Below are 228,930 nucleotides of genomic sequence, written 5' to 3' on the forward strand. Positions count from 1 at the left end.
TTTGCCTGTAGAGTTGATTAGCGTGGATTCCGCCCTCATTTATCGAGGGATGGACATTGGCACGGCGAAGCCAGACGCAGACGAACTGCGCGCGGCACCGCACCGTTTACTGGATATTCTCGACCCGGCTCAGGCGTACTCCGCAGCAGACTTTCGCCGCGATGCCTTAGCCGAGATGGCCGACATTACCGCTGCGGGACGAATACCGCTACTGGTTGGCGGTACCATGCTGTACTTCAAGGCGCTGCTGGAGGGGCTATCACCTCTGCCATCGGCAGATCCGGACGTACGAGCCAGAATTGAGCAGCAGGCGGCAGAGCAGGGATGGGACGTTTTGCACCGGCAACTGGCGGAGATTGACCCGGTTGCGTCAGCGCGAATCCATCCGAATGATCCGCAAAGGCTTTCCCGGGCACTGGAAGTTTTTTTCATTTCGGGTAAAACTTTAACGGAACTGACGCAAACGTCAGGAGACGCTCTGCCGTATCAGGTGCATCAGTTCGCCATCGCCCCGGCGAGCCGTGAACTGCTCCATCAACGAATTGAGCAGCGTTTTCATCAGATGTTAGCTTCAGATTTTGAAGCAGAAGTGCGGGCGCTATTTGCCCGTGGAGATTTGCATACGGACATGCCTTCCATTCGTTGTGTGGGATACCGCCAGATGTGGTCATATCTTGAAGGTGAGATTTCATACGATGAAATGGTTTATCGAGGTGTTTGCGCCACGAGGCAGTTAGCGAAGCGCCAGATCACCTGGTTGCGCGGTTGGGACGGCGTTCACTGGTTAGACAGTGAAAAACCGCAACAGGCGTTAAACGAAGTGATTGAGGTTGTTGGTGATATCGCTGACTGAATGTGTACAATTGAGACGTATCGTGCGCAATTTTTCAGAATCGCAAGGTTCTAAGTACAAAACAAGCATATAAGGAAAAGATAGAATGGCTAAGGGGCAATCTTTACAAGATCCGTTCCTGAACGCATTGCGTCGGGAACGTGTTCCAGTTTCTATTTATTTGGTGAATGGTATTAAGCTGCAAGGTCAGATTGAGTCTTTCGATCAGTTCGTGATTCTATTGAAAAACACGGTCAGTCAGATGGTCTACAAGCACGCTATTTCTACTGTTGTTCCGTCCCGTCCGGTATCTCATCACAGCAATAACGCTGGCGGCGGCACTGGTAGTAACTACCATCATGGCAGCAACGCACAGGGTTCTTCAACGCCTGCGCAGGACAGCGACGAGACCGAATAAGGTTTCGCACTGTTATCCACACGGGGAGCCAGGGATCCTGCGTTCCCCGCTGATCTTTTTAGAGAGGTTTACGCTTGTTTGACCGTTATGATGCCGGTGAGCAGGCGGTGCTGGTACACATCTATTTTTCGCAAGACAAAGATATGGAAGACCTCCAGGAGTTTGAATCTCTGGTCTCTTCCGCCGGTGTCGAAGCAATGCAGGTGATTACCGGTAGCCGTAAAGCGCCGCACCCAAAGTATTTTGTTGGTGAAGGTAAAGCAGTCGAAATTGCGGATGCCGTAAAAGCAACCGGCGCGTCAGTCGTGTTGTTTGATCATGCGCTGTCTCCAGCCCAGGAGCGCAACCTGGAAGCCCTTTGCGAATGCCGTGTTATCGATCGCACGGGATTGATTTTAGATATTTTTGCTCAGCGTGCGCGTACCCACGAAGGTAAGCTGCAGGTTGAACTGGCGCAGCTGCGCCATCTGGCAACGCGTCTTGTGCGTGGCTGGACACACCTTGAAAGACAAAAAGGCGGGATTGGTTTGCGCGGCCCGGGTGAAACCCAGCTCGAAACCGACCGTCGTTTGCTGCGTGGCCGTATTACCCAGATCCTCTCACGTCTGGAAAGAGTTGAGAAGCAGCGTGAGCAGGGACGTCGGGCGCGAACGAAAGCCGATATCCCGACGGTGTCGCTGGTGGGCTATACCAACGCCGGTAAATCCACCCTGTTTAACCAGATCACCGAGGCCCAGGTTTATGCCGCAGACCAGCTGTTTGCGACTCTGGACCCGACGCTGCGCCGTATTGACGTTGCAGACGTCGGTGAGACGGTGCTGGCGGATACCGTAGGGTTTATCCGTCATTTGCCGCATGACCTGGTGGCGGCGTTTAAAGCGACGCTGCAGGAGACGCGACAGGCGACCCTGCTGCTGCACGTGATTGATGCGGCAGACGTGCGCGTTCAGGAGAACATCGACGCGGTAAACGTGGTGCTCGAAGAGATTGACGCCCACGAAATCCCAACGCTGTTGGTGATGAACAAGATCGATATGCTGGACGATTTCGAACCGCGCATCGATCGAGATGAAGAGAACAAACCGATTCGGGTCTGGCTTTCTGCCCAGACCGGTATCGGTGTGCCACTGCTTTTCCAGGCTTTGACAGAACGTCTTTCCGGTGAGGTCGCCCAGCATACGCTGCGATTGCCGCCACAGGAAGGCAGGCTGCGCAGCCGGTTTTATCAGCTTCAGGCGATAGAAAAAGAGTGGATGGAGGATGACGGCAGCGTGGGGATGCAGGTGCGTATGCCGATCGTTGACTGGCGTCGCCTCTGTAAACAAGAACCTGCGCTGGCGGACTATATCGTCTGATCAGAAAGGGGAAGCCTGAAAAATTCGCCCTTGCATAACAAATATGGAGCATATACATGGCGTGGAATCAGCCCGGTAATAACGGACAAGACCGCGACCCGTGGGGAAGCAGCAATAATCAAGGCGGCAACTCTGGGGGAAATGGCAACAAAGGTGGTCGCGAGCAGGGGCCGCCGGATCTGGATGATATCTTCCGCAAGCTGAGCAAAAAGCTTGGTGGCCTTGGCGGAGGAAAAGGTTCTGGCTCGGGTGGCAGTTCCAGCCAGGGACCGCGCCCGCAATTAGGGGGCCGCCTGGTGGGCATCGTTGCTGCCGGGCTGGTGATCGTCTGGGCAGCCAGCGGGTTCTACACCATTAAAGAAGCAGAACGCGGCGTGGTCACCCGTTTCGGTAAGTTCAGCCACCTGGTTGAGCCGGGCCTGAACTGGAAGCCGACCTTCATTGATGACGTGACCGCAGTTAACGTGGAGTCCGTCCGTGAACTGGCCGCTTCTGGCGTGATGCTGACCTCGGACGAAAACGTGGTGCGCGTTGAGATGAACGTGCAGTACCGCGTGACGGATCCTGAGCGTTATCTGTTTAGCGTGACCAGCGCCGATGACAGCCTGCGTCAGGCGACCGACAGCGCCCTGCGTGGTGTGATCGGCAAATACACCATGGACCGCATCCTGACCGAAGGTCGTACCGTTATTCGTAGCGATACCCAGCGCGAGCTGGAAGAGACGATTCGTCCGTACAACATGGGTATCACCCTGCTGGACGTCAACTTCCAGGCTGCGCGTCCGCCGGAAGAGGTGAAGGCCGCGTTTGATGATGCGATTGCTGCCCGTGAAAACGAACAGCAGTACATCCGCGAAGCAGAAGCGTACACCAACGAAGTTCAGCCGCGCGCTAACGGTCAGGCGCAGCGTATTCTGGAAGAGGCGCGTGCGTATAAGACCCAGACCATCCTGGAAGCTCAGGGTGAAGTGGCTCGCTTCGCGCGCATCCTGCCGGAATACAAAGCCGCCCCGGAAATTACCCGCGAGCGTCTGTATATCGAGACTATGGAAAAAGTGCTGAGCCACACCCGCAAAGTGCTGGTTAACGACAGCAAAGGCGGAAACCTGATGGTTCTGCCGCTGGATCAGATGCTGAAAGGCGGTTCTGCACCGGCAGCGAAAGACACCAGCGGAGCGAACAACCTGCTGCGTCTGCCGCCAGCCTCATCAGGCAGCTCCAGCGCGAACACAACGCCTTCTTCGAACGATGGTGACATTATGGACCAACGCCGTGCTAACGCGCAGCGTAACGACTACCAGCGTCAGGGGGAATAAGGATGCGTAAGTCAGTTATTGCGATCATCGTCATCGTACTGGTCGTGCTGTATACCTCGATCTTTGTGGTGAAAGAGGGCGAGCGTGGGATCAAGTTCCAGTTCAGCAGCGTCGTGCGTGATGGCGACAAACGTCCGGTGATTTACGAGCCGGGCCTGCACTTCAAGGTGCCGTTCATTCAGTCTGTGAAAACGCTCGATGCGCGTATCCAGACCATGGATAACCAGGCTGACCGTTTCGTGACTAAAGAGAAGAAAGACCTGATCGTTGATTCCTACATCAAATGGCGTATCAGCGATTTCAGCCGCTACTTCCTGGCAACGGGCGGCGGTGACGTTTCTCAGGCAGAAGTGCTGCTGAAACGTAAGTTCTCTGACCGTCTGCGTTCTGAAATTGGTCGTCTTGATGTGAAAGACATCGTGACCGACTCCCGCGGTCGTCTGACCCTGGAAGTGCGCGATGCGCTGAACTCCGGTACAGCGGGCACCGAAGACGAAGTGGCAACGCCAGCAGCGGATGACGCGATTGCTAAAGCGGCCGAACGCGTTCAGGCTGAAACCAACGGTAAAGTGCCGGTGATCAACCCGAACAGTATGGCCGCGCTGGGTATTGAAGTGGTTGACGTGCGTATCAAGCAAATCAACCTGCCAGCGGAAGTGTCCGAGGCGATCTACAACCGTATGCGCGCCGAGCGTGAAGCGGTAGCCCGTCGTCACCGTTCACAGGGTCAGGAAGAGGCTGAAAAACTGCGTGCCGCTGCGGACTACGAAGTGACCAAGACGCTTGCAGAGTCTGAACGTCAGGGTCGTATTCTGCGCGGTGAAGGCGATGCCGAAGCGGCGAAGCTGTTTGCTGATGCCTTCAGTCAGGATCCAGACTTCTATGCCTTTATCCGTAGCCTGCGTGCTTACGAGAATAGCTTCCAGAGCAACCAGGATGTGATGGTGCTCAGCCCGGACAGCGATTTCTTCCGTTATATGAAGACGCCGACCAACGCAACGCGATAAACTCAGACCCGTTTGAGTATTCAAACCACCGCTCTCAACGGAGCGGTGGTTTTCTTTTATAAGGACTAAAAATGAATTCAACGATCTGGCTCGCGCTGGCTCTGGTTTTGGTGCTTGAAGGTCTCGGACCGATGCTTTACCCGCGCGCCTGGCGTCGAATGATCGCGACGATGAGCCAACTCCCGGATAATATTTTGCGTCGTTTTGGCGGCGGTCTTGTGGTTGCGGGCATTGTGATCTACTACATGTTGAGGAAAACGATTGGCTGATCAAAAAGTAGGCGCAATCGGCGTGTTTTGAGGTCAAAAAGTGCTGTATATCTGAAAAAGCGATGGTAGAATCCATTTTTAAGCAAACGGTGATTTTGAAAAAAAATGGGTAACAACGTCGTCGTACTGGGCACCCAATGGGGTGACGAAGGTAAAGGGAAGATTGTTGATCTTCTGACTGAACGGGCTAAATATGTTGTACGCTACCAGGGCGGTCACAACGCAGGCCATACTCTCGTAATCAACGGTGAAAAAACCGTCCTCCATCTTATTCCATCAGGCATTCTTCGCGAAAACGTCACCAGCATCATCGGTAACGGCGTTGTGCTGTCTCCTGCTGCGCTGATGAAAGAGATGAAAGGTCTGGAAGACCGTGGTATCCCTGTTCGTGAGCGTCTGCTGCTCTCTGAAGCCTGCCCGCTGATCCTGGATTATCATGTGGCGCTGGACGTTGCGCGTGAAAAAGCGCGTGGCGCGAAAGCGATTGGTACCACCGGTCGTGGTATCGGCCCGGCTTACGAAGATAAAGTTGCACGTCGCGGTCTGCGCGTGGGCGATCTCTTCGACAAAGCGACCTTCGCTGAAAAACTGAAAGAAGTGATGGAATATCACAACTTCCAGCTGGTGAATTTCTACAAAGCGGACGCTGTTGACTACCAGAAAGTGCTGGATGACGTCATGGCGATTGCAGACATTCTGACCGGTATGGTTGTTGATGTGTCCGATCTGCTGGACCAGGCGCGCAAGCGTGGCGATTTCGTCATGTTCGAAGGTGCGCAGGGTACGCTGCTGGACATCGACCACGGTACCTATCCGTACGTAACCTCTTCTAACACCACCGCGGGTGGCGTGGCAACCGGCTCTGGCCTGGGTCCACGTTATGTGGATTACGTTCTGGGCATCATCAAAGCGTACTCCACTCGCGTGGGTGCGGGTCCATTCCCGACCGAACTGTTTGATGAAACCGGCGAGTTCCTGTGCAAGCAGGGTAACGAGTTTGGCGCGACCACCGGTCGTCGTCGTCGTACCGGCTGGCTGGACGCGGTTGCAGTGCGTCGTGCAGTGCAGATCAACTCCCTGTCTGGCTTCTGCCTGACCAAGCTGGACGTACTGGACGGCCTGAAAGAAGTGAAAATCTGCGTAGGCTACCGTATGCCAGATGGCCGCGAAGTGACCACCACTCCGCTGGCTGCTGACGACTGGGAAGGCATCGAGCCAATCTACGAAACCATGCCGGGCTGGTCAGAGACCACCTTCGGTGTGAAAGAGCGTAGCGGCCTACCGCAGGCGGCGCTGGATTACATCAAGCGCATTGAAGAACTGACCGAAGTGCCGATTGATATTATTTCTACCGGCCCGGATCGTACTGAAACGATGATCCTGCGCGACCCGTTCGACGCATAATGATGGTTTCGCCCGGCGGCGCTGCGCTTGCCGGGCCTACAAAACCCATCGCAGGCCGGATAAGCAACGCGCATCCGGCTTTTTCGTCCTCCTTCCCCCTTTCAGTTCAAATAAATTAGCCCCTAACTATCTGGCTGGTTTATCATCATTAATGAATATCTCTGCGGTTTAACCGCGTTTTCCCTTTTTTCCTGAGGTTGATGTGCAGTTAACAAGTTTCACCGATTACGGCTTACGTGCGCTGATTTACATGGCGTCGTTACCCGAGGGGAAGATGACCAGTATCTCTGAAGTCACAGAGGTCTACGGCGTATCCCGTAATCATATGGTCAAAATAATCAATCAACTTAGCCGTGCCGGATACGTTGCTGCCGTCCGCGGGAAGAATGGTGGGATCCGTCTCGGTAAACCGGCACAGAGTATTCGTGTTGGGGATGTGGTACGTGAACTGGAGCCGCTGTCTCTGGTGAATTGCAGCAGCGAGTTCTGCCACATTACCCCCGCTTGCCGCCTGAAACAGGCGCTTTCTAAGGCCGTGCAAAGTTTTCTCATGGAACTGGATAACTACACGCTGGCCGATTTGGTTGAAGAGAATCAACCGCTTTATAAATTATTGCTGGTGGAATGAAGAAAATTTCCACCGGAGCTGACAACGGAGGAACCGACATGTCACATGATCCTTTCCAGGAACGCGAAGCTGAAAAATACGCGAATCCTATCCCTAGCCGCGAGTTCATCATTGAACACTTAACAAAACGCGAAAAACCCGCCAATCGTGAAGAACTTGCCGTTGAATTAAACATTGAAGGTGAAGAGCAAATTGAAGCCCTTCGCCGTCGCCTGCGCGCGATGGAGCGTGACGGGCAACTGGTCTTTACCCGCCGCCAGTGCTACGCGCTGCCAGAACGCCTCGATCTGCTGAAAGGGACCGTCATTGGTCACCGGGATGGCTTTGGCTTCCTGCGCGTGGAAGGCCGCAAAGACGATCTGTACCTCTCATCTGAGCAGATGAAGATGTGTATCCACGGCGATCAGATCCTGGCGCAGCCGCTGGGTGCGGATCGTAAAGGTCGCCGCGAAGCGCGCGTGGTGCGCGTGCTGGTGCCAAAAACCAGCCAGATTGTCGGCCGCTACTTTACCGACGCGGGCGTGGGCTTTGTGGTACCGGACGACAGCCGCCTGAGCTTCGATATTCTGATCCCACCTGAAGAGGTGATGGGCGCACGCATGGGCTTTGTGGTGGTGGTGGAACTCACCCAGCGCCCAACCCGTCGCACCAAAGCCGTCGGTAAAATCGTCGAAGTGCTGGGCGATAACATGGGCACCACGATGGCTGTTGATATGGCGCTGCGTACCCATGAGATCCCCTACGTTTGGCCGAAAGCGGTTGAAGATCAGATCGAAAGCCTGCGCGAAGAAGTGCCGGAAGAGTCCAAAGTGGGCCGCGTGGATCTGCGCTCCCTGCCGCTGGTCACTATTGATGGCGAAGACGCCCGCGACTTTGATGACGCCGTATACTGTGAGAAAAAACGCGGTGGCGGCTGGCGTCTGTGGGTTGCTATCGCTGACGTAAGCTATTATGTCCGTCCGCATACGCCGCTGGATAACGAAGCGCGCAGCCGCGGTACGTCGGTCTACTTCCCGTCTCAGGTAGTGCCGATGCTGCCGGAAGTGCTGTCTAACGGTCTGTGCTCCCTGAACCCGCAGGTTGACCGTCTTTGCATGGTCTGCGAGATGACCATCTCTACCAAAGGGCGCTTAACCGGCTTCAAATTCTACGAAGCGGTGATGAGCTCGCACGCGCGTCTGACCTATACCAAGGTCTGGCATATGTTGCAGGGCGACCAGGATCTGCGCGAGCAGTACGCGCCGCTGGTCAAACACATCGAAGAGCTGCATAACCTCTACAAAACGCTGGAACAGGCGCGCGAAGAGCGCGGCGGGATTTCGTTTGAGAGCGAAGAGGCGAAGTTTATCTTTAACGCCGAGCGTCGTATCGAGCGCATCGAGCAGACCCAGCGCAACGATGCGCATAAGCTGATTGAAGAGTGCATGATACTGGCGAACATCTCGGCGGCACGTTTCGTTGAGAAAGCCAAAGAGCCAGCGCTGTTCCGTATTCACGATAAGCCAACCACGGAAGCCATTACCTCGTTCCGATCCGTGCTGGCTGAGCTGGGCCTGGAGCTGCCGGGCGGCAATAAGCCCGAGCCGCGCGATTACGCCGAGCTGCTGGAATCCATTGGCGACCGTCCTGACGCAGAAATGCTGCAGACCATGCTGCTGCGCTCTATGAAGCAGGCTATCTACGATCCGGAAAACCGCGGTCACTTCGGCCTGGCGCTGCAGTCTTACGCCCACTTCACGTCGCCGATCCGTCGTTATCCTGACCTTTCCCTGCACCGTGCGATCAAGTATCTGCTGGCGCAGGAGCAGGGCCACAAAGGGAACACCACCGAAACCGGCGGCTACCACTATTCGATGGAAGAGATGCTGCAGCTGGGTCAGCACTGCTCCATGACCGAACGTCGTGCCGATGAAGCTACCCGCGACGTGGCGGACTGGCTGAAGTGTGACTTTATGCTGGATCAGGTAGGGAACGTCTTCAAAGGCGTGATTGCCAGCGTGACCGGCTTTGGTTTCTTCGTTCGTCTGGACGAGCTGTTTATCGACGGTCTGGTGCACGTCTCCAGCCTGGATAACGACTACTACCGCTTCGACCAGGTCGGTCAGCGACTGATTGGCGAGTCTGGCGGCCAGACCTACCGTCTGGGTGACCGTGTGGAAGTGAAGGTCGAAGCCGTGAATATGGATGACCGTAAAATCGACTTCAGCCTGATCTCCAGCGAGCGCGCGCCGCGTAACGTCGGCAAAACCGAGCGTGAGAAAGCGAAAAAAGGCGGTAACGGTAAACCGGGCGGCGGTAAACGTCGCCAGGCGGGCAAAAAGGTAAACTTCGAGCCGGACAGCGCGTTCCGCGGCGAGAAGAAACAGAAGCCGAAGGCGGCGAAGAAAGAAGCGCGCTCAGCGAAAAAACCTTCCGCTAAAACGCAGAAAATAGCGGCCGCGACCAAAGCGAAGCGCGCAGCGAAAAAAAATACCGCGCAGTAATTTCGTCCCCATAACCCCTTTCCAACGGAAGGGGTTATTCTTTTTTGCCGTAAGACATTCCATAACAGAATAGATAGCGGCCTTATCAACCCATTTTCCCTGCTTATTCATTTTCTGGTAATCGTTATTTATTATTTTTGATTAGCCGTGTTAGTCAGATGTGTATAGTGAATTTCACTTTTATAAAGCCCCCTTTTTAGCAAGGAGCGTTTATGCATCTGGCCCGTTTCCCCCGAATTTCGCTCGGTCATTTTCCTACGCCACTGGAACCGTTAAATAATTTAACCGAATTATTAGGCGGGCCCAAAATATGGATAAAACGCGACGATGCAACGGGCCTTGCAAGCGGCGGGAATAAAACCCGCAAGCTGGAATTTCTGTTGGCGGATGCGCTGCAGCAAAAAGCCAATGTCATCGTGACGCAGGGCGCGACCCAGTCTAACCACGTACGTCAAACGATCGCCGGTGCCGCACGCCTTGGCCTGCAGGCAAAAGCGCTGCTGGAAAAACGCGTGACTGATTTTGGTGAGGATTATCAGCGCTCGGGGAACGTGCTGCTGGATACCCTTCTGGGCGGTGAGATTGTCGCACATCTGCCAGGCGGCACCGATATGCAAAAGGCGATGGAAGAGTACGCCGCAACGCTTCGCGAACAAGGCCACCGTCCGTACGTTATTCCTGGCGGAGGTTCGAACCCCATCGGGGCGCTGGGCTACGTCGCCTGTGCAGAGGAGCTGCTTTACCAATCATCAGAGCGTCGTCTGCGCATCGATCACGTTGTCCATGCGACGGGCAGTACCGGCACGCAGGCGGGGCTGGTCGCGGGGTTCACCGCCACCAACAGCCATATCCCGGTGCTCGGCATCAGCGTGCGGGCACCCAAAGATAAACAGGAAGAGAACGTCTGGAATCTGGCATCCAGAACGCTGGATCTGTTGGGCGTGCCGGGGGAACTGTCGCGGCATGCGGTAGTCGCTAACAGCGATTATGTTGGTGACGGATACGGTTTGCCGACGGAGGGCACGCTTGAAGCACTGAGGCTGTTGGCCCGCCATGAAGGTATCCTGCTCGATCCGGTTTACTCCGCAAAAGGGATGGCCGGGCTTATCGATCTGATCCGCAAAGGACACTTCCGCCAGGATGAAAATATTGTCTTTATCCACACGGGTGGGTCAGCAGGACTATTTGGCTATCGTCAGGTGCTGGAGCATGGCTAAGCCTTTTCTGCTTGGCGTGTTGGGGGGGATGGGCCCCCTTGCGACGCTGGATTTTCTGCGTCGCCTGCTGGAGGCTACGCCTGCGCAGAGCGATCAACAGCAGATCCCAACGGTCGTCTGGAATGTACCGCAAATTGCCGATCGCCAGAACGCGCTGGCGGGTACGGGCCCTTCGCCCTTGCCGCAGCTTCTTCATGCTGTCGAGAAACTTAACCAGGCGGGGGCAAGCCATATCGCAATCCCCTGTAATACGGCTCACCACTGGTACGACGCGCTGAGTGACGCCAGCAACGCCCCTATTTTGCATATCGTTGATGCGACGCTGGATGCGCTGTCGCAGGCTGATGAAAAACCTCAGCGGGTTGGCGTCATTGCCACGAAAGGTACGCTGGACGCGGGCTGGTATCAGGAACGACTGGCCGCACAGGCTATTGAGGTCGTCGTGCCGACCCCCGAGGAGCTGGCCCAATGGTTTGTACCTGGCTGCTACGCGGTAAAGCGTGGCGCGCTGGTTGACGGCGGCGAACTGCTGGTGTTGCAGGCCAACGCATTGTTTGCCCGTGGCGCGCAAAAACTGGTGCTGGCCTGTACCGAAGTGCCTGTTGCGCTTGAGGCTGCCAGGGCACCGTTTCGTCATCTCACCTGGGATCCGGCTCAGGCGCTGGCAGAACGATGTTCGCAGCTATGGCAAACCAGCAGACCCTTTAATTAGAACACCGTCCGGTACGATAACGGACATTATATTCAGAACAATCACAGGATAAATAAAATGAAAAAAAGTCTCTGCTTATTAATTGCAGCGGGCGGGCTATGGGCAAATATGAGTTTTGCCGATTCACCTGCTGAGGTTCGTGTGGCATATAGCGGCGGTTCTCAGGTATTAATGCTGGCGAAAGCCGATGGCTCTCTTGATAAAGCGTTAAACAGTAAAGTGAAGTGGGTGCAATTTGCATCGGGTGCCGATGCGCTTAATTATTTTGCCAGCAACGCGATTGATATTGCCAATTTTGGATCCAGTCCAGCGACGGCAGGCATTGTCCGCAAATTGCCGGTCGAAATTATTGGCGTATCAGGCGTGATAGCCAGCTATGAACGCCTGATCGGCAAAGATGGCATTGTGAAAATTAATGATATCGAAGGTAAGCGTGTCGCCTACCCGCCCAACTCAACGGCGCAGTATGCTCTCGAAGCCGCGATCAGCGTGAACAAACTGGACCGCAGCAAAATCACGTTACTGCCGCTGCGCCCTGCAGAAATGGTCGCAGCATGGAAGCGTGGTGACATTGATGCTGGCTATGTCTGGGCACCGTTTGCGCAGGAGCTGGAGGCGTCGGGTGGGCACCAGGTCTTTGCCACCAAGGATCTGCAGAAAGATGGCTATCTTATCTACAACAACTATGTGGTACGGAAAGCCTTTGCTGAGAAGTACCCAGAAGCGGTCACTGCGTTTCTTCGCGTGCATCAGCAGAAGGTGGATGAGTTTAAGAAAGACCCGGAGCGTGCGGCAGGCATCGTTGCTAAAGAAGTGGGGGCACCGGTTACCACGGCGGCAAATACGCTGGGTGGGCTGGAGTATCCAACGCTTGCCCAGCAGGGTACTGCGGACTGGCTGGGTAATGGCACGCAGACCACCGACAGCGGTATCGGCAAGGCCTTAACCAAAACCTCCAGCTTCCTCGCCGGTATTGGCGAAATCCGCAAGCGCGATATCCCTGCAAACTGGGATACCGCCATTGACTCTCGCTATATCCGTGATGCGGCGGTGGCGGCGCAATGAGATTGAGTCAGCATATCGCCATCAGCGTCGTGTCGGTGGCGGTTTTCTTTATCGTCTGGCAGGTGGCGGCAACGCAGCAGTGGGTCGATCCGCTGCTGTTACCGTCGCTAACGGACATTGGTTTGACGACCGAAGAGCTGCTTGCCGATGGCTATCGTCAGGTACCGCTCTGGGAACACATTGCGGTGAGCCTCGCCCGAGCGCTGAGCGCTTTTACCGTGGCGATTATCATTGGTATTCCGCTGGGGTTACTGATGGGGCTGTCTGACGGCCTGGCGGCGGTACTTAATCCTTTCGTTCAGTTTCTGCGTCCTTTACCAAAAATTGCACTCATCCCCCTGGCCGTCGTGTGGCTTGGGATTGGCGAGGCCTCCAAATTCTTCCTGATCTTCATTGCCACGTTTTTAAGCGTGGTAGTGGGGGCATCGGCAGCGGTTGAGCGCATTGGTCGTTCACGTATTCGCGTGGCGCAGACGCTGGGAGCTTCCCGCAGACAAATCTTCATGCGCGTCGTCCTCCCGGACGCGCTGCCGGACCTTTTCACCACCGTCAGGCTCTCCATTGGCATTGGCTGGACGTCGTTGATTGCCGCGGAGATGGTCGCAGCCAGTTCCGGCTTGGGCTGGATGGTCATCAACGCCAGCTCTTATTTGCGCACCGATATCGTCATGCTCGGCATTTTGCTGCTGGGCGGCATTGGCTATCTCCTGGATTTATTACTGCTGGGGCTACAGCGCCTGACGGTGCCCTGGGCGGGGAAAGAATAATGAGTGCTATCACCCTTGAAAACGTATCGCTCTCTTTCGCGGCGAAACCCCAGCCGTTTACGGTGCTGGAAGATATCAATCTGAGCCTGAACAGCGGTGAGTTTGTGGTTCTGCTTGGGCCGTCTGGCTGCGGTAAATCCACCATTCTGAACCTTGTCGCCGGGTTTAATAAGCCAGACCGGGGGCGGGTGGCTGCTGGCGGAAAAGAGATCGGCAGGCCTGGCCCCGATCGCGGAATGATATTCCAGCAACCCAACCTGTTCCCGTGGCTCTCGGTGCTGGAAAACGTCACGTTTGGCCCACGTCTGGGCAAATATCGTAAGGACGAAACCAATGCCCTGGCGCAGACATGGCTTGAGCGCGTGGGTCTGAAAGGCTTTGAACATCATGCGCCCTGGCAGCTTTCTGGCGGCATGAAGCAGCGCGTGGCGCTCGCTCGCGCCTGGCTCCCCGGCCCGGAAGTGCTGCTGCTGGATGAACCATTCGGCGCGCTGGATGCGCAAACCCGGCTGATGATGCAGGAGTTGCTGCGCGAGGCATGGCTCTCGACCGGCACCACGCTGCTCTTCGTCACGCACGATGTGGAAGAGGCGCTTTTTTTGGCTGACCGCATTCTGATCATGTCGGCAAAACCGGGAAAAATCGTTGATGAGATCGTTCTGCCCTTTGGGCGGGAGCGAGATATCGAAACGCTGGCGGAACACCCTTCCTATAGCGAGATCAAGCATCACGTCCTGCATCGGGTACGCCAGGAGGCGAAGCGGCACTTACGTTAACCACAATTCCCGGTGTCGGGAATGAATCAACCGTCATGACTAAGGTGGAAGCAATGAGCAATAGCGAATTACGAGACCGTCTTGAAACAAGTATTCAACAGCACCGGGACGAGTATGTGGCGATAGCCAAAGATATTCACGCCCACCCTGAAACCGGCAATAACGAGTATTACGCCAGCGGCCAGCTGACAAAGCTGCTGGAAAAACAGGGTTTTGCCGTCACGCTTAACGTCGCCGGTCATGAAACGGCTTTTTATGCGGTGAAGGAGAGCGGCAGACCCGGCCCTACTATCGCGTTCCTGGCGGAATACGATGCGCTTATTGATATCGGGCACGCCTGTGGTCACAACATCATTGGGGTTACCAGTATTGCTGCAGCGATTGCGCTTAGCGAAACGCTGGACGTGACGGGGGGCAAGGTCGTGGTACTCGGTACGCCTGCAGAAGAGGGCGGGCTGCGTGGTAAAGGCGGTCCAAACGGTAACGTGAAAGCCCGCTTCGTGGAGCATGGCTTTCTTAAAGATGTTGATGTGGCATTGATGGTCCACCCCGCGGGGAAAACGCGATTGTCCGGCCCGTCACTGGCGAATAACCATCTCTACTTCCATTTCTATGGCAAACCTTCCCACGCGGGCAGCTCGCCGCATAAAGGGGTGAACGCGCTGGATGCGCTGGTGTTGCTCTATAACGGTATCAGCGTTCTGCGCCAGCAGCTGCCGGATGGCATCCGCGTTCACGGCATTATCACCAACGGCGGTCAGGCTCCGAATGTGATCCCGGAGTATGCGTCGGCACACTATTACATTCGTGCCCATACCCGTGAAGAGGTGGTTGCGCTGGAGCCACGCATTCGCGCCATTGCGGAAGGCGTCGCGCTGGCAACCGGTACCACGGTCAAGATTGAGCATCAGGTTGGGCCACGTGATTTCAACATCAACCACACGCTGAACGGTGTACTGCTGGAAGAATTCACCGCCGCAGGGGAGACGGTCGAGCTGAAGGAAAAAGAGGGATTGGGCTCAACCGATGCTGGTGATATCAGCCATGCGGTACCGACAGCGCATCCTTACATCAAGATTGGCCCCGATGAATTGATTGGTCACACCGTGGCATTCCGCGAGGCCGCTAACTCAGTACAGGGCTATGACGCGCTGGTGACAGGTGCGCAGGTGCTGGCCCGAACCGGGCTGCGACTGTTAACCGATGCAGCGTTGCTGCAGGAAGTGAAAGACGAATTTGCCGGGCAAACCGCCGCCACGCAAGCTGCATGACCTTAACCGGAGCACCATAACAATGAAAATGCTGTTTTCTGCCGCCGCACTTATGCTGGCGGTGGCTTTACCCCTGGGAAGTGCGCAGGCTGAGAGTATCGACCGTGACGCCGTGCTGAATATTGCCTACGGGAACCGGCCTGGAACGCTGGATCCTTATCTGACGACCAATAACGCCACCTCAGACGTGGACAGGCATATTTTCGAAACGTTGTTCACCATCAACGCCAAATTTGAGCCTGTACCCGAGCTGGTGGAAAGCTACACCCTGAGTGACGATCGCAAAACCTACACCTTTGTATTACGTGACGGGATCCATTTTCATGACGGACAACCGCTGACTGCGGATGACGTTGTGGCTTCAATGAATCGCTGGCTGGCAGTTTCCACGCAGGGGAAAGCGAATTTGCCCGGCGTGCAGTTCAGTAAGGTGGATGATAAAACCGTCACCTTTACGCTTCCTTCCCCGTCACTGATTACGCTCAACGTGCTGGCAGACGTGAAGAACATCGCCGCTATTATGCCGAAACGCATTATTGATGAGGCCAACAGCAGCAAGAAGCCCGTGACCGAGCTAATTGGCACCGGTCCTTACAAACTGGCGGAGTTCAAACCCGGTGATTTTCTGCACTTAACCCGTTATGACCAGTATCAGTCCCGCAAGGAGCCTGCAAGCGGTCTATCGGGCGAGAAGAAAGCGGATGTGAAGGAGATCTGGTTCCGCTACATCACCGATGAATCCACTCGCCTGGCCGGGGCGATGACCGGGGAATACGATCTGGTATTCCAGCTGCCGAAGGACAATATCGACACGCTCAGCAGCGTGCCGGATCTGTCGCTCTTCCAGCCCAAAAGCGGCGGCTCGCTCATTACCTACCTGTTCAATAAAAACCAGGGGCCGTTTGCCAATGTGAAGCTGCGCCAGGCATTCAACCTCGCGCTTAATGTCCATCAAACGCTGCTGGCGGGCTACAGCGATCCGCGTTTCTTTAAGGAAGATCCGTCACTGGGCTTCCCTGAACAGGTGGACTGGTACAGCGAGGCCGGTAAGCCTTTCTGGAATCAACATCGGCTCGACGAGGCGCGCGCGCTGGTGAAAGCCTCGGGCTACAACGGTGAAGAAGTGGTAATCATCGCCACGAAAGAATATGCAGAGTTGTATAACCTGGCGATAGTGGCTCAGCAGGTGCTGAAGCAGATTGGCGTGAAGTCACGCCTTGACGTCTACGACTGGCCGACCGTCCTGCAGCGCCGCCAGGATCCGAAAAACTTCGACCTTTGTGCGCTGGAATTCTCCATGCGTCAGGTGCTGCATCAATATCCCTTCCTCGATTCTCGCGCGAAGTTTCCCGGGCTGAGCAACAACCCGGAGATCGATAACGTGCTGGATGAAATCAAGCAGGCACCTTCATTGAAAGAGGCGAAACCGCTGGTGGATCGACTGAATACCCTGAGCTGGCAATATTTGCCGGTCATTGTGCTGGGCCGCACTACGCCGGATGCGGTGGCGCTAAAAGCCAATGTAAAAGGCTATCAGGACCTGATTGGCCCTATTTTATGGAACGTGAGCGTGACGAAACCCTGACGGGAGAAGGCGATGAGAAGATACCTTTTTCACCGCCTGCTGGCACTCCTGCCGGTGCTGCTGGTGGTGTCGGTAGTGGTGTTTTGCTTGATTCATCTCGCGCCGGGCGATCCGGCGCTGGTGATCCTGGGGAATGATGCCAGTCCTCAGGATATTGCTGCGCTGCGCCAGCAGATGGGGCTGGATCGGCCCCTGCTGGTGCAGTTTTTCAGCTGGTTTGGCGAGATCCTGACCGGAGATTTGGGCCATTCCCTGTTTTTAAATATCAGCGTTATGTCGCTATTTTTACAGCACCTGACGCCGACGCTGGCGCTGGCATTATATGCTCAACTCATTGCGCTCATTCTGGGGCTGGCGGGGGGCGTGATAAGCGCCTGGCAACATGGCGGCATCACGGATCGCATTATTCGTATGCTGGCGACTTTTGGCATGTCGGTTCCGGGTTTTTTGCTTGGCCTTGTCCTCATCTTCTTCTTTGCCGTTCAGCTGCGCTGGTTTCCGGTGGTGGGGTATCGCTCTACCAACGACGACTTCTGGCTTAACGTCTGGTACCTGACCTTACCTGCTATCGCGCTGGGGTTGCGCATCGCCGCACTGATTGCCCGCATGACCCGTGCCGTGATGCTGGATGTATTGCAAGAGCCTTTTATCAACACTGCACGGGCAAAGGGGGTCCCGGAGTGGCTTGTGCTTTTACGGCACACGCTCAAAAACAGCCTGATCCCCATACTGACTATCTGCGGTGAATCCTTCGCGTCGCTGATAACCGGCACGATCGTGATCGAAAGCGTGTTCGGTATTCCCGGCGTGGGATCGCTCATTGTCGATTCGATCGAGCGGCGTGACGTGACGGTGATCCAGGGCGTGGTGCTGCTGATCACCGTTTGCTACGTGTTGATCAACCTGGCAGTGGATCTTCTGAACTATCTTGCCGATCCGCGCCTGTCCGTCAACGGAGGGGAAAAATGATTACCTTCAGAAATCCGGGGCTTTTAATTTGGCCCGCCGTGCTGGCCGCCATTGTGCTGCTGTCATTTTTTGCCAGCCTGGTAAGCCCTTACGATCCCTACAGCCTCGATCCATTAAGCCGATTGACCCCTCCCTCTACGGAGCACTGGTTCGGCACGGATAACTTCGGGCGGGATCTCTTTGTCCGTGTGGCGCTGGCGGTGCGCGTGTCGCTTTCGGTGGGGGCAGCGGTAGCGGTGATAGCAGGTGCGACGGGGATGATCGTCGGGCTACTGTGCGCCTGGTATCGCCCGGTAGACAGGATCCTGATGCGCGTCTGTGATGGTCTTTTTGCCTTTCCGTCTTTGCTACTGGCGATCGCCATTGTCGGCGTCCTCGGACCGAATATCGCCAACGTGGTGCTGGCGCTATCGTTGGTATACGTGCCGTCGGTTGCTCGGGTGATCCGAAGTGCGGCCATGGTGATCAAGGAGAAGAACTTTATTGAAGCCCTGCGCGCGCAGGGCGCCGGTGCCTCGCGTATTATCTGGCTGCACCTTTTGCCTAACGTGATCTCGCCGTTTATCGTGCAGGTCAGTTGGGTGTTTTCGGTGGCCATTCTTACCGAAGCCGCCTTGAGCTTTCTCGGTTCTGGCGTGCCAGCCCCGATGCCAAGCCTGGGCAACTTATTACTCGAAGGAAAGGCCGTGATCTTCACCGCCTGGTGGATGACCTTCTTTCCGGGGATCGCCATTGTGTTGCTAATCCTCGGTTTAAATATTATTGGCGATGACCTACGAGACAGTGCTGACCCGAGCCTTAAACCTCTGCCTCGCCGTGTGTTGCGTCTGCTTAAACAGGGAGGACGCCATGGCTGAAGCCTTACTTGAGGTGAATAATCTTGAGGTTACATTCGCGACGAGAATGGGCGTTGTCTCTCCAGTGCGCGACGTTTCTTTTCGGGTAAACACCCATGAAACTCTCGGCATCATCGGGGAATCTGGCTGCGGCAAGAGTGTGACTGCTCAGGCATTAATGGGACTGCTTTCATCCCGCACCAGCCGGGTCAAGGGTGAGGTCATTCTGGGGGGAAGGGCGTTGCACTCGCTGTCGGCAAAAGTACGACGTCAACGGAGTGGGCGAGAGATGGCGATGATTTTTCAGGATCCGCTCGCCAGCCTTAATCCGGTGATGACCATTGGTGCTCAAATTGATGAAAGCCTGCGGCTGCATACCTATCTGAAACGCGCCCAGCGTCAGCAGAAAATGATCGGCCTGTTGAACCAGGTTGGTATTGCCGATCCTGCTCGCTGCGCCAATGCCTGGCCGCATGAGCTTTCAGGTGGAATGCGTCAGCGCGTGATGATCGCCATGGCCATTGCGACCTCTCCTTCGCTGCTGATTGCTGACGAACCGACTACAGCGCTGGATGCCACCATTCAGGCACAGATCCTCGATTTACTCGACGGACTTAAGCAGCAGACGGGCATGGGGATTGTCATTATCACCCACGATTTAAGCGTCGTGGCGCGGCTTTGCCAGCGCGTGGTCGTACTGTATGCCGGACAAGTTGTGGAAGAGACAGATGTTCATACGCTCTTTGCACAACCGCGCCATCCTTATACCCGTGCGCTGCTGGCTGCTCGTCCTTCGGCGGATCATCCTCCTAAAACACCGCTGGCCGAAATCACTGGCCAGGTACCGTCATTGCATGCATTTCCTTCAGGATGTAGCTACGCCGATCGCTGTCCGCTGGCGCAACCCCGCTGCCGCGCGCAGGCCCCCGAGCTGCAGACGGTGGGATACAAGGCACAGCTGGTTCGCTGCTGGCGGGCCGAGGAGACAGGAGCGGCTGGATGACGATACCCTTATTAAGCGTGAACAATTTGTCGAAAATATTCCATCGCCGTGGGCAACAGGTGCATGCGGTGGATAACGTCAGCTTTACCCTGAACGCGGGTGAAACCTGGGCGCTGGTCGGTGAGTCTGGTAGTGGTAAGAGTACCCTCGGCCGTCTTGTGCTGGGGCTAACCTCAGCCAATGCAGGTGAGATCGCATTTGAAGGCCGTTCACTGACAGGACTGAATACCGCAGGATGGCGCAGCGTGCGCCGCGACATGCAGATGATTTTTCAGGATCCCCTCTCGTCGCTCGACCCTAAACGCACCGTGGGTTATAGCCTTGAAGAGCCGCTGACGATTCACGGCATAGGCAATCGAAAAGCGCAGGTTGCTCATATACTCGAGCAGGTTGGTCTGCGCTCCCAGGATGCCGCCCGTTATCCGCATGAGTTTTCTGGCGGCCAGCGTCAACGGATCGGTATTGCCCGGGCGCTGATACTCAAGCCGAAACTGATTGTTTGCGATGAGCCGGTTTCAGCGCTTGATGTCTCCATTCAGTCACAAATCCTGAATCTGCTTATGCGGTTACAGAAGGAGCATGGGCTGGCATATCTCTTTATCTCCCACGATCTCAACGTTGTCAGGCACATAGCTGACAGGGTCGGGGTGATGTACCGGGGATCGCTGGTTGAACAGGGTGAGGCTGCGCAGCTTTTTAGTGCGCCTCAGCATGAGTATACGCGCTATCTGCTGGATGCCATTTTGCCCGCCCATCCCGTAAAGGAGGAGGAAATGCGCGTGGTGGCCAACGGGTAAAACTGTCAGGGTCGATTTGAACGCCGGGTCGGTTATAATAGGCGCAAGCGATCTCTATCACGACCCAATTTAACCCGGCGCACACCGCCTAAAACGAGTAAGTTCAATGAGTGAAATGATTTACGGCATCCACGCGGTGCAGGCCCTTCTCGAGCGCGCACCGGAGCGTTTTCAGGAAGTCTTTATTCTGAAAGGGCGTGAAGATAAGCGTCTGATGCCGCTAATCCACGCGCTGGAAGCTCAGGGCGTGGTGATCCAGCTGGCGAACCGCCAGTTCCTGGATGAGAAAAGTGAAGGTGCGGTGCACCAGGGCATTATTGCGCGCGTGAAGCCGGGCCGTCAGTATCAGGAGAACGATCTGCCGGATCTGATTGCCGAGCTGGATAACCCGTTCTTCCTGATCCTCGATGGCGTTACCGATCCGCACAACCTCGGTGCCTGCCTGCGTAGCGCCGATGCGGCGGGCGTGCATGCGGTGATCGTGCCGAAAGATCGCTCCGCGCAGCTGACCGCGACGGCGAAGAAAGTGGCCTGCGGCGCGGCGGAAAACGTTCCGCTGATCCGCGTGACCAACCTGGCGCGCACCATGCGTCTGCTGCAGGAAGAGAACATCTGGATCGTCGGTACCGCCGGTGAAGCGGATCATACCCTGTATCAGAGCAAAATGACCGGCCGTCTGGCGCTGGTGATGGGAGCGGAAGGCGAAGGCATGCGTCGTCTGACCCGCGAGCACTGCGACGAGCTGATCAGCATCCCGATGGCGGGCAGCGTGTCCTCCCTGAACGTGTCTGTTGCGACGGGCATCTGCCTGTTTGAAGCGGTGCGTCAGCGGGGAGAATAAACAGCAAGGCCGTCCACAGGACGGCCTTTTGTGTTTTCTCCCTCTCCCTGTGGGAGAGGGGCGGGGTGAGGGCACCAGACGGTGATAAACTCACTCCTCCAGCGACCGCAAATGGTCATCCTTACTCAACGTCATCAGCGCAAAGATACTCACCACCGCCGTCGCCATCACGTAATACGCCGGAATATCCAGGTTTCCCGTCTGCTTAATCAGCCCGGTAATGATTAATCCCGCACATCCCGAGAAAATCGCGTTCGACAGGGAATAAGCCAGCCCAAGCCCGGTATAGCGTACGCGCGTCGGGAACATCTCCGAGAGCATTGCCGGACCCGGTCCTGCCAGCATCCCGACCAGACCACCCGCAATTAACACCACAACGGCCTTCACCGCCAGCGTACTCGACTCCGCCTGCAGGATTTTCAGCAGCGGCAGGGCGAGGATCAGCAAAAGCGCGGTGGCGATAATCATTACCGTGCGGCGCCCGATCCGGTCGCTCAGCATCCCCGACGGAATAATCGTCATCGCAAACCCAACGTTCGAAATCACCGCAATCAACAGCGCCTGGTTAAACCCGGTGTGCAGCGCCGACTGCAGATAGGTCGGCATAATCACCAGGTAGGTGTACCCCGCTGCAGACCAGACCATTACACGCCCTATCCCCATCACGATGGCCCGGAGCGTGGCGGCAGTATCCGCCTGAGCGACAGCCGGTTTATCCTGCTGCTGCACAAAGCTGGGTGTCTCCTCCATGCTGACACGAAGCCACAGCGCAACGACGCCCATAGGCAGCGCCAGGAAGAACGGAATGCGCCAGCCCCAGTCGTGGAGGGCTTCCGGCGTGAGGAGGGCGGAGAGCAGCGCCACGATGCCTGCGCCTGCCAGCAACCCCAGCGCTACGGTGAAGGACTGCCACGCGCCATAGAGTCCACGCTTGCCGCGCGGGGCGAACTCAGTCATCAGCGAGACCGCACCGCCGTATTCACCGCCCGCGAACAGCCCCTGCAGGATGCGAAGCAGCGTAATAATGAGCGGCGCGGCAATCCCGATGCTGGCGTAGACCGGCACAATGCCGATAGCGGCGGTAGCGAGCGTCATCAGCACCAGCACAATGATTAGCGTCGGCTTACGGCCAATCCGGTCGCCGATGCGGCCAAACACCACCGCGCCCAGCGGGCGGAAGAAGAAGGCGATGGCAAACGAAGCGTAGGTGAGGATCAGGCTGGTAAGCCCCGCTTCTCCTTCAAGCTGGAAGAAGTTTTTCGCAATGACGGTCGCCAGAAAACCATAGACCGCAAACTCATACCACTCGATAAAGTTACCAATGGAGCCTGCAATTAATGCACGCTTGTGCGCGTCCCGTTGCATAACGATCCTCACAGAAAGGGGTAAGAATAAATTATTCAACAAAAGCGAAGTGATGAAATAGTTTATTCTTATGTTATGTGAGCTATTTCACGAATGATATCAGCGGGATCGTCAGCGTGTGACTCCCCTCCCATGCAGCGTGTGCGCGGTCTGTCCATACTTATCGTCATTGCCACTGAAGGAGGGAGACAGCATGCACTGGCAGACCCACACTGTTTTCAATCAACCGGCACCACTTTCCAACAGCAACCTTTTCCTCTCGGACTGCGCCCTGCGCGATGCGGTTACGCGTGAAGGCGCCGAGTGGGACATCGAGCTACTCGCCAGCATTGGCCAGCAGCTGGGTACGGCGGAGTCACTGGAGCTGGGCAGGCTGGCAAACGTCAACCCGCCCGAGCTGTTACGCTATGACGCCACGGGCGAGCGGCTGGACGACGTGCGTTTTCATCCGGCATGGCATCTGCTGATGCAGGGGCTTTGCGCCAACCGCGTGCATAACCTGGCGTGGGAAGAGGAGGCGCGTAAAGGGACGTTTGTCGCTCGGGCTGCGCGCTTTGTGCTTCATGCTCAAGTGGAGGCGGGCACGCTGTGCCCCGTTACCATGACGTTCGCCGCCACGCCGCTACTGCAGAAGGCGCTCCCTAAAATATTTCACGACTGGCTCACGCCACTGCTCAGCGATCGCTACGATCCGCATCTTGCCCCCGGCGCACAAAAGCGCGGTCTGCTGATCGGCATGGGGATGACGGAAAAGCAGGGCGGTTCAGACGTGCTCAGCAATACCACCAAAGCGGAAAAATGCAGCGACGGCAGTTACAGGCTGGTGGGGCACAAATGGTTTTTCTCCGTGCCGCAAAGCGATGCACATCTGGTGCTGGCGCAGGCTAAGGGCGGGTTGTCCTGCTTTTTTGTCCCGCGCTTTTTACCCGACGGACAACGCAACGCCGTCCGCCTGGAACGCCTCAAGGACAAGCTCGGGAACCGCTCTAATGCCAGCAGCGAGGCGGAGTTTCTTGATGCTTCCGGCTGGCTGCTGGGGGAAGAAGGCGAAGGGGTACGGCAGATCCTCAAAATGGGCGGTCTGACGCGCTTTGACTGCGCGCTGGGCAGCCACGGGCTGATGCGTCGGGCGCTCTCGGTGGCGCTGTACCATGCCCATCAGCGGCAAACCTTCGGCAAAAATCTCATCGACCAGCCGCTAATGCGTGAGGTGTTAAGCCGGATGGCGCTGGTGCTTGAGGGGCACACGGCGCTGCTGTTCCGCCTGGCCCGCGCGTGGGACAAGCGTGCCGATCCGCAAGAAGCTGCCTGGGCGCGGCTATTCACTCCGGCGGCGAAATTTAGCGTGTGTAAAGCGGGCATCCCGTTTGTTGCGGAGGCGATGGAGGTGCTGGGTGGGATCGGATATTGCGAAGAGAGCGAACTTCCCCGTCTGTACCGTGAAATGCCGGTCAACAGTATCTGGGAAGGATCAGGCAATATCATGTGCCTGGACGTGCTGCGCGTGCTGGCGAAGCAGCCGGGGATCCACGACCTGCTTGCCGAAGAGTTTGCGCAGGTAAAAGGGCAGGACAGACACTTCGACCGCAGCTGGCGACAGCTGCAGCAAAAACTGCGTAAGCCGCAGGAAGCACAGGGCAGGGAGATTGCTCAACAGCTCTTTTTACTGGGTGCCGGAAGCCAGATGCTGCGGCACGCTTCACCGCCCGTGGCGCAGGCGTGGTGCCGCATGATGCTGGATACCCGTGGCGGAACGCTAATGAGCGAGCAGGTGCAAAATGACCTGCTGCTGCGCGCCACGGGCAGAGTCGGTTAGCCTTTTAGCTGGAACAGGCTGACCAGTTGGGTGAGGTGTGAGCCTTTCTCGCGCAGCGTATGCGCGGTCTGCTCGCTGCGCGAGACGCGGTCAGCGTTGATGTGCGACGCTTCGCCGATGTGCGTCATGGCAAGATTCACCTGCCCGATCCCTGCGGATTGTTCGCGGGAAGCGTGGTTGATCTCGGTAACCAGCTGGCTGATGTTATCGATATGAACAATGATGGCGTCCATCGCCAGACGCGTCTTTTCTGACAGCGCGTGGCCTTCGCTTACCTTGTTCAGCGTATCGCCAATCAGGTGTTCAATCTCCTTCACCGCGTTGGCGCTGCGTGCCGCCAGGGCGCGAACCTCCTGCGCCACCACGGCGAAGCCTTTGCCATGTTCGCCAGCGCGTGCCGCTTCGACCGCCGCATTCAGCGCCAGAATGTTAGTCTGGAACGCGATGGACTCAATCACGCGGGTGATGTCCTCAATGCGTTTAGAGGCATCACGGATATCATCCATGGTCGACACCGCGTGGGTGACCGTCTCACCGCCCTGATGAACCGCGAGCGAGGTTTCCCCTACCAACTGCTGTGTTTGCTCCATGTTGGCGGCATTTTGCTGTACGGTGGCGGCCAGCTGCTCCATGCTGGCGGAAGTCTCTTCCACGCTGCTGGCCTGCTTGTTGATCTGCTCGGAGATTTCTCCGGTGTCGGAAGCCAGCGCATTGGTGCCCAAATGGATCTCACCCGCGGCCTCACGCACCTGTATGACAATTTTTTGCAGCCCATCGCCAATACCGTTGATGGCATCAACCAGCTGGCCGACCTCATCATGACGCGTTACGGGCAGGCTAGCGCGCAGATCGCCTGCGGCATACTGGCGGGCCAGATCGATCACGTTACGCAGCGGGCGGGTGAGCATCCGGCGAATGAGCACCACAAACATGCCCGCGAAGAGCACGGAAAGCACCACGCCCGCCAGCAGGAACCGGTCACGCATGGTGTTGACGCTTGCGAGAAGGACCGATTTATCCACTTCACCCACGATGGTCCAGTTCCAGCCCGGCAGCGGCGTATAGGCCATTTTCAGCGTGCGGCCGTCGACGCTTACGCGTTCCAGCGTGCCGGAGGCATCGCTCAGCAGGTGCTGTTGGGTGGCACTGTCCCATTTTGGTCGTTGCCCCTCTTCACTGCTGTGGAACAGGAACTGACCGCGCGTTTTGCCGTTGCTGCGATCCAGCACATAGAAGTGCCCGCTCTCGCCCAGTCGACGGTTGAGGATTTTCTCACGCATAACGTTCCAGGAGTGGGTGATATCTACCCCAACAAAGATGATCCCAATGACCTGGCCTTCACCGTTCTTAACCGGCTGATACTGGGTGATGTAGCGTTTACCAAACAGCAGCGCCAGGCCACGGTAAACCTCGCCCCTGGTGACGGCAGCAAACGCCGGGCTGGTGGTGTCCAGAACGGTTCCCATCGCCCGGTCGCCATTCTCCTTGCGCAGGGAGGTGGCAACGCGAATAAAGTCGTTACCGCTGCGAACGAACAGCGTGGAGATTGCGCCCGTACGATTCAGAAAGTCGTCAGAAAAAGCATTGTTTTCATGCAGTTCAGATTCACCGCCTTTCAGCAAAGGCACATTGATCCCGCTAATGGTACGGGTCTGACTGTTATCGACCGTAAATGGCTGAGGCAGGAAAGTGGTGAACAGTCGGGTATAGCTTTCGACCTCTTCGCTCAGACTGGTATTAAACATCTGCACCATATCGACCATGCCGGTGGACTGGTTATGCAAATCTTCGACGGCAAGTTCTTCAAGCTGCTGGCTGGCTTTATGGCTGAGCAGAAAAGTGAAAAGCAGAAACAGAATGGCGACACTCATACCGGTCAGCAGCGATAGCTTAGTGCCCAGACCCGCACGGCGGAAAGAATTGATCATAAATTGCTCATCATTGAAAAGGTATGCCTGTTCAACGGCAGAGCAGCGATAACATTTATACTATTAATGTAACCAAATGTTATTTGTTTGTTTTTGAATGGTTTTGAAAAAGATAAAAAATTTGCAAAAACGAAAAACCACTAAAATTAAGTGGCTTTTATCGGGAGGGGCTAAACATAGAGGATGGCTTGTACTCGCCAATGATCGACATGGTTATCTTCCTGCATCTGGATTATGCGATACCAGGAAGCGCCTTGTTCATCGGCTTTTAATGCAACTACACGTTCAACGTCTTGCGGGCTCCCCGAAATGTTATTCACGGAGATTTGGCCTATTTCATTCAGGCCAGTCACGCAATCAGCACTGGCGAATTCAGCTGATTGTGCGGTTGTGCTCACAAGGCCTGCTGAGAGCAACAGTGTGGTCAAGGCAAGAGTTCGTTTCATCGTCAGCTCCATTTCACATGTCTCCGGTATCCGCCGGGCAATCCTTCGCAAATAAACTCACTTCCATTGGTGCAGGCATGGAGTTTATTGTGGACAGGAAAATGTCTATGGACGCAAAGCAGTGTAAATGTCGTTCAAATGATCGCCACTACTTACGGTACAAAATCGCCTGCGAGTACCATTGTCCCGTAATGATGGTTTCGTCGATCATAATGATGACGTAATAATCTGCTTTGGCGGCGGCGGCTTGTGCTTCAATAGATGCTTCCGCGTCATCCGGGGAACCGCGAACCAACGCGGAGACAGTGCCCATTCGCTGTAATCCTTCTGTCTGATTACGACGAATTTCCTGTGGGTGATCGGCGACCGGCGGAGCGGGTTGCGGTGTTCCCTGCAGCGCGCTACAGCCACTGAGCAGAAACACAAACAATAAAGCAGCAAACCTGCGCATAACCATATCTCGTTTCCTGATAGCCATAGTGTAGTTGCCTGTAAATTTAGTTTTGGGGGAATGTTCCCGAAGTGTTATCTGAGGCGAAGATTTCGAATGAAAATATCCAGAAACCGTAATCCAGCTCTCAAACATTATGAATCATTCATCACTACAGGACCGACAATGATTGAACTCGAAACGCGACGCCTCGGTGACCGCGAAATATTACATGCTTTCCCCACCGGAAAAAGTGAGCAGCCGCTGCCAGTTGTGGTTTTTTATCATGGGTTTACCTCATCAAAACTGGTTTATAGCTATTTTGCCGTGGCGCTGGCGCAGGCTGGATTCCGCGTTGTTATGCCGGATGCTCCGGATCATGGCTCGCGATTTTCGGGCAACGAGCAGGCGCGGCTCGGCCAGTTCTGGCAAATCTTGCACGGTAGCCTGACGGAATTCGCAGGGCTGCGCGATGCGCTTTTTGAGGCCGGGCTGGTGGAGAACGATCGCCTGGCGGTCGCTGGGGCTTCAATGGGGGGCATGACGGCGCTGGGGATCATGACGCATCATTCAGAAGTGAAGTCCGTTGCTTGTCTGATGGGGTCGGGCTACTTCTCTTCGCTCTCGCAGACGCTGTTTCCCTCGCAGAACCCGGAAGATATCGAAGCGGCGCTGGCGGAGTGGGACGTCACCCATGCATTACCGAACCTGGCCAATCGCCCGCTGCTGCTGTGGCATGGCGATGCGGATGATGTGGTTCCGCCTGACGGAACTTTCCGTTTACAGCAGGCGTTAAAGAATGACGGGCTGGACGGCAATTTAACCTGCCTTTGGGAGGCGGGCGTTCGTCACCGTATTACGCCGACGGCGCTGGATGCTACGGTGAACTTTTTTCGCCAGTACCTTTAAACCCGAAGAATTTTGACCCCTTGATCTTCCAGTTTCTGGAGGATCTCCGGGTTAGCCCCTTTGCCGGTAATCACCATGTCGATCTGTTCTGCGCGGCTGAACAGCATGCCTGCGCGTTCACCGACTTTGCTGCTGTCGACCAGCACAACGAGTTTTCCCACGACGTTGAGCATGTTTTGTTCCGCCATCGCGGTTAGCATATCGGTTTTATATAAGCCATCCGCCGTCAGGCCTTTGCCGCTGGTAAACATCCAGTGCCCGGCATAGAGGCTGTTTTCGCTGTCCTGTGGGCTGAGCGTAATGGACTGGCTCTTATTGTATTGGCCGCCCATGATCACTACGCTTTCATGTTCCTGATCAATGAGATAGTTGGCCAGCGGCAAATAGTTAGTGATGATTTGCACCGGTTTGCCACACATCTCCCGCCCCAGTAAAAACGCCGTGGAGCCGCAGTTGATCACGACGCTTTCGCCAGGGTTGACCAGCTGTGATGCTGCTCTGGCAATCCGCACTTTTTCATCGTGGTTCTGCGCCTGATGAATGTTCATCGGCGTCCAGCGCGGACGCTGCTGGCTAATGGCTTCCGCGCCGTTACGGACTTTTTTCAGCTTACCGCTTTCATCCAGCTTGTTGATGTCCCGTCGGGCGGTTGCCGGAGAAATGCCTAAACGTTCGATTACTTTCTCAACGGTGATAAACCCTGTTTGCGCCAGGAGTTCCAGTAAAATTTGATGCCGTTGCGCTTCCGTCATGAGCTATTCCGATAAGAATTGATTTGAAAAGATGATATTTGAAATAGCGTGAAATTACTAAAATAAATATGACATCGCCAGACACAAGGTCTGGCGATTTGACTTCACAATCAGAGGAAGGACTTGAACGGCAGGTCAGGCTCAATGGTGAAGCAATCATCGAAACCACGTGGATAGTGATATTCAAGATTGTCTTTGTCCAGTGGCCAGGTGAACTTGCCACCGACCTGCCAGATGAACGGCTTGAAGCCATACTTCAGGCGGTCTTTTTTCATTTCCCACAGCACGCGGATTTCCTGCGGGTCTGCCTGGAAGTTTGACCAGATATCGTGGTGGAACGGAATAACCACTTTTGTATTCAGTGCTTCCGCCATGCGGAGCATATCGGCGCTGGTCATTTTGTCGGTGATGCCGCGCGGGTTCTCACCGTAGGAGCCCAGCGCCACGTCGATCTGGTGCTCGTTACCGTGCTTCGCATAGTAGTTGGAGTAGTGGGAGTCACCGCTGTGGTACAGAGAACCGCCAGGGGTTTTGAACAGGTAGTTCACCGCACGCTCGTCCATACCATCTGGCAGCACGCCTGCCGCTTTCTGATCGGCAGGCAGGGTGATCAATGCTGTACGGTCAAAGGCATCCAGCGCGTGGATTTCAGTGTCTTTAATTTTTACTACATCGCCCGGTTTCATCACGATGCAGCGCTCTTTCGGCACGCCCCAACCGATCCACAGATCCACACAGGTCTGCGGCCCAATGAACGGTACATCGTCCGCGCAGTTTTGCATAACCGCTGCCGCCACGTTCACGTCGATATGATCGTTGTGATCGTGAGTAGAGAGGACGGCGTCGATCTGACGAATCGCAAACGGATCGAGCACAAACGGCGTAGTACGCAGGTTCGGCTGCAGTTTTTCCACGCCCGCCATGCGCTGCATCTGATGGCCTTTTTTCATCAGGGGGTTGCCGTGGCTCTGTTTACCGGTGCCGCACCAGAAATCGACGCAGATATTGGCGCCACCTTCAGATTTCAGCCAGATACCGGTACAGCCCAGCCACCACATTGCAAATGTGCCAGGAGCAACCTGTTCCTGCTCGATCTCTTCATTCAGCCAGCTACCCCATTCCGGGAAGGTGCTCAGAATCCATGACTCACGGGTGATGGTGTTCACTTTACTCATCGTTTTGACTCCTGGTTTAATCAAAAGTAATCACAATGTGATTTGTTGTGATTAATGCTGGCATCATTTGACGCGTTTTGCAATGGTGGATATGGTGAATTTTATCTGTTCGACTTCACGGATTCTGCGCTTTTCCCTTGTTAGACTATCCCGTAATAATCATTAATTGCATGAATTATAAAGGTTAATTCATTTTTCACGTACGGTAGTGAAAATCATTACTAACACCATGGAAATAATTTGCGTGATACGTCACAAATAATCAAATCCAATCTTGTGGTGATTATTTGTGATTACTAGAGTGATGGCACCAACCACACAGGGATTGCCCCTCGTGTTCTCATTTCTGGAGAGAGTTATGGAGATCCTCTACAACGTCTTTACCGTGTTCTTTAATCAGGTAATGACCAACGCCCCGCTGCTGCTGGGTATCGTGACGTGCCTGGGCTATATCCTGCTGCGAAAAAGCGTCAGCGTGATTATCAAAGGCACCATCAAAACCATTATTGGTTTTATGTTGTTGCAGGCGGGTTCAGGCATTTTGACCAGCACCTTCAAGCCGGTCGTCGCCAAAATGTCGGAAGTGTATGGCATTAACGGCGCTATCTCTGATACCTACGCCTCCATGATGGCTACCATTGAACGCATGGGTGATGCCTATAGCTGGGTGGGTTATGCAGTTCTGCTCGCGCTGGCCCTGAACATCATTTACGTTCTGCTGCGCCGCATTACCGGCATTCGCACCATCATGCTGACGGGACATATCATGTTCCAGCAGGCGGGGCTGATCGCGGTTTCCCTCTATATTTTCGGCTACCCGATGTGGACCACGATCATCTGCACCGCGGTGATGGTGTCGCTCTACTGGGGCATCACCTCCAACATGATGTACAAGCCAACCCAGGAAGTGACCGACGGCTGTGGCTTCTCTATCGGCCACCAGCAGCAGTTCGCCTCCTGGATTGCCTATAAAGTTGCGCCATACCTGGGCAAAAAAGAAGAAAGCGTTGAGGATCTTAAGCTGCCGGGCTGGCTGAATATCTTCCACGACAACATCGTCTCTACCGCGATTGTGATGACCATCTTCTTCGGCGCCATTCTGCTCTCCTTTGGGATTGACGTTGTTCAGGCGATGGCGGGTAAAACCCACTGGACGGTCTATATCCTGCAGACCGGCTTCTCCTTCGCGGTGGCCATTTTCATCATCACTCAGGGCGTGCGTATGTTCGTCGCCGAGCTGTCGGAAGCCTTCAACGGTATCTCCCAACGCCTGATCCCCGGAGCGGTACTGGCAATTGACTGTGCCGCTATCTACAGCTTCGCGCCAAACGCGGTGGTCTGGGGCTTTATGTGGGGCACCATCGGCCAGCTGATTGCGGTGGGCATCCTGGTCGGCTGCGGCTCCTCAATCCTGATTATTCCAGGCTTTATCCCGATGTTCTTCTCCAACGCCACCATCGGCGTCTTCGCTAACCACTTCGGCGGCTGGCGTGCGGCGCTCAAGATCTGCCTGGTCATGGGCATGGTGGAAATCTTCGGTTGCGTGTGGGCGGTCAAGCTCACCGGTATGAGCGCCTGGATGGGCATGGCGGACTGGTCAATTCTGGCACCGCCGATGATGCAGGGCTTTGCCTCCGTCGGGCTGGTCTTTATGGCCGTCATCATCCTGATTGCTCTGGCTTATATGTTCTTCGCTGGCCGTTCGCTGCGAGCTGAAGAAGACGCGGAAAAACAAACAGCAGAAGTGTCTGCTCATTAAGGAGTTTCGATTATGACCGTACGTATCCTGGCTGTATGTGGCAATGGGCAAGGCAGCTCCATGATCATGAAGATGAAAGTGGACCAGTTTTTAACCCAGTCAAACATCGACCACACGGTAAACAGCTGCGCAGTGGGCGAATACAAAAGCGAGCTGAACGGCGCAGACATCATCATCGCTTCTACCCACATCGCCGGTGAAATCACCGTGACGGGCAACAAATATGTGGTGGGCGTGCGCAACATGCTTTCGCCTGCGGATTTCGGCCCAAAACTGCTGGAAGTGATCAAAGAGCACTTCCCTCAAGACGTGAAGTAAGGACGAAACATGAAACTACGTGATTCGCTGGCAGAGAATAACTCCATCCTTTTACAGGCTGAGGCCAGCACCTGGCAGGAAGCGGTGAAGCTGAGCGTGGATCTGCTGGTTAAGGCTGACGTTGTCGAGCCGCGTTACTACCAGGCCATTCTGGATGGCGTGGCGCAGCACGGCCCGTACTTTGTGATTGCACCAGGCCTGGCGATGCCGCACGGCCGCCCTGAAGAAGGCGTGAAAAAAACCGGCTTTGCTCTTGTGACGCTGAAAACGCCGCTGGTGTTTAACCATGAAGATAACGACCCGGTCGACATCCTGATCACCATGGCCGCCGTGGATGCCAACACCCACCAGGAGGTGGGCATCATGCAGATCGTCAATCTGTTTGATGACGAAGCCAATTTTGACCGTTTACGCGCCTGCCGTACCGAGCAGGAAGTGCTGGATTTAATTGATAACGCCACTGCGGCGGCAGTCTAAGAGGAATTGAACATGTCATTACCAATGTTGCAGGTTGCGCTGGATAACCAAACGTTGTCCCACGCTTACGAAACTACCCGCCTGATCGCGGAAGAGGTGGACATCATCGAAGTGGGTACCATTCTGTGCGTGGGCGAGGGTGTGCGCGCCGTTCGCGACCTGAAGGCGCTCTATCCGCATAAAATTGTGCTGGCGGATGCCAAGATCGCCGATGCAGGTAAAATCCTCTCCCGCATGTGCTTTGAAGCCAATGCCGACTGGGTCACCGTGATCTGCTGTGCGGATATCAACACCGCCAAAGGCGCGCTGGACGTGGCAAAAGAGTTTAACGGCGACGTGCAGATTGAGCTGACCGGCTTCTGGACCTGGGAGCAGGCGCAGGAGTGGCGCGACGCGGGCATTCAGCAGGTAGTGTATCACCGCAGTCGTGATGCGCAGGCCGCAGGCGTGGCGTGGGGTGAAGCGGATATCAGCGCCATCAAACGTCTGGCGGATATGGGCTTCAAAGTGACCGTCACCGGCGGCCTGGCGCTGGAAGATCTGCCGCTGTTCCAGGGTATTCCAATTCACGTCTTTATTGCCGGTCGTAGTATTCGCGATGCGGCGTCTCCGGTGGAAGCGGCGCGTCAGTTCAAACGCTCAATCGCTCAGCTTTGGGGCTAAGGAGCGGATATGTTGTCAAAACAGGTCCCGCTTGGCATCTATGAAAAGGCACTCCCTGCGGGGGAGTGCTGGCTGGAGCGGTTACAGCTGGCAAAAGAGCTGGGCTTCGATTTTGTCGAAATGTCCGTGGATGAGACAGACGAACGACTCTCTCGCCTCGACTGGAGTCGAGAACAGCGCCTGGCGCTGGTGAGTGCCATCGCAGAAACGGGCGTGCGCGTGCCGTCCATGTGCCTGAGTGCCCACCGCCGTTTTCCGCTCGGCAGCGAAGATGATGCCGTGCGTGCGCAGGGGCTGGCGATCATGCGTAAAGCCATTCGCTTTGCACAGGACGTGGGTATCCGCGTGATCCAACTGGCGGGTTATGACGTGTACTATCAGGAAGCCAACGATGAAACGCGCCGTCGTTTCCGTGACGGTCTGAAAGAGAGCGTTGAAATGGCAAGCCGCGCGCAGGTCACGCTGGCGATGGAGATCATGGACTACCCGTTGATGAACTCCATCAGCAAGGCGCTGGGCTATGCGCACTATCTGAATAACCCGTGGTTCCAGCTGTATCCCGATATCGGCAACCTGTCGGCATGGGATAACGATGTGCAGATGGAGCTGCAGGCGGGCGTAGGGCATATCGTGGCGGTGCACGTCAAAGATACCCGTCCAGGCGTATTCAAAAATGTTCCGTTCGGCACCGGGGTGGTGGATTTCGAACGGTGCTTCGAGACGCTCAAACAGACAGGTTATTGCGGGCCGTACCTGATTGAGATGTGGAGCGAAACGTCTGACGACCCGGCCGCGGAAGTGGCAAAAGCGCGGGACTGGGTGCGCGAACGTATGGCGCGGGCGGGGTTGCTGGAGGCTGAACATGCTTAAACTTAAACAGCAGGTCTTTGAAGCCAACATGGATCTGCCGCGCTATGGCCTGGTCACGTTCACCTGGGGCAACGTGAGCGCTATCGATCGCGAGCAAGGTCTGGTAGTGATCAAGCCGAGCGGTGTGGCGTATGACACCATGAAAGCTGAAGATATGGTGGTGGTGGATCTTGAAGGGCGTGTCGTTGACGGCAAATGGCGGCCTTCATCAGATACCGCAACCCATCTGGCGCTGTATCGGCGTTATCCGTCCCTTGGGGGCGTGGTGCATACCCACTCCACGCACGCGACGGCATGGGCACAGGCGGGGCTGCCCATACCGGCACTTGGGACGACGCATGCGGACTACTTCTTTGGCGACATTCCCTGTACTCGCGCATTAACGCAGGCTGAGGTGGAAGGCGAGTACGAGCTCAACACCGGGAAGGTGATTATCGACACGCTGGGCGAAAGTGAACCGCTGCATACGCCGGGGATTGTGGTGTACCAGCACGGTCCGTTCGCCTGGGGTAAAGATGCTCACGACGCGGTACATAATGCCGTGGTGATGGAAGAGGTGGCCAAAATGGCGTGGATTGCCCGCGACATTAACCCACAGCTTCAGAGCATTGATGATTACCTGATGAATAAGCATTTTATGCGTAAGCATGGCCCGAATGCCTATTACGGGCAGAAGTGAATAAGTGCTCTGGAATACCAAAACAGTTGTAACCGGTGGTATTCCGGAGCCATTCACAAAAAAAAAGCCCCCGGGCAGGGGGCAACGTCAACTATGGCTATGTTCTCGTTGTTGGCTTTCCTGGTGCTAGCGTTAAAGCGTTACCGGTAAATATCTGCACTGGCGTGCATATTGCCGTTGCTGCCGGGCTCACGGGTTAACATCACGTGGTAATAGGTTGCGCCCTGCGCATCGGTTTCTTCGTTTAATGCCTGATCTGCTTCACTTTCCGTGGCGAAATTATGATTGATGTAAATTACGCCCAAGCTTTGCACATCATCCATGTTTCTGGCCTGTCGGCTGTCTATCTTGATGGCTGCCATCGCGTTTGCACTGAGCAAAAGCGCCGCCATTATGGCTAATGCGATTTTTTTCATGATATGCGCTCCACGACTGCGTGCTGTGTGACGGTTTGTCCTGCTCCTTCTCGGTTTAGATGGTCTCTGATTAAAGTGTAATCGCTTATCGCTGCACGATGAGTGACCATTTCTGATGGTGTTGTTCAAAAAAACAACGCTTCTCGGTGTGATTAATTTTAAATCACCGACTTAGACCCGCTTCGCGCTTTGTGCGAATTATTTGTGCAATCAGCTTGAGTTTCCAGGGGCACGCAAGTATTATGACGCGTCAATTTTTCAGCCGACCTTTAACACGTTCCTTGCCTCCCCGGGCCTCGGCTGACCCAGACAGGAGGCTGAATAATCCGTAAGGAGCAATTCGATGCGTCATTACGAAATCGTTTTTATGGTCCATCCTGACCAGAGCGAACAGGTTCCGGGTATGATCGAGCGTTACTCTGCTGCCATCACTGGTGCAGAAGGTACGATCCACCGTCTGGAAGACTGGGGCCGCCGTCAGCTGGCTTACCCGATCAACAAACTGCACAAAGCACACTACGTTCTGATGAACGTTGAAGCGCCGCAGGAAGTGATCGATGAGCTGGAAACTACCTTCCGCTTCAACGATGCCGTTATCCGCAGCATGGTTATGCGTACCAAAAACGCAGTTACCGAAGCATCTCCGATGGTTAAAGCGAAAGACGAGCGCCGTGAGCGTCGCGATGATTTCGCAAACGAAACCGCAGATGATTCTGATGCTGGGGATTCTGAAGAGTAATTTCTGATGACCAACCGTCTGGCGTTGTCCGGCATCGTATGCAGGGCTCCCCTTCGAAAGGTCAGTCCATCAGGAATTCCGCATTGCCAGTTCGTGCTTGAGCATCGTTCTGTGCAAGAGGAAGCCGGGTTTCACCGGCAGGCGTGGTGCCAAATGCCCGTTATTATTAGCGGACACGAAAACCAGGCCATTACTCACAGTTTAACGGTCGGTAGCGCAGTAATCGTTCAGGGGTTCATCTCTTGCCACAAGGCAAAGAACGGCCTGAGCAAAATGGTTCTGCATGCCGAGCAGATTGATTTGATAGATTCTGGAGACTAGCCATATGGCACGTTATTTCCGTCGTCGCAAGTTCTGCCGTTTCACCGCGGAAGGCGTTCAAGAGATCGACTATAAAGATATCGCAACGCTGAAAAACTACATCACCGAAAGCGGTAAGATTGTCCCAAGCCGTATCACCGGTACTCGTGCAAAATACCAGCGTCAGCTGGCTCGCGCTATCAAACGCGCTCGCTACCTGTCCCTGCTGCCGTACACTGATCGTCATCAGTAATCGGGCACGGTCCATTAATACGACTTTAAGAGGATAAGGTAATGCAAGTTATTCTGCTTGATAAAGTAGCAAACCTGGGCAGCCTGGGTGATCAGGTTAACGTTAAAGCGGGTTACGCACGTAACTTCCTGGTTCCACAGGGTAAAGCTGTTCCAGCTACTAAGAAAAACGTTGAGTTTTTCGAAGCACGTCGCGCTGAACTGGAAGCCAAACTGGCTGACGTTCTGGCGGCTGCTAACGCTCGCGCTGAAGCAATCAACGCACTGGGCACTGTTACCATCGCGTCTAAAGCTGGCGACGAAGGTAAACTGTTCGGTTCCATCGGTACCCGCGATATCGCTGATGCAGTAACTGCTGCAGGCGTTAAAGTGGCTAAGAGCGAAGTTCGTCTGCCGAACGGCGTTCTGCGTACCACTGGTGAGCACGAAGTTGACTTCCAGGTTCACAGCGAAGTGTTCGCTAAACTGGTTGTTAACGTAGTAGCTGAGTAATTTTTTACTCTGCTCACGTCGAAGCGCCGGCCTTGTGCCGGCGTTTTGCTTTTCTGGGAGACCAGAATTCATCATTTCTTCTTGTATGGTAGCTATTCCTGTCGCATTCTCTGATAATAAATTGAAACGCAATTTTATTTATGAGATTTGTCATGGATACCGCTCTGCCCACGCCTGTCTTTGCTCGCCGAAATGTGGCCTATGCCTGCGCCACGCTCTGCTGTCTGCTCTGGGGTAGCTCCTACCCGGCCATTAAAAGTGGTTATGAGCTTTTCCAGATCGCAACTGATGATATTCCATCGAAAGTGGTGTTTGCCGGATACCGATTCCTGTTTGCCGGTGTGTTGCTGCTGCTGTTTGCATTGGCCCAGCGAAAACCGATTGGCAGGCTTACGCCCACGCAGTTTGGCCAGCTCACCCTCCTCGGGCTGACCCAGACGACTATTCAGTACACGTTCTTCTATATAGGCCTGGCCTACACGACGGGGGTGAATGGTTCAATCATGAACGCCACTGGAACCTTCTTCAGCGTGCTGTTGGCGCACTTTATCTACCACAACGACAAACTCAGCTATAACAAAACGCTGGGCTGTATTCTCGGGTTTGCCGGGGTGATGTTAGTGAACTTCCACAGCGGGTTAAGCGATTTCCGGTTTGTCTGGAAGGGTGACGGGTTTGTGGTGCTGGCTGCTTTTATTCTCTCCGCTGCCACGCTATACGGAAAGCGCATCTCCCAGACCGTCGACCCCACGGTGATGACCGGCTGGCAGCTGGCTATCGGTGGACTGGTATTGGTGGGTGGCGGATATGCGACAGGCGGAACGCTGGAAGTGCACAGCATGAAGGCCATCGCCGTGCTGGGATATCTGACGCTGCTCTCATCCGTCGCCTTTGCGCTATGGAGCGTGCTGCTGAAAGTAAACCGCGTCAGTATGATTGCGCCGTTTAACTTCGTTGTGCCGGTGGCAGGTACGGTATTATCCGCCATTTTCCTTGGGGAAAATATTCTGGATATCAAATATGCGATTGCGCTGGTGCTGGTCTGTTCGGGGATCTGGTGGGTGAACAAGCGGAGTGCCTGAGAACAGTGTGCCGGGTGGCGGCTACGCCTTACCCGGCCTACAGAACTAGCGTGCGCGAATAAAACTGCCGTCGGTCTGACGGGTAAACAGCACCTGCTGACCATTTCCGGTATCAATCGTGAGTCCGGTTACCACGCCGCTGGCGTTCTGGCGGATCTGCACCATCTGTCCATTTTGCAAATTGCTCAGCGGCTTGCCTGCGCCTTCCACCTGCGCCATAGCATAGACATCCGTAGCAGGCAGGTTGTGGTCGCGGAACAGCTGCGCGAGCGTTTTACCCGGCTCAACGCGATAGGAACGCCATTGCTGTTCAATGCCTGTCGGTTGCTGAACCTGTGGCGCAGCGGCCTGCTCCTGCGGTTGTTCTTCCTGAACGGGTTCAGGCTCTACAGGTGCGACCTGGCCCGGATCGTTGGATGGCGTCACCAGCTGCGTCTGCATAGGCTGCGCGTCCGGCTGCGGTCGCGTTTGCGACTGGATATCCAACTGCGCATTGCGGGTCACCGGCGCGGTATCAACGTCGTCGCCGCCAGAAGGAAGCAGGAAGCCCACAATTACCAGTAGCGCGCCAATGATAATGCCTCTGCGGTGCATAGGGGGCAGCGGGTCCATAATGCGAAAATTGTCTGGCGCCTGCCAGATTTTCGCCAGGGTAGGTTTCAGTTCAAATCGCCCGGGCATGGCTCTCCTCCTGCTCCGCGTCTTTTTTATCCTGTCCTGAGAAGTGTAGTTTGCTAACTGCCTGATGGGCGTAACAAAGCCAGCTTTCGTGACACATATTTGGGAAAATCCTGACTGGCTCTATTGTTTCTGTTTCGCGGCAGTTTGTCACCTTTACTTAAGACAAAGTTTTACCCATAAGGGCATGGCTGATATGCTGCCCGCTACTTTAAATGTGATGGAAGGAAAACCCATGACCACCCCGACTTTTGACACTATCGAAGCGCAGGCAAGCTACGGCATCGGCTTGCAGGTAGGACAGCAGCTGAGCGAATCCGGCCTGGAAGGTCTGTTACCGGAAGCGCTGGTGGCGGGTATCGCTGACGCGCTGGAAGGCAATCATCCGGCTGTTCCGGTCGACGTGGTGCACCGTGCGCTGCGTGAAATTCACGAACGTGCTGACGCCGTACGTCGCGCGCGCTTCGAAGAGATGGCAGCAGAAGGCGTGAAATATCTGGAAGAGAACCGTGAGCGCGAAGGCGTGAACAGCACCGAATCGGGCCTGCAGTTCCGCGTGATCAACCAGGGCGACGGCGCGATCCCGGCACGCACCGACCACGTTCGCGTTCACTACACTGGCAAACTGATCGACGGTACCGTGTTCGACAGCTCTGTTGCACGCGGCGAACCGGCTGAATTCCCGGTTAACGGCGTAATCGCGGGCTGGATCGAAGCGCTGACCCTGATGCCAGTGGGCTCCAAATGGGAGCTGACCATTCCTCAGAACCTGGCCTACGGCGAGCGTGGCGCGGGCGCGTCCATTCCGCCATTCAGCACTCTGGTCTTTGAAGTCGAGCTGCTGGAAATCCTGTAATCGGCTTTTCTTATTTCCTCTCCCCGCTCGGGGAGAGGAAAATAGTGATAAAACCTATAGTTACGACGTAATCAACATTTTATCTTGCAAACGAAACTGTTGCGTGTATTTTTGTGAGCTGTTTCGCGCTGTATGAGTGATATGACACTCACTTTCAACATATTATTAACATAATATTCAAATCATAGTATTCATCCCGCCGATTCTTACCTAATATCGATTAGCCCTTACAAGGGACCGTCATTCTTTGACGTATTTAAAGGCCAGAAGAGCCTTAACAACACAGACAGGCATAAACAGGAAAATATCACATGGTAGATCAGGTCAAAGTCGTCGCCGACGAAGAGGCGTCGTCTGAACAGTCGCTACGGCGCAATCTCACAAACCGTCATATTCAGCTTATCGCTATCGGGGGTGCCATCGGTACCGGGCTGTTTATGGGGTCAGGCAAAACCATCAGTCTTGCCGGGCCGTCAATCATCTTCGTTTATATGATCATCGGTTTCATGCTTTTCTTCGTGATGCGCGCAATGGGTGAATTGCTGCTCTCGAACCTCGAATACAAATCCTTTAGCGACTTTGCTTCCGACCTTCTGGGGCCATGGGCGGGCTATTTTACCGGCTGGACCTACTGGTTCTGCTGGGTTGTCACCGGTATGGCTGACGTTGTCGCCATCACGGCATACGCGCAATTCTGGTTCCCCGGCCTTTCGGACTGGGTGGCTTCGCTGGCGGTGATTGTCCTGCTGCTGAGCCTGAACCTTGCCACCGTGAAAATGTTCGGTGAGATGGAGTTCTGGTTCGCGATGATCAAAATCGTCGCTATCGTAGGGCTGATTGTTGTGGGTCTGGTGATGGTACTGACGCACTTCCAGTCGCCAACCGGCGTTCAGGCATCATTTACCCATCTGTGGAATGACGGCGGCTGGTTCCCGAAAGGCCTTAGCGGCTTCTTTGCAGGCTTCCAGATAGCGGTGTTTGCGTTTGTCGGGATTGAGCTGGTGGGCACCACGGCTGCGGAAACCAAAGATCCGGAGAAATCCCTGCCGCGCGCCATTAACTCCATTCCGGTACGTATCATCATGTTCTACGTGTTCGCACTGATCGTGATTATGTCCGTGACGCCGTGGAGTTCGGTGGTGCCAACCAAGAGCCCGTTCGTTGAGCTGTTCGTGCTGGTGGGCCTGCCTGCTGCCGCGAGCCTGATTAACTTCGTGGTGCTGACCTCAGCGGCTTCATCTGCAAACAGCGGCGTGTTCTCCACCAGCCGTATGCTGTTTGGTCTGGCGCAGGAAGGCGTTGCGCCGAGCGCGTTCGCCAAGCTGTCTAAACGTGCGGTACCGGCGAAAGGGCTGACCTTCTCCTGCATCTGCCTGCTGGGCGGTGTGGTGATGCTCTACGTCAACCCAAGCGTGATCGGCGCGTTCACCATGATCACCACGGTCTCTGCGATCCTGTTTATGTTCGTCTGGACCATCATTCTGTGTTCATACCTAGTGTACCGCAAACGTCGTCCGCACCTGCATGAGAAATCGATCTACAAGATGCCGCTGGGCAAGCTGATGTGCTGGGTGTGCATGGCGTTCTTCGTCTTCGTGCTGGTACTGCTGACGCTGGAAGATGATACCCGTCAGGCGCTGATCGTCACGCCGCTGTGGTTTATCGCGCTGGGGCTTGGCTGGCTGTTTATCGGTAAGAAACGTATGGCAGGCGTAAGGTAAAAGCAAAACGGCAACTTCGGTTGCCGTTTTTAGTTTTTGCACCCTCTCCCCGTGGGAGAGGGCCGGGGTGAGGGCATCAGGCCGCAGCGGCCTTTTCATTCCCCCGCTAATGCCCGCGGGAACAGAACGTTGTTCTCAAGACTGATGTGTTCCATCAGGTCGTCGATCATCTCGTTAATGCCGTTGTACATCGCTTTCCAGGTGGTGCACGCCTCTGGCGGCGGCGTGACGTTGTGGGTGGTGTGTTTGATCACTTCCAGCAGTTCACCGGCGTCATCGTGCTCGCTTTCCATCACGCTGATGGGCCCCATCGTCTGGCTGCCCATGCCCTGTTTAATCATCGGGAAGAGGATCTGCTCTTCTTTCATCATGTGGCTGGACAGCTCTTCGTGCAGCATGGTCAGGTATTTTGCCAGACCGCGCGGTACGGAAGGTTTGTCGGCATGGACGCGCTCAACTTTGGTCGCCTGCAGGATCAGCTCGGGCAGCTGTTCACGGTGGCGGTCGTGGTATCGCACTATGATATGGTCGATGATTTCAGCGAGCGGTGCGGTGCGCCAGTCTTTATCGATGGGCTGCTCGGCCAGCTGTGCCAGCTCGGCTTCAATCACATCGACATCCAGCTCTTTACGCGACGCTGCGCGCGCCAGGGTTTGCTTACCGCCGCAGCAGTAATCCATATCGTATTTACGGAAAAGCGCAGAAGCGCGAGGAATGGAGAGCGCCAGCTCGCCAAGGGGTTGGTCGCGAAAGGCCATAGCAGTTACCTCATCATCAATAATATAAGATGCATATTAAATACATCTTTAAAGTGATGCTATAACCCTTTAGAGGGAAGGGATGAAATGAGAAGCAGATCACAAAAAAATACCCCTTTTAACTCCCTGAATGGACATAAGAAAGTGCTTTAGAAAGTTTTTAAAGGTGTAGAAACAGTAAACAACGCGCCGTGCCTGCCGATAGATACACGTCAGACAATACCTGCATATAAAAAAGGCAACGCATGTTTAAACGTATAAAAGTCATTACCCTTCTGATTTCGGTGCTGCTTGTGCTCGGCATCATGCAGCTGATCTCTGCCGGCATTTTCATCAATGCGCTGAATAACGATAAAGAGAACTTCACCGTTTCTCAGCTTTCCAGCCAGAACGTTGCGGAATTTACCGACGCCTGGATTAGCCTGAATCAGGCGCGCGTGACGCTGAACCGCGGTATGCTGCGCCTGCAAAGCAGCATGGCGTCGCAGATTAACGGCGGTCAGCTGAACGAGCTGGTTAATACCGCAAAAAATCTGCTGGCCGATGCACAGGTCCATTACGATAAATACTATGCTCTGCCGAATACCCCGGGTCTGGATGAGAACCTGGCCGATCGGCTGGAAGAGCAGTACCGCATTTACTCTTCTACCCTTACGCAAATGAACGTGCTGCTGGGCCAGGGCAACCTGGAAGATATGTTCAAACAAAATGCCGAACAGAAGCAGACGGCAATGCAAAAGGTCTATCGCGAGTGGCGCGAGGCACAGGCTGCGCTCACCAGTAAAGGCATTCAGGATAACGAAAGCGACTATAAGCGCATCCTGTGGATCCTTTCTGCCGTCATGATTCTCGTCATTGCGGTGATTATCTCCAGTTGGATTGCGATGCGCCGCGTGCTGCTGCTGCCTCTGGAGGACGTCATCAACCATATCCGCGCCATCGCTGCAGGGGATTTGACCCAGCCGATTCAGGCACAGGGTAAAAACGAAATGGCGATCCTGGCCCGCAACGTTCAGGAGATGCAAACGTCGCTGGCGAACACCGTCGGCGTGGTACGTGAAGGCGCAGATACCATCTATACCGGCGCGGGCGAAATTTCTGCCGGCAGCAACGATCTCTCTTCCCGGACCGAGCAGCAGGCCGCGTCTCTGGAAGAGACCGCTGCCAGCATGGAACAGCTGACCGCCACCGTGAAGCAGAACGCCGATAACGCGCGTCAGGCTTCCCGTCTTGCGCTGGACGCCTCCTCAACGGCGAAGAAAGGCGGCAACGTGGTGGAAGGCGTGGTGCGTACAATGGACGAAATCGCCACCAGCTCCAGTAAAATTGCGCAAATTACTAACGTGATCGACGGTATTGCCTTCCAGACGAACATCCTGGCGCTGAACGCGGCGGTGGAAGCGGCGCGCGCGGGCGAGCAGGGCCGTGGTTTTGCGGTGGTGGCAGGGGAAGTCCGTACACTCGCACAGCGCAGCGCCCAGGCGGCGAAAGAGATCAAAGCGCTGATCGATGATTCCGGCGAGCGCGTGAACGCGGGCTCCCAGCTGGTTAACGAAGCCGGGGAGACGATGGCAGAGATCGTCAATGCGGTCACCCGCGTCACCGACATCATGGGTGAAATTGCCTCGGCCTCTGACGAGCAGAGCCGTGGTATCGATCAGGTCGGTCAGGCGGTGGCGGAGATGGACCGCGTCACCCAGCAGAACGCCTCGCTGGTTGAAGAGTCTGCGGCCGCGGCGGCGGCGCTGGAAGATCAGGCTGCACGCCTGAACGAAGCGGTGGCGGTGTTTAAAATCACCCGCAACCAGGCGGTCAAAGCGGCGCCGGTAAAAACCTATGTACCGAAGGCGCAGCCCGTAGCCGCGGCGTCTGAAGGGAACTGGGAAACGTTTTAAGGGCTTGCCCGGTGGCGGCTACGCCTTACCGGGCCTACGATTTTGTAGGTCGGGTAAGCGCCAGCGCCACCCGGCAAAAATCACATCTCCGACGCCGGAACAACCCTCGGTTTTTCCGGCTTCGCTCTTACTGCAATCACCACCCCAACGACCAGCAATAAAATTCCACAGGCCGTTAACAGCGGCGGCACGCTCTGGCGCATCAGGAAGGTGTAAAGCAGCCCGGCAAGAGTTTCGAAGACAATCAGGGGCCCTAAAATTACCGTCGGCAACTTCTGGCTGGCAATATTCCAGCACAGCGCGCCCACCCAGGAGCACAGCACCGCAATCGCCACCATCAAGCCTACAAACAACCACGGCCTTGGACCGAAGGGCTGGGCAAATTCCGGCTGTTGATAACCTAACCAGATACACGCGGCGACATACCCCACGAGCGAGACGGGCAACGTGACCAGCGCCTGCGCCGTCGCCCACATCATCGGGTGCTTATCCGGATTCTCCCGCAGCCAGCGCGCATTGCGCAGGGCATACCAGGCCCAGCACGCTACCGAGATGAATGCTAAAAGGATCCCAGAACCGTAACGCCATAAGCTGAAGTCTTCCAGGCCGTGGCTCAGCTCGGCAACGTTCACACATACCAGCCCTATGGCGGTGCATACCAGTGCAGGGGCCATTTTTGACCAGGCGAGTTTGCCATCGCGGTGGCTATAGAGCAGATTCGCGAACACAGGTATAACGACGGGTAGCGTACCGATGATCATGGTCGACACCGGCGCACCGGTGCGCTGTATCGCGCTTGCCAGGCAAACGTAATAGATGAGGTTGCCCATCATGGTCAGCGCCAGCGCGGTCAACCAGTCCTGGCGGCTGAGCTGGCGCAAGCGCGCCCGCCCCAGCCAGGCCAGAGGGAGGGCAATCAGCCCCAGCGCCAGATAACGCCCCGTGGACTGCAGTATCGCCGGGTACTCTGGCACTATTAGCGGGCCGACAAAAATCAGCCCCCACATCAAGCCTGCAAGCAGGGCATACAACACGCCGCTAATCATTTTTCCATCCACATTGATTTACTTTGCACTCAGTGTAGGAGGGCGAAATACGTGCGTATTGTATGAGATTGCGCATTAGCGCTGCGCAACCTGCTTTTGATAACGCACCGGCGTAATGCCGTAGCGGCGGGTAAAGGCGCGGGTTAAATGCGACTGATCGGTCAGCCCGGTTGCGGCAGCCACTTCGGCGGCGGGCATACCGTGAGTGAGAAACGCTTTGGCACGCCACAGGCGTATCGCCATCAGCATTTGATGCGGCGTGATGTGAAAATGGGCCTTGAACTGGCGCTGGAAATGGTACGGGCTGAGCGAGACAACGTTTGCCAGCTCGTCCAGCGTCAGAGGGTGCATATAGTTATCGTGCAGATACTCGCGGACACGTTCGAACCGGTGTGCGCCTTCCTGAATCACCGGCGCGTGATGGGCTAACGGTCGGAACGTCTCAATCAGATCCAGCAGCATTCCTTTTTGTGCCAGCGGGTCGTTCGTATGCCACAGGCCGTAAATCAGCTGACCGATTTGCAGCGAGCGCTGCGGGTCGTAGCGGGTGACGTCGCTAAACCACCAGTGACGCAGGCCGGTGACCTCTTCGAGCAGGTCGGGTTCGATATAGACCATCCGGTAGCGCCAGCCGTCAACGGTTGCGGATTCCCCGGTGTGGATCTCGTCCGGGTTCATGGTGACAACGGATTTCTCGGGGGCGAGGTGCTGGGTACCGCGATAGCGGAAGCGTTCGGCACCGGTTTCAATGGTGCCAATGCCGAAGGCTTCGTGCGTGTGAGGCTCAAAGGCGTAGTCAGAGATATGTGCGTGATAGAGTTCCAGGCCCGGCAGCTGCGCCAGATGGCGAAAGCGCGCGCTGTCTCTCTCATCAATGAACTGTTCCGGTACGCCTTGCACGGTGAGCCTCCTCGTGGGTCATCGCTTCATTATCAGAGATGACCTGAGGGGATGCCACAAAAAATAACCAATCCGTAACAATTACAGGATGGATTTGACGCTCTCCGCCAGCGTTGTCGTTGGGCGACCGATCAGCTTGCTCAGAGTACGGCTGTCGTCGAACAGGCCGCCTTTCGATGCGCCGGTGTCTGAATCCGCCAGCATATCCGCCAGCCCGGCTGGCAGGCCAACGCCCTTCAGCGCGGCGGCAAAATCGGCTTCGCTCAGGTTCTGATATGCCACCGGCTTACCGCTCTGCTTGCTCAGTTCAGCCGCCAGTTCGCTCAGCGTCCACGCGCTGTCGCCCGCCAGTTCATACACTTTACCTGCGTGACCTTCCTCAGAAACGACTTTGGCTGCCGCCGCCGCGTAATCTGCACGGGTCGCAGAGGCGATTTTGCCTTCACCCGCAGCACCAATAAATACGCCATGCTCCAGCGCCGGCGGTGCGCTCGCCAGATAGTTTTCGGTGTACCAGCCGTTGCGCAGCAGGGCATGTGGCACGCCAGAATCTGCCAGCGCTTTCTCGGTTTGGACGTGTTCAACGTGAAGACCGAGCGGCGATTTGTCCGCATGCAGCAGGCTGGTGTAGGCAATAAACTTCACGTCTGCCGCCTTGGCGGCGTTAATCACGTTCTGATGCTGCGTGGCGCGCTGTCCCACTTCGCTGGAGGAGATCAGCAGCAGTTTATCCACGCCGTTCAGCGCAGTCGTAAACGCCGCCTGGTCCGTGTAATCCGCCTGTCGCACCACAATCCCCTGCTGGCTTAAGGCCTGAGCTTTCGCCGGGTTACGTACGATAGCCACAATCTGGTTGGCCGGTACGGTTTTCAACAGCTGTTCGATAACGAGATGGCCAAGCTGGCCGGTAGCGCCGGTAATCGCGATCATGATGAATCTCCTTCGTGTTTGTCTGGTGTTATGGCACACTAACACCATAACTAACTTTTAGTAAGTACGTACAAAAAGGTAAGTATGAAAACACCAATACCGACGCTCAGCGAGCAAATGCGCGATGGCAATCTCTTCGCGGAACAGTGCCCTTCACGGGAGGTGCTCAAACACGTTACCAGCCGCTGGGGTGTGCTGATCCTGCTGGCCCTTCAACAGGGAACGCACCGCTTTAGCGAGCTTCGCCATAAAATGGGCGGAGTGAGTGAAAAGATGCTGTCCCAGTCGCTTCAGGCGCTGGAGCAGGACGGCTTTGTCGACCGCGTGTCGTATCCGGTTGTGCCACCGCATGTTGAATATAGCCTGACGCCGATGGGGGTTGAGGTCAGCGAGAAAGTGGCCGCGCTGGCGGACTGGATTGAGGTTAACACGCCGAAGGTGATGGCGAACCGGGACGAGCGGGCGGCGTAAAAGCCGGGTGGCGGCTTCGCCTTACCCGGCCTACTCGAACTCGTAGGTCGGGTAAGCGAAGCGCCACCCGACACAAACAACGCTACTTGCTTAGGTCTACCTGATAAATCGCGAATCCAATATCATCCGTCGCAACCTTCTTCATCGGATACTGCGCTTTATCCTTAATAAACGCGGCTGCCTTGTCGGACGGTGAGGTTTCAAAGCGGATATCCAGCTTCGTCTCGCTGTGGATCGGTGCCAGACGCCAGTTGTTATCCACTGCCGGATGAATTTCGCCCGCTTTTTTCGACTCCGCGCCGATCCACGCCGCCAGCACCGAGCGGTTCTCGTCCGGTGAAGCAAAAGCGATGTGGCTATCGCCCGTTCCGGCAAACTTGCCGCCGTAGGCGCGGTAGTTATTGGTCACCACCAGGAAGGTGGCATTCGGGTCGATCGCCTTGCCGTTGAAGGTCAGGTTTTTTATACGCTCGGCCTGCGGGTTAATCGCCTGGCACTCGCCGTCATATTTCGCAGGCTGGGTAACGTCAATCTGATACTCCACGCCGTCGATCACGTCGAAGTTGTAGGTGCGGAACCCATCCCAGTTAATCAGCGACTGCGGCTTGCTGCTGTTCGGGTCAATCTGATTAAACTGCCCGGCGGAACACTCCAGCCACTCTTTCACCTCTTTGCCCGTCGCTTTGACGACGACCAGCGTATTCGGATAAAGATAGAGATCGGCGGCGTTACGGAAGGTCAATTGGCCTTTTTCGACTTCCACGTAGCTTGCTGGGTCATTTTTGCGCCCACCCACCTTGAACGGTGCTGCGGCTGAAAGCACCGGCAGTTTTGCCAGATCCGGATCGCCCTGCACAAAGTGTTCGGCATAGGCTTTCTGCGCCATGTTGACCACCTGAACGGTCGGGTCATCCTGAACCAGCGCCAGGAAGCTGTACATGTTGTCGGCGGATTTGCCGATCGGCTTGCTGACAAATTCGCGGGTAGCGTCGTGATCGTGCTTCAGCACGTCGACCAGCTTTTTATCTTCAGTTGCCAGAGATTTTTTAGCCGCAGCGTCGTAAATAGGACGCGCTTCGGCTTTTGACTGCGTCACCTTCCAGCTGCCACCGTCGTTATTCAGCACCAGATCCACCACGCCAAGATGATCGCCCCACATCCCCGGCATCACCGACGGCACGCCGTTGAGCGTCCCTTTCTCGATATCTGCGCCTTTGATGCTGGCGAAATCTTTGCCCGGGAAGACTGCGTGAGCGTGGCCGAACAGGATCGCGTCAACGCCCGGCACTTCGCTCAGGTAGTAAACCGAGTTTTCTGCCATCGCCTGATACGGATCGGCGGAGAGACCCGAGTGGGCAACAACGACCACCAGATCGGCGCCTTTTTCGCGCATTTCCGGCACGTATTTGCGCGCGGTTTCGGTGATGTCGTTGACGGTCACTTTCCCGTCGAGGTTGGCTTTATCCCACGTCATGATCTGTGGTGGCACAAAACCGATATAGCCAATCTTCAGCGTCTGCTTTTTACCTTCGCTGTCGACAACGTCAGTCTCTTTAATCAGATAAGGGGTAAAGAGCGGCTTTTTGGTCTTAACGTCGATGATATTGGCGTTAACGTACGGGAATGTCGCACCGGCCAGCGCATCGTGCAGGTATGTCAGACCATAGTTAAATTCGTGGTTGCCGAGGTTGCCGACGGTGTAATCCAGGGTGTTCATCGCCTTGTAGACGGGATGGATTTCGCCCTTTTTCAGCCCTTTCGCGGCCATGTAATCGCCCAATGGGCTACCCTGAATTAAATCCCCGTTATCGACCAGCACGCTGTTTTTCACTTCACCGCGGGCGGCGTTAATCAAACTTGCTGTGCGTACCAGTCCGAATTTTTCGGTAGGCGTATCTTTGTAGTAATCGAAGTCCATCATGTTACTGTGAAGATCGGTCGTTTCCAGAATACGAAGATCCACCGTTGCCGCCTGAACGCTGGCGGCCACCAACGTCGCCAGGAGCGTTGCGCTAAACTTAATCATCAGAAGAGTCCTTTTTTCGATCCAAGCCACAAAAGATTATGTATGTATATCGCGTTGCTTACAGAAGTGTGAATCCTGCCAGAAATAAGGGTAGTGAAACCGGAATTGCTTCACAGATAGCAGAATTGTTCGCATTACGATATAAATAAAACAACGAGTTATGACCACTGCGTTAATGAAGAGGTGGAGAATGTTAGATAAAATTTGTCAGCTCGCACGGGATGCGGGTGATGCCATTATGCAGGTGTACGACGGCGCGAAGCCGATGGACGTTGTCAGCAAAGCGGATGACTCCCCGGTCACGGCGGCGGATATTGCGGCGCATAAGGTGATCCTGAAAGGGCTGCAGGACTTAACGCCGGAGATCCCCGTTCTGTCTGAAGAAGCGCCGCAAGGCTGGGACGAGCGCCAGCACTGGCAGCGTTACTGGCTGGTGGATCCGCTGGATGGAACGAAAGAGTTCATCAAGCGTAACGGTGAGTTTACCGTCAACATCGCCCTGATTGAGAAGGGCAAAGCGGTGCTCGGCGTGGTTTACGCACCGGTGATGAAGGTGATGTACAGCGCCGCGGAAGGTAAGGCCTGGAAGGAAGAGTGCGGCGTGCGCAAGCAGATTCAGGTGCGTGATGCGCGTCCACCGCTGGTGGTGATTAGCCGTTCCCACAGCGACAGCGAACTGCAGGAGTATTTGCAGCAGTTGGGTGAACACCAGACGACGTCGATTGGCTCATCGCTCAAGTTCTGTCTGGTGGCGGAAGGACACGCGCAGCTTTATCCGCGATTTGGGCCAACCAACGTCTGGGACACGGCGGCAGGGCACGCGGTAGCGGCGGCGGCCGGTGCACATGTTCATGACTGGCAGGGTAAGCCGCTGGACTATACCCCGCGCGAATCATTCCTCAACCCTGGCTTCCGGGTTTCGATTTACTGAGCCAGCAGCTTGTGCAGCAGAGCAACCACCTGCTGCACTTCTTCCTGTGTTAATCCGCCGTCCTTCACCCACTGCACGCGTCCCTCTTTATCGAGCACCACAATCGCAGAGCTCTCTTCGTCGAGCTGCCACGCCTTACGCGTCACGCCGTTGCTGTCGACAATAAATTGCGACCACGGGTAGAGCTTTTTGTTGCTCTCCAGGCTTGAGCGCACAAACATGCCGGAGCCGGGGATGGCATCGTCGGTGTTCACAATGGTGGTGGTCTGGTAACGATCGTGCGGGAATTTTGCGGCCTTGATCGCTTCCACCAGGGTGGCATTTTTCTCTTTCGCAGATGTACGACCGGCAATATGTTGTACAACTCTCACTTTGCCCGCGAGCTGCGCGCTATTCCAGGCTTTATAGCTAAACTTATCATTGTCGAGAATCAATTCTCCCCGGTCAGCAATGCCGACTGGCGGTACGCGTTGTCCTTTTTCAATAGTGTGAGCGCAAGCCCACAGGGGCAGCAGCAGGCAGGCTGCTGCAAGGATATTACGTAGGGTCATGGTGTTTCCTTATTGTTAGCAGGTGATCCGACCACTTGGTCTTACGCTTTTAATCATAAGTGCGATCAATGGGGTTTTCCCGCAATCCCGATGCCAGTTTGCGGGTGAACGCACATATCCATGAAAAAACGACGGCTTATACTGCCCTGAGTCACGGTTTGCAAAGATTATTCTGAATAATTGTAATCAAACGGTAAATAAACTTATGCACACTGGGTAACAACGTAGTTCTGGTCTATAGTCATTGGGCAATAAAATTTGCGCTCAGAACAGTCGGGCTGATTGTGGCACCGCAAGAGCGTATGATTCGCAGGAGATACAAGAATGAAAATTTTCCAACGCTACAACCCGCTTCAGGTGGCGAAGTACGTGAAGATCCTGTTCCGAGGACGGTTGTATATCAAGGATGTTGGCGCTTTTGAATTTGATAAGGGCAAAATCCTTATCCCAAAAGTGAAGGATAAACAGCACCTGTCTGTGATGTCCGAAGTCAACCGTCAGGTTATGCGTCTGCAAACTGAGATGGCTTAACCAACGTGCTATGCAGTAGTTAAAAAGACGGCTCCCAATGGGAGCCGTTGATGTATGTGGGGCAGGGACTTTACGCCGACACTTTCTCTTCCGCATCCGGAAGCTTCGGCACCAGAACGGTCGGTTTGTTATCGATGCGCGTCACCAGCAGCTGGTCGATGCGGTAGTTATCAATATCCACCACTTCAAACTTGAAGCCCGAGAACTTCACCGAGTCGGTACGTTTCGGGATTTTACGCAGCATAAACATCATAAAGCCGCCGATGGTCTCGTAGTTGCCCGACTGCGGGAACTCGTCGATATCCAACACGCGCATGACGTCTTCAATCGGCGTACCGCCGTCGATCAGCCATGAGTTTTCGTCACGCTGAACAATCTGCTCTTCCAGCCCCTGGCCTACCAGGTCGCCCATCAGCGTTGTCATTACGTCGTTCAGGGTGATGATACCCACCACCAGCGCGTATTCGTTCATGATCACCGCGAAGTCTTCTCCGGCAGTTTTGAAACTTTCCAGCGCTTCTGAGAGCGTCAGGGTGTCCGGCACAATCAGGGTATTGCGGATCTGCACGCCGCTGTTGAGGGCCAGACTCTGGTTTGCCAGCACGCGGTTCAGCAGGTCTTTGGAGTCGACGTAACCGATGATGTGGTCGATATCTTCATTACAGACCAGGAACTTAGAGTGAGGATGCTGCGCCACTTTGTTCTTCAGGCTCTGCTCGTCTTCGTGTAAATCGAACCAGATAATGTTCTCACGGCCCGTCATAGAAGAGGGCACGGTACGTGATTCCAGTTCGAATACGTTTTCAATCAGCTCGTGCTCCTGCTTACGCAGCACCCCGGCCAGCGCCCCGGCTTCTACAACCGCATAAATATCGTCAGAGGTGATGTCATCTTTACGCACCATCGGCAGCTTAAAGATGCGGAAAATCACGTTTGCCAGGCCGTTGAAGAACCACACCAGCGGGCGGAACACGTACAGGCAGAAGCGCATCGGGTTGATGATACGCAAAGCCACGGCTTCTGGCGCAATCATACCGATGCGTTTCGGGGTCAGGTCTGCGAAGAGGATGAACAGGCCAGTCACCAGTGAGAAAGAGAGGATAAAGCTCAGCTGTTCGGCCAGCTCGGCGGACATGTACTGCACAAAGAGGCTATAAAACGCCGGGGAAAACGCCGCATCACCCACGATACCGCCGAGAATGGCGACCGCGTTCAGGCCAATCTGCACCACGGTGAAGAACATGCCGGGGTTTTCCTGCATTTTCAGGATGCGCGTGGCGTTGATGTTGCCTTCATCGGCAAGCAGCTTCAGTTTGATTTTACGGGACGCGGCCAGCGAGATCTCGGATATCGAGAAAAATGCACTGACGGCAATAAGGCAAAGTATTACTAAAATACTGTTTAACATAGTTTATCCGGCTTCTCGCCAGATCCTCAGAAGGGGAGTTGATACCATTTGTGTGAAGACACATTGAACGTCAGCTCGTAGCGTTGAGCCGATTATTTCAGCGGGTAGTATAGCGTAAAGAGATGTAAATCTGCCAGAGGTCACATTTTGGGCAAAAAAGTGGCCGGACGGGGGGTTAATGAGGGGGAGTACATCATGAGATAGTACAGGCGTTTCCTGAGCGCCACGCGTGGCGCTCATCCCTCTGTTCAGGCCAGCTGTGGCGGCAGGCAGACGCCGATGCCTCCGATTCCGCAGTAGCCATATGGGTTTTTATGCAGATATTGCTGGTGGTCGTCCTCGGCATAATAGAACGGCTTCGCGGTGGTGATTTCCGTGGTCACCTCGCGCGTATCGCCCGCGTCATGCATGGCTTTCTGAAAACGCTCAAGGCTGGCGCGCGCGGCAGCATCCTGCTCAGGGGTGAGCGGATAAATGGCCGAACGGTACTGGGTGCCGCGATCGTTACCCTGACGCATGCCCTGCGCCGGGTCGTGATTTTCCCAGAACACCTGCAGCAGTTGTTCGTAGCTGATGATGGCCGGGTCATACACCACGCGAACCGCTTCCGCGTGACCGGTATCACCCGAGCACACTTCGCGGTAGGTTGGGTTTGGCGTGTAACCGCCGGTATAGCCTGCTGCGGTACTGTAAACACCGGGCAGCTGCCAGAACAAACGTTCAACTCCCCAGAAGCAGCCCATCGCGAACAGGGCGATCTCCATTCCATCAGGAACGTTTGTCATTGAATGGTTGTTAACGGCGTGTAAGGTCGCCACAGGCATAGGGGTGTTGCGTCCCGGTAATGCATCTGCTTGTGAAACCAGATGCTTTTTGTCGAATAAACTCACGATGGTGCCTCCCGGGTAGCGATGTTTCGGTTAAGGTTGTCACGAAGCGTTTAATTGAACACAATAAATGCGCTGAATGAGTCTAGATTTAATCATAAGAAATATTTGGGTGTTACACCCATTTTCAACCCACGATTTGGGTTTTTGGCTAACAGGCCGTATGTTGCCGCGGAGCGGCACTGCATTTGCTTCCAGGGTGGAAACAGGGATATTCAGGAGAAAACGTGACAAAAATCCGCCAGTTATGTTTGGTCAGTGTATTGCTGACAAGCGGGGTTGCCAGCGCGGCGAATGTCCGTTTGCAGGTTGAGGGGTTATCCGGGGCGCTGGAAAAAAACGTGCGCGCGCAGTTATCGACGATCCAGAGTGACGAAGTGACGCCGGACCGGCGTTTTCGCGCGCGCGTCGATGACGCCATCCGCGAAGGGCTGAAAGCGCTGGGGTATTACGAACCCACCATTGATTTCGATCTCCGCCCGCCACCAAAGAAAGGGCGTCAGGTGCTGATTGCCCGCGTCTCAGCGGGTGAGCCGGTATTGATTGGCGGTACCAACGTGGTGCTGCGCGGCGGCGCGCGTACGGATCGGGATTACCTGGATCTGCTGAGTACCCGTCCTAAAGTTGGCACCGTTCTGAATCACGGCGACTACGATCATTTTAAAAAATCCTTAACCAACGTCGCGCTACGTAAAGGCTATTTCGACAGCCAGTTTAATAAAAGCCAGCTTGGCGTAGCGCTGGAGAGGCGTCAGGCCTTCTGGGACATCGACTACGACAGCGGTGAACGCTATCGTTTTGGCGATGTGACGTTCGAAGGATCGCAGATCCGCGAGGAGTACCTGCAAAATCTGGTGCCGTTTAAAAAAGGCGATTATTACCAGTCGAGCGATCTGGGCGAACTCAACCGCCGTTTGTCGGCAACCGGCTGGTTTAACTCGGTGATTGTCGCGCCGGAATTTGAAAAATCCCGCAAAACGAAAGTCTTGCCGCTGCACGGCGTGGTCTCTCCGCGTACCGAGAACACCATTGAAACCGGCGTCGGCTACTCCACGGACGTTGGCCCGCGCGTGAGAGCCTCGTGGAAAAAACCGTGGATGAACTCCTACGGCCACAGCCTGACCACCAGTGTTAGCCTTTCCGCCCCAGAGCAGCAGCTGGATTTCAGCTACAAAATGCCGCTGCTGAAAAATCCGCTTGAGCAGTATTACCTTTTGCAGGGCGGTTTTAAGCGCACCGACCTGAACGATACCGAGCAGGACTCGACGACGTTTGCGGTATCACGCTTCTGGGATCTCTCCAGCGGCTGGCAGCGCGCCATTAACCTGCGCTGGAGTCTTGACCACTTTACCCAGGCCAACGTCACCAACACTACCATGCTGCTTTATCCGGGCGTGATGATCAGCCGTACCCGCTCGCGCGGCGGCCTGATGCCGACCTGGGGTGATTCACAGCGCTACTCTATCGACTACTCCAACACTATGTGGGGGTCTGACGTTGACTTCACGGTGGTGCAGGCGCAAAACGTCTGGATCCGCACGCTGTATGACAAACACCGCTTTGTGATGCGCGGCAACCTCGGCTGGATTGAAACGGGGGATTTCGAACGCGTGCCGCCCGATCTGCGCTTCTTCGCCGGGGGCGACCGCAGCATTCGTGGGTATAAGTACAAATCGATCTCGCCTGAAAACGACAAAGGCCAGCTGACCGGGGCATCAAAACTGGCGACCGGCTCGCTGGAGTATCAGTACAACGTCAGCGGCAAGTGGTGGGGCGCCATGTTTGTCGACGGCGGTGAAGCGGTGAACGATATCCGCCGCAGCGATTTCAAAACCGGCGCGGGCGTCGGCGTGCGCTGGCAGTCTCCCGTCGGGCCCATCAAGCTCGATTTCGCCGTGCCGGTGGGCGACAAAGACGAACACGGTTTACAGTTTTACATCGGTCTGGGGCCTGAATTATGAGTTTATGGAAGAAGATAAGCCTCGGCGTACTGATTTTTATCGTTCTGCTGCTCGGCACGGTGGCGTTTCTGGTGGGTACCACCACCGGCCTGCATCTGCTGTTTAACGCTGCGAACCGCTGGGTGCCGGGGCTGGAAATTGGCCAGGTGACGGGCGGCTGGCGCGACCTGCGTTTGAAGAACATTCGTTATGAGCAGCCGGGCGTGGCCGTTAATGCAGGCGAATTCCACCTTGCCGTGAAGCTGGGCTGCCTGCGGGACAGCAAGCTCTGCGTGAACGATCTGTCGCTAAAAGATGTTAACGTCGCGATAGATTCGAAAAAAATGCCGAAGTCTGCGCCGGTCGAGGAAGAGGACAGCGGACCGCTGAATCTTTCCACACCGTACCCGATTGCGCTCTATCGGGTGGCGCTGGATAACGTCAATATCAAAATCGACGACACCACTGTGTCCGTGATGGATTTCACCTCCGGCCTGCGCTGGCAGGAGAAAAACCTCACCCTGACGCCAACGTCCCTGCAGGGGCTGCTGATTGCGCTACCGAAAGTGGCCGACGTGGCGCAGGAAGAGATTGTCGAGCCGAAGATCCAGAACCCGCAGCCGGAAGAAAAGCCGCTGGGTGAAACGCTGAAAGATCTCTTCTCGAAACCGGTTCTGCCGGAGATGACCGACGTGCATCTGCCGCTGAACCTCAACATTGAGGAATTCAAAGGCGAACAGCTGCGTCTGACGGGCGATACCGACCTGACGGTCTATAACATGCTGCTGAAAGTCAGCAGCATTGACGGCAACATGAAGCTCGACGCGCTGGATATCGACACCAATCAGGGCTCTGTCAATGCGTCAGGGAATGCCCTGCTGCGCGACAACTGGCCGGTGGATATCACCCTCAATAGCGCCCTGAACATCGATCCGCTGAAAGGCGAAAAGGTGAAGGTCAAAGTAGGCGGGGCGCTGCGCGAGAAGCTGGACGTCGGGGTCAATCTCTCCGGCCCGGTGGATATGGTGCTGCGTGGGCAAACCCAGCTGGCAGAAGCCGGTTTACCGCTCAACCTGGAGATTGTCAGCAAGCAGCTTTACTGGCCGTTCACCGGCGAAAAACAGTTCCAGGCCGATGACCTGAAGCTGAAGCTGAGCGGCAAGATGACCGACTACACGCTCTCGTTCCGCACCGCGGTGAAGGGGCAGGGCGTGCCGCCCGCGAACATTACCCTCGATGCAAAAGGCAACGAACAGCAGGTTAACCTCGACAAGCTGACCGTCGCGGTGCTGGAGGGCAAAACCGAGCTGACCGCGCTGCTCGACTGGCAGCAGGCAATCAGCTGGCGCGGCGAGCTGAAGCTGACGGGCATTAACACCGCCAAAGAGGTGCCGGACTGGCCGTCGAAACTGGACGGTCTGATTAAAACCCGCGGTAGCCTGTACGGCGGCACCTGGCAGATGGACGTACCGGAAATCAAGCTCACCGGGAACGTGAAGCAGAACAAGATAAACGTTGAAGGCTCGGTGAAAGGCAACAGCTACCTGCAGTGGGTGATCCCGGGGCTGCACGTGGCGCTGGGCCGCAACACGGCGGATATCAAAGGCGAGTTGGGGGTTAAAGATCTCAACCTTGACGCCACCATCGACGCGCCGAATCTGGATAACGCCCTGCCGGGTCTGGGCGGCACGGCGAAGGGGCTCGTGAAGGTGCGCGGCACGGTAGACGCGCCGCAGCTGCTGGCGGACATTACCGCCAATAACCTGCGCTGGCAGGAGCTGAGCGTTGCCCGCGTCCGCGTGGAAGGGGATGTGAAATCCACCGATCAGATCGGCGGTAACCTGAACCTGCGCGTGGAGCGCATTTCTCAGCCGGACGTGAACATTAACCTGGTCACCCTCGACGCCAAAGGCAACGAGAAGCAGCACGATCTCCAGCTGCGCGTGCAGGGCGAGCCGGTCTCAGGCCAGCTCCACCTGACCGGCAGCTTTGACCGCAAAGAAGCGCGCTGGAAAGGGACGCTGGATAACACGCGTTTCAATACACCGGTCGGGCCGCTGGCGCTGTCGCGCTCCATCGCGCTGGACTACCGCAACGCCGAGCAGAAGATCAGCATTGGGCCACACTGCTGGACCAACCCGAATGCGGAACTGTGCGTGCCGCAGACCATCGATGCGGGCGCGGAAGGGCGCGCGCAGATCAACCTCAACCGCTTCGATCTGGCGATGCTGAAGCCGTTTATGCCGGATACGACCCAGGCCAGCGGCGTCTTCAGCGGGAAAGCCGATGTGGCCTGGGACACCACCAAAGAGGGGCTGCCGCAGGGCAGCGTGACGCTCTCCGGGCGTAACGTGAAGGTGACGCAGGAGGTGAACGATGCGCCGCTGCCGGTGGCGTTTGATACCCTGAACCTGAGTGCCGATCTGCATAACAATCGCGCACAGCTGGGGTGGACAATCCGCCTGACCAACAACGGTCAGTTGGACGGTCAGGTCCAGATTACCGATCCGCAGGGACGGCGTAATCTGGGCGGCAACGTTAACATTCGTAATTTCAACCTGGCGATGGTGAACCCGATTTTCGCACGCGGGGAAAAAGCCGAGGGCATGCTGAACGCTAATCTGCGCCTGGCTGGCAACGCGCAAAGCCCGCAGCTGTTCGGTCAGATGCGGCTCAGCGGCGTGGATATCGACGGCAACTTCATGCCGTTTGACATGCAGCCCAGCCAGATCGCGATGAACTTCAACGGCATGAGCTCGACGCTGAGCGGCTCGGTGCTGACCCAGCAGGGGCAAATTAACCTGAGCGGTGATGCTGACTGGAGCCAGCTTGATAACTGGCGCGCACGCATCGCGGCGAAGGGGAGCCGGGTACGCATCACCGTACCGCCGATGGTGCGCCTGGACGTCTCACCTGACGTCGTCTTTGAGGCGACACCGAGCCTGTTCACTCTGGACGGTCGCGTCGACGTGCCGTGGGCGCGCATCGTGGTTCACGACGTGCCGGAAAGTGCGGTCGGCGTCTCAAGTGATGAAGTTATGCTCAATGAAAATCTGAAACCTGTTGAACAACAGAGCGCAGGCATACCAATCAATAGTAATCTTATCGTGCACGTGGGGAATAACGTGCGGTTGGATGCGTTTGGGCTGAAGGCGAGGCTCACGGGCGACCTGAAGGTGGCGCAGGATAAACAAGGGCTTGGCCTCAACGGGCAGATCAATATCCCTGAAGGGCGTTTCCATGCCTATGGTCAGGATCTGATTGTCCGCAAAGGCGAGCTGCTGTTCTCCGGTCCACCCGATCAGCCTCTGTTGAACATCGAAGCGATTCGTAACCCGGAAGCGACGGAAAATGACGTTATTGCTGGCGTTCGCGTCACCGGTTCGGCTGACGAACCGAAAGCGGAGATCTTCTCTGACCCGGCGATGTCGCAGCAGGAAGCCCTCTCTTATCTGCTGCGTGGACAAGGTCTGGACAGCGGACAAAGCGACAGTGCGGCGATGACCTCGATGTTAGTGGGTCTGGGGGTTGCACAAAGTGGGCAGGTTGTGGGTAAAATCGGCGAGACGTTCGGCGTAAGCAATCTGGCGCTGGACACCCAGGGCGTGGGTGACTCCTCGCAGGTGGTGGTCAGCGGCTATGTACTGCCGGGTCTGCAGGTAAAATATGGTGTGGGGATCTTTGACTCACTGGCAACACTCACGTTACGCTATCGCCTGATGCCTAAGCTATATCTGGAAGCAGTGTCCGGCGTAGACCAGGCACTTGATCTGCTCTATCAGTTTGAGTTTTAGCAATGCGAATATTTGTCTACGGCAGTTTACGAACCAAGCAAGGCAACAGTCACTGGATGACCAATGCCTTGCTGCTGGGGAATTACAATATCGAGAACTACCAGTTGTACAGTCTGGGCCACTATCCAGGCGCGGTTCCGGGGGAAGGAACAGTACAGGGTGAAGTTTATCGTATTGACAATGCTACGCTTGCCGAACTTGATGCCTTGCGCACCAGGGGCGGTGAATATGCACGCCAGTTGATCCAGACGCCGTACGGAAGTGCGTGGATGTACGTCTACCAGCGTCCGGTCGACGGGTTAACGCGGATTGTAAGCGGTAATTGGTTAGACAGAGACCAGTACTGATAAACGACAACGCCACCGTGAGGTGGCGTTGTCGTTTTTGCGCCTCTTGCCGGGTAAGCGTAGCGCCGCCGGGCGAAACTCTCCAGCCAAAAAAAAGCCCCGACTCGCGGGGCTTTATTGATCGGCAGTAAGAATTACTTCTTAGCAGCGCGCTCGAAAGAGGCGATGATTTCTGCTTTCGCCGCTTCAGCGTTGTCCCAGCCGTCAACCTTAACCCACTTGCCTTTTTCGAGGTCTTTGTAGTGCTCGAAGAAGTGGCTGATCTGCGCTTTCAGCAGTTCTGGCAGGTCGTTCACATCTTTAATGTGATCGTACTCTTTGCTCAGCTTGGTGTGCGGTACCGCAACCAGTTTCGCATCTTCACCCGCTTCGTCGGTCATTTTCAGCACGCCAACTGGACGGCAGCGAATGACGGAGCCTGGCTGCAGTGGGTATGGCGTTGGGACCAGCACGTCAACCGGATCTCCGTCCAGAGACAGGGTGTTGTTGATGTAACCGTAGTTGCACGGGTAGAACATCGCGGTAGACATAAAGCGGTCAACGAACAGCGCACCAGTGTCTTTGTCGATTTCATATTTGATAGGATCTGCGTTAGCCGGAATTTCGATAACTACGTAGATGTCTTCTGGCAGTTCTTTACCCGCAGGGACGTTGAGTAAGCTCATGTCGGTGTCCTTTAAAATGGATGGTAAACAAGTGGCAGGTATTATAGCCAACTCGCGCTGAATGTCTCCGCCTGTTTTCGCCATCTCCCCTCGTTAACACTACTTTTCAGACCGTTTCCATGACAGGAAAATCCATAAACTCAGCCGCATTTTTAATGGTGGAATGAAAGCGATTACAAACTTGTGATTAACGTTTTATTCACTTTTCTGAAGTGTGATGTAACGCAATTCGTTACATATTTCATTGGCTATAGTCATTTCGCAGAACATCTTTTAGCCAACAATAACTCACCCTACGAGGACGTTCATATGTGGAAGCGCTTACTTCTTGTCACAGCAGTTTCGGCAGCCATGTCGTCTATGGCGATAGCCGCACCTTTAACCGTAGGTTTTTCGCAAGTCGGCTCTGAATCCGGCTGGCGCGCGGCAGAAACCAACGTAGCGAAAAGCGAGGCCCAGAAACGCGGGATCACGCTGAAAATCGCCGATGGTCAGCAAAAACAAGAGAACCAGATCAAAGCCGTACGCTCCTTTATCGCCCAGGGCGTAGATGCCATCTTTATTGCGCCCGTCGTGGCGACCGGCTGGGAGCCCGTGCTGAAGGAAGCGAAAGACGCGGAGATCCCGGTCTTCCTGCTCGATCGTTCCATTGATGTAAAAGACAAATCTCTCTATATGACCACCGTGACGGCCAATAACGTTCTTGAAGGACAGTTGATTGGTGACTGGCTGGTGAAACAGGTTGACGGAAAGCCGTGTAACGTCGTTGAACTGCAGGGCACCGTCGGGGCGAGCGTGGCCATCGACCGTAAGAAAGGCTTTGCTGAAGCTATCGCCAAAGCGCCAAACATCAAAATTATCCGTTCTCAGTCCGGTGACTTTACCCGCAGTAAGGGCAAAGAGGTCATGGAAAGCTTTATCAAGGCTGAAAACAACGGCAAGAACATCTGCATGGTTTACGCCCACAACGATGACATGGTGATCGGTGCGATTCAGGCGATTAAAGAAGCGGGTCTGAAGCCGGGCAAAGATATCCTCACCGGCTCTATCGACGGCGTGCCGGACATCTACAAAGCGATGATCGACGGCGAAGCGAACGCCAGCGTGGAGCTGACGCCAAACATGGCGGGCCCGGCATTCGACGCGCTGGAGAAATTCAAGAAAGACGGCACGATGCCGGAGAAAGTGACGGTCACCAAGTCCACGCTCTACCTGCCTGACACGGCGAAAGAAGAGTTAGAGAAGAAGAAAAATATGGGCTACTAAGCCCTCGCCCCTCACCCCAGCCCTCTCCCCGGAGGGGAGAGGGGGAAAGGCAGGGCGGAGCTGGATATTAACAATTGGCACGACATAGTCCCCTCTCCCCTCCGGGGAGAGGGTCAGGGTGAGGGGAGGACATATGACCACTGAACAACACCAGGAAATCCTCCGCACAGAGGGCTTGAGTAAATTCTTCCCCGGCGTGAAGGCGCTGGATAACGTCGATTTCAGCCTGCGTCGCGGCGAGATTCTGGCGCTGCTGGGCGAGAACGGGGCGGGGAAATCGACGCTGATCAAAGCGCTGACCGGCGTGTATCACGCCGATCGCGGCACCATCTGGCTGGAAGGCCACGCCATTTCGCCCAAAAATACCGCCCATGCCCAACAGCTGGGGATCGGGACGGTGTATCAGGAAGTAAATCTGCTGCCGAACATGTCGGTGGCGGATAACCTGTTTATTGGCCGTGAGCCACGCCGTTTTGGCCTGCTGCGCCGCAAAGAGATGGAAGCGCGGGCGACAAAACTGATGGAATCATACGGCTTCTCCCTCGACGTCCGCGAGCCGCTGAACCGCTTTTCCGTGGCGATGCAGCAGATCGTCGCCATCTGTCGGGCTATCGATCTCTCCGCAAAGGTGCTGATCCTCGACGAACCCACCGCCAGCCTTGATACCCAGGAAGTGGAAATGCTCTTTACCCTGATGCGCCAGCTGCGCGATCGGGGCGTGAGCCTGATCTTCGTGACGCACTTCCTCGATCAGGTGTATGAAGTGAGCGATCGTATCACGGTACTGCGCAACGGCAGCTTTGTAGGGTGCCGCGAAACCCGTGAGCTGCCGCAGATTGAGCTGGTGAAAATGATGCTGGGCCGAGAGCTGGAAACCAATGCCCTCCAGCGTGCAGGGCGCACGCTGCTCAGCGAGAAACCGGTCGCTGCGTTCAGTGATTACGGCAAAAAAGGGGTCATCTCACCGTTTAACCTTGAGGTTCGCCCCGGTGAGATTGTCGGCCTGGCGGGCCTGTTAGGCTCAGGCCGAACCGAAACCGCCGAGGTGATCTTCGGGATCAAGCCTGCCGACAGCGGCAGCGCGCTGATCAAGGGCAAACCCCAAACCCTGCGTTCGCCGCATCAGGCATCGTGTCTGGGCGTTGGCTTCTGCCCGGAAGATCGGAAAACGGACGGCATCATTGCCGCCGCCTCAGTGCGGGAAAATATCATTCTGGCGCTGCAGGCCCAGCGCGGCTGGCTGCGTCCCATTCCGCGTAAAGAACAAAACGCCATTGCCGAGCGCTTTATCCGTCAGCTCGGTATTCGCACCCCGAGCGCGGAACAGCCCATTGAGTTTCTCTCCGGCGGTAACCAGCAGAAGGTTCTCCTCTCGCGCTGGCTGCTGACAAAACCGCAGTTCCTGATCCTCGACGAGCCGACGCGCGGCATTGATGTAGGCGCACACGCTGAAATTATTCGTCTGATCGAAACGCTGTGCGCGGACGGTCTGGCGCTGCTGGTCATTTCGTCCGAGCTTGAGGAACTGGTGGGTTATGCCGATCGCGTCATTATCATGCGCGATCGCAAGCAGGTGGCAGAGATCCCGCTGGATAAGTTGTCCGTTCCGGCAATCATGAATGCCATCGCGGCGTAAGGAGCTAATCGTGATGCCCCGTTCACTTTCGCAAACCGGTGAGCCAAAGCGCCGCTTCAGCTGGCCGACCGGCACGCCGCAAATCGCGGCGCTGCTGGTGGTACTGCTGGTGGATAGCCTGGTCGCGCCGCATTTCTTCCAGGTAATCGTGCAGGATGGCCGCCTGTTTGGCAGTCCGATCGATATTTTAAACCGCGCCGCACCCGTCGCGCTGCTGGCGATTGGTATGACGCTGGTGATCGCCACCGGCGGGATTGACCTCTCCGTCGGCGCGGTCATGGCGATTGCCGGAGCCACCGCCGCCTCGATGACCGTCGCCGGGCATAGCCTGCCGGTGGTGCTGCTGGCCGCACTGGGCTCCGGGGTATTAGCCGGGCTCTGGAACGGTATTCTGGTAGCGGTTCTCAAAATTCAGCCCTTTGTTGCCACCCTGATCCTGATGGTGGCCGGGCGCGGCGTGGCGCAGCTGATCACCTCCGGGCAGATTGTCACCTTTAACTCCCCGAGCCTGGCGTGGCTCGGTAGCGGCAACCTTCTGTTCTTCCCGACGCCGGTGATTATTGCTCTGGTCACGTTAGTGGTGTTCTGGCTTTTGACCCGTAAAACGGCGCTCGGCATGTTTATTGAAGCGGTGGGGATCAACATCCGCGCCGCGCGCAACGCCGGGGTCAACACCCGCTTGATGGTGATGCTGACCTACGTGCTGAGCGGCGTCTGCGCCGCCATTGCCGGGGTCATCGTCGCGGCGGATATTCGCGGGGCCGATGCTAACAACGCGGGGCTCTGGCTGGAGCTGGACGCGATCCTCGCGGTGGTGATCGGCGGTGGGTCGCTGATGGGCGGACGCTTTAACCTGCTGCTCTCGGTAGTGGGGGCGCTGATCATTCAGGGCATGAACACGGGCATCCTGCTCTCGGGATTTCAGCCGGAACTCAACCAGGTGGTGAAAGCGGTGGTCGTGCTCTGCGTGCTGATCGTCCAGTCGCCGCGCTTTGTCAGCATCATTAAGGGGATCCGTGGCCATGATAAAACGTAATTTGCCGTTAATGATCACGCTGGGCGTGTTTGTGCTGGGGTATCTCTACTGCCTCACCCAATTTCCTGGTTTCGCCTCCACGCGTGTGATTTGCAACATTCTGACGGATAACGCCTTTTTAGGTATCATCGCCGTCGGGATGACCTTTGTGATCCTCTCCGGTGGGATCGATCTTTCCGTCGGCTCGGTGATCGCGTTTACGGGCGTTTTCCTCGCGAAGGCCATTGGGTTCTGGGGCATCTCTCCGCTGGTGGCATTCCCGCTGGTGCTGGCGATGGGCTGCGCGTTTGGTGCCTTTATGGGGCTGCTGATCGACGCGCTGAAAATTCCTGCCTTTATCATCACCCTCGCCGGGATGTTCTTCCTGCGCGGCGTGAGCTATCTGGTGTCGGAAGAGTCAATTCCGATTAACCATCCCATCTACGACACGCTCTCCAGCCTGGCGTGGAAAATCCCCGGCGGCGGCCGCCTGAGCGCGATGGGGCTGCTGATGCTGGGCGTGGTGGTGATTGGCATCTTCCTCGCCCATCGTACCCGGTTCGGCAATCAGGTTTACGCCATTGGCGGCAGCGCCACCTCGGCAAACCTGATGGGCATTTCGACCCGCAGCACTACCATCCGCATCTATATGCTTTCAACGGGGCTGGCAACGCTGGCGGGTATCGTCTTCTCTGTGTATACCCAGGCCGGTTACGCACTGGCGGGCGTGGGTGTTGAGCTGGATGCCATCGCCTCGGTGGTGATTGGCGGTACGCTGCTGAGTGGCGGGGTGGGAACGGTGCTGGGCACGCTGTTCGGCGTGGCGATCCAGGGGCTGATTCAGACCTACATTAACTTCGACGGCACGCTCAGCTCGTGGTGGACCAAGATCGCCATCGGCATTTTGCTGTTTATTTTTATTGCCCTGCAGCGCGGTCTGACGGTGCTCTGGGAGAATCGTCAGAGTTCGCCTGTAACACGTGTATAAATATTCTCCGGTAGCGGCCGATAACCTTTTTTTCTGTCCAGAAATATCTCGCTACCGGAAATAACATCATGCTGAAAACGCTATCGATTCGTACCGGCTTGCTCTCTTTACTGGCCGTTATGACCCTTCTGCTGCTGATTGTCAGCGGCATCGGTATTTATGCCCTTACACAAAGTTCTTCTTCACTCCAGCGCATCAACCACCTTCAGGGTGAGCAGATGGTGCAGCTTAATTCTGGCTATACGCTGATCCTGCGCGCGCGCAATGAGGCGGGCCAGGCCGTCCGAATGATGGAAATTGGTCTGCTGGACGATGCATCCAAATCGGTAAAAAACATCAATCAGGAAATTGCCCAGGCGCAGAAAACGCTGAAAGCCGTGATCGACGGCGGTGTGGCTGACGGGCAGGGACAAAAGCTGCTGGATAACGTAGCTGCGAGTCTGGCGGCGTATACCCGGCAGGGCATCAACCCGATGCTGAAAGCCCTGAACGACCAGAGCGCGGACGGTTACTACGACCTGATTGAGAACGCGCTGATTCCGGTGGCTAACAAGTTTGATAACGATATGCAGGCTTTCCAGGCGTGGAGCGAAGCGCGTGGCAAAGCGGAAGTCAGCGCCGTGCAGTCGAGCAAAACCCGCGTCCTGATCCTTATCGTTGTCGCCGCGCTGCTGACGGCAGGCATTATCGTCCTCGCGTGGCTGGTGCTGCGCCATATGCTGCTGAAGCCGCTTTCGGCTTCCATTGCTCAGCTTGAACATGTCGCGGCAGGGGATTTAACCCACACGCTGGAACACACGGCCAGCCAGGAATTTAACCGGCTCAACGCAGCCATTGAAACGATGCGCCAGTCGCTGATGGGATCGGTTCTGCGGGTGCGCGATGCCAGCTCGCAAATCGATACGGGCAGCCGCGAGCTGACGGCGGGGAACATGGATCTTGCCCAGCGCACGGAATCCACCGCCACGTCGCTGGAGCAAACGGCGGCCAGCATGGAAGAGATCACCGCCACGGTGAAACTCAACGCGGATAATGCAGAGCAGGCGCACCAGCTGGCGAAGTCCGTCTCCGACACGGCTGACCACGGCAGCGAAATGGTCTGCTACGTGATTGAAAAAATGCGCGATATCTCCGGCAGCTCGGCGCGCATCGCCGATATCCTGAGCGTGATTGACGGTATTGCCTTCCAGACCAACATTCTGGCGTTGAACGCCTCCGTTGAAGCCGCGCGCGCGGGCGAACAGGGGCGGGGTTTTGCCGTCGTCGCGGGAGAAGTGCGAAACCTGGCCAGCCGCAGTGCCGACGCGGCGAAAGAGATCCGATCTCTTATCAGCGATTCGCAGACCCACGTGAATGAGGGGAGCGAGCTGGCACAGCAGGCCGGTGAAACGATGGATGAGATCGCAACAGAAGTGCTGCGGATGACCAAACTGATGCGTGAAATTGCGACCGCGTCTCAGGAGCAGAGTCGCGGCATTGAGCAGGTGAATATCGCGGTGAACCAGATGGACGAAACGGCGCAGCAAAATGCGGCGCTGGTACAGCAGTCATCCGCCGCGACACGCTCGCTGGAAGAGCAGTCGCGCGAACTGATGGAAGCCATGTCCTCGTTTAAGCTGACGGCCCAGACTGCTGCATAATCATATTCACCCCTGGTACGTGCTGTGCCAGGGTTTTATTTGTCGATGAATTTAACGCATTAATATTATCGTGAATATTCCCCATTAATATTTCCAGCGCGCTGGTTAACGCTAACGCTTTTTCAGTGGGTTCAAGATATAAACCTTTACGGTAAAACAGTGGCTCATCAAAAAGTTGATTAAAGCGTTTCAGCGCCAGGCTTACCGCTGGACGGGACATGTCCAGGCGCACAGAGGCTTTCGCCATGCTGCCGCAACGAACAATTTCAATAAAGACAGGAATAAGATTTAAATCGATGCCGGTATTGGCACGAGAATAGTTTTTCATCGCGAATATGCTCCAGGAAATAATTGTCAAACTGTTATGGAAATAATGCAGGAGCAGGGATGAAGATTAAAGCGTCTTTTTTATAAACACTTATACGGTAAATTATATAAATGACTGGGAAGCCTGGCGGCTTCCCAGGAGAAAGGGGTTACGCGTCCGGATACTCACGGATGAAACGTTCAACGTCTTCAACCATGTGGTTGTTGCCGACGAAGAACGAACGGCGCTGGTGCAGGCTTTCCGGCACGATGTCCAGAATACGCTCTTTACCGTCGCTCGCCTTGCCGCCCGCCTGTTCAGCGAGGAACGCCATCGGGTTGCATTCGTACAGCAGACGCAGCTTCCCGTCCGGGTGGCTGGCGGTGCTTGGATAGAGGTAAATGCCGCCCTTCAGCAGGTTGCGGTGGAAGTCAGCGACCAGAGAACCGATATAGCGGGAGGTGTACGGGCGCTGGGTGGCTTTATCTTCTTCCTGGCAGAATTTGATGTACTTCTTCACGCCGCTCGGGAATCTGATGTAGTTGCCTTCGTTGATGGAATAAGTGTTGCCCTTCTCCGGGAAGCGCATACGTTCCTGGCTCAGGCAGAACACGCCCAGTGAAGGATCGTACGTGAAGGCGTGAACCCCGCACCCGGTGGTATACACCAGCATGGTGGACGAACCATACACCACATAGCCCGCAGCAACCTGGTTGCTGCCCGGCTGGAGGAAATCTTCTTCGGTGACCGGCGAGCCAACAGGCGTCACGCGGCGGTAGATGGAGAAAATGGTGCCGACAGAAACGTTAACGTCGATGTTGGAGGATCCATCCAGCGGATCCATCAGAACAACGTATTTCGCGTGTTCGCATCCTTCGAAAACAACAATTTCATCTTCTTCTTCGGAGGCGATACCCGCAACGATGTCGCGCGCGCGCAGTGCAGCTTTCAGTTTTTCATTTGCGAACAGGTCGAGTTTCTGTTGCACCTCACCCTGAACGTTCTCGGCACCGCTGGCACCCAGGATATCGACCAGACCGGCCTTGTTGATATCACGGTGGATGATCTTAGCGCCCAGCTTTATTGCCGACAGCAAAGCAGTGAGTTCACCGGTAGCATGAGAAAACTCGTGCTGCTTTTCGACAATAAATTCACCTAACGTTTTCATAACACTTTCCCTGCATCTTATGTGAGTAGAGCGATTGTATGTTCAACAAAACGACTAAAGCCCAACAATCTTAACAAATATTCAAATAGTAGCGCAGTGGTGAATCGCGCCAGCAAAATACGGATTTACCTGAAATGCGTTTCACAGCCGCTAACATGTGAGTAAAATGTGCGCCACATTGAAGAAGGATAGTGACGTATGCGCATTCATATATTGGGGATTTGTGGCACTTTCATGGGCGGACTGGCAATGCTGGCGCGCTCACTGGGCCATGAAGTAACAGGTTCGGACGCCAATGTGTATCCGCCGATGAGCACGCTTCTGGAGAAGCAGGGCATCTCTCTGATTCAGGGATACGATGCCAGCCAGCTGGACCCGCAGCCGGACCTGGTCATCATTGGCAACGCCATGACCCGTGGTAACCCATGTGTTGAAGCGGTGCTGGAACGCAATATTCCGTTTATGTCTGGCCCACAGTGGCTGCATGACTTCGTGCTGCGTGACCGCTGGGTTGTTGCCGTTGCCGGTACCCACGGCAAAACGACCACCGCCGGAATGGCGACCTGGATCCTCGAAGCCTGCGGCTATAAGCCGGGCTTTGTGATTGGCGGCGTACCGGGCAACTTCGACGTTTCTGCGCGTCTGGGTGACAGCCCGTTCTTTGTGATCGAAGCCGACGAATACGACTGCGCGTTCTTCGACAAGCGTTCCAAGTTTGTGCATTACTGCCCGCGCACGCTGATCCTCAACAACCTTGAGTTCGATCACGCGGATATCTTTGACGACCTGAAAGCGATCCAGAAACAGTTCCACCACCTGGTGCGCATTGTTCCGGGCCAGGGCCGCATCATCCTGCCGGAGAACGACATCAACCTGAAGCAGACCCTGGCGATGGGCTGCTGGAGCGAGCAGGAGCTGGTGGGCGAACAGGGTCACTGGCAGGCGAAGAAACTCAACGCCGATGCCTCCGAGTGGGAAGTGCTGCTCGACGGTGAAAAAGTGGGTGAGGTGAAGTGGGGCCTGGTGGGCGAGCACAACATGCATAATGGCCTGATGGCCATTGCTGCGGCGCGCCACGTGGGCGTTCTGCCTGCTGATGCGGCCAATGCGCTGGGCTCGTTCATTAACGCCCGTCGCCGTCTGGAACTGCGCGGCGAAGCGAATGGCGTGACGGTGTATGACGATTTCGCGCATCACCCGACGGCCATTCTGGCAACGCTTGCAGCGTTACGCGGCAAGGTTGGCGGCACCGCGCGCATTCTGGCCGTGCTGGAACCGCGCTCGAACACCATGAAGATGGGCATCTGCAAAGATGACCTCGCGCCGTCGTTAGGACGTGCCGATGAAGTCTTCCTCCTGCAGCCGCAGCATATTCCGTGGCAGGTGGCCGAAGTGGCCGACGCCTGCATTCAGCCTGCGCACTGGAGTGCGGACGTGGATGTCTTAGCGGATATGGTGGTGAAAGCCGCACAGCCTGGCGATCATATTCTGGTGATGAGCAACGGCGGTTTTGGTGGGATCCATCAGAAGCTGCTGGACGGTCTGGCGAAGAAAGCCGCGGCCGCAGAGTAATCCCCTCACCCCAGCCCTCTCCCCATAGGGGAGAGGGTGTTCAATTTCCCTCTCCCCTATGGGGAGAGGGTCAGGGTGAGGGGAACAGATTACTCGTCGTTCTCAGACAGCTCGCGCAGATACTGGAAAATCAGACGCGCGGACTTCGGCGGTTTATTCCCTTCTTTCTCTTTCTTCGCATTGCGGATCAAAGAACGCAGCTGCTGGCGGTCGGCATCCGGCCACAGGTTCAGCACTTCCGGTACGGCGTCATCACCTTGTTCAATCAGACGATCGCGGATCTGCTCAAGCTTATGGAAAAACGCAACCTGCTGGTTGTGACGGTTTTTCAGCTTGTCCAGTGCCTGGCGGATCGGATCGACGTCGCGCTGACGCAGCATTTTCCCGATAAGCTGAAGCTGGCGACGACGGCCTTCTTTCTTGATTTTCTGTGCCAGTTCAATGGCATCACGCAGATCCTGGTCGAGCGGGATCTTATCCAGCGCGTTTTTACCCAGTTCTACCATTTCTGCGCCAAGCTGTTTTAACTCTTCGGCGTCACGCTTAATTTCACTTTTACTGACCCAGATGATCTCATCATCTTCGTCTTCGATGTCATCACCGGGAACGTCGTCGAGCCAGTCTTCGGGCTGCTTAGTCATGTCAGGCTCCTTAAAAAAAGAGGCTAATGTTACCAGTTAAGACGCGCACTGAAAAACGGTTCTCTGTTAGACTTCAGATAACTCTCTCTTACAGTATGGCATTTGCGATGAAAGTAACCTCACAAGTTGAAGCGCAGCGTAAGATTCTGGAAGAAGCCGTCTCCACCGCGCTGACGCTCGCTTCAGGTAAATCAGATGGCGCCGAAGTGGCGGTCAGCAAAACCACCGGCATTAGCGTGAGCACCCGCTATGGCGAAGTGGAGAATGTAGAATTCAACAGCGATGGCGCGCTTGGGATCACGGTGTATCACCAGAATCGCAAAGGCAGTGCGTCATCCACCGATCTCAGCCCGGATGCCATTGCCCGTACGGTGCAGGCGGCGTTGGACATTGCCCGTTATACCTCTCCGGACCCTTACGCAGGCGTGGCGGATAAAGACCTGCTGGCCTTCGATGCCCCGGACCTCGATCTTTTCCATCCGGCGGAAGTCACCCCGGACGAAGCCATCGAACTGGCCGCGCGCGCCGAGCAGGCTTCCCTGCAGGCGGATAAACGCATCACCAATACCGAAGGCGGCAGCTTTAACAGCCACTACGGCATCAAAGTGTTCGGCAACAGCCACGGTATGCTGCAGGGCTACTGCTCAACCCGCCACTCGCTCTCAAGCTGCGTCATCGCCGAAGAGAACGGCGACATGGAACGCGACTACGCCTACACCATTGGCCGCGCGCTGGGCGATTTGCAGTCTCCGGAGTGGGTCGGTAAAGCGTGTGCCGAACGCACCCTGTCTCGCCTCTCCCCGCGCAAGCTCTCCACCATGAAAGCCCCGGTCATTTTTGCCAATGAAGTGGCGACAGGTCTGTTTGGTCATTTGGTAGGCGCTATCGCGGGCGGCTCGGTGTACCGAAAATCGACCTTCCTGCTCGACTCGCTGGGCAAGCAGATCCTGCCAGAATGGCTGACCATTGAAGAGCATCCGCACCTGCTGAAAGGGCTGGCCTCCACGCCGTTCGACAGCGAAGGCGTACGCACCGAACGTCGCGATATTATCAAAGACGGTATTCTGACCCAGTGGCTGCTGACCAATTACTCCGCACGCAAGCTGGGGCTGAAAAGCACCGGTCACGCGGGTGGGATCCACAACTGGCGCATTGCCGGTCAGGGCCTGAGCTTTGAGCAGATGCTGAAAGAGATGGGCACCGGCCTGGTCGTCACGGAACTGATGGGTCAGGGCGTAAGCGGCATCACCGGCGACTACTCGCGCGGCGCGGCGGGATTCTGGGTCGAAAACGGCGAAATTCAGTATCCGGTGAGCGAAATCACTATCGCCGGCAACCTGAAGGACATGTGGCGCAACATCGTTACGGTCGGTAACGATATTGAAACACGTAGCAATATACAGTGTGGTTCTGTATTACTCCCGGAGATGAAAATCGCCGGACAGTAATACCCGTGAAAGCGTGATTAATAATAAAAAAGGAAGTGAGCAATGCGTAAACACCTGTTAGCGATCGTCGCGGCTTCAACGCTGGTTCTTGGCTCGTCTGCGTTTGCTGCCGATCTCGAAGACAATATGGACATCCTCAGTGAAAACCTGAAGGTGGTGCAGAAAACGGACAATGCGGCGGAAATGAAAGGCGCATTGACCAAAATGCGTGAAGCGGCGCTGGACGCGCAAAAAGCGACCCCGCCGAAGCTGGAAAGCAAAGCGGCAGACAGCGCAGAGATGAAAGACTACCGTCACGGCTTTGACGTGCTGGTGGGTCAGATTGACGGTGCGCTGAAGCTGGCTAACGAAGGCAAAGTGAAGGAAGCCCAGGCGGCAGCCGACCAGTTTGTCGCCACGCGTAATACGTATCACAAGAAGTATCGTTAATCCCGCAGTCGAACGGCATGCAAAGGCGAAACAGGGCCCGGCATGCCGTTCTGTCAGCCGTTAAAATTGCGTGCGAAAGTAAGCAAAGAGCAGGATTTTTGCCAGAATAGTGATGAAAATACAGCTCAGAAACAAAATCGCCAGATATTTACGCATCATTCGTTCCCCTTATACGTAGCTGTATTTATCAGCGTGGCAATTTTCAAGCGGAACGTTCAGCGCTGACAGCATCTTCTCCACCTCGTTAATCATCTCTTCCGGTCCGCTTATAAAATAGCGATGGTGCTCATAGCCTGATGGAATAGCACGTTTCAGGAACTCGACATCAATGCGCCCGGTTTCGCCATGCCACTCTGCTGCCGGGTGTTCAGGTAAAAATAGTACGGTGAACTCCGAACGTGCTGTCATTGCTATCAGCTCCTCCCTGAACGTGGCGGACTCCCAGTCCCTGACGCAATAAATCAGCAGAACGGGTCGGTTATCCTCTCGATCCGCCATCGTTCTCAATATGCTCATGACGGGCGTAATACCGATGCCTCCGGCAATAAAAACATGCAGCGCGGGGCTGTCTGTCAGGCTATAAACGCCAAAAGGTCCCTCAATAAAGACTTTATCGCCCGGCGAGAGGGTGCCTAATTTTTCTGTAAAATCGCCCCGCTGCTTTACAGACATTTCGACATCCGGATATCTCTCCGCGCTGGAAGAGAAGGCAAAGGGGTGAGCGGTCAGTTTGAAGGGGCTGGCAAACGCCGTTAACAGGCCAAACTGCCCGGGCAAGAACGTCATTCCCGAATGTCCCTCCGGTTTCATCACCAGCGTGAGACAGTTACCCCTTTCCTGTCGCGTAGACGTGACTACCCAGGGCTTTTTTGAGGACAGGAGTGGGCGAATCACGCGCGTGTAAAGCACCAACGTGCCCCATATCAGGATCAGGGCGATCCAGAGCAGATGCTTTAACGGCGATTCAAGATAAAACCCCCAGGCAAAGGCATGGAGAAGCCCTGACCCAATCGCCACCACGGCTAACGAAATGTGCAGGAAATGCCAGTATTCATACCTGATTTTGAGCCTGGCTTTAAACAGCGTGAGAACAATTAACGCGAGGAATGCGTAAGTTGACAGTGAAGCGAAACGTGCTCGCCAGGGGGCGTCAAAAATATTCAACAGCGCGAGCTTCCCCGGATCGGCAATAAATAAAATAACGGGATGCGCGACGATCGCGACGACAGCGAACAGGGACATGATCTTATGCATCTTATAAATCACGTTTTCACCCCATGCGCGAACAATCCATTTTATTCGTGCCGTCAGAACCAGCTGAAAACCCAACATCGCCAGGCCGGCATAGCCCAGGACGACAGAAAATTCCGTCCAGTAATCTCTTGCCGGAGGCAAAGTGGCAAAAAGCAATACCATCATGGGACTCAATATCAATACGATAAAAAGTGTCGCGCTAAGAATAATCCATTTCATATCTTTCATTTTTCGTCCTGTGAAACTAACGCCTTATTGCTGAAAAGCCCGACGGCGTACTACCTTCGTCGTCGGTTGGGGATAGAGGGTAGGTGGCTTCAAATGCTTTCATTGATCGCGTTCTTTACCCGTATCAGGTTTGCCGAGATTGCCCGCAGCATGTGCCGGATGATGGGGTCGCGAAGTCGGATGAGGGTGTTGTTTAACGTAAACACCGTCGCATGATACTGCTCGCTCAATATTCTTAGCTCCATTAAAATCTGAGAAGCGTTCAGCGGTGGGTTCTTCAGATGCACCGTACCGTAAATGAAACGAGAGAATTCGTGGGAGCTTTCCTCAGACGCTGAGATATGTTCCACGAGTTTGTCATAATAACAAATGAGCTCTTTATTGAATTGCCTGAGTGTTTCATGTAGCGGCAAGAAAATAGCGCCTCGCATATTCCAACGGACCCGCTGTGTCATTTTTGATAATTTATGGAGTTGGTGTAATGGCTCTCTCAGTTCTGCAATATCACTTTTAGAGGTGATATTTATCTGCGGGAAAACAGTCATGTTTATTTTTCCTGTAAATCAATTGGCGGTCGTTTCATGAGATGACTATCTGATTGTGCATAAAAAATATGTGCACGTATTACAACAGTAATACCGGTATTTCGTTGTCGTTTAAAAAAAAGGAGAGCTCCATTTCTGATTGGGTTGGATAACGGCTGTCCATATTTTTATTCAGGATAACAATGTCGGCCTGTTTTTTCATGGCGAGCAGGCGAATAGCCTCATGCAGGCTACCAAAATGAATATGACGATGAACAAAGCCCACAGGTAAAACCAAACGCCGGGTTAGTGCTGCAAGCCGGTTTGTGGCCAACGTCGATAACACTTTTTCCAGCCTTTTCGTGTCAATAAAATGCTTTTGTGCGCGTTGGTAAACCGAATCCGGGATCACTGCCAGTAAATGCACATGCCCTGAATTAACGTTAGAGAAATATTGTGCGCTGCTCAGTTCTTTTTTTACCGGGTTATCGGAAAAAATCTCTACCGGAATAATGATGTTGGTATACATAGTGTCTTTTTATGAAGCCAGTACAATGCGTGATATGAAATTCATAGTGATAGCAAACGAAAGAATAACGATGATAAAAATCAATAACCATTGGGTTATTTCCAACCTTTTTATGGTTTTTTCATACGTTGCAATATCTGTTCGGGCCGCGAGGTGATTTTTATAATATAGATAATAGAGCATTATAAAAATATACATAGCGGGTACAGCCAATGTAATCCACCCAAGGTGGTAGATAAGAAGTTCAGTCATTAAAAACCCCATCAGGGCAACAAGGAAGAACATCCTTTATCTCCTTTTTTTCAATTTAAAATAAATAAGCGTGAAGATATCCAGCATCATCCAAATCCCGCCGAGCAGGAGGATATTGACCAGCGCGCCGCTCCAGAAAATGAAAGGTTTATAGCTCGCATCGTGCAGGACGCCCTGGGCTCCCCCCCACATCATAAGGACCGTAATAAGACAGATGATGTTGATGACGATAAGAAAGAAAATCAGATAGCGGTTAATATTTTTCATGGCTCAGCCTCATCAATGGGTTATCGCGCGCAGCATCGCGCGAGTAACGAGTACAATTCCCTCTTCCGAGCGATAAAAACGGCGTGCATCCTCATCGGCATTAACGCCAATTACCATTCCTTCCGGAATGTCACAGCCACGCTCGATAACACAGCGAGCAAGATGGCAGCCTTTGCCGATGCGGGTATCTGGTAAAATAACGCAGCTATCTATGTGGCAGTCGGCATCAATATTAACGCGCGGGAAAAGGACCGATCTCATGATATCGGACCCGGTTACGACGCAGCCGCTCGATACCAGCGAGTTTTGCGTGAGGCCATGATTCCCCTGCTCATTCTCTATAAATTTTGCGGGAGGAAGGGACTCCATGTACGTGCGGATAGGCCATTTTGGGTCATACATGTTCAGATCCGGTTTAGCACAGACTAAATCAAGATTGCTTTTCCAGTAGGCGCTGAGCGTACCGACATCCCGCCAGTAAATGCTGTCATCCGCGCAGTCCTTGACGCAGGAATGGGCGAAAGAGTGTGCCCAAACGCTGCCCTGGCGGGTGGCCTTAGGAATGATGTCTTTACCGAAGTCATGGCTCGACTGGGGATCCGCGCTGTCTTCCAGCAGCATTTGATAGAGGCACGCGGCATTAAAAATATATATTCCCATCGACGCAAGCGATTGCGTGGGATCGCCAGGAAGTGTTGGGGGAACCGCTGGCTTCTCCACGAAGTCGATAACTTTATGATTCTCGTCGATAGCCATAACGCCAAATTCACGTGCGTCCACCACCGGAACAGGGAGACAGGCGACGGAACAGAGGGCATTTTTTTGGACATGGTCAAGCAGCATGCGGGAGTAATCCTGCTTATAGATATGATCGCCTGCCATAATGACAATATATTCTGCGCCGTACCGTTTTATAATATCGATATTTTGCGCGACGGCATCCGCAGTCCCCCTGTACCATCTTTCGTCATGTTTTCTTTGCTGAGCAGGTAACAGGTCTATAAATTCGTTCATTTCGTTACTGAGGAATGACCAGCCTCGTTGAATATGCTGAACGAGGGTATGTGATTGATATTGAGTAATTACCCCTATGCGTCGGATACCTGAGTTGAGGCAATTTGAAAGCGCAAAATCAATAATGCGGAATTTGCCTCCAAAGTGTACGGCAGGCTTAGCCCGCAGCGAGGACAAATCTCTTAGCCGCGTGCCTCTTCCTCCAGCCAGAATAATCGCGACCGATTTGGCAGGCAGTTGTTTGGCCAGGTATAGCGATTCCAGATTACTTTCTTCTTTCATTTTAACTTCCTGTTTATAAGCACGTTTTCATTCGTGCTGTCCTTTGGGTTGCAGCTGTCACTGCCCATGTTATTTGCATAGGTAGTGGTTAACTCGCTCATTTATCTCACTTACTTGACGCTTCAAGAGGAAGAGTGATTCATTCATGAGAATGATATGTTTTTGCCTGAAATCCTGTTTTCAGCGCAAAACCACGCTCTGTCATGAGGTGCGCAGTAATAAATCATAAAAGCTATGAATGAAACCTTAATCTGGATCATCTTTTTAAAGGGATTTGGTCTTTTTATAAATAAAAAAAGCGCTTCAGCCATTTAGTTGGAACAGTGTTTTATTTATTGATTATTAACTTCTTAATATAATTAAAGAAATTATGTCTTTGGTTGTTTTTTAATCTCCGGAGGGGTTTTTATCCTAATGAATAATGATCCAGATTAAATTATTACAGTCAGATGTATGATTTATTACGCGGCCAGGCAAGGAAGCCATAAGTTTTACAGGGGAACGTTAGATGTTAAAGGTTTGTATTGTACTCACTTTACTGCTCAGTATCGTTACCGGTTGTGATAACTCGATAAAATCAGTCGATTATTTTTCCCGACATTTAAGTGAAGCCCTTCATCTTTCAGAGGAATGTGATAATAGTCTCTGGCGAAATGATGAATGTGCTAATGCGCATGATGCATTAATACAAGCAGAGCGGATGAGCACCATAACGAATTAATCATTGTAACATTGAGATAAATGAGCGTGTTGTCATACGGCATTTCTACGGAGATGCTCCGTGCCTTGCGTCTCATAAGAAAACCTTATCCAGCTCACATTTTCATACATTGCGTACTGGCGATTTGTGCTTCCTTGTCCCATTGCTTACGCGTTATAGCGTGATATTCATCACGCAAATCATTCATTTTATCCATTTTCACCTGAATTATGTGGCACAGATCACTGCTGCTGCTCGCCTTTCCACTTCGAAGTGGAAAACAACTCGCTACAAACAATCCCCCCTCAACGTTAGTTTTACCCCAGAGCCATTAACGGGGTAAGACCAGTGATTAACGGAGCGGTAATGAACGACGTTGGGGAACAGGCGGAGCAAACAGAGCAGCTCGCGAACACCATGCTGCAGCAGGTTTATGCCCTGCTTGCCCGGCACAACATCATCCCCAATGCGGTACAGGAGCAGATGCTCACCTCCCACGTTCGCGCGATGGCGCACCGGTCCGTGACCGGCGAGCCGCTGCCGGAGGTTGAAGCGGAACTGTTCGACGAAATTTCACCAGATTCAATGCAACTTGCCCGTGAAGTGGTGGCGCAGTTTGGCAACCTTCCTGATGAAGAAGCCTGGCTGCTCTCCGTTCACTTTGAAGTCGCGAAAGACAACCTTTAAGGAGCAACACATGGAACAGATTACAGTCGTGATTGGCGATCGCCTGGGCAAAGGTCAGAAAGTGGCCGCTGGTGTGGAAAAAGCGGGCGGACGTGCGGTTGTCGTACCGGGTATGGCTGCCGATATGAAGCTCGGCGACATGATGAAAGCGGAAAACGCCACCTTCGGCATCTCCTTCTGCGGCAGCGGCGGCGCGGGCGCTATCACCGCGCAAACCAAATATGGCTACAAAGCGAAATACGGCATGCGTTCCGTGGAAGAGGGCGTGACCGCCATCAACGAAGGCTGCAACGTGCTGGGCTTTGGCTTTATGGATAAAGAAGAGCTGGGCGAGCGTCTGGTACAGGCGTGGCAGAAGAAATACGGCGCATAAGCATGAAAGAACAGTTCACAACCACGGTGAGAGTGAAGGGGAAAGGCGACGCCAAAGCGCGCGCCTTTGCCGACGCGCTCAACCACGTTCAGGCCGCGGTGATGAAAGCCTCACCGCATATCTTACTGCGTATTGAGCCACAGGATGTGCAGGTTGTTCAGGCGCAAGAAGCGGTGCGTAAAGAAGCGTTTCTGTTCTTCTTTTTGCGCCGGGAAAGACGCACCTACAGCGTGGAGCTGGATGTGACCGTCAACGTGACCGCCATCAATCTCGACCAGGTGGATTTCGTCACGCAACGCTGATTATTCATAAAAGGGCAGACTGATGTTCTTAATTATATTAATAAAATCGCTCATCATTGGCGGCCTGGTTGGCGTCGGTGTCGGAGCCGGGGCTGCACGCATGTTTCATGCGCCTACCACTCAGGGTATGGGCGCGTTTCGTACGTTGGGGGAACTGAACTCCTGTGAAGGGGATCCGGCGTCCCACTTCTCCTTCGGGTTAGGTTTCTTCTTTAACGCCTGGGCCTCTTCCGTGGCCGCAGGTGCCTTCACACAGGACGTTGACCACCGCATCATCCCGAACTGGGGTGCTGCCGCACTGATGATCAAAAACCGTAACGTCGGCGAAACGCTGCACGATCCGCGCAAAATGGCGATTGCCTGCGGCGTGATCGGCATGCTCGTCGTGACCTTCCTTAACCTGACCGCCTCCTCCGTTCCGGCCGCGCTTCAGGTCACCGCCGTGAAGGTGCTGGTCCCGGCGGCTAACCTGCTGGTCAACACCGTGATGCCGGTGATCTTCTGGCTGGCGGCCATCGACGCGGGTAAAAAATCGGGCTTCTGGGCCACCATTTTTGGCGGCGCGGCGCAGCTGATTATGGGCAACGCCGTGCCGGGCCTGGTGCTGGGCATCCTGATCGGTAAAGGCGTGGAAGAGAGCGGCTGGAACCACGTCACCAAAGTGATGATGGCGGCTATCGTTCTGCTGTTCGTGCTGAGCGGCTTCTTCCGCGGCTTCGACATGAAGATGATCGAATCCTTCCATCTGACCGTGCCGAACTGGCTCGACATGATCCACAACTCGCTCAGCGGTAAATAACAGGAGCCTCTACATGGAACAGAATAAAGGTTTTTGGTATGCCGACTGGTCGTTCCCGATCTTCGTTGGCCTGCTCTCCTCCGGCGTCTTCGCCGGGACGCATATGTACTACCTCTACGGCATCGGCGCGTTTAACGAAGTGGCCTTCGTGGCGATGCTGAAAGCAGGAATCGATACCGGCGTCTACGGCGCGGTGGCGGCGTTCGGCGCGAGCTTCCTGTTCGCCCGTATTATTGAAGGGTCGCTGGTGGGCATCCTCGACATCGGCGGCGCCATCCAGACCGGCGTAGGCCTTGGCGTACCGGCGCTGCTGCTGGGGGCAGGCATCATGTTCCCGGTGACCAACTTCATTGCTTCGCTGATCACCGGCCTGGTGATTGGTCTGGCGATTGGCTACGTCATCATCCTGGCGCGTAAGTTCACCATCAACCAGAGTAACTCCACCTACGGTGCAGACGTGATGATGGGCGCGGGTAACGCCTCCGGCCGCTTCCTCGGGCCGCTGATTATCCTCAGCGCCATGACTGCCTCCATTCCGATTGGCGTCGGTTCCCTGCTGGGCGCACTGCTGTTTTACATCTGGCAGAAGCCGATTACCGGCGGCGCGATCCTCGGTGCGATGCTGTTGGGCTGGCTGTTCCCGGTCGCCCTTTAATACCCGCGGGCGCCCTGGCGCCCGTCTTATCAGGAGATCCTCATGTTTGATTTACTCCTGCGCCGTGCGCGCCTTACCGACGATACCCTGACCGATATCGCCATTCAGGACGGGAAAATCGCGGCGCTGGGCGAGATTGACGCTCCCGCCCGTAAAACGGTTGAGCTGAGCGGCGACGTATTCGTCAGCGCGGGCTGGATTGACTCCCACGTTCACTGCTACCCGAACTCCCCCATTTACCACGACGAACCTGACAGCGTGGGCATTGCTACCGGCGTCACCACCGTGGTTGACGCGGGCAGTACCGGTGCCGACGACGTGGACGATTTCTATGAAATCACCCGCAAAGCCTCTACCGAGGTCTTTGCCCTGCTGAACATCTCACGCGTGGGCCTGATCGCCCAGAACGAGCTGGCTAACATGGCCAACATCGACGCCGATGCGGTGAAGCAGGCGGTGACGCGCCATCCTGATTTTATCGTCGGCCTGAAAGCGCGCATGAGCAGCAGCGTGGTCGGTGAAAACGGCATTACGCCTCTGGAGCGGGCGAAAGCCATTCAGAAAGAGAACGGCGACCTGCCGCTGATGGTGCACATTGGCAACAACCCGCCGAACCTCGACGAAATTGCCGAGCTGCTGAGTTCCGGCGACATTATCACCCACTGCTACAACGGCAAACCCAACCGCATTCTGACGCCCTCCGGCGAGCTGCGCGCCTCCATCACCTCCGCCCTGAAGCGCGGCGTGCGGCTGGACGTCGGCCACGGTACGGCGAGCTTCAGTTTTGAGGTGGCGAAACGCGCCATCGCGATGGGCATTCTGCCGCACACCATCAGCTCGGATATCTACTGCCGCAACCGCATCAGCGGCCCGGTCGGTTCGCTGGCAAGCGTGATGTCGAAGTTTCTCGCCATCGGCATGTCGCTGCCGCAGGTGATTGACTGCGTCACCGCCAACGCCGCCGACGGCCTGCGCCTGACGCGCAAAGGCCGGATCCAGCCGGGTCTCGACGCTGACCTGACGCTGTTCACGATTAAACGCCAGCCGACGGTGCTGACGGATGCTGAAAACGACAGCCTGCAGGCTGAACACATTCTGGTGCCGCTTGCCGCGATCCGCGCGGGCAAGGGCTACATGACCGAACAAGGGAGCACGGAACATGCCTTCGATTTATGAAAAGTACAACTTAAAACAGGTTATCAACACCTCTGGCCGCATGACGGCGCTGGGCGTCTCCACGCCGCGCCCGGAAGTGGTGCAGGCGGCGATGGACGGCATGAATCACTATTTCGAGATGAAGGATCTGGTCAACAAAACCGGGGAGTACATCGCGAAGCTGCTGGATGTGGAAGGTGCGACGGTCGTTTCCTGCGCGTCGGCGGGCATTGCCCAGTCCGTGGCGGCGGTGCTGGTCAAAGACAGCGACTGGCTGCTGGAAAACCTGCACGTCACCCCGATTGAGAACAACGAAATCGTCCTGCCGAAAGGCCACAACGTGAACTTTGGCGCGCCGGTGGGCAGCATGGTGGCGCTGGGCGGCGGTAAGCTGGTGGAAGCGGGCTACGCCAACGAATGCTCTGCCGATCAGCTGGCGGCGGCAATTACCCCGCGCACGGCGGCGATCCTCTACATTAAATCTCACCACTGCGTACAGAAAAGCATGCTCAGCGTGGAGCAGGCGGCGGTTGTCGCGCGTAAACACGATCTGCCGCTGATCGTTGATGCCGCAGCGGAAGAAGATCTGCACGTGTACTACCGCTCCGGCGCGGATCTGGTGATTTACAGCGGCGCGAAGGCGATCGAAGGGCCAACCAGCGGGCTGGTAATCGGCAAAACCCAGTACGTTGAGTGGGTGAAGCGCCAGACGGCGGGCATTGGTCGTGCCATGAAGGTGGGTAAAGAGGGCATTCTCGGCCTGACCTGCGCCATCGAACACTACCTGACGGCGACCAAAGAGAGCGGGGCTGAGATGGTGGCGAAGATGACGCCGTTTATCGACGCGCTCAACACCCTGAACGGCGTCACCGCGCGCGTGGTTTGGGACAGCGCCGGTCGCGACATCGCCCGCACCGAGATTAAATTTGACGAAGCCGCAACGGGCGTCGGCACGGGTGACCTGGTGGCGAAGCTGAAACAGGGCGAATACGCCATTTACTTCCGTGGCTACAAGGCCAACGAAGGGATTATCGAAGCGGACGTGCGCAGCGTGAATGCTGACCAGCTGAACATCGTCTACCGCCGCATTAGCGAAGTGTTAGGACAGGAGAAAAATGCATGAAACTGACCCCCAACTTTTACCGTGACCGCGTCTGCCTGAACGTGCTGGCAGGGTCGAAGGCCAACGCCAGCGCCATTTACGAGGCGGCGGAAGGCCACGTGCTGGTGGGCGTGCTCTCCAAAAACTACCCGGACGTAGCCAGCGCGGTTGCGGATATGCGCGAATACGCGAAGCTGATTGATAACGCGCTTTCCGTTGGGCTGGGCGCGGGCGATCCGAACCAGTCGGCGATGGTGAGCGAAATCTCCCGCCAGGTGCAGCCGCAGCATGTTAATCAGGTCTTTACCGGCGTCGCCACCAGCCGCGCGCTGCTGGGGCAGAATGAGTCCGTGGTCAACGGTCTGGTCTCGCCGACCGGCACCGTCGGAATGGTGAAAATCTCCACCGGCCCGCTGAGCAGCACGGCCCCGGACGGCATCGTGCCGGTTGAAACCGCGATTGCCCTGCTGAAAGATTTCGGCGGCAGCTCCATCAAATACTTCCCGATGGGCGGCCTGAAGTGCCGCGACGAGTACAAGGCGGTGGCGGAAGCCTGCGCCCGTCACGACTTCTGGCTGGAGCCAACGGGCGGTATCGATCTGGAAAACTATGAGGAGATCCTGCAGATCGCCCTCGACGCGGGCGTGAGCAAAATCATCCCGCATATCTACAGCTCGATTATCGACAAAGCCAGCGGCGATACGCGCCCGGAAGACGTGCGCACGCTGCTTGCGATGACGAAGAAGCTGGTGAAGTAAAACAAAAGCAAAACCAAAACCTTACCCCTCACCCCAGCCCTCTCCCCAAAGGGGAGAGGGTGTAATCGTCCCCTCTCCCCTTTGGGGAGAGGGTTAGGGTGAGGGGAGGAATACCGCACAAACCCGAAGGAGCCACCATGCACACCCGTACCCTGCTTGTCGCTTCACTCTCTTTACTGGCTACCGCCGCTGTTGCTCAAACCCAGTATGCCTGGGTCGGCACCTACAACCCCAACGGCGAAGGGCTTTACCGCTTTACCGTTGACCCGCAAACCGGCGCGCTGGGTAACAAAACGCTGGTGAGCAAACTGCCGAATGCGGCGCAGTTGACCCTTTCACACGACGGTAAAACGCTCTATCTGGCAAGCGAAGTGGAGCAGGGCGTGGTGCAGGCGCTGCGCGTCGGCGATAACGGGGAGCTGAGCGAGCTCAATCAGGCAGCGTCCGGCGGTGCCGGGCCGGTGTATCTTTCACTGACGCCGAACGGTAAGCATCTGCTGGTGGCGAACTATGTCAGCGGAACCGTCGCGGTGCTGCCCGTTAACGCAGACGGCAGCCTGGGGGATGCCACGGATAAACATCAGGATCAGGGCGAACCGGGTGCAGCAAAACCGGAAGCCGCTGTAGAGGGCAGTTTCGCTATCAGCGATCACAACGGCCCGCATGCGCACATGATCGCCGCCGATCCGAGCGGGAGGTACGTTTTTTCCACCGATCTGGGGTTAGATCGCATCTATCAGTACCGCTTTGACGATCGAACCGGAAAGCTGACGCCAAACGATCCGCCGTTTATCAGTGCCTCTTCGAAAGGGGCCGGGCCACGCCACTTTGTCTTTACGCCAAAAGGCGATGCCCTGTGGCTGATTAACGAAGAGGCGTCTACGCTCACCCATTATACCGTGAACGCCAACGGCACCTTAAAAGAGGGTAAAACGCTTTCAGCCCTGCCGGAAGGTTACAAAGGCACCAGCTTTGCTGCGGGGCTGGCATTAAGCGCCGACGGTAAACAGCTGTATGTGGCTAACCGTTTGCATAACAGCATCGGGCACTTTACCGTAACAGCGGAAGGGACGCTGACCCATCAGGACGATATCTGGACGCGCGGCGACTATCCGCGCACCCTGACGCTCGATAAACAGGGGCGCTGGCTGTACGTCATGAATCAGCGCAGCGACAACATTACCCGTTTCCGCGTGGCGCAGGACGGAAAATTAAGCTTTGAGCCAGACTATACCCCGGTCGGCAGCCCATCCCAGATGGTCATTTCACCTTAAGCCGTAAGAGGACAAACCCGTGCGATTTCCGAACCAACGTTTAGCGCAACTTTTCGATTTGTTGCAAAACGAGACGCTGCCGCAGGACGAGCTGGCGCAGCGGCTGTCGGTCTCCACGCGAACCGTCCGTGCCGATATCACCGCCCTGAACGCGCTGCTGGCAAGCCACGGCGCGCAGTTTATTCTCAGCCGCGGCAATGGCTATCAGCTCAAAATTGACGATGCTGAACGATACCAGCAATTACAGGCATCCCACCCGCGCGCGCTGCGCATTCCCCGGACCGGTCCCGAGCGCGTGCACTATCTGGTGGTACGTTTTCTTACCTCAGCGTTTTCCCTCAAGCTGGAAGATCTGGCGGACGAGTGGTTCGTCAGCCGCGCCACGCTGCAAAGCGACATGGTGGAAGTGCGCGAGTGGTTCCATCGCTACAACCTGACGCTGGAAACCCGTCCGCGCCACGGCATGAAGCTGTTTGGCAGCGAGATGTCCACCCGCGCGTGCCTGACCGACCTGCTCTGGGAGCTGGCGCAGCAGGACAGTCTCAACCCGCTGGTGACCGAAGTTGCTCTCAACGCGGGTGTGCCGGAGCAGATGGTGGCCGTGCTGCACGAGGCGCTGACGCGACATCACATCCGCCTGACCGACGAAGGCGAGCTGTTCCTGCGCCTGTACTGCGCGGTGTCGGTACGTCGTATCAGCGAAGGTTTCCCGCTTCCGGAATTCCACGCGGAAGATGTGGAAGAGAACGTGCGTGAAGCGGCGAAAGATATTGCGGTGTCTATCCAGCATCTGGCGGGGAAACCGCTTTCGCCTTCGGAAGAGAACTGGCTGTGCGTGCACATTGCGGCGCGGCAGATTCAGGAGATTGCCCCGAGCGCCATTAACGCTGATGACGATGAAGCGCTGGTCAACTACATCCTGCGCTACATCAACACCCACTATAACTACAACCTGCTCAGCGACGAGCAGCTTCACGCGGACCTGCTCACGCACATCAAAACCATGATCACCCGCGTGCGGTATCAAATCATGATCCCCAATCCGCTGCTGGATAACATCAAGCAGCACTACCCGATGGCCTGGGATATGACCCTCGCGGCGGTGTCGAGCTGGGGGAAATACACGCCGTATGTGATCAGCGAAAACGAGATCGGCTTCCTGGTGCTGCATATTGGCGTCGGGCTGGAGCGCCACTACAACATCGGCTACCAGCGCCAGCCGCGCGTGCTGCTGGTGTGCGACGCCGGTAATGCCATGGTCCGCATGATTGAAGCAGTGCTGCAGCGTAAATACCCGCAAATTGAGGTCACGCGCACGCTTACCCTGCGCGAGTACGAGCTGGCGGAAACGATTAGTGAAGACTTTGTGATCGCCACCGCACGCGTCAGCGAAAAGTCGAAACCGGTGGTGACGATCGCCCCGTTCCCGACTGATTATCAGTTAGAGCAGATCGGCAAGCTGGTGCTGGTGGACCGCACCCGCCCGTGGATGCTGGATAAATACTTCGACGCGGCCCATTTCCGCATTATCGACAAGCCTGTTGACCAGCAAACGCTGTTCCGGGAACTGTGCACGCAGCTTGAAGGCGAGGGGTTTGTCGGCGCAGAGTTTCTGGACTCCGTCGTCGAGCGTGAAGCCATCGTCAGCACCATGCTCGGCGACGGCATTGCGCTGCCGCACTCACTCGGCCTGCTGGCGCAGAAAACGGTGGTCTATACCGTGCTCGCCCCGCACGGCGTCCCGTGGGGGGACGAAACCGCGCACGTCATCTTCCTGCTCGCCATCAGCAAAAGCGAATACGAAGAGGCGATGGCGATTTACGATATCTTCGTCACCTTCCTGCGCGAGCGGGCAATGTCGCGGCTGTGTGGCTGCGGAGATTTTGCCGCGTTTAAGGCGGTGGCAATGGAGAGTTTGAGTCGGTTTTGAGATAAGGGCGGATGGATATTATCCGCCTTTGATCAACGCAGATGATGCACAACCTGGTTGCTGCTGCCGCGCCAGATGAGCGCCGGGTCTTTTAAATCCTGCACGAACTTGCCGTCGACCAGGACGTTAATCAGATCCACCACTTCCATTTGCTGCGCGTTCAGCTCATTCAGCCTGTATCCCGTCCAGACCCAGATATCCTTTCCCGCGCACTCGCGGCGAATGCGTTTCACTAGCTTCAGGATCTCCGGCACGTTTTGCGGATGGAGCGGATCGCCGCCGGAGAGGGAAATCCCCTGGCGTTTGATGCGCGTGTCGTTCAGGTCGTTGATGATTTTATCTTCCATCTCCGCGGTGAACGGCATGCCGGAATTCAGGCGCCAGGTGCTTTTGTTGTAGCAGCCGGGGCATTCGTGGACGCAGCCTGAAACAAACAGGGTGCAGCGGGTGCCGGGACCGTTGACGATGTCGACGGGGTAGTATTGATGGTAATTCATAGCGTTAACCTGATGCCCTCACCCCGGCCCTCTCCCACAGGGAGAGGGAGAAAACCGGCGGCCGGCATAACAATGTGCTCGATCGGTCCCCTCTCCCTTGAGGGAGAGGGGTAGGGTGAGGGGGAAAACCCCGCGCAGAACTTACCCGATCTGCCCATTCCCCAAATGCTTCACGCGGCGCTTCACCTCTTCCTGCTTGCCGGCGTTAAACGGACGCGCATCCGGGCTGCCGAGATAGCCGCACACGCGGCGGGTCACGGAGACGCGGGCCGCGTCGTGGTTGCCGCATTTCGGGCAGGTAAAGCCTTTGCTGGTGCACTCAAACTCACCGGTAAAGCCACACTCGTAGCACTCGTCGATTGGCGTGTTGGTCCCGTAATACGGCACGTGCTGATAGCTGTAATCCCACACGTCCTCCAGCGCCTTCAGGTTGTGCTGAATGTTCGGGTACTCGCCGTAGCAGATGAACCCGCCGCTGGCGATTGGCGGATAGGCCGCTTCGAAGTCGATTTTGTCGTACGGGTTCACCTTTTTCTCCACGTCGAGGTGGAAGCTGTTGGTGTAGTACCCTTTGTCGGTCACGCCCTCCACAATCCCGAACTCGGCGGTGTCCAGACGGCAGAAGCGGTCGCACAGGTTCTCGCTCGGCGTGCTGTAGAGACTAAACCCGTAGCCGGTTTCCTCTTTCCACTGGTCAACCGCGTCGCGCAGGCGCTGAACAATCGCAACGCCTTTTTCGCGCAGGGCCTCGCTGTCGTACATATGCGTATCGCCAGACAGGGCGTTGATGGTTTCGTGAATGCCAATATAGCCCAGCGAAATTGACGCGCGGCCGTTTTTGAAGATCTCGGAAACGTCATCGTCCGCTTTCAGACGCACGCCGCAGGCCCCTTCCATATAAAGGATCGGCGCCACGCGGGCTTTGACCCCTTCCAGGCGTGCGATACGGGTCATCAGCGCCTTACGCGCCAGCAGCAGGCGTTCATCCAGCAGTGTCCAGAATTCAGCTTCATTGCCTTTGGCCTCCAGCGCGATGCGCGGCAGGTTCAGGCTGATGACGCCCAGGTTGTTACGTCCGTCGTGGATCTGCTCGCCGTTTTCATCCTCGTACACGCCGAGGAAGCTGCGGCAGCCCATTGGCGTTTTAAATGAGCCGGTCACTTTCACGACCTGATCGTAGTTCAGGATGTCCGGATACATGCGCTTGCTGGCGCACTCCAGCGCCAGCTGTTTGATGTCGTAGTTCGGATCGCCAAACTTGTGGTTCAGACCGTCGCGAATCGCGAATACCAGTTTCGGGAACACCGCCGTTTTGCGGTTTTTGCCGAGGCCGGAAATACGGTTACGCAGAATAGACTGCTGGATCAGACGCGATTCCCAGCTGGTGCCGAGGCCAAAGCCGAAGGTCACAAACGGCGTCTGGCCGTTGGCGGTGTGCAGCGTATTCACCTCATACTCCAGCGACTGGAAGGCGTCGTAGCACTCTTTCTCGGTGCGGGAGTGCGCGTAGCCGTCAGCGTCCGGGATCTGCCACTCCTCCGCCGTTTTACGATGCTTGTTAAAGCTTGCCGTCACGAACGGGGCCAGCACTTCGTCAATACGGTTAATGGTGGTGCCGCCGTAAATGTGGCTTGCCACCTGGGCGATAATCTGCGCGGTGACGGCGGTGGCCGTGGAGATCGACTTAGGCGGTTCAATCTCGGCGTTGCCCATTTTAAAACCGTGGGTCAGCATGCCTTTCAGGTCGATCAGCATGCAGTTGAACATCGGGAAGAACGGCGAATAGTCGAGATCGTGGTAGTGAATTTCACCGCGCTCGTGCGCAGACACCACATCGCGCGGCAGCAGATGCTGGCGGGCATAGTGTTTGGCGACGATACCGGCCAGCAGGTCGCGCTGGGTCGGGATCACTTTACTGTCTTTATTGGCGTTTTCATTGAGCAGGGCGGAGTTGGTCTGCTCGACCAGGCCACGGATCTCCTGGTTCAGGCGACCGCGCTTCTCACGCTGCACGTCACGATCGTGACGGTACTCAATGTAGGCGCGCGCCAGCTGCTTGTAAGGCCCCGCCATCAGCTGGTTCTCAACCGCGGTCTGGATCTCATTGATATCGACCTGGCTGCGTTCATTCATCTGGCTGCTAACGACTTCTGCGACGGTGGCGCAGTAATCTGCGTCATCGACTCCCGCTGCTTTAGCTGCACGCAGAATGGCTTCCTGGATGCGCTCTGATTTAAACGGCACTTTACAGCCATCACGTTTCATCACATGCGGTGTCATGATCACTCCATTTTTGAAAACAGGTTATCCACAAAGGTGGAGAAGTATTCACCGGGCGTATTCCCCGCCGGGCCAAAGACTTCCCGCGTTCCCAGCTCGTGTTATCCACAATTCCGGCCAGCGTAAGCGCCGTCTTGTTGTTGGAATAGTAGACAATAAATACAAGATGTTGGGTCGGGATGCATTTTAAGTGCTACATATAGTGATTTGCATCAAACATGTTTGCGATTTATTTGATGCAGAACAAAGTAAAAAGACGAGAGTACAAACGACGGGCGCTTCAGCGATTGTAAAGGCGTACGAGAAAAATCTGATTAATTATTCAACAAAAACAGTAAAGTAAGCCGGGTGCAGGGCTGCACCCGGCAGGACGGTTACTGCTGCAACCACCAGACGGCTTCAAACGGACGCAGCGACGTCGTTTGCGGTGTCGGGTAGTTACTCATCAACACCTGCAACTTACCGCTGAGAAGGTCTGTCTGACATTCCTGAGGCGTATTACTCAGGTTCGCCACCACCATCAGCGTCTGCCCCTGCCACTGGCGGCGATAGCACCAAAGAGAAGGATGTTCCGGCTGGAGATCCTCATAATCCCCCCACGTCAGCACTGGCAGGGTTTTACGCAGGCTAATCAGCGACTGGTAGGTGTAAAACACCGAATCCGGGTCGTCGAGCGCCGAGCGGGCGTTCACCGTTTCGTAGTTATCGCAGACCCCAATCCACGGCTCGCCCTCGGTAAAGCCCGCATTGTGCGAAGCGTCCCACTGCATTGGCGTGCGTCCGTTATCGCGGGATTTGCTTGCCAGTATCGCCAGCAATTCATCCGGCTCGCGGCCGTTGGCCCGCAGTTCAGCGAACATGTTCAGGCTTTCCACGTCCCGGTAATCGGTGATGCGGCTGAAGTGCGGGTTGGTCATCCCCAGCTCTTCGCCCTGATAGATATACGGCGTGCCCTGCATGCCGTGCAACACCATGCCGAGCATCTTCGCGGCAGCCACGCGGTGCTCCCTTTCGTCACCGAAGCGCGACACGATGCGCGGCTGGTCGTGGTTACACCAGAACAGCGCGTTCCACGCTTTGTTGTGCATCCCCTGCTGCCAGTGGGTAAACAGGGTTTTCAGCGCCACGAAGTCAGGCTTCGCCTTTGTCCACTTTTCGCCGCCGGGGTAGTCCACCTTCAGGTGGTGGAAGTTAAAGGTCATCGACAGCTCGCTTCCGTCGAGCGACGCGTACTGCTGGCAGTTCTCAAGCGATGTCGAGGACATCTCGCCTACCGTCATCAGGTTGCGCGGAGTGAAGACGTCGCGGCTCATCTCCTGCAGATATTCGTGGATGCGCGGCCCGTCTGTGTAGAAGCGGCGACCGTCGCCAATGTTGTCTTCCGGGAAATCCTGATCTTTTGAAATCAGGTTAATCACGTCGAGACGCAAGCCGTCCACGCCGCGATCGGCCCAGAATTCGCACACCTTTTTCAGCTCGGCACGCACTTCAGGGTTTTCCCAGTTGAGGTCCGCCTGCTCCGGCGCAAACAGGTGCAGGTAATACTGCTCGCTCTCGGCGTGCCAGCGCCAGGCGTTGCCGCCAAACTTGGAGCGCCAGTTGTTGGGAAGCTGCTCCGGCGTGCCGTCGCGCCAGATGTAGAACTGGCGGTACGGGCTCTCTTTGTTCAGCGACTCGCGGAACCAGGCGTGCTGCGTGGAGGTGTGGTTAAACACCATGTCCAGCACGATGCGGATGCCGCGCGCGTGCGCTTCGCTAACCAGCTCGTCAAAATCATCCAGCGTGCCGTAGGCCGGGTCGATGGCGGTGTAATTCGCCACGTCGTAGCCGTTATCCACCTGCGGGGAGATATAAAACGGCGTCAGCCAGATGGCGTCAATGCCGAGAGTTTTCAGGTAGTCCAGACGCTGCGTCACGCCGCGCAGATCGCCCGTGCCGCTGCCGGTGGTGTCCTGGAAACTCTTTGGGTAAATCTGATAGATGACGCCGTTCTGCCACCAGTGAGGGAGAGTATTCATAGTGCGTTCCTGCAAATGCGAAGGGGCGCAACTGCGCCCCGAAAGAGAGAATTAAACAATCTGCAGCGTGCCCTGACGGAACTTACGCTGATAAACCACGGTGGTGAGCGCCATTGGGACGATAATTGCCACCGCCATCGCCAGGGCAAACACCTGCCAGAACGCGGGCTGGATGGAGAGGATGCCCGGCAGGCCGCCGACGCCAATGCCGTTCGCCATCACGCCGTTGAGGCCGCACAGTAAACCTGCCAGACCGGAACCGATCATCGCGCAGAGCATCGGGAAGCGGTATTTCAGGTTGATACCGTACATCGCCGGTTCGGTCACGCCGAGATAGGCGGAGATAGCGGCCGGAACGGAGATCTCGCGCTCGTTGTGCTTGCGGCTGACGATGATAATGCCGGTTACCGCAGAAGCCTGCGCAATGTTAGACAGCGCGATAATCGGCCAGACCGGCGTGCCGCCAAGGCTCTGGATCATCTGCATGTCGATCGCCAGCGTGGTCTGGTGCACGCCGGTGATCACCAGCGGGGCGTACAGGAAGCCAAACAGCGCGGCACCAATCGGCGCGAAGCTGCCGGTCATCAGGTGGCGCACCGCAAAGGCCACGCCGTCGCCGATCGTGCGGCCAAACGGACCGATAAAGGCGTGTGCCAGGAACACGGCAATAATCAGCGAGCAGACCGGCACCACCACCAGATAGAGGTAATCCGGCACGATGCGCTTCAGGCGCGTTTCAATAAAGCCCAGCGCCAGACCGGCCAGCAATGCCGGAATGACCTGCGCCTGATAGCCCACTTTGGCAATGGTAAACAGGCCGAAGTTCCACACCTCAGGCACCTGCTGACCAAGTAAGTAAGCGTTCATTAACTGTGGAGAGACCAGCGTGACGCCCAGCACGATGCCCAGAATCGGCGTACCGCCCATTTTGCGCACCGCGGACCAGCAAATCCCGACCGGCAGATAGAAGAAGATCGCTTCACCGATCAGCCACAGGAAGTCGTAGATGCTTTGCAGCGCCGGGTACATCTGCGCCAGCGTTTTGCCGTCGCTCATCGGCACATCACCGATGACGTTACGGAAGCCTAAAATTAAGCCCCCGCTGATCAGCGCCGGCAGCAGCGGGAAGAAGATCTCCGCGAAGTGGGAAATCAGCTGCTCGTGCCACTTCATATTCTGGCGCGCGGCTTTCTTCGCCTGCTCTTTATCCGCAGAGGAATGCCCGGTTGTCGCCAGCAGAGCCTGATAGTAATCGCCCACTTCGGTACCAATGACGACCTGGAACTGCCCGGCGTTGGTGAAGCAGCCTTTGACCATGGAAAGTTCTTCAATGGCCTTTGGGTTGGCTTTGGCCGGATCGTTCAGCACGAAGCGCAGGCGGGTAATGCAATGGCTGACGGTGGCGATGTTTTCGCGGCCGCCGACCAGGACGATCAGCCGATCGATATCTGCTTGTTTGACTTTACTCATCATGAAACCTCATGACAGATGGTGAGGGGGGTAATGACCTGAGCGCAAGCCTACTCCTTCAGCGTGACGGCGAAAATGGGAACGTTCCCGAAATCAGGCGAAGATCACAATAATCCGTTAAGCGGGGGTTATGAAAGGTGGGCGGGAATAACGATCTGCCGCGGCTCTGCGCGCCCGTTGATCTGCTCGATCAACTGCGCGGCGGCCTGTCTGCCGGACTCGGCGTAGCCTGGGTCAACGGTGATGATCTCGGGGTGCAGGAACTTCATCAGCGGCGTGCTGCCGACGCTCGCCACCTGCAGGTTGTCGATACGCTGCTCCTGCAGATATTTGCTGGCACCCAGTGCCAGGGTATCCGTTGCGCACACCAGCGCGGTGGTCTGCGGCGTCAGGACGCTGGCGACCTGCTCGTAGCCCTGCTTCATACCCAGCCCCGGCAGAGAGGCCACGGCGGAGAGATTGTGGTTTTTGCAAAAGGCCAGGTAGGCCTCATGGCGCCGCTTGCCGGTGGTGACGTCCGCGTGCGGCACGCCCAGATAGCTGATGTGGCGATGGCCTTCGTCAAACAGGCGCTGCATCAGGGTAATAATCGCCCCCTCGTCGTCATAGCAGACGGAGGCAAAACCGTGTGCGTCGCGCGCCAGCAGCACCAGCGACGGCTGCCAGGGTCTCAGCATCTCTTCTTTGATGCCGGTAAAACCAAACAGCACCACGCCGTCAATATTGCGCCGCTGAAGCATACCTAAATGCTCTTCAACCAGCTGGGGCGAGAACTGGCTCTCCATCATGATCGGGTCATAGCCCTGCTCGTAGAAGGCGGGCAGCATGGTCTGTACGGCGAGGTTTTCAGACAAAGAGTCCAGACGCGAGACAATGATCGCGACCACTTTGTCACTCTGCCCGCGCATGGCGCGCGCGGAGCGGGAAGGGGAAAAGCCGTGCTGATTCATGACCGCCTCGACGCGCTCGCGCGTGCGTTCGCTGACGCCGCTTTCGTTGTTCAGCACGCGTGAGACGGTCGATTTCCCCACGCCGCTTAAACGCGCGATGTCTTTAATCGTAAGGCGGTTCTGCATGCTGTATTCCCTGTAACAACGACGATGTAGTGAATTGAGCCTAATGCTATAGCGCGATTTCGCTATGGGCAAAGTCTGGTTTACGTTCGGTTTACTTGCGCGGGGTTATAATACCGCCCGAATTGCCACAAACGGTATGGTTAAATCCTTATACTGCGCGGCGACACCCTACTTTTACTTACCGGAGGCCACATGGATCCCGATCCCACACCTCTCCTGAACGGGAGAAAACGTTCTTTCCGGTAAGCCAGCTTTTGCTGTCTCACCGGTGATGTGAGGCAGCAACGTCCCAAACGTTCCTGCTTGAAAAATTGAGTGCCTCTCAGGTACGGCTTTGCCACGCCTGAAGGAAATGCTGCGTCCGCATTCGCGGATGCGGAGGAATGACTATGTTTAAAAATATCACCCGGCAGCTGCAGGCCCTTCTGAGCCGCCACCTGCCACACCGTCTTGTTCAGCGCGACCCGCTGCCAAACGCCAAAAACATGGCGGGGGCGGCGATCCCCGCGTCCCTGAGCGAACGCTGCCTGAACGCGGCGGCAATGGATGAAAACGAAGTCTGGCGCGCCTTTGGCGGACACCCGGAAGGGCTAAACGCAGCCGAAGTGGAAAAAATCCGCGCCGTGCACGGCGATAACCAAATTCCGGCGCAGAAACCGTCTCCGTGGTGGGTACACCTGTGGCTCTGCTACCGCAACCCGTTCAACCTGCTGCTGACGGTACTCGGCATTATCTCCTACGCAACGGAAGATCTGTTTGCCGCAGGCGTGATCGCCCTCATGGTGGGTATTTCCACGCTGCTGAACTTTATTCAGGAAGCCCGCTCTACTAAAGCGGCGGATGCCCTGAAGGCGATGGTCAGCAACACCGCGACCGTGTCGCGCGTGATTAACGATCTCGGTGAAAACGCCTGGGTGGAGCTGCCTATCGACCAGCTGGTGCCGGGCGATCTGGTGAAGCTGGCGGCGGGGGACATGATCCCGGCGGATTTACGCATTATCCAGGCGCGCGATCTGTTCGTGGCGCAGGCCTCGCTGACCGGGGAATCCCTGCCCGTTGAAAAGGTGGCGCGTAGCCGCGACCCGCAGCAGATGAATCCGCTTGAGTGCGACACCCTGTGCTTTATGGGCACCACGGTGGTCAGCGGCACGGCGCAGGCGATTGTGATCGCCACCGGCGGCAACACCTGGTTCGGGCAGCTTGCCGGGCGCGTCAGCGAGCAGGAGAGCGAGCCGAACGCGTTTCAGAAAGGCATTGGTCGCGTCAGCATGCTGCTGATCCGCTTTATGATGGTGATGACGCCGATCGTGCTGCTGATCAACGGCTACACCAAAGGCGACTGGTGGGAAGCGGCGCTGTTTGCGCTCTCCGTGGCCGTCGGCCTGACGCCGGAAATGCTGCCGATGATTGTTACCTCCACGCTGGCGCGCGGGGCGGTGAAGCTCTCTAAACAGAAAGTGATCGTCAAACACCTGGACGCCATCCAGAACTTCGGCGCGATGGATATCCTCTGCACCGATAAAACCGGCACCCTGACGCAGGACAAAATCGTGCTGGAGAACCACACCGATATCGCCGGTAAAACCAGCGAGCGAGTGCTCCACAGCGCGTGGCTCAACAGCCACTACCAGACCGGGCTGAAAAACCTGCTCGACGTCGCGGTGCTGGAAGGCGTGGACGAGGAATCTGCCCGCACGCTCTCCGGCCGCTGGCAGAAGGTGGATGAGATCCCGTTCGACTTCGAGCGCCGCCGCATGTCGGTGGTGGTGAGCGAGCAGACAGACGTGCATCAGCTGATCTGCAAAGGCGCGCTGCAGGAGATCCTCAACGTGTCGACGCAGGTGCGCTACAACGGCGAGATCGTGCCGCTGGACGACACCATGCTGCGCCGCATCAAGCGCGTCACCGATAATCTGAACCGCCAGGGGCTGCGCGTGGTGGCGGTGGCCAGCAAGATTCTGCCCGCACGTGAAGGGGATTATCAGCGTATCGACGAATCCGATTTGATCCTCGAGGGTTACATCGCATTCCTCGATCCGCCGAAAGAGACCACCGCACCGGCGCTGAAGGCGCTGAAGGCGAGCGGCATTACCGTCAAAATCCTCACCGGCGACAGCGAGCTGGTGGCGGCCAAAGTGTGCCACGAAGTGGGCCTGGACGCGGGCGACGTCGTAGTGGGGAGCGACATTGAGCACCTGTCCGACGATGAGCTGGCCGAGCTTGCCCAACGCACCACGCTGTTTGCCCGCCTGACGCCGATGCACAAAGAGCGCATCGTTACGCTGCTGCGTCGCGAAGGGCACGTGGTGGGCTTTATGGGCGACGGCATCAACGACGCGCCCGCGCTGCGCGCGGCGGATATCGGTATCTCCGTCGACGGCGCGGTGGATATCGCCCGCGAGGCGGCGGATATCATTCTGCTGGAAAAGAGCCTGATGGTGCTGGAGGAGGGCGTGATCGAAGGCCGCCGCACCTTCGCCAACATGCTCAAGTACATCAAAATGACCGCCAGCTCCAACTTCGGTAACGTCTTCAGCGTGCTGGTGGCGAGCGCGTTTCTGCCGTTCCTGCCGATGCTGCCGCTGCACCTGCTGATCCAGAACCTGATGTACGATGTCTCTCAGGTAGCGATCCCGTTTGATAACGTGGACGACGAGCAAATCCAGAAGCCGCAGCGCTGGAACCCGGCCGATCTGGGTCGCTTCATGCTGTTCTTTGGGCCGATCAGCTCCATCTTCGACATTCTGACCTTCTGCCTGATGTGGTTTGTGTTCCACGCCAACACCCCGGAACACCAGACGCTGTTCCAGTCCGGCTGGTTCGTGGTAGGGCTGCTGTCCCAGACGCTGATTGTGCATATGATCCGCACGCGCCGCATTCCGTTCATCCAGAGCCGTGCCGCGTGGCCGCTGATTGTGATGACGGGGATTGTGATGGCGCTGGGTATCGCGCTGCCGTTCTCGCCGCTGGCAAGCTACCTGCAGCTGCAGGCGCTGCCGCTGAGCTACTTCCCGTGGCTGGTGGCGATCCTCGCGGGTTATATGGTGCTGACGCAGATGGTGAAAGGATTCTATGCGCGTCGATATGGGTGGCAGTAAGCTCATTTTGCCACAATCCAAACGTAGGCCGGGTAAGGCGAAGCCGCCACCCGGCATCTGGCTTTCCTCCCAAATTCAACAACCTGTGATCTCCGTCGGTGCATTCGCTTGACGACAATTTGTACGCATGTTAACAGAATGTTTTGCCTGTATTTGGCCCGTCAGATAAGGAACATTCATGTTACGGTACAGTCTCTTAACCGCCGGGCTTATGCTCGGCGCCTCCGCTTTTGCCGCGCCGGCAGGCGACCTTCCCCTGATGCCCTGGCCTGCGAAGGTTGAACGCCCGACGACGCAGGGCGCGCTGGTGCTTAACAATCAACTCTCCGTGAGCGTCAGCGGCGACGATCTGGGGGATGCGGTCAACCGCCTGCGCCAGCGCATAGCGCTGCAAACCGGCTGGACGCTACAGCCACAGGCCGAAAAACCTGACAAGCCGACCATCCGTATCGCCATCGCTAAAAAGGTGAAGCCGCAGCCGCTGCCGGACAGCGATGAGAGCTACAAACTCATAGTGGATGCCAACGGCGTGAACATCTCCGCTAACACCCGCTTTGGCGCATTGCGCGCAATGGAAACCTTGCTCCAGCTGATGCAGAACGGTGCCGAAAACACTTCGATTCCGTGGGTTACCATCGAAGATTCGCCGCGCTTCCCGTGGCGCGGGCTGCTGCTCGATTCGGCGCGCCATTTCATCCCGTTACCCGATATCAAGCGTCAGATCGACGGCATGGCTGCGGCCAAGCTCAACGTCCTGCACTGGCATCTGACTGACGATCAGGGCTGGCGCTTTACCTCGAAGCGTTATCCAAAATTAACCCAGCTTGCCAGCGACGGGCTGTTCTACACCCCTGAGCAGATGCGTGAGATTGTGCGTTACGCAGCCGAACGCGGCATACGCGTGGTGCCGGAAATCGATATGCCGGGTCACGCCTCAGCGATTGCCGTCGCCTACCCGGAGCTGATGAGCGCGCCGGGGCCGTACGCTATGGAGCGCAACTGGGGCGTGCTGAAGCCGGTTCTCGATCCCACCAAAGAGGCGACTTACGCCTTTGCCGACGCGATGGTCAGCGAACTGGCGGCGATCTTCCCCGATCCGTATTTGCATATCGGTGGCGATGAGGTGGACGACAGCCAATGGAAGGCAAACGCGGCGATCCAGAGATTTATGCGCGACAACAAACTGGCGGACAGCCACGCGCTGCAGGCCTATTTCAACCGCAAGCTGGAGTCCATTCTCGAGAAGCATCACCGCCAGATGGTCGGCTGGGATGAGATCTACCATCCTGACTTACCGAAAAGCATTTTGATCCAGTCCTGGCAGGGGCAGGATGCGCTGGGGCAGGTGGCGCAGAACGGCTACAAAGGGATTCTTTCCACCGGCTTCTATCTCGACCAGCCCCAGTCCACCGCCTATCACTACCGCAACGAAATCGTGCCGCGGGGCTTAAACGGCGTGGATGTGATTGCAGACACCGACAGCGTCCAGAGCTGGGCCTTCTCCATGCCGCGCCTGAAAGGCAAGCCGGTGGAAGGAACCTTCACGCTGGTAAAAGGCGATGCCGGCTGGCGCGGATTTATTGATTTTGCCGGAAAATCCCGCCGCGCGGTGCAGGATATTGCATGGCGTGATGACAATCAGGTCACGTTTACCGTTGATACCTGGATGGGCGAAACGCGCCCGGTGGTCACCGTCGATAACGACAAGCTCTCCGGTTATTTCCTGGTGGGGAATACGCGCTACCCAATCAGCGGTACGCGTCTGGACGACGTGCCGAAAGGCATTCCGCCCGTCGTGCCGGAGGTGGCGAACCAGGCCAACCTGCTCGGTGGAGAAGCCGCGCTGTGGGCGGAAAACGTGGTTGCTCCGGTGCTGGATATCCGCCTGTGGCCGCGCGCCTTTGTGGTGGCGGAGCGGCTGTGGTCGGCGAAGGACGTCAACGATGTCGACAACATGTACACCCGTCTGCAGGCGATGGACAGCTGGTCGACGGTGTCGGTCGGGCTGCAGCAGCATACCCAGCAGCAGGTGCAGTTCACGCGCCTCGCCGGTAATGCCGACACGCTGCCGCTGCAGGTCCTCGCGCAGGCGGTAGAGCCCGCGCAGTACTACACCCGCCAGCACCTGAAGTTCCAGGCCGGGAACTATCATCAGTTCGAGCCGCTCAACCGCTTCGCGGATGCCCTGAACGCCGAAAGCGCCACCGTGCGCCAGATGCACAAGTGGGCGGACCGTCTGGTGAGCGATGCGGAAGACACGGAAAGCGCTGACGCCCTGCGCCACGTCTTTAACCGCTGGCAGAGCAACACCAGCGACGCGCTGGCCTTAAGCGAAAACAGCTATCAGCTGAAGGCGATGAAGCCGGTGATCCAGGAGGTGGATAAGCTGGCCTCGATTGGCCTGAGGCTGACGGATCTGGTGGCGCGCCAGGGCACGCTGGATGACAAGGAGATCGCCTCGATTCAGAGCGAGCTGGATAACGCGGCGAAGGTGCAGGACGAAGTGGTGATTGCGGCGGTCTATCCGCTGGAGACGCTGCTTAGGGCAACGCGGAATCAGTAGAAAATATCCCCTCACCCCAACCCCTCTCCCCAAAGGGGCGAGGGGCTCGATCGGTTCCCTCTCCCCTATGGGGAGAGGGTTAGGGTGAGGGGTAAGGTTTTTCCACTCAGTTCTTCAACACCCACGCCTCTTTCCAGTGTGCGCCAACGCCTGGCTCATACTGGTTTGCGGTTGGGCTGTACTGCACGCAGTAGCCGCTGTACGGGAACGGTTTACACTCGTAGGTCTTACCGTCTTTAGGCTGTAACACTACGGTGCCCGCTTTGTAGGAGGCAATGCTGTCCGGGAAGATAAAGTCATGCGGGCTGCTGCTGTCCGCCGCGTCGCTTTCCAGCATCAGGTTCAGCACGTCCTGGGCGAACAGAATGCCTTCTTTATTGGTCGCGTAGTATTTCAGCATGTGGTGGCCCGGCGTCACGTCGTTCAAGGTCATGGTCACGTCCTGATTGGCGTTATTCATCTCCTGCTTCAGGTAGCCTTTTTCCGCACCGTGGTGGTTCATCACATGTGCTTCCATATCCACGTCACCTTTGGTGTTGACGTGGAAGGTCACGGTCGCGTTGCCATGTTCGATTTTGCTGTACTGCAGATCGGTGACGGCGATCGTCTCATTCACCTGCGCTTTTTGCTCTTCATACGAGACGGCCACGGACTGCAGCGTGCTGCCGTCTTTCACGAATACGCTGTTTGCGCCGTGAACCGGGCTGATTTCACCCGCTTCATCCTTCATGCCGACGCGCACGTCGCTCTGTGCGGCGTTGATCTTCTGCGCCAGATCACAGGACCACTGGTTAGCGTCGCCTTGTTCGGAAGAGCCGATGGTCATTTCAGTACGCAGGGCGGCAACTTCCCCGTTGGCGTCGAAGAAGCGTGCAATCACTTTATCGCCCACGTTCAGGTTATTCCCGGCAATCTGTCCGCTCAGGGTTTTGCTCCATTGGGAAACAACGGCTGGCGTGTCGTCCGGCGTAACGTTGCCGCCGTTACCGAAATCTACGTCAATCGCCTGATAGAAACTGTTTGCGGTATCCGCAATCTCCCACACGCCATAAATAACCTGGTAGCCCGTACGCTCGGGTACATTACAGGTCATGGATTTGGTCATCGCGGGTGCCTGGCCATTGCCGTTAATGGTACAGAACGGCGTTAATTCAAACTGGTCGCGGGTCAGGGGCTTATTGGGGTCCCAGTTTTGTTTGGTAATGTAATAACGCCAGTTGGTGGTTTTATGCGGCGCGGTATGGTGCCAGACGAATTCATGTGGACCCGCCGTCATTGGGCTTTTGGTCCACGTGTTCAGGCTCTGTTTATCGAGCTGAGAATACTGCGAGATACCCGCGCTGGCGAGGTGTCCGTCTGCTGGCTCTGCCCCTGTCGGGAAACCGGAGGCTTTTTCTACGCTCTGCGGTTCGTACTGAACGGAGCCACAGTCAATATTCTGGCCGAGCTTACACATATAAGCGCGGCTGGCGGGTGACTCAATATATCCGTGTGCAAACGCAGAAGAGGCGACGGCGAATGTCGCTACCGCCAGCGCAATTTTAGAGATTCTCATTCTTAGTCCATTTTAATAGAAGGTAATAAAACAGCAGCAGTCTATTAATGGACAGCACCCGACGTCATTGAATGCCGGGAGTAAAAATGGTCGAAATAAAAAAGGCAGCCGAAGCTGCCCTGTATAAACTGAAATGAATTAACGACGTACGGCAATCGCTTCGATTTCAATTTTCACGTCTTTTGGCAGACGCGCCACTTCCACGCAGGAGCGCGCCGGGAAGGTGGCGTTGTGCTCGGTGAAGAACGCTTCGTAGGTGGCGTTAACGGTCGCGAAATCGTTCAGATCTTTCACGAAAACGGTGGTTTTGACGATATCGCCCACTTTCAGGCCGGCAGATTCCACGATAGCCTGCACGTTTTCCAGCGACTGACGCGCCTGTGCCGCGACATCTTCCGGCACCGCGCCGGTTTTTGGATTCACCGGGATCTGCCCGGAAGTGATGATCATGCTGCCAAGATCAACGCCCTGAACGTAAGGGCCAATAGCCGCTGGTGCATTTTCCGTCGCGAGTACTTTGCTCATGTTTTCTCCAGAATTACAGCGTTAAGAATGTTCCCGGCCATTATAACAGCCGGGATTTCATTACCAACCTCAATTAGTTGGCCAGCACCACATAATGAGAAAACTCTTTTTCGCAGTATTTGCATTTGAGCGCGATGTCATCGGCGCGTTTTTTCACTGCAAAACTGGATGAAACCGGCTCAGCATGACTGATGCAGTTGCTGTTCGGGCACACCAGCACGCTTTCGATGCGATCCGGCAGGCTCGGGCGGGATTTGCCAACCACTTCATACTCGTCGATGCGGTTGACGGTGGCGTCCGGCGCGTACAGCGACAGCTGGTTAACCTGCTCGTCGGTCAGGAAGGTGTTCTCGATTTTGATCAGGTCTTTGCGGCCCATCTCGCCCGACGGCAGGTTCAGGCCGATGGTGATGCGCTGGTCCGTTTCGGTCAGTTTGAACAGCGTCAGCAGCTTAAAGCCCACCTGCGCAGGGATGTGGTCAATCACGGTGCCACGCTTGATGGCTTCAACCTGGAGTTTGTTATCGTGTGTCATGGTCGTCTCCCCTTACAGAGCTAATTCGCGATTCAGAACCAGTGCCAGTAACGCCTGGCGGGCGAAGATGCCGTTCCCGGCCTGCTGGAAGTACCAGGCGTGCGGCGTTTTATCCACGTCTGTGGTGATCTCATCGATGCGCGGCAGCGGGTGCAGCACCTTCATGTTGTCGCGTGCGCCTTCGAGGTCGCTGGCGCGCAGCACGAACTGCGCCTTCACGTTGGCATACTCGGACGGGTCCAGACGCTCTTTCTGCACGCGGGTCATGTAGAGAATATCCACGTGGCTCATCACCTCTTCGATGCTGGCGTGCAGGCTCCACGCAATGCCTTTTTCGTCCAGCATGTCGAGGATGTACTGCGGCATCGCCAGCGCGTCCGGGGCGATGAAGTAGAAGCGGTTGCCGTTAAATTTCGCCAGCGCCTGGGTCAGGGAGTGGACGGTACGACCGTATTTCAGGTCGCCAACCATGGCGATGTTCAGGTTCTCGAGCGTGCCCTGCGTCTCCTGAATGGTGAACAGATCCAGCAGGGTCTGCGTCGGGTGCTGGTTGGCGCCGTCACCGGCGTTCAGCACCGGAATACCGCCGGAGAACTCGGTCGCCAGACGCGCCGCGCCCTCCTGCGGGTGGCGCATCACAATCGCGTCGACGTAGGTGCTGATAACCGAAATGGTGTCCGCCAGGGTCTCGCCTTTTTTACCCAGCGACGTGTTGCTGCTGTCCGAGAAGCCCACCACGCTCGCCCCCAGGCGGTGCATGGAGGTCTCAAAGGAGAGGCGGGTGCGGGTCGAGGCTTCAAAGAAGCAGCTCGCAATCACCTTGTGCTTCAGCAGCTCCGGTTGCGGATTGGCCTTCAGTTTTGCCGCGGTTTCCAGAACCAGTTCCAGCTCTTCGCGGCTGAGGTCGTTTATGGAAATGATGTGTTTTTGATAAAGCGGATTCATGTTTATCTCCTGACGCCGGGCAAAAAAAAGCCCCTCAAATGAGGGGCTCTGGGAATAGGTTTAGCAACGGGAAGAAAAACGGCAGGCCAGCGTCTGATTTCAGACGCGGTAAGACGATATGTCGTACACGCTTGACCATGCTTCCTCCCGGCAAATTGTCGGGCATTATACGCAGCTCGCTTTGCGGATCAAGCGATTTAATGCACGCTTTACTCAATGCAAACGGTTCTTTATGAATATTAATGCGTTCTGAGTAAATAATTAATTTGCTTGTGCACCAGCGCGGTACGCTTCACGAAACGCGGGGCGACCCAGACGATACTGCTTCCGGCCACTACGCCTAAAATTTCCGGTAACTGGTGATAATCCAGAATACGCGCCACCGCGCGGCCATATCCGGCGACGGTATGGATAAGGATAAATTCGCTGTTGTGCTCCACGCTCACCACCATTTCGGAGACGGTGCGCGCGGCATCGGGGGCAGGACGCAGCTGGGGATTCAACGAATAAATCTTTAGCCCTTTGGCATTTCGAATTTTTATGACACCGAGCAACTTGAGCAGACGTGAAACGGTGGACTGGCTGATGGTCTCAAAACCACGCTCCTGCAAATCCCGGCGGATCTCCTCCTGAGAGAGATAGCTCTTTTCTGCGATCAGACGCTGGCAGACCGTTAGCTGTAGTTGCTCTTTGGGAGAGTACTCTTCGTAATCCATCATAGTTCCCTATCAGTTCCCGAAATAACCGGTGGCACTGCACCGATCCGTAGGCCGGATAAGCGCAGCGCCATCCGGCAAATTACAACAGGGCGCCCAGGCTTAACGCCACCATAATCACCACCGTTAAAATGCCCAGCAGCGGCGCGACCCATTTCAGATAGCGCACGTAGGGCACGCGGGCGATAGCCAGCCCGCCCATCACGACGGCAGAGGTGGGAGTGACCAGGTTAACGATGCCGGACGCCGACTGGTAAGCCGTGACCACCAGGTCGCGGTTGACGTTAGCGAAATCGGCAAGCGGTGCCATGATCGGCATCGTCAGAACGGCCAGGCCGGACGAAGAAGGCACAAGAAACGACAGCACCACTTCCAGCCAGTACATCACGTTGATGAACGCCACCGTCGACAACCCGGTGACCATGCCCTCGGCGCTGTGCAAAATGGTGTGGGTAATCATGCCCTTATCCATGATCACTACGATACCGCGCGCAATGCCGATAATCAGCGCGACGCCCAGCAAATCTCGCGCGCCGTTGATAAACGTCGACGTCAGCTCCTCTTCGCTCATGCGGGCGATAAGCCCCACGATAATCGCGCTGGCGAGAAACACCGCGGAGATCTCCGCCATCCACCAGCCCAGCACCGCCACGCCGTAGATCATCACCGCGAAGGCGAGGGCGAAAATGACCAGGATGATTTTGCGCACCGGGGTAAATTCCAGCGACTGTTCGCCCTTGTTGCCGAGGAAATGGGTGAGGTTCTCCTCCTGCTTGTCTGCCACGATCGACAGCGACGGATCCTTGCGGACCTTGCGGGCGTAGCGCATGACCCACGCCACGCAGATGATCCACCCGATGACCAGCAGCGCCACGCGCAGGGCGATACCGTTGGTAAAGGGGATCCCGGCGGCGTTGGCGGCGATCACCGTGGCAAACGGGTTAATGGTGGAGCCGAGTGTGCCGATCCCCGCCCCGAGCAGCACGGTAGAGGCGGCGACAACCGGATCGAAACGGGCGGCCAGCATCACCGGCACCAGCAGGGTATAGAAGGGCAGCGACTCTTCGGCCATACCGTAAATCGTGCCGCCCGCGGCAAACAGCGCCATCAGGATCGGGATCATCCACTCTTCGCGACCGCGCAGCCGGGTGGTGACGCGCTCGATCCCCGCGTCAATGGCCCCGGTTTTGGTGACGATCCCGAGAAACCCCCCGATGATCAGAATAAACAGCGCCACGTCGATAGCCCCGGCCTGGCCGGATTCCGGATCGTACAGCCCGGCAATCGGCGCCATCAGCACCGAAACCAGCCCCTGCGGATGTGCCGCGACGTGCGCGTAGGTGCCGGCTACGGGGACTTCTTTGCCGAGCGCCTCGTTCATCGCCATATGGTACTGCCCGGCCGGGACAATCCACGTCAGCACGGCAACCACGGCAATCAGGAAAAAGAGAATGGTGTAAGCGGAGGGAAATTTGAACTTGCCCATGATGTTCTCCTCAACCCGGCGCACCCGCGGCGCGCCGGGCGGTGATTAGTCGCCGAGTGTCGCCACCATGACCGCTTTAATGGTGTGCATGCGGTTCTCTGCTTCGTCGAAGACGATGGAGTTCGGTGATTCGAAGACCTCTTCCGTCACCTCCAGCCCCTTCAGGCCGTACGCCATCTCGATCTCGCGGCCCACTTTGGTGTGCTCGTTGTGGAACGCCGGCAGGCAGTGCATGAACTTGACGTTCGGGTTGCCGGTGGCTTTCATCACGTCCGCGTTGATCTGGTACGGCTTCATCAGGCTGACGCGCTCGGCCCAGGCTTCCTTCGGCTCGCCCATGGAGACCCACACGTCGGTGTAGAGGAAATCGGTCCCCTGCACGCCTTCTTCCACGTCGTCGGTGAGGGTGATGCGCGCGCCCGTCTCTTTGGCGATGGCGCGGCACTGCTCAACCAGCCCCGCTTCCGGCCAGAAGGATTTCGGCGCGACGAGGCGGATATCCATCCCCATTTTGGCCGCGCCGACCATCAGGGAATTGCCCATGTTGTTTCGCGCGTCGCCGAGGTAGGCAAAGCTCAGCTCCGGCAGGGTTTTGCCCGGAGAGTGCTCCAGCATGGTCATCAGGTCGGCGAGGATTTGCGTTGGGTGGAACTCGTCGGTCAGGCCGTTCCACACCGGCACGCCCGCGTACTCGCCCAGCTCCTCGACGATGGCCTGGCCGTAGCCGCGGTATTCGATGCCGTCATACATGCGGCCCAGCACGCGGGCGGTGTCTTTCATCGACTCTTTATGGCCAATCTGCGAGCCGCTTGGGCCGAGATAGGTGACCTGCGCGCCCTGGTCGAACGCGCCCACTTCAAAGGCGCAGCGGGTGCGGGTGGAGGTTTTTTCAAAGATCAGGGCGATGTTTTTCCCGACCAGTGTTTGTTTTTCGCGCCCGGCTTTTTTGGCTGCCTTCAGCTCAATGGCGAGGTCGATCAGGTACTGGATCTCCGCCGGGGTGTAGTCCAGCAGTTTCAGGAAGTTGCGGTTTTTCAGGTTGATGGTCATGGGTAAATCCTTTTTAAATTAATGTCTGAGACCTGACCCCTCACCCTAACCCTCTCCCCAAAGGGGCGAGGGGATGGTTTGCTCCCTCTCCCCTTTGGGGAGAGGGCAGGGGTGAGGGGCGAGGTGTGAAGTTACTCAGTTACGAATCAAGGTGCCTTTCTCGCCCGCCAGGATCTCCGCGCCGTCGGCCAGCGCGCCGATCCCGGCGATGCCGTTGCAGGCCTCAACGAACTCGCGGCAGGCGGCCACTTTCGGCCCCATCGATCCGGCGTCGAACTGCATGCCTCTGAGCAGTTCCGGCGTGACCTGCGCCAGCGGACGCTGGGTCGGCTTGCCCCAGTCGAGGTACACCGCGTCGGCATCGGTCAGGATCAGCAGGGCATCGGCCTCGATCTGCCTTGCCAGCAGGGCGGCGGAGAGGTCTTTGTCGATCACCGCCTCAATGCCGCGATAGCCGTTGGCGTTTTCCACCACCGGCACGCCGCCGCCGCCGTTGCAGATCACCAGGTGGTCGCGCTGAATAAGTGCCGTGATGGCGTCGCTCTCGACGATGCGCTTCGGCTGCGGAGAGGGCACCACGCGGCGGACGTAACTGCCGTCGGCCTTAAACACCCAGCCTTTTTCCGCGGCCAGCGCTTTCGCCTGGGCTTCGCTGTAGACCGGGCCGATGTACTTGGTCGGGTTGCTGAAGGCCGGGTCGGCGGCGTCCACTTCCACCTGGGTGAGCAGAACGCTCACCTCACGCTGGGGCAGATTGTTTTTCAGCGCCTGCTGGAGCATGTAGCCGATCATTCCCTGGCTTTCGGCGCCGAGAACGTCCAGCGGGTAGGGCGTCACTTTGTCGTAGGCGCTGTTTTGCAGCGCCAGCAGCCCGACCTGCGGGCCGTTGCCGTGCACCAGCACCACGCGCCACTGTTCCGTTAAGCCGGCGATGGTGCGTGCGGCCTGCTCAATGTTCTGGCGCTGGATGTCCGCTTCTAACGGTTCGCCGCGCTTGAGCAGCGCGTTGCCGCCCAGAGCCACAACCAGAGTGGGTTTTCGTTCCATAATGGCTCCTTTAAATTCCGTCGCGTTCCAGCGGGCAGCTCATGCAGCGCGCGCCGCCGCGGCCGCGTCCAAGTTCGTCGCCGGGGATCGGCAGCACGGTGATGCCCGCTTTGTCGTACTTCTCGTTGGTCCAGACGTTGCGCTCGTAGCCGATCACCACGCCTGGGCGGATGGTCAGGACGTTGTTGGCGTCGTTCCACTGCTCGCGCTCGGCTTCAAAGGCGTCGCCGCCGGTGGTGATCAGGCGCACCTGGTTAATGCCGAGCGCTTTCTCGATGGCGTGCAGCAGGTCGGTTTCATGCGTGCGCAGCAGGCCGCCGCGTCCGTCCGGGGTGAGCGTCCAGCACTGGGCGTCCTTGCGCACCACTTCCGGGTAAACGGAGAAGGTGTCCACGTCGATGTGGGTCATGACGGTGTCGAGGTGCATGCAGGAGCGGTGTTTTGGCAGCTCGACGGCGATCACGCGCTCGGCCTGGCGGTGTTTGAACAGGCTGTTGGCGAGGAACTCCACGCCCTGCGGCGTCGTGCGTTCGGACATGCCGATCAGTACCGCGCCGCGGCCAATAACCAATACGTCGCCGCCTTCTAAGGTGGCGTGGTCGTAATTAATATTCTCGTCGCCGAAATACTTAATAAAATCGCCGTCGGCAAACGCCGGGTGCCAGCGATATATTGCGCGGAGGTTATTCGTTTCACGCTGGCGGGCCGGTTTCGCCATGGGGTTAATAGAGACGCCGTTATAAATCCAGCACGAGGTATCGCGGGTAAATAAATGGTTCGGCAGCGGCTTCATAATAAAATCATTCGCCGTGTGGGTATCCACCACCATATTTTTAATGGCTGCCGGAATTTCTCCGTAGGTTAATCCGCCGCTCAGCCTGCGCGCCAGTTCACGGTGCGGCATATCCGCCAGCCAGCCGCGCACGTCGCCAGCAAAGGTTGGGCCGAGGCGGTAGTCAGAGATTTGCGTATCCAGCAGCCAGGCTTTTGCTTCTGCAATATCAAGGGTTTGTGTCAGAAGGTCGGTCAACAGCAGGACTTCCACACCCTGCTCGCGCAGCGTGTTTGCGAAGATATCATGCTCCTCACCCGCCCGTTCAACCGAGAGCACGTCATCGAAAAGCAGCTCCTGACAATTCGATGGCGTTAAACGTTTCAGACTTAAATTTGGGCGGTGCAGCATAACGCTACGCAATTGACCAATTTCAGAACCGACGTAATGCTTTTCCATAATTATTCCTTTAACTGTTTTTCAGAATAAAAAGGGCATGCGCCATGTGATGTATTTAATTGCATGGCGGCTAAGCTCAATTGATTTCGTGGTTCATACTAGGCGGTTAAATAATCCGTATTGTGATGTTGCTCACGCGAAAATGGATATTAAGCGGTTTGTTTTCATTTGCATGATTCGTATCAGATAATGATTAATTTCATATTATTACTGGGTGAATAGCTAAGCAGGATCCTGTGGCATTATTTGAGGTTGTTATTATTTTGTAGATTTTCATCTTTTGAAATATGTTGTTATATAACTGATTTAAAACGATAAATATCGCGCGTAAGAATGGCTATGCAATTAACGTAATTAACTATTTTTGACTTAAGAAAAATCAATAAATAATTATGGTTTTTTAGAGCGAATTATCAAAACAGTAAAGTGTGAGACGGCAACGAGTTTTGTTAATTAGGGAGCATGATCAAGAGGTTAGAAAAGTGATGCGATAAGCGTTGATCGAGGTTATGCATAACCCCTGCATAAATGCCTGGGTAGGATTAACAGCAAATTAACACCATTCCCGATAAACATGCGCTCGCGCAAACCTCTTCGAAAAAGGGCTGGTATGGCAGCCGGGATTCTCGTATAAAAGATAAAAATGAAACATTGTTTTATATTGAGGGTTGAAACATGATTATCGGCAACATTCACCATCTGCAGTCCTGGCTGCCTGACGATCTGCGCCAGGCCATTGAGCACGTTAAAGCCCACGTTACCGACGCCACGCCGCTCGGGAAACACGACATCAACGGTAACAGCCTGTTCTATCTGGTCTCTGAAGACATGACCCAGCCGTTCGCCGAGCGCCGCGCCGAGTATCACGCGCGCTATCTGGATATCCAGATCGTGTTGAAGGGGCAGGAAGGGATGACCTTCAGCACCCTGCCGCACGGCACGCCGGACACCGACTGGCTGGCGGATAAAGACATCGCGTTCCTGCCGGAAGGTGAACAGGAGAAAACCGTAGTGCTCAGCGAAGGGGATTTTGTGGTGTTCTGGCCTGGCGAAGTGCATAAGCCGCTGTGCGCGGTGGGGACGCCTGCTAAGGTCAGGAAAGTGGTTGTTAAAATGCTAATAGAGTAACCCTTACCCCTCACCCTAACCCTCTCCCCAAAGGGGAGAGGGAACTGCACCGAGCCATCTTTTCCCCCTCGCCCCATTGGGGAGAGGGCCGGGGTGAGGGGGATAATCTGTGATCCACCTTAAATTTCCCGCACTCCCTCTTCATCTCTCATTTACCTGCGCTTTTTCTGCGTCATAGTATGATCGTTAAATTAATGAACACTGTTCTATAATGTAGAACAAAATGATTCAGTAAGGAGATCTCATGCCGCAGTCCGCGTTGTTCACGGGAATCATTCCCCCTGTCTCCACCATCTTTACCGCCGATGGCCAGCTCGATAAGCCGGGCACCGCCGCGCTGATCGACGACCTGATCGCCGCGGGCGTTGACGGCCTGTTCTTCCTGGGCAGCGGCGGCGAGTTCTCCCAGCTCAGCGCCGAAGAGCGTAAAACCATTGCCCAATTTGCTATCGATCGTGTCGATCGTCGCGTGCCGGTCCTGATCGGCACCGGCGGCACCAACGCCCGGGAAACCATTGAGCTTAGCCAGCACGCCCAGCAGGCGGGCGCGGACGGCATCGTGGTGATCAACCCCTACTACTGGAAAGTGTCGGAAGCGAACCTGATCCGCTATTTCGAGCAGGTGGCCGACAGCGTCACGCTGCCGGTGATGCTCTATAACTTCCCGGCGCTGACCGGGCAGGATCTGACTCCGGCGCTGGTCAAAACCCTCGCCGACTCGCGCAGCAACATCGTCGGCATCAAAGACACCATCGATTCCGTCGCCCACCTGCGCAGCATGATCCACACCGTCAAAGCCTCTCACCCGCACTTCACCGTCCTGTGCGGCTACGACGATCACCTGTTTAATACCCTGCTGCTCGGCGGCGACGGGGCGATCTCGGCCAGCGGCAACTTTGCCCCGCAGGTGTCGGTGAACCTGCTGAAAGCCTGGCGGGATAAGGACGTGGCGAAGGCGGCTGAGTATCATCAGACCCTGCTGCAAATACCGCAGATGTATCAGCTGGATACGCCGTTCGTGAACGTGATTAAAGAGGCGATCGTGCTCTGCGGCCGCCCGATTTCTACGCACGTGCTGCCGCCAGCCTCGCCGCTGGACGAGCCGCGTAAGGCGCAGCTGAAAACCCTGCTGCAACAGCTCAAGCTCTGCTGAGCCGGACGATAACCATGACCATTGAGAAAATTTTCACCCCCCAGGACGATGGGTTTTATGCGGTGATCACGCACGCGGCGGGGCCGCAGGGCGCGCTGCCGCTGACCCCGCAGATGCTGATGGAATCCCCCAGCGGCAACCTGTTCGGCATGACGCAGAACGCCGGGATGGGCTGGGACGCCAACAAGCTCACCGGCAAAGAGGTGCTGATTATCGGCACCCAGGGCGGCATCCGCGCCGGGGACGGACGACCGGTCGCGCTGGGCTACCACACCGGGCACTGGGAAATCGGCATGCAGATGCAGGCGGCGGCGAAGGAGATCACCCGCAACGGCGGGATCCCGTTTGCGGCCTTCGTCAGCGATCCGTGCGACGGGCGCTCGCAGGGCACGCATGGGATGTTCGACTCCCTGCCGTACCGCAACGACGCGGCGATCGTGTTTCGCCGCCTCATCCGTTCCCTCCCGACGCGCCGGGCGGTGATTGGCGTTGCTACCTGCGATAAAGGGCTCCCCGCCACCATGATCGCGCTGGCCTCGATGCACGATCTGCCGACCATTCTGGTGCCGGGCGGGGCGACGCTGCCACCGACCGTGGGGGAAGACGCGGGCAAGGTGCAGACCATCGGCGCGCGCTTCGCCAACCACGAACTCTCCCTGCAGGAGGCCGCCGAGCTGGGCTGTCGCGCCTGCGCCTCGCCGGGCGGCGGGTGTCAGTTTCTCGGCACGGCGGGCACCTCGCAGGTGGTTGCGGAAGCATTGGGCCTGGCGCTGCCGCACTCCGCGCTGGCCCCGTCCGGGCAGGCGGTGTGGCTGGAGATCGCCCGCCAGTCGGCGCGCGCGGTCAGCGAGCTGGAGAACCGCGGCATCACCACGCGCGATATCCTCACCGATAAAGCCATCGAAAACGCCATGGTGATCCACGCGGCGTTCGGCGGCTCCACCAATTTACTGCTGCACATTCCGGCCATCGCCCATGCGGCGGGCTGCACGATCCCGGACGTAGAGCACTGGACGCGCGTTAACCGCAGGGTGCCGCGTCTGGTCAGCGTGCTGCCCAACGGCCCGGACTATCACCCGACCGTGCGCGCGTTCCTCGCGGGCGGCGTGCCGGAGGTGATGCTCCACCTGCGCGATCTCGGCCTGCTGCATCTGGACGCCATGACCGTCACCGGCCAGACGGTGGGCGAGAACCTCGACTGGTGGCAGGCGTCCGAGCGCCGTAAGCGCTTCCGCAAGTGCCTGCGCGCGCAGGACGGCGTGGATCCGGATGACGTGATCCTGCCGCCGGAGAAGGCAAAAGCGAAAGGGCTGACCTCGACGGTCTGCTTCCCGACGGGCAACATCGCACCGGAAGGATCGGTGATCAAGGCCACGGCGATCGACCCGTCGGTGGTGGATAACGATGGCGTTTACCGCCACACCGGCCGGGTGCGGGTATTTGTCTCGGAAGCGCAGGCGATCAAGGCCATCAAGCGGGAAGAGATCAGGCAGGGCGATATCATGGTGGTGATCGGCGGCGGGCCGTCCGGCACCGGCATGGAAGAGACCTACCAGCTTACCTCGGCGCTGAAGCATATCTCGTGGGGCAAGACGGTGTCGTTAATCACCGATGCGCGCTTCTCGGGCGTGTCGACGGGCGCCTGCTTCGGCCACGTCTCGCCGGAGGCGCTGGCGGGCGGACCGATTGGCAAGCTGCGCGATAACGACATTATCGAGATAGCCGTCGACCGACTGACGTTAACGGGCAGCGTGAACTTTATCGGCACGGCGGACAGCCCGCTGACGCCGGAGGAGGGGGCGCGCGAGCTGGCAATACGGCAGACGCATCCGGACCTGCACGCCCACGACTTTTTGCCGGACGACACCCGCCTGTGGGCAGCATTGCAGTCGGTGAGCGGCGGCACCTGGAAAGGCTGTATTTATGACACCGATAAAATTATCGAGGTAATTAACGCCGGTAAAAAAGCGCTCGGCCTTTAATTATTTATTGATAAAAATCCGTCTGCGGAAAATATCCCGCTGGCGGTTTTCGTGTTTCTGTAATTTTCTAATTTAAACAATAAGTTGAGATATATCGTTGGCGTCACAAAAGCAAAATAACGTAATTCAGAAATAAGATATGACCATTGCTGGTTAATTGAACAGCTCATTACACTCCTGTAACACGACGTTGTAAATTCAGCACACTAAAAAAGGGTGTAATTCTGATGACGCAATTAACCATGAAAGACAAAATTGGCTACGGGCTGGGTGATACCGCCTGCGGCTTCGTCTGGCAGGCTACCATGTTCCTGCTGGCCTACTTCTATACCGACGTCTTCGGCCTGTCGGCGGGCATAATGGGCACGCTGTTTTTGGTCTCCCGCGTGCTCGACGCCGTGACCGACCCGCTGATGGGGCTGCTGGTGGACCGCACCCGCACGCGTCACGGCCAGTTCCGCCCGTTCCTGCTGTGGGGCGCGATCCCGTTTGGCATCGTCTGCGTGCTGACCTTCTACACGCCGGACTTCTCCGCGCAGGGCAAAATCATCTACGCCTGCGTGACCTATATTCTGCTAACCCTGGTCTACACCTTCGTTAACGTCCCGTACTGCGCCATGCCGGGCGTCATCACCGCCGACCCGAAAGAGCGTCACGCCCTGCAGTCCTGGCGCTTTTTCCTGGCGGCGGCGGGCTCGCTCGCCATCAGCGGCATCGCGCTGCCGCTGGTAGCATCATCGGCAAAGGGGACGAGCAGGTGGGCTATTTCGGCGCCATGTGCGTGCTGGGGCTGAGCGGCGTGGTGCTGCTTTACGTCTGCTTCTTCACCACCAAAGAGCGCTACACCTTTGAGGTGCAGCCGGGCTCGTCGGTGGCGAAAGATCTCAAACTGCTGCTGGGCAACAGCCAGTGGCGCATCATGTGCGCGTTTAAGATGATGGCGACCTGCTCCAACGTGGTGCGCGGCGGGGCGACGCTCTACTTCGTGAAATACGTGATGGATCACCCGGAGATGGCGACTCAGTTTTTACTCTACGGCAGCCTCGCCACCATGTTCGGCTCGCTCTGCTCCTCCCGCCTGCTGGGCCGCTTCGACCGCGTCACCGCCTTCAAGTGGATCATCGTCGCCTACTCGCTGATCAGCCTGCTGATTTTCGTCACCCCGGCCGAGCATATCGCCCTGATTTTCGCCCTCAACATCCTGTTCCTGTTCGTCTTTAACACCACCACGCCGCTGCAGTGGCTGATGGCCTCCGACGTGGTGGATTACGAGGAGAGCCGCAGCGGACGCCGCCTCGACGGGCTGGTGTTCTCCACCTACCTGTTCAGCCTGAAGATTGGCCTGGCGATTGGCGGCGCGGTGGTGGGCTGGATCCTTGCGTACGTGAACTATTCCGCCAGCAGCAGCGTGCAGCCGGTCGAGGTACTCACCACCATCAAAATTCTGTTCTGCGTGGTGCCGGTGGTGCTCTACGCGGGCATGTTCATCATGCTGTCGTTCTACAAGCTCACCGACGCGCGCGTGGAGGCCATCAGCCAGCAGCTGATCAGGCACCGCGCGGCGCAGGGCGAGGCCGTTCCTGACGCCGCGACAGCCGCAACCCATTAAGCGGAGGCAATATGGAAATTACTAACCCGATCCTGACCGGCTTCAACCCGGACCCGTCCCTGTGCCGCCAGGGCGAGGACTACTACATCGCCACCTCGACCTTCGAGTGGTTTCCCGGCGTGCGCATCTATCACTCCCGCGACCTGAAAAACTGGTCGCTGGTCAGCACGCCGCTGGACCGCGTGTCGATGCTGGACATGAAGGGCAATCCGGACTCCGGCGGCATCTGGGCGCCGTGCCTGAGCTACGCCGACGGAAAATTCTGGCTGCTCTACACCGACGTGAAGATTGTCGATTCGCCGTGGAAAAATGGCCGCAACTTCCTCGTCACCGCGCCGTCCATCGAAGGGCCGTGGAGCGAGCCGATCGCGATGGGCAACGGCGGGTTTGACCCGTCCCTGTTCCACGACGACGATGGCCGTAAGTACTACCTCTATCGTCCGTGGGGGCCGCGCCACCACAGCAACCCGCACAACACCATCGTGTTGCAGGCGTTCGATCCGCACACCGGCACGCTCTCGCCGGAGCGCAAAACGCTGTTTACCGGCACGCCGCTCTGCTACACCGAGGGGGCGCACCTGTATCGCCACGCGGGATGGTACTACCTGATGGTGGCCGAAGGCGGCACCAGCTACGAGCACGCCGTCGTGGTGCTGCGTTCCAAAAACATCGACGGGCCGTACGAGCTGCACCCGGAGGTGACGATGATGACCAGCTGGCACCTGCCGGAGAACCCGCTGCAGAAGAGCGGCCACGGCTCGCTGCTGCAGACCCACACCGGGGAGTGGTATATGGCTTATCTCACCAGCCGCCCGCTGCGCCTGCCCGGCGTGCCGCTGCTGGCCTCCGGCGGGCGCGGCTACTGCCCGCTGGGGCGCGAGACCGGCATCGCGCGTATTGAATGGCGCGACGGCTGGCCGTACGTGGAAGGCGGCAAGCACGCGCAGCTGACCGTGCCCGGCCCGCAGGTGGCCGAGCAGCCCGCAGCCGTTCAGAACACCTGGCGGGACGATTTCGACGGCAGCACGCTTGACCCTGAACTTCAGACCCTGCGCATTCCGTTCGACGACACCCTCGGCTCGCTTACCGCACGACCGGGCTTCTTACGGCTCTACGGCAACGACTCGCTCAACTCGACCTTTACCCAGTCGACCGTGGCGCGCCGCTGGCAGCACTTTGTCTTCCGGGCGGAGACGCGGATGCAGTTCTCGCCGGTCCACTTCCAGCAGAGCGCGGGGCTGACCTGCTACTACAACAGCAAAAACTGGAGCTACTGCTTTGTGGACTACGAGGAGGGGCAGGGGAGAACCATCAAGGTGATCCAGCTCGACCACAACGTGCCGTCGTGGCCGCTGCACGAGCAGCCGATTCCGGTGCCGGAGAGTGCGGAGAGCGTCTGGCTGCGGGTGGACGTGGATACGCTGGTCTACCGCTACAGCTACTCGTTTGACGGCGAGACGTGGCACGCCGTGCCGGTCACCTATGAGGCGTGGAAGCTGTCGGACGACTACATCGGCGGGCGCGGCTTCTTTACCGGCGCGTTTGTGGGGCTGCACTGCGAGGACATCAGCGGCGACGGCTGCCACGCGGACTTCGACTACTTCACCTACGAGCCGGCATAGCGGCTCAGGCCGGGTAGCCCAGCGCGCGTGACAGCTCGAGCCCCGCCTGCTGGAGCTGCTCGCGGAAATTAGCCAGCTCGGCGTCGTCCACGCGGGAGGTCAGCGTCGACAGGCTCAGGGCGGCAATCACGCGGGATTCGTGGTTCCACACCGGCACCGCCACGCAGCGCACGCCCTGCTCGTTCTCTTCGCTGTCCAGGGCATAGCCCTGCTCGCGGGTCTGCGTCAGGGCGGTCATTAACGCTTCGCGGGAGGCGAGGGTCGCGGGAGTAAAGGTGGTGTAGTGATAGCCCTCCAGCAGGGCGTTCAGCTCGGCCTCGCCCAGCCAGGCAATCAACACCTTGCCGATGGCGGTGGCGTGAACCGGCAGGCGGCGGCCGATACGCGAATAGGCGATGGCGGCCAGCTTGCCTTCAATCTTCTCGATATAGACCCCTTCACGCCCGTCCAGGATCCCCAGATGGGTGGTCTGCCCGGTCCGCTGCGACAGCTCCGTCAGCCAGCCTTTCGCCTTGTGGCGAATATCGATGGAGCCCACGACAAAATGGCCGCGCTCGACCAGCTTCATGCCAAGGCGATATTTGCCGTTCTCCGGGTTCTGATCGATATAGCCGTGAAGCTGGAGGGTTTTCAGCAGCGAGTGGAGGGTGCTCTTGCTCAGCCCCATCAGTTTGCTGATGTCGGTGATCTTAAGCTCGGTGGCCTGCTCGTTGAACAGGTCGAGGATCTGCAACGCACGTTCAACAGACTGAATAATCGGCATAATGCTGGCATGTCCACGCTGGAATGAAGGCGAAAACGTACCTTTTTCGGGGTGAAAAATCAATTGAGCAGGCCTGATTTGCCCGGCGGCGCTTCGCTTGCACAGGCCTACGGGCTGGGTGTTCTCCCTCTCCCTTGAGGGAGAGGGCTGAGGTGAGGGTATCAGGCCGCATCGTCACCTGATTTGCCCGGCGGCGCTTCGCTTGCACAGGCCTACGGGCTGGGTGTTCTCCCTCTCCCTTGAGGGAGAGGGCCGGGGTGAGGGCACCAGGCCGCATCACCGCCTGATTCGCCCGGCGGCGCTTCGCTTGCACGGGCCTACGAGCTGGGTGTTCTCCCTCTCCCTTGAGGGAGAGGGCCGGGGTGAGGGCATCAGGCCGCATCGTCGCCTGATTCGCCCGGCGGCGCTTCGCTTGCACGGGCCTACGGGCTGGGTTTTCTCCCTCTCCCTGTGGGAGAGGGCCGGGTGAGGGCATCAGGCCGCATCATCGCCTGATTCGCCCGGTGGCGCTTCGCTTGCACGGGCCTACGGGCTGGGTGTTCTCCCTCTCCCTGTGGGAGAGGACCGGGGTGAGGGCACCAGGCCGCATCACCGCCTGATTCGCCCGGCGGCGCTTCGCTTGCACGGGCCTACGGGCTGGGTTTTCTCCCTCTCCCTGTGGGAGAGGACCGGGGTGAGGGCACCAGGCCGCATCACCGCCTGATTCGCCCGGCGGCGCTTCGCTTGCACGGGCCTACGAGCTGGGTGTTCTCTCTCCCCGTGGGAGAGGACCGGGGTGAGGGCATCAGGCCGCATCACCACCTGATTCGCCCGGCGGCGCTTCGCTTGCACGGGCCTACGGGCTGGGTTTTCTCCCTCAGCCCTGTGGGAGAGGGCCGGGGTGAGGGCATCAGGCCGCATCGTCGCCTGATTCGCCCGGCGGTGCTTCGCTTGCACGGGCCTACGGGTTTTGTAGGCCGGGTAAGCGCAGCGCCACCCGGCAAAAAGAGCGCACCGAATCAATAATGTGGGAGAGAGGCTCACTCCCCAAGCGTCGCCACCATCACCGCCTTAATCGTATGCATCCGGTTTTCCGCCTGGTCGAACACGATGCTCGCCGCCGACTCAAACACCTCGTCCGTTACTTCCATCCCGCCGTGCAGATCGAACTCCTTCGCCATCTGCTTGCCGAGCGTGGTCTGGTCGTCATGGAACGCGGGCAGGCAGTGCAGGAACTTCACGTTCGGGTTGCCGGTCAGCGCCATCATCTGCGCGTTCACCTGATACCCGCGCAGCAGCGCGATCCGCTCCGCCCACTTCTCTTTGGCTTCGCCCATCGACACCCACACGTCGGTATAGATAAAGTCCGCGCCCTTCACGCCCGCCGCCACGTCTTCCGTCAGGACGATCTTCCCGCCGTGATTCTCCGCCAGCGCGCTGCACTCCGCCACCAGGCTCTCTTCCGGCCAGCAGGCTTTCGGGGCCACCAGGCGCAGTTCCAGCCCGGTCAGCGCCGCCGCTTCCAGCATCGAGTTGCCCATGTTGTTGCGCGCGTCGCCCGCGTACACCAGCGTCATCTCGTTAAACGCCTTGCCCGGCAGGTGCTCCTGCATGGTCAGCAGGTCCGCCAGCAGCTGGGTCGGGTGGAACTCGTTGGTCAGCCCGTTCCACACCGGCACGCCCGCATACTGCGCCAGCGTTTCGACCACTTCCTGGCCGTGGCCGCGATACTGAATGCCGTCGTACATCCGCCCAAGCACGCGCGCGGTATCCTTAATTGACTCTTTATGCCCAATCTGGCTGCCGCTCGGCCCTAAATACGTGACGCGCGCGCCCTGGTCAAATGCGGCAACTTCGAAAGAGCAACGTGTACGGGTCGAGTCTTTTTCGAAGATGAGCGCGATATTTTTACCGGTAAGCTTTTGTACTTCCTTGCCATTTTTTTTATCGGCTTTGAGCTGTGCAGCGAGGGTCAGCAGAGAAGTGAACTCTGCAGGGGTAAAGTCGAGCAATTTCAGAAAGTGTTTCTTGTACAGATCAGACATTTTATCCTCGCATGGCGAACGCCACTTATTGAATTAAAATTCACTTTATATGTGTAATTATTCATTTGCAACCCCGTTTCACAATTCTTTCTTACAAAGGTGGAGGCAAACCCGTCCGTGTGTGAAAATAGAAGTATCTGCCGCACTTTAAAGAGGATTGAGCCATGGCAAACCCGGAACACCTGGAAGAGCAACGCGAAGAGACGCGTCTGATTATTGAAGAACTGCTGGAAGACGGCAGCGATCCGGACGCGCTGTACACCATCGAGCACCATTTCTCTGCGGATGATTTCGACGCGCTGGAAAAAATGGCGGTAGAAGCCTTCAAGCTGGGTTACGAAGTAACCGAGCCGGAAGAGCTGGAAGTGGAAGAGGGCGACACCGTCATCTGCTGCGACATCCTGAGCGAAGGCGCGCTGAAGGCGGAGCTGATCGACGCGCAGGTCGAACAGCTGATGAACCTGGCCGAGAAGTTTGACGTGGAGTACGACGGCTGGGGAACCTACTTCGAAGATCCGAACGGTGAAGACGGCGAAGAAGGTGACGACGAAGATTACGTCGACGAAGACGACGACGGCGTGCGTCACTAAGCGTTTCAGGCGGTGGCCCGCGCCACCGCTTTTTCAAGGCAGAACCATGGATTACCCGCAGATACTCGCCCCCGTACTCAACTTCCTCCAGTGCCCGACCCCGCAAGCATGGATTGATAAAGCCCGCGACCCGGCGAACCTGCCGCTGCTGCTCACCGACCACATGGTGTGCGAGCTCAAGGCCGCCCAGACCGCGCTGCTGCTGGTGCGTAAATACGTCGCCGACGAAAGCGGTGCCGACGCGCTGCTCGACTGGCTCAAACCCTACGAACAGTTCACCTTCCGCGACGGTCCGGAGCCGGACTTCATCGCCCTGCACAGGCAGATTGGCAAAAGCGTGATGCCCAAAACCGACGACCCGTGGGGCCAGGCGCTTATCGACAGCATGGTGCTGCTGATTAAAGAAGAGCTGCACCACTTCTGGCAGGTGCGCGAGGCGATGCTGGCCCGCGATATTCCGTACGTCAAAATCACCGCCAGCCGCTACGCCAAAGGGATGCTGAAGGAAGTGCGCACCCACGAACCGCTGACGCTGATCGACAAGCTCATCTGCGGCGCCTACATCGAAGCGCGCTCCTGCGAACGCTTCGCCGCGCTGGCCCCGTACCTCGACGACGACCTGCAGAAGTTCTATCTCTCGCTGCTGCGCTCGGAAGCGCGCCACTATCAGGACTACCTGACGCTGGCCCAGCAGGTGAGCGACGACGATATCTCACCGCGCATACAGCTTTTTGGCGAAATTGAAGCCACACTTATTTCGACACCGGACAACGAGTTTCGCTTCCACAGCGGCGTGCCGGTGTAAACCGGCACAACTCAAGGATAAGGATGCGAGATGAAAAAAACGTGGATCAGTACGGTCATTGTTATTTTTGCGGCCGCCGCCGTGGCGTTCTGGGTATTTTTCGACAGGCAGCGCGCGCCGGAACAGCAGATGGATGCTGCCCTCAACGCGATGCCCGCCTGGCAGGTGATTAAGGAGCAGGAGCCTGTGCTGCATCAGCGCATCCTCGACCAGATGGCCGCGCTGCAAAAAGCGGGCGAGCCGGAGCAGCAGATTATCGACACCATCCAGCCGCAGATCCTGCATCTGCAGATGTCGCGCCTGCAAAACGCCCCGGACGCCAACGTGGTGAACTACATGACCATCAACATGGAGCAGACCGCCGCCATCCAGAAGGTGAGCGACGACGCCTGCTTCCGCTTCCTTTACCCGATGGTGAAGGGCGGCGTGAACCCGATGCGCATGCTGGATAAAGACCTGATGAACCGACGCATGCAGGCCGACGCCGACATGATGCGCGCCGCCTACGGCAAAAACCGCCACACCGTGACCCCGGCCGAGCGCGAGGCGGCCGCCGAGGATGTGCGTCCGATTATGAAGCAACTTGCCGATAAGTACGGCGAGGACATCCAGCTGTTGCAGATGCCGGAGAAGGCGGCGGGCAAAGAGAAGCTCTCCTGCGATATGGTGCAGGACATGTGGGCGAAGGTGCTGGTGCTGCCGGAGCAGAAGGCGGCGGGGGTGATTCGGCTGGCGGTGTCTGAGCTGGAGTGACGAAGGGCGCTGGTTTTTTGGGCACTTAGCGCGGGTTTAGCGCGTCGTCGCTTGCATGGCGGCGCGCGACAGGTATAATCCACAACGTTTCCGCATCCCCTTCAGTGCCGAAGTGGCGAAATCGGTAGACGCAGTTGATTCAAAATCAACCGTAGAAATACGTGCCGGTTCGAGTCCGGCCTTCGGCACCAAAAGATGCAAATCAAAGTCGCTTAAGGGCGGCTTTTTTTGTGTCTGAAATCCCATATCCACCCAATTATTTTCCTTTATGAACAGCAAGCAGAATCCACATTACTCACTCTGCTGATAATCAGTTATTCAATATCATTTTTCATTTCTTTGCCCTGTATCGTTTGCGATAGCCTTTATAGCGGGTATGATTTTGCGCACTGGATTCCAATAATGAATATTTGCCTGTGCACATTTGCATTATGGCTGCGATCTCCCCGAGGGTTTCATGACTAACACTAACTTTTCTCAAACGGCTGCGTTTATCTGGTCGGTAGCTGATTTGCTGCGCGGTGATTTTAAACAGTCTCAGTACGGGCGCGTGATCCTTCCCTTTACGCTGCTGCGCCGTCTTGAATGTGTGTTGGCGGAGACTAAAGACGCGGTGGTGGCGAAATATGATGAATTAAAAACCAGCCCACTGCCGGAAGATGCCAAAGAGAAGTTTCTGCTGCGCGCCAGCGGGCTCTCCTTCTTCAATACCTCGAAGATGGATCTGGGCAAGATGGGCCAGAACGACATCAAAGCCAACCTAGAAAGCTACGTACAGGCGTTTTCACCGGATGCGCGTGAAATCTTCGAACACTTCAAATTCAGTGAGTTTGTTGGCCTGCTCGAAGATGCCAACCTGCTGTTTAAAGTGGTGAAGAAATTCGCCACCACCGATCTCAGCCCGAAAGCCATTTCCAACTATGAAATGGGCCTGGTGTTTGAAGAACTTATCCGCCGTTTTGCGGAAAGCTCCAACGAGACCGCCGGTGAGCACTTTACCCCACGCGATATCGTGCGTCTGACCACCTCGCTGGTGTTTATGGAAGATGATGAAGCCCTGACGCAGCCCGGTATCATCCGCACCATTTATGACCCGACGGCCGGGACCGGCGGCTTCCTCTCTTCAGGCATGGAATATGTGCACGAGCTGAACCCTAACGCGGTGATGCGCGCCTTTGGCCAGGAGCTGAACCCGGAATCCTACGCTATCTGTAAAGCCGATATGCTGATCAAAGGTCAGGATGTCAGCCGTATTAAGCTGGGCAACACCCTCTCTAACGACCAGTTACCGCAGGATCAATTCGACTACATGCTCTCTAACCCGCCGTTTGGCGTGGACTGGAAGAAGATTGAGGGCGAAATTAACGACGAACATACGCAGAAAGGTTTTAACGGTCGCTTTGGCCCGGGCCTGCCGCGTGTTTCCGACGGCTCACTGCTGTTCCTGATGCACCTGATCAGCAAAATGCGCGACAACCACAATGTGGATGGCACCGTGAGCAACGGCGGGCGTATCGGGATTATCCTTAACGGCTCACCACTGTTTACCGGCGGGGCGGGCAGCGGTGAAAGTGAAATCCGTCGCTACATTCTGGAAGCCGATTTGCTGGAAGGCATCATCGCGCTGCCAACGGACATGTTCTACAACACCGGCATTGCCACCTACGTCTGGATCCTCTCCAACAAAAAAGCGCCTGAGCGTAAAGGCAAAGTGCAGCTGATTGATGGTACCAACCTGTGCGGCAAGATGCGTAAGTCACTGGGTTCCAAGCGCAACCTGATGGGCGAAGACGATATCAAGCTGATCACGCAGACCTTTGGTGATTTTGAAATAGTGGATGCCACAACCCTGGAAGAACTGGGTCTGGAAAAAGCCGCAGAGCAAAAATCCAGCCGCGGTCGTCAGCCTGCCACCGCCAAACCCGAAGCGCCGAAAACCTTCGCCAGCAAAATCTTTTACAGCACCGACTTTGGCTATCGCCGCCTGACCATTGAACGCCCGCTGCGTTTATCCGCTCAGGTCACGGATGAAGCGATTGCGACTCTGCGCTTTGCACCGAAGCCGTTTAACGCGCCGATGGAACGTCTGTATGAAGAGTTCGCGTCCCAGTGGCAGGAGGACACCTACGGTGATTTCTCCGAACTGGAAGCAGAAGCGCGCGCCATCATCAAAGCCGAATTTGCCGAACTGAAAGAGAAGCAGATTAAAGACCTGCTCGACAGCAAGCTGTGGCTGGTGCAACGCGCCTTGATGGAAAAAGCGCAGCAGATTCAGGCAGCTCTGGGTACGCAGGCGGGTAGTAAAACGCTGGTGAGCAATGACTTCAACCAGTTCCAGTTGACTCTGAAAGGGGCCATCAAAACAGCTGGCGTGAAGCTGGATGCGAAAGAGAACAAGCAGTTTATCGATGCTATCACTACGAGAAACCCGGATGCCGAGCCGGTGGTGAAGAAGGTGCTGAAAGAAGCCGCTCAGCCGCTGTATGGTGCGTTTGAATACAAAGGTAAGGTTGTTGAGTTTGAGCAGGACGGCGAGCTGCGCGATAACGAAAACGTGCCGCTGAACCCGGCGGTGTCCACAAGCGACCTGATTGAAAATTACTTCAAAGCCGAAGTGCTGCCACATGTGAATGACGCCTGGATCAACGCTGATAAGCGCGATGCCAAAGATAGCGAAGTGGGGATTGTCGGTTATGAAATTCCGTTTAACCGCCATTTCTATGTCTACCAGCCACCGCGCCCGTTAGAAGAGATTGATGCCGATCTGGATGCCGTCAGCGCCGAGATTATGAAGCTGCTGCAGGAGGTACATTCCTGATGGCTAAATATAAGGCGTATCCGGAGTATAAGTATTCTGGGGTTGAGTGGTTGGGGATGATTCCAACAGAGTGGAAAATATCCCATTTTAAATGGCTAACTAATGATGGAAAAGCATTTGCTTCAGGTCCATTCGGTTCAAGTATTGGTTCAAAATTCTACCAAGAATGTGGTGTTCCCGTTATTCGTGGAAATAATTTAAGCATCAACGGAGAAAAACCATTCTTCAAAGATTCAGGATATGTTTACTTGGATGATGCGAAAGCAAATGAATTATCTAATGCAGAGGTTATTGCAGGAGATCTTGTTTTCACTGCCCGAGGAACTGTAGGGCAGGTGGGACTTATACCGACGGATAATTCTCTTAGTTGGAGCCGAGCAATACTTTCTGCGAATCAATTACGTTTTAGAAGTGATTCGGAAAAAAATAATTCAAACTATCTTTGGTATCAATTCTCTTCATGGTTTATTCGTACCCAAATTACGCTGAGTAGTGATAGTGTTGCGCAACCTAACCTCAATTTAGGATCCTTAAAATCACTTAATATTATTATTCCGCCGTTATCAGTTCAAAAAACAATTGCAAATTTCCTCGAACACGAAACCGCAAAAATCGATAACCTGATCGAGAATCAGAAGAAACTAATTGAATTATTGAACGAAAAACGTCAGGCGGTGATTAGCCATGCCGTCACCAAAGGGCTAAACCCTGATGTGCCGATGAAAAATTCCGGGGTTGAGTGGCTGGGGAAAGTGCCGGAGCATTGGGTTGTATGTGCTATAAAACATATAGTGTCAACTCCAATTACCGATGGTCCTCATGAAACCCCAGATTTTATTGATGATGGGATACCATTTATATCGGCTGAAGCGATATCGTCTGGATTCATAGACTTTGATAAAAAAAGAGCGTGTATTTCAATAAGAGATCATAAAAGATTTAGCAAGAAGTATTCCCCGCAGTTTAATGATATTTATATGGTAAAGTCTGGTGCCACGACCGGTATCACTGCGATTGTTGAAACTTATGATGATTTCAATATTTGGTCACCCTTGGCAGTTATTAGATGTAATGAATACTCGAATCCTTATTTTGTTATTAACTTTTTGCGTTCGAAGCAATTTCAAACTGCTATTGAATTGAATTGGAGTTATGGTACACAGCAGAATATTGGGATGGGTGTAATTGGTAATCTGCATATAGCTCGTCCTCCAGTTAGTGAGGCAATTGATATTGCAGATTATTTAAGGGCTAAATGTGCTAAGCTTGATGAATTAATTAATATTTCTATAAGACAAATATCAATTATGCAAGAACGCCGCATTGCCCTGATCTCCGCAGCCGTCACCGGAAAAATCGACGTCCGCGACTGGGTTGCCCCGGACACACAGGATGTTGAGGAGCCACTGGAGGCCACGGCATGAGCATGGACAGCACCAAAGAGCTGATTTTCCAGAATGAGATGATTGCTCAGATGGAAGCAAAAGGCTGGATTTGCGGCAAAACCGACGGCTACGATCGCGAACGTGCACTGTACTCGCAGGATGCGCTGACTTTTGTGCAGACCACCCAGCCGCAGGAGTGGGAGAAGTTTGCCAAAATTTATCCTACCGATACCGAGCGTCATTTCCTTGATGCGCTGGTGGCTCAGCTAAAAAAAGCGGATATTAACGCTACCGATATGCTTTCGCGCACTTACGGCACGCTCGGCGTGCTGCGTCATGGTATCAAAAGCCATAATGCGCGTTTTTCCCTGTGCCAATTTAAGCCGGAACATAACCTCAATCCGGAAACTCTGACGCGCTACAAACAGAATATCTGCCGCATCGTGCCGGAGCTGGTTTACAGTCCGCATGCGTCGAACGCCGCATTTGAAGAAACCGGCGTTAAGGCAAGGAAATGGCGTATCGATCTGGTGTTGTTCGTTAATGGCCTGCCGATAGCGACGCTGGAACTGAAGTCTGAATTTAAGCAGACGGTGCAAAACGCCATCACGCAGTATAAGAAAACGCGTTTGCCGAAAGATCCTGGCACCAATAAACCTGAGCCGCTGCTGACCTTTAAACGCGGCGCGCTGGTGCACTTTGCCGTCAGCCAGTACGAAGTGTTTATGGCGACTAAACTTGAGGGTGATAAAACCTTCTTCCTGCCGTTTAACAAAGGGACCCATGACGGCGGTGCGGGGAACGATATCCCGGAAGATGCCAACGACTACGCTACCAGCTACCTGTGGAATGAGGTGCTGCTGCCGGACAATCTGCTGAAAATTCTCGCGAGCTTCGTGCATCTGCAAATCGTCGAAAAAGAAAACGCCATTGGCCTGAAGTACAAAAGCGAGAGCCTGATTTTCCCGCGCTATCACCAGTGGGACGTGGTGAACAAACTGATCACTGCCGCGACGGTTGAAGGGACCGGCAATAAATACCTGATTCAGCACAGTGCCGGGTCGGGCAAATCGAACTCTATCGCCTGGACTGCCCACCAGCTTTCCCGCCTGTACGATGAAAAGGGCGAGAAGCAGTTCCACTCGGTGATTGTGGTAACGGACCGCACCGTGCTTGACGATCAGCTGCAGGACACCATCTATCAGTTTGAACATCAGGACGGCGTGGTCGGGCGTATCAATAATAAAGAGGGCGACGGCTCTAAATCGGAGAAGCTGGCGAGCGCGCTGGAAAACTCGCAGCCGATTATCATCGTCACCATCCAGACTTTTCCGTTTGTCCTGAAGGCGATTGAAAACAGCGTCAGCCTCAAGCAGCGTAAATATGCGGTGATTGCCGATGAAGCGCACTCCTCGCAGAGCGGTTCTACGGCGCGTCAGCTGAAAGAAGTGCTGATGACCGAAGAGGCGGATGACGATGTGGAGATGTCTTCAGAAGATATTCTGGATGCTACCGTCGCGGCGCGTAAAGGCAGCAGCAATCTCAACTATTACGCCTTCACCGCCACGCCGAAGGCCAAAACGCTGGAGCTGTTTGGCCGTCGTCCTAACCCGCAGGAACCGGCATCGAAAACGAACAAACCGGAAGCGTTCCACGTTTATTCCATGCGTCAGGCCATCGAAGAAGGCTTTATTCTTGATGTGCTGAAGAACTACACCAACTACAAAGTGGCGTACAAGCTGCTGCAAAAGCTGGACGATCCTGATCGGGAAGTGGACAGCAAGAAAGCGAAGATCAAACTGAACCAGTGGGTGTCGCTGCACGATCATAACGTGTCGCAGAAAGTGAAGGTGATTGTTGAGCACTTTCGCAAGCACGTGATGCACTTACTGGCCGGCCAGGCCAAAGCGATGGTTGTGACCAGTTCGCGTAAGGCGGCTGTGCGTTACAAGCTGGCGTTCGATAAATACATCGCCGAGCAAAAATACGACAAGATCAGCGCGATGGTGGCTTTCTCCGGGGAGGTGGAATTCCATGAAGATGACCACAACAGCCTTGCGCTGCTCAACCAGAAATTCACTGAGATAAACATGAACCCCGGACTGAAAGGCCGGGATATGCGTAAAGCGTTTGATACTGACGACTACCAGGTGATGCTGGTGGCCAACAAATTCCAGACCGGTTTTGACCAGCCCAAGCTGTGCGCCATGTATGTGGATAAAAAGCTGGGGGGCGTGGAGTGCGTACAGACGCTGTCGCGTCTGAACCGCACCTATCCGGGGAAGGCGCAGTCCGGCACGTTTGTGCTCGATTTCTACAACGAACCTGACGAGATTTTGGGGGCTTTCCAGCCGTACTACCAGACAGCAGAGCTGATGGATGTCAGCGATCCGCAGTTGGTCTTTGAGCTTTATGAAAAGCTGCGCACCAGCGGTATTTTCCTGTGGAACGAAGTGGAGCAGTTCTGTGAGGCGTTCTTCAGTAAAAACAAATCCAACGCGGCCATTAGCAATATCTGCAAACCTGCGGTAGAGCGCTGGAAGCATCGTTACACCTCAGCGATTGATGCCTATGTGCTGGCCAAAGAGATGTTTGAACGCACTAAGAAAACCGGAGATATTGTACTGATCACCAATGCGGAAAACACCTTTAAGGACTGCGAGAAAGAAAAAAGTAAGCTGGATATCTTTAAGAAAGATCTCGGCAGCTTTGTCCGCTTTTACGAGTTTATGTCGCAAATCGTCGATTATGACGACAAGAATCTTGAAAAGCTGAGTCTCTTCGCCCGTCATTTGCGTCCGTTACTGCATGAACAGCGTATTGAAGAAGATGAAATTGATTTAAGCAACGTGGAGATGAGCCATTATCGCCTGTCCAAACTCCACGAACAGCACCTGAAGCTGCAAGAGGATGCAGAGGAATACAAAATCAAACCGGGTAATGATGTCGGAACGGCGAAACCAAAGGACAAGAAAGAAGAGTTTCTTTCAAATATCCTGGCTCGTCTGAATGAGCTTTTTGTCACCGATAATCTGTCCGATAAAGACATGATCAATTATGCCTTTGCGGTGCGCGACAAGCTGTCAGAAAACCAGGCGGTGATGACCCAGATCGCCAACAATACACGCGAGCAGGCTATGCTGGGTGATTTCCCGAAGGCGATTGATGACGCTGTTATGGACAGCAACGAAGCCCAGCAGGAGATGATGGTGCAATATCTCTCTAATCCTGAACTGGCGAAGGGCTTTGCCCGCGTGGTGTTTGATATGTTGAAAGGGGCATAAGGTTTCACTTTCTGTCAGAATGAGGGATGTTATGTCAGGTGTAAGATAAGACACCTCATCCCCATTATTAGCCTCTCAATATATGTATGTCGAATTGATGGTAATTGATAGTTATTGAAATGATTTTAATTGTGAAATTAAATTCTTTCTCAATTATAACTATGTAATAGATTATTTAAATAATTGCGCTAAATAAATGGCCTATAAGGTAGGCCATTTGTTACTATAATTTTTTATGAGGTGATAATGCTTTTACTTGTAATTCTTGGCGACCTTAATAATCAAGATAATTATAGTCTGGAACCCAAGTGTAATTTCTCAGTTGGTCATGATTGAAATCAACAAAAAAATGACATTGTTCACAATTGAGAATATCTAGGACAGTAGCCTCAAATATTGTTCCATCTTTTTTTCTCATGGTAGCAGTAAGTGTCATTTCTCCTGCTTTTTTTTGGGCTCGAAGCCAAACCTTTTGAAGAACTTGGTTTCCTTTAATCCTTTCATTATTGTCGAAAAGAATTTCTGTATTTTCTGAGGGTTTAAACATAAATGTCGTTATCCAGTAACCTCGATCTTGTAGCTGAAAAAACTGCGTTAATTTTAAAAATCGATCTTTAGTTAGAGGGGCTTCCTTTGTTATGGAATCGATTAATGCGTCATTTTCAAATAATTCCACAGGTTCTCTAAAAGGATATATTACATCACCAAAAGAAAATGACAATACTGGCTTTTTATCAAGAAAGGAGGACAGCTCGACACTTAAACCATTATTTATTTGTTCTGATATGTAATTTGACAAAAATGCTATATTGTTATCATCCAATCCCTTTTTTATCCGTGCTATAATCAATTCTTTATAGTCACTTGCGAATGCTTCTTTTTTTGTTTTTTTAATTCCGAAATTAAATTGTTGATTAATTGGTTATCCATGCCATTTTCAATTAAAAAAATACCTAATTGAATTTTATTACTAACATCCTTAAATTTAGTTATATTTCTTTCTGCGAATTTTATAGCCAATTCTTTGTTGAACATGCTTACATTTTCAAATGCTTTCATTTGGAAATGTTCATGCATTTGGGGATTATTATCATTAATAACTGTTAATGCCCATGGGAATAATGCTCGGTCTTTAGCAAGGGCATTTATTACATCTAGCCTCTTACTATCGCTAAATTCTTTGTTGCTAAGTATATTAGCAATTTTTTTACCTATGTCATCTTCGTAAAATCTACCATAAATCCCTCTGCTTTTAGTTACTAAACGCAAAGCATCTATAAATTGTTGCTCATCCGTTTCGGGGTTTAAAATCAATGACATCAAGCGCTGTCTTTCTTCATTATTCAAAGTGATGTTATTTATTGGACCTGATGTGGCTTTTTGCCTTTCATATTTTAATGTTAACGAGTCAAGTAAGGCATTAGTACGTAAATCATTCAGAACTCTACTGCCTCCACTCTCTGGGCTATCAAAGCGTAACCAATGCTTCACAGTATTTATATAATAATCTGTAATTTCTTTGTTAACACTTTTATAACCTATCAGCCCTGCAGCAGTGATAAAAATAGCAAAAATACTAGAGCCATAGATTAACCATAGTCTTGTCTTATCCAAAATGGCCATTGTCCTGTTTATTGCGCTTTCTGTTATTTCTGCTTTGGCATTCTCGATTTTATCTTTTATTTGTTGCATTAAATTTATATTTTCATTACGAAGCTTTTCGAGTTCCATCTTATGTTTAATTGCATCCCGTTCAGCTAAGATTACTGTAAGATCCCTTTCCATAAATACCTCGTTAGTCTATATAGTCTTAATATTACAAAAGTATAATGTTTGATCTATTGCTATATTAATCTATTTTTTAAGCTTGTAAAACAATAATCATCAGCCCTTGAAGGCTATATTGATGTTATTTATTACTATAAAATAATAAAACAGCTGAATTATATAACCTAGCTTCCATAGCTAATTTCTTAAGATTGGCAGAACGCTTGTACAAGAAGCCTGTCTTTGTACTGATCCGTTTAACAATTTTGTCCAATGCCAATGAACAGCCCTCCCCCTAGACAATTACTTTCCATCATTAGCAGCGAAGCCCCTTTCCGGCAAAGTATGTGGTTAAAACATTTTAACACTTTCTGGACTGCCAAAAAAATCGTCTATAACATAGCCAGTTAGACTACATATGGAGATGTAAGCATGAGCACCAGAAGAGAGATTAAGGATGGGGCACTATTCGACGTTCTCGACAGAGGGATCGTCTACACCGAGGCGTTGGGCTGGCTTGATATGGGACATGCCCGTGGCAACGACGTGGCAACGCTCAAACGTCAATTCGTTGAAGGAGAGCGTAGCGGTAAGCCATCTTATTCCGTCATGTATCGGCAAGATATGGGCGTCTTAAAATTCAAATCACGGCTCGGCGTCGGGAAGTTCTCTCATTGGGAAATTAAGCGTGGCCGGAGTACCGAAGACATTAACAGAATCATGCTGGCGATGATGATGAACACCGCATCCAGATTCGAAGGTCTGCAAAGCCTGCGATCATTCTCGTGGTATACGGACAGCGGCTTTAGCGGTGAGGATTTGGTCTCCGATCTGTTCGGGTTCTATCGGGCAATCATTCCTGGCCGGTACGGCTACCGTCTTAAACCCGTGAGCTATGAATCAGCCGTTCGCCGCTGGGATTACTACGGCGCTATCGGTTCCCATAAAAACCATGGCTTTCGCCCGATTCTCTTTCCTGATCCTGAGGATCAGTGTGTGCGGCACCAGCCGTATACGGTCAATCTTCCGCATTTTATGACGTGGCTTCGGCCGTGGGACGATTTCACATCCGGAGTGGTGAAGGTCATTACAAACGATGGGACATCGCTCTCATTCATGGGAGCTAAGCTATGAAAATCCTTTTAAAAGTCCTGAAGTGGTGCGCACTCTCGGCTGTCACCGTCTTTATCCTCGGATGGCTGTTTGTCTGGCTCGTGGCATCGGGTTCAGATGAAACGACGGTTTACACCGAAAATGACTTTTTCCACTACCACACGCTGACAGACAAGGATATTGAAAACGCCCCGCGTGTAACCGACGACTACTATTTCGAGGCGCATCCAGGCGATGGTTATGCCCCTTCAAATAGCATCTTTTTTAAAGGGGCTACCGGGGCTGCACCGTTGCGCGCGTATCTCGAAACGCTGGGATACACGAAGGAAAAGCGTCGCCTGGGGGATAAGGAAATCTGGTCAAAATCCGATCAGGTAAAAGGGGATATTTTTTATCTGTACTTTAATGCCGCCACGGGTGAAGTTGAGCTGACTAAAGTGATGAGTTACTGAACTCACTTACTCCCTGTCGATTAGCACCGCCTGATGATCAAGCGGCGTTTTTTCGTAATATCCCATTCAACCATGTCTCATCCCTGTCCGGGCGGTTATCCTGAGTCGCCCACAGAGATGCTATCTCTATTCCCGGAACCGCCTTCAGCAACTCCCGCAACCCCTCTTCATCCTGATCCGTAAACCGTCTTTCACCCTGCACACGCTCACCGTTGCCATACTTAAAGGACACGTACCAGACGCCGCCAGGCTTAAGCGCATCCGCAAGCTTCTGCATCACCGCAGGCAACTCAGAAGAGGGGATATGCAGCAAAGATGCACAACACCAGATCCCATCGTACTGCGCTTTGCCGTCGATCTCTGAAAACGTCATCAGCTGTACGGGTAACCCGGTATGTTGCTTTGCCAGCTCCACCATCGCGGAAGAGGCATCAAAAGCATCCACCAGATAACCGATTTCATGAAAGGCTTTTGCGTCCCGCCCTGAACCGCAGCCCGCATCCAGAACCCGGGCACCGTGCGTCAGGTGCTGGGTAAAGGCTTCGTATAGCGGAGTCATATCGACATTGACCGTGCCATCGAAGAAATCCTGCGCGTGGTTCTGATAGTAGTGAAGTGTCATTAAAACGTTGCCTCGCCTTCCGCGTTGGGTTTCCAAGTATGGATAAGTTTTTCCAGTGCGGCCTGCCAGTTACGCTGAAGAAAGCTTTTCCGTGCTTCAGGACGTTGCCCTGTCTGTAGAACAATCGTCTCATGTAACGGCAGTTTGCTCTGAATAAAGTACTCATTGCGGGTGTGTAACCGCTGCAGGAGCCTGAGCTCGGGAATGCGTGCAGATTTGCCTTCGGTACCACGGTTACAGCACCGACAGGCCAGCACCAGGTTCCATACGCCGTTAATATTGCTCACTTCATGGCGGGCAGCCCAGGGAATAAAGTGGTCGACGTCCGCCAGTTCTGCGTCTCCCGGTACCAGACTGATGGGTTTAAAGCAGTAAAAACATCGTCCTTTCTGGTAACCATTCAGGCTATCGCGACAACTGGTGATGTCTACGCGCCGCGCATTCACCCTCGTGAACAGCAACTGATTATCTTCGTCGAACTCCACGCCCACAAGGTTACGTGAAATCCCCATCGACCAGGCCTGTTCCACCAGGTTCCAGCGAGCATTGGTTTCAAAGGCGAGGTTTTTATACTGCAGGCGTTCGCCCAGTAAAAAGAAGTTATCCGTCAGGCGGATCCCGTTGTGGGTTTTGCGCTCATCAAGGAAAAAACGTTTATCGATCTCGCCCTGGTTCACGTAGTGAAAGGCATCAATCACGTTGTTAAAGCCAAGGCGGACCGTCGCTTCAATGAGCTGGGCATGGGTGATTTCACCTCTATTGAACTTCAGACAGGTTTCCAGAAATTGGCTGCTGCGGGAGGTGATCTGTTTTGGCGCATGCTTCAGGTGCTCGCAAAGATAACGGCTGAACGGCACAGCAAGCTGGTCGAGCGTAATCAAATCGCTGCCCGTCTTATCCACTTCATACAAAGCTGACGCCAGTGCAAACTTGTAAGATGCGACGTTCCTTCCAAAGAGGATCACACCACGCCAGTAGTTCTCAAGCGTCGGATCGGCCTGATAAAATTCCATCGATGAAGTCCTGTTACGGTTGGCTGGGCAGGGCGTTACTTAAGCCTGTAACAGGATCACATAACAAAATCAGGGTGATGTAAATCGTTAATCTATCAGTTTGATGAATTTTTGAGAGATCTGAGAGGAAAGGGGGGAGATGAGTTGAAGTGTTACCCGGGCAAAGCATTGTCGCTTCTGTAATTAAAAAACAACCAACCCTATTTCCTGAATCCCCCTCGCAAATTCCAAATTTCCCCAACCCAAAACCGCTGTATTTATATTCAGCCCTGTATAATGGTCACCAGAAATTACGCCGAACGGCAAAGGAAGTATCAAGGAATATTTAAAGAGAGAATTCGCGATATGAAGGTGCTGCAACACCCCCATACCGCTAACCACCAGCAACTAATCAGGAGTTGAAAATGGCTGCGACGAATTTTAAGCCAGAGTTTACTGTTTGCAAAACAGAATCAGACGCTTTCACCGGCGTGATTGAAAACCGCGAGCTGGTACGCAAAAACAGCGCCCGCCGACTTCACGGCAACCCGCTCAACGTGGCACCCGTTCATCCCCGCGCGGAAACGCCGCAGGACAGTGCCGCCTGCTGCGAACTGTATGCGCGCATAGACATGAAATACCTTCTGCTTGGCGGCGACTGGTTAACCCGCGCGGGCTTTATCAACGGCATGCCCGTAAAAATCCGCGCCATGAAAGACTGCATTGTGATTACGCCTCAGCATACAAGAGAATTATGGGGATGCCTGGAAGGTATGAGTGTGGTGAATATTAATAAGCAGAAAGTCGCGCAGTGGTTAAAAACATTTCCGGGCGCGTTAAATGACACCGGCGATATTCCGGTAATTAAGCGTAACGCCTGATAAATATCCCGGCCCCACGCCGGGATTATCATTTATATCGTTCTCAAAACACCGGCACCCCCAGCCCCACCTTCACCTCCCTCAACGTCCCTTGCGTCACCCCCTGCGCCCGTTCCGTTCCGCGCTTCAGCATCGCCATCAGCTCTCCCTTATCCTGCATATACATCGCCCTACGCTCCCGCATCGGCGCAATCAGCTCCTGCAAACACGCCTCCAGCTCGTTCTTGCACGCCCGGTCACCCAGCCCGCCCGCCTGATAGTGCGCCTTCATCGCCGCCACTTTCTCCTTGTCCGGATGAAACGCGTCGAGGTACGTAAACACCACGTTCCCCTCAATCTGCCCCGGGTCGCTCACCTTCAGGTGGTTCGGGTCGGTGTACATGGCGCTGACCGCACGGTGAATCGTCTCTTCGCTGGCCGAAAGATGCAGCGTGTTGCCAAGCGATTTCGACATCTTGGCGCTGCCGTCGATGCCGGGCAGGCGGCTGGTGTCGCTCAGCATCGCCTTGCAGTGGCGCAGCACCGGGGCGGGCAGCAGGCTGTTCATCTTGTGCACAATCTCGTTGGTCTGCTCAATCATCGGCAACTGGTCGTCGCCGACGGGCACGCACTCGGCCTTAAACGCGGTGATGTCTGCCGCCTGGCTGATGGGGTAGGCCATAAACCCGACCGGCAGCGAGCGGGCGAAACCCTTCTGCGCAATCTCGTTCTTCACCGTCGGGTTACGCTCCACGCGGGCGACGGTGACGATGTTCATATACAGCATCGTCAGCTCGGCGAGGGCGGGCAGGGCGGACTGCAGGCAGATGGTGGTCAGGTTCGGGTCGATGCCGGCGGCGAGGTAGTCGGCCAGCACTTCGGGGATATTGTCGCGGATCTTCTGCGGGTTGCTGCCGTTGTCGGTCAGCCCCTGCAGGTCGGCAATCAGCACAAACTGGTTGTGCGTCTGCTGGAGCGCCACGCGCTGGCGCAGCGATCCGACGAAGTGGCCAAGGTGCAGCGGGCCGGTTGGGCGGTCGCCGGTGAGGATGGTGGGTGCGTTCATAAAGACTCCTTAACGTTGTAATGCCGAAAGGGGTCTTAGATGTGAGAAAGCCGCCTTTCGGCGGCTATCTGAAAATGGGGAAAACTACTCCGTGCCGCCTTTAAGAAGGCAGCCACCAGCGGTTTACGGTGAGCACGGCGTGGTTTATGTTCATCTCTTTACCGTACCACGTCCGGCGCGAAAAACAAAAGGGCACGTCATGCTGCAATCACTCAATCACCTGACCCTCGCGGTCAGCGACCTGCAAAAAAGCGTCACCTTCTGGCACACGCTGCTGGGGCTGACCCTGCACGCCCGCTGGAATACCGGGGCCTATCTCACCTGCGGCGATCTGTGGGTCTGCCTGTCGTACGACGAGGCGCGCCAGTACGTGCCGCCGCAGGAGAGCGACTACACCCACTACGCGTTTACCGTCGCGGAGGCGGATTTCGCACCGTTCTCGCACAGGCTGGAGCAGGCGGGCGTTACCGTCTGGAAGCAGAACAAAAGCGAGGGGGCGTCGTTCTATTTTCTCGACCCGGACGGGCACAAGCTGGAGCTGCACGTGGGCAGCCTCGCCGCGCGGCTGGCGGCGTGTCGCAAAAAGCCCTATGCGGGCATGGTGTTTACCTCAGACGAGGCTTGAGGCGCGCACCTTCAGCCTGCCCGCCAGCGTCACGTGCGTGGCGGCATCTTCCTGATTGCACAGGTACTCCCCCGCCAGCCGTCCCAGCTCGCTGTAGGGCAGCTGGATACTGGTCAGCGGCGGGGTGAGCTGCTCGGAGATCTTCTGGTCGTCGTAGCCCGCCAGCAGCATGTCCTGCGGGATGCGCACGCCGTTCACCGCCAGCGCCTGATAGCAGCCAATCGCCAGCCAGTCGCTGGCGCAGAAGATGGCGTCCGGGCGCTCGGCCAGTTCCAGCAGGGAGGTGGTGGCGGTAAAGGACTCGCTGAACTGCCAGTTGGTCTGGCGCACCAGGTCGTCGTCGCACGCGAGTCCGGCCTGCTGGAGCGCGGCCTGGTAGCCCGCCAGACGCTGGCGTGAGGCCTCCATCCAGCTCTCGCCGGTGATGTGGGCGATGCGCGTCGCCCCGCAGGCGATGAGGTGTTTAGTGACCTGGAAGGCGTTGGCGTAGTCGTCCGGGATAAACGACGGCAGCAGCGGCGAGCCGGGGTCGCGCTGGTTGAGCAGCACCAGCGGGATGCGGGTGCAGTCCTGGAATGCCGTCATGTCCACCAGCGTGGTGACCGGAGACGCGAGAATAATCCCGATGCAGTTACGCTTCTCCAGCTGGCGGATGATGTTCAGCGCCAGCTCAATGTCGTCGCCGTAGTCGTAGACGGTGAGCAGGGTCTCGTTGCGCCACGCCGCTTCCCGCGCCTGGCTGATGGCGTCGATAAACGGGTCGAAGCTCTGCATGGAGCTCACCAGCAGGGCGATCTCTTCCTGGTTGCGCGGGGCGTGGACGGCGGGGAGGCGGTCGTAGCCGAGCTCGGTGGCGACGCTAATCACCCGCTGGCGGGTGTCGTCGCTGAGCTTGATGTTGCGGGACTGGTTAAGCACCAGCGATACCGTCGCCTGCGACACCCCTGCCGCCCGCGCAATATCGTTCATCGTCACTTTCGTTTTTCGCTTCATCCGTCCTCTCCCTCTCGCGATTTCGCATCATACCCTAACCGCACGCTTACGCGCCGTCGATCACGTTTCTCGTTCATCGAAGCGTGAACTTTGTGAGAGCCGTCGCTTTTCAGAGCGTCGTGATTTGCGCATTTATCCTGCAACTAATATTTATTAGCTAAATATTATCAGTAAGAGGACGCGTAATGAAAGAGCAGTGGAGCAGGGAGCAGGCACAGGCGTGGTATGAGCAGAAAGGCTGGCTGTGCGGGTTTAACTATCTGCCGTCGACGGCGGTGAACTGGACCGATATCTGGCAGGAAGAGACCTTCGATGCCGCCACCATCGAGCGCGAGCTGGGCTGGGCGGCGGACGCGGGCTATAACACCCTGCGCATCAACCTGCCGTTTATCGTCTGGGAGCACGACCGCGACGGGCTGATGGCGCGCATCGACCGCTTTTTGACGATTGCCGACGGCCACGGGTTCAGCACCATGCTGACCCTGATGGACGACTGTGGCTTCTCCGGCGACGAGCCGTACCTTGGCCCGCAAAAGCCGCCGGTGCCGGGCAAGCACAACAGCCAGGCGGCGGCGAGCCCGGGGCGCGACAAGGTGTGCGATCCCGACTGCTGGGCAGACATTGAACGCTATATCCGCGACGTTGTGCGCCAGTTCCGCGAGGATAAGCGCGTATTGCTCTGGGATCTGTATAACGAGCCTGGCAACCGCGGCATTTTCGCGACCGGCACGGAAGAGGTGCTGTACGACGCGAAGCTGGAGACCTGCGCGCACGCGCTGATGAAGCTGGCGTTCCAGTGGGTGCGTGAGGAAGACCCGACTCAGCCGCTCACCGTCTGCGCATGGCGTCTGCCGGCGGAAGAGGAGGGCGAGACGTTCTATCAGCATCCGCTGGACCAGACCGCGCTGGAGCTGTCGGACGTGGTGAGCTATCACGCCTACACCAATACCGGGCGGATGACGGCGATTATTCAGCAGCTTCAGGCGCTGGGCCGCCCAATCTTCTGTACCGAATGGCTGGCGCGTCACGTGGGCGGCACCATCGAAGAGCAGCTGCCGCTGATGTACATGGCGAAGGTCGCGCCGTATCAGTGGGGGCTGGTGCGCGGCAAAACCCAGACGTGGCTGCCGTGGCCGGTGGTGATGAAGGCGTCCACGGACTACTGCCGCCTGTGGTTCCACGACGTGTTTGAGGAGAACGGCATCCCGTTCTCGCGCGCTGAAATCGCGCTGATGAAGAAACTGCGCAAAATCGCCCCTAATCCGCAGGGCTAATAATAACGACCCGGCGGTCAGCCGCCGGGCAACCAGGTACGCACTATGGCAATGACAATGAAAATACCGTCTCGCGAGTTGTGGTCTTATTTTGGCTATGGTTTAGGTCAGTGTTTTAGCTTTGGTTTAGTGGGTTCGTTTATTAACTATTTTTACACCGACGTGCTGGGGATTTCGGCGCTGGCGGCGAGTACCATCTTCCTGATTGCCCGCGCGTGGGACGCGGTTCACGATCCGCTGTTTGCCAGCATTATGGACACCATTAACAGCCGGTTCGGCAAGTTTCGCCACTTTTTGCTCATCGCCCCGCTGCTGATCACCGGCGTTACCCTGCTGTCGTTTTATAAAATCGAAGCGGACATGACCACCAAAATCCTCTACGCCGGGGTGACCTACATCCTGTGGGGAACGCTGTACGCCATCTCCGATATCCCGTTCTGGTCGATGTCGTCGGTGATGACCAACGACTCCGGGCAGCGCACCCGCGCGGTAACGGCGGCGATGCTCGGGGTGAACGCCGGGATTGCCTGCGCCAACATCTTCTTCCCGAAGCTGGCGGCCTACTTCGCCCAGTACAGCAACGATAAAGGCTACTTTATGGCGGCGCTGGTGATGATGCTGGTGGGGCTGCCGCTGATGCTCAACGGCTTTATGCAGATCAAAGAGCGCGTGCCGCCGAGCCCGGAAAAGGTGACCATCCGCGACACCTTCCACAACCTGCGTCAGAACAAGCCGCTGTTTATCGTCCTGCTGTCGTTCTTCTTCTGCGTGTTCCACAACGTGGCGGGCGGTCTCTATATCTACTTCTTTATCAACAACCTGGGCGACGGCAGCCTGCAAATGGCGATTGGCGTGATGGGGATCGTGGCGGCGGTGCTGTGCCTGGTCGCCCCGATGCTGACGCGCCGGATGCAGAAGCGGAAGCTGTTTATGATCCTCTGCGGGCTGGACGTGGCGGTGCGCGTGGTGATGTGGTTTGTCGGCTATCAGCAGGTGACGATGCTGTTTATTCTCCTCGGCCTGAGCACGCTGTTCGTGATGATGACCAACATCCTCACCTCGTCGATGATTGCCGACACCATCGAGTACGCGGAGTACCACACTAACAAGCGCTGCGCGGCGATCACCTTCTCCGGGCAGACCTTTACCGGCAAGATGTCGGTGGCGGTGGGCGGCGGGCTTATTGGCGTGTTTCTGATGATGATCGGCTACGTGCCGCAGGCGCAAATCCAGAGCGAAGGCGTGCTGTCGGGGCTGTTCTTCGGGATTTGCCTGCTGCCGGCGATTGGGTCGCTGATCCGCATGGGCTTTATGTCGCGCTTTACCTTTACCGGGGAGAAGCACGCGGAGATTTGTCGGCTGCTGGCGGAGCGCAGGCATCATGTAGAAAATAGCCGTGCGGAAAATGAGCGGCTGGAGCGCCCGGCTCCGGCGAACCAAGCCAAGTGGGCGCCTGTCATGCAGGCGTCCACTTCAGAACTTAATTCACTTCAGTTAGCCCACAGCAATCATGCGCTAAGTTCAATAATTGCTGGGTCATTGTGACGGCATCAGCTGCTAAATCAACGGTGGCAAAGTGGATTTTATGCCCCTGAACCTCAACGAATTCGTAGAGCATTACGTCGACGGCAGGATGAAGTAATAATCCGGCTGAACGGAGAGATAGCGGGTCTGCTCGGTTCTCCTGCGTGCGCAGATAGGTATATATCTGGTAGATATAACCGCTGCGCAAGCTCCGATCGCGATACCAGCCTTTAGTCAGAATGTTATTGAATTTAGTGTCTATGATGACGCGCTGCGCAGGCTGCCTGTGCTCAAGAATGATGTCCGAGTACATGGTCGGGAAAATACTTTCGCTCCCTGCGCTGTGAGATGTTATCCCCCATTTCAACTCTTTTCCGGCCGCGACTGTCCAGTCCTTTTTGGGAAGATGGACGTGGTAGAAACCCGCCATACTTTTCTCGAACAGCTTACGCATCCAGTAAGGGTCATCAGACGGCGTTGGCAACAGTTTTTGCCCCGCAGTTTGGGTTGGTAGCCATAATTCAAATGCCAGCTGCGCGGCATCGACCATGGCTTTATCCGCCGCATCGTGGCGGCCAAAGCGCGTGATTGACGGCAGTTCACCTTTGTCGGGCATACCGCCCTCGATGCCTCGACGACGCAAATTGATTGCCATTGTGCGACATTGCGCTGCCAGCGTACCGTCGCTAAGGAGCGGAACAAGGTGCTCTAACGCAGAGCGAACATAGCGATTTCGTGGTGTATCCAGCGTCATTTCCTGAAACTGACAGGCTACCTGTGCCCGCTCAAGCAATTGTCGACTGGTTGTGCGTAGAACATCAATGCGCCCCCTTACCCTGTTTAGCGTGGCGCGGCGAGTTTGGTATCCCAAACTTAAATGCCTTAACAGCCGCTGCTCCACTTCGTGAAGTAGGATCCTGGCCACCAGCGCCGGGATTTCCTCCGGGTTGTTTTCAGCGGCAACCATGCTGCGCCCGTGGTGGCGAAACAAGCTGGAGGCGTACAGCATCAATAGCCAGATATTGCGCAAAGGAATGCGCGATACAGCTGCCCGAGCCTGCGTATCGCTACGTTCAGCAAGATCGGTCATATGTTGAGAAGTCCCTTTCTGGCATCCAGGACTTTCTCCGGCGCATCGAACCAGTATTCGGCAAGTAAAGGGCAGATTTCGGTTTCGACAACCTGCTCGTACCAGGCCATCCCGTCGTCAATTTTCAACCCCGTGGGTGGGGTAAAATAGCTATGCCCGATACAAAACTGTGGCCCTAGCGCCGCATCCCTGGACAATTTTTCATTTAACGCGGTTAACTGGGATTCGATAAGGGCTAATATTTCCAGGCTCACATTAAACCGTTGGTTAACCCACTTTTTCCACGCGTCGTTAAATTCGGGCTTAAGATCAATAAACGCAAAGCGGCGCCGTAATGCCAGGTCTAGCAGGGCAAGCGAGCGGTCAGCGATATTCATCGTCCCGATGATGTACAGGTTTTCAGGAATGTAGGTTTTTTCATCCATATCAGAGCGGTATGAGAGCTCAAGCGCCTCATTCGGGGTGCGTTTATCCGCCTCCATCAGCGTCAGCGTTTCGCCAAAAATTTGCGCAGGATTGCCCCGGTTAATCTCCTCAATAATGACCACGTACTTAGTTGTCGGATCGTTTACTGCTTTGTCGATCGCGTGGAGAAAAGGACCGTCTACCAGTGCTAAACGCCCTTCATTGTTAGGACGCCAGCCGCGAATAAAGTCTTCGTAGGAGAGGGTGGGGTGGAACTGCACAGCGCTGATGCGCTTAGAGGTTTCCTCGCCCATCAGGCAATACGCCAGGCGGCGCGCAAGCCAGGTTTTACCGGTTCCCGGTGGGCCCTGCAGGATCAGGTTTTTTTTGGCCTGTAACCTCTGAAGGATGAGTCGGATTTTTTCCTCTTCTAAAAAGCAGCCCTCATCGATCAAATTGCTTATCGCGTAAGGCTTGTGGGGGATTTCCGCTGGCACGTTCTCTTCAACCGTTTCCTCGGTGATGGTCTGCAATTCACCTTTATCGAAGTTGAGGTATTCATAGTTGCCGGGGGTCTGAAACTCCAGTTCATCATCATCACGTAGTTTTTGCAGATAATATGAAATGGACGATTCAATCGTATTGTTATTGGGATAATCCGCCTTAATCTCATCCAGATAGGCCTCTTTTAACTCCCTCAAAGAGAAAAGTGGGCTGTCTTTCCTCAGGCACAGTAGCTTGATTTTATTAAGCAAATACGCTTTCCATGTCAACCGCTCGACTTCATCATTTGACTGATGTAAATCGATATTCCATGCCGCCAGGGAGAGTTCAGGGAAGGAGTGAACCGGATAGTTTGGCTGGGTAAAGGCCTTTTTGAGCGCCTGGGCTACGGTCTGATAGTTGTGTCCGCTGCAGCGCCCTTTGGCACCTTTTTTAATGATTTTAATGTTCAGGACTTTCTGGATGTAGTACTGAGACTGGCTATCCAGCGTAGGGTAGAACCAAGGGCGTAACCAGTACAATCCCATCGTCAGGTTCCAGCCAACATTGCGCACGTTAGATGCGGCGTCATAAGAAAAGAGGAAGTCCGCAGGATCGGCATTTGGGGTATCGGCGAAGGAAATAGCCTGAGAAAATATTTCCCACAGCGTATCGATGTCTTCAGGCTTACGTGATTTCTCATAGCCAAAGAACCATGACTTCTGATTGTTCAGTAGCGGAATACCGTCGAACGACTCAGGAACCGGTTCGCGAACGCCTATCAGTTTTGCCAGACTGGCTGCGATATTTCTTCGGTTGGTAACGGTAAGCGAGCGATTAAACAAGCCCATAGTAGTGAAAGGACAAATGTCCTTCAAGGGATGGGGGATGCCATTAGTGGGCTTGTCCTGTAGGTGTGACATACTGCCAATCTCAGCAGCAATGCGGTGAATACCCGCCACCAACTCCTCTCTTCTATTTCGCCAGGTCAGTAGCTGAGAGGCAAATGCCTGATAGAAGTCTGCCCATGCGAATCTGACGTCTTGCTCAACTGCGTCCATATGCTCTCCAGTAAAATTTCAGGCTTCAGTAACCTGGCGACTGAATTTTACGGGATTGTATGCCTTAGTGAATAACTACCTAAATCAGTGATCTATAAGGGCATGTTGGAACGACATGCCCTCAGACGACATTACAGCGACTTCACAAACGCCAGCAGATCTTCGTTGAGCTGGTCCTGGTGGGTCAGCGCGAAGCCGTGCGGCGCGTTGTCGTACACCTTCAGCGTGGCGTTTTTGATCATCTCCGCCGCCAGCTTGCCGGTGGTTTCAAACGGCACGATCTGGTCGTTGCTGCCGTGGATCACCAGCGTCGGCACGTCGATTTTCGCCATATCCGGGCGGAAGTCGGTTTCGCCGAAGGCGGTCACGCAGTCGATGGTGCCCTTCAGGGACGCCAGCAGGGCGATGTTCAGCGTCTGGGTCAGGGCACCCGCGGAAACGGTCTGCCCGGCGTTGGTGCCGTAGAACGGGGTGGCGAAGTCGCTGATGAACTGAGCGCGATCTTTACGCAGTCCGTCGCGAATGCCGTCGAACACGCTTTGATCCACGCCCTGCGGGAAGGAGTCGGATTTGCCGAAGATTGGCGTCACCGCGCCCAGCAGCGCCAGACCGGCCACGCGCGCGCTGCCGTAGTTGTTGATGTAGCGGGTCACGTCGCCGCCGCCCATGGAGAAGCCCACCAGCGTCACGTCGCGCAGGTCCAGGGTGACGATCAGGTCGTTAATGTCGGACGCAAAGGTGTCATAGTCGTAACCGTTCCACGGCTGATCCGAGCGGCCAAAGCCGCGGCGGTCAAAGGCGATAGCGCGGAAGCCGCGCTCGGCCAGGTAGTTCAGCTGGCTGTCCCACATGTCGCCGTCCAGCGGCCAGCCGTGGCTGAAGAGAACCGGTTTGCCCGCGCCGCCTTCTTTGTAGTAAATCTGCGTGCCGTCTTTTGCCTTAAACGTTGCCATAGTGTGTTCCTGTGCAGGTGATGGTTAGGGTTATACCGGCGCGACCAGGTAGCGAATAGCCGGTGATGTTGTGCCCTGATGAAAAGCCAGAACGCGGCTCTGCAGCAGGAGGTCATTCATGGTGTGGCGCTCCTGCTGGCGCAGATGCTCAATCCAGGAGCCCATCAGGAAGGTCTCGATAAACAGGCCGGGACGTTCAATATCCTCGTACACTGCCCAGCTCATCGCCCCGGCGCGGCGGCGCACCCGGCGCAGCTCGTGGACCGCCTCCAGGAAGGCTTTCGCGTTGTGCGGGTCGATGATGTACTCGTGCGAGACCAGCACCGGGCCGCGCTCGTTCGGCAGGTCGATCTCCACGCCGTCCAGCGGCTGGCCGCTCAGGTCGAGGTTTAATTCCGGGTCTTTCTCCAGCTTCCAGCGGAACACGGTAGCGCTCGCCAGCACCATCCCCAGCGTGGCGACTACCAGCGAGGTCGGCGTGCCGAACTGGGAAGCGATCTGCCCCCAGATGGCGCTGCCCGTGGTCATCGAGCCGAAGAATACCGTCAGGTAGACCGCCAGCGCCCGGGCCTTCACCCAGCGGGCGGCGCTGCGCTGTGCGCCGAGGTTGAGGGTGGAGAGCACCGCAATCCACGCGAATCCGGTGAAGAACTCAAACAGGTTCAGCAGCCAGACGTGGCGCACAAACGCCAGCGCCAGCATGGTGAGGGCAAAGACCAGGCTCGCGGCGACCATCAGGCGGTCGGCGTTCAGCCGCTGGCGCAGGCGCGGCAGCAGGATCGCCCCGGCAATGGCCCCCAGGCCAATGCACGCCAGCATCACGCCGTAGCCCGCCGGACCTAAGCCCAGCTCGCGGCGCGCCACCAGCGGCAGCAGCGCCCAGCCCGCGCTGCCGAAAACGAAGAAGGCCACCGTGCGCACCAGCACGTTGCGCAGCACCGGCGCGGCGTGTACGTAACGGATGCCAGAGCGCACCGCCGAGAAGAAGTGCTCCGGCGGCAGACGCTGCACTGTCGGTGCGGGACGCCAGCGCCACAGCACCCACGCCACGCCGACCACGGAAAGCGCGTTCAGGGCAAACACCATCCACGGCCCGGCGAGCGACAGCAGAAAACCGCCCAGCGCGGGGCCAATCGCCCGGCTAATGTTCACCCCGAGCGAGTTCAGCGCCACGGCGGCGCCCAGCTCCGGCTTGCTCACCAGATCGGGCACCACGGCCTGGAACGGCGGCGAGCTCATCGCCGCACCCACGCTCAGCAGAAACGTCGCCACCAGCAGCACGGCGGGGGTGACGTGTCCGGTGAAGGAGAGCACCGTTAGCCCGGCGGCGGCGATGAACACCCATAATTGAGAGAAGAGCAGGTATTTACGTCGGTCAACGATGTCCGCCATCACCCCGGACGGCAGGGCGAAGAGGAACATCGGCAGGCTGCTGGCCGCCTGCACCAGCGCGATATCTAAAGGATCGGCGCTCAGGGTCAGCATGCTCCAGTTGATGCCGACGTCGCTCATCCATGAGCCGACGTTAGAGACCACCGTGGCGATCCACAGCATGCGGAACACCGGCTGGCTCAGCGGCTGCCAGGGTGAAACCGTCGGTGCGGGCGTCGTCTCGACGTGTGCGTCGCGAACGTCGTTAACCTGGGTCATGCGAACCTCTCCGTTGCCTTACGCTGCAGCCGCCGCTGGCCCGGCCCGGTGAGGGCAAGGGTGGTGAAGATAATCAGCAGCAGCCAGCCAAACTGCCCTTCGGCAATCGACCAGTTCGGGTGCACCGCCAGCATCGCCACAAGCAGCACGGCGATAATCGGCAGGCACGCCAGGCGGGTGTACACGCCCGCAATGATAAATAGCGGGCAGATCGCCTCGGCGACGATCGCCGGGATCAGGCTCGCGTACGGCCCTAAGCCGAACGGATCTTCAATGCGCGTCAGCTCTTCGCTGAAGTGCAGCACCTTCGGCAGGCCGTGCACGTAGAGCAGCAGCAGGCTGCCGGTCAGGCGCAGGAAGAACAGCCCCAGGTCGACCCGGGGCGGCATAGTGGTGTTTTTCATCAGAATGCAAAGCAGCTGCAGCCCAGCGCCCCCCAGAAAGCGTTATCGTCGGACACCGGCATCGCTGACGTGCGGGCGAAATCATGCTGGTGGCTGTGAACCCCGCACGGGCCGCTGCAGTGGTGAACGGCGCTCATGCCCACGCGTGCGGCCTGCGGCGGCGCGCTGCGGTAGTGGCCCGGCACCTTCACCACCGGGGACCACTCGGGCAGAACCGGAATGGCAGGCGGGGCGAGCGGGCCAAAGCTGCCTGCGGCGTAGACGATGTCGCCGTTCACCACCGTGAGAACGGACTCGATCCCCTTGATCTCCTCTTCCGGCACGCGGAAGTAGTCTTTGCTCAGCACGGCCAGGTCCGCGAGCTGGCCGACCTTGATCTGCCCCTTCTGGTTCTGCTCGCTGGAGAACCACGCGCTGCCCTGGGTCCAGAGCATCAGGGCGGTGTCGCGATCCAGACGGGCGCTGTGATCGTACATCTGCATCCCGCCGACGGTGCGGCCGGAGACCAGCCAGTAGAGCGCGGTCCACGGGTTGTAGCTCGCCACGCGGGTGGCATCGGTGCCTAAGCCCACCGGCACGCCGGTCTCGAGCATTTTTGCCACCGGCGGCGTGTGGCGGGTGGCTTCGATACCGTAGCGCTCGGCAAAGTATTCCCCCTGGAAGGCCATGCGGTGCTGCACGGCAATGCCGCCGCCCAGTTCTTTGATGCGGTCGATGTTGGCCTGCGACACGGTTTCGGCGTGGTCGAAGAACCAGTGCAGGCCGTTGAACGGAATGTCGCGGTTCACCTTCTCGAACACGTCCAGCATGCGGCTGATGGACTCGTTATAGGTGGCGTGCAGGCGGAACGGCCAGCGGTGCTCCACCAGATGGCGCACCACGCGCTCCAGCTCGTCCTCCATGCCCGGCGCGAGGTCAGGGCGCGGTTCGAGGAAGTCTTCAAAATCGGCGGCGGAGAAGACCAGCATCTCGCCCGCGCCGTTGTGGCGGAAGAAGTCGCTGCCCTGGCCCGGCGTGAGCATGTCGGTCCATTTTTCAAAGTCTTCCAGCTCGTGGCCCGGACGCTGGGTAAAGAGGTTGTAGGCGATGCGGATGGTCATCTGCTTTTTCTCGTGCAGCTCGGCGATCACCTCGTAATCTTCCGGGTAGTTCTGAAAGCCGCCGCCCGCGTCGATGGCGCTGGTCAGCCCCAGACGGTTCAGCTCGCGCATGAACTGGCGCGTGGAGTTGACCTGCTGCTCCAGCGGCAGCTTCGGTCCTTTTGCCAGCGTGGCGTAGAGGATCATGGCGTTCGGACGGGCAATCAGCATCCCGGTCGGGTTGCCGTTGGCGTCGCGCTGGATCTCCCCGCCCGGCGGGTTTGGCGTGTCTTTGGTGTAGCCGACCACCTTCAGCGCGGCGCGGTTGAGCAGGGCGCGGTCGTACAGGTGCAGGATGAAGACCGGGGTGTCCGGCGCGGCGTCGTTGATCTCGTCCAGGGTTGGCATGCGGCGCTCGGCAAACTGGAACTCGCTCCAGCCGCCCACCACGCGAACCCACTGGGGCGACGGCGTGCGCAGGGCCTGCTCTTTCAGCATCCGCAGGGCATCGGCCAGCGACGGCACGCCTTCCCAGCGCAGCTCGAGGTTGTAGTTCAGCCCGCCGCGAATCAGGTGCAGGTGCGAGTCGTTGAGACCGGGGATAGCGGTGTGGCCTTTTAAGTCGACCACTTTGGTGCCGTCGCCGTGGTGTTGCATCACCCCGGCGACGGTACCCACTTCCAGGAATTTCCCGTCGCGCACGGCAACGGCTTCCGCGACGGGGTTCTCGCGATCGACGGTGTGAAACTGGCCGTTAACCAGAATGAGATCAGCTTTACCGAGGGTAACCATAATAGCTCCAGACTAAGAGGGGAATGGTCAGGATTATGGGAACCGGTTTCGGCAAAGATCCAGTTATACAATAGGATAGGTATACCAAAGTATAACTATACCTAAGGTTAACTATACGAAGAGATAATTACGCCCAGGCGCGATAAACCGCAGGATGAGGGGGACTTTATCGCCGTGGCGATCGCGGCGATTTCTACCCTTAACCACTGGAAAATGCTATGACCTCTTCAAAGCTCGAAGTGCTGACCCCTGCGAACTGTCAGATCATCTTTATCGATCACCAGCCACAGATGGCGTTTGGCGTGCAGTCCATTGACCGCCAGGTGCTGAAAAACAACACCGTGGCGCTGGCGAAAGCGGCCAACGTGTTCAACATCCCGACCATCATCACCACCGTTGAGACCGAAAGCTTCTCCGGTAACACCTATCCGGAGCTGCTGGACGTGTTCCCGGGCCAGGACATTCTGGAGCGTACCTCCATGAACTCATGGGACGACCAGAAGGTGCGTGACGCGCTGAAGGCCAACGGCAAGAAGAAGGTGGTGGTTGCCGGTCTGTGGACCGAAGTGTGCAACAACAGCTTCGCCCTGTGCGCGATGCTGGAAGGCGACTACGAAATTTATATGGTGGCGGACGCGTCCGGCGGCACCTCCAAAGAAGCCCACGACTTCGCGATGCAGCGCATGATCCAGGCGGGCGTGATCCCGGTCACCTGGCAGCAGGTGATGCTGGAGTGGCAGCGCGACTGGGCGCGTAAAGAGACCTACACCGCGGTGATGGATATCGTGCGCGAGCACTCCGGCGCGTACGGCATGGGCGTGGATTACGCCTACACCATGGTGCACAAAGCGCCGTCTCGCCAGAAGAGCGAGCACCGCACCTTAGCGCCGGTCCCGGCTCGCTAAGTTCCCTCGGCGGGCTGGCCCCTCATCCGGCTCGCCGCTGCCTCTTTCTCTGGAGTTCACAATGAGTACTGGGCTGATATCCCTTGCCGCAGGCGTGTTGATTGGCCTGATGTACGCCGTGCTGAAGGTGCGCTCCCCCGCGCCGCCCGCGCTGGCGCTGATTGGCCTGCTGGGGATGCTGGCGGGTGAACAGGCGACGCGCCATCTCTTATCCCGCGACGGCGCGCCCCCGCCTCAGGTGACCGTTCCGCAGGCCAACTCGCAGACGGGAGCGTCGTCATGAAAGCGTGGATAATTTCGCTGGTGTGCGGCGTGGGTGCTGGGGTAATTTACGCTCTGCTCAACGTCCATTCCCCGGCACCGCCGGTTGTCGCCCTGCTTGGCCTGTTTGGCATGCTGGTGGGCGAACAGCTCATCCCGGTGGGACGACGTTTATTGAGTCGCGAACCGCTTACCCTCGCCTGGTTTCGTCACGAATGCGTACCGAAAATCAGCGGCACGGCGCCCCCTGCGCCCGCGAAGGACCCTCGCGACGTTAAATGACTGGTGAGAGGAAAAACAGCATGACGCTGCCGTGGCGCATTGCCATCATTGATGACGAACGTTCCGTCCGCAGCGGGTTGAGTAATCTCCTGGAGTCGGAGGGCTATTCAACCGATACCTTTGATTCGGCAGAGGTATTTCTGAGCCATCCGCTTGCCCTGTCCGGCGCGGCGCTGGTGATCACCGATATCAAGCTGCGGGGCATGAGCGGCCTGGAGCTGTTTGACAAGCTGCGGCTGCTGGCCGTCCCCCCTCCGCCCGTGATCTTTATCTCCGGTCATGCTGATGAAAATATGCAGCGGTATGCTCTTAATCTGGGCGCCGCTGCTTTTTTGCGTAAGCCCATTAACATCGATATTCTGCTGGATCATATTCAGCGGGAGCTGGCCCGCCGACAATAAGGAACGCGGATGAACGAACACGAGCAGCCTGCATTCTGGCCCGCCCAGGGAAATCTTCACCAGGGGCGGGTTTTTGTCCTTAAAGAGGATGTGATGTTTACCGTGCTGGCGCAGGAGGGCGGTATCGCCTGGATGCACGCGCGACATCCTCATTCCGGCGGCTCGTTCATTATCGCCACCGCGGTCAGCGACGAAGAGGAAGAGCGGGCCACCCGGCTGCTGAAAAACGAGTTTGCGCTGCGTGACGTGCTGCAGGACAGCTGGGCCATTCGCGCCGTCGCGTCCACCCAGTACCGGGGACGCTTCGCGCTGGTGTACGCCCCGTTTGCGTTTGAGCTGCTGGCGCGGCGCGCGGGCAGGGCGATCTCGGGGATCGCGCGCTTTATCGAGCTGGCGATCCAGATCTGCGCCCCCCTGCGCCAGATGCACCTGCAAAACCTGATCCACGGCGATATCAAGCCCGGCAGCATTTTTATTCATCACGATGCCACCTGCCGTCTGGGCAGCTTTGGCCTCTCCTGCACGCTCTCCGATGCTTTCTCCCAGACCCGGCTTGCCGTTTCAGGCGGTACGCCCGCCTGGATGTCGCCGGAACACACCTCCCGCACCCGGCGACCCGTTGATAACCGCAGCGATCTCTACAGCCTCGGCATGGTGCTGTATGAACTTCTGACCGGCCGCCTGCCGTTTGAGCTGGGGGAGGACGACCAGACCAACTGGGCGCATTACCACATTGCCTCGGCGCCGCTGGCCCCGGATGCGATACGCCCGGACGTGCCGGGTATGCTGTCGACCATCATCCTCAAGCTGCTGGAAAAGCACCCCGATAACCGCTACCAGACGGTCGACGGGCTGATTGCCGACCTCCGCCGCTGCCAGGCGACGCTGAGCGGTGAGGGCGAGATCGTCGCCTTTACCCCCGGCCAGCAGGATCGCACCCCGGCGATCCATCTGGCGGACTCCCTGTTCGCGACGCATCCGCAGGCGAACGACGTCATTGCCGCGTTTGAGCGGGTGGGGCAGAACCGGGTGCCGGAGCTGATAACGATCGCCGGGCCGTCAGGGATCGGCAAATCCTCAATTATCGCGACGGCGCTCAAAACGCTGCAGCAGCGGACGGTGCTGCTGGCGGTGGGCAAAGTCGATCAGTTTTCGCCGTCTTTGCCCTACGGCGCATTAAGCTCCGCGTTCCGCACCCTGACGCTGCACCTGCTGGGGCTGCCGGCAGACGAGGTGGCGAAGTGGAAAATCCGCCTGTCTCGCGCCCTGGAGGGGCACGAGGCGCTGGCCGTGAGTCTGGTGCCCGAGCTGGGCCTGCTGCTCGAGAGCAAGCCGCGCTTCTCGGCGGATACGTTTTCCATTGATGCCCGGGCGCGCTTCAGCCATATGGTGCTGGCGCTGGTGAAAACTTTTGCCTCGCAGGGCTGCCCGCTGGTGCTGGTGCTCGACGATCTCCAGTGGAGCGACGCCGCCAGCCTGCAAACGCTCAACTACCTGCTGGCGAACTGCGGCGCGATCCCGCTGCTGGTGGTGGTCGCTCACCGCGATATCGATTCCTTGTCCGACCCCGCACTGCAACAGCAGCTGACGAGCCTGCCGGAGGCGGCGCAAAATGCGAGCGAAATTGTCCCGCAGGCGCTTTCCGTGAAAGCGGTGGCGCGCTGGCTGGCGACGGTCTTTCGCACCCGCAGTACGGCGACGACCGACCTCGCCACGCTAATCCATCAAAAAACCGGGGGCAACCCGCTCTTTGTACACGAGTTTTTCCGCCGCATTGTTGATGACGGCCTGGTGGTGCACAACAAATATCAGGACAAGTGGCACTACGATCTGCAGGCGATCCGCGCCCGGCATTACACTGAAAACGTCGTGACTCTGGTGCTGGAGCAGCTTGAAGAGCTGCCCGACGAGACGCGCCGCCTGCTGGGCAGCATCGCCTGCCTCGGCGGCACGGGCGAGATGGAAATGATCTGCCGCGTGGTCGGCATGTCGATGGCGGAATTGCGCTATGCGCTGCACCCGGTGGTGATGGCCCAGCTCATCGTGCTGACGGAAAAAAAGTACGCCTTCACCCACGACCGGGTGCAGGAGGCGGCCTTTGCGCTGCTGGATCGGCATGAGAAAAGCCATATTCACCTGACGACCGCCAGCCTGCTGGCCGATGCCGCGCGTCAGGCGGCGGGGAACGAGCTGCTGTTCCGCGCCGTTCACCACGTCACGGCCGCGCTGGACAGCGTCCAGCCCGCGCCGCAGCGGCAGATGTTCCGCGAGCTGAGCCTGCTGGCCGCGCGACGCGCGAAGCGTTCGGGGGATTACCCATCGGCGCTCAGCTATATCCAGACCGCCCGAGCGCTGGGCAACGCCGGGACGGTGTCAGACTTTATGCTCGATATCGAAGAGGCGGGCTGCGAGTTTGCGCTCGGCCATCTGGAGCGGACCCGCGAGCTGTGCGATGCGATCCTTGGCTGCCCCGGCGGGCTGACCGAAAAAGCGCTGGCGGCCAACCTGCTGGTGGAAGTCTACATTCGCCAGTCGGACAGTCGACTGGCGCTGGAGGCGGCGCTCTGCTGGCTGGGGATTTTTGGGATCCAGATCGGCCGCCACCCGGAGGACGCCGACTGCGACGAGGCCTGGGAACGCTTCTGCAACCGCACGGGCGACGCGCCGCAAACCCTTTTTGCCCCGCTCTCGCGGATGGATAATCCGGAAACCGAAGCGGTGATGAACCTGCTCTACAGCGCCAGCATTTGCGCCAGCTTCATCTGCCCGCGTCTGCACTTTTTACTGCTCTGCCGCATGATGCACCTGACCCTCGATCACGGCATTACCGGCGCCTCCACCACGGCGATGGCCTGGTTTGGCGTGCTGATGGGCCACCGCTACGCCGAGTACCGCCTCGGGTTCCAGTACGGCACGCTGGCCCGCGAGCTGGTCAATCGCCACGGCTACGACGCGTTCGAAGCCAAAACCCTGCTGCCGCTCGACCAGCTCAGCGTCTGGACCCAGCCTTTATCGTTTACCATCGAGTGCGCGAAAGCCTGCTTTACCTCGGCGGTGACCCACGGGGATATGACGATGGCCTGCTTTGCGGCCTGCCACCAGGTTATTAACTTCCTCTCGCGGGGCGATCACCTGGACGGGGTGCTGACCAGCATCGATCGCGGCCTGGCGTTCGTGCGTAAAACCCACTTCCAGGATGTGGAAACCATTTTGATGGTCCAGCGCGGCTACGTTGAGTTTTTGTGCACGCCGGTCATCGGCACCTGGACCGCGTCGCAGGTGCTGCCCGAGGCGCTGCTGCCCGCGTCCCCGGAGCAGGCGCCGGAGCAGACCTCCACCATGCTGTTCTGGTACTGGCTCTACCGCGGCATGGCGCACTTTACCTGCGGCGAATATGCCGACGCGCAGGCGGATCTGGAGACGGCGGGGTGGTACGCGTGGTCTGCGCCGGGCCACATCCATCTGCTGGATTACCATCTCTACAGCGCCCTGGCGCTTTCCCGTCAGCTGACGCCGGAGACCTTCTCGGCGAATCATCGCCGCAGCATTCACGCCCACTACGACAAAATCGCCCTCTGGGCACGCATCAATCCCGGCACGTTCGCGGATAAAGAGGCGCTGATCTACGCCGAAATCGTGCGTCTGGACGGGATGAACAGCATTGCGCTTGAGCAGTATGAGAAGGCGGTCCGGCTCTCCCGCGAGGGCGGCTTTAACCCCATTAACGCCCTGGCCCACGAGCTGGCGGGGCGCTTCGCGCTGGCCTGCGGCTACCCGACCGCCTCGGACGCACATTTCCGCGGCGCAATTGCCGCCTGGGGTCGGGCGGGCGCGCAGGCGAAGGTGTGCCAGCTGGAGCAGGATTTCCCGCACCTGCTGGCCTCCGGGCAGGCCAGCGCCTACGACACGGTGGCGTTCGCCCAGAACGAGACGATCCGCGATCTGCAAAGCGTCATCAAAGCCTCCCGCGCGCTGTCGGAAGAGATCAATCTCGAGCGCTTAATCGAAAATCTGATGACTATCCTGCTCGAACGCGCCGGGGCGCAGCGCGGCCTGCTGCTTCGCGTGAGCGATAACCTCATCCCGGAGATCGAGGCCAGCGCCTGGACCAGCACCGAAGGCGTGCGGGTGCGGATCCTGAAAGACGTGCCGACGGTGACCGACATGCCCCTGTCGGTGCTCGCGGCGGTGATCCGCACCGGGCAGGAGATCCGCACCGGCAGACCGGAAGAGTTCCATCCCTTCAGTCAGGACCCTTATCTGGTGACCTCGGGGGCGGCGGTCATGTGCGTCCCGATGTTCAAACAGGCGCGGCTGGTGGGGGTGCTTTACCTGGAAAACCGCCTGATGCCGGAGGTTTTCACTGCCGAGCATTCGCGGGTGGTGAGCCTGCTGGGGGCGCAGGCCGCGGTATCCCTGGAGACGGCGCGGCTGTACGCCGAGCTGCTGGCGGAGAACATCCAGCGCCGCCGGGTGGAAAAAGAGCTGCGCGCCAGCCAGACCTCGCTGATGCTGGGCGAGCAGATCAGCCACACCGGCAGCTGGCGCTGGGAGCTGGAGCAGGATCTGATGTTTGTCTCGGAGGAGTACGCCCGCATCCTCGGCCTGCCCGAGCAGCAAAAGACGATCTCCATGGCGGAGTTTTTGACCTTCGTTCATGAGGACGATTACGCCCGCATCAGCGCCATCGTCACCCAGAGCGTGCGGGAAGGGCTCTCGATGCGCGCGGAGTTTCGGGTTAAGCGTACCGACGGCTCAACGCGCTATATCCTCGGGATTGGCGATCCGGTGGGCGTGGGCAGCGAGGTGAACGAGTACTACGGCATCATTACCGATATCACCAGCCAGCGCGCCGCGGAGGATGCCATGCGGGTGGCGCAGGCGGAACTGGCGCGGGTGTCGCGGGCCACCACCGTCGGACAGTTAACCTCCTCTATCGCCCACGAGATCAACCAGCCGCTGATGTCCATCGTTTCTAACGCCGGGGCGAGCCTGCGCTGGCTTAACCGCGAACCCGCCCGGCTGGATAAAGTGCGGGAAGGGCTGGAGGAGATCGCCGCGGAAGGCGCGCGGGCGGGGGAGATCATTCGCAGCATTCAGTCCCTGACGCGCAAGCAGGAGCCCACCTTCGCGCGCATCGATCTGCACTATCTGATCCACCATATCATCACGCTTTCGCGCAGCGAGCTGGAGCAGCGACACATTAGCGTTGATTATCTGTTGAAGGCGCAGGACAGCTTTATCACTGGCGATAGCGTGCAGATCCAGCAGGTGCTGCTCAACCTGGTGATGAATGCGGTGGAGGCGATGGCCGAGGTGAAGGATCGCGCCTGTACCATCACCCTCAGCACCGGCAACGCGGACGGAAAAGTGCTCGTTGAGATCGCCGATACCGGGAGCGGCATTGAGCCCGGGCGGCTGGAGCAGATTTTTGACTCGTTCTACTCCACCAAGCCACAGGGGATGGGGATGGGGCTGACCATCAGCGCCAGCATCATCGAGCGCCACTGCGGGAAGCTGAGCGCGCGCCGCCGGGAGCCTTACGGCACGGTGTTCGCGTTTGCGCTGCCGCTGGCGGCGCAGGAAGGGTAAAGGTTACTCCGCGGGCTGGCTTTTGGTCAGGCGCTCAACGGCCCTGACCAGCTCGGCAACCGAGCGCACCTGCATTTTCTCCATCACGCGGCGACGGTGCACCTTCACCGTGATCTCGCTGACGCCCAGTTCGGCGGCAATTTGCTTGTTCAGCATGCCGCTTATCGCCAGCGTGAGCACCTCGTGTTCGCGCGGCGTGAGGGAGAGATGGCGCTGCTTCAGGGCGTAGCGCTCTTTATTGCGCTCGGCATTGTTTTCCGCCAGCTGTAACGCGGACTCAATGGCGTCGATCAGCGCGTTTGATTCGACGGGCTTAGTGAGAAATTCGTACGCGCCGCCTTTGATGGCGCGCACCGACATCGGGATAGTGCCGTGGCCGGTGAGAAAAATAATCGGGATCTCTCGCCCGCTGTCCTTGAGGGCGTCCGCCACGTCAAAACCTGAAATGGCGGGCATTTGCATATCGAGGATCACGCACGACGGCAGATCCTCAAAACGATGCTGAAGAAACGCCTCTGCCGATGAAAACCCCATGGCGTCTAAATCCGCAGATTCCAGCAGGCCGAGAACGGACTGCCTGACCGCGTCGTCGTCGTCAACCACATACACAATGTGTTCCATTCACTGCCCCGGTGCTGAGTTAACTGTCGAGAATATAAACACGTCTCTTCACGTAAGAGACTGTTTCTGCTGACTTTCATCTTAACACATTAAATATCATTATCATTTAACAATATGATAACCGTATGAAGAGGAAGTATAGCGAGTCGTTGCCGATTGGTGTGCGGTTTGCCCGGGTCGTCTTCATCATTGTCTTCGCGCTTTGTCTCTGAGGACTTTACCCCGTAAAACAGGCTACACTCTGGTTTTGAGCGCTAAATGCTGAGGACATAACAATGCACTACACACTGAAAGAGAGCGACAAGGAAAAAGCGGAAGGGTCAAACGGCGCGGGCGCTCTGCAGCAAAAACTGCTGGAGTCTCGTTCGATTGTGATCTCCGGTGAGATTAACCAGGAGCTGGCGCAGAAAGTGATCACCCAGATGATCCTGCTGCAAAGCGTCAGCAACGATCCGATCAAGCTGTACATCAACAGCCAGGGCGGCCACGTGGAAGCGGGCGATACCATTCACGACTTCATCAAATTCATCCGCCCGGACGTGCACGTCATCGGCACCGGCTGGGTGGCGAGCGCCGGGATCACCATCTTCCTGGCCGCGAAAAAAGAGCACCGCTACTCGCTGCCAAATACCCGCTTTATGATCCACCAGCCGCTGGGCGGCGTGCGCGGTCAGGCGACGGATATTGAGATCGAAGCGCGCGAGATCATCCGCATGCTGGATCGCGTGAACAAGCTGATCGCTGACGCCACCGGCCAGCCGCTGGAGAAAGTGAAAAAAGACACCGACCGCAACTTCTGGATGTCACCGGCGGAAGCGCTGGACTACGGTATCGTGGGTAAACTGATTACCCATTATGACGAGCTGAAGCTGGATTAAGGTTTTATCGCCGTGTTGTGTCGGGTGGCGGCTTCGCCTTACCCGACCTACGCGTGCTGGTTTGACCCATGACAAGTTCCCCCTCTGCCTTCTTGCCTATAATCGCGCCTGTTTCCCCTCTCACTGGTGCTACCCATGGCGTATCAACTGAACCTGAACTGGCCGGAATTTCTTGAGAAATACTGGCAAAAACAACCCGTAGTGCTGAAAAATGCCTTCCCGAATTTTGTCGACCCGATTACTCCGGACGAGCTGGCAGGCCTGGCGATGGAGCCGGAAGTCGATAGCCGTCTGGTGAGCCATTTCAACGGCAAATGGCAGGCCAGCAATGGTCCGTTTGAGCACTTTGACGATCTGGGCGAAACCGGCTGGTCGCTGCTGGCGCAGGCGGTGAACCACTGGCATATGCCCGCCGCGGAGCTGGTGCGTCCGTTCCGCGTCCTGCCGGACTGGCGTTTGGATGACCTGATGATCTCCTTCTCGGTGCCGGGCGGCGGCGTGGGTCCGCATATCGATCAGTACGACGTGTTTATCATTCAGGGGATGGGTAGCCGCCGCTGGCGCGTGGGCGACAAGCTGCCGATGCGTCAGTTCTGCCCGCACCCGGCGCTGCTGCATGTTGATCCGTTCGAGCCGATCATCGACGAAGATCTGGCCCCGGGCGATATCCTCTACATTCCGCCAGGATTCCCGCACGACGGCTTTACCCATGAAACGGCGCTCAACTACTCCGTCGGTTTCCGCGGGCCGAACGGTCGCGATCTGATCAGCAGCTTCGCCGACTACGCGCTGGAAAACGATCTGGGCGGCGAGCACTACAGCGATCCGGATCTGACCTGCCGCGAACACCCGGGCCGCGTGGAGCAGTACGAGCTCGATCGCATTCGTCAGATGATGATCGACATGATCGGCAAGCCGGATGATTTCACAAAATGGTTTGGCAGCTTTGTCTCCACGCCGCGTCACGAGCTGGATATCGCCGCCGCCGAGCCGCCGTATTCCGCAGAAGAGGTGCTGGATGCGCTGCAAGGGGGCGAAACGCTGTCTCGCCTGAGCGGGCTGCGCGTGCTGAACATCAACGGCAGCTTCTTTATTAACAGCGAACAGCTGGAAACGGCGGATGTGAACGGGGCGGACGCGCTGTGCCGCTACACCGAACTCGGTCAGGCCGAGCTGGGCGATGCGCTGAAAAACCCGGCGTTTGTGGACGAGCTGACCGGTTTGATTAACCAGGGGTACTGGTACTTCGACGAGTAGTGCTGCCTGTTGCCCGGTGGCGCTGCGCTTACCGGGCCTACAACGGCAAGAACGTAGGCCGGGTAAGGCGAAGCCGCCACCCGGCAAAACACTACTCCTCCATCGCAATCACAATCGCTTCACCCATTTTCTTCAACGCCTCGCGATTTTTCTCCGTCGGCGGCAGCGCCACGTTGATCCGCAGACAGTTGCGGTACTTCCCGGAGGCGGAAAACAGCGACCCGGCCGCGGCCTGGATCTTCAGCCGACACAGCTGCTTGCTGACGCACACCATGTCGACCTTCTCCGGCAGCTCCACCCACAGCAGGAAGCTGCCCTGGGGGCGCGTGACGCAAATCTCTGCCGGAAAATACTGCCGCACCCAGCAGGTATAGGTCTCCATATTCTGCTGGTAAATCTGGCGCATACGGCGCACGTGGCGATGGTAATGCCCGTCGCGAATAAACGCCGCTACCGCCATCTGCGTGCCCGGCACGTTAAACCCGCCCGCGGCGTATTTCATGTGCATCACCCGGTCGTAATAGCGCCCCGGCACAATCCAGCCGACGCGCAGGCCCGGCGCCACGGTTTTGGTAAACGAGCTGCAGAGGATCACGCGGCCGTCGATATCCATCGAATGAATGGTGCGCGGACGCGGGTACTCCGCCGCCAGCTCGCCGTAAATGTCATCCTCCACGATCACGATATCGTGCCGCTGGGCCAGGGCTAAAACCTGTTTTTTCCGTGCTTCCGGCATGATAAACCCGAGCGGGTTATTGCAGTTGGGCACCAGGATCACCGCCTTGATCGGCCACTGCTCCAGCGCCAGCTCTAACGCCTCGATGCTGATCCCGGTTTCGGGATCGGTGGGAATTTCAATCGCCTTGATGTCAAACCCGCGCAGCATCTGCATGGTGCCGTGAAACGACGGCGACTCCACCGCCACGATGTCTCCCGGTTTGCACACCGACAGCAGGGCGATCGACAGCGCGCCGTGGCAGCCGTTGGTGATGACAATCTCGTTCGCTGCAACGGTGGAGCCACCGTCCAGCATCAGACGCGCGATCTGCTCGCGCAGCTCCAGGCGGCCGTCAAGCACGTCATAGCTCAGCATCTCGGCAGGATTATGCTGCGCGATGCGGCTCATCTCGCGCCACAGCGGCTTCAGGCTAGGCTGGTTAATATCCGGCGAGCCGCCGCCAAACGAAATCATCTCTTTGTCGGCGCGGGCGTCCAGCAGCATCATCACCTCATCCCACTGGGTGACGTCCACGGGGCGCTGCACCGGGCGCGTCATGGCCGGAACCGGCGGCTGGGCTTTGCGTTTAGAGACAAAATAGCCGGAGCGCGGCTGAGGCGTGATCAGCTGGAGGTTTTCGAGGATTTGATAGGCCTGCTGTATGGTGCTGATGCTCACGCCGTGCTCCTGGCTCAGCGTGCGTATCGACGGCAGACGTTCGCCGCTGCGATACAGCCCTTGTTCAATGCGTTCTGCCAGAAGGTTGGCGAGATGTTGATAGCGCGTCATGCTGTATCCTTTGTTTTCACCATACAGATTGTAAAACCAGTACAGATTGCCGTAAAAAACGGCATGCAGATACTGTTTTAGCGGATCTGTATGGTAAACAAAAGGTGTTTTTGAGTCTGTATTGCACTGGCCGATTTCCAGGATGATAACCCCACTGGTACAGTGAGGAGAGCATCATGGAATTCTACGAGAATCGTTCAAAACGTCCGTTCGTCGTGTTTGTCTGGATCGGCAAAACGATCTGCAACTGGTATCGCATCAACCGTACCCGCCGCATATTGAGCCAGATGAGCGACGAGCAGCTCAGGGATGTCGGGTTATCGCGGCATGATGTATGAGCCACATCATCGCCCGGTGGCGCTACGCTTACCGGGCCTACGGGATCGAGTAGGCCGGGTAAGGCGCAGCCGCCACCCGGCGATGTTCAGCGCAACAGCTCAAACGTCTGCCGCTTTGGCCTTTCCAGCAGCTCAACCGCCTCCTGATACGACCGCACGTTGTTATAGCCCATCACCAGCCCGTAGCGTTTGCCCGACCCGCGATACCACTCCGAAAGCGCATTGACCTGCAGCTGCTGTTCCTGCCAGCAGCGCGCCACTTCCCGGTCACGGCTTCCTTTGGTCAGGAACGCCACGATATGCATCCCACCGTCGTTCTGCTCGGTGAAAAACAGGTCGCCATACACCTCGCGCAGGGCGGCAATCATCCAGTCGCGGCGGGTCTGATACAGCGCGCGCATTTTTTTCAGGTGCCGGAAAAAATGTCCTTCGTTGAGAAACGCGGTGAGGATCTTTTGCGTCAGCACCGGCTGGCCGCTGGTGGTGATGTCCGCGCAGTCGGTAAAGGCGCCGACGGTGCTGGCGGGCATCACCACGTAGCCCATGCGCAGCGACGGCATGATAGTTTTACTGAAGGTACCCATAAAAATCACCCGGTCGTGCCGATCGAGGCTTTTCAGCGATGGCAGCACCTTGCGGGTGTAGTGAAACTCTCCGTCATAATCGTCTTCGATAATCCACGCCTCGTTCTGGCTGGCCCAGTCGAGCAGCTGCTGTTTACGCGGCAGGGAGAGGGTGACCGCCAGCGGGCTCTGGTGCGACGGGGTGACGATGGCAAAACGGGCGTCGCGATGGTGACGAAGCAGGTATTCCGTGTCGATGCCGCTGCGATCGACCGGCACCGTGTGCAGCCGCGGCACGATCCGCTTGAGCAGCTGCTGACCCATAAAGTAGCCCGGATCCTCAAACACCACCTTGTCGCTGCGGCTGGCAAGGGTGTCGAGGATCAGCCGCAGGCTGCCGCTGTAGCCGCTGGTGATCAGCACCTGTTCGGCGCTGCAGGACAGCCCGCGCGAGATGTTGAGATAGCGGGCGATGGCCTGGCGCAGCGGATACCAGCCCAGAACAGGCGGATTGAGCATCTCCTCCTGACGCATGGCGCGCGTCGCCTGGCCCGCCAGCAGCAGCCATTTTTTATACGGAAAGCTGTCGAGGGCCGGGATGCCGGGGCGCAGAAACCCCGCTCGCTCGCGCTGGCTGATGAGCGATGCCGGAAGCGTACCGGTGGGCTGTTCCGCAGGGGCAGCTTTATCCGGCAACAGTAAATCCGGGTTGACCCGCGTGCCGCGCGCCCCCTGGCTCACCAGATACCCTTCACCCGTCAGAATGGCATAGGCCGTTTCGACGGTTTTACGCGCCACCTTCAGCTCTTCCGCCAGCACGCGGATGGCGGGTACCTTATCGCCCGGCTTCAGCACGCCGCGCGAGATGTTGTCGCGATAGCGGGAATAAATCTCGTGATAGCCCGGCTTCATGTCCTACCTCATTTCACGCTTTTTGTATCTTTTTACTATGTCATGAACGGCGTAGATTTGCCGCATCGCACGGCACATGCCGCACAAAAAGAGGAAAGACAATGAGCACTCGCGTCAACCACCATAAAGTTACACCTGCCCTCGCCAACGCCCTGTCCGCCCTGAGCATGGAGGTGGCAAAAACCTCCATTGACCCGGCGCTGAAGCACCTGATCGACATTCGCGTGTCGCAGCTGAACGGCTGCACCTTCTGCCTGGATATGCACTCGAAAGAGGCCAAAATTGCCGGCGAGCGCGAGCTGCGCCTGTACCATCTTGCGGCCTGGCGCGAGTCCCCGCTGTTCAGCGCCCGTGAGAAAGCCGCGCTGGCCTTCACCGAAGCGCTGACCCAGATTGGCGTTCACGGCGTGAGCGACGCGCTGTACCGCAGCGTGGCGGAGCACTTCTCGGACGTTGAGATTTCAGAGCTGAACTTCGCCATCGTGGCGATCAACGCCTGGAACCGTCTGGGGATAACCTCCCGCATGGCGCCCGGCTCGCTGGACGCGGCTTACGGGCTGAATAAGGCTAACCTGGAATAATCCCGCGCTCGCGGATCATCGCCACCAGCGCCCGCAGTCCCGGCGGAACGTGGCGATGGCCGGGGTAATACAGGCGCAGCCCGGCAAACGGCTGCGCCCAGTCGTTTAAGACGCTCACCAGCTCACCGCTTTTCAGCTCGTCCTGAATATAGAGTTCCGGTAAAAATCCCACCCCTAACCCCGCTTTTACGGCGCGGATCGAGGCAAAGAGATCGGACGTCGCAAAGCGCGGCGGCACGGCAAGCGCGTACGTTTCACCCCGACGCGCCAGCTCCCAGCGGTAGATCCCGCCGTGGGCCATGCGCATGCCGATCCCCTGGTACTGCAGCAGATCGTCCGGCGTTTGCGGAGTGCCGTGACGGGCAAAATAGTCCGGCGTGGCGGTGACAAGCTGGCGGATATCGCCGGTTAGCGGCACGGCGATCATGTCCTGCGGGACGGACTCTTCGAGACGGATCCCCGCGTCATAGCCTTCCGCGACGATGTCGATCATCCTCGCTTCGCTTACCGTTTCCACGCGCATCTTCGGGTAGCGGATCATAAAGTCGATCAGCAGCTGGTCCAGAAACAGGGTGCCGATATGGTTTGGCACGTTCAGACGCAGCGTGCCGGCGGGTTCCCCTGTTTCGCTGTGGATCTCCTCCCCGGCGAGACGGATCTCCTGCAACGCCGGGCCGATACGCGCCACGTAGCGCTGTCCGGCGTCGGTGAGCGCCACGCTGCGGGTGGTGCGGTTAAAGAGGCGGGTATCAAGGCGGCTCTCCAGCCCGGCGATGGCGTTGCTCACCGCCGTGGCGGACATCCCAAGCTCCTGCGCCGCACCGCGAAAGCTGCCGCGCCGCACGACGGCCATCACCACTTCCAGCTCTGTCAGACCTGAACGATGCATAGATTATCCTGAAAATCGAAACAACCCTTGCAGCATAGCGTGGATTATCGCAACGGAGAAGCCGTGTCAGACTGAGCCCATACAGCCTGAGGAGGGTTATATGCACACCATCGAACAGATTTTTATCAACGGCGAATTTGTTACCCCGCACGGCACCGAGTGGTTTGATTTGTACAACCCGGCGACGGCGCAGGTCATCGGCCAGGTTCGCCTGGCGGATGAGGTTGACGCAGAGCGCGCCATTGCGGCGGCGAAAGCGGCGTTTCCGGCGTGGTCGCAGACGTCAAAGCAGGAGCGCATCGCGGCGCTGAAACGCATGTATGCCGCCGTGGCCGCCCGCCAAGACGATCTGCTGGAAGCGGTCATTGAAGAGTACGGCGCGCCCGCCTCGCGCTCGGCGTGGATGGCCAGCTATCCGGCAGAGGTGATTGCCCAGGCCATTGAGGCGCTGGAGGCGTTTGAGTTCAAGACAACCGCAGGTGCAGCGACGGTACAGATGACGCCGCTTGGGGTGGCCGGGCTGATTACGCCGTGGAACAGCGACGCGGGGTTTATCTGCGGCAAGCTGGCGGCCGCGCTGGCGGCGGGCTGTACGGCGGTCATCAAGCCGAGCGAAATGAGCGCCCTGCAAACGCAGATCGTGACCGAAGCGCTGCGCGATGCCGCGCTGCCGCCGGGCGTGTTTAACATCGTCACCGGACGCGGCGACACGGTGGGGGAGACCATTAGCCGCCATCCGGACGTGGCAAAAATCTCGTTTACCGGCTCCACGAATACCGGCAAGGCGATCCTGCGCAACGCTGCGGAGAGCTTTAAGCGCGTTACGCTGGAGTTAGGCGGTAAATCGCCGACGATCCTGTTGGATGATGTGGATCTGGCGCAGGCGATCCCGCTGGTGATTCAGGCCGGGTTTATGAACAGCGGGCAGGCGTGCGTGGCCGGAACGCGCATTCTGGTGCCGCAGGCGCGTAAGGCGGAGATCGAAACCGCGCTGGCGCAGGCCGTGGCGGCGGTGAAATCCGGGGACCCGCGCAATAGCGTGACGGACGTCGGCCCGATGGTCAGCGAAAAGCAGTGGCTGCGGGTGCAGGGCTATATCCGTAAAGGACTCGACGAGGGGGCACACCTGCTGGCGGGTGGTGAAGGGCGACCTGACGGGACGCGGGACGGCTGGTTTGTGCGTCCGACGCTGTTTGCCGACGTGAACAACCAGATGACCATTGCCCGCGACGAGATTTTCGGCCCGGTGCTGTGCGCGATCCCCTATCGTGACGAGGCGGAGGCTGTCGCTATTGCCAACGACACAGAATACGGACTGAGCGCGATGGTGCTGGGCGGCGATGTGGACCGCGCGCGACGCGTGGCGCAACAGATTGTTTCCGGTCGCGTGCTGGTGAACACGCTTGCCCATGAACCGAAAGCGCCATTCGGCGGGTTTAAGCACTCCGGCGTGGGGCGCGAGATGGGCGAGTGGGGGATCCGGGCGTTTATGGAGCCGAGGTCGATTCTGGGGTAAACCCTGCCCGGTGGCGCTACGCTTACCGGGCCTACATGAGCCCGTAGGCCGGATAAGCGCAGCGCCATCCGGCACAATACTTCGCTCCTTACCGAAGCATTGTGTTTTCCCATCCAGCATTCTCTCCTCACCCTCACAACGGAGAGACACCCATGATTGCAGTCCTTTTTGAAGCCAAAGCGGAGCCTCATCATCAGGCGCGCTACCTGCAGCTTGCCGCCGAACTCAAGCCTTTGCTGGCGGACATCGACGGCTTTATTGATATCGAACGTTTTCAGAGCCTGACCACCGACGGCAAAATCCTGTCCCTTTCCTGGTGGCGGGATGAAGAGGCCATCCTCCGCTGGAAGCAGAACGTATTTCACCAGGCGGCGCAGGCCGAAGGGCAGGCGTCGATTTTTTCTTTCTACCGTATTCGGGTAGCGCAGGTCCTGCGGGAATATACCTCTGAAACCGGAGGGCATGCCGATGTATGACGTTCACCCCATTCTGCTGACGGATGATGATAAGCTGGCCGCTGAGATCACTGAACCCTGGGCGACGAATGCTAAAGACGAGCTTACCCCCCGATAACAACGCGGCGCTGGAGCTGGCCATTGCCGCGGTGGCGGCTGCAATGGCCGATCCGTCGCGCGTGAAGATGCTCTGTGCGCTAATGGACGGGCGGGCGTGGACGGCCACCGAACTGAGCGCGGCGGCAGATGTCGCGCCGTCGACCGCCAGCGGGCATCTTGCCCGGCTGGTTGAAGGGCAGCTGATTACCTGCCTGTCGCAAGGGCGGCATCGCTATTATCGCCTGGCCGGGCACGACGTGGCGGCGCTGGTGGAGCAGATGATGGGGCTTTCCTGGAGCCGCATTACCCCGCCGGAAACTACCGCGCCGAAAGCCATGCGGGAAGCCCGGACCTGCTACGACCATCTTGCCGGTACGGTGGCAGTACAAATCTATGATTTCATGCAGGCGGAAGGCTGGCTGGAGGCTGACGGTTCAGCGTTGACCCTGCATGGCCGGGAGCAGTTCCTGACGCTCGGCATGTCGTTAAGCGCGCATCCGCGTCGGAAGGCCTGCTGCGCCTGTCTGGACTGGAGCGAGCGGCGGTTTCACCTTGGAGGCGAAGCCGGCGCGGCGCTGCTCGCCCATCTGGAGCGTGAAGGCTGGTTCCAGCGGGTGGCGGGGTATCGGGAGGTGGTGGTGACGGCTGCAGGAAAGGCTGCTGTTAAGAGGCTTTTTAGCTACTAAAAACGCCCGGTGGCGCTGCGCTTACCGGGCCTACGTGTATATCGCCTCCAGTAACATCGCTTTCGCAATTCCTGCGCTTTTACCTCTCGTTTCTTGATACTTACCCTGATAACTATTATCTTGGCCGCGTGTGACGAGAGGTTCCCCCCATGAGTGAAGAAGAACTGTTCTGCCGCAGGCCGATGGGCATGCGGATGGCAATGATCGTGCGCCAGTGGCGTGCGGTGATCGACGATGCCATTCTCGATACCGGGTTAACCCAGTCGAGCTGGACGGTGATGATGCAGCTTCATCAGCTCGGGGATAACGTCTCGATGAGTGAGCTGGCGGAGGTGCAGGGTATTGAACTGCCGCCGCTGATGCGCACGCTTACACAGCTGGAAAAGCAGGGTTACCTGCTGCGCACCGTATCACCTTATGACAAGCGCATCCGGCTTCTGACGCTGACGCCTGAGGGGAAAGCCATATTAAAAAGGCTCACTCAGGTGATTGAGACATATCAGGCGCGCGTATCGCAAAACATCGCGCCGGAACATATCGACATTTTCAGCGCCACCCTGAATCAAATCGCCTGCAATTTGCGGTCAATCCGCGAAGAAGATAACAAGACCGAAAAATAATGACTCCTGAACAAAAGTTTGCCCGCTGGGTAAGGGTGAGTATTGCCTCTTTCCTGCTGATGTTTGTCTACTTTATCGTCGCGGATATCTGGATCCCGCTGACGCCGGACTCCACCGTGATGCGCGTGGTGACGCCGGTTTCTCCGCGCGTCTCAGGCTACGTGGCGGCGGTACATGTCCATAACAACAGCCAGGTGAAGAGAGGCGATCTGCTGTTTGAGCTCGACGACACGCCGTTTCGCAATAAAGTGGAAGCGGCGCAAATCGCGCTTGAGCAGGCACGCCTTTCTAACGAACAGCTGGATGCGCAGATCGCCGCCGCGCAGGCCAGCCTGAAAACCGCCGTGCTGACCGCGCGTAACGACAAAGTGACCTTTGATCGCTACCAGAAGCTGAGCACCCTGCAGAACGTTTCACAGGCGGATCTGGATAAGGTCCGCACCACATGGCAGAGCAGCGAGCAGTCCGTCAGTTCCATTCAGGCCAACATCCATAACCTGCGTATTCAGCGCGGCGAGCGGGACGAGCACCGCAACGTGACGCTGCAAAAATACCGCAACGCGCTGGATGACGCGGAGCTGAACCTCGGCTGGACGAAAGTTTACGCAGAAGCGGACGGCACGGTGAGTAACTTACAGTTAAGCCCAGGCTTTTACGCTTCGTCCGGCTCAGCCGCGCTGGCGCTGGTGAACAACCAGACCGATATCGTCGCCGATTTCCGCGAGAAGAGCCTGCGTCATACCCATCAGGGCACCGACGCCGCCGTGGTGTTTGACGCCTTCCCGGGACAGGTGTTCCGCGCCCATGTGACCAGCAGCGACGCGGGGATACTGGCAGGTCAGGAGGCCGTGAACGGCCAGCTCTCCGAGCCGGAAACCTCCAACCGCTGGGTGCGCGACGCCCAACGCATGCGCATTCACATCGCGCTGGACGAGGCGCTGCCGAAGCATCTACCGACCGGCGCACGCGCTACCGTGCAGCTCTACAACAGCGAGGGGCCGTTTGCGCGCTTCTTCTCCGGGATGCAGATCCACCTGGTGAGCCTGCTTCACTATGTCTATTAGCACCCTGGCGCGGGTGTTTACCCCGCACGGCAACATCGTCTACACGGCAAACGACTTTCGCCAGACCCTGCGTATCGTCTTTGCCGGGATGATTGCGCTCAGTATCTCCAGCTTCTACAACACCAGCTACGGCGTCTTTTTCGTGGTCTACCCGATCATGCTGCTGTCGCTGGTGCCGGTATTTAACCGCCACGTGGCGAAGCAGTTTATCTTCAGCGCCGCGTTAAACTGCGTTGAAATGGTCTTCATCATCGGCTATTTGTCGCAATGGCCGGTGATCATGACGCTGGTGGTGTTTGCCCTGTACGTCATGCGTTTTCGCTTTATGAGCAAGGGGCCGCTGTTCCTGTTCGGCTCAATGGGCGTGGTGTGTCAGAGCGTGATGCTCAACTTTATGAGCTACCCCACGACCAACTGGCACACGCTGCTGTTTTCTAACATCGAAGCGAGTGTGATGGCGGTGTGCCTGAGCGCGCTGATGAACTACCTCCTGCCGGATGTGGAGCCCCGCAAGCCGCCGCCGCTGATTGAGAAAGACGGCGCCCGCGTGCGCCACGAATCGCTGCTCTCCGGCACCGTCGCGACGCTGATTTTCGTGGTGTTCCAGATTAGCGACTTAAGCGATTCGCTTTCGGCGCTGATGGCGGGAATTTTGATTCTGTTCCCCATGCACTACCGCGGTTCGGTGATGAGCTCTATCTGGCGCGTGGTCGGTGTGGTGCTGGGCTGTCTCTACATTCTGGTGGTGCAGCTGATCCTCTACGATCACAGCAGCCATATGCTATTGATGATGCCCCTGATCGGCCTTGGGCTGGCGTTTGGCGCGCGCCTGCACGTGATGGAGAAGGTGGGCGCGGGGGTGGGGTTTTCCAGCATCACGACCATCGGCATTATGTTCGGGCAGAACATGCATCCGGACACTGACCTGGTGTTCAGCGATCTGTACCGCATCACCTCCGTCACCTTTTCGCTGGTCGCAACGCTGACGATGGTCTTCCTGGTGCACCTGATCCTCAACCGCTTCGAGGCGACGCGCTACGTCATCGCGCCGCCCAAAGCGGATTAATGCCCCAGCACGGCGGGCAGTTGCGAGAGTAAGAACAGGATCAGGCCAATCGTCCCGCCTACCAGCGTACCGTTGACGCGGATAAACTGCAGATCTTTACCGATGTTAAGCTCAATCTGGCGTGACATGTCTTTGGCGTCCCAGCTTTTGACCGTGTCGCTGATGTGGCGCGTCAGGAACGCGGCGAAATCCGGCGCCAGGCGGTGCGCGGCCTGCTCCAGATGCTCGTTCAGCGACGCCCGCAGGCTGGCGTCATTAGACAGCGTTTCGCCAAACCACAGCCCGGCGTTGGCGATGCGCTGCTTCACGCGCGAATCTTCACTTTGCATATCCGCTTTCAGCCACTGGCGCAGGTCGGCCCACATCTCCCCCAGATAGCGGTTAAACGCCTCGTCGTTTTTCAGGTAGTGCTTGATGTTGTCGGCTTTCGCCGCCATCTCCGGATCGTTTTTCAGGTTGTCGATAAGCTTGATCGTGGCGCGGTCAAACGCCTGGCGGATCTGGTGCGTACGGTCGTGGCTGATATCGTCCAGCAGCGTATTCACCGCGTTCGACACCATCTCCGCGCTTTGGTCGCCCAGCCACTCGGTGGGCAGCACCATCGCTTTGCGCGGATGTTCGGTCTTCAGCCAGTGGACTATCTGGTCAGAGATAAACTCTCGCGTGCTCTCCCGCTGAATCAGGGTAATCAGACGGTTGATGATGGCGTCCAGCAGCACCTGGTGGCGGTTGTTTTTGGTCATGCTCTCCAGCATCACGGCGCTGGTTTCGGTGAGATCGACCTTGTCGATGGCCTTATGCACCGCCCGTTTGAGCAGACGCTGAATGCGCCCGTCGTCGGTGAGTTCCAGAAAACCGCTCATCACCTGCATTAAGTGCAGCCCGACGCGCTGGGCGTTGTCGGGCTTGCTGAACCAGTCGCCGATCATCTGGGCAGGTTCATAGCGGCGAATCAACGCGACCAGCGATTGCGTGTCGAGAAACTTCTCCTGGACGAACTGGCCGAGATTGTCGCCGATTCGGTCTTTATTACGCGGGATAATCGCCGTATGGCGCGAGATAAACGGAATGGGCACCCGGCGGAACAGTGCAACCACGGCAAACCAGTCTGCCAGCGCGCCGACCATCGCCGCCTCGGCAATGGCCTTCACGCCGCGCACCCAGAAGGTCTGCGGCAGGAACAGGGTGGTGATAAACGCTGCGGCGGCAATCAGCAGCAGCGACAGCGCGAGAAGCTTGGCGCGTTTGAGTTCGGCTATTTTTTCCATGGGTTAAGGATAGAGGGAAGCGGGGGGAAAGTGCAAAAACCGCCACAACACCCACCCGCCAAACCCCATCAGCACCACACCCGCCGTGCGCTCAATCCACCACAGCGAACGGCTGAGCTTCTGTTGTATCGCCGACAGCCCCATCAGCGACACCAGCGCCAGATCCCACGCCAGCACCACCATCACCATCCAGATGCCGCACGTCGCCTGCTGAAGCAGCGTCACGTCCGGCCCCAGTAGCGCCGTCATCAGCGCTAGATAGAACAGCGCATTCTTCGGGTTTAACAGCGCCGAACCGAGCCCCAGCAGGATCTGCTTACGCAGCGAAGGAAAGCGCTGGTGAGTTTCATTCAGCGCCAGCGACTGAGGTCGACTGCGCACCAGATGCGAGCCAATCCACAGCAGGTACAGCGCGCCGCAAAGCTCTATCAGAGTAAACAGCCAGGCAAACTGGCGCAGCGCGCTCCAGCCGATAATGACCAGTAAGATATAAAGCCCATTACCCGCGGCGATGCCGACGCACAATCCAGCGCTGCCGCGAAGCCGGTAGCGCGCGGCGTAGCCCACCAGCAGGAAGAAGTCCGGACCCGGGCTTAACAGGGCAACAAAATGCGCCAGCGCCAGGGCGAGAAAAGCGGAAGGGAAGAACAGTTCCATAGCAACCTCAGTTAACAATCTGAGGTCAGACTACGGTGATGAAAAATCTATTTATTGTCTGATATTGATCGGCCCGTCGCGTACTGGCGCGGCGTGGCGGCGGTATAGCTCACGAAGGTTTTATGAAAATGGCTCTGGTCGGCAAAGCCGCTCTGGTAGCTGACGTCGGCAATGCCATCCCCGGCACGCAGCCGCGCCTTGGCGTATTCCACGCGGGAGATGTTGAGGAAGCTGCCCGGCGTCAGGCCGGTGTCCTGCCTAAAGGTGCGGATCAGCGTCTCCTTGCGCAGCGAGAATCGTTGGGCAAGTTCGTCAAGCGAAGGCGGTGCGGCCAGGTCGGCAAGAAACGCCTGCCGCACGTGCTGACTGGTTGAGCGAAGCGCCTCTGCGTTTTCCACGCTGCGGGGAAGGGCTGACAGCAGCCTGTTCACGGACGCAGGGGACAGGCTGTTAACCACCTCCAGGTAATGCGCAAAGAGGGCTGGGTGACGAATGACCTGGAGCGCCAGAGGATGCTGGGTGTCGATATAGAGCATATGGTAGCTGCGCGGCTGTCCGGCGACGGGGTTGCAGCTGTGCGGCGCAGAGGCCGGGATCACAATGAGGTCCCCTGGGTTAAGGATGTATTCTCTGTCATGACACAGGCAGCAGGTCTGGCCCTCCACAATCGCGCCGATGGAAAGCTGAGGGTGACTATGGCGTTTATACGCCTGCGTACTCTGCCACGTGCTGCGCAGCTCAAGGCCTGAGGCGCGGTGAAAAGTCTGACGGACGTGTCGGGTATCGGTCATGGGCGCTCCTTCTGAAGGTTTTTTATACCACGTCAGCGACCCGTCTGGCAGTGCTTCATTAAGAACCTTCCGGATATACCCAACTTTACGTCCAGAGCCAGTCATGTTGACTACCCTTAATACCCTAAGCGGTAAAACAAGGAGATTCGACATGGCTTATCAGACAGTAAATCCTGCCACTAACCAGCTCATCAAAGAATACCCCTCACATACCGATGCGGATATCGAAGCGGCGCTCAGAGCGGCCGATGCGCTTTACCATTCGGATTGGGCGAAAGGCGACATTAACCAGCGCCTGCCGGTGCTGCATAAGCTTGCCGACCTGATCGACGAGCGCGTGGAGGAACTGGCTAAAATCGCCAGTCAGGAGATGGGTAAGCTCATCGAACAAAGCCGCGGTGAGGTAAAGCTGTGCGCGCAGATCGCCCGCTACTACGCCGACAACGCGAAGCGGTTCCTGGCTCCAGTGAAGTACGACTCTGAGCTCGGGGAAGCGTGGGTGGAGCACCACCCCATCGGCGTGCTGATGGCCGTTGAGCCGTGGAACTTCCCGTATTACCAGCTGATGCGCGTCCTGGCACCAAACCTGGCGGCGGGCAACCCGGTGATCGCCAAGCATGCCAGTATCGTCCCGCACTGCGCCGAAACCTTTGCGCATCTGGTGCGCGAGGCGGGGGCGCCGGAAGGGGCATGGACCAATCTGTTTATCTCTTCGGATCAGGTGGCAAATATTATTGCTGACGATCGCGTGCAGGGGGCGGCGCTGACCGGTTCCGAAAAAGCAGGCAGTGTTGTAGCGGCGCAGGCAGCGAAGCACATTAAGAAATCGACGCTGGAGCTGGGCGGTAACGATGTGTTCGTGGTGCTGGACGATGCCGACCTTGATAAAGCCGTGAAGATTGGTGTGAATGCGCGGCTCAACAACGCCGGACAGGTCTGCACCGCGGCGAAGCGCTTTATCCTGCACGAGAAGATTGCCGATTCGTTCCTGAGCAAATTCACCGAGGCGTTTAAGCAGGTGAGGATTGGCGATCCGCTGGACGAAACCACCACGCTGGGGCCGCTGTCGTCTAAAGATGCGCTCGAAACGCTGACCAAACAGGTTAACGAGGCGGTGAAAAACGGCGCGACGCTGCACCATGGTGGCAAGCCCGTTCAGCGCGACGGGAGCTTCTTTGAACCGACGATCCTGACGAATATCTCCCGCGACAACCCGGCGTATTTCGAAGAATTCTTCGGCCCGGTAGCGCAGATGTATGTGGTAAAAAGCGATGACGAGGCTGTCGCGCTGGCGAACGACTCCCACTACGGCCTGGGCGGCGCGGTGTTCAGCCAGGATATCGAGCGTGCGAAGAAAATGGCATCCCGGATTGAGACCGGGATGGTGTATATCAACTGGCTCACCGATACTGCGGCAGAACTGCCGTTTGGCGGCGTGAAGCGGTCCGGTTATGGACGCGAGCTGTCGGACCTGGGGATCAAAGAGTTTGTGAACCAGAAGCTGGTGGTCGTGCGTAAGTAAGAAGTAAAAAAAACCTGCCAACCGGCAGGCTTGCATAGACAATGTCATCGCCTTTCTTGCCGGGTGGCGCTGCGCTTACCCGGCCTACAATGTGCAATAATTTTAATATATTGCCCCTTTCATTGTAGGCCCGTGCAAGCGTAGCGCCGCCGGGCGAAACGCGCAAACAGGCTTAGAAGGACACTCCACCGCCTACATATGCCCCGTCAATCAGGGTGTGGTTTGGACGACCATCTTTGCCGTCAACGCTCACGTGGCGGTAACCCACTTTCAGCGTAACCGGTTTGATTGGGGTCCAGCTAACGCCGCCGTTAGCTTCGACGTAGTTTTTCACGCTGTTGTTCAGGCCGTCTGGTGCCACATAGCCTTCTCCGAAGACGTTGATGCTGTCGGTCAGGGCCACGTTTACGCCGCCACCGATTGGGAACGCTACGCCGTTATCGCCTTTTTTCGGGCCGATGTAGATAGCTTTCGCACCCGCATTCAGCATGACCGGACCCACTTCCAGGTTGTAGCCTGCGCCCACGCCGCCGGTCTGGGTGCCGTCGTCAGTGTTTTTCAGCCAGTTGCTTTCAGCGTACAGACCGGATGAGGATTTCCCCATTTCCAGATTGAGGTTAGTAAAGTTTTTACCCTGCTCAATGCTGCCGCCCATTGCCAGTGCGGAGCCAGATACCACGGTCAGGGCGGAAAGGATGAGTACGTTGAGCTTTTTCATGAGTGTTCCTCGTTATCAAATTAAACTGAGGGCACCTTAACAACGGATGTTTATGACTGCAAATGTGATATCTATCGCGGTTTTATACTGTTTTTGTTGGATATTTAATCTTTATCTGTTGCCAAATTGTTTGTTTAGAAGGTCGTCAATGGCAAATAAATTCGCGTTTAGGAAGAGTTTATATTTTTGGCTAAACGACAGCTGAACGAGGCAAAGAAAGCCATTTGAGATGAATTAATTGAGTTTCTAATAATTTCCAAAATTGTTTCCATTGTCACAGATAAAGACAGAGGTTTACATTTCTGGTGGTTGCTATACGTAATTTTGTGCAGATCCGTTGTCCTTTCATGTCATTTTTCTGACATGTTTCTTCATTACGGTGTTGGCTTCACTAACTGGATGCTAACAACATGAAAAGAAAAATCATTCCTGTGCTCATGGGCTGTGTGCTCTCATTCTCTGCCGTGGCGGCACAACCTACCGCAGAGCGCTATATCGTCAGCTTCCCTGAAGGCTCGCATGTGAAATACAGCGGCGCGTTTGCCAGCGCGTTTCCGAACGGACTCCCGGTGGGGATTGGCTCTGGGCTGCTGTTTACCGGCAAGCAGGGCGACGCCCTGACTTTTGCGACCGTGACCGATCGCGGTCCAAACGCCGATGCGCCAAAAAGGGGTAAAAACGAAGCCAAAATATTTGTCACGCCAGATTTCGCGCCGCTGCTGATGACCATTCGCGTCCAGAACGGTAAGGCAGAGGCAACGGATGCCCGCCCGCTGCATGACGATAACGGCGAGATTAACGGTCTGCCGCTGCAAAGCGGCGTGATTGGCTCCACCAATGAAGTGGCATTCAGCGACACGCTAAACATTCTGCAGGGCGACAACCGCGGGCTGGACACGGAAGGCATCACGCCGGATGGCAAAGGCGGCTACTGGCTGTGCGATGAGTATGGTCCGTTTCTGATTAACGTCGACAGCAAAGGGAAGATCCTGGCGATCCACGGACCGCAGGCGGCGGAAGGGGAGAAATCCATCGCGGGCGGTCTGCCAAACATTATCAAATGGCGCCAGCCTAACCGGGGCTTTGAAGGCCTGACCCGCATGCCGGACGGGCGAATTATCGCCGCCGTGCAAAGCACGCTGGATATCGACGGTAAGAGCAAAAAGCAGGCGCTGTTTACCCGTCTGGTGAGCTTCGACCCGGCGACCGGCAAAACCGCGATGTACGGCTACCCTATCGACAGCGCGGCCTACAGTAAAAACAGCGACGCCAAAATCGGCGACATCGTGGCGCTCGATGACCAGCACATCCTGCTGATTGAGCAGGGAAGCGATAAAAACGACGGGATGCGTAACCTGATTTACAAGGTGGATCTTAGCAAGGCGAGCGATCTGGCTGCCTTTGACAAGCCGGGCGAGTACCCGGAGTTTGATGATGAGAAAATCCTGGCGCAGCGCGGCATTACCCTTGCAGCAAAAACGCAGGTCGTTGATTTGCGCGCGCTGGGCTGGCAGCAGGAGAAGGCCGAAGGGCTGGCGCTGATCGACAGCAAACGGCTTGCGGTGGCGAACGATAATGACTTTGGCGTGAAGGTGGCGATGCAACACCCGGTCGAGGGCAAGAAGCTCAAGGATTATCGGGTGAACGCGGAAGGCAAGTTGACGCTCGATGATAAACCGGTGGAAACCACGCTCAGCGTGAAGCCGCTGAAGAAGCCGGAGTCGGACAGCGAGCTTTGGATTGTGACGCTGCCGGAGGCGGTGAAATAATACCAGGGCTTACCCCTCACCCTGGCCCTCTCCCCATAGGGGAGAGGGGATGGTTCGGTGTAGTTATTTTTTTAGCCCCGCAAACGCCGCCCGAATTTCCTCTTCCGGCAGCTGGATGCCAATAAACACCATCACGCTGCGCGGCGCTTCATCGCCCCACGGTCTGTCCCAGTCGGCGCTGTACAGGCGCTGCACGCCCTGGAACAGCAGGCGGTTGGGCTCGCCGTCAATCCAAAGCATCCCTTTGTAGCGCAGCAGCTTGTCGGCAAACGACAGCAGCAGGTTCTCCATCACGCGCGAAACCTCACCGATGTCCACCGGGTAGTCGAGCTCCACCACAATCGACGCCACGTCGTTTTGCTTATCCCCCATAAAGTGGAAGCGCGGTTTTGCGGTGACGTTCTCTTCCAGCATAAAGCCGTTGGTGTTGAACAGCTGAGACAGATCGATGTCGCCATGCGTCACCGTGTAAATCGGCGCGCGGGAGTTAATGCGGGTCAGACGATCGCGCAGTTTTTCACTGCTGCCCGCCACATCGGTTTTGGTCAGCAGGATGCGGTCGGCGTAACCCACCTGAGACTGGGCGATGGTGAACTGGTTCATCTGCTCGTCGGCGTGGACCGCATCGACAAGGGCAATCACGCCGTCCAGCAGGTAGCGCTGGCAGAGGATCTCGTGAGAGAAAAAGGTCTGAATAATCGGGCCGGGGTCGGCCATGCCGGTGCACTCGATCACCAGGCGGTCGAAGTCGATTTCACCGCGGTCGCGGCTGTCGAGCAGGTCCAGCAGGGCATCTTCTAATTCGTTAGAGCGGGTGCAGCAGATGCAGCCGTTAGTGAGGGTTTTGATCTGCGTGGCGCGATCGCCAATCAGCTGATCGTCAACCGAGACTTCGCCAAATTCGTTTTCGATGACGGCGATTTTGAAGCCGTGCTGTTCATTCAGAATGTGGCGCAGCAGGGTGGTTTTACCGGCGCCGAGAAAACCGGTCAGCAGAGTAACGGCAATCGGGGTCATGGTCTCTCCTTTAGCAGCAGCGGACGCCGCCTTCTCCACTTCCGCCGTAGCGCGCTTCCTGACGCTCGCGGAAGAATTCGGTGTAGGTCATGTACGGCTTATCCGGATGGTTGGTCTTCATATGCTCAACGTAGTTGTCATAGTCCGGAATGCCAATCAGCATTTTCGCCGCCTGACCGAGGTATTTTTTTGCTTCGCCTAAGTTACCAAACATTGTGGGTTCCAGACAGAAAAAGCCCGGCGATGTGAGTCCGCTGGGCTTGTGTTCCCCTCACCCCAGCCCTCTCCCAAAGGGAGAGGGGGAGGATTGCGGATTAATGGTGTGAAGAGGTCTTCACGCCGCCTTCCGGCACCGGTACGTACGGGGTTTCTTTATCCGTACGACCGTCGGCGTTGCGCACGTTCATCCAGGTTTTGATGCCGTAGAAGATGATGCTGTACACCACCACCAGGAACAGAATGCTCAGACCCGCGTTGGTGTAGTTGTTCACCACGATATGGTTCATGTTGGCAATCTGCTGCGCGGTCAGGTCCGCGCCGCCTGCGGCAATCTTCTCTTTGTACTGGTTAGCCATGAAGAAGAAGCCTTCCAGCTGCGGGTTGGCGCTGAACAGCTTCAGGCCAAGTGCCCAGGTGGTGCAGAGCAGCAGCCAAAGCGCAGGAACTACCGTTACCCAGATGTATTTGGTGCGTTTCATCTTCACGAGGACCACGGTACCGAGCACCAGGGCAACGGCTGCGAGCATCTGGTTAGAGATACCGAACAGCGGCCACAGGCTCTTCACGCCGCCGAGCGGGTCAACAACGCCCTGATACAGCAGGTAGCCCCACAGGCCTACGCAGCCCGCGGTACCCAGAATGCCCGCCACCAGAGAGTCGGTTTTCTTCAGGAACGGTACGAAGTTACCGAGCAGGTCCTGCAGCATGAAGCGGCCCGCACGGGTACCGGCGTCCAGCGCGGTCAGGATGAACAGCGCTTCAAACAGAATACCGAAGTGGTACCAGAAGCCCATGTCCGCCCACGGCAGCACTTTGTGGAACACGTGTGCGATACCGACAGCCAGCGTCGGTGCGCCACCGGCGCGGTTCAGCACGGACGGTTCGCCGATGTCTTTCGCGGTCTGCATGATCTGCTCAGGCGAAATCACGAAGCCCCAGGAGCTGACGGTCGCCGCCGCGTGTGCGCTCGCGTCTTTCAGCTGCGCCATAATCAGCGCCGCGTTGTCACCGCCCATCTCGTGCAGGTTTGGCATGGTAATGCCGAGGCCAGCAGGCGGGGTGTTCATCGCGAAGTACAGACCCGGTTCGATGATGGAGGCTGCAACCAGCGCCATGATCGCCACGAAGGACTCCATCAGCATCGCGCCGTAGCCGATCAGACGCGCATCTTTCTCGTTCGCCAGCAGCTTAGGCGTGGTACCGGAGGCAATCAGGGCGTGGAAGCCAGAGACCGCACCGCAGGCGATGGTGATGAACAGGAACGGGAACAGGGCGCCTTTCCACAGCGGGCCGGTGCCGTCGATGTACTGCGTTACCGCAGGCATTTTCAGGTCCGGGTTAATCACCAGGATACCGATCGCCAGACCGACGATAACGCCGATTTTCAGGAAGGTCGCCAGGTAGTCACGCGGGGCCAGAATCAGCCAGACCGGCAGCAGCGCGGAGATAAACGCATAGCCAATCAGTGCGAAGGTAATGGTGGTGTCCTTGAAGGTCAGCGCCGGGCCCCAGTACGGGTCGTGCGCAATCACGCCGCCGAAGTAGATGGAGGCCACCAGCAGCACGATACCAATCACTGACACTTCACCCACGCGTCCCGGTCTCAGGAAGCGCATGTAGATACCCATGAACAGCGCAATCGGCACGGTTGAGCAGACGGTGAAGACACCCCACGGGCTTTCGGCCAGCGCTTTCACCACGATCAGAGCCAGCACCGCGAGGATGATGATCATAATCAGGAAGCAGCCGAACAGGGCGATAGTCCCCGGCACGCGGCCCATCTCTTCTTTGACCATCTCACCCAGAGACGCGCCGTTACGGCGAGAAGAGATAAACAGCACCATAAAGTCCTGCACCGCACCCGCCAGCACCACGCCAGCGAGGAGCCACAGGGTACCCGGCAGGTAGCCCATCTGCGCGGCCAGCACCGGGCCGACCAGCGGGCCTGCACCGGCGATAGCGGCAAAGTGGTGACCAAACAGCACGTAGCGGTTGGTTGGCACGTAGTTCAGACCGTCGTTGTTAATGACCGCCGGAGTGGCGCGCGTCGGGTCGAGCTTCATGACCTTCTGCGCGATGTACAAGCTGTAGTAGCGATAAGCCACAAGATAGACGGAAACGGACGCGACTACGATCCACAGGGCGCTTACGTGTTCGCCCCGGCGTAATGCGACAACCGCCAGACAGAAAGCGCCGAGGATCCCGAGTAAGGCCCAGGGCACGTGCTTCAGTAGTTTTTTAGTATCCATAGTAAGACCTGGTTTTTTATGTAAAGAAAAAAGGGTCAGGGTTCGTTGTGAGGAGGTATTGATTAATGCTGGAGGGATCGTGCCAGATCCTCGCGCGTGTAAAGGACGGTAAATGAGTGAGTGGTTGAAAGTGATGGGTGAGCGGTCAAAGGTGAGGGCGAGTGGTTCAGGCTCGCCGCCAGCGGGAGAAAATATGTGATTGAGATCACGCAGTTAGCTATGCCGTGCACTCAGCCAGATAGGTTGTCAGGGTCGTCACCAGCTTTTCCCTCAGCCAGACAGGTTCTAAAATGTGAATGTTTGGCAGCCAGTACAAAAGCAGCGGCAAAATTTGGTTCTCATGTGCCGCCTGACAGCGGAGCGTGACGCCATCGTGATGGTCTTCGAGCAGTTCTTGTTCCGGCAGAAGATCGCGTCGCATAAAGTAATGTGAAATATTATCGTTGATAAATATTTTCACTTCGAAAGTATCTTCAGATACCCAGGGATCGAGGCTTTTCTCCAGCAGTTCAATCACGCTCTCTTCAGGAATAAATGTGCTTTCCTGAATATCCATCCAGCGAATCTGGCTCAGCGAAAAGGATTTTAACCTGCTATTCTCGGTGGCTTGTAAATACCATATATTTTTTTTGTTAATGAGTTTATAAGGATTAATCAGACGGGTTTTACCTTTATAAACGATCTGACAAACATTATGGTTTTTAATCGATCTCTCAATTTTCGGTAAATAACGACCAATATCACGGTGTACGGTGTGCTCAGCGTCGTTGCCAAGAATAAGAATATGATTTTCATCAACGCGGTTTTCGAGTTTCTGCCAAAACTCAGCATTGCGATCAGGGAAAAAACTGTCAGCATTCAGAAAGTTAGCAAGGGTGTGGTGCAGTCCTTGCGAGCCGGGAGATTGCGCTGAATGAATGAGTCGATATAGCCCATTTCCGGTATGTTCAACAATCGGGGAGAGTGCATTTAAATCGCGGTAGACGGTGCGCTCGGTAATTTTAAATTTATCCATGAGCGCACTGCGGTTTACCACACCGTGTAAATGTAGCTCAACCAGAATATCGACCAGACGTTCAGCCGAGCGGCTCCGCGTCGATTTAGCCATAAGGTCTTCCTGTATATTGGGGTCGGCGCTGAATGATGCGGGTGGCACTGACACGGGGTGTCAGTATTCAGGCACAGAAAATTTCTCTTATGGTTATATAACGGCGTGCTTTTGCGGAAACCTTAGGGGTTTTTTGTAGAAAGCCGCGCTGACCGAAGAAAGGTCAGCGCGAGAAGGGATTAAACGGCAGCTTCAAACTCCATCATCACGGGATGGAAGCGGCGTTTGAAATAGATCAGGCCGTGGCCCTCTTCACTGAGGATGATGTTTTTAATTTCAACGAGATAAACAAGATGCGTGCCGATGGTTTGCACCTGGCTTATCTCCCCTTCCAGGCTGGCGAGCGCGCCCTTGAGCACCGGCTGCGCCAGTGGGCCTTTCTGCCAGCAGGAGAGGGCAAAGCGCTCCTCCATGGCCATGCCGGTCATCCCGGCGAAATGGCGAGCCATGATCTCCTGTTCATGGTTCAGCACATTGACGCACAGCCTGCCATTACCCTGAAAGACCGGGTTCATGGCGCTGTTGGCGTTGATGCACACCATGATCGACGGCGGCGTGTCCGTCACCGAGCAGACGGCGGTGGCGGTGATACCGCAGCGGCCCGCCTCGCCCTCGGTGGTGACCACATTAACCGCAGCCGACAGGCTGCTCATCGCGTCGCGAAAACGCAGGCGTTGTTCATCTGAATGCATTGCAACCTCCCGCTGCGCTATTTCAGCAGCTTGTCGAGCATGTTGATATCGTTGTTGTTGTGCAGGTGCGGTACCGTCCAGCCGTGCTGGTCGTACTCGGACATACAGCGGTCAACCATCGCCATCATCTTGTCCATGTTGCCGGAGCTTTGCGCCTGGCGCAGACACTGCAGGCGGATCTCATCCTGGCTGCCCGAGTAGTTGATTTCGTACAGCTCGTGACGGCCGCCAAACTCGCTGCCGATGGCATCCCACATCAGTTTCAAAATCTTGATGCGCTCGACGTGATCCATCCCGTTGGAGCCGCGCACGTATTTCGCCAGATACTGATCGATCTGCGGGTTGTTCAGATCCCGCGCGCTGGACGGCAGGTAGATCAGTCCGGAGGTGACGTTACGTTCGATGATGTTCTTTATCTTCGCGTAGGCCATCGGGGCCATCACGCGGTAGGTTTGCAGCGCGGCGTGATCCGGCAGGTACGCGCCGTTTACCCACGGCGTCGCTTCGGAACACATGGAGTCGCTCAGCGCCCAGAACATGTTGCGCCAGGCCACCACTTCGCCGAGATCCGCCTGTACGCCGCGGAACTCGAGGGTGCCGGTACACTCGAGCGATTTTTTCAGCAACGCGGTGATGAAGTCGAGCTTCACCGCCAGACGCACGCAGGCCTGCAGCGGATACATGCGGGCGAAGCCGCCCTCCATCGTCCAGCGACGGCAGCGGTCGAAATCGCGGTAGATCAGCACGTTTTCCCACGGGATCAGCACGTTGTCCATCACCAGGATTGCATCGTTCTCATCGAAGCGGCTGGAGAGCGGGTAGTCGTACGGGGAGCCGGTGGCACCGGCCACCATCTCGTAGGAGGCGCGGGAGATCAGCTTCACGCCTTCGGCATCCATCGGCGCGACGAACATCAGCGCGAAGTCCGGGTTTTCGCCCATTACCTGCGCGGAGCCAAAGCCGATCATGTTGTAGTGAGTCAGCGCCGAGTTGGTGGCCACCACCTTCGCGCCGCTGACGATAATCCCGGCGTCGGTCTCTTTCTCCAGCTTGATGTAGACGTCTTTCACCTCGTCCGCCGGTTTGTGGCGGTCGATCGGCGGGTTGACGATGGCGTGGTTGAAGTACAGACCGGTTTCCTGAATGCGGGTGTACCAGTTCCGGGCGTTCTGCTCGAACTGGCCGTAGAAGGCCGGGTTGGCGCCGAGCGCGCAGCCGAACGCCGCTTTGTAATCAGGCGTGCGGCCCATCCAGCCGTAGCTCAGGCGCGACCACTCGGCGATGGCGTCGCGCTGCTGGCGCAGGTCGTCGGCGCTTTTCGCCACGCGGAAGAATTTATGCGTATAGCCGCCGCTGCCGGTGTCGGTGCCCCAGCAGAGGGTATCCTGCATGTCCGGCTTGTGCAGCGCGTCGTACATCTGCGCGATGGAGGCCGCCGCGTTGCGAAACGCCGGGTGGGTGGTGACGTCTTTGACGCGCTCGCCGTAGATATAAATCTCACGACCGTCCTGCAGGCTTTTTAAATACTCTTCGCCGGTTAACGGACGTTTGGCATCAGCGCGGAACTCTTCAGGCTTCATAGGGACCTCGTATCGGAATAGGGTTGTTAAATTTATGTTTTGTTTTTGTTGTCTAATTGAAGCCTGAGAGGGGGGTAACGTGAAGGGACGATTGGGACAACGGCGGGTACTTTTCGGGTGGGATGGGGATTTGTGATCGTTGTCCCCTCACCCTAACCCTCTCCCCATAGGGGAGAGGGAACAATTACACCCTCTCCCCTATGGCGAGAGGGCCGGGGTGAGGGGAAACCGGTACTTTCTGCGCCCGATACGCGCTCGGCGAGCACCCCACTAAGCGGTTAAAAAACCGCGCGAAATAGGCCGGATCCTTAAACCCCAGCTGCCAGGCAATTTCGCTGACCGCGCTGTCGGAAAATAGCAAAAGCCGTCTCGCTTCCCGCAGCTGGCGGTCGAAGATCAGGCGCTTCGGCGGGCGGTTGGCGAAGCGGCGGCAGATGTCGGTCAGGCGGGATTCGGTCAGGTGCAGCTCGCTGGCGTATTCCGGTACCGTCCAGTGCTGGTGGTAGTGGTTGTCGATCAGCTGGGTAAAACGCTGGAACAGCTTCAGCTCGCCGCGCATACCGCCTGAAGCGTGGTCGTCGAGCTTCGCGTTGCGCAGCAGCAGGGTAAAAACCGCCTGCGCCAGCAGGACCAGGGTATGCTCGCGCCCGGGGAGTTGTTCCGTGGATTCCCGGGCAATCAGCTGCCAGTAGTGCTTCAGCGCCGCCAGCTCGTCCGGCCTGTCGGCAAGCGACAGGCAGATCCCCGGCAGGCCAAACGCCTCCCGGGTGCCGGGGTAGAGTACCTCGAGCAGCGGCCAGACCAGATCCTCGCGCACCGTCAGCACGTGTCCGTCGCTGTCGGATTCGGTGATGAACGCGTGCGGCACCGACGGCGGCGTGAGGACAAACAGCGGGGCCTGCACCGAGTAGCGATGATCGTCGAGCTGGAGCTCAATCTGCCCGGTGTCGAGAAAGTGCATCTGAAAATACTGGTCGTGACGATGCGCCTGCATGTCGCGGCCAAAAAAGGCCGCCATGCGGGCGAACGACTGGTAGTGCACATCGTCGGTGCCCAGACTTTCGTCGTACTCCTTGCTGATATCAATGTTGGCGATAGGGCTCTGGCACATGATCGTTCCTCTGTTGATCCCGCTGGGTCATCGGAATGCGCGTCAGCACCAGCGCGCCGACCACCAGCAGCCCGGCCACAAACCACAGCCCGGAGCTGAAGCTGCCGGTCGCGTCGCGCAGGATCCCAATCAGTAGCGGGCTGACGGCGGATCCGACGTTGCCGATGGCGTTGATCACCGCCAGCGCCACCGCGCGGGACTGCAGGCTAATCACCCGATCCGGCGTGGTCCAGAATATCGCCATGGCGGTAAACGATCCGGTTGAGGCCATGATGATGCCAAGCAGCTGGATCAGGCTGTGATCGGTTGCCGAGGCCAGCATCCATCCCGCCGCGGCGAACAGGTACGGCAGGATGGTGTGCTTTTTTCGCTCTTTTAGCCTGTCGGAACGTCGGCTCCACCAGATCATCCCGAGGATGGTGCAAAACTGCGGGATCGCCGCCAGCAGGCCGATCACAATATTGCTGCTCCCCGTGTTGAAGCTTTGCAGGATCTGCGGCGTCCAGATGTTGATCGCGCTCAGTGTATTCGTCAGGCAGAAGTAGGCCAGCGTGTAGAGCAGCACGGCGGGCGTCAGCACCTCGCGCAGCGTTGAACGCGGCGTGACGGATTGGGCAATGGCGACCTCCTGCTCGCGGGCGATCATCGTTTTCAGCGCCTGCTTTTCGTCGTCGTCCAGCCAGTTGGCCTGATCCGGCGTGTCGTTGAGGTAAAACCAGGTCACCACGCCAAGCACCACCGACGGCAGCCCCTCCAGCAGGAACAGCCACTGCCAGCCCTTCAGGTTCCACAGCCCGTCCATCGCCAGAATGTACCCGGAGAGGATCGAGCCGAGCATCATGGTCACCGGCATGGCGATCATAAACAGCGCGTTGGCGCGGGCGCGGTGATAGGCCGGGAACCACCAGGTGAGGTAGACCAGGATCCCCGGGAGGAAGCCCGCTTCGGCAATGCCCACCAGCATACGCAGCACGTAGAGCGTTTCAGGGCTGGTAGCGAACATGGTGCAGGTGGAGGCTATCCCCCACACCACCATGATCCCGGCGATCCAGCGCCGCGCGCCGATCTTCGCCAGCATGATGTTGCTCGGGATCCCGCACAGCACGTAGGTGACGTAAAACAGCGTCGCGGCCAGGCCAAACATGGTGGAGGTGAGGCCCAGATCCTTGCCCATCGTCAGCCCGGCAAAGCCGATGTTGATGCGGTCGAGAAACGAGAAGACAAACAGGATGAAGAGAAACACGATCAAACGACGAAACAGCTTGTTGATAACGCGATGTTCTATAGCTTTCTTATCTTGCAGGGTAGAGGTCGTCATGGTGCGCTCCAGATCTTACGTTTAGTAGACGGATTTATTGTTATTAACTGACGTAACCGGTTGTTCGATAAAGCGTGCTGCCAGCGCTTCCGCGCCGCGGGCGAGCAGGGTGGTGTCGACGCCGACGGCGACAAACAGCGCGCCGAGGCCAAGGTAGCGTTTCGCCAGCTGCTCGTTTGCCATCAGGATGCCGGGGGCTTTACCCGCAGCGCGTATCTGCGCGATAGCCTGCTCGATGACGGCCTGAACTTCCGGGTGCTGCGGGTTACCGGCAAAGCCCATGTCGGCGCTCAGATCCGCCGGGCCGATAAACACGCCGTCGACGCCTTCCACGTCCAGGATCTGCGGCAGGTTTTTCACTGCCTCGCGGGTTTCAATCTGCACCAGCACGCACATGGCGTCGTTGGCCTGCTGGAGGTAATCCGGAATGCGGTTCCAGCGCGAGGCGCGCGCCAGGGCGCTGCCGACGCCGCGAATGCCCGCCGGCGGGTAGCGGGTGGCACGTACCGCCTGCCGCGCTTCGTCGGCGTTTTGCACCATCGGCACCAGCAGGGTTTGCGCGCCCACGTCCAGCAGCTGTTTGATCTGCACCGGGTCGTTCCACGACGGGCGCACTACCGGCTGGCTGGGATAAGGAGCGATGGCCTGTAACTGAGTCAGGACGGTTTGCACGCTGTTTGGCGCGTGCTCGCCGTCGATCAGCAGCCAGTCGAAGCCTGCCCCGGCCAGCAGCTCAGCGCTGTAGCTGCTGGTCAGCCCCAGCCATAACCCGATTTGCGGGCGGCCCGCTTTCAGCGCTGCTTTGAATGCGTTTTGCATGATTGTCTCCTTACACAAAGCGGCAGCTGATGGAGCCCATGTTGCCGTAGTCGACGTGGAAGGTGTCGCCTCTGCTGGCGGGCACCGGGCGGGTAAACGAGCCGCCGAGAATGATCTGGCCGGGCTCGAGCTGCACGTCGTACGGGGCCAGCTTGTTGGCCAGCCACGCCACGCCGTTCGCCGGATGGTTAAGCACGCCTGCGGCAACGCCGGTCTCTTCGATCACGCCGTTGCGGTAGAGCAGGGCGGAGATCCAGCGCAGGTCCAGCGCGTCGGGCTTAATCGGACGACCGCCGAGGATCACCCCCGCGTTGGCGGCGTTATCGGAGATGGTGTCGAACACCTTGCGCGGGCGCTGGGTTTCCGGGTCGACGTTGTGGCAGCGGGCGTCGATCAGCTCCAGGGCGGGGATGACGTAGTCCGTAGCGTTGTAGACGTCGAAGAGGGTGCAGTTCGGGCCGCGCAGCGGTTTTGCCAGCACGAACGCCAGCTCCACTTCGATGCGCGGAACGATAAAGCGATCGACGGGGATATCGCTGCCGTCGTGGAAGAACATGTCGTCCAGCAGCGCGCCGTAGTCCGGCTCGCTGATCTGCGAGCTGGCCTGCATCGCTTTAGAGGTCAGGCCGATCTTGTGGCCTTTCAGCACGCGGCCTTCGGCGATTTTCAGGCTCACCCATTCGCGCTGGACGGCGTAGGCGTCGTCGATGGTGATCTCCGGGTACTCCAGCGAGATCGCGCGGATCTGCTCCCGGGATTGTTCCGCCTGATGCAGGCGGTGGGCGATCAGGGTATGGGTATGTTTGTCGAGCATGGCGATATCCTGTTGTATTGTTTTCTCCCTCTCCCTGTGGGAGAGGGCCGGGGTGAGGGCATCAGGCCGCAGAGATTTCCCCTCACCCTAACCCTCTCCCCATAGGGGAGAGGGGACAGACCGTGCGCGTTATTTAAACAACGCGTGCACGTTGTTTTGTTTGTAATTGAGCGTCGGGTGCAGCTCGTCCAGCTCAAACGACAGCGCCAGATAGCGCTCCGCCATCAGCGCCGCGAAGTGCGTTTTGATCAGCGCAAACAGCATCTCCCCCACGGCTTCCCGACTCTCCAGGCTGCGCCCGGCACCAATCTTCAGCGTCATATGCACAAAGGCGTAATCGTGTTTTCCGTCGGCCATCTGCCAGGTGTCCAGCCAGTGGGCGCGGCTGCGGATACCGCCGATAGGGAAGATACCCGTGGCGGCCAGCGCCTCGTTCACTTTGGCGAACAGCCCGGGCAGGTCGGCCTGCTCGCGGATGTTGTCGGTACATTCAGCAATAAAGTGCGGCATGGTGGCTCCTTACGCGGGCAGCGGGAAAACGGCGTTAACCTGGCCGGTGCCGGAGCTGGCGAACAGCTCGGTGAGGAACTCCACCTTGCCGTCGTATTTGTCCCAGCCGAGCATGCCCAGCAGCATCACCGTGTCGTGCATGTTGCCCTCGCCGTAGCAGTAGTCGGCGTATTCCGGCAGCATGCTGCAGAATTCTTTGAACTGCCCCTCGCGCCACAGCTTCACCACGCGCTCGTCCATTTGGCGGTCGAACTCGCGGGTGTAGCTGTTCATCCCTTCCTCCGCGCGCTGGTCGTCGATAAAGCGGTGCGACAGCGAGCCGCTGGCGAGCACCGCCACGGTGCCGTCGTATTTTTCGATGGCGCTGACGATGGCCTCGCCCAGCCTGCGGCTGTCGGCGAAGTCGTGTACCGTGCAGAACGCCGAGATGGAGACCACCTTGAAGTGCTTATCCGCGTTCATGTAGCGCATCGGCACCAGCGTGCCGTACTCCAGCTTCAGGCTCGGGATGTTGTGCGCCTTGGCGCGCACGCCAAGCTTCACCGCCTCGTCGGCGATCAGCTGGCCGAGCGCCGGGTTGCCGTCGTAGTCATAGGTCATGTCGCGAATAAAATGCGGCAGCTCGTTGCTGGTGTAGACGCCCGAAAAATGGTCCGCGCAGTTGATGTGGTACGCGCTGTTCACCAGCCAGTGGGTGTCGAACACGATGATGGTGTCCACGCCCAGCTCGCGGCAGCGCTTGCCGATCTCTTTATGCCCGTCGATGGCGCCCTGGCGGCAGCCGTGGTTTTTGCCCGGCAGCTCGGAGAGATACATTGACGGAACGTGTGTGATTTTTGCTGCTAAGGCTAATTTTCCCATGATCAGATCCCCCATTTTGGAATCGGATGGTCGCCCATGGAGATACAGACGTTTTTCATCTCCGCGAAGACCTCGAAGCTGTACTCGCCGCCCTCGCGCCCGGTGCCGGAGGCCTTCACGCCGCCAAACGGCTGGCGCAGGTCGCGCACGTTCTGGGTGTTGACGAACACCATGCCCGCCTCGATGCTGCGCGCCAGGCGCAGCACCTTGCTGACGTCCTGCGTCCAGATGTACGACGCCAGGCCGTACTCCACGTCGTTTGCCAGGCGCAGGCCTTCCGCTTCATCCTTAAACGGCAGCAGGCAGGCCACCGGCCCGAAGATCTCCTCCTGCGCCACGCGCATGCGGTTATCGACGTCCGCCAGCACCGTCGGGCGCAGGAAGTTGCCGCCCTTCAGGTGCGCAGGCAGATCGCCTGGCTTGTCCGGGCCGCCCGCCAGCAGGGTTGCGCCCTCCTCGATGCCGAGGCGGATGTAGCCGGAGACCTTCTCCCAGTGCTGCTGGCTGATGAGCGCGCCAATCTGGGTATTCGGATCGGTCGGATCGCCCACGCGCAGGCGGTTGGCGCGCTCGGCAAAGCGCTTGACGAATTCCGGGTAGATGCTCTGCTGGATGAAGATGCGCGAGCCCGCGGTGCAGCGCTCGCCGTTGATGGAGAAGATGGTGAACAGGGCGGCGTCCAGCGCGCGCTCGATGTCGGCATCTTCAAAAATCAGCACCGGGGATTTGCCGCCCAGCTCCATGGAGTATTTCTTCAGCCCGGCGTTTTTCATGATGTTGCGGCCGGTAGCGGTGCCGCCGGTGAAGGAGACGGCGCGCACGTCGTGATGGCGCACCAGCGCGTCGCCTGCCGTCGCGCCGTAGCCCTGCACCACGTTGAGCACGCCCGCCGGAATGCCCGCCTCAAGTGCCAGCTCGCCCAGACGGTCGGCGGTCAGTGGGGAGAGTTCAGACATCTTCAGCACCGCGGTGTTTCCGAGCGCCAGGCAGGGCGCGACCTTCCAGGTGGCGGTCATAAACGGCACGTTCCACGGCGACACCAGCGCGCAGACGCCCACCGGCTGGACCAGGGTGTAGTTGAGCATCTTGTCGTCGACCGGATAGGTTTTGCCGTTCATCTGCTGGCACACCTCGGCGAAGAACTCGAAGTTGTGCGAGGCGCGCGGGATCAGCACGTTTTTGGTCTGGTGGATCGGCAGGCCGGTGTCGGCGGTTTCCATGGCGGCGATCTCAGGCACGTTCTGGTCGATCAGGTCGCCCAGACGGCGCATCAGGCGCGCGCGCTCCTTCATCGGCAGGTTGGCCCACTTCGGGAACGCCTCTTTGGCGGCGGCGACGGCCTGGTGAACCTCGGCTTCGCCACCGGAGGCGACTTCCGCCAGCACCTCGCCGGAGGCCGGGTTAGTGGTGTGGAAGTATTCGCTTCCGGCGACGTTTTTACCGTTGATCCAGTGGTTAATCTTTTTCATTTTGCAGTCTCCTCGCTGACAATCCGGTTCACCAGGCGCCCCACGCCTTCGACTTCCACCACTACCTCATCGCCCGGTACCACGTCGGATAGCCCTTTCGGCGTGCCGGTGGCGATCATGTCGCCCGGCTGCAGAGTCATAAAATCGCTCAGGTACGCAATCAGGTACGGGATGCTGAAAATGAGATCGGCGGTGGTCCCTTCCTGGCGCAGCTCGCCGTTGACGAAAGTGCGCAGGGTCAGGTTGTGCGGGTCGGGTATGGCTTCTTTTGGCACCACGTTCGGGCTGATGGGGGTCAGCCCGTCGCGGCTTTTGACCCGTAAATTCGGGCGGTAGTAGTTTTCCAGGTAGTCGCGGATGGCGTAGTCGTTGCAGACCGTATAGCCCGCGACACAGTCCATCGCCTCGGCTTCGCTGACCTTGCGCGCGGTTTTGCCGATGACCACCACCAGCTCGGCCTCGTAGTGCATGTACTCGATATTGTTCGGGCGCACCGACGTCTGGCCGTCGCCGTTGAAGGTGTTGGGCGCTTTGATAAACACCAGCGGCTCGGTGGGCGGCTTGAAGTCCAGCTCGCTGGCGTGATCGGCATAGTTCAGACCGAGGGCAAACAGCGTGGCGTGCGGCGGCGTGCGGGGCGTGTTAGCGACGTCGCGTTCATCCACCACCGGGTTTTCCAGCGGCGGAAAGCCTGCCGCCAGAATACGCACGCGATCGCCCGGGCGGATCTCAACGCGGCTGTGCGGGGTACCGAGCAAAATAGCATCGCCGGGATTGAGGGTGGCGAACTCGCTCAGGGCGCTCAGCAGTTCGGCAGCGCTGCGCTGCAGATCGGCGGTGTTCCAGTGGTCCGCTTCGCGGCCGTTGATCTCGGTGACGATGGTCAGGTTATCCACCTTATCAACGGCGACCATTTCGCCGAGCGGGCAAAATCCGTCCCGGCATTTAGCCTTGATGGCCGGACGGTAGAAGCTCTCTTCCGGCAGGCTCACTTCGTTGGCGAGAGCGTATCCCGCGATGTACGCCGCGGCGTCCTCCACGCGCACCTTGCTGGCGGTTTTCCCCACCACCAGCGCCACGGTTGCACCGCTCAACACCGTTTCCCCCAGCGGGAACGGAATCGGCTCGCCCGTGCGGATCACCGTGTTATGGGGCTTAATAAACCAGACGGCGGTTTTCGGCGGCGTGTTGTAGGGGGCTTTTTCAAACGCCTCACGCCAGGCTTCACGCTGGCTTTGATGGTTGAGGGCGACGGCAAAGACGGTACCTTTCATTCACATACTCCTCACCCCGGTGGTCCGGGTTATGATTTCATTAATATGTTAATGATCTGGTTTTATGCTTTTGCTGTTTATTTCGCAATCAGAAGTGAAAAATTTGTGATATGAATAACAATAAATTTACATATTGAATTTTATTTATATATAAATCAGTGGATTAATAAAATTGAATGGTTTCTGTTAGACTTTTTGACGGAAAACGTATTGTTTATAAAAGCATCTTTTAGTGATTGTTTACTTGTTAATGATGGAAAAGGGAGAGGCTATGCATGATTCATTAACCATCGCGCTGCTGCAGGCGCGGGAAGCGGCAATGTCGTACTTCCGCCCGATTGTGAAGCGCCATAACCTGACCGAGCAGCAGTGGCGCATTGTGCGCGTGCTGGCTGAACATCCGTCGATGGATTTTCACGATCTGGCGTTTCGCACCTGTATTTTGCGCCCGAGCCTGACCGGCATTCTGACGCGCATGGAGCGCGACGGCCTGGTGCTGCGCTTAAAGCCGGTGAACGACCAGCGCAAGCTGTACGTGTCGCTGACCAAAGAGGGCACCGCACTGTATGAACACGCCCAGGCGCAGGTGGAAGAGGCGTATCGGCAGATTGAGGCGCAATATACGCCGGAGAAGCTGAAGCAGCTGACGGCGCTGCTGGAAGAGTTTATTGAACTCGGAAACCGGCATAACGCAGCGCGGGAAGAAGAGTAAAAACCACAAATTCCAGGATGATTTTCGTAAAGTTTTCCCTTTCCAGGCCGAAAATTCTGTATCTGTCTGAGGAAGAGAAAACATGTTAAACCGTATCAAGATTGTCACCAGCTTACTGCTGGTTTTAGCGATATTTGGCCTTTTACAACTCACATCCGGTGGTCTTTTCTTTAATGCCCTGAAGAATGACAAAGAGAATTTCACCGTCCTGCAAACCATTCGTCAGCAACAATCTACCCTCAACGGGAGCTGGGTTGCCCTGTTGCAAACCCGTAACACCCTGAACCGCGCGGGTATCCGCTACATGATGGATCAGAGCAACATCGGCAGCGGCGCGACCGTTTCCGATCTGATGCAGATTGCGTCTGCCTCGCTGAAGCAGGCGGAAAAAAACTGGGCGGATTACGAAGCCCTGCCGCGCGATCCGCGTCAGAGCGACGCCGCTGCGCTGGAAATCAAACGTAATTACGAGATTTACCACGGCGCGCTGGCTGAGCTGATTCAGCTGCTGGGCGCGGGGAAAATCAACGCCTTCTTCGACCAGCCGACCCAGAGCTATCAGGACGGTTTTGAGAAGCAGTACGTGAGTTACCTGCAGCAGAACGACAAGCTGTATGAGACGGCGGTGAAAGACAGCAACAGCTCCTACAGCCAGGCTATCTGGGTGCTGTTAAGCGTCCTGATTGCCGTGGTGGTGGTGATTGTCGCCGTCTGGCTGGGCATCAAGCAGGCGCTGATTTCTCCGCTGAACCGCCTGATCGACAGCATTCGCCATATTGCCAGCGGCGACCTGGTGAAGCGCATCGATGTTGAAGGCTCCAATGAGATGGGTGAACTGGCCGACTCGCTGCGCCATATGCAGGGCGAGCTGGTGCGTACCGTTGGCGACGTGCGTAACGGTGCGAATGCCATCTACAGCGGCGCGAGCGAAATCTCGATGGGCAATAACGATCTCTCGTCCCGTACCGAGCAGCAGGCCGCCTCTCTGGAAGAGACTGCGGCCAGCATGGAAGAGCTGACCGCCACCGTGAAGCAGAACGCCGAAAACGCTCGCCAGGCGAGCAATCTGGCGCTGAGCGCGTCTGAGACCGCGCAGAAAGGCGGTAAAGTGGTGGATAACGTGGTGCAAACCATGCGTGACATCGCGGGCAGTTCGCAGAAAATTGCCGATATTATCAGCGTGATCGACGGCATTGCCTTCCAGACCAACATTCTGGCGCTGAACGCGGCAGTAGAAGCGGCGCGTGCCGGTGAGCAGGGCCGTGGCTTTGCCGTTGTTGCAGGCGAAGTGCGTAACCTGGCGCAGCGCAGCGCTCAGGCTGCCCGTGAAATCAAGAGCCTGATTGAAGACTCCGTCAGCCGCGTGGAAGTGGGCTCTACTCTGGTAGAGAGCGCGGGTGAAACCATGGGTGAAATCGTGAATGCGGTAACCCGCGTGACGGACATCATGGGTGAAATTGCGTCTGCGTCTGACGAACAGAGCCGCGGTATCGATCAGGTCGGCCTGGCGGTCGCGGAGATGGATCGCGTGACCCAGCAGAACGCCTCGCTGGTTGAGGAATCTGCCGCAGCGGCAGCCGCACTGGAAGAACAGGCGAGCCGTCTGACGCAGGCCGTGGCGGTGTTCCGCATTCAGCAGGAGCAGATGAAAGCGCGCGAGTTCGCCTCCGCGAAAACCGTTGTTACCCCGGTGATGTCGCGTAAAGCCGCAACGGCTGACGCGGGTGAGAACTGGGAAACGTTTTAAGTCCGTGTTTTTTGCCGGGTGGCGGCTGCGCCTTACCCGGCCTACGGAAGGTTGTTGTAGGCCCGGTAAGCGAAGCGCCACCGGGCGATATCAAAGTGGCAGACGCATGGCGCAGCGGGAGCTATACGCTAAGCCTTGCGCTGCTTCTTCTTCACGTTTTTCACGCAGTTCAGGCGTGAGTTCAGTTGCGTATTCAAACCCCAGCTTTGCATAGAACGGCTCATTCCAGGGGACGTCCTTGAACGTCGTCAGCGTCAGTGATGTCAGTCCCATTTGGCGGGCGCGATCGGCCGCACAGGCGATGAGCTGCCGGCCTATTCCTTTTCCCTGCCAGTCCAGATGAACCGAAAGTTCCACAATAAACAACGACAAAGGATGGGCTTCTGCGAGGAGAAACCCTACTGGGCGATCCGCTGCCAGCGCCAGCCAGCTCAGGCCCAGTTCGGCATAGTCGCGATGCTGTTCAACGGAAATGACGTCGCCGTCAGCCAGCCAGGCCAGTTCAGGCCAGGCTCGAAAACGCTGGCCAGCCGCGCGCTCAATGGCGGGCAGACTGGCGACGTCATGTGCAGTGGTGGGGCGGAAGATGATTTTCATGGCGGCAAGTATAGCCTGACCGGCCCTGTTTATTCCGAGCAGATCAGCAGTGGCGAGTAGAAATTGCCGATCACCATCGCCTCTTCCGGCGTGCGTTCGATGGTCAGTAGCCTTTTCTGTCCTGGCGCTAAGCCAGCAACGTATTTTTCGAATACCCCATCGGGTATTTCATCGTGGCTAAATCGCTCGACGTTGATAATGGCGATTTCAAAAAGCGTGTCGTGCATGTGCCGCCAGTTAAACGTTTCCTGACGGGAGACTTCCCAGCCCTGCCGGATATGCTGCACATTCCCGTTGAGCGTGAAGTAGCCCGTGCCGTCGGGGTGAAATCGCATCATGATCTCGCCGTCGAACGTGAAGGTGTTGCCGTCACGCTGCTGCGTGAAGGTCAGGTTACCTTCGCAAACGACGGGCAGGGGCGGTGTATGTCGGTACCATGCCACGGCCATGATGATTAACAGCAGGTTGAAGGCGATAACCAGCCCTATTTTTTTACGCGTCATGATTCACCATTCATAGGCATAAAGCGTGCGGCAGGCGCTGGCGGTGTTCTCTTTCGACAGGGAGCATTGCGAAAGCACCAGCCGTCCTTCATGGCCGTAGAAAAGGGTATTCTGAATATGCAGATAAAAGAGAGAGTTTTTCAGGCACGGCAGGTTGCCGTCGCGCTGCATCGCCTGTGCCAGTGCTATTGCCTTGTTACGAAACACATCTGCCAGCGGTGAGAAGGTGTAGACCGGACATTCACCAAAATGTGTCAGAAGATGCATTTCTGCATGCTGCTGGTTTTGCTTAACCACGAACGTCCAGATGCACAGTGCCAGTACCACAAGCGTCAGCCCGCTACAGAACAGCAATTGAGGCTGAAAACGATACGGCGTCCTGGCTGTGGCGGGGGAATCAGATTTTTCAGCCTGGGAATGGACCGTGATGTCCGCGCTCAGCATAAATCCCACTTTGGGCACGGTGACAATAAACAACATCTCGGGCACGAGGCTTGCCAGCATTTTTCGCAGGATACTGATGTACTGATTAAGTGAATTGTTGGAGCCCTGCAGGCCGCGCTCGTCCCACACTTCATGCAGGAACGCCTCGCGTTCGACGACGTTACCGTGATGGAGCACCAGCATTTTCATAATGCTGTTGGCGGTTGCCGTCATCACCTGAGGTTCGACGTCTGGCGTATCAACAAGTGAAACGGAACCGTCTTCGTCGTTATAGACGAGGGTATCAGCGAGCAGGTATTTCATAGAAGATCGTCAACGAGGCAGCTAAATAAATACGATTGGTGAATAGTTCGTGTGCTATCCATCAGATAAGGGAGGTATTCTAACTGCTTTGTTACCGATAACATTGATCCAGTCGGGTATTCTCGCCGTTTAATAAATGAGCACAATCAGAGGTAAAGCGAGTGCTGTTCCAGCAGGCAGATTTTTCGGTGAAACTCCGCCAGGTTCTGGCAGCGGAATTTGGTCATCGCATTTCGCTTGTGGGTATAGATCGTTTTCGGTGATTTATTCAGCAGTTGCGCAATACGGACCAGACTGATCCCTTTACTGAGCAGGGTGCACACCCGCAGTTCAGAACGGGTGAGGTTAGCATCAGGACGGTAGCGCTGGGTGAAATCGGCGTTTCTCAAATGCTGGCTGAGCTGAATAATCGAGATGTTTCCAGCCAGCACCCTGACGCGCCCGGCAGGCAGATAGACGTTGATGTCGTTCACGCGGCATTCGTCCGTAAATATGAGCCAGCCGTTATCGGTGGTCTCTTTCATGATTTGTTCGCGCATGCGCAAGATGGTTTCCGGGCTGACGCTGTTGAGCCAGAAAATATCAGGACGCGGCGTCATCATCATCGAAATAAGCGTTTTCAGGCCAAGCCACAGGAAATAGTTATCGCTCAGAACGATGACGTGAAAGTCGACGTGGGTGCTGCGTGAGAGAGTCATGTCAGGTGTCGCCCGTTAACGAGAGGGATCCCGAGGGTCCTCATGAGAAGTTGAGAAGGGCAATACTCTACATCCTGAGCCTATGCTAATATGTATATAGATTAGATTGTGTAAAATATAGTGATTTTATCTGTTTTTTAATAACGATATAGATTTTTATAATTTTGAAATTGCCCGGCAGAACGCCGGGCAGAGGGGATATTAACTGTCGCGACTGACAATTTTAATTTCCACCATTCCAATCCCAAGCTGTCGCGGGGAGTGGCCGAGGATATTGCCTTCGTTAGTGGACTGCGGGTCTGGCGGAACGATGACGAGCGTGCTGCTGCGCGACGGATTGTCGAAATGCAGCGTGGTGGTGCTTACGTCATTGCCAAGCGTCAGGATCTGTTCTTTATCACCCACGCGCACCGGGATAGGACGGTTAGCATTGGGCCCGAACGCTCTGGCCGTGATCACCAGATCGAATTTTTCCGGCAGCGGATGAGCATACTCAATTTTCACTTCGTTACCCAACTGGGCGTTGGACCAGCGTCCCCAGGATTCCGGACGGGAGATGCCGCTGAAGTGTTTGACCTCTTCCGGCGCGCCGGCCACGTTAAAGATAAAACTGTCCGCTTTATAACGAATGTCGTTATCGACAATCTTCAGCATGTCGACGTTATGCTGATAGCGCGCGGTATCGATAACCGTATCGTTAAACGCCGTTTTGCCTTTCCACTGTTTTTTATCAACATGCTGGACAGACTGCTCACCGCCGAGCTGTCCCTGAGCGACACACCAGTCGGTAGACAGGGCCAGCGGCTGCGACCAGAGTTGGCCCATCTTGTAGCATGCGTCGATCCAGACAAAATTGTCGCGCGGGGCGAAGTCAGCCAGCTGATAACGCAGCGGTGCGGAGTATTCACTTTCCGGCAGCGGTTCAACGCGGTTGTCCGACACGCGCAGCAGCAGCGGCAGACGGAAGTGACTGCCGGAGAAGGCAATCATTTTTTTATCCTGGTCGATGGTGAAGTCTTTCATCTCTTTCGGGAAGTTCCACAGGCGGATGATATCCGGCTTCCAGGCCAGGATTTTCTCCTTCATGTTGAGGAACACTTCTGACAGGGATTGCCCGGACAGCGTACTGCGGCCAAGGCCAATAAAGTTATCGCCGCCCAGAATGTCCAGCACCGTGGCGCCGTTATCCATCGAGTTACGCTTAGTGGCGATCACCTCCTGCTGGGGCTGGTCGCCGCGCAGGATGAAGAACAGGTTGCTGCGATCCTGCTTGTTAAGCTCATCCCAGGCGCTATTTTTCATCGCCAGATGGTCAGACGACACCACAATCACCGTGTTTTTGAAATACGGCGAGGCTTTGATTTTGTCGATCAGCGCGGCGATATGTTCCTGGCTGCAGGTGACGGCGCTAAATGACGTATTACTCTTGCCATTGATGTCATAACGTTTGCGTTTACAGGTACGAGAGACAAATCCATCCGGATGATGGGTATCCACGGTCAGGGCAAAGAGCGAGAAGCGTTTGCCCGCGCGGGAGAGTTCCTCGAATTTTTGCCAGGTCTCGTCCAGCACCGTATCGTCGTAGAAGCCCCAGTCGTTACGGTAGCCTGGATCCGCGACGATGGTTTTTAACTCTTCCGATCCGTAGAGGTGGTCAAATCCATGTGATTTCAGGAACACATCTTTGCCAGCGAAACGCAGGTTTGCGCCCTGCATAAAGTAGTTTTCGTAGCCGGAATTTTTCAGGATATCGCCAAGACAGACATTTTGCGGGAAGAAACTCGACATAGACGCCGACGCATTGCCCTCAAAGGGTGCGAACAGCGGGATACCGCACTGAGACGCGACCATACCGGCGATGGTGTAATCGGTGCCGGGTAACTGCATGGTGTGGCTGAAATCGAGACCTTCGTTTTTCAGGGGCCCCAGATCCGGGGTCAGGTTCGGGAAGGCATCGTTATCAAAATAGGTCCGCTCCAGGCTCTCGCCGTAGATATAGACCAGATTGAGCTTTGGATTGTCGATCTTCTTCGCGGGTTCTTTGTAATACGCCACGAAATCGGGGTCACCCTCGCGCGACTGGGATTTCACCAGCTCGGTGATTTGGTGGAATGCCGGGCTGGCGTCAACAGAGGCCAACGCCAGGCACAGCGCCAGCAGGCTATAGCCATGATGATGCGGGTGATGGCGACGACGGCGCAGCACCCAGGCAAGCGTTCCAAAAATAGCAACCAGAGCGAAAACCACGCCCAGACCTGGAAGTATGTACTTACCAACCCCTGCGCCCGTCAGGCTATTTGTCAGGGTGTAAAGTACCGCATCATTTATACCGTCACCGGTAAAGTAATCGCTGGCGTATAACGTAATGTTTAAAACAATAAAAATGCCGAGCACCACCAGCGTGGCAATAAACCACCAGGTGTTACGGCCTGCTTTCCAGGCGTAAACGCCAACGGAAGCCAGGAAAAGGATAAGGGACATTAACTCTGACAACAGCATATCCTCATGACGCCAGACGCTTCGCTGGCTAACTGATTATTTTTTGGGTAATACAATGTAATGGTGATGTCGTTTAGCTGCAATTTTAGTGTCACGAAAGTGTGCTGTTGTTAGGATTTGGTTTAGAAAATCGTTTTTTTGAAGGCGGTCGCATCCTGGCATGCGGACGCTGAGACGATGGTAAGGCAGGAAAACAGTGGTTTAACGCCGCGCCGTAAGACTAACCTAACTAACGCGGCATGTTGTGGCAGAAAATGGGGTCGATCAGGAGATGAAATTAACGCCTTGTTTCAGCACCAGATCGCAGGCTTTGGTTTTCACCTGTTTTGCCAGAGAGGAGTTACCGATGGTGCTCAGGTTCAGCTGCTGACCGTTTTGCGCATTCAGCAGGCCCTGAATACCGTCCATATAGTTGGTGTCCGCTTTCTGCTCCTGCGTGTCCAGACCCAGCTTGCCCAGCACCTGGTTTTTCACGTTTTGTGCATCGGTGACGGAAGCCAGCTTCTGCTTCGCACAATATTCCAGGATCCCCGCCGCGTTGTTCATCGTACCCGCGCTCAGGCTCTGGGAACTGTTACCCAGCAGGCTGGTGAGGGAGGAGGCAGACAGACCGCCCTGCGTGCTGCCGCTCTCTTTGGTCAGTTCGTTGGCTGCGCTGGAAAGTGACTCCTGCCATGACGCTGCCTGCGCCGCGCTGGTTGCCAGCAGTGCACCGAAAAGGGTGCTGATAAGTAACTGTTTTTTCATAGTGGCTTTCTCAAAAAGGTCCGTTTAGGGCCGGAAGTGGTTCCAGTATATACCTCCGCGCCGCGCGCGATTCCTGGAACTGTCTTAATACTCTTTACCGGTGACGCGGCTGCGATAACTTTCCCAGTCAAAGATGACGTACAGGCTGTTGCCGAGCTTCATGCGATCCATTACGCGCTCTCCCAGCAGACGGGTCATCTCGTCGATATTGTGGTTTGTCAGCATTCCGGTTGGTCGCTTGGAGGAAGAGCGGCGGTCAACGATCTGGTTGATGATGACTTTTTCATAGCGGGATTCCGTCTGAACGCCAATCTCATCGATGACCAGCAGGTCAACGTTGCTCAGGTCATTAAGCAGCTGTTCTTCACTGGTTTCGCGGTTGCTGAACGTCTCTTTCATGGCAGACATGATATCGGCCACGGTGATGATCAATACGGATTTACCCCGTAGTAGCAGTTCGTTGCAGATGGCCGCTGCAAGGTGGTTTTTCCCGGTGCCGGGCTTGCCGCTGAAAATGAAGCTGGCGATGTTGCCATCAAACTCGTCCACGTACTGACGTGCCTGACTCAGTGCATTCATCTGTCCCTGCGACTCGACGTTGTAGTTATCAAACGAGCAGTTCTGATGAAGCGGGCGGATACCCGAGCGGTTAAAGGTGCGCTGCATTTTCATCGCACGGTTCTCACGGGCGAGCGCCGCCGCACGTATTTCACCTTGCTCTTTTTGCCACGCCAGCAGCTCTTCACCCGTTGTGAAGGCTGGCTTCACGTTGGCTGGCATCATTTTTTGCAGACGTTTCATCAGGTCGCCGACGTTCTTCATTTCGCACCTCGGAATCCATTAGGGATCTGTTTGTCCGGTTCAGAAAACGCGTTGATATCGCGCTTGGGCTGGCCATTGTTGCTGGCGCGGTTGATTTGAATACTGCGCGCGAGCTTTTGCTGCCACTGCACATGGTGAAACACTTTTCCTTCCGCCTGCCAGTAAGCGGTAAACGCGGCCAGCTCTTCGGGCGTGACCGGTTGTGAGAGCGCAATTCCCCACAGTGCCGCCTGGCGCTGAAAATCGGCATCCGGTTGCCAGCCCGCGTACATGGGGAATTTCCCCATCGGTATGGCTACGGGCGCGTTTCCCGGTTCGTCGAAGAACTGGTTATCCAGGGTGACATCACTGGCCGGGCGCGACAGCCGCGCTTCGATATCCAACAGCTGCGCCAGGCGTTCCGGCGTGATTGCGTAAAACGCCGGGGCGTTGTCGGCAAACACGGCGAGCGTACCGCCTTCGGCATTGGTCAGTACGCCGCGGGGATCGCGCATAAAGGCATCAATGCCAGCAATGCTGGTGGTCAGGATTCTGGAGGACATAACGCTTTCTCTACTGGGTTACTACGGGCGTAATATGGGCTTATGGTAGCACAGAGAGGGGGAAGGGATGGAGGGGATTTCCCCGGTGGCGCTGCGCTTACCGGGGCTACAGCCGTAGGCCTGATAAGCGCAGCGCCATCAGGCAGTTATCACGCGATGATGTTCAGCGTGACGTCGATATTGCCGCGCGTGGCGTTAGAGTATGGGCAAACGATGTGCGCTGCATCCACCAGTTTTTTCGCTTCCGCAGGATCCATACCTTCAACGTGAATGTTCAGCTTCGCTTCGATACCAAAACCGGTTGGCAGCGGGCCAATGCCGACTTCACCTTCAATAAAGGCATCTTTTGGCAGGGCGAATTTGTCGCGTGCCGCGACGAATTTCATCGCGCCCAGGAAGCAGGCAGAGTAGCCAGCAGCGAACAGCTGTTCCGGGTTGGTCACTTCGCCACCCATGCCGCCCATCTCTTTTGGCACACCCAGTTTGACGTCCAGTACGCCGTCGGAAGAGGTCGCGCGGCCGTCACGGCCTCCGGTGGCTTTGGCTTTGGCAGTGTAGACAACTTTTTCTAAAGACATGGCAGGTTCCTCATTTTACATTTATGTGTGCTATTAAATAGCGTGCGATATATATGGGTAAAGAAGGACGCGTAAAGTATAGCCTTACGCGTGGTGTAACTGTTGTCGCAAAAGCTCAAGCTGCTGCTTAAGCGCCAGCATCGTGTCGGTATCGCATTGCGCTGCGCACCCAACCGCGTGAGGGATCCCCACGGCCTGTTGCTGGAGTGCACGCCCGGCATCGCTTAGGGTGACCGCAACCTGGCGTTCGTCTTTACGGGAACGGTGGCGGTTGATCAGCCCGGCGCTTTCCAGACGCTTTAACAGCGGCGTCAGCGTGGCTGAGTCAAGAAACAGTCGTTCGCCAATGTCCGACACCGTCACGTCGTCCTGCTCCCAAAGTACCAGCATGACCAGGTATTGCGGGTAGGTCAGGTTCAGCGGTGCCAGCAGTTGCCGGTACAGCTTGTTAAGCGCCAGGTTTGCCGAGTAGAGAGCAAAACAGAGCTGGTTATCCAGCAGCAGCGCCGCGGTGGTGTCGTTCGTTTTTGCGTTCATGAGATGAATATAGATAGCGCACGATATAATTGCAAGCTATTTTATGGGCACGTATAGCGAAGTGCCACCTGGACCGCCATTTTCCGATAGTGCTGACGCTGCGCGGCTTCGTCTGCTCCCTCTTCGAACAACAGCGTAAAGGTGTAGCTGTTGGCGACATAGTGGAAGCTGAAGCTGCTGATCAGACGGTGAAGATCGCGCGCGTCGACCGTCTGATTGAACAGTTGCTTCTCTTTCCCACGCTGCAGGATGGCTTCCAGCAGTTCCAGCGCGCTGCGGTTAACCTGGCGCAGGTAGCTGGACTGCTGCATGAAGCGGCCACGCTGCATGTTCTCCATACAGATGATGCGAATGTAGTCCGGGTGGTCGGCGTGGTAGTCAAAGGTCGCTTCAACAAGATGAACCAGTGCTTCTACCGGGGGCATACCGGCAAGGCTGAGCCGTTTCTCACTGGCGCGGATCTGGGTGTAAACGTACTCCAGGGCCAGAAGATACAGGTTTTCTTTATTCTTAAAGTGATACACCACCATCCGTTTGGTCGTACCGGCTTTCTCGGCGATTTGCTCCATGCGGGCACCGTTTAGCCCATATTCGGCAAACAGCGCAATGGCGCTCTGGAAAATGTTCTCTTTCAGGCTGGCGCCTTCATTGTGCTCATCAGAGTTAGCCACGTCTTTTCCTTATCGTCACTAAACGGAAAGAGGAGAGTATCCCTGCGATGGGCAAATATCAAACGCGCGGGCGCTTGCGGTAAAGCCACAAGCCGGGGATCGACAGCCCGATGGAGAGCGCCCCGACAATGGAAGACGCCTTCAGGAAGTTGCTCAGCAGGAGGATCATTTGCGGCTCGGTGTAACCAAAATGGCTGATCTTTACCGCTGAAATCATCGCGGTATAGGCGGAGATGCCCGGGAACATCGGAATAACGGCCGCCACGGTAAAGACCTTTGGATGCGCCAGATACCAGCGAGACCACTGAATGCCAATGCTGCCGACCAGCATCGAGGCCATAAACGTTGACCATTCGATGTTGAAACCTGCCGTCATCATGACCATGCGTGAACCGTGACCGATGGCGCCCAGCAGCGCACACCAGGGCAACGCCCGCTGCGGCACGTTGAACACCATCGCAAAGCCGACGGCGGGAATGGCGGCCAGAAGCATGTCCTGCGCCAGCGCAAAGATAAATTCGATTATGCCCATCCGCGTAACCCCCACAGCGTCATCGCCATGACCACGCCAATGCAGGTGGCAAGCGTCAAAAGACTGGCAATCGCCCAGCGCGCCAGACCGGTATTGATGTGCCCTTTAAACATGTCAGCCACGGCATTAATCAGCGGAAAGCCCGGGACCAGCAGAAGCACGCTGGCGGCCATGGCAATCGTCGGGGTGGTTGCAAATTGCGGCAGGCGCAGCAGCAGGCCAGAAACCGTGGTGGCGACAAAAGCGGTAATGCAGAAGTTAATTTGCGGGTGCAGTTGCCGGTGGGTCAACAGCTGGCGGACATACATGGCGATGCTGCTGGCGAAAAAGGTAATGATTGCACCGTCCCATCCGCCCTGGTTGAGTTTGCAAAAACAGGCGCACGACAGCCCAACCATTACCACCACCAGCCAGCGCGGATAGCGTAACGGTTTAATTTGCGCGAATCGTTTCTCAATTTCTCTTAGATCCAGCAACTTATGCTCAGCAAGAATGACGATGTGCTGCACTTCCGTCACGACGTGCATATTGATGCCGCGATCGTGATTTTTACGGGTGGAGGTCAGGCACTGCCCGTCTTTTATGGTGGTCAGTACAATGGCATTCGATGAGATGGAACTTTCGACGCTGTCCATGCCGAGCGCCACGCCAAGACGCGTTGAGAGTTCCTCGACAAGGGCGCTTTCTGCCCCGTGCTGTAAGAGAAAAAGCCCGCATTGAATACATATCCGCGTCGTTGCGCGTTGCGTTGACTGATCTTGCATGTATTGCCCTGAAGAGAGGATGAGTAGCTTGCCTGTTGGCCCGGAATGCTTACTTTTAGCACAAATGGCGGTGCCACTTGCTCTGGGTCAGATCAAGATTTGTGCAAACAGCCTCACGATCGAGAGTGAAGGAAAGCGATTTAAAATATTTATTTTATGAATGCTTGGGAGTTAAAAATATATCTCACATATATTAAGTATTTCTAATTTTATATTTTCGTTCTTTTCAGGTAACTGTAATTAAATTTGGTGGTTATTTATGAGATATTAACCCTGCTTTGGGTATTTCTTAATCTCGTAATGATTTCCTTAAAATTTGTATTATTTATGGTGTGTGCACTCAGGGATGAGATAATTTTATCTCAATACGTTTTATCGCTATTTAGAAAATGAAGAATGGACTCGGAGGTTCTATGTTGCCATTGAAAGGTAAACACGGAGTTGTGATTAGTAAGATACCGGTTATGCAATCCGGGCTCGGCGGGGTGATGGCACGCCATTTCCCAGAGTATGAACTGACCTTTTGCCGCTCGATTCAGGAGCTAACATTGCTGCAACTCCGCCGCGCCAGTGTGGTTATTGCTGATATTTCTGGTGATTATCGGAATCCTCGCGGTACGCTCGAGCAATATTACGGGCTGCTGAGTCAGTATCGGGATATCCATTGGATCTTTTTAGTTTCCCGTCCCCTCTACCCCCTGGCGGTAGAATTACTCATGCGTCCTGAAAGCACCTTGCTGTCAGATATGGAACCTCTCGAGGGGGTCATTAATGCTATTCGTGCCGGAAGTGAACGCGCAGAACGAATTAGCCAGACGTTGTTAATGCCAGACACTCCAGAGCCTGAAGAAGAGTCCGAGAGCTTTATCGCGCTAACTCACTCTGAGCGCAAAGTATTGCGACTGCTGGGGAAAGGCTGGTGTATTAACCAAATCGCGACGTTATTGAAGAAGAGTAACAAAACGATCAGTGCACAGAAGAACAGTGCGATGCGCAGGTTGTCCCTGCGAAGCAATGCCGATATGTATGCCTGGATCAGCAGTACACAGGGGATGCGAGAACTGAGTTTAATGTCGGCCTATGGAGAGTTTGAGGAATGGAAGAGACCGCAGCAAAAAGACATATCGCCGTCATCGAAAATTGCGTAATGAGTGCTGTTGGGCTGCAGCATATTTTTGCTTTGCCGGCATTCAGCAGCTATCAGGTCCGCCTGTTTAGTCGGTTCGACAGTTTTAAAGAGGCACTTTCCCAGACCGCGTTTTATTCGGTTATTTACTCACTATCCGATGCGCGTGAGGAGCGTCGTAACTGCCTGGCGAGTCTGCGTGACCTGATGTTCTCACACGGCAATATCCAGCGTATTGTACTGGCGTCCGATGATGTAGAAGCGAGGCTGATTTGCCATCTTTCTCCGGCACGCCTGCACGGGATAATCAGTAAATCGGTGTCGCTTGAGCAGTTGATCGAAGGAATGGTGACCTTTCTTAACGAAACGCATCGTGTAAACGACAACATGTACAATCACTGGTATGTGAATCAGAACCGCATGTTGAGCCCCACCGAACGGGCGATTTTGCGTTATATGTCGTCGGGCTATTCCATCCCTGAAATCGCGACACAGCTTGAGCGCAATATTAAGACCATCAGGGCGCACAAGTTCAATGCGATGGTAAAGCTCGGGGTCAATTCTGATGTGGGATTGCTGGATGCAGCAGATATCCTTGCTCATCTTCCCGCCCGGGAGCTGCGTCACTCGGCGTTGAGTGTACCTTCATTCTCTTAGCCGTGTGTCATGCGCCAGAATCCTTCTGGCGCAACAATCAAATGCAGACATCCACCCATTTTGCCGCAGTCAGTTCTGCCATTCTGTCGGGGGAAATACGCACGGCGCTGTGAATCGCACCGGCAGCAGGCAGTACTTCAGCGTACTGTTTCAGTGAAACATCGCAGAAAACCGAAAGGGGATTCTCCAGTCCGAAAGGGCAGACCCCACCCACGGGATGACCCGTAACGGTGACCACTTCATCGCTGCTCAGCATGCGCGCTTTTGCGCCGAATGCGTCTTTCAGTTTTTTGTTATCCAGCCGCGCGTCACCTTTAGCAACCACGAGAATGACTTCGTTTTTAACCTTTAACGATAGCGTCTTGGCGATTTGACCCGGTTCAACGTTATGCGCTGCAGCAGCCAGGGCCACGGTCGCGGTGCTTTGGCTAAGCTCGATGATTTCGACATCGGGTGCGTTGTCGGCAAAAAACTGCTGTACAGACTGCAAACTCATTGTTTCCTCCTGACAAATATCCTGCGTAATCTGTCATAAGCCTTTAGGTTCTGTAAATATCTCTTCAGTAACAAATATTCTGTTGGGCCGATTTATGGATCGCCTTCACATTCACGGAAACCGGTTACAGTAACCGGTTGCAGAGCGTGAATCAGAGATTAATACTGAGAATGTAACGTCCCCTGTATCCAATAATAAGAGCTAATTATGAAACCATTTCTTCTGAGCAGTACCGCTGGTACGCAAGCCGGCAAGGTTGTGAAGCTGATTTATGGAACAACGTGTGGCGCGAATCCGCCCGTAACGAACGTCTGACAGGAGAGCTGCTATGTCTGCCAACCATGCTGCGTTTAATCTGATATTCCGTTTCGTTGAAAATTACGTCAGCCCGATTGCCGGGCGAATCTCTTCCCAGCGTCATGTTATGGCCATTCGTGATGGATTTATCTCTGCGATGCCGTTCATGATTGTGGGTTCATTCTTGCTGGTGTTTGCTTACCCACCGTTCTCACCTGATACGACCTGGGGTTTTGCTCGCGCCTGGCTGGATATGGCGAAGCAATTTGAAGGGCAAATTCTCACTCCGTTTGATATGACGATGGGCATTATGTCCATTTATATCTGTGCGGCCATCGCCTACAACCTGGGCAAACATTATGTGAAATCCCATCAGCTTGACCCGTTCATGTGCGCCATGCTGTCTCTGATGGCGTTTCTGCTGGTTGCTGCGCCGAAAACCAAAGGCACTCTGCCTGTCGACAGCCTCGGCGGAACGGGGATTTTTACCGCCATTCTGGTGGCGGTTTACTGCGTTGAAATGATGCGTTTCCTGAAATCGCACAACATCGGCATTCGCCTGCCAGACCAGGTGCCACCGATGATCAAAAACTCCTTTGATCTGCTGATTCCGGTGCTGGTGGTTGTGCTGACGCTTTACCCGCTGAGTCTGCTGATTCAGTCTCAGTTTGGTATGCTGATCCCACAGGCTATTATGTCGATCTTCAAACCTCTGGTGTCCGCTGCTGACTCGCTGCCTGCTATCCTTCTGGCGGTACTGATTGGTCACTTGCTGTGGTTTGCCGGGATCCACGGGGCTGCCATTGTCTCCGGGATGCTGCAGATGTTCTGGCTGACAAACCTGGGCGCTAACCAGACCGCGCTGGCGGCAAGCCAACCTCTGCCACACATTTTTATGGAAGCATTCTGGACGTTCTTTATCGTGATTGGTGGCTCTGGCGCAACGATGGGGTTGGTGATCTGCTATCTGCGTAGCCGCTCTGCGCACCTGCGTTCAATTGGACGTCTGAGCGTGGTGCCCAGCTTCTTTAACATCAACGAACCCGTCATCTTTGGTACGCCGATTGTAATGAACCCGGTGTTCTTTATTCCGTTCCTTCTGGCACCGATGGTAAACGCAGTGCTGGCCTGGGCGGCGATGACGTTTGATCTGATTGGTCGCGTTATTTCAGTGGTTCCCTGGACAGCACCTGCTCCGATAGGCGCGGCATGGGCGCTGGGCTGGGATTTCCGTGCGGCTATTCTGGTTGTGGTTCTGGCCTGCGTATCGGCAATCATCTACTACCCGTTCTTCAAAGTGTACGAGAAGCAGTTACTGGAACAGGAAGCGGAAGAAGCACAGCGTAACGCGGAAGAGGAAAATCAGCAGGTAGCCTGAGTCGTTTGTGCCGGGTGGCGGCTGCGCCTTACCCGGCCTACGTTTGAGGAGCTGTAGGCCCGGTAAGCGAAGCGCCACCTGGCAATTAACGGCACTACTTCAGCGTGCAATCCCCGCACTGCTGAACGTCTGGCAGGCGATTGCGCTGACAGCAGGTCCGGCGCACCAGAAGGCCATCACGCGGGACGACGGTACGGAATAAAGGGTTATCCCGCCCATCAGAAAGCTGTTTTGCAAAGAAACAGGACTGGCGCAGGGCATCCACTTTCTCATCGCCCAGCAGCGGTTTCATCTCTGTTAAATACCAGTGGATAAGATAACCGGTATTGCTCCAGATAAGCTTTCCGTTAATTTCTCCCGTCTGCTCAAGCACTTCAATTACCGGCATCAACGCCTGAGTGATGAGCTGTTCCATGCGCTCCTGAGCTGAGCGTTGCCCGGCACGCATATCTTCGTGAACGTCAATCCAAAAGCAGGCCGCACGCCCGGTTTCGTGGAACTCAACGTGGAAATGTTCCGGGGAGAGATCCAGCATCGTGTCCTGGGTTAACAAGGCCACCATGATCGGCGGGACCATCAACCCGATGTACCATTGCGCCCAAAGAGAGAGCAGGGGTTTATTTTCCCGCGAAAGGGTCGGTTGATTGCGATAGATATGGTCGGAATACGCCGCCAGCAGTGACTGTCGTTCTGCCGGACGCTGCCATTCGGCAAGCGTCATGGTGTTATGCGGGTGAGGCTCATCCAGCTTGATAAAATCCAGCAGATGGGCACGGGTATCGGCAATCCTGTCCCGAATAGCATCCGCAAGCGTAACGCTCCCTGTGGAGAGAGGGGCTCGCCAGAGAAGTGAGTCAACGGCTTGTGCGGTACGTGTCGCCATAAGGATAGGAATCTAAATGATAATGATTGCCAATCCTAACTATAGATAAAAACGATCGCAAGCCTTTTGTCCTGAATGTTGGATGTCGGGCTTAAGCTGTCTGCAACTCGTCGCTGAGCAGGATGTTATTACGCCCCATGTGCTTCGCTTCGTAGAGGGCTTTATCCGCTTTCTCCAGCGCGCCTTCCGGGTCATCGTCATCATAGATGGCGATACCGATACTGATGGTGACGTTTGTTGCAACGCTTTCGTTGAACATATGCGGGATTTTTAAATCGTAGACTTTCTGGCGGATGCGCTCAGCCGTCTGGCGGGCATGATCAAGCGAGATGCTCGTCAGTAATACCATAAACTCCTCACCGCCAAAGCGCGCGACGATATCGCGTGAGCGTACGGCATCACGGATCGCCGCTGAGACGCGGATCAGCGCCTGGTCGCCCATCATGTGGCCGTAATGGTCGTTGTATGCCTTAAAATGGTCGATATCCAGCAGCATAACGAAGTGTTCACCATTATCGACTCTCGGCAGGTTTTCCAGTCGGCTTTGCAGGCCGCGACGGTTATACAGGCCGGTGAGCGGATCCATCATGCTGAGATCGGAAAGCGTCTCGCGTTCTTCCAGGAGTTGGGAAAGAAGCGTCTGAGCAAAGCGATCGTTACGTTTTTGCAGGATGTTATGTATGCCAATCGCCGCTACCGGGAGGGCAAAGGAGTAGATCATTCTCATCCAGCTTTCATGACTGCCTAACCACAGGCAGGCAATAAAGGCGGGTAATGAATGAAGAGTAAATGCCTTGATATTACTGGCAAATGCCAGGGAGCCTATAAAAAGCACGGTTAAGAGCGCCATGACTAAATATGTCGCCCGATCGTGCGTAATTAACGAAAATTTCGAGACAATTTGCCAGGCCCACAAAATACCGAAGATCGCTGAAACGACGGGAATATTGATCTTGCGGGTTCTCTCTTTCCAGTGCCAGGCGAACAAACCCGTGCTGAGAATAAAAATAGCCACCAGGGGGAACGAGAACAGGCGTACAGAATAGAGCGGGTTTGTTACCGAGAACACCGCTGAGGCTGCGTTCAGAAAGAGAAATAAACGTAAAGATAATTGATATTTGCTGTTGACCAAAGACCGCCAGGATTGTGATGTCATAGTAATGCTTTTTTATTAATATTTAATTAAAACAGATGAATAGGTGTTGTTGGAAAATAGTAAAAGCAAAAAAGATGAATAGTAATTATCAGAAAATCTTTATAGGGAGTTAACAGATGAGCAATTTATCACCTTAGACATTTCCTGTCATTATGGGAAAGGTAAAGGTCCATGGATTTTGATGATGAATGCTGACAAATGATAATTGTTATCATATGATATTGGTTATCATTATTGATGCGAAAGGGCAAACCATGTTGAGCAAAGCGCTGGGAAGTGGTTGGGGAGTGTTGCTGCCTGGGGCAATGATTGGCGGTCTGATGTTTGCCGATCTCTCCATCGATATCTGGAAAGCCATTATTGTTTCAGGGCTGTTAGTCACGTCAGGGATGATCTGGCATAAGCAATTACGGCACTTTGTGCTGCTGCCTTCATGCGTTGCGCTGGTCAGTGGAATACTGGTAATTCTGATGAGTTTGAAATAACCGGAAAAACAAGAGGTACTACAGAGGCGCGTAAGATAATTGGTGCGAGGGGGGGGACTCGAACCCCCACATCCGTAAGGACACTAACACCTGAAGCTAGCGCGTCTACCAATTCCGCCACCTTCGCACAGTCATCTTACTTTTTTTGATATCGCCTCGTTGGTGCGAGGGGGGGGACTCGAACCCCCACATCCGTAAGGACACTAACACCTGAAGCTAGCGCGTCTACCAATTCCGCCACCTTCGCCCAGTGCGAGCAATATCAACGTGATTTATGGTGCGAGGGGGGGGACTCGAACCCCCACATCCGTAAGGACACTAACACCTGAAGCTAGCGCGTCTACCAATTCCGCCACCTTCGCATACCATCGATACTGTAAAAGTATCGTAACCACGGAGGCGCATTCTAGATGTTTTCAGCTTTACGTCAACTGAAAAGTGCGCACCTTTTATTGATTGCTGCAAAAATGGCCGGAACTGAGACGCCTGCTTGCCGGATGGCGCTTGCGCTTATCCGGCCTGCATTGCATGGCGAATTATTTCTTCGCCTGACGCGTCATGACGGTGCGGTAGACTTTGAAGCGACCGGTCTGGGCGATCACTTCGTGGAAGCCAAAGGTTTCGTCCAGCACTTTCGGGTACGCGAGGAAGGCGTTTGCAACGATACGCAGCTCGCCGCCGCTGTTAAGGTGACGGGTTGCACCACGGATCAGCGTTTGTGCCGCTTCAAGGCTAGTTTCCATACCGTCGTGGAACGGCGGGTTGGAGATAATCATGTCGAAACGACCGGTAATGTCAGAGAAGACGTTGCTGGCAACCACTTCCCCTTCAATGCCGTTTGCGGCAAGCGTTGCGCGGCTGGCTTCTACCGCCGGGGCGCTGACATCACACAGGGTTAAACGCACTTTTGGCGAATGGCTGGCAAGCACTGTAGAGAGCACGCCCGCGCCGCAGCCCACGTCCAGCACTTTGCCTTTGGTGTGCGGCGTCAGGGTAGACAGCAGCAGTTTGCTACCCACATCCAGATAGTCGCGGCTGAACACGCCCGGCAGGGTTTTGATGGTTAAGTCGTCTAACTGATACTCGTCCCAGAATGCATCGGCATCAAATGTTGCCTGTTTTTCCAGACGGCCATGGTACAGACCACAGCGACGCGCGCTATCGACTTTATTCAGTGGTGCGAACGCTTCCAGCATCTGTTCTGCGCTGCGCACGCCGCTGCGGTTTTCACCGACCACGAAAATATCGCAGCCAACGGGCAGCAGGGAGAGCAGGTTCATCAGCTGGAACTGGGCTTCCGGTTTGTTCTTCGGCCAGTAGTAGATCAGCGTGTCGCAGTCGGCAACGTCGCTCTGTTCTGCCACCAGGCTAAAGCGCGCACGCTCGCCCATCTGGCGGCTCAGCACCTGCCAGTGGTGGTAGTATTGCGTATGGGCACGGCTTTCAGCACAGTCGAAACGCGCAGGCAGGTCATCCTGCATATCTCCGGCAAACAGAATACGGCTTTGTTCGAAATCATCACTGTGACGCAGCAAGACTTCACTTGCCGGGGTAAATGCAGACATGAATTGTTCCTCAATAAACTCAGGCGGGGATTATAGTAGGTAGATGGCGCACTTTCGACACATTTGCTATATTTGCGCGCCTGAGAGACAGGAGTTTTCCCTATGACATCCCGACGAGACTGGCAGTTGCAGCAGCTGGGCATTACCCAGTGGGCCTTGCGTCGCCCGACGGCGTTGCAGGGCGAAATCGCCATTTCCATCCCTGCGCACGTTCGGCTGGTGATGGTGGCGGAAGAACTGCCTGCCCTGAATGAACCCCTTATCGGTGATGTCCTTCGCAGCCTGAAGCTGACGGCCGACGAGGTTTTACAGCTGACGCCAGAGCGTGTCGCGATGCTTCCTCCCGAAAGCCGCTGTAACAGCTGGCGCATCGGGGAGATAAACGACATGCCTCTCCAGGGGAGCCAGATCTGCTCGCCAGCGCTGGACGAACTGAAAGCCAACCCAAAAGCGCGAAGCGCGCTATGGCAACAAATCTGCGAATATGAACACGATTTCTTCCCTCACGACGTTTGACCTGAACACCGCGTTTGCGATTGAAACACGCGCCCATGCCTTTCCGTGGAGCGAAAAAACCTTCGCCAGCAACCAGGGCGAACGGTACCTGAACTACCGCCTGGACGTTGACGGCACCATGGCCGCCTTCGCGATTACGCAGGTTGTTCTTGATGAAGCGACGCTGTTTAACATCGCCGTTGATCCCGCGTTTCAGCGCCGTGGGCTGGGAAGAGAACTGCTCGAGCACCTCATCCGTGAGCTCGAAACCCGTGACGTTTTCACCCTGTGGCTGGAGGTGCGCGCGTCGAATGTCGCCGCCATCGCGCTCTATGAAAGCTTAGGCTTTAACGAGGCGACAATCCGCCGTAACTACTACCCCACCGCAGAGGGACGTGAAGACGCCATCATAATGGCCCTGCCGATTGGATAACGAAAAATAAGGTTGTAACGATGAAATGGGACTGGATTTTCTTTGATGCCGACGAGACGCTGTTTACGTTCGATTCGTTCGGCGGCCTACAGCGGATGTTTCTCGACTATAGCGTGACCTTCACCGCTGAAGATTTTCAGGACTATCAGGCGGTGAACAAGCCGCTGTGGGTGGATTACCAGAACGGTGCCATCACTGCGTTACAACTTCAGCACCAGCGCTTTGACGTTTGGGCGGAACGTTTAAATGTCAGTCCGGGGACGCTGAACGAGGCGTTTCTGAACGCGATGGCGGATATCTGTGCGCCACTGCCGGGCGCGGTTTCTCTGCTTAATGCGTTAAAAGGCAAGGTAAAACTGGGGATCATCACCAACGGTTTTACCGCCCTGCAGCAGATCCGCCTCGAGCGCACCGGCCTGCGTGATTATTTCGACGCGCTGGTGATTTCCGAAGAGGTGGGCGTACCGAAGCCGGACCCGCGTATTTTTGACTACGCGCTGACGCAGGCTGGCAATCCTGACCGCGATCGCGTCCTGATGGTGGGGGATACCGCAGAGTCTGATATTCTTGGCGGCATCAATTCCGGCCTGTCGACGGTCTGGTTGAATGCGCATGGTCGTGTGCAGCCGGAAGGCATCGAGCCGACCTGGACCGTCACGTCATTGAACGAACTGGAGCAGCTCCTGTGTAAACAATGATTGCCTGCCCCCTATTGATGGGTAAAATAGCCGCAATTTTGTATTCCATGATGCGTGGCGTGCTGCCGCGCTTATAAAAGAAGATTTAATTATGACGTTGTCTCCTTATCTGCAAGAGGTGGCCAAGCGCCGCACTTTTGCCATTATCTCGCACCCGGATGCCGGTAAAACGACCATCACCGAGAAGGTGTTGCTGTTCGGACAGGCGATCCAGACTGCGGGTACCGTAAAAGGCCGTGGCTCCAGCCAGCACGCAAAATCTGACTGGATGGAGATGGAAAAGCAGCGTGGTATTTCGATTACCACCTCCGTGATGCAGTTCCCGTATCACGATTGCCTGGTGAACCTGCTGGACACCCCAGGCCACGAAGACTTCTCCGAAGATACCTACCGTACCCTGACGGCGGTTGACTGCTGTTTGATGGTGATCGACGCCGCAAAAGGGGTAGAAGATCGTACCCGTAAGCTGATGGAGGTCACCCGTCTGCGCGATACGCCGATCCTCACCTTCATGAACAAACTTGACCGTGACATCCGTGACCCGATGGAAGTGATGGACGAAGTTGAAAGTGAACTGAAGATCGCCTGTGCGCCAATCACCTGGCCCATCGGCTGCGGTAAGCTGTTTAAAGGGGTTTACCACCTCTATAAAGACGAAACCTACCTGTATCAGACCGGTAAAGGCCACACCATTCAGGACGTCCGCGTTGTTAAAGGCCTGGATAACCCAGAACTGGATACTGCCGTCGGCGAAGAACTGGCCGCGCAGCTGCGCGACGAGCTGGAACTGGTGAAAGGCGCATCTCACGAGTTCGATAAAGAGCTGTTCCTGGCGGGTGAAATCACCCCGGTCTTCTTCGGTACCGCGCTGGGTAACTTCGGCGTTGACCACATGCTGGACGGTCTGGTGGAGTGGGCTCCACGCCCGATGCCGCGTAAAACCGACACCCGTGAAGTGGAAGCGCAGGAAGAGAAGTTCACCGGCTTCGTCTTTAAAATTCAGGCCAACATGGACCCGAAACACCGCGACCGCGTAGCCTTTATGCGCGTGGTGTCCGGCAAGTATGAGAAGGGTATGAAGCTGCGCCAGGTGCGTACCGGGAAAGATGTGGTGATCTCCGACGCGCTGACCTTTATGGCGGGCGACCGTTCGCACGTTGAAGAAGCCTATCCGGGCGATATCATTGGTCTGCATAACCATGGCACCATCCAGATCGGTGATACCTTCACTCAGGGTGAAATGATGAAGTTCACCGGTATTCCGAACTTCGCGCCTGAGCTGTTCCGTCGTATTCGCCTGCGCGATCCGCTGAAGCAGAAACAGCTGCTGAAAGGCCTGGTTCAGCTGTCCGAAGAGGGCGCTGTGCAGGTGTTCCGTCCCATCGCCAACAACGATCTGATCGTAGGCGCGGTCGGTGTGCTGCAGTTCGACGTGGTGGTTGCGCGTCTGAAGAGCGAATATAACGTGGAAGCGATTTACGAGTCTGTGAACGTCGCGACCGCGCGCTGGGTGGAGTGTTCTGACGTGAAGAAATTCGAGGAATTTAAGCGTAAGAATGAGATCCAGCTGGCGCTGGATGGCGGCGATAACCTGACCTATATCGCCCCAACCATGGTAAACCTGAACCTGACGCAGGAACGTTATCCTGACGTTCAGTTCCGCAAAACCCGCGAGCACTAATCCCCTCTCAGAGCACGGCTGCCGCCGTGCTCTTCTTTAATTCCTGTCTTATTAATCCCTTGCGGAATGTTCTTAATTCACGGCAATTTTACGCCTTTTGCTCATTTTCTATCCGATTCTGAAAGCGACACTGTGAGAGTGATCTATATTTAACTCAGTGTTTAGCACCGGGTGTGGATGAATTAACTGTTCAATGCATGACTTGAGGTTCTCCATTTCACCCGTGTGCTTATTCGCGAAATATAAAACTAGTAATAAAGGACGTTTGTCGCTCGAATGACGAGCAAAACACAGGAATACATCGATGAATATGACAAGACTGAAGATTTCTAAAACTCTGCTGGCTGTGACTCTGGGTAGCGTTCTGGTTAGCGGTTCTGCCCTGGCGGAAAGCAGCACCATGGATAAAGCACAGTCCACTGCCAACACCGCAGGGGAAAAAATCGATAGCTCTATGAATAAAGTCGGTAATTTCATGGATGACAGCTCTATCACAGCAAAAGTGAAAGCCGCTCTGGTGGATGATGAAGCCATCAAGAGCACCGACATTTCCGTGAAGACCGACAAAAAAGTCGTCACCCTGAGTGGCTTCGTGGAAAGCCAGGCCCAGGCCGAGCAGGCAGTAAAAGTGGCGAAAGGGGTTGAGGGCGTAACGGACGTGAGTGACAAACTGCACGTACGTGACGCCAAAGAGTCTTCCGTCAAAGGTTATGCCGGGGATGCGGCAACCACCAGCGAAATCAAAGCTAAACTGTTAGCAGATGACATCGTGCCTTCCCGTAAGGTGAAAGTGGAAACCACTGATGGTGTGGTGCAGCTTTCCGGCACGGTTGATTCCCAGGCACAAATTGAACGTGCCGAATCTATTGCGAAAGCGATTGATGGTGTGAAAAGCGTTAAAAACGATCTGAAAGCGAAGTAAATCTTCACCATTCGCCCGCCTGGCTGAGGCCTGCGGGCGAAATAAGAACGACTCTGGAAAAACGCTGGTGAGTGACCTGAGCGCTCACGTTTAGCGGCCGACATTAACTATGGTAAAGGAGAGGCTTATGTTTCGTTGGGGCATTATATTTCTGGTTATCGCGTTAATTGCCGCCGCTTTGGGCTTTGGTGGATTGGCGGGTACAGCGGCATGGGCAGCAAAAATTGTCTTCGTCGTTGGTATTATTCTGTTCCTGGTCAGCCTGTTTACGGGTAGACGCCGTCCTTAGCAAAACGCAATATTTCATAAACAAAGTAAAGCCAGTCCTCGCGACTGGCTTTTTCTCGTTTGAGAACCTGAAGAGATGGCGTTACTGTGTCTGAACAAAATAATGAAAACAGGAAGGCAGAGGTGGGGCAGCGAATTCCCGTTACGCTCGGCAATATTGCGCCGCTGACGTTAAAACCGTTCCGCACGGGTCAACTTGCACTGGTTTGTGAAGGTGGTGGACAGCGCGGCATTTTCACCGCAGGCGTGCTGGACGAATTTATGCGCGCGCAGTTCAACCCGTTTGACCTCTACTTCGGTACCTCTGCCGGAGCACAGAACCTTTCCGCTTATGTCTGCAACCAGCCCGGCTACGCGCGCAAAGTGATTATGCGCTACACCACAGCAAAAGAGTTTTTCAACCCGGTGCGCTTCGTGCGCGGCGGGAACCTGATCGATCTCGACTGGCTACTGGACTCCACGTCCAGTCAGATGCCGCTGGCAATGGACACCGCCGCCCGTCTGTTTGATGCCGGAAAAGAGTTCTGGATGTGCGCCAGCCGGGGTGATGATTACTCGCCGGGTTACTTTTCTCCGCAGAAAGAGAACTGGCTGGATATTATCCGCGCCTCGAGCGCCATTCCCGGTTTTTATCGAACCGGTGCGCTGCTGGATGGCATCAGCTATCTGGACGGTGGGATCAGTGACGCGGTGCCGGTTCAGGAGGCCGCCCGACGCGGGGCGAAAACCATCGTGGTGATCCGTACCGTACCGTCGCAAATGTATTACACGCCGCAGTGGTTCAAACGCATGGAGCGCTGGCTGGGCGACAGCAGCCTGCAGCCGCTGGTGAACATCGCGAAGCAGCATGAAACCACCTACGGTGCGATGCAGCGTTTCATTGAAAAACCGCCGGGAAAACTGCGTATATTCGAAATTTACCCGCCGAAGCCGCTACTGAGCATGGCGCTTGGCAGCCGTATTCCAGCGCTGCGCATGGATTACAAGACGGGACGACTGTGCGGACGTTACTTCCTGGCGACGGTCGGGAAAATGCTGGCGGAACAGCCCCCTCTGCATCGGCATAAACGCATTATCACCCCGCCTGCGATTGTCGCCAACGACCCGCTGACCATGCCGCTGGTGGATATTCCCCAGGCGAACGATGTTCCACTGGATAACGAGGATCTGGCGTGACGCACCGCTTTGTCGATACCCATTGTCACTTTGATTTTCCCCCCTTCACCGGCGACGAGGTGCTCAGCATTGAACGCGCCGCTCAGGCGGGAGTCGACGCGATTATTGTGCCCGCGATTGAAGCGGCGTATTTCGAGCGCGTTCTCGATCTCGCCCGCCGTCACGACGCATTGTATGCCGCACTGGGTCTGCATCCTATCGTCATCGAACATCATCTGGACGACCATCTCGACAGGCTGGACGCTGTTTTGCAGACGGCCGAGAAGAAACTGGTTGCCATCGGTGAGATCGGCCTCGATCTTTATCGTGAGAACCCGCATTTTGAACGGCAGCAGACGCTCCTCGACGCGCAGCTAAGGCTGGCGAAGCGTCACGATCTGCCGGTGATCCTCCATTCGAGACGCACGCACGATAAGCTGGCGATGCACCTGAAACGCATCGATCTGCCGCGCAGGGGCGTTGTACACGGTTTCTCCGGCAGCCTGCAGCAGGCGCAGCGTTTTATCGAGCTGGGCTATAGCATTGGCGTCGGGGGAACCATTACCTATCCGCGCGCCAGTAAAACCCGTGACGTGATCGCACAGCTGCCGCTGTCGGCGCTTCTGCTGGAAACGGATGCGCCGGATATGCCGCTGAATGGTTTTCAGGGCCAGCCGAATCGCCCGGAACAGGCGGCGCGCGTGTTCACTACCCTGTGTGAACTGCGTCCGGAGTCGGCGGCGGTGATTGCCGATGCGCTGCTTGAGAACACGCGTACGCTATTTGGTATCACGCTATAGATAGAGCGACGGGCGGATCACGGTGATCCGCTGTTCTTCCAGGGCCAGAGCCAGCGGTTCCACGTCGTCCGGCGTCGCGCTACGCCATGACGCCGCCTCACCATAAACGCCGTGGGCGTGAAATGCATTGATTCGCACAGGAATGTTTCCAAGCCCGAGAATAAATGTCGTCAGCGGTTTGAGATGTTCCAGATAATCACATTGTTCTGGGATGACCAATAAGCGGAGTTCCGTCAAACGGTGACGATCTGCCAGCCAGCGAATGCTCTGTTTAATCTGCGGGTTTTCGCGCCCGGTCAGGAAGCGGTGATGCTCGTTCCCCCATGCCTTGAGATCCAGCATTGCGCCATCAAGCACCGGCAGCAGCTTTTGCCAGCCGGTTTCGCTTAACAAACCATTGCTGTCCACGAGACACGTCAGATGGCGCAGGGCCGGATCGGCTTTGATCGCGGTGAACAGGGCGATCAAAAACGGCAATTGTGTTGTGGCTTCACCGCCGCTCACGGTGATCCCTTCGATAAAGGGGGCGGATTTGCGGACCAGGGTGAGGATCTCTTCTACGCTGAAGCGGTGCGCCATGGGCGTTGCCTGCTGCTGGCAGAGGTGAAGGCAGGTATCACACTGCTGGCAGTCACTCTCCTGCCACCAGACGCGCCCGGCCTGAATGGTCAGCGCATCGTGCGGGCAGTGAGGCACGCAGTCGCCACAGTCGTTGCAGCGACCGATCGTCCACGGGTTATGGCAGGTTTTGCAGCGCAGGTTACAGCCCTGCAGGAACAGGGCCAGGCGGCTGCCCGGCCCGTCCACGCAGGAAAAAGGAATGACCTGACTAACTAAAGCGCATCTGCTGTTCATGGCTTATCACGCGCGGCTGACGTTCCAGAATACGGGTATTGCGTGCGGCTTCTTCCCCCAGCCACGTGGTGTTGGTTCTCGAACCCGCTTCCCGGTATTTCTCCAGATCCGATAGTCGCACCATATAGCCAGTGACGCGCACCAGATCGTTACCCGCCACGTTAGCGGTGAATTCACGCATACCGGCCCTGAACGCGCCCAGGCAAAGCTGAACCACCGCCTGAGGATTGCGTTTGACCGTCTCCTCCAGGGTGAGAATATCGCTGATTCCGGAATGATAATGCTTGTGATGTGGCGCAACGGCCAGCAGATGGCTGATGGGGTCCGGCTCATCGCCGTAAGGCAGGCGCGCGCCCGGCGTAGTGCCCGAGTCGGAACTGATCCCCGACTGCGCATGCAGCATCGCGCGATGCTTCCAGCCGTGCTTCACCGGCGTGTTTTCAACGAATGCCGCGAGCTGCTCGCTGATGCGATACCCCAGCGCGTTAGCCTGTTCGTCTTTACCGTAACGGCCCTCGATGCCTTCCTTCTCGCAGAGTACGTTCACCGCTTCCGCCAGACCGTACATGCCAAACATGGGCACAAACCGATCGGCCTCAATCAGCCCCTCTTTCACCAGGAAGCTATTCTCAAAGAAGCCAGATTGCGCATACAGAAAATCGCAGCGCGCATCGATGATGGCAATTTGCTGCTGGCAGTAGTGCGGGAGCATGCGGGTGAAGAAGTCTTCCATTGACGTGCTGTGTTCGGCAATGGCTTTAAGGTTAAGGCGTACAAGGGTGCTACCACCGCCTGCAAGCGGCAGGGAGTTGTAACAACTCACCACGCCATAGCGACCTTTTGTGAAAATTTTATCATTCACCGGACCATTGGAAACATGCGGTTTACTGCATTCACATATGTTTTTCGCCACCTCAAGCAGCAAATCGTCCGGGGTGATATCGGGATCGTAGATAAAGGTCAGATTCGGCGCAACCTGCTTCAGCTCTGCATCAGCACGCAGGATAGCGCGCGTAACGGGCGTATCCGCCGGGCCGATATTGGCGTGCATAAAGGCATCCGGCAGGGTCCTGTCGAGATAGCGCCAGAAACGTTTTATTCGGCTATCGATCTCTTCTTGTGTTAGAATTCTAACATAAGGGTTCAGTATTGCATCCAACTGTCCGAGATAGACGGGCATCGATGTGACGGACGGAACATGGTGATAGAGGATGGTTAACAGCGAGAGGGCATCGTCGAGATCTTTTGCCCCTTCCAGCTCCAGCCATTCTGAACCGTTAGCCAGAAATTTTGCGTAATCCGGCAGAACGTAACGGGGTTTGTAAGGCGCATGACCTTCGAACATGTCGCAGATAAAACCCTCGTCCAGCGCGGCGCGTGCTGCCTGCGGCAGGGCGGGATAGGGGAGATCGTTTTCCGCTTCCAGCGCCAGAAAATGACGTTTTTGCTCAGGCGTTAACACCGGGCTTGTCACAATGTGCTGGCAACGTTGTTGCAGGGCGTCGGGGCTGGAGTGGGTCATGTGCGCTTCCTTTAGTATTCTGCGGATGATGAACAGATTGTAGAAAGCCAGCCTGTCGGGGCTTTTGATCCGACAGGGGGTATCGCTGCTTTAGTCAGCAATTAGCGCGATAAAGTTTGAAGAAGATCTCATTACAGTAATGCAAATTTGTACGCGGTTTTCATTAACTGTGATGAATGTCGAAGTGTGGATGCGGGTGAATGTTAGAATACTCACAGACCCGCAAGGTAAAATTTATACGGCACTGCCGTTGGAGAATGTTATGACCGATTTAACTGCAAGCAGCCTGCGCGCGTTGAAACTGATGGACCTGACCACCCTGAACGATGACGACACCAATGAAAAAGTCATCGCCCTGTGCCATCAGGCGAAAACGCCGGTGGGTAACACCGCAGCCGTCTGTATCTACCCGCGCTTTATCCCGATTGCCCGTAAGACTCTGAAAGAGCAGGGTACACCGGACGTGCGCATTGCAACCGTAACTAACTTCCCGCATGGCAACGATGATATCGAGATTGCGCTGGCAGAAACCCGCGCGGCGATTGCTTACGGTGCAGACGAAGTTGACGTGGTGTTCCCGTACCGCGCGCTGATCGCCGGCAACGAGCAGGTCGGTTTTGACCTGGTGAAAGCCTGTAAAGACGCGTGCGCGGCGGCAAACGTGCTGCTGAAAGTGATCATCGAAACCGGCGAGCTGAAAGAAGAAGCCCTGATTCGTAAAGCGTCTGAAATCTCCATCAAAGCCGGTGCCGATTTCATCAAAACCTCTACCGGTAAAGTGCCGGTTAACGCCACCCCGGAAAGCGCGCGCATCATGATGGAAGTGATCCGCGACATGGGCGTGTCCAAAACCGTAGGTTTCAAACCTGCGGGTGGCGTGCGTACCGCTGAAGACGCGCAGCAGTTCCTGGCGATTGCCGACGAACTGTTCGGCGCAGACTGGGCCGATTCCCGTCACTACCGCTTTGGCGCATCCAGCCTGCTGGCCAGCCTGCTGAAAGCGCTGGGTCACGGCGACGGTAAGAGCGCAAGCAGCTACTAAGTTTGAATTGCCGGGTGGCGCTACGCTTACCCGGCCTACCCGGATTGTGGTCGGGTAAACCGTACCCGCCACCATTCACCCGATTCCGCATGGGGGTTACCGTGTTTCTCGCACAAGAAATTATTCGTAAAAAACGTGATGGTCATGCATTAAGCGACGAAGAGATCCGCTTTTTTATCAACGGCATTCGTGACAACACCGTCTCTGAAGGGCAGATTGCGGCTCTGGCGATGACCATCTTCTTCCACGATATGTCGATGCCTGAGCGCGTGTCGCTGACCATGGCGATGCGAGATTCTGGAACCGTTCTTGACTGGAAAAGCCTCAACCTCAACGGCCCGATTGTGGATAAACACTCCACCGGCGGCGTAGGCGACGTAACCTCCCTGATGCTTGGCCCAATGGTGGCAGCCTGCGGCGGTTACGTTCCAATGATCTCCGGGCGCGGCCTGGGCCACACCGGCGGTACGCTCGACAAACTGGAAGCCATTCCGGGCTTCGATATCTTCCCGGACGACGGCCGCTTCCGCGACATTATTAAAGACGTTGGCGTGGCGATTATCGGCCAGACCAGCTCTCTCGCCCCGGCAGACAAGCGTTTCTACGCAACCCGCGATATTACCGCGACCGTTGATTCCATCCCGCTGATCACCGCGTCGATTCTTGCCAAAAAGCTGGCAGAAGGTCTGGACGCCCTGGTGATGGACGTGAAAGTGGGCAGCGGCGCGTTTATGCCGACCTATGAACTTTCTGCTGCGCTGGCCGAAGCGATCGTTGGCGTCTCCAACGGCGCGGGCGTGCGCACTACGGCATTACTGACGGACATGAACCAGGTGCTGGCGTCCAGCGCCGGTAACGCCGTCGAAGTCCGCGAAGCCGTCCAGTTCCTGACGGGTGAATACCGCAACCCGCGTCTGTTCGACGTCACCATGGCGCTGTGCGTTGAGATGTTAATCTCCGGCAAGCTGGCCAAAGACGATGCGGAAGCGCGCGCGAAACTGCAGGCGGTGCTGGATAACGGCAAAGCGGCAGAGATCTTCGGCCGCATGGTTGCAGCCCAGAAAGGCCCCACCGATTTCGTCGAGAACTACGCGAAATACCTGCCAACCGCGATGCTCAGCAAAGCCGTTTATGCGGATACCGAAGGTTTCGTCTCCGCAATGGATACCCGTGCCCTCGGTATGGCGGTGGTTTCAATGGGCGGCGGACGTCGTCAGGCATCGGACACCATTGATTACAGCGTCGGCTTTACCGATATGGCGCGTCTGGGCGACAGCATTGACGGCCAACGTCCGCTGGCGGTGATCCACGCCAAAGACGAAGCCAGCTGGCAGGATGCGGCAAAAGCCGTGAAAGCGGCAATTATGCTTGACGATAAAGCACCGGAAACCACACCGACTGTCTATCGCCGTATCACTGAATAACGGTATACTGATCTGATCGCTATTTTTTGAAGCACTACGTACGGAGAACAATTATGAAACGTGCATTTATTATGGTGCTGGACTCATTCGGCATCGGCGCAACTGAAGATGCAGATCGTTTTGGTGACGTGGGTTCCGATACCATGGGTCACATCGCGGAAGCCTGTGCCAAAGGCGAAGCGGATAACGGTCGTAAAGGTCCTCTGACCCTGCCAAACCTGACCCGCCTCGGGCTGGTGAAAGCCCACGAAGGCTCTACCGGTAAAATCGCAGCCGGTATGGATGCTAACGCGGAAGTCGTGGGCGCCTACGCCTGGGCGCACGAGCTCTCTTCCGGTAAAGATACACCGTCCGGTCACTGGGAAATCGCCGGTGTGCCGGTTCTGTTCGACTGGGGCTACTTCTCCGATCACCAGAACAGCTTCCCGCAGGAGCTGCTCGATAAGCTGGTCAAACGTGCCAACCTGCCGGGCTATCTGGGCAACTGCCACTCTTCCGGTACCGTGATTCTGGACGAACTTGGCGAAGAGCACATGAAAACCGGCAAGCCGATTTTCTACACCTCTGCCGACTCCGTGTTCCAGATTGCCTGCCACGAAGAGACCTATGGTCTGGATAAACTCTACGAACTGTGCGAAATCGCCCGTGAAGAGCTGACCGAAGGCGGCTACAACATCGGCCGCGTGATCGCGCGTCCGTTTATCGGCGACAAAGCGGGTAACTTCCAGCGTACCGGTAACCGTCACGACCTGGCCGTTGAGCCACCGGCACCGACAGTGCTGCAGAAGCTGGTCGAAGAGAAAGACGGCCACGTGGTTTCCGTGGGTAAAATCGCGGACATCTACGCCAACTGCGGCATCACCAAAAAAGTGAAAGCCACCGGTCTGGATGCGCTGTTCGATGCCACCATCAAAGAGATGAAAGAAGCGGGTGACAAGACCATTGTTTTCACCAACTTCGTGGACTTCGACTCCTCCTGGGGTCACCGTCGTGATATCGCGGGTTACGCCGCCGGTCTTGAACTGTTTGACCGCCGTTTGCCAGAGCTGATGGAGCTGGTGGGTGAAGATGACATTCTGATCCTGACCGCGGACCACGGCTGCGATCCAAGCTGGACCGGTACCGACCACACACGTGAGCACATTCCGGTGCTGGTGTACGGCCCGAAAGTGAAGCCGGGTTCGCTCGGTCACCGTGAAACCTTCGCGGACATCGGCCAGACCATTGCGAAATACTTTGGTACGTCTGACATGGAATATGGCAAGGCCATGTTCTAAATCGTGCTGGGTGCGGCCTGATGCCCTCACCCCGGCCCTCTCCCACAGGGAGAGGGAGAACAGAATGTAGGCCGGGTAAGGCGTAGCCGCCACCCGGCAAAAACAACAATGTAAAAGGAACTGAAGATGGCAACTCCTCACATTAATGCAGAAATGGGTGATTTCGCTGACGTCGTATTGATGCCGGGCGACCCGCTGCGCGCGAAGCACATTGCTGAAACCTTCCTGGAAGACGTGCGTGAAGTGAACAACGTTCGCGGCATGCTGGGCTTCACCGGTACCTATAAAGGCCGCAAAATCTCCGTTATGGGCCACGGTATGGGTATCCCATCCTGCTCTATCTACACCAAAGAGCTGATCACCGATTTCGGCGTGAAAAAAATCATCCGCGTTGGCTCCTGCGGCGCGGTGCGTATGGACGTTAAGCTGCGTGACGTGGTGATCGGCATGGGCGCGTGCACCGACTCTAAAGTCAACCGCATCCGCTTTAAAGATCATGACTTTGCGGCCATCGCTGACTTTGACATGGTGCGTAACGCGGTTGACGCGGCAAAAGCGCTGGGCGTTGACGCGCGCGTGGGCAACCTGTTCTCTGCCGATCTGTTCTACTCGCCAGAAGGCGACATGTTCGACGTGATGGAGAAATACGGCATTCTGGGCGTGGAAATGGAAGCGGCGGGTATCTACGGCGTTGCGGCTGAGTTTGGTGCAAAAGCGCTGACCATCTGCACCGTGTCTGACCATATCCGTACCCACGAGCAGACGACCGCTGCCGAGCGTCAGACGACCTTCAACGACATGATCAAAATCGCGCTGGAATCCGTTCTGCTGGGCGATAAAGAGTAATTCTGTCTCTTCCCGCCCTCTCCCTGTGGGAGAGGGCGGGGGTGAGGGCACCAAACCGCACTTAGCGCACGGCCTGTGCAATCCACGCCGACAGCTCACGCAGCTCTTTTTCCTGCTCCGGAAAATCCCCTATCAACGCGTCGCACTCCTGCTGCAGCATATCCGCCCGATACAAACAGCCCTGCAAACGAGCCGCCAGCGCCTCTAACGGTGCCGGGTTCAGGCTATCGGTAAATACCTGCGTGCGGGTGATATGGCCTTTCTCCACGTCAAAATGCAGCTCCACGCCGCCCCAGGTAAAACGCTCATCCAGCAGATGGGAAAACGCAGGCGCCTGACCAAAGTTCCACTCCCAGCTGCTCTGGCGGGCGAAGGTTTCCGCGAAGTTGGGCAGGTCCGGAGTTTTGTCAGGCGAGATCACCTCCGCGTCCACGCGCTCGCCGTGATGTTCAAAGAACGCGTCACGGATCGCATCGCAAATCTGCCCGTGCGTAATCCCCGGCAGCAGTTCAACCAGATTCGCTACGCGCCCACGCACGGAGGTAATCCCTTTAGCCTGGAGCTTTTTCTTATCAGGATTCAGGTAGTTAGCCAGACGGCTCAGGTCAGCGTTCAGCAGCAGGGTGCCGTGGTGGAAGCCGCGATCCATCGTTTCGCGGTAGGCGGAGCCGGAGACCTTCCGATCGCCCTCGGGGGTTTTCACCACCAGATCGTTACGCCCGGACGCTTCAGCCGTCACGCCGAGTGAATTGAGCGCGTTGAGGACGATGGACGTTGAGATAGTTTTGTCGTATTCCGGTTTGCCCGCCATAAAGGTAAAGCAAGTATTGCCCAGATCGTGGAACACCGCGCCGCCGCCGCTGCTGCGGCGCGCCAGGCGGACGTTGTCCTCTTCCATGCGTCGCGTGTTGCACTCTTTCCACGGGTTTTGCGCGCGGCCAATAACTACCGTGTCGGCATTGCGCCAGAGAAACAGCACGCGCTGGGTGGCGGGCATCTGGCGGAAGATGCACTCTTCCACCGCGAGATTAAACCAGGGATCGTAAGAGTCAGAGATAAGCAGGCGTAACGTCGTCATGGCAAAGTTCCTTTTCTGAGTCATTCGCCTACTTTATCACTATTCTTTCTTCTCGCTCTCTTCGTCTTCAGGAACCGACTTGCTTGCGGTCAGCAGGAACGGTGACTGCTGCCAGCGGGTACGCTTGCCCTGAAGTAGGGTACGCGCCAGCACAACGCCAATGGCCAGCGAAAGCAGCAGCATCAGGCGCAAAATATTGGTGGTGTTATCGACCTGTTTGGCTTCGGTCGGCAGGGTGTGGGTGTCGAGCGTCAGGCGCAGATAGCCCAGCGGACCATTCTTGCCCTGAATGGGTTCGACGATCTGCTGGTTAAAGTAGCCCCCGGCTTTTTTGCCGTCCAGCGCCAGCCTGTCGCGCACATTAACGTGCTCGCCCGCGCGGGCAATCAGGTCTCCTTGCTCATCGTAAACCCCGGCATCCAGAATACGGCTGTTTTCAGTGAGTTGACGTAAAACCTGGCCTATCCGCTTATCGTCAGGCGTTTCAGTACGCATTGAGGGTGCAACGTTGAGCGTGACCTGACGCGCCAGCGTGCGGGCCAGCTCTTCAAACTGAGGGTTACGTTGCCGTTGATGGTTCTGGCTAAACCACGATGCCCCTTGCATCAGCGCCACCAGAAGTGCGAGACAGATCAGGACAATCACGGCGCGATGAAGCCGGAATTTCAGTTTTGCGCGAGCCATATTCCACCTGCTGAAAATTTACGGCTTAATGTTGCCAGAAGTGATGGTTACAGGGTAGCCTCATGCGTTATTTTCCCTCTGGAACCTTCCGGCGCGAACGAATTTACAGGAGCTTTAATGCCGAACATTACCTGGTGCGACCTGCCAACGGATGTCTCTTTATGGCCAGGATTGCCGCTCTCTTTAAGTGGCGATGAGGTGATGCCTCTGGATTACCACGCCGGTCGTAGCGGCTGGCTGCTGTACGGACGCGGTCTGGACAAGCAACGCCTGACCCAGTACCAAAGCAAACTGGGGGCCGCGATGGTTATCGTCGCCGCCTGGTGCGTGGAAGACTACCAGGTCATCCGCCTGGCGGGCTCCCTGACGCAGCGTGCGACGCGTCTGGCGCATGACGCCGGGCTTGACGTCGCGCCGCTGGGTAAAATTCCGCACCTGAAAACCCCGGGCCTGCTGGTCATGGACATGGACTCTACCGCCATTCAGATCGAGTGCATTGACGAGATTGCGAAACTGGCGGGCAGCGGCGAGCTGGTGGCGGAAGTCACAGAACGTGCGATGCGCGGCGAGCTGGATTTTACCGCCAGCCTGAGACAACGCGTGGCGACCCTGAAAGGGGCAGACGCCAACATCCTGCGCCAGGTGCGCGACGTGCTGCCGCTGATGCCAGGGCTGACGCAGCTGGTGCTGAAGCTGCAGTCTCTCGGCTGGAAAGTGGCGATCGCCTCTGGTGGCTTCACTTTCTTCGCGGATTACCTCAGGGAAAAACTGCATTTGACCACTGTGGTGGCCAATGAACTGGAGATCATGGACGGCAAGCTGACCGGCCAGGTGATCGGCGATATTGTGGATGCCCAGTACAAAGCCAATACGCTGACGCGTCTGGCGGAAAAATATGAAATTCCGGTCGTCCAGACCGTCGCCATTGGCGATGGCGCGAACGATCTGCCGATGATCAAAGCGGCTGGCCTGGGCATTGCCTACCATGCCAAGCCAAAAGTGAATGAAAAGACGGAAGTGACTATCCGTCACGCTGACCTGATGGGAGTGTTCTGCATTCTCTCCGGCAGCCTTAATCAGAAATAGTGCCAGGGCTTGTAGGCCGGGTAAGCGAAGCGCCACCCGGGACTCAGGCCGCAGAGAAATAACGAGGTAAACCGTGGCAAAAGCCCCAAAACGCGCATTTGTCTGTAATGAATGTGGTGCGGATTATCCGCGCTGGCAGGGGCAATGCAGCGCCTGTCATGCCTGGAACACCATCACCGAAGTGCGTGGTGTGGCGGCTTCGCCGAGCGTTGCCCGCAATGAACGCCTGAGCGGCTATGCCGGTAACGCGGGCGTGGCGAAGGTGCAAAAACTTTCTGACATCAGCCTCGAAGAGCTGCCGCGCTTCTCCACCGGGTTCAAAGAGTTTGACCGCGTGCTCGGCGGTGGCGTGGTGCCGGGAAGCGCCATTCTGATCGGCGGTAATCCGGGCGCGGGTAAATCGACTCTGCTGCTGCAAACGCTCTGCAAGCTCGCTGAACAGATGAAAACTCTGTACGTCACGGGGGAAGAATCACTTCAGCAGGTGGCGATGCGAGCGCACCGCCTGGGCCTGCCGACCGGCAACCTGAACATGCTCTCCGAAACCAGCATCGAGCAGATCTGCATGATCGCCGAAGAAGAGCAGCCGAAGCTGATGGTGATCGACTCCATTCAGGTGATGCACATGGCGGACATCCAGTCCTCGCCGGGCAGCGTCGCGCAGGTGCGTGAAACCGCGGCCTACCTTACGCGCTTTGCCAAAACGCGCGGCGTGGCGATCGTGATGGTCGGCCACGTGACCAAAGACGGCTCGCTGGCCGGGCCGAAGGTGCTTGAGCACTGTATCGACTGCTCCGTGATGCTCGATGGCGACGCGGACTCCCGCTTCCGGACCCTGCGCAGCCATAAAAACCGCTTTGGGGCGGTGAATGAACTGGGCGTATTTGCCATGACCGAGCAGGGGCTACGCGAAGTCAGCAACCCGTCGGCCATCTTCCTGAGCCGTGGCGATGAGATCACCTCCGGCAGTTCGGTGATGGTGTTGTGGGAAGGGACGCGCCCGCTGCTCGTTGAAATTCAGGCGCTGGTGGACGTGTCGATGATGGGCAACCCGCGGCGCGTGGCGGTCGGTCTGGAACAGAACCGTCTGGCGATCCTGCTGGCGGTGCTGCACCGTCACGGTGGCCTGCAGATGGCGGATCAGGACGTTTTCGTCAACGTGGTCGGCGGCGTCAAAGTCACTGAGACCAGCGCAGACCTGGCGCTGCTGCTGGCAATGGTCTCCAGCCTGCGCGACAGACCGTTGCCTCAGGATCTGGTTGTCTTTGGTGAAGTGGGACTCGCCGGGGAGATTCGTCCGGTGCCAAGCGGGCAGGAGCGTATCTCCGAGGCGGCAAAACACGGTTTCCGTCGTGCGATCGTTCCCGCTGCCAACGTGCCGAAAAAAATCCCGGAAGGGATGCAGGTCTTTGGCGTGAAGAAACTCGCAGATGCGTTAAATGTCTTTGACGACTTATAATTACGTATTCGATTTTGCAGGAGGC

Annotated in this window: 214 protein-coding genes, 4 tRNA genes and 3 pseudogenes (1 of these 221 only partly in view); 120 read left to right on the top strand and 101 right to left on the bottom strand. The window is 56.5% G+C overall.

The window, feature by feature from the left end; all coding sequences use genetic code 11:
* The 21 genes from miaA to rlmB all read left to right on the top strand — a co-directional run.
* Positions 1–853, top strand: the 3' portion of a protein-coding gene (miaA, locus tag N2K86_RS01945) for a tRNA (adenosine(37)-N6)-dimethylallyltransferase MiaA (RefSeq protein ID WP_260660279.1). The gene continues 98 nt to the left of window position 1, outside the view; only the last 853 of its 951 coding nucleotides appear in the window; its start codon lies beyond the left edge, outside the window; the stop codon is at positions 851–853.
* A gap of 85 nt (positions 854–938) precedes the next feature.
* Positions 939–1,250 carry an RNA chaperone Hfq gene (gene hfq / locus N2K86_RS01950; protein WP_008502919.1) on the top strand — a complete coding sequence of 104 codons (312 nt, stop codon included), beginning with the start codon at positions 939–941 and terminating at the stop codon, positions 1,248–1,250.
* A 74-nt stretch (positions 1,251–1,324) separates the two neighbouring features.
* Complete coding sequence (hflX, locus tag N2K86_RS01955) at positions 1,325–2,605, top strand: ribosome rescue GTPase HflX (RefSeq protein WP_010427502.1); 1,281 nt, start codon at positions 1,325–1,327, stop codon at positions 2,603–2,605.
* Between the two features lie 56 nt (positions 2,606–2,661).
* Entirely contained in the window at positions 2,662–3,921 is a 1,260-nt protein-coding gene (gene hflK, locus N2K86_RS01960; RefSeq protein WP_028015254.1) for an FtsH protease activity modulator HflK, read from the top strand.
* Positions 3,922–3,923: 2 nt separating this feature from the next.
* Positions 3,924–4,928 (top strand): protease modulator HflC, encoded by a 1,005-nt coding sequence (hflC, locus tag N2K86_RS01965; RefSeq protein WP_260660280.1) that lies wholly within the window; start codon positions 3,924–3,926, stop codon positions 4,926–4,928.
* Between the two features lie 71 nt (positions 4,929–4,999).
* Complete coding sequence (locus tag N2K86_RS01970) at positions 5,000–5,197, top strand: DUF2065 domain-containing protein (RefSeq protein ID WP_003855996.1); 198 nt, start codon at positions 5,000–5,002, stop codon at positions 5,195–5,197.
* Between the two features lie 105 nt (positions 5,198–5,302).
* A complete protein-coding gene (locus tag N2K86_RS01975) occupies positions 5,303–6,601 on the top strand; it encodes an adenylosuccinate synthase (protein WP_006178975.1) in 1,299 nt (432 codons plus the stop codon).
* Between the two features lie 202 nt (positions 6,602–6,803).
* On the top strand, positions 6,804–7,229 hold the full coding sequence (gene nsrR / locus N2K86_RS01980) for a nitric oxide-sensing transcriptional repressor NsrR (protein WP_111965420.1): 426 nt from the start codon (positions 6,804–6,806) through the stop codon (positions 7,227–7,229).
* A 38-nt stretch (positions 7,230–7,267) separates the two neighbouring features.
* Positions 7,268–9,712, top strand: coding sequence for a ribonuclease R (gene rnr / locus N2K86_RS01985; protein WP_260660281.1), 2,445 nt, complete (start codon positions 7,268–7,270; stop codon positions 9,710–9,712).
* Positions 9,713–9,924: 212 nt separating this feature from the next.
* Positions 9,925–10,929: a D-cysteine desulfhydrase gene (locus tag N2K86_RS01990; protein WP_260660282.1), complete on the top strand. Its 1,005-nt coding sequence runs from the start codon at positions 9,925–9,927 to the stop codon at positions 10,927–10,929.
* Positions 10,922–11,641, top strand: a complete 720-nt coding sequence (locus N2K86_RS01995; protein WP_260660283.1) for an aspartate/glutamate racemase family protein — start codon at positions 10,922–10,924, stop codon at positions 11,639–11,641. Before N2K86_RS01990 ends, N2K86_RS01995 begins: the two co-directional genes overlap by 8 nt.
* A gap of 57 nt (positions 11,642–11,698) precedes the next feature.
* A complete protein-coding gene (locus tag N2K86_RS02000; protein ID WP_260660284.1) occupies positions 11,699–12,706 on the top strand; it encodes a taurine ABC transporter substrate-binding protein in 1,008 nt (335 codons plus the stop codon).
* The gene (locus tag N2K86_RS02005) at positions 12,703–13,473 is read left to right on the top strand and encodes an ABC transporter permease (RefSeq protein ID WP_063144093.1); all 771 of its coding nucleotides are present in this window, start codon (positions 12,703–12,705) and stop codon (positions 13,471–13,473) included. The genes N2K86_RS02000 and N2K86_RS02005 overlap by 4 nt, the downstream gene beginning before the upstream one ends.
* Positions 13,473–14,249: an ABC transporter ATP-binding protein gene (locus tag N2K86_RS02010; protein ID WP_126545649.1), complete on the top strand. Its 777-nt coding sequence runs from the start codon at positions 13,473–13,475 to the stop codon at positions 14,247–14,249. Before N2K86_RS02005 ends, N2K86_RS02010 begins: the two co-directional genes overlap by 1 nt.
* A gap of 53 nt (positions 14,250–14,302) precedes the next feature.
* Complete coding sequence (locus N2K86_RS02015; protein WP_260660285.1) at positions 14,303–15,520, top strand: M20 family metallopeptidase; 1,218 nt, start codon at positions 14,303–14,305, stop codon at positions 15,518–15,520.
* Positions 15,521–15,542: 22 nt separating this feature from the next.
* Entirely contained in the window at positions 15,543–17,105 is a 1,563-nt protein-coding gene (locus tag N2K86_RS02020) for an ABC transporter substrate-binding protein (protein WP_260660286.1), read from the top strand.
* Between the two features lie 12 nt (positions 17,106–17,117).
* Complete coding sequence (locus N2K86_RS02025) at positions 17,118–18,074, top strand: ABC transporter permease (protein WP_260660287.1); 957 nt, start codon at positions 17,118–17,120, stop codon at positions 18,072–18,074.
* Complete coding sequence (locus tag N2K86_RS02030; protein ID WP_260660288.1) at positions 18,071–18,931, top strand: ABC transporter permease; 861 nt, start codon at positions 18,071–18,073, stop codon at positions 18,929–18,931. The genes N2K86_RS02025 and N2K86_RS02030 overlap by 4 nt, the downstream gene beginning before the upstream one ends.
* Positions 18,924–19,913: an ABC transporter ATP-binding protein gene (locus N2K86_RS02035; protein ID WP_260660289.1), complete on the top strand. Its 990-nt coding sequence runs from the start codon at positions 18,924–18,926 to the stop codon at positions 19,911–19,913. Before N2K86_RS02030 ends, N2K86_RS02035 begins: the two co-directional genes overlap by 8 nt.
* The gene (locus tag N2K86_RS02040; RefSeq protein WP_260660290.1) at positions 19,910–20,710 is read left to right on the top strand and encodes an ABC transporter ATP-binding protein; all 801 of its coding nucleotides are present in this window, start codon (positions 19,910–19,912) and stop codon (positions 20,708–20,710) included. The genes N2K86_RS02035 and N2K86_RS02040 overlap by 4 nt, the downstream gene beginning before the upstream one ends.
* 106 nt (positions 20,711–20,816) lie before the next feature.
* Complete coding sequence (gene rlmB / locus N2K86_RS02045) at positions 20,817–21,551, top strand: 23S rRNA (guanosine(2251)-2'-O)-methyltransferase RlmB (protein ID WP_260660291.1); 735 nt, start codon at positions 20,817–20,819, stop codon at positions 21,549–21,551.
* Between the two features lie 90 nt (positions 21,552–21,641).
* Here the strand turns inward: rlmB and N2K86_RS02050 are convergent, their stop codons facing one another.
* Positions 21,642–22,916, bottom strand: a complete 1,275-nt coding sequence (locus N2K86_RS02050) for an MFS transporter (protein ID WP_260660292.1) — start codon at positions 22,914–22,916, stop codon at positions 21,642–21,644.
* Between the two features lie 193 nt (positions 22,917–23,109).
* Here N2K86_RS02050 and N2K86_RS02055 point away from each other — a divergent pair, with 193 nt between their 5' ends.
* Complete coding sequence (locus N2K86_RS02055; protein WP_260660293.1) at positions 23,110–24,732, top strand: isovaleryl-CoA dehydrogenase; 1,623 nt, start codon at positions 23,110–23,112, stop codon at positions 24,730–24,732.
* Here the strand turns inward: N2K86_RS02055 and N2K86_RS02060 are convergent.
* The 3 genes from N2K86_RS02060 to bsmA all read right to left on the bottom strand — a co-directional run bounded on the left by N2K86_RS02060 (position 24,729) and on the right by bsmA (position 27,584).
* Complete coding sequence (locus tag N2K86_RS02060) at positions 24,729–26,660, bottom strand: methyl-accepting chemotaxis protein (RefSeq protein WP_260660294.1); 1,932 nt, start codon at positions 26,658–26,660, stop codon at positions 24,729–24,731. The genes N2K86_RS02055 and N2K86_RS02060 overlap by 4 nt on opposite strands.
* A gap of 170 nt (positions 26,661–26,830) precedes the next feature.
* Positions 26,831–27,106, bottom strand: coding sequence for a DUF1471 family protease activator YjfN (gene yjfN, locus N2K86_RS02065; protein WP_139157912.1), 276 nt, complete (start codon positions 27,104–27,106; stop codon positions 26,831–26,833).
* A 148-nt stretch (positions 27,107–27,254) separates the two neighbouring features.
* Positions 27,255–27,584 (bottom strand): biofilm peroxide resistance protein BsmA, encoded by a 330-nt coding sequence (bsmA, locus tag N2K86_RS02070; RefSeq protein ID WP_071985399.1) that lies wholly within the window; start codon positions 27,582–27,584, stop codon positions 27,255–27,257.
* Between the two features lie 138 nt (positions 27,585–27,722).
* Here bsmA and yjfP point away from each other — a divergent pair, with 138 nt between their 5' ends.
* The gene (gene yjfP / locus N2K86_RS02075) at positions 27,723–28,445 is read left to right on the top strand and encodes an esterase (RefSeq protein ID WP_260660295.1); all 723 of its coding nucleotides are present in this window, start codon (positions 27,723–27,725) and stop codon (positions 28,443–28,445) included.
* Here the strand turns inward: yjfP and ulaR are convergent.
* Positions 28,442–29,197, bottom strand: coding sequence for an HTH-type transcriptional regulator UlaR (gene ulaR / locus N2K86_RS02080; protein ID WP_260660296.1), 756 nt, complete (start codon positions 29,195–29,197; stop codon positions 28,442–28,444). The two genes, yjfP and ulaR, sit on opposite strands and share 4 nt — an antisense overlap.
* Positions 29,198–29,307: 110 nt before the next feature.
* Positions 29,308–30,372 carry an L-ascorbate 6-phosphate lactonase gene (gene ulaG, locus N2K86_RS02085; RefSeq protein ID WP_260660297.1) on the bottom strand — a complete coding sequence of 355 codons (1,065 nt, stop codon included), beginning with the start codon at positions 30,370–30,372 and terminating at the stop codon, positions 29,308–29,310.
* A gap of 358 nt (positions 30,373–30,730) precedes the next feature.
* On the opposite strand from ulaG, the gene ulaA reads away from it, so the two are divergent.
* The 6 genes from ulaA to N2K86_RS02115 are packed head-to-tail and all read left to right on the top strand — an operon-like array spanning position 30,731 to position 35,138.
* Positions 30,731–32,131 carry a PTS ascorbate transporter subunit IIC gene (gene ulaA, locus N2K86_RS02090; RefSeq protein WP_260660298.1) on the top strand — a complete coding sequence of 467 codons (1,401 nt, stop codon included), beginning with the start codon at positions 30,731–30,733 and terminating at the stop codon, positions 32,129–32,131.
* Between the two features lie 12 nt (positions 32,132–32,143).
* On the top strand, positions 32,144–32,449 hold the full coding sequence (ulaB, locus tag N2K86_RS02095; protein ID WP_000218355.1) for a PTS ascorbate transporter subunit IIB: 306 nt from the start codon (positions 32,144–32,146) through the stop codon (positions 32,447–32,449).
* 9 nt (positions 32,450–32,458) lie between these two features.
* Positions 32,459–32,926, top strand: coding sequence for a PTS ascorbate transporter subunit IIA (gene ulaC / locus N2K86_RS02100; protein ID WP_013095304.1), 468 nt, complete (start codon positions 32,459–32,461; stop codon positions 32,924–32,926).
* A gap of 12 nt (positions 32,927–32,938) precedes the next feature.
* Complete coding sequence (gene ulaD, locus N2K86_RS02105; protein WP_023334265.1) at positions 32,939–33,589, top strand: 3-keto-L-gulonate-6-phosphate decarboxylase UlaD; 651 nt, start codon at positions 32,939–32,941, stop codon at positions 33,587–33,589.
* 9 nt (positions 33,590–33,598) lie between these two features.
* Positions 33,599–34,459, top strand: a complete 861-nt coding sequence (locus N2K86_RS02110) for an L-ribulose-5-phosphate 3-epimerase (RefSeq protein WP_260660299.1) — start codon at positions 33,599–33,601, stop codon at positions 34,457–34,459.
* Positions 34,452–35,138, top strand: a complete 687-nt coding sequence (locus N2K86_RS02115) for an L-ribulose-5-phosphate 4-epimerase (RefSeq protein WP_260660300.1) — start codon at positions 34,452–34,454, stop codon at positions 35,136–35,138. Before N2K86_RS02110 ends, N2K86_RS02115 begins: the two co-directional genes overlap by 8 nt.
* 140 nt (positions 35,139–35,278) lie before the next feature.
* Here the strand turns inward: N2K86_RS02115 and yjfY are convergent, their stop codons facing one another.
* On the bottom strand, positions 35,279–35,554 hold the full coding sequence (yjfY, locus tag N2K86_RS02120; RefSeq protein WP_010427445.1) for a DUF1471 family protein YjfY: 276 nt from the start codon (positions 35,552–35,554) through the stop codon (positions 35,279–35,281).
* 343 nt (positions 35,555–35,897) lie between these two features.
* On the opposite strand from yjfY, the gene rpsF reads away from it, so the two are divergent.
* From rpsF to N2K86_RS02145, 5 genes are all read left to right on the top strand, one after another.
* Positions 35,898–36,293, top strand: a complete 396-nt coding sequence (gene rpsF, locus N2K86_RS02125; RefSeq protein ID WP_014068637.1) for a 30S ribosomal protein S6 — start codon at positions 35,898–35,900, stop codon at positions 36,291–36,293.
* A 6-nt stretch (positions 36,294–36,299) separates the two neighbouring features.
* A complete protein-coding gene (gene priB, locus N2K86_RS02130) occupies positions 36,300–36,614 on the top strand; it encodes a primosomal replication protein N (RefSeq protein ID WP_008502895.1) in 315 nt (104 codons plus the stop codon).
* Positions 36,615–36,618: 4 nt separating this feature from the next.
* Positions 36,619–36,846, top strand: coding sequence for a 30S ribosomal protein S18 (rpsR, locus tag N2K86_RS02135; RefSeq protein ID WP_000135199.1), 228 nt, complete (start codon positions 36,619–36,621; stop codon positions 36,844–36,846).
* Between the two features lie 41 nt (positions 36,847–36,887).
* Positions 36,888–37,337 carry a 50S ribosomal protein L9 gene (gene rplI / locus N2K86_RS02140; RefSeq protein ID WP_003856039.1) on the top strand — a complete coding sequence of 150 codons (450 nt, stop codon included), beginning with the start codon at positions 36,888–36,890 and terminating at the stop codon, positions 37,335–37,337.
* 152 nt (positions 37,338–37,489) lie between these two features.
* Positions 37,490–38,419: a DMT family transporter gene (locus N2K86_RS02145; protein WP_260660301.1), complete on the top strand. Its 930-nt coding sequence runs from the start codon at positions 37,490–37,492 to the stop codon at positions 38,417–38,419.
* Positions 38,420–38,464: 45 nt separating this feature from the next.
* On the opposite strand, the gene N2K86_RS02150 is transcribed toward N2K86_RS02145, so the two are convergent.
* Positions 38,465–39,100, bottom strand: a complete 636-nt coding sequence (locus N2K86_RS02150; protein ID WP_089599117.1) for an OapA family protein — start codon at positions 39,098–39,100, stop codon at positions 38,465–38,467.
* A 232-nt stretch (positions 39,101–39,332) separates the two neighbouring features.
* Here N2K86_RS02150 and fklB point away from each other — a divergent pair, with 232 nt between their 5' ends.
* Positions 39,333–39,953 (top strand): FKBP-type peptidyl-prolyl cis-trans isomerase, encoded by a 621-nt coding sequence (gene fklB / locus N2K86_RS02155; protein WP_172411118.1) that lies wholly within the window; start codon positions 39,333–39,335, stop codon positions 39,951–39,953.
* A 311-nt stretch (positions 39,954–40,264) separates the two neighbouring features.
* Entirely contained in the window at positions 40,265–41,674 is a 1,410-nt protein-coding gene (gene cycA / locus N2K86_RS02160; RefSeq protein ID WP_260660302.1) for a D-serine/D-alanine/glycine transporter, read from the top strand.
* Between the two features lie 95 nt (positions 41,675–41,769).
* Here the strand turns inward: cycA and ytfE are convergent, their stop codons facing one another.
* On the bottom strand, positions 41,770–42,432 hold the full coding sequence (gene ytfE / locus N2K86_RS02165) for an iron-sulfur cluster repair protein YtfE (RefSeq protein WP_260660303.1): 663 nt from the start codon (positions 42,430–42,432) through the stop codon (positions 41,770–41,772).
* A 245-nt stretch (positions 42,433–42,677) separates the two neighbouring features.
* Here ytfE and N2K86_RS02170 point away from each other — a divergent pair, with 245 nt between their 5' ends.
* The gene (locus tag N2K86_RS02170; RefSeq protein ID WP_260660304.1) at positions 42,678–44,327 is read left to right on the top strand and encodes a methyl-accepting chemotaxis protein; all 1,650 of its coding nucleotides are present in this window, start codon (positions 42,678–42,680) and stop codon (positions 44,325–44,327) included.
* An 80-nt stretch (positions 44,328–44,407) separates the two neighbouring features.
* Here N2K86_RS02170 and N2K86_RS02175 read toward each other — a convergent pair whose 3' ends face one another.
* The 3 genes from N2K86_RS02175 to N2K86_RS02185 all read right to left on the bottom strand — a co-directional run bounded on the left by N2K86_RS02175 (position 44,408) and on the right by N2K86_RS02185 (position 47,203).
* Positions 44,408–45,373: a DMT family transporter gene (locus N2K86_RS02175; protein ID WP_260661619.1), complete on the bottom strand. Its 966-nt coding sequence runs from the start codon at positions 45,371–45,373 to the stop codon at positions 44,408–44,410.
* A 75-nt stretch (positions 45,374–45,448) separates the two neighbouring features.
* Complete coding sequence (locus N2K86_RS02180; RefSeq protein WP_260660305.1) at positions 45,449–46,273, bottom strand: AraC family transcriptional regulator; 825 nt, start codon at positions 46,271–46,273, stop codon at positions 45,449–45,451.
* A gap of 81 nt (positions 46,274–46,354) precedes the next feature.
* Entirely contained in the window at positions 46,355–47,203 is an 849-nt protein-coding gene (locus N2K86_RS02185) for an SDR family oxidoreductase (RefSeq protein WP_260660306.1), read from the bottom strand.
* Between the two features lie 84 nt (positions 47,204–47,287).
* Here N2K86_RS02185 and N2K86_RS02190 point away from each other — a divergent pair, with 84 nt between their 5' ends.
* Complete coding sequence (locus N2K86_RS02190; protein WP_260660307.1) at positions 47,288–47,674, top strand: winged helix-turn-helix transcriptional regulator; 387 nt, start codon at positions 47,288–47,290, stop codon at positions 47,672–47,674.
* Positions 47,675–47,756: 82 nt separating this feature from the next.
* Here the strand turns inward: N2K86_RS02190 and N2K86_RS02195 are convergent, their stop codons facing one another.
* Positions 47,757–49,700: a bifunctional 2',3'-cyclic-nucleotide 2'-phosphodiesterase/3'-nucleotidase gene (locus N2K86_RS02195; RefSeq protein WP_260660308.1), complete on the bottom strand. Its 1,944-nt coding sequence runs from the start codon at positions 49,698–49,700 to the stop codon at positions 47,757–47,759.
* A gap of 190 nt (positions 49,701–49,890) precedes the next feature.
* Here N2K86_RS02195 and cysQ point away from each other — a divergent pair, with 190 nt between their 5' ends.
* On the top strand, positions 49,891–50,631 hold the full coding sequence (gene cysQ / locus N2K86_RS02200; RefSeq protein ID WP_260660309.1) for a 3'(2'),5'-bisphosphate nucleotidase CysQ: 741 nt from the start codon (positions 49,891–49,893) through the stop codon (positions 50,629–50,631).
* On the opposite strand, the gene N2K86_RS02205 is transcribed toward cysQ, so the two are convergent.
* Positions 50,625–51,182 carry a YtfJ family protein gene (locus tag N2K86_RS02205; protein ID WP_042714214.1) on the bottom strand — a complete coding sequence of 186 codons (558 nt, stop codon included), beginning with the start codon at positions 51,180–51,182 and terminating at the stop codon, positions 50,625–50,627. The two genes, cysQ and N2K86_RS02205, sit on opposite strands and share 7 nt — an antisense overlap.
* A 324-nt stretch (positions 51,183–51,506) precedes the next feature.
* Between N2K86_RS02205 and N2K86_RS02210 the strand changes: the two genes are divergently transcribed.
* Entirely contained in the window at positions 51,507–51,713 is a 207-nt protein-coding gene (locus N2K86_RS02210; protein WP_003856054.1) for a DUF1107 domain-containing protein, read from the top strand.
* Between the two features lie 70 nt (positions 51,714–51,783).
* On the opposite strand, the gene N2K86_RS02215 is transcribed toward N2K86_RS02210, so the two are convergent.
* Both N2K86_RS02215 and msrA read right to left on the bottom strand, forming a co-directional pair.
* On the bottom strand, positions 51,784–53,121 hold the full coding sequence (locus N2K86_RS02215; protein ID WP_260660310.1) for a hemolysin family protein: 1,338 nt from the start codon (positions 53,119–53,121) through the stop codon (positions 51,784–51,786).
* Between the two features lie 248 nt (positions 53,122–53,369).
* Positions 53,370–54,011, bottom strand: a complete 642-nt coding sequence (gene msrA / locus N2K86_RS02220) for a peptide-methionine (S)-S-oxide reductase MsrA (protein ID WP_260660311.1) — start codon at positions 54,009–54,011, stop codon at positions 53,370–53,372.
* Positions 54,012–54,235: 224 nt separating this feature from the next.
* Between msrA and tamA the strand changes: the two genes are divergently transcribed.
* From tamA to N2K86_RS02235, 3 genes are read left to right on the top strand one after another with little or no spacing between them, the layout of a single operon-like run.
* Positions 54,236–55,969, top strand: coding sequence for an autotransporter assembly complex protein TamA (gene tamA, locus N2K86_RS02225; RefSeq protein WP_260660312.1), 1,734 nt, complete (start codon positions 54,236–54,238; stop codon positions 55,967–55,969).
* Positions 55,966–59,742 carry an autotransporter assembly complex protein TamB gene (gene tamB, locus N2K86_RS02230; RefSeq protein ID WP_260660313.1) on the top strand — a complete coding sequence of 1,259 codons (3,777 nt, stop codon included), beginning with the start codon at positions 55,966–55,968 and terminating at the stop codon, positions 59,740–59,742. Before tamA ends, tamB begins: the two co-directional genes overlap by 4 nt.
* Positions 59,743–59,744: 2 nt before the next feature.
* Positions 59,745–60,089, top strand: a complete 345-nt coding sequence (locus N2K86_RS02235; RefSeq protein WP_014882267.1) for a gamma-glutamylcyclotransferase family protein — start codon at positions 59,745–59,747, stop codon at positions 60,087–60,089.
* Between the two features lie 134 nt (positions 60,090–60,223).
* On the opposite strand, the gene ppa is transcribed toward N2K86_RS02235, so the two are convergent.
* Positions 60,224–60,754, bottom strand: coding sequence for an inorganic diphosphatase (ppa, locus tag N2K86_RS02240; protein WP_020684412.1), 531 nt, complete (start codon positions 60,752–60,754; stop codon positions 60,224–60,226).
* A gap of 309 nt (positions 60,755–61,063) precedes the next feature.
* Here ppa and ytfQ point away from each other — a divergent pair, with 309 nt between their 5' ends.
* From ytfQ to N2K86_RS02265, 5 genes are all read left to right on the top strand, one after another.
* Entirely contained in the window at positions 61,064–62,020 is a 957-nt protein-coding gene (gene ytfQ, locus N2K86_RS02245) for a galactofuranose ABC transporter substrate-binding protein YtfQ (protein WP_256460220.1), read from the top strand.
* Positions 62,021–62,153: 133 nt separating this feature from the next.
* Complete coding sequence (ytfR, locus tag N2K86_RS02250) at positions 62,154–63,656, top strand: galactofuranose ABC transporter, ATP-binding protein YtfR (protein WP_260660314.1); 1,503 nt, start codon at positions 62,154–62,156, stop codon at positions 63,654–63,656.
* Positions 63,657–63,666: 10 nt separating this feature from the next.
* Complete coding sequence (gene ytfT, locus N2K86_RS02255; protein ID WP_260660315.1) at positions 63,667–64,692, top strand: galactofuranose ABC transporter, ATP-binding protein YtfT; 1,026 nt, start codon at positions 63,667–63,669, stop codon at positions 64,690–64,692.
* Positions 64,679–65,659 carry a galactofuranose ABC transporter, permease protein YjfF gene (yjfF, locus tag N2K86_RS02260; RefSeq protein ID WP_260660316.1) on the top strand — a complete coding sequence of 327 codons (981 nt, stop codon included), beginning with the start codon at positions 64,679–64,681 and terminating at the stop codon, positions 65,657–65,659. Before ytfT ends, yjfF begins: the two co-directional genes overlap by 14 nt.
* 68 nt (positions 65,660–65,727) lie before the next feature.
* Positions 65,728–67,299 (top strand): methyl-accepting chemotaxis protein, encoded by a 1,572-nt coding sequence (locus N2K86_RS02265; RefSeq protein WP_260660317.1) that lies wholly within the window; start codon positions 65,728–65,730, stop codon positions 67,297–67,299.
* Here N2K86_RS02265 and N2K86_RS02270 read toward each other — a convergent pair.
* The gene (locus tag N2K86_RS02270; RefSeq protein WP_260660318.1) at positions 67,271–67,627 is read right to left on the bottom strand and encodes a helix-turn-helix domain-containing protein; all 357 of its coding nucleotides are present in this window, start codon (positions 67,625–67,627) and stop codon (positions 67,271–67,273) included. The two genes, N2K86_RS02265 and N2K86_RS02270, sit on opposite strands and share 29 nt — an antisense overlap.
* A gap of 148 nt (positions 67,628–67,775) precedes the next feature.
* Positions 67,776–68,774, bottom strand: a complete 999-nt coding sequence (gene fbp / locus N2K86_RS02275; protein ID WP_260660319.1) for a class 1 fructose-bisphosphatase — start codon at positions 68,772–68,774, stop codon at positions 67,776–67,778.
* A gap of 198 nt (positions 68,775–68,972) precedes the next feature.
* Here fbp and mpl point away from each other — a divergent pair, with 198 nt between their 5' ends.
* Positions 68,973–70,346: a UDP-N-acetylmuramate:L-alanyl-gamma-D-glutamyl-meso-diaminopimelate ligase gene (gene mpl, locus N2K86_RS02280; protein ID WP_260660320.1), complete on the top strand. Its 1,374-nt coding sequence runs from the start codon at positions 68,973–68,975 to the stop codon at positions 70,344–70,346.
* 89 nt (positions 70,347–70,435) lie between these two features.
* Here the strand turns inward: mpl and yjgA are convergent, their stop codons facing one another.
* Positions 70,436–70,987: a ribosome biogenesis factor YjgA gene (gene yjgA / locus N2K86_RS02285; protein ID WP_042713463.1), complete on the bottom strand. Its 552-nt coding sequence runs from the start codon at positions 70,985–70,987 to the stop codon at positions 70,436–70,438.
* Between the two features lie 95 nt (positions 70,988–71,082).
* Between yjgA and pmbA the strand changes: the two genes are divergently transcribed.
* The gene (pmbA, locus tag N2K86_RS02290) at positions 71,083–72,435 is read left to right on the top strand and encodes a metalloprotease PmbA (RefSeq protein WP_260660321.1); all 1,353 of its coding nucleotides are present in this window, start codon (positions 71,083–71,085) and stop codon (positions 72,433–72,435) included.
* A 42-nt stretch (positions 72,436–72,477) separates the two neighbouring features.
* Complete coding sequence (gene cybC, locus N2K86_RS02295) at positions 72,478–72,864, top strand: cytochrome b562 (protein ID WP_014830441.1); 387 nt, start codon at positions 72,478–72,480, stop codon at positions 72,862–72,864.
* 168 nt (positions 72,865–73,032) lie between these two features.
* Here the strand turns inward: cybC and N2K86_RS02300 are convergent, their stop codons facing one another.
* From N2K86_RS02300 to glgC, 5 genes are all read right to left on the bottom strand, one after another.
* Positions 73,033–74,346, bottom strand: coding sequence for a ferredoxin reductase family protein (locus N2K86_RS02300; protein ID WP_260660322.1), 1,314 nt, complete (start codon positions 74,344–74,346; stop codon positions 73,033–73,035).
* Positions 74,347–74,435: 89 nt separating this feature from the next.
* On the bottom strand, positions 74,436–74,891 hold the full coding sequence (locus N2K86_RS02305; protein ID WP_260660323.1) for a hypothetical protein: 456 nt from the start codon (positions 74,889–74,891) through the stop codon (positions 74,436–74,438).
* A gap of 79 nt (positions 74,892–74,970) precedes the next feature.
* Entirely contained in the window at positions 74,971–75,399 is a 429-nt protein-coding gene (locus N2K86_RS02310) for a universal stress protein (protein ID WP_260660324.1), read from the bottom strand.
* 288 nt (positions 75,400–75,687) lie between these two features.
* A complete protein-coding gene (locus tag N2K86_RS02315) occupies positions 75,688–75,918 on the bottom strand; it encodes a hypothetical protein (RefSeq protein WP_148386720.1) in 231 nt (76 codons plus the stop codon).
* Between the two features lie 12 nt (positions 75,919–75,930).
* Positions 75,931–77,214: a glucose-1-phosphate adenylyltransferase gene (gene glgC, locus N2K86_RS02320; RefSeq protein WP_260660325.1), complete on the bottom strand. Its 1,284-nt coding sequence runs from the start codon at positions 77,212–77,214 to the stop codon at positions 75,931–75,933.
* Positions 77,215–77,722: 508 nt separating this feature from the next.
* Between glgC and N2K86_RS22615 the strand changes: the two genes are divergently transcribed.
* The 11 genes from N2K86_RS22615 to N2K86_RS02370 all read left to right on the top strand — a co-directional run bounded on the left by N2K86_RS22615 (position 77,723) and on the right by N2K86_RS02370 (position 86,949).
* Complete coding sequence (locus tag N2K86_RS22615) at positions 77,723–77,935, top strand: EexN family lipoprotein (RefSeq protein WP_407065262.1); 213 nt, start codon at positions 77,723–77,725, stop codon at positions 77,933–77,935.
* A gap of 327 nt (positions 77,936–78,262) precedes the next feature.
* The gene (locus N2K86_RS02325; RefSeq protein WP_126545607.1) at positions 78,263–78,601 is read left to right on the top strand and encodes a PRD domain-containing protein; all 339 of its coding nucleotides are present in this window, start codon (positions 78,263–78,265) and stop codon (positions 78,599–78,601) included.
* Positions 78,602–78,611: 10 nt separating this feature from the next.
* The gene (locus N2K86_RS02330; RefSeq protein WP_010427372.1) at positions 78,612–78,974 is read left to right on the top strand and encodes an SFCGS family glycine-rich protein; all 363 of its coding nucleotides are present in this window, start codon (positions 78,612–78,614) and stop codon (positions 78,972–78,974) included.
* A 2-nt stretch (positions 78,975–78,976) separates the two neighbouring features.
* Positions 78,977–79,276 (top strand): DUF4312 family protein, encoded by a 300-nt coding sequence (locus N2K86_RS02335; RefSeq protein WP_006810338.1) that lies wholly within the window; start codon positions 78,977–78,979, stop codon positions 79,274–79,276.
* Positions 79,277–79,298: 22 nt separating this feature from the next.
* Positions 79,299–80,075: a DUF4311 domain-containing protein gene (locus N2K86_RS02340; RefSeq protein WP_023310182.1), complete on the top strand. Its 777-nt coding sequence runs from the start codon at positions 79,299–79,301 to the stop codon at positions 80,073–80,075.
* A 13-nt stretch (positions 80,076–80,088) separates the two neighbouring features.
* Positions 80,089–80,730 (top strand): DUF4310 family protein, encoded by a 642-nt coding sequence (locus N2K86_RS02345; RefSeq protein ID WP_260660326.1) that lies wholly within the window; start codon positions 80,089–80,091, stop codon positions 80,728–80,730.
* Between the two features lie 42 nt (positions 80,731–80,772).
* The gene (locus N2K86_RS02350) at positions 80,773–81,906 is read left to right on the top strand and encodes an amidohydrolase/deacetylase family metallohydrolase (RefSeq protein WP_260660327.1); all 1,134 of its coding nucleotides are present in this window, start codon (positions 80,773–80,775) and stop codon (positions 81,904–81,906) included.
* Positions 81,890–83,008, top strand: a complete 1,119-nt coding sequence (locus tag N2K86_RS02355; RefSeq protein WP_260660328.1) for a DgaE family pyridoxal phosphate-dependent ammonia lyase — start codon at positions 81,890–81,892, stop codon at positions 83,006–83,008. The genes N2K86_RS02350 and N2K86_RS02355 overlap by 17 nt, the downstream gene beginning before the upstream one ends.
* Positions 83,005–83,745: a 2-dehydro-3-deoxy-phosphogluconate aldolase gene (dagF, locus tag N2K86_RS02360; protein ID WP_260660329.1), complete on the top strand. Its 741-nt coding sequence runs from the start codon at positions 83,005–83,007 to the stop codon at positions 83,743–83,745. Before N2K86_RS02355 ends, dagF begins: the two co-directional genes overlap by 4 nt.
* 137 nt (positions 83,746–83,882) lie before the next feature.
* Positions 83,883–85,019, top strand: a complete 1,137-nt coding sequence (locus N2K86_RS02365; protein WP_260660330.1) for a lactonase family protein — start codon at positions 83,883–83,885, stop codon at positions 85,017–85,019.
* A gap of 19 nt (positions 85,020–85,038) precedes the next feature.
* Positions 85,039–86,949, top strand: a complete 1,911-nt coding sequence (locus tag N2K86_RS02370) for a BglG family transcription antiterminator (RefSeq protein WP_260660331.1) — start codon at positions 85,039–85,041, stop codon at positions 86,947–86,949.
* A gap of 32 nt (positions 86,950–86,981) precedes the next feature.
* On the opposite strand, the gene nrdG is transcribed toward N2K86_RS02370, so the two are convergent.
* From nrdG to treR, 5 genes are all read right to left on the bottom strand, one after another.
* A complete protein-coding gene (gene nrdG / locus N2K86_RS02375) occupies positions 86,982–87,446 on the bottom strand; it encodes an anaerobic ribonucleoside-triphosphate reductase-activating protein (protein WP_260660332.1) in 465 nt (154 codons plus the stop codon).
* Positions 87,447–87,587: 141 nt separating this feature from the next.
* On the bottom strand, positions 87,588–89,726 hold the full coding sequence (nrdD, locus tag N2K86_RS02380) for an anaerobic ribonucleoside-triphosphate reductase (RefSeq protein WP_260660333.1): 2,139 nt from the start codon (positions 89,724–89,726) through the stop codon (positions 87,588–87,590).
* A gap of 374 nt (positions 89,727–90,100) precedes the next feature.
* Complete coding sequence (gene treC, locus N2K86_RS02385; protein WP_260660334.1) at positions 90,101–91,744, bottom strand: alpha,alpha-phosphotrehalase; 1,644 nt, start codon at positions 91,742–91,744, stop codon at positions 90,101–90,103.
* Between the two features lie 51 nt (positions 91,745–91,795).
* Positions 91,796–93,214 carry a PTS trehalose transporter subunit IIBC gene (gene treB, locus N2K86_RS02390; protein ID WP_260661620.1) on the bottom strand — a complete coding sequence of 473 codons (1,419 nt, stop codon included), beginning with the start codon at positions 93,212–93,214 and terminating at the stop codon, positions 91,796–91,798.
* Positions 93,215–93,342: 128 nt separating this feature from the next.
* Positions 93,343–94,290, bottom strand: coding sequence for a trehalose operon repressor TreR (treR, locus tag N2K86_RS02395; protein ID WP_260660335.1), 948 nt, complete (start codon positions 94,288–94,290; stop codon positions 93,343–93,345).
* A gap of 389 nt (positions 94,291–94,679) precedes the next feature.
* Between treR and mgtA the strand changes: the two genes are divergently transcribed.
* Together mgtA and N2K86_RS02405 are read left to right on the top strand one after the other, a co-directional pair.
* Positions 94,680–97,388 carry a magnesium-translocating P-type ATPase gene (gene mgtA, locus N2K86_RS02400; RefSeq protein ID WP_260660336.1) on the top strand — a complete coding sequence of 903 codons (2,709 nt, stop codon included), beginning with the start codon at positions 94,680–94,682 and terminating at the stop codon, positions 97,386–97,388.
* A gap of 178 nt (positions 97,389–97,566) precedes the next feature.
* Complete coding sequence (locus N2K86_RS02405) at positions 97,567–99,951, top strand: beta-N-acetylhexosaminidase (RefSeq protein ID WP_260660337.1); 2,385 nt, start codon at positions 97,567–97,569, stop codon at positions 99,949–99,951.
* 106 nt (positions 99,952–100,057) lie between these two features.
* On the opposite strand, the gene gbpA is transcribed toward N2K86_RS02405, so the two are convergent.
* The 5 genes from gbpA to N2K86_RS02430 form a co-directional block, all read right to left on the bottom strand.
* Positions 100,058–101,506 (bottom strand): N-acetylglucosamine-binding protein GbpA, encoded by a 1,449-nt coding sequence (gene gbpA, locus N2K86_RS02410; protein ID WP_260660338.1) that lies wholly within the window; start codon positions 101,504–101,506, stop codon positions 100,058–100,060.
* Positions 101,507–101,644: 138 nt separating this feature from the next.
* Positions 101,645–102,031 carry a 2-iminobutanoate/2-iminopropanoate deaminase gene (ridA, locus tag N2K86_RS02415; RefSeq protein ID WP_008501391.1) on the bottom strand — a complete coding sequence of 129 codons (387 nt, stop codon included), beginning with the start codon at positions 102,029–102,031 and terminating at the stop codon, positions 101,645–101,647.
* Positions 102,032–102,104: 73 nt separating this feature from the next.
* Positions 102,105–102,566, bottom strand: a complete 462-nt coding sequence (gene pyrI, locus N2K86_RS02420; protein ID WP_023310197.1) for an aspartate carbamoyltransferase regulatory subunit — start codon at positions 102,564–102,566, stop codon at positions 102,105–102,107.
* Positions 102,567–102,578: 12 nt separating this feature from the next.
* Positions 102,579–103,511 (bottom strand): aspartate carbamoyltransferase, encoded by a 933-nt coding sequence (pyrB, locus tag N2K86_RS02425; RefSeq protein ID WP_048027955.1) that lies wholly within the window; start codon positions 103,509–103,511, stop codon positions 102,579–102,581.
* Between the two features lie 34 nt (positions 103,512–103,545).
* The gene (locus N2K86_RS02430; protein ID WP_071524139.1) at positions 103,546–103,650 is read right to left on the bottom strand and encodes a pyrBI operon leader peptide; all 105 of its coding nucleotides are present in this window, start codon (positions 103,648–103,650) and stop codon (positions 103,546–103,548) included.
* Here N2K86_RS02430 and N2K86_RS02435 point away from each other — a divergent pair.
* Positions 103,630–103,747, top strand: a pseudogene (locus N2K86_RS02435) (hypothetical protein). The gene N2K86_RS02430 and the pseudogene N2K86_RS02435 sit on opposite strands and share 21 nt — an antisense overlap.
* Before the next feature lie 3 nt (positions 103,748–103,750).
* On the opposite strand, the gene N2K86_RS02440 reads toward N2K86_RS02435, so the two are convergent.
* From N2K86_RS02440 to arcA, 5 genes are all read right to left on the bottom strand, one after another.
* Complete coding sequence (locus tag N2K86_RS02440; RefSeq protein WP_193358608.1) at positions 103,751–104,230, bottom strand: arginine repressor; 480 nt, start codon at positions 104,228–104,230, stop codon at positions 103,751–103,753.
* 79 nt (positions 104,231–104,309) lie between these two features.
* The gene (locus tag N2K86_RS02445; RefSeq protein WP_193358607.1) at positions 104,310–105,713 is read right to left on the bottom strand and encodes a YfcC family protein; all 1,404 of its coding nucleotides are present in this window, start codon (positions 105,711–105,713) and stop codon (positions 104,310–104,312) included.
* 45 nt (positions 105,714–105,758) lie between these two features.
* A complete protein-coding gene (gene argF / locus N2K86_RS02450; protein WP_003863360.1) occupies positions 105,759–106,763 on the bottom strand; it encodes an ornithine carbamoyltransferase in 1,005 nt (334 codons plus the stop codon).
* A 135-nt stretch (positions 106,764–106,898) separates the two neighbouring features.
* On the bottom strand, positions 106,899–107,810 hold the full coding sequence (arcC, locus tag N2K86_RS02455) for a carbamate kinase (protein ID WP_047637804.1): 912 nt from the start codon (positions 107,808–107,810) through the stop codon (positions 106,899–106,901).
* A 10-nt stretch (positions 107,811–107,820) separates the two neighbouring features.
* Complete coding sequence (gene arcA, locus N2K86_RS02460) at positions 107,821–109,041, bottom strand: arginine deiminase (protein ID WP_260660339.1); 1,221 nt, start codon at positions 109,039–109,041, stop codon at positions 107,821–107,823.
* A gap of 675 nt (positions 109,042–109,716) precedes the next feature.
* Here arcA and N2K86_RS02465 point away from each other — a divergent pair.
* The 5 genes and pseudogenes from N2K86_RS02465 (at position 109,717) to N2K86_RS02485 (ending at position 116,535) form a co-directional block, all read left to right on the top strand.
* Positions 109,717–110,169 (top strand): YhcH/YjgK/YiaL family protein, encoded by a 453-nt coding sequence (locus N2K86_RS02465; protein ID WP_260660340.1) that lies wholly within the window; start codon positions 109,717–109,719, stop codon positions 110,167–110,169.
* A 244-nt stretch (positions 110,170–110,413) separates the two neighbouring features.
* On the top strand, positions 110,414–111,322 hold the full coding sequence (gene yagE, locus N2K86_RS02470; RefSeq protein ID WP_260660341.1) for a 2-keto-3-deoxygluconate aldolase: 909 nt from the start codon (positions 110,414–110,416) through the stop codon (positions 111,320–111,322).
* A 14-nt stretch (positions 111,323–111,336) separates the two neighbouring features.
* A complete protein-coding gene (gene yagF, locus N2K86_RS02475) occupies positions 111,337–113,304 on the top strand; it encodes a xylonate dehydratase YagF (RefSeq protein WP_260660342.1) in 1,968 nt (655 codons plus the stop codon).
* A gap of 227 nt (positions 113,305–113,531) precedes the next feature.
* Positions 113,532–114,913 (top strand): annotated as a pseudogene (locus N2K86_RS02480) (MFS transporter).
* A gap of 11 nt (positions 114,914–114,924) precedes the next feature.
* Entirely contained in the window at positions 114,925–116,535 is a 1,611-nt protein-coding gene (locus tag N2K86_RS02485; protein WP_260660343.1) for a glycoside hydrolase family 43 protein, read from the top strand.
* Between the two features lie 4 nt (positions 116,536–116,539).
* On the opposite strand, the gene xynR is transcribed toward N2K86_RS02485, so the two are convergent.
* The 3 genes from xynR to argL all read right to left on the bottom strand — a co-directional run bounded on the left by xynR (position 116,540) and on the right by argL (position 119,387).
* Entirely contained in the window at positions 116,540–117,298 is a 759-nt protein-coding gene (xynR, locus tag N2K86_RS02490; protein ID WP_260660344.1) for a DNA-binding transcriptional repressor XynR, read from the bottom strand.
* A gap of 1,019 nt (positions 117,299–118,317) precedes the next feature.
* Positions 118,318–119,322 (bottom strand): ornithine carbamoyltransferase, encoded by a 1,005-nt coding sequence (argF, locus tag N2K86_RS02495; protein WP_260660345.1) that lies wholly within the window; start codon positions 119,320–119,322, stop codon positions 118,318–118,320.
* Positions 119,292–119,387: a putative translational regulatory protein ArgL gene (gene argL, locus N2K86_RS02500; RefSeq protein ID WP_213083700.1), complete on the bottom strand. Its 96-nt coding sequence runs from the start codon at positions 119,385–119,387 to the stop codon at positions 119,292–119,294. Before argL ends, argF (N2K86_RS02495) begins: the two co-directional genes overlap by 31 nt.
* Before the next feature lie 99 nt (positions 119,388–119,486).
* On the opposite strand from argL, the gene rraB reads away from it, so the two are divergent.
* The 7 genes from rraB to N2K86_RS02535 all read left to right on the top strand — a co-directional run bounded on the left by rraB (position 119,487) and on the right by N2K86_RS02535 (position 128,957).
* A complete protein-coding gene (gene rraB, locus N2K86_RS02505) occupies positions 119,487–119,912 on the top strand; it encodes a ribonuclease E inhibitor RraB (protein WP_006810300.1) in 426 nt (141 codons plus the stop codon).
* 46 nt (positions 119,913–119,958) lie between these two features.
* Positions 119,959–120,717, top strand: a complete 759-nt coding sequence (gene miaE / locus N2K86_RS02510; RefSeq protein WP_062936006.1) for a tRNA isopentenyl-2-thiomethyl-A-37 hydroxylase MiaE — start codon at positions 119,959–119,961, stop codon at positions 120,715–120,717.
* A 30-nt stretch (positions 120,718–120,747) separates the two neighbouring features.
* Complete coding sequence (locus tag N2K86_RS02515; protein ID WP_260660346.1) at positions 120,748–121,470, top strand: topoisomerase II; 723 nt, start codon at positions 120,748–120,750, stop codon at positions 121,468–121,470.
* Between the two features lie 106 nt (positions 121,471–121,576).
* Positions 121,577–121,661: transfer RNA gene (locus tag N2K86_RS02520), tRNA-Leu, on the top strand.
* A gap of 266 nt (positions 121,662–121,927) precedes the next feature.
* On the top strand, positions 121,928–124,288 hold the full coding sequence (locus N2K86_RS02525) for a type I restriction-modification system subunit M (RefSeq protein ID WP_260660347.1): 2,361 nt from the start codon (positions 121,928–121,930) through the stop codon (positions 124,286–124,288).
* The gene (locus N2K86_RS02530) at positions 124,288–125,712 is read left to right on the top strand and encodes a restriction endonuclease subunit S (RefSeq protein WP_260660348.1); all 1,425 of its coding nucleotides are present in this window, start codon (positions 124,288–124,290) and stop codon (positions 125,710–125,712) included. Before N2K86_RS02525 ends, N2K86_RS02530 begins: the two co-directional genes overlap by 1 nt.
* The gene (locus N2K86_RS02535; protein ID WP_260660349.1) at positions 125,709–128,957 is read left to right on the top strand and encodes a type I restriction endonuclease subunit R; all 3,249 of its coding nucleotides are present in this window, start codon (positions 125,709–125,711) and stop codon (positions 128,955–128,957) included. Before N2K86_RS02530 ends, N2K86_RS02535 begins: the two co-directional genes overlap by 4 nt.
* A 274-nt stretch (positions 128,958–129,231) precedes the next feature.
* On the opposite strand, the gene N2K86_RS02540 is transcribed toward N2K86_RS02535, so the two are convergent.
* Entirely contained in the window at positions 129,232–129,780 is a 549-nt protein-coding gene (locus N2K86_RS02540) for a hypothetical protein (RefSeq protein WP_260660350.1), read from the bottom strand.
* Between the two features lie 23 nt (positions 129,781–129,803).
* Positions 129,804–130,742, bottom strand: coding sequence for a hypothetical protein (locus tag N2K86_RS02545; RefSeq protein WP_260660351.1), 939 nt, complete (start codon positions 130,740–130,742; stop codon positions 129,804–129,806).
* 414 nt (positions 130,743–131,156) lie between these two features.
* Here N2K86_RS02545 and N2K86_RS02550 point away from each other — a divergent pair, with 414 nt between their 5' ends.
* Both N2K86_RS02550 and N2K86_RS02555 read left to right on the top strand, forming a co-directional pair.
* Positions 131,157–131,858, top strand: a complete 702-nt coding sequence (locus N2K86_RS02550) for a hypothetical protein (protein ID WP_260660352.1) — start codon at positions 131,157–131,159, stop codon at positions 131,856–131,858.
* Entirely contained in the window at positions 131,855–132,289 is a 435-nt protein-coding gene (locus N2K86_RS02555; RefSeq protein ID WP_260660353.1) for a hypothetical protein, read from the top strand. Before N2K86_RS02550 ends, N2K86_RS02555 begins: the two co-directional genes overlap by 4 nt.
* Before the next feature lie 37 nt (positions 132,290–132,326).
* Here N2K86_RS02555 and N2K86_RS02560 read toward each other — a convergent pair whose 3' ends face one another.
* Positions 132,327–132,911, bottom strand: a complete 585-nt coding sequence (locus N2K86_RS02560) for a class I SAM-dependent methyltransferase (protein WP_260660354.1) — start codon at positions 132,909–132,911, stop codon at positions 132,327–132,329.
* Positions 132,911–133,924 carry an HNH endonuclease domain-containing protein gene (locus N2K86_RS02565; RefSeq protein ID WP_260660355.1) on the bottom strand — a complete coding sequence of 338 codons (1,014 nt, stop codon included), beginning with the start codon at positions 133,922–133,924 and terminating at the stop codon, positions 132,911–132,913. The genes N2K86_RS02560 and N2K86_RS02565 overlap by 1 nt, the downstream gene beginning before the upstream one ends.
* A 404-nt stretch (positions 133,925–134,328) precedes the next feature.
* On the opposite strand from N2K86_RS02565, the gene N2K86_RS02570 reads away from it, so the two are divergent.
* Positions 134,329–134,784 carry a type I toxin-antitoxin system SymE family toxin gene (locus N2K86_RS02570; RefSeq protein ID WP_260660356.1) on the top strand — a complete coding sequence of 152 codons (456 nt, stop codon included), beginning with the start codon at positions 134,329–134,331 and terminating at the stop codon, positions 134,782–134,784.
* A 43-nt stretch (positions 134,785–134,827) separates the two neighbouring features.
* Here N2K86_RS02570 and trpS read toward each other — a convergent pair whose 3' ends face one another.
* Complete coding sequence (trpS, locus tag N2K86_RS02575; RefSeq protein ID WP_260660357.1) at positions 134,828–135,829, bottom strand: tryptophan--tRNA ligase; 1,002 nt, start codon at positions 135,827–135,829, stop codon at positions 134,828–134,830.
* Between the two features lie 199 nt (positions 135,830–136,028).
* Between trpS and fosA the strand changes: the two genes are divergently transcribed.
* Positions 136,029–136,454 carry a FosA/FosA2 family fosfomycin resistance glutathione transferase gene (gene fosA, locus N2K86_RS02580; RefSeq protein WP_260660358.1) on the top strand — a complete coding sequence of 142 codons (426 nt, stop codon included), beginning with the start codon at positions 136,029–136,031 and terminating at the stop codon, positions 136,452–136,454.
* Here the strand turns inward: fosA and N2K86_RS02585 are convergent.
* Complete coding sequence (locus tag N2K86_RS02585) at positions 136,440–137,447, bottom strand: LacI family DNA-binding transcriptional regulator (protein ID WP_260660359.1); 1,008 nt, start codon at positions 137,445–137,447, stop codon at positions 136,440–136,442. The genes fosA and N2K86_RS02585 overlap by 15 nt on opposite strands.
* Before the next feature lie 185 nt (positions 137,448–137,632).
* On the opposite strand from N2K86_RS02585, the gene N2K86_RS02590 reads away from it, so the two are divergent.
* A complete protein-coding gene (locus tag N2K86_RS02590) occupies positions 137,633–138,721 on the top strand; it encodes a cellulase family glycosylhydrolase (protein ID WP_260660360.1) in 1,089 nt (362 codons plus the stop codon).
* A 45-nt stretch (positions 138,722–138,766) separates the two neighbouring features.
* A pseudogene (locus N2K86_RS02595) lies at positions 138,767–140,095 on the top strand (MFS transporter); the annotation flags it as partial.
* A gap of 106 nt (positions 140,096–140,201) precedes the next feature.
* On the opposite strand, the gene mcrC reads toward N2K86_RS02595, so the two are convergent.
* The 6 genes from mcrC to N2K86_RS02625 form a co-directional block, all read right to left on the bottom strand.
* Positions 140,202–141,335 (bottom strand): 5-methylcytosine-specific restriction endonuclease system specificity protein McrC, encoded by a 1,134-nt coding sequence (mcrC, locus tag N2K86_RS02600; protein WP_260660362.1) that lies wholly within the window; start codon positions 141,333–141,335, stop codon positions 140,202–140,204.
* Positions 141,332–143,284 (bottom strand): AAA family ATPase, encoded by a 1,953-nt coding sequence (locus tag N2K86_RS02605; RefSeq protein ID WP_260660363.1) that lies wholly within the window; start codon positions 143,282–143,284, stop codon positions 141,332–141,334. Before N2K86_RS02605 ends, mcrC begins: the two co-directional genes overlap by 4 nt.
* A gap of 131 nt (positions 143,285–143,415) precedes the next feature.
* Positions 143,416–144,237: an alpha/beta fold hydrolase gene (locus N2K86_RS02610; protein ID WP_260660364.1), complete on the bottom strand. Its 822-nt coding sequence runs from the start codon at positions 144,235–144,237 to the stop codon at positions 143,416–143,418.
* Positions 144,238–144,267: 30 nt separating this feature from the next.
* A complete protein-coding gene (locus N2K86_RS02615) occupies positions 144,268–145,887 on the bottom strand; it encodes an MFS transporter (protein ID WP_260660365.1) in 1,620 nt (539 codons plus the stop codon).
* Entirely contained in the window at positions 145,884–146,291 is a 408-nt protein-coding gene (locus N2K86_RS02620) for a DoxX family protein (RefSeq protein WP_260660366.1), read from the bottom strand. The genes N2K86_RS02615 and N2K86_RS02620 overlap by 4 nt, the downstream gene beginning before the upstream one ends.
* The gene (locus N2K86_RS02625) at positions 146,291–148,162 is read right to left on the bottom strand and encodes an amidohydrolase (protein WP_260660367.1); all 1,872 of its coding nucleotides are present in this window, start codon (positions 148,160–148,162) and stop codon (positions 146,291–146,293) included. The genes N2K86_RS02620 and N2K86_RS02625 overlap by 1 nt, the downstream gene beginning before the upstream one ends.
* Before the next feature lie 218 nt (positions 148,163–148,380).
* On the opposite strand from N2K86_RS02625, the gene N2K86_RS02630 reads away from it, so the two are divergent.
* From N2K86_RS02630 to N2K86_RS02650, 5 genes are all read left to right on the top strand, one after another.
* Positions 148,381–149,067 carry a hydrolase gene (locus N2K86_RS02630; RefSeq protein ID WP_148386835.1) on the top strand — a complete coding sequence of 229 codons (687 nt, stop codon included), beginning with the start codon at positions 148,381–148,383 and terminating at the stop codon, positions 149,065–149,067.
* A 61-nt stretch (positions 149,068–149,128) separates the two neighbouring features.
* Positions 149,129–149,350, top strand: coding sequence for a DUF1427 family protein (locus tag N2K86_RS02635; RefSeq protein ID WP_023618601.1), 222 nt, complete (start codon positions 149,129–149,131; stop codon positions 149,348–149,350).
* Positions 149,347–149,610, top strand: coding sequence for a XapX domain-containing protein (locus tag N2K86_RS02640; protein WP_260660368.1), 264 nt, complete (start codon positions 149,347–149,349; stop codon positions 149,608–149,610). The genes N2K86_RS02635 and N2K86_RS02640 overlap by 4 nt, the downstream gene beginning before the upstream one ends.
* A gap of 20 nt (positions 149,611–149,630) precedes the next feature.
* Complete coding sequence (locus tag N2K86_RS02645; protein WP_260660369.1) at positions 149,631–150,011, top strand: response regulator transcription factor; 381 nt, start codon at positions 149,631–149,633, stop codon at positions 150,009–150,011.
* Positions 150,012–150,020: 9 nt separating this feature from the next.
* Positions 150,021–155,603, top strand: a complete 5,583-nt coding sequence (locus N2K86_RS02650) for an ATP-binding sensor histidine kinase (RefSeq protein ID WP_260660370.1) — start codon at positions 150,021–150,023, stop codon at positions 155,601–155,603.
* Between the two features lie 3 nt (positions 155,604–155,606).
* Here N2K86_RS02650 and N2K86_RS02655 read toward each other — a convergent pair whose 3' ends face one another.
* A complete protein-coding gene (locus N2K86_RS02655; RefSeq protein WP_260660371.1) occupies positions 155,607–156,224 on the bottom strand; it encodes a response regulator transcription factor in 618 nt (205 codons plus the stop codon).
* Positions 156,225–156,499: 275 nt separating this feature from the next.
* Here N2K86_RS02655 and N2K86_RS02660 point away from each other — a divergent pair, with 275 nt between their 5' ends.
* A complete protein-coding gene (locus N2K86_RS02660; RefSeq protein ID WP_260660372.1) occupies positions 156,500–157,102 on the top strand; it encodes an ATP-dependent Clp protease proteolytic subunit in 603 nt (200 codons plus the stop codon).
* A gap of 135 nt (positions 157,103–157,237) precedes the next feature.
* Positions 157,238–158,359: a ribosomal protein uL16 3-hydroxylase gene (locus N2K86_RS02665; protein WP_260660373.1), complete on the top strand. Its 1,122-nt coding sequence runs from the start codon at positions 157,238–157,240 to the stop codon at positions 158,357–158,359.
* Positions 158,360–158,450: 91 nt separating this feature from the next.
* On the opposite strand, the gene N2K86_RS02670 is transcribed toward N2K86_RS02665, so the two are convergent.
* Complete coding sequence (locus N2K86_RS02670) at positions 158,451–159,866, bottom strand: aminotransferase-like domain-containing protein (RefSeq protein ID WP_260660374.1); 1,416 nt, start codon at positions 159,864–159,866, stop codon at positions 158,451–158,453.
* Between the two features lie 176 nt (positions 159,867–160,042).
* On the opposite strand from N2K86_RS02670, the gene N2K86_RS02675 reads away from it, so the two are divergent.
* The gene (locus N2K86_RS02675; protein WP_260660375.1) at positions 160,043–160,204 is read left to right on the top strand and encodes a DUF1127 domain-containing protein; all 162 of its coding nucleotides are present in this window, start codon (positions 160,043–160,045) and stop codon (positions 160,202–160,204) included.
* An 86-nt stretch (positions 160,205–160,290) separates the two neighbouring features.
* On the opposite strand, the gene pdxR is transcribed toward N2K86_RS02675, so the two are convergent.
* On the bottom strand, positions 160,291–161,679 hold the full coding sequence (gene pdxR / locus N2K86_RS02680; RefSeq protein WP_260660376.1) for a MocR-like pyridoxine biosynthesis transcription factor PdxR: 1,389 nt from the start codon (positions 161,677–161,679) through the stop codon (positions 160,291–160,293).
* Positions 161,680–161,780: 101 nt separating this feature from the next.
* On the opposite strand from pdxR, the gene N2K86_RS02685 reads away from it, so the two are divergent.
* Positions 161,781–162,260 carry a carboxymuconolactone decarboxylase family protein gene (locus tag N2K86_RS02685; protein WP_014882392.1) on the top strand — a complete coding sequence of 160 codons (480 nt, stop codon included), beginning with the start codon at positions 161,781–161,783 and terminating at the stop codon, positions 162,258–162,260.
* Here the strand turns inward: N2K86_RS02685 and N2K86_RS02690 are convergent.
* On the bottom strand, positions 162,247–163,149 hold the full coding sequence (locus N2K86_RS02690; RefSeq protein WP_260660377.1) for a LysR family transcriptional regulator: 903 nt from the start codon (positions 163,147–163,149) through the stop codon (positions 162,247–162,249). The two genes, N2K86_RS02685 and N2K86_RS02690, sit on opposite strands and share 14 nt — an antisense overlap.
* A gap of 100 nt (positions 163,150–163,249) precedes the next feature.
* Between N2K86_RS02690 and N2K86_RS02695 the strand changes: the two genes are divergently transcribed.
* From N2K86_RS02695 to N2K86_RS02720, 6 genes are all read left to right on the top strand, one after another.
* Positions 163,250–164,665: an aldehyde dehydrogenase family protein gene (locus N2K86_RS02695; RefSeq protein WP_260660378.1), complete on the top strand. Its 1,416-nt coding sequence runs from the start codon at positions 163,250–163,252 to the stop codon at positions 164,663–164,665.
* 152 nt (positions 164,666–164,817) lie between these two features.
* Positions 164,818–165,141, top strand: a complete 324-nt coding sequence (locus N2K86_RS02700; protein WP_260660379.1) for an antibiotic biosynthesis monooxygenase family protein — start codon at positions 164,818–164,820, stop codon at positions 165,139–165,141.
* 68 nt (positions 165,142–165,209) lie between these two features.
* Positions 165,210–165,905, top strand: coding sequence for an ArsR/SmtB family transcription factor (locus N2K86_RS02705; protein ID WP_260660380.1), 696 nt, complete (start codon positions 165,210–165,212; stop codon positions 165,903–165,905).
* Between the two features lie 149 nt (positions 165,906–166,054).
* Positions 166,055–166,525 (top strand): MarR family winged helix-turn-helix transcriptional regulator, encoded by a 471-nt coding sequence (locus N2K86_RS02710; RefSeq protein WP_221551627.1) that lies wholly within the window; start codon positions 166,055–166,057, stop codon positions 166,523–166,525.
* Positions 166,522–167,589, top strand: a complete 1,068-nt coding sequence (locus N2K86_RS02715) for an HlyD family secretion protein (RefSeq protein ID WP_260661621.1) — start codon at positions 166,522–166,524, stop codon at positions 167,587–167,589. Before N2K86_RS02710 ends, N2K86_RS02715 begins: the two co-directional genes overlap by 4 nt.
* Positions 167,579–168,655: a DUF2955 domain-containing protein gene (locus tag N2K86_RS02720; RefSeq protein ID WP_260660381.1), complete on the top strand. Its 1,077-nt coding sequence runs from the start codon at positions 167,579–167,581 to the stop codon at positions 168,653–168,655. The genes N2K86_RS02715 and N2K86_RS02720 overlap by 11 nt, the downstream gene beginning before the upstream one ends.
* Here the strand turns inward: N2K86_RS02720 and N2K86_RS02725 are convergent.
* From N2K86_RS02725 to N2K86_RS02735, 3 genes are read right to left on the bottom strand one after another with little or no spacing between them, the layout of a single operon-like run.
* On the bottom strand, positions 168,652–169,923 hold the full coding sequence (locus N2K86_RS02725) for a DUF445 domain-containing protein (protein ID WP_260660382.1): 1,272 nt from the start codon (positions 169,921–169,923) through the stop codon (positions 168,652–168,654). The genes N2K86_RS02720 and N2K86_RS02725 overlap by 4 nt on opposite strands.
* 3 nt (positions 169,924–169,926) lie before the next feature.
* A complete protein-coding gene (locus N2K86_RS02730) occupies positions 169,927–170,580 on the bottom strand; it encodes a LysE family translocator (RefSeq protein ID WP_260660383.1) in 654 nt (217 codons plus the stop codon).
* Between the two features lie 47 nt (positions 170,581–170,627).
* Positions 170,628–171,371 carry a helix-turn-helix transcriptional regulator gene (locus N2K86_RS02735; RefSeq protein ID WP_260660384.1) on the bottom strand — a complete coding sequence of 248 codons (744 nt, stop codon included), beginning with the start codon at positions 171,369–171,371 and terminating at the stop codon, positions 170,628–170,630.
* 151 nt (positions 171,372–171,522) lie between these two features.
* On the opposite strand from N2K86_RS02735, the gene N2K86_RS02740 reads away from it, so the two are divergent.
* Positions 171,523–172,893, top strand: coding sequence for an NAD-dependent succinate-semialdehyde dehydrogenase (locus N2K86_RS02740; RefSeq protein WP_260660385.1), 1,371 nt, complete (start codon positions 171,523–171,525; stop codon positions 172,891–172,893).
* 172 nt (positions 172,894–173,065) lie between these two features.
* On the opposite strand, the gene N2K86_RS02745 is transcribed toward N2K86_RS02740, so the two are convergent.
* On the bottom strand, positions 173,066–173,611 hold the full coding sequence (locus tag N2K86_RS02745; protein WP_260660386.1) for a YfaZ family protein: 546 nt from the start codon (positions 173,609–173,611) through the stop codon (positions 173,066–173,068).
* A gap of 410 nt (positions 173,612–174,021) precedes the next feature.
* Here N2K86_RS02745 and N2K86_RS02750 point away from each other — a divergent pair, with 410 nt between their 5' ends.
* Positions 174,022–175,380: an esterase-like activity of phytase family protein gene (locus N2K86_RS02750; protein WP_260660387.1), complete on the top strand. Its 1,359-nt coding sequence runs from the start codon at positions 174,022–174,024 to the stop codon at positions 175,378–175,380.
* A 63-nt stretch (positions 175,381–175,443) separates the two neighbouring features.
* Here the strand turns inward: N2K86_RS02750 and yjiA are convergent, their stop codons facing one another.
* From yjiA to hpaG, 14 genes are all read right to left on the bottom strand, one after another.
* Positions 175,444–176,397 carry a GTPase gene (gene yjiA / locus N2K86_RS02755; RefSeq protein WP_260660388.1) on the bottom strand — a complete coding sequence of 318 codons (954 nt, stop codon included), beginning with the start codon at positions 176,395–176,397 and terminating at the stop codon, positions 175,444–175,446.
* 10 nt (positions 176,398–176,407) lie between these two features.
* The gene (locus N2K86_RS02760; RefSeq protein ID WP_003856610.1) at positions 176,408–176,611 is read right to left on the bottom strand and encodes a YbdD/YjiX family protein; all 204 of its coding nucleotides are present in this window, start codon (positions 176,609–176,611) and stop codon (positions 176,408–176,410) included.
* 100 nt (positions 176,612–176,711) lie between these two features.
* Positions 176,712–178,865, bottom strand: a complete 2,154-nt coding sequence (locus N2K86_RS02765; protein WP_100165532.1) for a carbon starvation CstA family protein — start codon at positions 178,863–178,865, stop codon at positions 176,712–176,714.
* Positions 178,866–179,082: 217 nt separating this feature from the next.
* Positions 179,083–179,973: a helix-turn-helix transcriptional regulator gene (locus N2K86_RS02770; protein WP_260660389.1), complete on the bottom strand. Its 891-nt coding sequence runs from the start codon at positions 179,971–179,973 to the stop codon at positions 179,083–179,085.
* Between the two features lie 179 nt (positions 179,974–180,152).
* Positions 180,153–180,665, bottom strand: coding sequence for a 4-hydroxyphenylacetate 3-monooxygenase reductase subunit (locus tag N2K86_RS02775; protein ID WP_260660390.1), 513 nt, complete (start codon positions 180,663–180,665; stop codon positions 180,153–180,155).
* A gap of 17 nt (positions 180,666–180,682) precedes the next feature.
* Positions 180,683–182,245 carry a 4-hydroxyphenylacetate 3-monooxygenase, oxygenase component gene (gene hpaB, locus N2K86_RS02780; RefSeq protein WP_260660391.1) on the bottom strand — a complete coding sequence of 521 codons (1,563 nt, stop codon included), beginning with the start codon at positions 182,243–182,245 and terminating at the stop codon, positions 180,683–180,685.
* A 184-nt stretch (positions 182,246–182,429) separates the two neighbouring features.
* Positions 182,430–183,356: a 4-hydroxyphenylacetate catabolism regulatory protein HpaA gene (hpaA, locus tag N2K86_RS02785; protein ID WP_260660392.1), complete on the bottom strand. Its 927-nt coding sequence runs from the start codon at positions 183,354–183,356 to the stop codon at positions 182,430–182,432.
* Positions 183,328–184,674 carry a 4-hydroxyphenylacetate permease gene (gene hpaX / locus N2K86_RS02790; RefSeq protein ID WP_260660393.1) on the bottom strand — a complete coding sequence of 449 codons (1,347 nt, stop codon included), beginning with the start codon at positions 184,672–184,674 and terminating at the stop codon, positions 183,328–183,330. Before hpaX ends, hpaA begins: the two co-directional genes overlap by 29 nt.
* A gap of 21 nt (positions 184,675–184,695) precedes the next feature.
* Complete coding sequence (gene hpaI, locus N2K86_RS02795; protein ID WP_260660394.1) at positions 184,696–185,493, bottom strand: 4-hydroxy-2-oxoheptanedioate aldolase; 798 nt, start codon at positions 185,491–185,493, stop codon at positions 184,696–184,698.
* Positions 185,494–185,503: 10 nt separating this feature from the next.
* Positions 185,504–186,307: a 2-oxo-hept-4-ene-1,7-dioate hydratase gene (hpaH, locus tag N2K86_RS02800; RefSeq protein WP_260660395.1), complete on the bottom strand. Its 804-nt coding sequence runs from the start codon at positions 186,305–186,307 to the stop codon at positions 185,504–185,506.
* Between the two features lie 129 nt (positions 186,308–186,436).
* Positions 186,437–186,817, bottom strand: a complete 381-nt coding sequence (locus tag N2K86_RS02805) for a 5-carboxymethyl-2-hydroxymuconate Delta-isomerase (RefSeq protein WP_260660396.1) — start codon at positions 186,815–186,817, stop codon at positions 186,437–186,439.
* Positions 186,818–186,826: 9 nt separating this feature from the next.
* Positions 186,827–187,678 (bottom strand): 3,4-dihydroxyphenylacetate 2,3-dioxygenase, encoded by an 852-nt coding sequence (gene hpaD / locus N2K86_RS02810; RefSeq protein ID WP_260660397.1) that lies wholly within the window; start codon positions 187,676–187,678, stop codon positions 186,827–186,829.
* A gap of 2 nt (positions 187,679–187,680) precedes the next feature.
* Positions 187,681–189,147 (bottom strand): 5-carboxymethyl-2-hydroxymuconate semialdehyde dehydrogenase, encoded by a 1,467-nt coding sequence (gene hpaE / locus N2K86_RS02815; protein WP_260660398.1) that lies wholly within the window; start codon positions 189,145–189,147, stop codon positions 187,681–187,683.
* Positions 189,144–190,421, bottom strand: coding sequence for a 4-hydroxyphenylacetate degradation bifunctional isomerase/decarboxylase (hpaG, locus tag N2K86_RS02820; RefSeq protein ID WP_260660399.1), 1,278 nt, complete (start codon positions 190,419–190,421; stop codon positions 189,144–189,146). Before hpaG ends, hpaE begins: the two co-directional genes overlap by 4 nt.
* Before the next feature lie 271 nt (positions 190,422–190,692).
* Here hpaG and hpaR point away from each other — a divergent pair, with 271 nt between their 5' ends.
* The gene (gene hpaR, locus N2K86_RS02825; RefSeq protein ID WP_260660400.1) at positions 190,693–191,133 is read left to right on the top strand and encodes a homoprotocatechuate degradation operon regulator HpaR; all 441 of its coding nucleotides are present in this window, start codon (positions 190,693–190,695) and stop codon (positions 191,131–191,133) included.
* 82 nt (positions 191,134–191,215) lie between these two features.
* Positions 191,216–192,880, top strand: coding sequence for a methyl-accepting chemotaxis protein (tsr, locus tag N2K86_RS02830; RefSeq protein ID WP_260660401.1), 1,665 nt, complete (start codon positions 191,216–191,218; stop codon positions 192,878–192,880).
* Between the two features lie 90 nt (positions 192,881–192,970).
* On the opposite strand, the gene N2K86_RS02835 is transcribed toward tsr, so the two are convergent.
* The 13 genes from N2K86_RS02835 to N2K86_RS02895 all read right to left on the bottom strand — a co-directional run bounded on the left by N2K86_RS02835 (position 192,971) and on the right by N2K86_RS02895 (position 203,117).
* Positions 192,971–193,477 (bottom strand): GNAT family N-acetyltransferase, encoded by a 507-nt coding sequence (locus N2K86_RS02835; RefSeq protein WP_260660402.1) that lies wholly within the window; start codon positions 193,475–193,477, stop codon positions 192,971–192,973.
* Between the two features lie 29 nt (positions 193,478–193,506).
* Positions 193,507–193,980 carry a hypothetical protein gene (locus N2K86_RS02840; protein WP_260660403.1) on the bottom strand — a complete coding sequence of 158 codons (474 nt, stop codon included), beginning with the start codon at positions 193,978–193,980 and terminating at the stop codon, positions 193,507–193,509.
* Between the two features lie 3 nt (positions 193,981–193,983).
* Positions 193,984–194,727 carry a winged helix-turn-helix domain-containing protein gene (locus N2K86_RS02845; RefSeq protein WP_260660404.1) on the bottom strand — a complete coding sequence of 248 codons (744 nt, stop codon included), beginning with the start codon at positions 194,725–194,727 and terminating at the stop codon, positions 193,984–193,986.
* A gap of 146 nt (positions 194,728–194,873) precedes the next feature.
* Positions 194,874–195,425, bottom strand: a complete 552-nt coding sequence (locus tag N2K86_RS02850) for a helix-turn-helix transcriptional regulator (RefSeq protein WP_260660405.1) — start codon at positions 195,423–195,425, stop codon at positions 194,874–194,876.
* Positions 195,426–195,626: 201 nt separating this feature from the next.
* Positions 195,627–197,918, bottom strand: a complete 2,292-nt coding sequence (gene opgB, locus N2K86_RS02855; protein WP_260660406.1) for a phosphatidylglycerol--membrane-oligosaccharide glycerophosphotransferase — start codon at positions 197,916–197,918, stop codon at positions 195,627–195,629.
* Positions 197,919–198,188: 270 nt separating this feature from the next.
* Entirely contained in the window at positions 198,189–198,671 is a 483-nt protein-coding gene (locus N2K86_RS02860; protein WP_100165522.1) for a DUF2501 domain-containing protein, read from the bottom strand.
* Positions 198,672–198,755: 84 nt separating this feature from the next.
* Positions 198,756–199,493, bottom strand: a complete 738-nt coding sequence (gene dnaC / locus N2K86_RS02865; protein ID WP_010427177.1) for a DNA replication protein DnaC — start codon at positions 199,491–199,493, stop codon at positions 198,756–198,758.
* Positions 199,490–200,035, bottom strand: a complete 546-nt coding sequence (gene dnaT, locus N2K86_RS02870) for a primosomal protein DnaT (protein WP_042713996.1) — start codon at positions 200,033–200,035, stop codon at positions 199,490–199,492. Before dnaT ends, dnaC begins: the two co-directional genes overlap by 4 nt.
* 149 nt (positions 200,036–200,184) lie before the next feature.
* Entirely contained in the window at positions 200,185–200,613 is a 429-nt protein-coding gene (locus N2K86_RS02875) for an organic hydroperoxide resistance protein (protein ID WP_126545177.1), read from the bottom strand.
* An 84-nt stretch (positions 200,614–200,697) separates the two neighbouring features.
* Positions 200,698–201,150 carry a MarR family winged helix-turn-helix transcriptional regulator gene (locus N2K86_RS02880; protein WP_042713994.1) on the bottom strand — a complete coding sequence of 151 codons (453 nt, stop codon included), beginning with the start codon at positions 201,148–201,150 and terminating at the stop codon, positions 200,698–200,700.
* A gap of 41 nt (positions 201,151–201,191) precedes the next feature.
* A complete protein-coding gene (locus tag N2K86_RS02885) occupies positions 201,192–201,821 on the bottom strand; it encodes a TetR family transcriptional regulator (protein WP_260660407.1) in 630 nt (209 codons plus the stop codon).
* Between the two features lie 58 nt (positions 201,822–201,879).
* Complete coding sequence (locus N2K86_RS02890) at positions 201,880–202,353, bottom strand: threonine/serine exporter (RefSeq protein WP_260660408.1); 474 nt, start codon at positions 202,351–202,353, stop codon at positions 201,880–201,882.
* On the bottom strand, positions 202,344–203,117 hold the full coding sequence (locus tag N2K86_RS02895) for a threonine/serine ThrE exporter family protein (protein WP_260660409.1): 774 nt from the start codon (positions 203,115–203,117) through the stop codon (positions 202,344–202,346). The genes N2K86_RS02890 and N2K86_RS02895 overlap by 10 nt, the downstream gene beginning before the upstream one ends.
* A 413-nt stretch (positions 203,118–203,530) precedes the next feature.
* On the opposite strand from N2K86_RS02895, the gene N2K86_RS02900 reads away from it, so the two are divergent.
* Positions 203,531–204,265: a helix-turn-helix transcriptional regulator gene (locus N2K86_RS02900; RefSeq protein ID WP_260660410.1), complete on the top strand. Its 735-nt coding sequence runs from the start codon at positions 203,531–203,533 to the stop codon at positions 204,263–204,265.
* Positions 204,265–204,900, top strand: a complete 636-nt coding sequence (gene bglJ, locus N2K86_RS02905) for a DNA-binding transcriptional activator BglJ (protein WP_260661622.1) — start codon at positions 204,265–204,267, stop codon at positions 204,898–204,900. The genes N2K86_RS02900 and bglJ overlap by 1 nt, the downstream gene beginning before the upstream one ends.
* A 37-nt stretch (positions 204,901–204,937) precedes the next feature.
* Here the strand turns inward: bglJ and N2K86_RS02910 are convergent, their stop codons facing one another.
* Complete coding sequence (locus N2K86_RS02910) at positions 204,938–205,396, bottom strand: YbaK/EbsC family protein (protein WP_042714997.1); 459 nt, start codon at positions 205,394–205,396, stop codon at positions 204,938–204,940.
* A gap of 328 nt (positions 205,397–205,724) precedes the next feature.
* On the opposite strand from N2K86_RS02910, the gene N2K86_RS02915 reads away from it, so the two are divergent.
* Complete coding sequence (locus tag N2K86_RS02915) at positions 205,725–207,071, top strand: PTS sugar transporter subunit IIC (RefSeq protein WP_126816022.1); 1,347 nt, start codon at positions 205,725–205,727, stop codon at positions 207,069–207,071.
* Between the two features lie 94 nt (positions 207,072–207,165).
* On the opposite strand, the gene fhuF is transcribed toward N2K86_RS02915, so the two are convergent.
* Positions 207,166–207,954: a siderophore-iron reductase FhuF gene (gene fhuF / locus N2K86_RS02920; protein WP_260660411.1), complete on the bottom strand. Its 789-nt coding sequence runs from the start codon at positions 207,952–207,954 to the stop codon at positions 207,166–207,168.
* 91 nt (positions 207,955–208,045) lie between these two features.
* Entirely contained in the window at positions 208,046–209,110 is a 1,065-nt protein-coding gene (locus N2K86_RS02925) for a GGDEF domain-containing protein (protein ID WP_260660412.1), read from the bottom strand.
* Between the two features lie 215 nt (positions 209,111–209,325).
* Between N2K86_RS02925 and N2K86_RS02930 the strand changes: the two genes are divergently transcribed.
* Positions 209,326–209,595, top strand: a complete 270-nt coding sequence (locus tag N2K86_RS02930; protein WP_260660413.1) for a DUF1435 domain-containing protein — start codon at positions 209,326–209,328, stop codon at positions 209,593–209,595.
* 40 nt (positions 209,596–209,635) lie between these two features.
* Here N2K86_RS02930 and N2K86_RS02935 read toward each other — a convergent pair.
* From N2K86_RS02935 to rsmC, 4 genes are all read right to left on the bottom strand, one after another.
* Positions 209,636–209,722 (bottom strand) — tRNA-Leu (locus N2K86_RS02935).
* Between the two features lie 33 nt (positions 209,723–209,755).
* Positions 209,756–209,842: transfer RNA gene (locus tag N2K86_RS02940), tRNA-Leu, on the bottom strand.
* Positions 209,843–209,870: 28 nt separating this feature from the next.
* A tRNA-Leu gene (locus N2K86_RS02945) sits at positions 209,871–209,957 on the bottom strand.
* Positions 209,958–210,131: 174 nt separating this feature from the next.
* The gene (gene rsmC / locus N2K86_RS02950; RefSeq protein WP_089599241.1) at positions 210,132–211,160 is read right to left on the bottom strand and encodes a 16S rRNA (guanine(1207)-N(2))-methyltransferase RsmC; all 1,029 of its coding nucleotides are present in this window, start codon (positions 211,158–211,160) and stop codon (positions 210,132–210,134) included.
* Positions 211,161–211,262: 102 nt separating this feature from the next.
* Between rsmC and N2K86_RS02955 the strand changes: the two genes are divergently transcribed.
* From N2K86_RS02955 to N2K86_RS02990, 8 genes are all read left to right on the top strand, one after another.
* On the top strand, positions 211,263–211,676 hold the full coding sequence (locus N2K86_RS02955) for a DNA polymerase III subunit psi (protein WP_174341088.1): 414 nt from the start codon (positions 211,263–211,265) through the stop codon (positions 211,674–211,676).
* Positions 211,645–212,088 (top strand): ribosomal protein S18-alanine N-acetyltransferase, encoded by a 444-nt coding sequence (gene rimI, locus N2K86_RS02960; protein ID WP_260660414.1) that lies wholly within the window; start codon positions 211,645–211,647, stop codon positions 212,086–212,088. The genes N2K86_RS02955 and rimI overlap by 32 nt, the downstream gene beginning before the upstream one ends.
* Positions 212,089–212,108: 20 nt before the next feature.
* On the top strand, positions 212,109–212,786 hold the full coding sequence (gene yjjG / locus N2K86_RS02965) for a pyrimidine 5'-nucleotidase (protein WP_260660415.1): 678 nt from the start codon (positions 212,109–212,111) through the stop codon (positions 212,784–212,786).
* 91 nt (positions 212,787–212,877) lie between these two features.
* On the top strand, positions 212,878–214,467 hold the full coding sequence (gene prfC, locus N2K86_RS02970) for a peptide chain release factor 3 (RefSeq protein ID WP_238460608.1): 1,590 nt from the start codon (positions 212,878–212,880) through the stop codon (positions 214,465–214,467).
* A 304-nt stretch (positions 214,468–214,771) separates the two neighbouring features.
* Entirely contained in the window at positions 214,772–215,389 is a 618-nt protein-coding gene (osmY, locus tag N2K86_RS02975) for a molecular chaperone OsmY (RefSeq protein ID WP_260660416.1), read from the top strand.
* Positions 215,390–215,516: 127 nt separating this feature from the next.
* A complete protein-coding gene (locus N2K86_RS02980; protein WP_003856556.1) occupies positions 215,517–215,678 on the top strand; it encodes a DUF1328 domain-containing protein in 162 nt (53 codons plus the stop codon).
* 122 nt (positions 215,679–215,800) lie between these two features.
* Positions 215,801–216,853 carry a patatin-like phospholipase family protein gene (locus N2K86_RS02985; RefSeq protein ID WP_108417145.1) on the top strand — a complete coding sequence of 351 codons (1,053 nt, stop codon included), beginning with the start codon at positions 215,801–215,803 and terminating at the stop codon, positions 216,851–216,853.
* Positions 216,850–217,632 (top strand): TatD family hydrolase, encoded by a 783-nt coding sequence (locus tag N2K86_RS02990; protein ID WP_260660417.1) that lies wholly within the window; start codon positions 216,850–216,852, stop codon positions 217,630–217,632. The genes N2K86_RS02985 and N2K86_RS02990 overlap by 4 nt, the downstream gene beginning before the upstream one ends.
* Here N2K86_RS02990 and N2K86_RS02995 read toward each other — a convergent pair.
* Both N2K86_RS02995 and N2K86_RS03000 read right to left on the bottom strand, forming a co-directional pair.
* Positions 217,627–218,487, bottom strand: coding sequence for a YjjW family glycine radical enzyme activase (locus N2K86_RS02995; protein ID WP_260660418.1), 861 nt, complete (start codon positions 218,485–218,487; stop codon positions 217,627–217,629). The genes N2K86_RS02990 and N2K86_RS02995 overlap by 6 nt on opposite strands.
* Positions 218,462–220,009: a YjjI family glycine radical enzyme gene (locus tag N2K86_RS03000; protein ID WP_260660419.1), complete on the bottom strand. Its 1,548-nt coding sequence runs from the start codon at positions 220,007–220,009 to the stop codon at positions 218,462–218,464. The genes N2K86_RS02995 and N2K86_RS03000 overlap by 26 nt, the downstream gene beginning before the upstream one ends.
* A gap of 262 nt (positions 220,010–220,271) precedes the next feature.
* Here N2K86_RS03000 and deoC point away from each other — a divergent pair, with 262 nt between their 5' ends.
* The 4 genes from deoC (at position 220,272) to deoD (ending at position 224,598) form a co-directional block, all read left to right on the top strand.
* On the top strand, positions 220,272–221,051 hold the full coding sequence (gene deoC, locus N2K86_RS03005) for a deoxyribose-phosphate aldolase (protein WP_003856543.1): 780 nt from the start codon (positions 220,272–220,274) through the stop codon (positions 221,049–221,051).
* A gap of 101 nt (positions 221,052–221,152) precedes the next feature.
* Positions 221,153–222,475: a thymidine phosphorylase gene (deoA, locus tag N2K86_RS03010; RefSeq protein WP_260660420.1), complete on the top strand. Its 1,323-nt coding sequence runs from the start codon at positions 221,153–221,155 to the stop codon at positions 222,473–222,475.
* A 53-nt stretch (positions 222,476–222,528) separates the two neighbouring features.
* A complete protein-coding gene (gene deoB, locus N2K86_RS03015; protein WP_260660421.1) occupies positions 222,529–223,752 on the top strand; it encodes a phosphopentomutase in 1,224 nt (407 codons plus the stop codon).
* Between the two features lie 126 nt (positions 223,753–223,878).
* Entirely contained in the window at positions 223,879–224,598 is a 720-nt protein-coding gene (gene deoD, locus N2K86_RS03020; protein ID WP_003856538.1) for a purine-nucleoside phosphorylase, read from the top strand.
* 61 nt (positions 224,599–224,659) lie between these two features.
* On the opposite strand, the gene lplA is transcribed toward deoD, so the two are convergent.
* Both lplA and N2K86_RS03030 read right to left on the bottom strand, forming a co-directional pair.
* The gene (gene lplA / locus N2K86_RS03025) at positions 224,660–225,676 is read right to left on the bottom strand and encodes a lipoate--protein ligase LplA (protein WP_260660422.1); all 1,017 of its coding nucleotides are present in this window, start codon (positions 225,674–225,676) and stop codon (positions 224,660–224,662) included.
* Between the two features lie 39 nt (positions 225,677–225,715).
* The gene (locus N2K86_RS03030; RefSeq protein ID WP_108417139.1) at positions 225,716–226,360 is read right to left on the bottom strand and encodes a YtjB family periplasmic protein; all 645 of its coding nucleotides are present in this window, start codon (positions 226,358–226,360) and stop codon (positions 225,716–225,718) included.
* A 117-nt stretch (positions 226,361–226,477) separates the two neighbouring features.
* Here N2K86_RS03030 and serB point away from each other — a divergent pair, with 117 nt between their 5' ends.
* Both serB and radA read left to right on the top strand, forming a co-directional pair.
* The gene (gene serB / locus N2K86_RS03035; protein WP_025757501.1) at positions 226,478–227,446 is read left to right on the top strand and encodes a phosphoserine phosphatase; all 969 of its coding nucleotides are present in this window, start codon (positions 226,478–226,480) and stop codon (positions 227,444–227,446) included.
* A gap of 73 nt (positions 227,447–227,519) precedes the next feature.
* Complete coding sequence (gene radA / locus N2K86_RS03040) at positions 227,520–228,905, top strand: DNA repair protein RadA (protein WP_014068810.1); 1,386 nt, start codon at positions 227,520–227,522, stop codon at positions 228,903–228,905.
* The last annotated feature ends 25 nt before the right edge of the window (positions 228,906–228,930 follow it).

The organism is Enterobacter mori (genome assembly GCF_025244905.1).
Classification (GTDB): Bacteria; Pseudomonadota; Gammaproteobacteria; order Enterobacterales; family Enterobacteriaceae; genus Enterobacter; species Enterobacter mori_A.

Excerpts from the sequence above, each read along its gene's own strand:
- N2K86_RS02890 (WP_260660408.1), bottom strand. The coding sequence starts at position 202,353 with ATGGGCATAATCGAATTTATCTTTGCGCTGGCGCAGGACATGCTTCTG.
- N2K86_RS02915 (WP_126816022.1), top strand. The coding sequence starts at position 205,725 with ATGTCTGCCAACCATGCTGCGTTTAATCTGATATTCCGTTTCGTTGAA.
- cycA (WP_260660302.1), top strand. The coding sequence starts at position 40,265 with ATGGTAGATCAGGTCAAAGTCGTCGCCGACGAAGAGGCGTCGTCTGAA.
- N2K86_RS02010 (WP_126545649.1), top strand. The coding sequence starts at position 13,473 with ATGAGTGCTATCACCCTTGAAAACGTATCGCTCTCTTTCGCGGCGAAA.
- fosA (WP_260660358.1), top strand. The coding sequence starts at position 136,029 with ATGCTGCAATCACTCAATCACCTGACCCTCGCGGTCAGCGACCTGCAA.
- pmbA (WP_260660321.1), top strand. The coding sequence starts at position 71,083 with ATGGCATTTGCGATGAAAGTAACCTCACAAGTTGAAGCGCAGCGTAAG.
- N2K86_RS02020 (WP_260660286.1), top strand. The coding sequence starts at position 15,543 with ATGAAAATGCTGTTTTCTGCCGCCGCACTTATGCTGGCGGTGGCTTTA.
- N2K86_RS02860 (WP_100165522.1), bottom strand. The coding sequence starts at position 198,671 with ATGAAAAAACAGTTACTTATCAGCACCCTTTTCGGTGCACTGCTGGCA.
- ytfQ (WP_256460220.1), top strand. The coding sequence starts at position 61,064 with ATGTGGAAGCGCTTACTTCTTGTCACAGCAGTTTCGGCAGCCATGTCG.
- ulaD (WP_023334265.1), top strand. The coding sequence starts at position 32,939 with ATGTCATTACCAATGTTGCAGGTTGCGCTGGATAACCAAACGTTGTCC.
- yjfP (WP_260660295.1), top strand. The coding sequence starts at position 27,723 with ATGATTGAACTCGAAACGCGACGCCTCGGTGACCGCGAAATATTACAT.
- dnaC (WP_010427177.1), bottom strand. The coding sequence starts at position 199,493 with ATGAAGAACGTCGGCGACCTGATGAAACGTCTGCAAAAAATGATGCCA.
- rpsF (WP_014068637.1), top strand. The coding sequence starts at position 35,898 with ATGCGTCATTACGAAATCGTTTTTATGGTCCATCCTGACCAGAGCGAA.
- ytfR (WP_260660314.1), top strand. The coding sequence starts at position 62,154 with ATGACCACTGAACAACACCAGGAAATCCTCCGCACAGAGGGCTTGAGT.
- N2K86_RS02840 (WP_260660403.1), bottom strand. The coding sequence starts at position 193,980 with ATGACGCGTAAAAAAATAGGGCTGGTTATCGCCTTCAACCTGCTGTTA.
- mpl (WP_260660320.1), top strand. The coding sequence starts at position 68,973 with ATGCGCATTCATATATTGGGGATTTGTGGCACTTTCATGGGCGGACTG.
- xynR (WP_260660344.1), bottom strand. The coding sequence starts at position 117,298 with ATGCCGATTATTCAGTCTGTTGAACGTGCGTTGCAGATCCTCGACCTG.
- N2K86_RS02560 (WP_260660354.1), bottom strand. The coding sequence starts at position 132,911 with ATGACACTTCACTACTATCAGAACCACGCGCAGGATTTCTTCGATGGC.
- fhuF (WP_260660411.1), bottom strand. The coding sequence starts at position 207,954 with ATGGCGACACGTACCGCACAAGCCGTTGACTCACTTCTCTGGCGAGCC.
- N2K86_RS03030 (WP_108417139.1), bottom strand. The coding sequence starts at position 226,360 with ATGGCTCGCGCAAAACTGAAATTCCGGCTTCATCGCGCCGTGATTGTC.
- N2K86_RS02430 (WP_071524139.1), bottom strand. The coding sequence starts at position 103,650 with ATGGTCAAGCGTGTACGACATATCGTCTTACCGCGTCTGAAATCAGAC.
- ytfE (WP_260660303.1), bottom strand. The coding sequence starts at position 42,432 with ATGGCCTTTCGCGACCAACCCCTTGGCGAGCTGGCGCTCTCCATTCCT.
- osmY (WP_260660416.1), top strand. The coding sequence starts at position 214,772 with ATGAATATGACAAGACTGAAGATTTCTAAAACTCTGCTGGCTGTGACT.
- N2K86_RS02850 (WP_260660405.1), bottom strand. The coding sequence starts at position 195,425 with ATGACTCTCTCACGCAGCACCCACGTCGACTTTCACGTCATCGTTCTG.
- N2K86_RS02845 (WP_260660404.1), bottom strand. The coding sequence starts at position 194,727 with ATGAAATACCTGCTCGCTGATACCCTCGTCTATAACGACGAAGACGGT.
- N2K86_RS02695 (WP_260660378.1), top strand. The coding sequence starts at position 163,250 with ATGCACACCATCGAACAGATTTTTATCAACGGCGAATTTGTTACCCCG.
- hpaA (WP_260660392.1), bottom strand. The coding sequence starts at position 183,356 with ATGTGCCAGAGCCCTATCGCCAACATTGATATCAGCAAGGAGTACGAC.
- N2K86_RS02835 (WP_260660402.1), bottom strand. The coding sequence starts at position 193,477 with ATGAAAATCATCTTCCGCCCCACCACTGCACATGACGTCGCCAGTCTG.
- N2K86_RS02665 (WP_260660373.1), top strand. The coding sequence starts at position 157,238 with ATGGCGTATCAACTGAACCTGAACTGGCCGGAATTTCTTGAGAAATAC.
- pdxR (WP_260660376.1), bottom strand. The coding sequence starts at position 161,679 with ATGAAGCCGGGCTATCACGAGATTTATTCCCGCTATCGCGACAACATC.
- pyrI (WP_023310197.1), bottom strand. The coding sequence starts at position 102,566 with ATGACACACGATAACAAACTCCAGGTTGAAGCCATCAAGCGTGGCACC.
- N2K86_RS02700 (WP_260660379.1), top strand. The coding sequence starts at position 164,818 with ATGATTGCAGTCCTTTTTGAAGCCAAAGCGGAGCCTCATCATCAGGCG.
- N2K86_RS22615 (WP_407065262.1), top strand. The coding sequence starts at position 77,723 with ATGTTAAAGGTTTGTATTGTACTCACTTTACTGCTCAGTATCGTTACC.
- hpaG (WP_260660399.1), bottom strand. The coding sequence starts at position 190,421 with ATGAAAGGTACCGTCTTTGCCGTCGCCCTCAACCATCAAAGCCAGCGT.
- N2K86_RS02515 (WP_260660346.1), top strand. The coding sequence starts at position 120,748 with ATGAAAAAAACGTGGATCAGTACGGTCATTGTTATTTTTGCGGCCGCC.
- fbp (WP_260660319.1), bottom strand. The coding sequence starts at position 68,774 with ATGAAAACGTTAGGTGAATTTATTGTCGAAAAGCAGCACGAGTTTTCT.
- N2K86_RS02655 (WP_260660371.1), bottom strand. The coding sequence starts at position 156,224 with ATGGAACACATTGTGTATGTGGTTGACGACGACGACGCGGTCAGGCAG.
- N2K86_RS02955 (WP_174341088.1), top strand. The coding sequence starts at position 211,263 with ATGACATCCCGACGAGACTGGCAGTTGCAGCAGCTGGGCATTACCCAG.
- hpaI (WP_260660394.1), bottom strand. The coding sequence starts at position 185,493 with ATGCAAAACGCATTCAAAGCAGCGCTGAAAGCGGGCCGCCCGCAAATC.
- yjiA (WP_260660388.1), bottom strand. The coding sequence starts at position 176,397 with ATGACCCCGATTGCCGTTACTCTGCTGACCGGTTTTCTCGGCGCCGGT.
- N2K86_RS02145 (WP_260660301.1), top strand. The coding sequence starts at position 37,490 with ATGGATACCGCTCTGCCCACGCCTGTCTTTGCTCGCCGAAATGTGGCC.
- N2K86_RS02270 (WP_260660318.1), bottom strand. The coding sequence starts at position 67,627 with ATGAAAAACTATTCTCGTGCCAATACCGGCATCGATTTAAATCTTATT.
- N2K86_RS02195 (WP_260660308.1), bottom strand. The coding sequence starts at position 49,700 with ATGATTAAGTTTAGCGCAACGCTCCTGGCGACGTTGGTGGCCGCCAGC.
- N2K86_RS02630 (WP_148386835.1), top strand. The coding sequence starts at position 148,381 with ATGACCTCTTCAAAGCTCGAAGTGCTGACCCCTGCGAACTGTCAGATC.
- N2K86_RS02445 (WP_193358607.1), bottom strand. The coding sequence starts at position 105,713 with ATGGGCAAGTTCAAATTTCCCTCCGCTTACACCATTCTCTTTTTCCTG.
- N2K86_RS02235 (WP_014882267.1), top strand. The coding sequence starts at position 59,745 with ATGCGAATATTTGTCTACGGCAGTTTACGAACCAAGCAAGGCAACAGT.
- ppa (WP_020684412.1), bottom strand. The coding sequence starts at position 60,754 with ATGAGCTTACTCAACGTCCCTGCGGGTAAAGAACTGCCAGAAGACATC.
- rnr (WP_260660281.1), top strand. The coding sequence starts at position 7,268 with ATGTCACATGATCCTTTCCAGGAACGCGAAGCTGAAAAATACGCGAAT.
- N2K86_RS02530 (WP_260660348.1), top strand. The coding sequence starts at position 124,288 with ATGGCTAAATATAAGGCGTATCCGGAGTATAAGTATTCTGGGGTTGAG.
- N2K86_RS02690 (WP_260660377.1), bottom strand. The coding sequence starts at position 163,149 with ATGCATCGTTCAGGTCTGACAGAGCTGGAAGTGGTGATGGCCGTCGTG.
- N2K86_RS02050 (WP_260660292.1), bottom strand. The coding sequence starts at position 22,916 with ATGCAACGGGACGCGCACAAGCGTGCATTAATTGCAGGCTCCATTGGT.
- argF (WP_003863360.1), bottom strand. The coding sequence starts at position 106,763 with ATGACCATCAACCTGAAAAACCGCAACTTCCTGAAACTGCTGGACTAC.
- N2K86_RS02335 (WP_006810338.1), top strand. The coding sequence starts at position 78,977 with ATGAAAGAACAGTTCACAACCACGGTGAGAGTGAAGGGGAAAGGCGAC.
- N2K86_RS02765 (WP_100165532.1), bottom strand. The coding sequence starts at position 178,865 with ATGGATACTAAAAAACTACTGAAGCACGTGCCCTGGGCCTTACTCGGG.
- N2K86_RS02640 (WP_260660368.1), top strand. The coding sequence starts at position 149,347 with ATGAAAGCGTGGATAATTTCGCTGGTGTGCGGCGTGGGTGCTGGGGTA.
- N2K86_RS02350 (WP_260660327.1), top strand. The coding sequence starts at position 80,773 with ATGTTTGATTTACTCCTGCGCCGTGCGCGCCTTACCGACGATACCCTG.
- N2K86_RS02175 (WP_260661619.1), bottom strand. The coding sequence starts at position 45,373 with ATGATTAGCGGCGTGTTGTATGCCCTGCTTGCAGGCTTGATGTGGGGG.
- N2K86_RS02670 (WP_260660374.1), bottom strand. The coding sequence starts at position 159,866 with ATGACGCGCTATCAACATCTCGCCAACCTTCTGGCAGAACGCATTGAA.
- deoD (WP_003856538.1), top strand. The coding sequence starts at position 223,879 with ATGGCAACTCCTCACATTAATGCAGAAATGGGTGATTTCGCTGACGTC.
- N2K86_RS02485 (WP_260660343.1), top strand. The coding sequence starts at position 114,925 with ATGGAAATTACTAACCCGATCCTGACCGGCTTCAACCCGGACCCGTCC.
- N2K86_RS02405 (WP_260660337.1), top strand. The coding sequence starts at position 97,567 with ATGTTACGGTACAGTCTCTTAACCGCCGGGCTTATGCTCGGCGCCTCC.
- N2K86_RS02750 (WP_260660387.1), top strand. The coding sequence starts at position 174,022 with ATGAAAAGAAAAATCATTCCTGTGCTCATGGGCTGTGTGCTCTCATTC.
- tamB (WP_260660313.1), top strand. The coding sequence starts at position 55,966 with ATGAGTTTATGGAAGAAGATAAGCCTCGGCGTACTGATTTTTATCGTT.
- yjfY (WP_010427445.1), bottom strand. The coding sequence starts at position 35,554 with ATGAAAAAAATCGCATTAGCCATAATGGCGGCGCTTTTGCTCAGTGCA.
- N2K86_RS02570 (WP_260660356.1), top strand. The coding sequence starts at position 134,329 with ATGGCTGCGACGAATTTTAAGCCAGAGTTTACTGTTTGCAAAACAGAA.
- lplA (WP_260660422.1), bottom strand. The coding sequence starts at position 225,676 with ATGACGACGTTACGCCTGCTTATCTCTGACTCTTACGATCCCTGGTTT.
- cysQ (WP_260660309.1), top strand. The coding sequence starts at position 49,891 with ATGTTAGATAAAATTTGTCAGCTCGCACGGGATGCGGGTGATGCCATT.
- rraB (WP_006810300.1), top strand. The coding sequence starts at position 119,487 with ATGGCAAACCCGGAACACCTGGAAGAGCAACGCGAAGAGACGCGTCTG.
- N2K86_RS02015 (WP_260660285.1), top strand. The coding sequence starts at position 14,303 with ATGAGCAATAGCGAATTACGAGACCGTCTTGAAACAAGTATTCAACAG.
- ulaR (WP_260660296.1), bottom strand. The coding sequence starts at position 29,197 with ATGACGGAAGCGCAACGGCATCAAATTTTACTGGAACTCCTGGCGCAA.
- N2K86_RS02880 (WP_042713994.1), bottom strand. The coding sequence starts at position 201,150 with ATGAACGCAAAAACGAACGACACCACCGCGGCGCTGCTGCTGGATAAC.
- N2K86_RS02355 (WP_260660328.1), top strand. The coding sequence starts at position 81,890 with ATGCCTTCGATTTATGAAAAGTACAACTTAAAACAGGTTATCAACACC.
- N2K86_RS02930 (WP_260660413.1), top strand. The coding sequence starts at position 209,326 with ATGATATTGGTTATCATTATTGATGCGAAAGGGCAAACCATGTTGAGC.
- hpaE (WP_260660398.1), bottom strand. The coding sequence starts at position 189,147 with ATGAAAAAGATTAACCACTGGATCAACGGTAAAAACGTCGCCGGAAGC.
- N2K86_RS02440 (WP_193358608.1), bottom strand. The coding sequence starts at position 104,230 with ATGATGGATTACGAAGAGTACTCTCCCAAAGAGCAACTACAGCTAACG.
- N2K86_RS02545 (WP_260660351.1), bottom strand. The coding sequence starts at position 130,742 with ATGGAAAGGGATCTTACAGTAATCTTAGCTGAACGGGATGCAATTAAA.
- yjjG (WP_260660415.1), top strand. The coding sequence starts at position 212,109 with ATGAAATGGGACTGGATTTTCTTTGATGCCGACGAGACGCTGTTTACG.
- N2K86_RS02615 (WP_260660365.1), bottom strand. The coding sequence starts at position 145,887 with ATGACCCAGGTTAACGACGTTCGCGACGCACACGTCGAGACGACGCCC.
- N2K86_RS02660 (WP_260660372.1), top strand. The coding sequence starts at position 156,500 with ATGCACTACACACTGAAAGAGAGCGACAAGGAAAAAGCGGAAGGGTCA.
- N2K86_RS02535 (WP_260660349.1), top strand. The coding sequence starts at position 125,709 with ATGAGCATGGACAGCACCAAAGAGCTGATTTTCCAGAATGAGATGATT.
- N2K86_RS02330 (WP_010427372.1), top strand. The coding sequence starts at position 78,612 with ATGGAACAGATTACAGTCGTGATTGGCGATCGCCTGGGCAAAGGTCAG.
- N2K86_RS02465 (WP_260660340.1), top strand. The coding sequence starts at position 109,717 with ATGATTATCGGCAACATTCACCATCTGCAGTCCTGGCTGCCTGACGAT.
- N2K86_RS02900 (WP_260660410.1), top strand. The coding sequence starts at position 203,531 with ATGTTGCCATTGAAAGGTAAACACGGAGTTGTGATTAGTAAGATACCG.
- N2K86_RS02555 (WP_260660353.1), top strand. The coding sequence starts at position 131,855 with ATGAAAATCCTTTTAAAAGTCCTGAAGTGGTGCGCACTCTCGGCTGTC.
- N2K86_RS02300 (WP_260660322.1), bottom strand. The coding sequence starts at position 74,346 with ATGAAAGATATGAAATGGATTATTCTTAGCGCGACACTTTTTATCGTA.
- N2K86_RS02305 (WP_260660323.1), bottom strand. The coding sequence starts at position 74,891 with ATGACTGTTTTCCCGCAGATAAATATCACCTCTAAAAGTGATATTGCA.
- N2K86_RS02215 (WP_260660310.1), bottom strand. The coding sequence starts at position 53,121 with ATGTTAAACAGTATTTTAGTAATACTTTGCCTTATTGCCGTCAGTGCA.
- mgtA (WP_260660336.1), top strand. The coding sequence starts at position 94,680 with ATGTTTAAAAATATCACCCGGCAGCTGCAGGCCCTTCTGAGCCGCCAC.
- N2K86_RS02565 (WP_260660355.1), bottom strand. The coding sequence starts at position 133,924 with ATGGAATTTTATCAGGCCGATCCGACGCTTGAGAACTACTGGCGTGGT.
- N2K86_RS02635 (WP_023618601.1), top strand. The coding sequence starts at position 149,129 with ATGAGTACTGGGCTGATATCCCTTGCCGCAGGCGTGTTGATTGGCCTG.
- N2K86_RS01970 (WP_003855996.1), top strand. The coding sequence starts at position 5,000 with ATGAATTCAACGATCTGGCTCGCGCTGGCTCTGGTTTTGGTGCTTGAA.
- dnaT (WP_042713996.1), bottom strand. The coding sequence starts at position 200,035 with ATGTCCTCCAGAATCCTGACCACCAGCATTGCTGGCATTGATGCCTTT.
- N2K86_RS02740 (WP_260660385.1), top strand. The coding sequence starts at position 171,523 with ATGGCTTATCAGACAGTAAATCCTGCCACTAACCAGCTCATCAAAGAA.
- prfC (WP_238460608.1), top strand. The coding sequence starts at position 212,878 with ATGACGTTGTCTCCTTATCTGCAAGAGGTGGCCAAGCGCCGCACTTTT.
- N2K86_RS02000 (WP_260660284.1), top strand. The coding sequence starts at position 11,699 with ATGAAAAAAAGTCTCTGCTTATTAATTGCAGCGGGCGGGCTATGGGCA.
- gbpA (WP_260660338.1), bottom strand. The coding sequence starts at position 101,506 with ATGAGAATCTCTAAAATTGCGCTGGCGGTAGCGACATTCGCCGTCGCC.
- glgC (WP_260660325.1), bottom strand. The coding sequence starts at position 77,214 with ATGAAAGAAGAAAGTAATCTGGAATCGCTATACCTGGCCAAACAACTG.
- N2K86_RS02055 (WP_260660293.1), top strand. The coding sequence starts at position 23,110 with ATGCACTGGCAGACCCACACTGTTTTCAATCAACCGGCACCACTTTCC.
- argL (WP_213083700.1), bottom strand. The coding sequence starts at position 119,387 with ATGAATAATTACACATATAAAGTGAATTTTAATTCAATAAGTGGCGTT.
- miaE (WP_062936006.1), top strand. The coding sequence starts at position 119,959 with ATGGATTACCCGCAGATACTCGCCCCCGTACTCAACTTCCTCCAGTGC.
- arcC (WP_047637804.1), bottom strand. The coding sequence starts at position 107,810 with ATGGAACGAAAACCCACTCTGGTTGTGGCTCTGGGCGGCAACGCGCTG.
- rimI (WP_260660414.1), top strand. The coding sequence starts at position 211,645 with ATGAACACGATTTCTTCCCTCACGACGTTTGACCTGAACACCGCGTTT.
- N2K86_RS02110 (WP_260660299.1), top strand. The coding sequence starts at position 33,599 with ATGTTGTCAAAACAGGTCCCGCTTGGCATCTATGAAAAGGCACTCCCT.
- N2K86_RS02190 (WP_260660307.1), top strand. The coding sequence starts at position 47,288 with ATGAAAACACCAATACCGACGCTCAGCGAGCAAATGCGCGATGGCAAT.
- N2K86_RS02980 (WP_003856556.1), top strand. The coding sequence starts at position 215,517 with ATGTTTCGTTGGGGCATTATATTTCTGGTTATCGCGTTAATTGCCGCC.
- N2K86_RS02345 (WP_260660326.1), top strand. The coding sequence starts at position 80,089 with ATGGAACAGAATAAAGGTTTTTGGTATGCCGACTGGTCGTTCCCGATC.
- N2K86_RS02760 (WP_003856610.1), bottom strand. The coding sequence starts at position 176,611 with ATGTTTGGTAACTTAGGCGAAGCAAAAAAATACCTCGGTCAGGCGGCG.
- N2K86_RS02185 (WP_260660306.1), bottom strand. The coding sequence starts at position 47,203 with ATGATCGCGATTACCGGCGCTACCGGCCAGCTTGGCCATCTCGTTATC.
- yagE (WP_260660341.1), top strand. The coding sequence starts at position 110,414 with ATGCCGCAGTCCGCGTTGTTCACGGGAATCATTCCCCCTGTCTCCACC.
- N2K86_RS02995 (WP_260660418.1), bottom strand. The coding sequence starts at position 218,487 with ATGAACAGCAGATGCGCTTTAGTTAGTCAGGTCATTCCTTTTTCCTGC.
- rplI (WP_003856039.1), top strand. The coding sequence starts at position 36,888 with ATGCAAGTTATTCTGCTTGATAAAGTAGCAAACCTGGGCAGCCTGGGT.
- rpsR (WP_000135199.1), top strand. The coding sequence starts at position 36,619 with ATGGCACGTTATTTCCGTCGTCGCAAGTTCTGCCGTTTCACCGCGGAA.
- N2K86_RS02205 (WP_042714214.1), bottom strand. The coding sequence starts at position 51,182 with ATGACCCTACGTAATATCCTTGCAGCAGCCTGCCTGCTGCTGCCCCTG.
- pyrB (WP_048027955.1), bottom strand. The coding sequence starts at position 103,511 with ATGAATCCGCTTTATCAAAAACACATCATTTCCATAAACGACCTCAGC.
- ulaB (WP_000218355.1), top strand. The coding sequence starts at position 32,144 with ATGACCGTACGTATCCTGGCTGTATGTGGCAATGGGCAAGGCAGCTCC.
- N2K86_RS02925 (WP_260660412.1), bottom strand. The coding sequence starts at position 209,110 with ATGACATCACAATCCTGGCGGTCTTTGGTCAACAGCAAATATCAATTA.
- yjfF (WP_260660316.1), top strand. The coding sequence starts at position 64,679 with ATGATAAAACGTAATTTGCCGTTAATGATCACGCTGGGCGTGTTTGTG.
- N2K86_RS02605 (WP_260660363.1), bottom strand. The coding sequence starts at position 143,284 with ATGGACGCAGTTGAGCAAGACGTCAGATTCGCATGGGCAGACTTCTAT.
- N2K86_RS02315 (WP_148386720.1), bottom strand. The coding sequence starts at position 75,918 with ATGAAAAATATTAACCGCTATCTGATTTTCTTTCTTATCGTCATCAAC.
- N2K86_RS02650 (WP_260660370.1), top strand. The coding sequence starts at position 150,021 with ATGAACGAACACGAGCAGCCTGCATTCTGGCCCGCCCAGGGAAATCTT.
- N2K86_RS02585 (WP_260660359.1), bottom strand. The coding sequence starts at position 137,447 with ATGAAGCGAAAAACGAAAGTGACGATGAACGATATTGCGCGGGCGGCA.
- deoC (WP_003856543.1), top strand. The coding sequence starts at position 220,272 with ATGACCGATTTAACTGCAAGCAGCCTGCGCGCGTTGAAACTGATGGAC.
- N2K86_RS02170 (WP_260660304.1), top strand. The coding sequence starts at position 42,678 with ATGTTTAAACGTATAAAAGTCATTACCCTTCTGATTTCGGTGCTGCTT.
- N2K86_RS03000 (WP_260660419.1), bottom strand. The coding sequence starts at position 220,009 with ATGACCCACTCCAGCCCCGACGCCCTGCAACAACGTTGCCAGCACATT.
- hflC (WP_260660280.1), top strand. The coding sequence starts at position 3,924 with ATGCGTAAGTCAGTTATTGCGATCATCGTCATCGTACTGGTCGTGCTG.
- N2K86_RS02875 (WP_126545177.1), bottom strand. The coding sequence starts at position 200,613 with ATGTCTTTAGAAAAAGTTGTCTACACTGCCAAAGCCAAAGCCACCGGA.
- cybC (WP_014830441.1), top strand. The coding sequence starts at position 72,478 with ATGCGTAAACACCTGTTAGCGATCGTCGCGGCTTCAACGCTGGTTCTT.
- N2K86_RS02025 (WP_260660287.1), top strand. The coding sequence starts at position 17,118 with ATGAGAAGATACCTTTTTCACCGCCTGCTGGCACTCCTGCCGGTGCTG.
- N2K86_RS02550 (WP_260660352.1), top strand. The coding sequence starts at position 131,157 with ATGAGCACCAGAAGAGAGATTAAGGATGGGGCACTATTCGACGTTCTC.
- arcA (WP_260660339.1), bottom strand. The coding sequence starts at position 109,041 with ATGGAAAAGCATTACGTCGGTTCTGAAATTGGTCAATTGCGTAGCGTT.
- N2K86_RS02150 (WP_089599117.1), bottom strand. The coding sequence starts at position 39,100 with ATGCCCGGGCGATTTGAACTGAAACCTACCCTGGCGAAAATCTGGCAG.
- argF (WP_260660345.1), bottom strand. The coding sequence starts at position 119,322 with ATGTCTGATCTGTACAAGAAACACTTTCTGAAATTGCTCGACTTTACC.
- N2K86_RS01975 (WP_006178975.1), top strand. The coding sequence starts at position 5,303 with ATGGGTAACAACGTCGTCGTACTGGGCACCCAATGGGGTGACGAAGGT.
- N2K86_RS02805 (WP_260660396.1), bottom strand. The coding sequence starts at position 186,817 with ATGCCGCACTTTATTGCTGAATGTACCGACAACATCCGCGAGCAGGCC.
- hpaB (WP_260660391.1), bottom strand. The coding sequence starts at position 182,245 with ATGAAGCCTGAAGAGTTCCGCGCTGATGCCAAACGTCCGTTAACCGGC.
- N2K86_RS02910 (WP_042714997.1), bottom strand. The coding sequence starts at position 205,396 with ATGAGTTTGCAGTCTGTACAGCAGTTTTTTGCCGACAACGCACCCGAT.
- nrdG (WP_260660332.1), bottom strand. The coding sequence starts at position 87,446 with ATGAATTACCATCAATACTACCCCGTCGACATCGTCAACGGTCCCGGC.
- N2K86_RS02730 (WP_260660383.1), bottom strand. The coding sequence starts at position 170,580 with ATGGAACTGTTCTTCCCTTCCGCTTTTCTCGCCCTGGCGCTGGCGCAT.
- treR (WP_260660335.1), bottom strand. The coding sequence starts at position 94,290 with ATGCAGAACCGCCTTACGATTAAAGACATCGCGCGTTTAAGCGGCGTG.
- N2K86_RS02775 (WP_260660390.1), bottom strand. The coding sequence starts at position 180,665 with ATGCATTCAGATGAACAACGCCTGCGTTTTCGCGACGCGATGAGCAGC.
- treB (WP_260661620.1), bottom strand. The coding sequence starts at position 93,214 with ATGAGTAAAGTCAAACAAGCAGATATCGATCGGCTGATCGTCCTGGTC.
- yjfN (WP_139157912.1), bottom strand. The coding sequence starts at position 27,106 with ATGAAACGAACTCTTGCCTTGACCACACTGTTGCTCTCAGCAGGCCTT.
- N2K86_RS02685 (WP_014882392.1), top strand. The coding sequence starts at position 161,781 with ATGAGCACTCGCGTCAACCACCATAAAGTTACACCTGCCCTCGCCAAC.
- priB (WP_008502895.1), top strand. The coding sequence starts at position 36,300 with ATGACCAACCGTCTGGCGTTGTCCGGCATCGTATGCAGGGCTCCCCTT.
- N2K86_RS02770 (WP_260660389.1), bottom strand. The coding sequence starts at position 179,973 with ATGGCTAAATCGACGCGGAGCCGCTCGGCTGAACGTCTGGTCGATATT.
- tsr (WP_260660401.1), top strand. The coding sequence starts at position 191,216 with ATGTTAAACCGTATCAAGATTGTCACCAGCTTACTGCTGGTTTTAGCG.
- nrdD (WP_260660333.1), bottom strand. The coding sequence starts at position 89,726 with ATGACACCGCATGTGATGAAACGTGATGGCTGTAAAGTGCCGTTTAAA.
- mcrC (WP_260660362.1), bottom strand. The coding sequence starts at position 141,335 with ATGACCGATCTTGCTGAACGTAGCGATACGCAGGCTCGGGCAGCTGTA.
- yagF (WP_260660342.1), top strand. The coding sequence starts at position 111,337 with ATGACCATTGAGAAAATTTTCACCCCCCAGGACGATGGGTTTTATGCG.
- N2K86_RS02705 (WP_260660380.1), top strand. The coding sequence starts at position 165,210 with ATGCTAAAGACGAGCTTACCCCCCGATAACAACGCGGCGCTGGAGCTG.
- N2K86_RS02265 (WP_260660317.1), top strand. The coding sequence starts at position 65,728 with ATGCTGAAAACGCTATCGATTCGTACCGGCTTGCTCTCTTTACTGGCC.
- dagF (WP_260660329.1), top strand. The coding sequence starts at position 83,005 with ATGAAACTGACCCCCAACTTTTACCGTGACCGCGTCTGCCTGAACGTG.
- N2K86_RS02895 (WP_260660409.1), bottom strand. The coding sequence starts at position 203,117 with ATGCAAGATCAGTCAACGCAACGCGCAACGACGCGGATATGTATTCAA.
- N2K86_RS02710 (WP_221551627.1), top strand. The coding sequence starts at position 166,055 with ATGAGTGAAGAAGAACTGTTCTGCCGCAGGCCGATGGGCATGCGGATG.
- N2K86_RS02645 (WP_260660369.1), top strand. The coding sequence starts at position 149,631 with ATGACGCTGCCGTGGCGCATTGCCATCATTGATGACGAACGTTCCGTC.
- ulaC (WP_013095304.1), top strand. The coding sequence starts at position 32,459 with ATGAAACTACGTGATTCGCTGGCAGAGAATAACTCCATCCTTTTACAG.
- bglJ (WP_260661622.1), top strand. The coding sequence starts at position 204,265 with ATGAGTGCTGTTGGGCTGCAGCATATTTTTGCTTTGCCGGCATTCAGC.
- hfq (WP_008502919.1), top strand. The coding sequence starts at position 939 with ATGGCTAAGGGGCAATCTTTACAAGATCCGTTCCTGAACGCATTGCGT.
- N2K86_RS02620 (WP_260660366.1), bottom strand. The coding sequence starts at position 146,291 with ATGAAAAACACCACTATGCCGCCCCGGGTCGACCTGGGGCTGTTCTTC.
- N2K86_RS02115 (WP_260660300.1), top strand. The coding sequence starts at position 34,452 with ATGCTTAAACTTAAACAGCAGGTCTTTGAAGCCAACATGGATCTGCCG.
- N2K86_RS01990 (WP_260660282.1), top strand. The coding sequence starts at position 9,925 with ATGCATCTGGCCCGTTTCCCCCGAATTTCGCTCGGTCATTTTCCTACG.
- N2K86_RS02610 (WP_260660364.1), bottom strand. The coding sequence starts at position 144,237 with ATGGCAACGTTTAAGGCAAAAGACGGCACGCAGATTTACTACAAAGAA.
- N2K86_RS02210 (WP_003856054.1), top strand. The coding sequence starts at position 51,507 with ATGAAAATTTTCCAACGCTACAACCCGCTTCAGGTGGCGAAGTACGTG.
- ridA (WP_008501391.1), bottom strand. The coding sequence starts at position 102,031 with ATGAGCAAAGTACTCGCGACGGAAAATGCACCAGCGGCTATTGGCCCT.
- N2K86_RS02040 (WP_260660290.1), top strand. The coding sequence starts at position 19,910 with ATGACGATACCCTTATTAAGCGTGAACAATTTGTCGAAAATATTCCAT.
- serB (WP_025757501.1), top strand. The coding sequence starts at position 226,478 with ATGCCGAACATTACCTGGTGCGACCTGCCAACGGATGTCTCTTTATGG.
- bsmA (WP_071985399.1), bottom strand. The coding sequence starts at position 27,584 with ATGGCTATCAGGAAACGAGATATGGTTATGCGCAGGTTTGCTGCTTTA.
- N2K86_RS02060 (WP_260660294.1), bottom strand. The coding sequence starts at position 26,660 with ATGATCAATTCTTTCCGCCGTGCGGGTCTGGGCACTAAGCTATCGCTG.
- trpS (WP_260660357.1), bottom strand. The coding sequence starts at position 135,829 with ATGAACGCACCCACCATCCTCACCGGCGACCGCCCAACCGGCCCGCTG.
- deoB (WP_260660421.1), top strand. The coding sequence starts at position 222,529 with ATGAAACGTGCATTTATTATGGTGCTGGACTCATTCGGCATCGGCGCA.
- N2K86_RS02735 (WP_260660384.1), bottom strand. The coding sequence starts at position 171,371 with ATGACCGATACCCGACACGTCCGTCAGACTTTTCACCGCGCCTCAGGC.
- rlmB (WP_260660291.1), top strand. The coding sequence starts at position 20,817 with ATGAGTGAAATGATTTACGGCATCCACGCGGTGCAGGCCCTTCTCGAG.
- N2K86_RS02590 (WP_260660360.1), top strand. The coding sequence starts at position 137,633 with ATGAAAGAGCAGTGGAGCAGGGAGCAGGCACAGGCGTGGTATGAGCAG.
- N2K86_RS02725 (WP_260660382.1), bottom strand. The coding sequence starts at position 169,923 with ATGGAAAAAATAGCCGAACTCAAACGCGCCAAGCTTCTCGCGCTGTCG.
- fklB (WP_172411118.1), top strand. The coding sequence starts at position 39,333 with ATGACCACCCCGACTTTTGACACTATCGAAGCGCAGGCAAGCTACGGC.
- yjgA (WP_042713463.1), bottom strand. The coding sequence starts at position 70,987 with ATGACTAAGCAGCCCGAAGACTGGCTCGACGACGTTCCCGGTGATGAC.
- hpaX (WP_260660393.1), bottom strand. The coding sequence starts at position 184,674 with ATGACGACCTCTACCCTGCAAGATAAGAAAGCTATAGAACATCGCGTT.
- N2K86_RS01995 (WP_260660283.1), top strand. The coding sequence starts at position 10,922 with ATGGCTAAGCCTTTTCTGCTTGGCGTGTTGGGGGGGATGGGCCCCCTT.
- N2K86_RS02720 (WP_260660381.1), top strand. The coding sequence starts at position 167,579 with ATGTCTATTAGCACCCTGGCGCGGGTGTTTACCCCGCACGGCAACATC.
- N2K86_RS02340 (WP_023310182.1), top strand. The coding sequence starts at position 79,299 with ATGTTCTTAATTATATTAATAAAATCGCTCATCATTGGCGGCCTGGTT.
- hpaD (WP_260660397.1), bottom strand. The coding sequence starts at position 187,678 with ATGGGAAAATTAGCCTTAGCAGCAAAAATCACACACGTTCCGTCAATG.
- hflK (WP_028015254.1), top strand. The coding sequence starts at position 2,662 with ATGGCGTGGAATCAGCCCGGTAATAACGGACAAGACCGCGACCCGTGG.
- N2K86_RS02035 (WP_260660289.1), top strand. The coding sequence starts at position 18,924 with ATGGCTGAAGCCTTACTTGAGGTGAATAATCTTGAGGTTACATTCGCG.
- hpaH (WP_260660395.1), bottom strand. The coding sequence starts at position 186,307 with ATGCTCGACAAACATACCCATACCCTGATCGCCCACCGCCTGCATCAG.
- ulaG (WP_260660297.1), bottom strand. The coding sequence starts at position 30,372 with ATGAGTAAAGTGAACACCATCACCCGTGAGTCATGGATTCTGAGCACC.
- N2K86_RS02005 (WP_063144093.1), top strand. The coding sequence starts at position 12,703 with ATGAGATTGAGTCAGCATATCGCCATCAGCGTCGTGTCGGTGGCGGTT.
- N2K86_RS02030 (WP_260660288.1), top strand. The coding sequence starts at position 18,071 with ATGATTACCTTCAGAAATCCGGGGCTTTTAATTTGGCCCGCCGTGCTG.
- N2K86_RS02365 (WP_260660330.1), top strand. The coding sequence starts at position 83,883 with ATGCACACCCGTACCCTGCTTGTCGCTTCACTCTCTTTACTGGCTACC.
- N2K86_RS02310 (WP_260660324.1), bottom strand. The coding sequence starts at position 75,399 with ATGTATACCAACATCATTATTCCGGTAGAGATTTTTTCCGATAACCCG.
- treC (WP_260660334.1), bottom strand. The coding sequence starts at position 91,744 with ATGAATACTCTCCCTCACTGGTGGCAGAACGGCGTCATCTATCAGATT.
- N2K86_RS02525 (WP_260660347.1), top strand. The coding sequence starts at position 121,928 with ATGACTAACACTAACTTTTCTCAAACGGCTGCGTTTATCTGGTCGGTA.
- N2K86_RS02675 (WP_260660375.1), top strand. The coding sequence starts at position 160,043 with ATGGAATTCTACGAGAATCGTTCAAAACGTCCGTTCGTCGTGTTTGTC.
- rsmC (WP_089599241.1), bottom strand. The coding sequence starts at position 211,160 with ATGTCTGCATTTACCCCGGCAAGTGAAGTCTTGCTGCGTCACAGTGAT.
- N2K86_RS02625 (WP_260660367.1), bottom strand. The coding sequence starts at position 148,162 with ATGGTTACCCTCGGTAAAGCTGATCTCATTCTGGTTAACGGCCAGTTT.
- N2K86_RS02745 (WP_260660386.1), bottom strand. The coding sequence starts at position 173,611 with ATGAAAAAGCTCAACGTACTCATCCTTTCCGCCCTGACCGTGGTATCT.
- ulaA (WP_260660298.1), top strand. The coding sequence starts at position 30,731 with ATGGAGATCCTCTACAACGTCTTTACCGTGTTCTTTAATCAGGTAATG.
- hpaR (WP_260660400.1), top strand. The coding sequence starts at position 190,693 with ATGCATGATTCATTAACCATCGCGCTGCTGCAGGCGCGGGAAGCGGCA.